Consider the following 230,686-nt stretch of genomic DNA (forward strand, 5'->3'; position numbering starts at 1 on the left):
CCGCGCCACCCACCACGTCGGTCCGGGCGGCTTCGGCGGTCTCGGCTTCGGCCTGAAGTGGAACATGGGCTGGATGCACGACTCACTGGGCTACATGTCCAGGGAGCCGGTGCATCGCAAGCACCACCACAACGACATGACGTTCTCCATGGTGTACGCGTACAGCGAGAACTACGTCCTCCCCATCTCCCACGACGAGGTCGTGCACGGCAAGGGTTCGCTGGTGTCGAAGATGCCGGGCGACTGGTGGCAGCGACGGGCCGACCACCGCGCGTATCTCGGCTTCATGTGGGCCCACCCCGGCAAGCAACTCCTGTTCATGGGGCAGGAGTTCGCCCAGGGTACGGAGTGGTCCGAGGCGCACGGCCCCGACTGGTGGCTCCTCGACCCGGCGTACGGCGCCGAAGCCGACCACCGGGGCGTGCGCGACCTCGTCCGCGACCTCAACACCACCTACCGCCGGACCCCCGCCCTCTGGCAGCGCGACACCCACCCGTCCGGCTTCTCCTGGATCACGGGCGACTCCGCGGACGACAACGTCCTGGCGTTCCTGCGGCTCGCCGAAGACGGCACCCCCCTGCTGGCCGTCTCCAACTTCAGCCCCGTCGTCCGCCAGGGATACCGCTTGGGCGTCCCCGACGACACGCCGGCCTGGCACGAGCTCCTCAACACCGACGCGGCCCGCTACGGAGGCAGCGACGTCACCACCCCGCACCCCGTCAAGCCCGAACCGCGCCCCTGGCACGGCCGCCCGGCCAGCATCCGCGTGACGCTGCCCCCACTGGCCACCATCTGGCTCCGCCCGGCCTAGTGCCGCGGCACTAGGCTTCGGCCTCCGCTGGCCCCGCCCGTCCCGTTCCCGCGCCCCCGAAGGGGCGCGGGGAACCGCGCGAGCGACCACGCACCGGGCGCGCCCGCCCGACGGACCCGTCTTCCCCCCGGTCGTCAGCCCTGCTTGCGTCCTTTGAACATCAGCCGCCGCAGCGCCCCGAGCAGCCCACTGGGCGACCGCTCGGCGACCGGCGGCTCGGTGCTCGGCGCCACCGGCGGCGCGACCTTGTCCCCCGCCGAGGGGACGGCACCCGAGCCGTGCTCCGGGTGCTCAGCTCATAGCGGACCGGCAGCAGGCGCAGTCCCCGCACCACCGGCCCCGACCGCCACGGCAACTGGTCCGGTGGCAGGGTGAGTTCGGCGTGGGCGAAGTGGTCGAAGACGCGCCCGACGGCCGTGGTGACGATCGTCCCGGCGAGTTCGCGCGCGGCGCTCGGGCACTGGTGGGGTCCGGCCCCCCACGCCAGATGGGCCCGTGTGCTGATGGCCGAGTCGACGAGGGGGAGAAGCCGACCGCGAGCAGGTCGCGGTGGGCGGCGGCGACGGACGGGGACACGATGTCACCGGCCCGGACCCAGAAGTTCCCGAGCCGCACATCACGCCCCGCGAACCGGAAGCAGAGGTTGGCCGTGGGCGGATTCACCAGCGCCGCCCGGTTGACGGCCTCCCCGAACTGCCCGTCGGACAGGCTCCGTCGGACGGTCGCGTTGCCCCTCAGCACCTCCAGGAGGGTGTTGCAGACCATGTTCCCGGTGATGTCGTTCAGGTAGACCGCGTTCATGAACAGCTCCCGGCCCAGCTGTTCGTCGCTCAGTGTCGGGTCGGACAGCAGCATGTAGGAGGTCAGGTCCTCCCCCGGCCGGGAGCGCCGGTGTGCCGCGAGGCGGGTCATCGCGCCGTGGACCCGGCCGGTGGCGGGCCCCGCGTCCGGACCGCCGTCCAGCATTCGCCACAGGTCCATGACCATCTCGTCACCCAGTTCGACGGGACAGCCGAACAGCTTGGTCGTGACCATGAGGAGCAGCGGCCGGGTGTACTGCGCCGCGAGATCGGCGAACCCGGTGGTCCCGGACTCGGCCGCGAGCAGGGCGATGAGTTCGTCGGCGTACCGGGCGACGGCGGCGCGCAGCTCCCAGCCCTCGGGGCTGTGCCCGTCCTGGAAGGGCCGCATCGCCGAGTGGTGGCTCAGCCGTGCGGCCCGGTGTTCGTCGTCGTCGAAGAACATGGTCTGCCGGACCTCGTAGCCTGCGAGGAGCGGCCAGTCCTTCGGCAGCCGCCCCTCCGCCCGCGCCCGCCAGTGCCGTACGTCGCGCCGCCACACGCTCTCGTTGCGCAGGACCTCCAGCACCTCGCGGTAGTCGAGAACCAGCCACGCCGGCACCCCCATCAGCCCCACCGGCGCCACGGGGCCGTACGTACTCCGCAGTCGCTCGTAGACGCTGCCCGGGTCCACGTCGAACTCCGAGGTCAGCAACGGTTCCACGGGCAGCGATTCCAGGCTGGGGCTGCCGGCCGGGGCCGCCGCGAACGGATGAGTTTCCATGACCGACACGCATACCGTATGACGCATGCACGAGCTGTGACGATGACGGGAACCGTTACGGCTTGGTAATCCCTGATGCACCTGTGGTGACGGTGACTCGGGCCATGGCCCGCCGGACAAGTCCGTCCGGCAGGGCCCGCCCGGCTACTTCAGGCCAACCGCCGACAACTCCCGCAGCGCCTCCGGCAGTTCGTCCCCGTGCACGATTCCGAGGGCCTGCGTGGCCCGGGTCAGCGCCACGTACAGGTCGCTCGTGCCGAAGCGCCCCGGCTCGACGACGAGGACGGAGTCGAACTCCAGCCCCTTGGCCTGCCGGGGGTCGAGGAGGACGACGGTCCTGGTCAGGTCCGGTTCCGTGCCGGCCGTCACCCCGTCGAGGCGGGCCGCCAGCACCCGGTGCAGCTCGCGCGGCGCGATCACCGCGAGCCGCCCCTCGGCCGGGGTCAGCTCGGCGACCGCCTTGGCCACCTCGGCGGGCAGCTCCCTCGCCGCCGCGCGGCGCGCCCAGGGCCGTACGCCGGTCGACCGCACGGAGCGCGGCGGCTCGAAGTCCGGCTGCCGGGCGCGTACGACACCGGCCGCGACCGTCATGATCTCGGCGGGTGTGCGGTAGTTGACGCCGAGCCGGGTGTGCTCCCAGCGGTCCTCGACGTACGGGGCGAGGATGTCGGCCCAGGAGCCGACGCCCGCGGCCTCGGCCGTCTGGGCCGGGTCGCCGACCAGGGTCATCGAGCGGGTCGGCGAGCGGCGCATCAGCAGCCGCCAGGCCATCGGCGACAGCTCCTGCGCCTCGTCGACGATGATGTGCCCGAACGCCCAGGTCCGGTCGGCCGCCGCCCGTTCGGCCGCGCTGCGGTGGTCCTCCTCCTCGTGCCGCTCGGCGAACCGCTCGGCGTCGATGATGTCGTGCGCGGACAGCACCTCCGAGCCTTCGGGGTCGCTGTCCTCCTTGTCCTCGAACTCGTACGTCCGGGACGCGTACGACACGTCCAGCACGCCCTGCGCGTAGGCGATCTGGGTCTCCCGCTCCCGCTCGGCGCGTGCCCGCGCCAACCGGTCGTCCTCGCCGAGGAGTTCGGCGGCCTCGTCGAGGAGGGGCACGTCGGCGACGGTCCACGCGCGGGTGACCGGGCGGCGGACGGCGTCGGCGTCCTCCTCGGACACGTATCCGTCCGGCTCGGCGAGGAAGTCGGCGACCAGACGGCGCGGGGTGATCCGGGGCCACAGCTGGTCGATGGCGGACCAGACCTCGGGGTTCTCGGCCAGTTCGTCGCGGATCTGGGTGATGTCGGCGGCGTCGAGGAGGTTGGAGCCGTCGTAGGGGTCGGTGCCGATGCGTTCGGCGACCATGTCCGTGAGGGTGTTGAGGATGTGGCCCTCGAAGTGCTCGCGGGCCACGTTGTGCGGGAGCCGCGCCTGGCGGGTGCGCTCGCGGGCGACCCGGACGAGGTCGTCGTCGAGCATGAGGATCTCCCGGTCGTGCTCGATGGCGATCACCGGGTCGGGCAGCGTCTGCCGGTCCCGTACGACGGCCGCGAGCACGTCGGCCATGTCGGCGCGCCCCTTGGCCCGGGCCGCCGCCGGGGTGTCGGTGGCGGTGGCCCGGACGCCGGGGAACAGCTCGCCCACGGTCGCGAGGAGCACGCCGGTCTCGCCGAGCGAGGGCAGCACCTCGCCGATGTAGCCGAGGAAGGCGGGGTTGGGGCCGAGGATGAGGACGGCTCGCTTGGCCAGCAGCTGCCGCTGCTCGTACAGCAGGTACGCGGCGCGGTGCAGTGCGACGGCCGTCTTGCCGGTGCCGGGGCCGCCCTCCACGACCAGGACGCCCTGGTGGGGTGCGCGGATGATGCGGTCCTGCTCGGCCTGGATGGTCTGCACGATGTCGCCCATGCGGCCGGTGCGGGCCGAGTTGAGCGCGGCCAGCAGGACGGCGTCGCCGGTGGGGTCCTCGTGTCCGGTGCGCCTCTCGTCGCCGAGGTCGAGGATCTCGTCGTGCAGGGCGGTGACCCGGCGGCCCTCGGTGGTGATGTGCCGGCGTCGACGCAGGCCCATCGGGGTGTGGCCGGTGGCGAGGTAGAAGGGGCGGGCGACGTCGGCGCGCCAGTCGATCAGGATCGGGGTGCGCTCGGTGTCGCCCTCCCGCAGCCCGATCCGGCCGATGTGGTGGCTGACCCCGTCGGCGAGGTCGAGCCGACCGAAGCAGAGCGAACCGTCGACGGCGTTCAGCGCGGCCAGCAGCCCCGAGCGCTCGGCGACCAGGATGTCCCGCTCCAGGCGGGCCTGCATGGGCGTGTCACCCTGCGCCAGCGCGTCTGTGACGGACCCCTCGGTCTCACCGCGCAGGGCGTCCACGCGGGCGTACAACCCGTCGATGAATTCCTGCTCGCTCCGCAATTCATCGTGCGAAAAGCCGGTGTTTGACAATTCCACTCCCGCCCGGATATACTGTGCTCACTGAACTTCTTTGCGACTCGATCTTCTTGAAGTCGCGAACCATCAAATATACGCAGGAAAAGCCCCCGAGCGCAATTACTCGGGGGCTTTTCCTGTTCAGGTGTCAGAGTACGTCGGCGAGTTCTTCGAGCAGCCGCCGCTTCGGTCGGGCGCCGACCATGGCCTTCACCGGCTCACCACCCCGGAACACCATGAAGGTCGGCATCGACAGCACCTTGTACGCGTTGGTGGTCTCCGGATTGGTGTCCACGTCCATTTGCACCACCTTCAGCCGCTCCCCCTCCGCCGCGGCGAGCGCGCTCAGCACCGGCCCCATCTGCCGGCACGGCGGACACCAGCCGGCGGTGAACTCCACGAGCACCGGCAGCTCGGCCCCGATCACCTCCGCCTCGAAGTCCGTATCCGTCACCTCGGCCACACCCGCCGCCCTGATCACAGCTCCCCGCCTCCCAGTTCACACTCCGGCTCCGGACCTCCCGGAACCTCCGCCTCGGCCGCCAGCCGCTCACGCGCCAGCTCGGCCCGCGCCAACTGCTCTCCGACCGACGCCCGCACAGCCGCCAGCTCACCGATCAGCGCGTCGAGTTCGTCCAGCTTCCGCCGGTACACCGCCAGCGACGCCGGGCACGAGTCGCCCTCCGGGTGCCCCGCCCGCAGACACTCCACGAACGGCCGCGTCTCCTCCAGGTCGAACCCGAAGTCCTGCAACGTCCGGATCTGCCGCAGCAGTTTCAGATCCTCCTCGTCGTACGTCCGGTACCCGTTACCGCTCCGCCGCGCGGGCAACAACCCGCGCGCCTCGTAGTACCGCAACGCCCGTGCCGTCGTCCCGGCCCGTGCCGCCAGCTCCCCGATGCGCATACGAGGACGGTATTCCTTGACGCCGACGTCAAGGAAAGACCGAGGGACGAAGGAGAAGCCGAGCGGCCAGGTCCACAGGGGGAGGACCTGGCCGCTCGGTGTTCCGGGAGCTTGTTCAGTTGTTTCCCCTTGGGGACCGTACGGCCGGGTCCACGGGGGAGGATCCGGCCGTACGGCGCTGGCGGGAGGGCGGTAGTCCCTCCGGGGGCGAGGCGACCCGGCGGAGCCTCACGCCTTGGCGAGTTCCCTCTCGCCCTCCGGCTCGGGAACGGCAGCCGCAGGCTCCGGCGCCGACCCGTGCCCGTCGTCCAGCAGCGTCTTCTCGTCGAACGGGAGCTGCCCGGCGAGGACCTGGTCGACGCGCGCCTTGTCGATCTCCTTGGTCCAGGTGCCGATGAGGACCGTGGCGACCGCGTTGCCCGCGAAGTTGGTGAGGGCGCGGGCCTCACTCATGAAGCGGTCGATGCCGACGATGAGACCGATGCCGTCCACCAGGGCGGGCTTGTGGGACTGGAGGCCACCCGCGAGGGTCGCGAGGCCGGCACCCGTGACACCGGCCGCGCCCTTGGAGGCGATCAGCAGGAAGAGCAGCAGCGGGATCTGCTCGCCGACCGACATCGGCGTACCCATGGCGTCGGCGATGAACAGGGAGGCCATGGTCATGTAGATCATGGTGCCGTCGAGGTTGAAGGAGTAGCCGGTCGGGACGGTGATGCCGACGACGGGCTTGCTGACGCCCAGGTGCTCCATCTTCGCGATGAGGCGGGGAAGCGCCGACTCGGAGGAGGAGGTGGACAGGATCAGCAGGAACTCCCGGCCCAGGTACTTGAAGAGCGTGAGGATGTTGAGGCCGGAGACGACCCGCAGCAGCACACCGAGCACGATGAAGACGAAGAGCACGCAGGTGACGTAGAAGCCGAGCATCAGCACGGCGAGGCTCTTGAGGGCGTCGAGTCCGGCGGAACCGGTCACGGCCGCGATGGCGCCGAAGGCTCCGATCGGGGCGGCCCACATCACCATGGCGAGGATGCGGAAGACGAGGCGCTGGATGTGCTCGACACCGCGCAGGATCGGCTGACCGGAGTCGCCCATGGCCTGGAGCGCGAAGCCGGCGAACAGGGCGACGAACAGCGTCTGGAGGACCTCGCCGCCGGTGAAGGCGGAGACGATCGTCGTCGGGATGATGCCCAGCAGGAACTCGGTGGTGTCCTTGGCCTCCGCCGCGACCTGCGCCTGACCGGTCTCCTTGATGGCGTCGGTGACCGCGAGGCCGGTGCCCGGCTCCAGGATGTTGCCGACGACGAGACCGATGCCGAGGGCGACCAGCGACATCACCGTGAAGTAGGCGAGGGCGATACCTCCGACCGCGCCGACCTTCGCGGCCTTCCGTACGGAGCCGATGCCCAGCACGATCGTGCAGAAGATGATCGGGGAGATCATCATCTTGATCAGGTTCACGAAGCCGGTGCCGATGGGCTTCAGCTCGACCGCGAAGTCGGGGGCGATCAGACCCACGGCGATGCCGAGGGCCACAGCCACGATCACGGCGATGTACAGGTAGTGCGTGCGGTCCCGCTTGGCGGGTGCGGTAGGTGCCGTATGGGTGGTGCTGGCCACGGCTGCCCTCCTCGTCGACGACGTCGTCGGCTCGCTCGTCCGGCGTGCGGCTCACGTCCGGGGGAATTCGGGAGACGGTCTCCCGGGGTGGGAATCCGGGAGCTTGGGGAGGCTCCCGGCGGCTCGGGTGTGGGGTCCCGGGGCGGGAGTCGTGCTCCCTGTCGGCGTCCATGTACTGGACGAGTCGATGGGGTGACTATCTCCCGCGCTGTGAGGGCGGTCACCCTTCCGTTCATTTAGTTCACGCAGAGGCGTCGATGCAGACTGTTGCCATGCGCGTCCCGTCCCTTCTCCGCCCCCGCAGCCTGGCCGGCCAGCTCTTCGCCGTGCAGGCCGTGCTGATCGCGGCCGTCGTCGCCGGGTACGCGCTGTTCACGTACGTCGGCGACCGCAGCCAGGCGGAGGACGCGGCGCGCCGCCAGGCCCTGGCCGTCGCCGCCACGGTCGCCGACGCCCAGTCCGTACGGGACGCGCTCCACACCGACGACCCGACCGCGCGCCTCCAGCCCTACGCCACGGAGGTGCGGCAGCACGCCGGCGTCGACTTCGTGACGATCATGACGCCCGACGGCATCCGCTGGACGCACCCGGTCGTCCGGCGGATCGGCCAGCGCTTCGTCGGCCACATCGAGAAGGCGCAGCGGGGCGGCACCATCACCGAGACGTACACCGGCACCCTCGGCCCGTCCGTCCGCGCGGTCGTCCCGGTGAAGGAGAACGGTGAGGTCATCGGCCTGGTCAGCGCCGGCATCAAGGTCCAGGCGATCAGCGACCGCGTCCAGGACCAGGTGACGGCCCTCGTGAGCGTCGCCGCCGCCGCACTCGCCCTGGGCGGCATCGGCACCTACATCGTCAACGCCCGCCTCCGCCGCCACACCCACAACATGAACGCCGCCGAGCTCAGCAACATGCACGACTACCACCAGGCCGCGCTGCACGCCGTCCGCGAGGGCCTTCTCATGCTCGACGGCCAGTACCGGGTGGCCCTCATCAACGACGGGGCGCGGGAGCTGCTGGGCGTGACGGACGAGGTGGTCGGCCGCTCGGTGGCGGAGCTGGGGCTGCCGTCCCCCCTGACGGGAGCGCTGCTGTCGTCCGAGCCGAGGGTCGACGAGGTGCTTCTCACGGCCGAGCGGGTACTGGTGGTGAACACCTCCCCGGTGTCGGGCGGCGAGCGCCGCGGCACGGTCGTGACACTGCGGGACGTGACCGAGCTGCAGTCCCTCACGGGCGAACTGGACTCCGAACGCGGCTTCACGCAGGCACTGCGCTCGCAGGCCCACGAGGCCGCGAACCGCCTCCACACGGTCGTCTCCTTGATCGAACTGGGCCGCTCGGACGAGGCGGTCGACTTCGCGACCGCTGAGCTGGAGCTCGCCCAGGCCCTGACGGACCAGGTGGTGGCGGCGGTGAGCGAGCCGGTACTGGCCGCCCTCCTCCTGGGCAAGACGGCCCAGGCGAACGAGCGGGGCGTGGAGCTGGTGGTCTCCGAGGACAGCCGCCTCGACGACGGTCTCCTCCCGCCGTCGCTCCCCGCGCGGGACCTGGTCACGGTGCTCGGCAACCTGATCGACAACGCGGTGGACGCGGCGCAGGGGTCGGTGGGGGCGCGGGTGACGGTGACGGCGCACACGGGCGGGGCCGAGGAGTTCGCCGACGACTCCGTCCTGGTGCTGCGGGTGGCGGACACCGGCACCGGCGTGGACCCGGCCCACACGGAGGCCGTCTTCGAACGCGGCTTCTCGACGAAACCGGCGCGGCCGGGCGGCCGGGGGCTCGGTCTGGCCCTCGTACGGCAGACCGCGCGCCGCCACGAGGGCACACTGACCGTGTCGGAGGCGCCCGGGGGCGGGGCGGAGTTCGAGGTGCGACTACCGCTGCGCACGGCCGATCCGGATCCCGGTTCCGGTCCCGGCCCCGCTTCCGGTTCCGGTTCCGGTTCCGGTTCCGGTTCCGGTTCCGGTTCCGGTTCCGGTTCCGGTTCCGGTTCCGGTTCCCTGAAGTCTGTCCGGGCCGTTGTGGCCGATGCCGTGCCTGGAGGCGACGACGTATGACGAAGGCCGAGTCCGATCCCATCAGAGTCCTGGTCGTCGAGGACGACCCCGTGGCCGCCGACGCGCACATGATGTACGTCGGCCGCGTCCCCGGTTTCACGGCGGTGGGCAAGGCCCACACCGGCGCGGAGGCGCGGCGGGCACTGGACCGCACACCGGTGGACCTGCTGCTGCTCGACCTGCACCTGCCGGACGTGCACGGCCTGCAGTTGGCCCGGTCGTTGCGCGCGGCCGGGTACCACGCGGACGTCATAGCGGTGACGTCCGCGCGCGACCTGACGGTGGTGCGGGAGGGCGTCTCCCTCGGGGTCGTGCAGTACGTCCTGAAGCCGTTCACCTTCGCGACGTTGCGGGACCGGCTGGTGCGCTACGCCGAGTTCCACGCGGCGGCCGGGGAGGCGAGCGGCCAGGCCGAGGTGGACCGGGCACTGGCCACACTCCGAGCACCCGGCACGGCGGCGCTGCCGAAAGGGCTGAGCGCGCCGACGTTGGAACGCGTGACGGTGGCGCTGCGGGACACGACCGAGGGCCTCACGGCGGCCGGCATCGCCGAGGCCGTGGGCATCTCCCGCATCACGGCCCGGCGGTACCTGGAGCACCTGGTGGACGCCGGGCGGGCGCGACGGGAGCCGCAGTACGGGCAGGTGGGGCGGCCGGAGTTGGTGTATCGGTGGGTGAAGGGGCAGTAGGCCGGGTTCGGACACCATGTCCTGCGTCGACCGTCGCCAAGTGCCAGGAATTCGGCGCCCGTAGGCGCTCCCGTAGGTGCCCGTCCAGCTTCGTCATACGGTCACCCCCGACTCAGGTCACTCCGACAACACGTCTCCCACAAACCGTAGGTTCCCACAACCCGTGATTGTGGCCGAACAGCCCGTAGTCACCGCAGCCCCGCACCCCTACGTTGTGCCCGTGCACCGACGCTCAGCCCACGAACGGCAGCCCCAGCACCCGCGACCGCACTTGACTCCGCACCCACCCGGCCGCCACCCGGACTCACCGGCGGCCACCCCGCCCTTCGACGCCCCGACCGCCCGAAAACTCCGCATCGCACTCGGCATGGGACCCGAGCACGTCGCCTACGGCATGCGCTCCTCGTACGGACTCCCGTACGTCACCCCGGACCTGGTCGCCGCCTGGGAACATGGCACGACGGCCCCGACGAGCCCCGAACTCACCGCGCTCGCGGGCGTGTTGTGGTGCTCACCCGGTGAACTCATCGGCACGCCCCGGACCTTGCGCGAGCACCGCACGGCCCGCGGACTCGCCGCCGAGGATGTCGCCGGCGCCGCCGGACTCGACCTCTCCGCCTACCTCCGGATGGAGGAGACCGGCGAGTGGCGCGGCACGGACCGCCAGTCCGCCGCCCTCGCCGAGGTGCTCGACCTCTCGCTGCCCGACCTGATCACCGTCACGGGACGCGAGGCGAAGCTCACCGAACTCCTCCGCAACGCGGTCAGCACGCGCTGGCAGGCGTACGTACGGCCGACCGCCAAGCTGCTCTCCCTCGACCGGCATCTCCTGGAAGACGTCCTCCAGGAGATGCACACCGACTACCAGGGCCGCATGACCGCCCCCCTCACCTGGGCCAACGGCACCGCCACGACCGACTCGGGCGACGCCGACCGCGACTATCTGGACCGGATCGTCGACCACTTCTGGTCACTGCTCCGGAGAACGACGACCTACTGACCCGGCCGTCCCGCCATTCGGCCGGAGCGGGCCCAGTCCCGTGGCAGGCCCTAGAACACCGACTCCGCCTCGTCCATCCGGTCCTTCGGCACCCTCTTCAGTTCGGTCACCGCCTCCGCGAGCGGCATCATCACCACATCGGTGCCGCGCAGCGCGGTCATCCGGCCGTACTCCCCGCGGTGCGCGGCCTCGACCGCGTGCCAGCCGAAGCGTGTGGCGAGCACCCGGTCGTACGCGGTCGGGGTGCCGCCCCGCTGGACGTGGCCGAGGATGACCGGCTTGGCCTCCTTGCCGAGGCGACGCTCCAGCTCGTACGCCAGCGCCGTACCGATGCCCTGGAAGCGCTCGTGGCCGAACTGGTCGATCTCGCCGTGGCCGTAGTCCATCGAGCCCTCGGCCGGGTGGGCGCCTTCCGCGACGCAGATGACCGCGAACTTCTTCCCGCGCGAGAAACGCTCCTCGACCATCTTCACCAGGTCGGCCGGGTCGAACGCGCGCTCGGGAAGACAAATGCCGTGCGCACCCGCCGCCATCCCCGACTCCAGCGCGATCCAGCCCGCGTGCCGGCCCATGACCTCGACCACCATCACCCGCTGGTGCGACTCGGCGGTCGTCTTCAGACGGTCCATCGCCTCCGCGGCGACCCCGACCGCCGTGTCGAAGCCGAACGTGCGATCCGTCGACGAGATGTCGTTGTCGATCGTCTTCGGGACGCCGACCACCGGCAGACCGGCATCGCTCAGCATGCGCGCCGCCGTCAGCGTGCCCTCCCCGCCGATCGGGATGAGTACGTCGATACCGAACCGGTGCGCCATGTCCTGCGCGTTCTCGCACGCCTCGCGGAGGCGGTCGCGCTGGAGGCGGGAGGAGCCGAGGATGGTGCCGCCGCGGGCGAGGATGCCGCTGACGGACTCCAGGTCGAGGGTGCGGTAACGGCCGTCGAGCAGGCCGGCGTAGCCGTCCTCGAAACCGATGACCTCGTGGCCGTACTGGGCGATCGCTCGGTGCACGACCGACCGGATCACTGCGTTCAGGCCCGGACAGTCGCCGCCTGCGGTGAGAACTCCGATACGCATCGTGCTGTGTCTCCTGCTCGTCCTGATCATCCTGCTCGGTACTGATACTTGTGAGCCAGTCCGATTGTTTCACGGCTCACAGGAGGCCGCCGCGCCCCTACAGGCTCTCCGGCGGGACCGCGACCTGACGGGCGCCTTAGCTACCCGCAAGGGTATTGTCAAGAGGGTTTCCGTCCGCCGCGACGGTGATTTCCGCACCTCTCGACCACACGAAACGGAGAGCACACGTGACGCGCAGCGTGTACGTGACCGGGATCGACCGCGGCGACGGCCGCCAGGTCGTCGAGCTGGGGATCATGGAACTCCTGACCCGCCAGATCGACCGCGTGGGGGTGTTCCGGCCGCTGCTGCACCACGGTCCCGACCGGCTCTTCGAACTGCTGCGCGCCCGCTATCGCCTCTCCCAGGACCCGGCGACCGTGTACGGCATGGACTACCACGAGGCGTCCACCCTCCAGGCCGAGCACGGCACGGACGAGCTGGTGTCCACCCTCGTCGACCGGTTCCACGCCGTCACCCGGTACTACGACGTCGTCCTCGTCCTCGGCACGGACTTCGCCGACACCCAGTTCCCGGACGAACTCTCCCTCAACGCCCGGCTCGCCAACGAGTTCGGCGCCTCCGTCATCCCCGTCGTCGGCGGACGGAAGCAGACGGCCGAAGCCGTGGCCGCCGAGACGCACAACGCGTACCGCGCCTACGCAGGCCTCGGCTGTGACGTCCTCGCCATGGTCGTCAACCGGGTCGCGCCCGCCGACCGCGCCGAGACGACCGAGCGCCTCGGCGACTCCCGGCTCCCGCTCCCCGTGCCCTGCTACGTCGTGCCGGACGAGCCCGCCCTCTCCGCCCCGACCGTCGCCCAGATCACCCACGCGCTCGGCGGCAAGGTCCTCCTCGGCGACGACTCCGGGCTCGCCCGTGACGCGCTGAACTTCGTCTTCGGCGGGGCCATGCTGCCCAACTTCCTCAACGCCCTCACCCCCGGCTGCCTGGTCGTCACCCCCGGCGACCGCGCGGACCTGGTCGTGGGAGCGCTGGCCGCCCACAGCGCCGGGACCCCGCCGATCGCCGGCGTCCTGCTCACCCTCGACGAGCGGCCCAGCGACGAAGTGCTCACCCTCGCCGCCCGCCTCGCCCCCGGCACCCCCGTGGTCGCCGTGGAGGCCGGCTCCTTCCTGACCGCCTCCGAACTCTTCTCCATGGAGGGGAAGTTGAGCGCGTCGACCCCGCGCAAGGCGGAGACCGCGCTCGGTCTCTTCGAGCGGTACGTCGACACCGCCGAGCTGCGCGACCGGGTCTCCGCGCCGAGCGGCGACCGCGTCACACCGATGATGTTCGAGCACACGCTCCTCGAACAGGCCCGCGCCGACAAGCGCCGCGTCGTGCTGTGCGAGGGCACCGAGGAACGCGTGCTGCACGCGGCCGAGGTGCTGCTGCGGCGCGGGGTGTGCGACCTGACCCTCCTCGGGCCGGTCGACCAGATCCGCAAGAAGGCCGCCGACCTCGGCATCGACCTCGGCGACAGCATGCTGGTGGACCCGGCGACCTCCGAGTGGCGGGACTCCTTCGCGGAGAAGTACGCGCGGTTGCGGGCCCACAAGAACATCAGCGTCGAGCTGGCGTACGACGTCGTGTCCGATGTGAACTACTTCGGCACCCTCATGGTCCAGGAGGGCCTGGCCGACGGCATGGTGTCGGGGTCCGCGCACTCCACCGCCGCCACCATCCGCCCGGCCTTCGAGATCATCAAGACCCAGCCGGACACCGACATCGTCTCGTCCGTCTTCTTCATGTGCCTCGCCGACAAGGTGCTGGTGTACGGGGACTGCGCGGTCAACCCCGACCCGAACGCCGCGCAGCTGGCCGACATCGCAATCCAGTCCGCCGCGACCGCCCTGCGGTTCGGCGTGGAGCCGCGCATCGCGATGCTGTCGTACTCCACCGGCACGTCCGGCTCGGGCGCCGACGTCGACAAGGTGCGGGAGGCGACCGAGACCGTGCGCTCGCGGCGGCCCGATCTGAAGATCGAGGGGCCGATCCAGTACGACGCCGCCGTCGAGCCGAGTGTCGCGGCGACCAAGCTGCCGGGCTCCGAAGTCGCGGGCCAGGCAACGGTGTTGATCTTCCCGGACCTCAACACGGGCAACAACACCTACAAGGCCGTGCAGCGTTCGGCCGGCGCGCTCGCGGTCGGTCCGGTCCTGCAGGGGTTGCGCAAGCCGGTCAACGACCTGTCCCGGGGCGCACTCGTCCAGGACATCGTCACCACCGTCGCCATCACGGCGATCCAGGCCCAGACACCCGTGGCCGCGGGCCCGGCCCAGTGACCTCCACCGACGACAGAAAGCCCAGCCCCGTGACCGCGACCCGCGTCCTCGTCCTCAACTCCGGCTCGTCCTCGGTCAAGTACCAGCTGCTCGACATGCGCGACAGCAGCCGTCTGGCCCTGGGCCTGGTCGAGCGCATCGGCGAGGAGGGCTCCCGGCTGAAGCACACCCCGCTCACCGACGGGGGCGCCTCCCGTGAGCACGCCGAGCCCATCGCCGACCACGAGGCCGCCCTGAAGGCCGTCGCCGGGGAGCTGGCCGCGGACGGGCTCGGCCTCGACTCCCCCGAGCTGGCCGCCATCGGGCACCGCGTCGTGCACGGCGGGCAGAGCTTCACCCACCCGACCGTCGTCGACGACGCCGTGCTCGCCGAGATCGAGCGGCTGATCCCGGTGGCGCCGCTGCACAACCCGGCCAACCTGACCGGCATCCGCACGGCGCGGGCGCTGCGCCCGGACCTGCCGCAGGTGGCCGTGTTCGACACCGCGTTCCACACCACGATGCCGGAGTCCGCCGCCCGCTACGCCATCGACGTCGAGACGGCCGACGCGCACCGCATCCGGCGCTACGGCTTCCACGGCACCTCGCACGCGTACGTCTCCCGGGCCACGGCGGAGCTGCTGGGCAGGGCGCCGGAGGACGTCAACGTCATCGTGCTGCACCTCGGCAACGGGGCGTCCGCGTCGGCGGTCGAGGGCGGCCGGTGTGTGGACACCTCGATGGGGCTGACGCCTTTGGAGGGACTCGTGATGGGTACGCGGTCCGGAGACCTGGACCCGGCCGTCATCTTCCATTTGATGCGCGTTGGCGGAATGTCCACGGACGAGATCGACACTCTCCTCAACAAGAAGAGCGGCCTGATCGGACTGTGCGGCGACAACGACATGCGGGAAATACGCCGAAGAATCGACGGGGGCGACGAGCGGGCGAAGCTGGCCTTCGACATCTACGTTCACCGGTTGAAGAAGTACATCGGCGCCTACTACGCGGTGCTCGGCCGGGTGGACGCTCTCACGTTCACCGCGGGCGTCGGCGAGAACGCGGCGCCCGTGCGGGCCGCCGCCGTCGCGGGCCTTCACGGGCTGGGCCTCGCGGTCGACGGCGAGCTGAACGCCGTGCGGAGCGGTGAGCCACGGCTGATCTCGCCGGCCGGCGCGCGGGTCGCGGTCGCGGTGGTGCCGACGGACGAGGAACTGGAGATCGCGACACAGACGTACGCCCTGGTCGTAAAGAAAGCCTGAGTCACACATGAGCTTCGAAAAGAGCAAGTGAGCAAAGAACGGAACAGCTGAGCAATACACGCCGGTAACACGACTGAGCGCATAGCCGCCCATTTGCTTATTCCGCCAGACGGAATATTCCGTAGCGAAACAAACCGATAGGATCGTCCCATGCGCCGTTCGAAAATCGTCTGTACTCTCGGCCCCGCGGTCGACTCCCACGAGCAACTGGTCGCCCTCATCGAGGCCGGCATGAACGTGGCCCGCTTCAACTTCAGCCACGGCAGCCACGCCGAGCACCAGGGCCGCTACGACCGGGTCCGGGCCGCCTCCGCCGAGACCGGAAGGGCCATCGGTGTCCTCGCCGACCTGCAGGGCCCGAAGATCCGTCTGGAGACCTTCGCCGAGGGTCCGGTGGAGCTGGTGCGCGGTGACGAGTTCACCATCACCGCCGAGGACGTGCCGGGCGACAGGCAGATCTGCGGTACGACGTACAAGGGCCTGCCCGGTGACGTCTCCCCCGGCGACCAGATCCTCATCAACGACGGCAACGTCGAGCTGAGGGTCATCGAGGTCGAGGGTCCGCGGGTGCGGACGGAGGTCATCGAGGGCGGCGTCATCTCCGACCACAAGGGCATCAACCTGCCCGGCGCGGCCGTGAACGTGCCGGCCCTGTCCGAGAAGGACGTCGAGGACCTGCGGTTCGCGCTGCGGATGGGCTGCGACCTGGTGGCGCTGTCCTTCGTGCGGGACGCCCATGACGTGCGGGACGTCCACAAGGTGATGGACGAGGTGGGCCGCCGGGTCCCCGTCATCGCCAAGGTGGAGAAGCCGCAGGCCGTGGAGAACATGGAGGACGTCGTGATGGCGTTCGACGGCGTGATGGTCGCCCGCGGCGACCTGGCCGTCGAGTACCCCCTCGAAAGGGTCCCCATGGTGCAGAAGCGGCTCATCGAGCTGTGCCGCCGCAACGCCAAGCCGGTGATCGTGGCGACACAGATGATGGAGTCGATGATCACCAACTCCCGTCCCACGCGCGCCGAGGCGTCCGACGTCGCCAACGCGATCCTGGACGGCGCGGACGCGGTCATGCTGTCGGCGGAGTCCAGCGTGGGCGCCTACCCGCTGGAGACGGTCCGGACGATGTCGAAGATCGTCACGGCGGCCGAGGAGGAACTGCTCGCCAAGGGTCTGCAGCCGCTCGTGCCGGGCAAGAAGCCGCGTACGCAGGGTGGTTCGATCGCCCGTGCCGCCTGCGAGATCGCCGACTTCCTCGGCGGCCGGGCCCTGGTGGCCTTCACGCAGTCCGGCGACACCGCCCGCCGGCTGTCGCGCTATCGCGCGTCCCAGCCGATCATCGCGTACACCACCGACGAGTCCACCCGTAACCAGCTGGCGCTCAGCTGGGGTGTGGAGTCGCACGTCGTGCCGTTCGTGAACAGCACCGACGAGATGGTCGAGCTCGTCGACCACGAGATGGTCAAGCTCAACCGCTTCAACGAGGGCGACATCGCGGTCATCACCGCCGGCTCGCCCCCCGGCGTCCCGGGCACCACGAACATGGTCCGGGTGCACCACCTGGGCGGCGGCGCCCGCGACTGACACCGCCGGCCGTCACCGGCGTACGACGGCACCGAGGGCGCTCCCTGCCGGCAGGGAGCGCCCTCGGTATGTGCGGCTGCCGACGGGTCCGGACGGATCCCGGACGGATCCCCGTCCGGTGCTCGGCCGGCCCCGAGCGACTGCTCAGTCGGTCGTGTACTGGTGCAGGCCGGGCACGGTCAGCGTTCCGCCGAACTGGCCCGCCTGGACGACCTTCACCTTGGTGAAGTAGATCAGCGGGATGTTCAGCGGCGGCGGGTGCTCCGGGTCGAAGGTCACCGGGATCAGACCGAGCAGGTTGCCGGAGATGCTCTCGGTGTACATGACCGTGTCGCCGTCGCGGATCGTGGACGTGGTGCCCTGGCCGGCCTGCACGTGGTAGGTCACGCCGGCCTGCTTGTCCTCGACCGTCTGGTGCAGGTCGCCGATGTCGGTGCCGTCGGAGATGACGTACTTCAGCACCTCCTTGACCGTGCCGTCGGCGGTCCGCACCTTGACGACGCCCTGGTAGTCGGCGCCCTTCAGCAACAGCGAGCTGGCGTTCAGGTACCAGGGGTCGTCGGGCAGCGCCGGGATGCCCTTCTCGACGCCGCTCTCGTCGTCCGTGGCGACCGGGCAGCCGTCCGTGTCCGTGCTCTCGCTCGGGGACGGGCTCGGCGTGGCGGCGGGGTCCTCGGCGGGATCCTCCGCCGCCTCCTCGGTGTCCTCGACGGTGTCGGTGACGTCCTTCGCGGTGTCCTCGACCTTGCCGGCGGTGTCCTGCGCGTCCTTGCCTGCGTCCGAGCCGACGCCCGTGTCCGTACCGGTGCCCTCGTCCGCCTCGGAGGCCGAGGGGGACGGGGACGGGGACGGGCCGGCCGGGTCCGACGGTGTGGTGTCCGCCGACTCCTGGTCGCCCGGCGTGAAGAGGTCCTCCAGCGCGCTGCCTATGTCCTCCAGGACGTTGCCGCCGCCCTCGTCCCCGGAGGCGTCGCCGGACGGCGTGCCCGAGGCGTCGGTGGCGGTCTTGCCGGAGCTGTCGCCCGTACCGGACCCGTCCGTCGTGCCCTTGTCGTCGGAACCTGAATCCGACGAAGAGGAGTCGTCCGAGGACGTGTCACCGGAGGCCGAGTCGCCGGTGGAGCCGCCGTCCGAGGAGTCGCCGTCCGCGGCCGTGTCCTCGTCCTTGGCCCCGTCGTCCTCGGCCTCGTCGCCCGCGGGGTCGGTGCTCTCCGGGGCGGACGGCGTCGGGGTCGGTGACGCGGAGGTGTCCGCGCCCTCCTCGGCGGCCTCCAGGGCCTCCACGCAGTCCTTGTACTCGTCGGCCGTCAGGCTCTGTGTCGCGGGGTCCTCGGCGCGGGCGAGGGTGGGCGTGAAGCCCATGCCCATGAGGACCGCCGTCGGCATCGCCGCCAGGGCTATCGCCTTGCCCGCCGGCATGTTCAGCCGGGTGAGAAGGGGCTTCTTGGGCGCCGCGTGCCGCGGTCCGGATCTCGCACGGGACTCTCCCACCGAAGTCCCGTGGGTCACCTCGTCAGCCGGCACTGTGCCTCCCGTTCGTCCCGTTCGTGGGGGTGGTACCTGTCAGGTCGTCGCCCTTCAGGAGGTCGACGCCTTGCTGTGCCGTGTTCTGCGGGGCCGTGCTCTGGGGAGCCCGGGTCCGCCTCGGGGTCTTGTAGGTGGACGGCACCGACGCCTCCTCGTGACCGGGTGCCCAGGCGATGGCCAGCGCACCGCCGATCAGGGAGAGCAGGAAGCCGACACCGAAGCCGCCGAGGTTGGAGACCGGGATCGACACGAGCGCCAGGAGGATCGCCGCCGTACCGGCGAAGGTGCGTACATGCCGCTGGAACCAGAGGCTGACCCCGAGCACCACCAGCAGTACGCCGATGATGAGGGATCCCGCGCCGCCCGTCGTCGACATGGCGAGCGTCAGATGCCCGATCTGCAGGTTCGCGTACGGCAGGTACATGATCGGGAAACCGCCGAGCAGTACCAACAGGCCCGCCCAGAAGGGACGAGAGCCCCTCCAGTCGTCAAAGCGCCGCCGAAAGGCGCGGAGATAGTCTTCGTTCTGCCCCGTTGACTCGGCGCTCATGGACAACAGCTCCCTGGAACGGTGTTGCTGTGAGAAGTTCACGGACGACACGTACGAAGCGCGCGCACGGACTTCACATACGGAGTTCGCGTGCACGGCGCCGCGCACGGCGGGAAGGACGGGCGGGCGAAGAAGCGCGAACCCCCTCACCCGCCCAGGGAGTGCTCAGTAGCACTCCACGACGCCCTTGTGGAGCGACATCTTCAAGTTGCTCAGCTTGAAGGTTCCGGCAGTGGTCGCCCACGCCGTCTGCTTCACGTCGGTCAGCTGGGCCGAGTCGGCCTGCTGGGCGAACCCGTAGGGGTTGGCCTGCTCGGCGCCGCCCTTCATGCCCGGACCCTTGGTGGCGTCCTTGGCCGCCACACCGATGTCGATGCCCTTGAAGACGGCATCGGCCGAGAGGTCCTCGACGTCGATGTAGAGGTTCTCGGCCTCGACCTTCTTGCCACCGGTACCGGCGGTCAGCTTGAGGCTGACGCTACCGAGGAGCGGGACGTTCGGGGTGACGACCGACTGGCACATGTTGGTGATCGACGCGCTCTTGAACGCCGAAACGGCGACGGGGTGAACCGTCTTCTCGCCCTTGAGGGTGTAGCCCTCGGCGAGCGCCCCGTACTGCGAGAAGCCCTTACCGTCGAGCTGACTCGCCGTCACCTTGAACGACTGCCCCGACACGCTGAACGACGCGGCGAGAGCACCCTGCGCGAGGGCGACACCTATCGCTGCCGTGGCGGCGACGCTGGGCACCATGACCACAGCGAACCGCTTCCATCTGGTCCCGCCACGCACCTGGGACTCCATATTTCCTCCTTCTCGGACGTACATCTCCTGACCGGATCGCCGCTCGGAACGGCGGCTCGGCCGGGCAGGGATGGGAGAAGTGCTACGTCCTCGGGAAGGAGAGCGCCCGCGCTCGGCGACGCGAAAAGCGCCCGAATCACCGGCGATCACCCCCGAGCGACAACCACTGGTCGCGCCTGACACGCATCACGCACAACCTGCTGGACAGGCTCCGCCGTTGAGCGGAGACCCCCCTGCCCAAGAGCCGGCGCCACTGTCGTCGGCCCTACTCGGTGGGGACCCAGAAAACCCGTTGACCCGACTGGCTGGCGGGGTACGGGACAGGACCGAGCGTCGCCGATCGTGGTGCATTCTCGCCGCCCTCGCAAGGGGGGTCGTTACTCGCTAGTAACGGACGGATAACCGAACAACGACCTACCGGCGTCAGCCGACGACTTTGGGTCGCGTCCGGTGAGGCCGCAGATCGGTTGACAGTTGGACAGAGTCCGACAGACCGACGACTTTCTCTTACTGGCAGTAACAGTGGCCGCGATTACCAAGATTTGGTAAAGCGCGGCCACTGTGTCGCTGTGTCGCCAAATCTCTCACTCACGCACCATGCGCCCCGGCACTGCCGGGACCGGGCGGTCCCGGCGTCCCCGAGCACCCCCGCCCACAGCCGGCGCTCGGCCGGGGCGGTGGCTCACGGGCGCCTCAGAACAGGGCCCGCGCCAGTGCCCGCCGCGCCGCGGCCACCCGCGGATCGTCCGCGCCGACCACCTCGAAGAGTTCGAGCAACCGCCGCCGTACGGCGTCCCGGTCCTCCCCCGCCGCGCGCCGCACCGTGTCGATGAGCCGCCCGAACGCGTCCTCCACGTGACCGCCGACGAGATCGAGGTCGGCCGCGGCGATCTGCGCCTGCGCGTCGGCCGGGTTCTCGGCGGCGGCCTTGCGCACCTCCTGCGGGTCCGCGCCCTGCACACGCTGCAGCAACTCGGCCTGCGCGAGGCCCAGTCCGGCCTCACTGTTGCCGGGGTCGTCACTCAGCACGTTCTTGTACGCCTGCACCGCACCGCCGAAGTCACCCGCGTCCAGGGCGCGTACGGCGGCTTCGAGCAGGTGGTCGTACGGGCCGGCCGGGACCTGCGGGGCGGCTTCGGCGGGGGCACCGGGCCCGGCGTCCCGGTCCACCACGAGGCCGGTGAGACCGAAGCGCTCCTCGGCGACCTGCACGAGCTGGTCGAGGGTCGCGCGGATCTGCTGCTCGGGGGCTGCCCCCTGGAAGAGGGGCAGCGCCTGCCCGGCCACCACAGCGAAAACAGCCGGGATCCCCTGGATCCCGAACTGCTGCATCAACATCTGGTTGGCATCGACATCGACCTTGGCGAGGACGAACTTGCCGTGGTACTCGACGGCGAGCCGCTCCAGCACCGGGCTGAGCTGCTTGCAGGGCTGGCACCACTCGGCCCAGAAGTCGATGACGACGGGCACCTCGGTGGACCGCTGCAGGACCTCGCTCTCGAACCCGGCCTCATCGACATCGATGACCAGGCCGGCCGGGGAGACCGCCCCGCCCCCGCCCTGCCCGGCCGCTGCGGCGCGCGCCTGCTCCGCCTTCGTCTTGGCCTCCTGGGCCGCCTTCACCGCGGCGAGGTCGACGACTCCGCTCATGGACATGTTCCGTGGCTGCATGAGTACATCCTCCCCCTTCCGAGCACGCACGTGAAAAGCGCCCCGATCTGAAAACCGGTTCCGCACCTCCGTGTCCGCACGAGCGCCAGGTCCCCACTCGGCGCCCGCCCCGCGGACACGCTTTCGCTACGAGTCGTAGCGTAACGGTCCCGGCGGCTTCTCTGTACCCCTCAGTACCCACTCCCCCGTGATCTGCCTCACCATGCCTCGGAGGAGTTCGGGAACGGCCGGATATGGTCGGTGGATGCAGAGCCGCACCCCCGCCGCCCGCGCCACGGGCCGCCCCCGCAGCGCCGCCGCGGATGCCGCGATCCTTGCGGCGACGCGGGAGGCTCTCGTCGAGCTGGGCTGGTCGAAGCTGACGCTGGGCGACGTGGCCACGCGGGCCGGCGTCGCGAAGACGACCCTCTACCGGCGCTGGGCCGGCAAGAACGAACTGGTCGTCGACGCGGTGGCGGAACTCTTCGACGAACTGCGTCTCCCCGACCGCGGCAGCCTGGCGGGCGACATCGAGGGCGTGGTCCTGCAGTTCGCCGCGATCCTGGTCCGTCCGGAGGCGAGGAGCGGCCTCATGGCCGTCATCGCCGAGTCGACCCGCGACGACGCCCTCCGCGAACGGATCCGCGCCTCCATCGTCGACCGCCAGAAACGCCTCGTCCTGGAGGGCCGCTGCCGTGCCCAGGCCCGCGGCGAACTCCCCCCGGAACCCGACCCCGCCACCACCTCACGCGCCGTCGACCTCATCTTCGACGTTGTCGCGGGTGCGGTGGTCCACCGCGTCCTCGTCAGCGCCGAACCGGCGGACGAGGAGTGGGCACGGGGCTTCACGAGACTGCTACTGCTGGGGTTGAGAGGGGCGGCGGAGCCGGCCCCGTAAGGGACACGGGGAACCGCGCGACCGACCCGGCCGCCCCGCGCATGCCCACCCGGTCTCCGGAAGTCACCGCGGTTGGGGCGTGTTTCGAAAGTGGCGTCGTCCGCCCGGAGGGCGGGGCTCGCGGCGTCTGGTGCGGTGCGTCGCAAGGCGGAGGGTCGCCCGTACCGGGCGTACGCGGGCGATCCCGGCAACGCGGCGAGGCGCCGTGCCGGGACGCCGTGAGCCAGACGGGACCTTCGAAGAACGCCCTAGAACACCGCCGGCTCCGTGTACACCCCCCACTCCTCCCGCAGCACCCCGCAGATCTCCCCCAACGTGGCCTCGGCCCGCGCCGCATCCAGCATCGGCCCGATCATGTTGCCCCCGTCCCGCGCGGCGACGAGTACGGCATCCAGAGCTCGCCGCACAGCGGCGTCGTCCCGCCCCGCCTTCCGCTCCGCGAGCACCCGCGCCTGCTCCCGCTCCACCTCATGACCGACCCGCAGAATCTCCAGGTCCCCGGTCACGGACCCCTGGTGGACGTTGACCCCGACAACCTTCTTCTCCCCCTTCTCCAGAGCCTGCTGGTACCGGAACGCCGACTCCGCGATCTCCCCGGTGAACCACCCGTCCTCGATCCCCCGCAGAATCCCGGACGTGATCGGCCCGATGGGGTGCCGCCCGTCGGGGTGGGCCCGCAGCCCCCGCTCCTCGATCTGGTCGAAGATCTTCTCCGCGTCCGCCTCGATCCGGTCGGTGAGCTGCTCGATGTACCACGAACCGCCGAGCGGATCGGCCACGTTGGCGACGCCGGTCTCCTCCATGAGCACCTGCTGCGTACGCAGCGCGATCTCGGCGGCCTGCGCGGAGGGCAGCGCCAGGGTCTCGTCCAGGGCGTTGGTGTGCAGGGAGTTGGTCCCGCCGAGGACCGCCGCGAGCGCCTCCACCGCCGTGCGCACCACGTTGTTGTACGGCTGCTGCGCGGTCAGTGAGACACCTGCCGTCTGCGTGTGGAACCGCAGCCACTGCGCCTTGTCGGTCCGCGCCCCGTACACGTCCCGCATCCACCGCGCCCAGATCCTGCGCGCCGCGCGGAACTTGGCGATCTCCTCGAAGAAATCGACGTGCGCGTCGAAGAAGAAGGACAGCCCGGGCGCGAACACGTCGACATCCATCCCCCGGCTGAGCCCCAGCTCGACGTACCCGAACCCGTCCGCGAGCGTGTACGCCAGCTCCTGCGCGGCGGTGGCTCCGGCCTCGCGGATGTGATAGCCGGAGACGGACAACGGCTTGTAGGCGGGAATCTCGGCCGCGCAGTGCTCCATGAGGTCACCGATGAGCCGGAGATGCGGCTCCGGCGGGAAGAGCCACTCCTTCTGCGCGATGTACTCCTTGAAGATGTCGGTCTGCAGCGTGCCGTTCAGCACGCCGGGATCGACGCCCTGCCGCTCGGCAGCGACGAGATACAGACAGAAAACGGGGACAGCGGGCCCGCTGATCGTCATGGACGTGGTGACGTCCCCGAGCGGAATGTCCTTGAACAGCGCCTCCATGTCGGCTGCGGAGTCGACGGCCACCCCACAGTGCCCGACCTCTCCCGACGACCGGGGATCATCGGAATCCCGCCCCATGAGGGTCGGCATGTCGAACGCGACGGACAGCCCCCCGCCCCCGTGGGCCAGGATCATCGTGTACCGCTCGTTGGTCTGCCGCGCGTTCCCGAACCCCGCGAACTGCCGGATCGTCCACGTCCGCCCCCGGTACCCCGTCGGATACAGCCCGCGCGTGAACGGGTACTCCCCCGGCCACCCGATCCGCTCGAACCCCGCGTACACGTCCCCCGCCCGGGGCCCGTACGCCGCCTCCACCACATCCCCGGAAACCGTCGTGAAGTCCCCCTCCCGCTTCCGCCCGGCGTCATACCGCGCCTGCCAGCGTCGGCGACCTTCTTCGATGGCGTCAGCGTCCATGAGTCCGATTTTACTTGGATGCCCCAATAAGGGGCGGTGGTACGGGTCAGGAGGCGCGCGCGGGGCGCGGAAGAGCACCCGTTAGGCTCGACGCCATGAAGAAGAGCGTCTTGACCCGCTACCGGGTGATGGCCTACGTCACCGCTGTACTGCTGATCCTGCTGACGGTGGGCGTGATCGGGAAGCGCCTGCTGGGCATGGACGGCTTCGACGGCTTCGTCACGGTGGTCGGCTTCGCGCACGGCTGGCTGTACGTGCTGTACCTGGTCTTCGCCTTCGACCTCGGCAGCAAGGCGAAGATGCCGCTGGGCCGCCTCGCCTGGGTGCTGCTCGCCGGCACGGTCCCCACGGCCGCCTTCTTCGTCGAACGCAAGGTGAGCCGGGAGGTCGAGCCGCTCATCCTCAAGGACGCGGCCCCCAAGCCCGCCGCGGCCTGACCCCCGGCAAGCCCGGCGGTCGACCGCGGCCGGCACGCGCTCACTCGGCAGGGCACCTGCCCTCACCGTCGACGAATCCGGGTTCCGGCCATCCGGCGACGGACGACGGTCGACCGGCAGAATGGCGGCGGACATCGCGAGGTCGGACGTCTCCGGGGCACCGGCGGCGAAACCACCGGCAAGCGGTAGCGGGCACCGGCCGTTGACGGCCGGCGCTCAGCTCTCCTCGAAGTCCCCCGCCGCCACCCTCAGCGGGCGGAGCATCGCGAAGATCTCGGCGCATTCCTCGGCGTCGTAGGCGCTGAGGCCGAAGTCCATGGACATGAGGTCGCGGGTGGCGGCGTCGCAGACCTCGCGGCCCTTGTCGGTGATGGAGGCGAGGGTGCCGCGGCCGTCGGCGGGGTTGGGGCGCTTGTCGACGAGGCCGGACCTCACCAGGCGGTCGACGGTGTTCGTCACGGAGGTGGGGTGCACCATCAGCCGCTCACCGATCTTGGACATCGGCAGCTCGCCCTTCTGGGAGAAGGTGAGGAGCACAAGGGCCTCGTAACGCGCGAAGGTCAGCCCGTACGGCTTGACGACCGCGTCGACCTCGGCCAGCAGGATCTGCTGGGCGCGCATGATCGAGGTGATCGCGGCCATGGACGGGACGTTTCCCCAGCGCTGCTTCCAGTGCTCGTCGGCACGCGAGATGGGGTCGAAGGATAGGCTGAGCGGCTTCGGCACGGCATCGACCTTATCGGCCGGTCACATGCCGGTCAGCACCGTCTCGCGTTTCGGTCGCCCGGCGGAGCCCCGGCAGAGCCTCAGCAGTGCTCCCCGCGCCGCCTCCCGGCCGGTGTCGCACCCGAGTCGATCTGTCGCCCTGGGGAACGATTATGCGCAAGTCGTGGCCAGTGGGAACCGAACGCCACCGTCCCGGGGAGCAGAGGGAGAAGATGTCCCGGCTGGTCCGTAACGACACCAGCCGCAACGGCAACGGCCCGCTGAACGGCGACCGGGGCACCGCCTGGTGCAACCCGCCCGCCCCGCCGACCACCGACACCGGGGAGCCGGCCCCGATGCCTATCGGGGGATCAAGCGTCCCGGGGAGTGCCGCGGTCGGCCGGCGGCGGGCCGGTGGTGGCCGGACCACGCCCTGGGGCTGGCGCGCACCTCCAGGCCGGCGCCGCGACAGACGACGTCCGCCCCGTCGCGACGCCCGGCACCAGCGGCCACCCCTCTCACCACACCTGGATCCACTTCGCCTCCGACGGCGTCCCCTCCGCGTCCGTCACGAACAGCATGTACCAGCCGGGCGGGACGAGGGTCCGGTCCGCCGGCACGTCGACGGTGACGGAGTCCGGGGTCTTCGTCACCTCCAGGGCGATGGACCGCTGTTCGACATCCGTGGTGTGGGTGACGGCGCTGGGGCGCATCAGCCTGGCGTTGACGACGCGTTCGGGGTGGCTGGTGGCGAAGGTGGCGCGGCCCTTGCCGTCGACCTCCTGGGGACCGTCGCCGAGGACGGGACGCTTCTTGCCGTACTTGTGGAGCAACGGCGGCGTGTAGACCTCCATGCGCTGTTCGAAGTGGCCCAGCTTGGTGTTCCGCTGGTCGTCGAAGAGCGGGTCGGAGCCGAAGGTGGCGACGCGGCCGTCGGGCAGGAGCAGGGCCTCGGAGTGGTAGTTGCGGCCGACCTTGGGGGCGGCGGCGCCGCGGAAGGAGTTGGACTTCGGGTCGTAGAACTGCGCCTTGAGGATGTTGCTGGCGCTGCGGCCCCGGTAGCCGCCGGAGCCGTTGGAGGTGAAGACGGTGTCGTCCGGCATGAGCACGCTGTTCAGATAGCGGGTGCCCTGGGGGAGGTCGGGGCCGTCCTCGAAGGCCGGGTTCTCCTTCTTCAGGTCGATGACGGCGGTGCGCGAGGTCGACTCCTCGGACTCGCCGACGCCTCCGCCACCGAGGATCATCACCTTCTGGTCCTGGGCGGGCGGCAGCAGCACGGACGCCGAGGTCTCCGTCTGGTCGAGGTCGGTGAGGCCCGGGACCTTCTCGAACTCGTTGGTCTTCGGGTCCCAGAGACCGGGTTCGCGGCCGAGGTCGTCGGGCCCGTAACCGGCGTTCGAGGCGGGGTAGAAGAGCTTGCCGCCCTTGGTGAGGAAGAGGGCGGGGTACGTGGGGAAGTACCGCTTGGGGCCCGGCTTCCACTTCTTGGTCTCCGGGTCGTAGATCTCGTTGTCACCGGGATCGACGACGCCCACGTCGTCCAGGCCGGAGACGGCGAGCACACGCCCGTCCTCCAGTCCGACGAGCGTCGGGTACCAGCGGGCCTTGTCCATCGGGGCGACCGGCACGTACATCTCGGCCGTCGGGTCGAACTCGTACGCGGCCCTGATCCCCTGGAAGTCCTGCTTGTCCAGGGTGATCTTCTCGGAGAGGCCGTACGTGTTGGCGGCGTCCTTGCCCTTGAGCCCGACGATCTCGTACTGGGCCTGCCGGGGCATGACGGACTCCGGGCCCTTCTTCACGGCCTCGACGAACACCCGGGCCTCGCTCGCGGTGACCTTGGTCTCCCAGGGCCGCATCACGCCGGCCTGGTCGTAGGTGATGTCGAAGTCGCGTCTGGCCTTGGGGACGGTGACGTCGAAGCGGCTGACGTACTCGACGCCGGAGGGTGAGCGGAAGCGGGTCCCCTTCTTCAGGACCATCGCCTCGTCGGGGTTCTCGTTCTTGACCCGCATGCCGCCGCCGGCCCGTTCGACCTCGCCGTCCAGCAGTTCGTAGCGGGCGGTGCCGCCTGCCACCAGGATTCTGCCGGAGGGGAGTTGGGCGTGGCCGGCGCAGAAGAAGTCCACGGGGGTGGGGATCTTCTTGTAGGTGTTCTTCACCGGGTCCCACAGAACGGTGTCGAAGGAGCCCCTGTCGAACTTCTTCTGCTCGTTGCCCGACCCGGCGACGATCAGCACCTTGCCGGTGTGCAGCAGGGCCGCGTGAATGGCGTTGGTGCGGAAGTCCTTGGGGATGTCGACCTGGGCCCAGGAGCCGTAGCGGGCCTGGTAGCCGGGCTGGGCGATCTTCCACTCGTGGTACCGCTCCTGCGCGAACCCGACGGCGGCCGGGGCGTTGAGGCCGGCGAGCAGCGCGACGGCGCCGACACCGAGCAGTTTCTTCCTGGTCTTCTTCGAGAGCTGGTGGGCCATGGCCTAGTTGCCTCCCGTCGGAGAGCCGGAGACCGAGGGGGCGGATGTGGGCTGGGTGGCGAGCGCGGGTTCGTCGCCGTCGACGAGCCGGGCCGCGACGGTCGCGCCGGCCGGCCGTCCCGCCCGGTAGGCGGCGCTCGCCCCGGGGTCCCGGTGCCGGGTGAAGGCCCACACCCCGACGGGTGCGAGCGAGATCGCCATGGCGAGGAAGGCCCAGGTCCGCATGGCCACATGGCTGTGGCCGCGTACGAACGACGCGGTCAGGGACGACCCGAGCACCGCCGTCCAGAACAGGTGGATCCGGAAGGTCAGCAGCCGGTCGGGGCTGGCGTCGCGGCCCTTCGGGGTGACGACGAAGCGGCAGGGCAGCCGGAGCAGTGCGGCGCCCAGGGACCTCAGGTAGATGGGCGCGGAGAGCGCCGACATCGCCATGCCGGCGAGCCCGCCCGACCCCTCCGGTTCGTGCGGCGAGACGTTGTGCCTGCGGTTCCACAGGTACAGCCCCACCTGGAGGGCGGCGGCATCGCTGTAGAGCATCAGCCAGACGGAGGCGGTGACCTGCGTTCCGGACGCCCCGAACCACAGGAAGAGCACACAACTGACGATGCCCAGCAGCCAGTTGACGGAGGTCATCGGGTAGTAGACGAGCATCAGCGTGTACGAGAAGAGGCGGCCCCAGGGCATCGTGAGGGGCGCCTTCCAGTACTGCTTGAAGAGCGTCTCGTAGGTACCGCGCGACCAGCGCGTCTGCTGGGTGAAGAAGTCGGTCCAGGAAGCGGGGCCCTCGCCGACGGCGAGCACGTCGGGCGTGTACACCGACCGCCAGTACTTGCGCGTCCCGGGGTTCCGGTGCCGGTGCAGTTCGAAGCCGGTGGCCATGTCCTCGGTGATGGAGTCGTGCAGTCCGCCGACCTGTTTCACGGCGGCGACGCGTACGGCGTTGTTGGTGCCGACGAACATGGGGGCCCGGTAGCGGTTGCCGGCGCGCTGGATGAGCGCGTGGAAGAGGAACTGCTGCGATTCGGCGGCCTTGGTGACGGGGGCGGTGTAGTTCCCGTACACCTGCGGTCCGACGACGAAGGCCACGTCCGGGTCCCGGAAGTAGCCCAGCATCCGCTCCAGGAAGTTCGGCAGCGGTACGTGGTCGGTGTCGACCGAGGCGAAGAACTCGTACGCGTCGCCGTGCTTGGCGATCCACGCGTTGTAGTTGCCGTGCTTGGTGCGGGCCCTGTGGACGCCCTTCGGACGGTTCCACCCGGGGACGCCTTTGCGGGTGAAGTGCCGTACGCCGAGCTCCGCGCAGAGGGCCTTGGCCTGGTCGTCGTCGCCCTCGTCGAGGAGCCAGACGTCGAGGTGGCCGGTGTGCCGCAGCCGGGTGGCGCCCTCCAGGGTGGCCCGGACCATGGAGAGGGGTTCCTTGCCCGGCACGTACGTGGTGAGGAAGGCGACGCGGGTGCCGGGTTCGGGGACGACCGGGACCGGGTCACGGGCGACCATCGTCGCGTGGGCGATCGACACGACGTTGACGACCATGAACAGCTCGATCAGCCCGATGGACACGAGCATCGTGATGTCGAGCCCCACGAGCCACGTGTCCACGCCCTCGCGCTCCACCCAGTGGGCGGGCCAGACCAGGTAGACGAGCAGGGCGCCGGTCAGCAGAGGAGCGAGTGTCATCAGCAGGACGGCGCGTATTCGGTGCGGCTCTTTCGAGAGGAGCTTGGTGTACTGCACCCGGTACGCGGATCCGGACGGCTCCGTGAGCGGTCCGGCGAGTCGGCTGTGGGTGTCGTAGTCGTAGCCCTCCGGCCGCACAGCGCCCTCCAGTGATCGAACTAGTCGATACCTATACAAAAAGGGCGATTTGCGAGCGTGTCGAACTGAGGGGGGCCGAACGGCGGGTGAGGGTGCCCTGGGGACGCAGCTGCGGTTGACGGGCGACCGCGGGCGGATCAGGGCCGCTCGCGGTCGCCCGCACACAGGCACTCCCGAACTGTCAGGCGCCCCCGAGGAACCGCTCCACGGTCTCCACCTTCGAGGTGAGGCCGTCCGACACGCCGGGGCGGATGTCGGCCTTGAGGACGAGCGAAACCCTCGGCGCCCGATCCTCCACCACGGCGACCGCGCGCCGTACGACGTCCATCACCTCGTCCCAGTCCCCCTCGACGGAGGTGAACATCGCGTCAGTCCGGTGCGGCAGGCCCGACTCGCGGACCACCCGGACGGCGTCGGCGACGTACTCCCCCACGTCCTCGCCGACGCCCAGCGGGGTCACGGAGAAGGCGACGATCACGCGTTCACGGTCCCTTCCTCGCCGGGGCGGGCCGTGATCGCCGCGTCGACCGCGTCCTCGGCCTCGCGGCGCAGCCTGCGGTCGGCGAAGAAGCCGCCGGTGGGCACGACGGAGAGGGCGAAGTAGAGCGCGGCGGTCTTCAGGGACCACTTCGCGCGGTTCCAGGCGTCGGCCCAGAAGACCAGGTACAGGATGAAGAGGACGGCGTGGACCCAGCCCATCACGGGCACCGCGTTGAACTCCGTGGTCCGCTTCAGCACCGAGCAGACGAGCAGCAGCAGGAAGGAGACGGCCTCGGGGGCGGAGACGAGGCGCAGGCGGCGGAGGGCGGAAGCGGTCTTTATGTCCACGGGGTCACCTTCGGTGGGGTCGGCGGGGCGGGTCGTCGCGTCGCGTGTCGGTCTTTGTGAACAGAAGCACAAGCGCGTCCATTCTGGCATCCGTCAACCTTCCGACGGTCTAGGGGTCCCTTCAGGGTCGAGATCCCCCTCCGGGCCCTGTCCTGTCCCCCATGGGCCGGTTACCGTCACCACGTGGCAATGTTCCGACTTCAAGGCAGCAAGGTGCTGGCCGTCGACATGACCGGGGACGCCGTGAAGGCGAAGAACGGCTCGATGGTCGCGTACGACGGTCAGATGACGTTCAAGAAGCTGAGCGGCGGCGGTGAGGGCCTGCGCGGGATGGTGACGCGGCGCCTGACCGGCGAGCAGATGACGTTGATGGAGGTGACGGGGCACGGGACCTGCTGGTTCGCGGACCGGGCCTCCGAGATCAACCTCGTGAGTCTTCAGGGGGACAAGCTGTACGTGGAGTCGAGCAATCTGCTCGCGACGGACTCCGGCCTGCGTACGGGCACGACCTTCACGGGGCTGCGCGGCGCCTCGCAGGGCAACGGCCTGTTCACCACGACCATCGAGGGCCACGGCCAGGCGGCGCTCATGTCCGACGGCCCGGCAGTGGTGCTGCGGGTGAGCCGCCAGTACCCGCTGACGGTGGACCCGGGGGCGTACATCGCGCATCAGGGCGATCTCCGGCAGTCCTTCCAGTCCGGTGTGACGTTCCGCACGTTCATGGGCGAGGGTGGCGGCGAGGCCTTCCAGATCCGCTTCGAGGGCGACGGACTGGTCTACATCCAGCCCAGCGAGCGCAACACGGTGGCGGGAGACGTGTGACATGGCCTTCCGTGAGATCAACTCGAAGATGGTCGAGGCGACACTGTCGCCGGGGCAGCGGCTGTTCAGTCAGCGCGGCGCGATGCTCGCCTACAAGGGCGAGGTGTCCTTCACGCCCAACATCCAGGGCGGCCAGGGCGGCATCGCGTCGATGATCGGCCGCCGGGTGGCGGGCGAGGCGACCCCGCTGATGACCGTCGAGGGCAGCGGCACGGTCCTGTTCGGACACGGTGGCCACCACATCCAGGTGATCAACCTGACCGGCGAGACCCTCTACGTCGAGGCCGACCGTCTGCTCGCCTTCGACGGCACCCTCCAGCAGGGCACGATGTTCATGGGCTCACAGGGCGGCGTCATGGGCATGGTCCGGGGCCAGGTGACGGGTCAGGGCCTGTTCACCACCACCCTGCGGGGTCACGGGGCGGTCGCCGTCATGGCGCACGGCGGCGTGATCGAGGTTCCGATCACCCCCCAGCGCCCGGTCCACGTGGACCCACAGGCGTACGTTGCGCACCACGGCGACGTACGCAACAAGCTGTCCACCGCGCTCGGCTGGCGCGACATGGTGGGCCGGGGCTCCGGCGAGGCGTTCCAGCTGGAGCTGAGCGGCAGCGGCGCGGTGTACGTCCAGGCCTCGGAGGAGAAGCTGTGAGCATGTACGGGGCTCCGGGCGCCGGCCCGACCGTCCACGACCCGATGACGCTGCCGTCCGACGACAACGTCGACCACTACACCTTCTGCGTGGAGCTCAAGGGGAGCCAGTGGTTCCTGCAGAAGGGCAAGATGATCGCCTACTACGGCCAGATGGAGTTCAACGGCATCGGACACGGCCGGCTGGACCGTCTCGTCCGTACGTCGTTCCATTCGCCTCTGCACGCCAGCGACTGGGTCGTCGCCGAGGGATCCGGCAAGATGCTCCTCGCCGACCGGGCCTTCGACGTCAACTCCTTTGACCTCGAAGACGGCAACCTGACCATTCGCTCGGGCAATCTGCTCGCTTTTCAGCCAAGTCTCGCGCTCAAGCAGTCGATCGTGCCGGGCTTCCTGACGCTGATCGGAACGGGCAAGTTCGTGGCGGCCTCCAACGGCCCGGTGGTGTTCATGGAACCCCCGATCCGGGTCGATCCGCAGGCCCTGGTCGGATGGGCCGACTGCCCCTCACCGTGCCACCACTACGACCACGGTTACATGACGGGCGTGATGGGCGGCCTACGTGCGATGACGGGCCTCGGCGGCGCCTCCGGCGAGGAGCACCAGTTCGAGTTCGTCGGAGCGGGCACGGTGCTGCTCCAGTCCTCCGAGACACTCATGGCCGAGCAGGCCATGGGCACGGTTCCGCACGAGCCGGGAGTACCCGGCGGGGGTGGGGCACCCGGTCACCCCGGTCCGCAGGGCGGATCACCGCGCTTTCCCGGACAGCTGGGGGACCTCCAGCGCCGCTTCGGGCTGTGAGCGGTAGTCTGCGGAGTGTGACATCGAACGTGTGCACGTTGTCACGCTCCGACCCGGACGAGCCGCACCACCCGAAACCTCACTAGTTCGCCTTTCAACTTTTTAGGTAGACTTCATTCATGGAGACCGAGACGGCCACGCGCTGGCTGACCGATGCGGAGCAGTGCGCCTGGCGCACTCATCTGGACGTCAACAGGCTGCTGACGCACCAGCTCGAAAGGGATCTGCAGCCGTTCGGCCTGACAATGAACGACTACGAGATCCTGGTGAACCTCTCCGAGTCGGAGGGCCGGCGGATGAGAATGAGCGACCTCGCCGCCGCCACCCTTCAGTCCAAGAGCCGGCTCTCGCACCAGATCACCCGCATGGAGAACGCGGACCTGGTGCGCCGCGAGCACTGCGAGTCCGACCGGCGCGGGCTGTTCGCCGTGCTCACGGAGCACGGCATGGAGACGATGCAGCGGGTCGCGCCGCACCATGTGGCCTCCGTGCGGCGGCACTTCATCGATCTGCTGCCGGTGGAGGCACTGGACGAACTGCACATGTCACTGACGCCCATCGCCGAGCATCTGCGGGCGCATCGCGGCAAACCGTAGCGCTCCGCTGCGTTGGCCGGAGGACGGGGGCTACGGGGCTACGGGCCGGATCGTGGCCGCGGGCTCGTCGTCGCTGGGCGCGCGGTTCCCCGCGCCCCTTGGGTGAGCGGGGGTCACAGGGCGGCCGACCGGGGTGCCGGGGGATTCAGAGGCAGTCTCAGGTCGAACGAGGCTCCTCCGCCGGGGGCGTCGGTGACTGCCAGGGTGCCGCCGTGGCGGACGGCGATGTCCCGGGCGATGGCGAGGCCGAGGCCGGCGCCGCCGTCGTCGCGGGCTCGGGATTCGTCGAGGCGGACGAAGCGTTCGAAGACGCGTTCGCGGTCGGCCCGGGGAACACCGGAGCCGTCGTCGACGACCTGGAGGATCACCCAGTCGGAGGTGGTCCGCAGGGTGACCGCGACACGGTCACGGGCGTGCCGAGCGGCGTTGTCCAGGAGGTTGCCGAGGATCCGGCAGACCTGGTTGCGCGAGCCGCGCAGCACCACGGACTCGACGCCGTCCAGCGTCACACCCTCCCGCGAGGACACCTCTTCCCGCACGACCTCCGCCAGGTCGAACCGCGCGTCGGGCGGTGGCCGCTCCCCCGCGTCGAGGCGGGCGAGCAGCAGCAGGTCGGCGGCGAGGCTCTGGAGTCGTACGGTGTCCTCCACCGCCCCGTCCAGATCCAGCAACTCCGGGTGCGCCGCCGCCACTTCCAGCTGGGTGCGCAGCGACGCGATCGGGCTGCGCAGCTCGTGCGAGACGTCCGCGACAAACGCGCGCTGACGCTCCACCGAGGACTCCAGCGCGGCCAGCGTCTCGTTCGTCGTCCGCGCCAGCCGGGCGACCTCGTCATGCGTGTCCGGCTCCGGTACGCGACGGGAGAGGTCCTCGGAGGCCGTGATGGCCGCCATCTCGGAACGGATGCCCTCGACCGGGCGCAGAGCCCGGCCCGTGACGACGTAGGTCGCGCCGCCGACGGTGACGAGGAGCAGGGGGAAGCCGATGAGCATGGTGGTGAGGGCGGTGCTCACGGCGTCCTGTTCGGCGGAGAGGGGCGATCCCGCGTAGACCGTCAGGGTGACGCCCGCACGGGTGGTCGCCTTCACCGCGGCGAACTGGTACTCCCTGGTCTCGTGGTCGGTGGCCGCGGTGCCCTCGCCGAGCAGTACGGGTTCGGAGACCAGGCCGGCGGTGGGGATGCCGCCCCCGGACGTCTCCTCGTCCTCGCCCTCGTTCTCGTTCTCGTCCTCGCCCCGGTCGGCATCGTCGTCCGTGGTCGAAAGGGCGCTCGCCCGTGCCTCCGCGCCGTCCGGAAGGCCGATACTCTCCAGGTCCTCGCCCGCCGCGACCACCCTCCTTCGCTGATCCACGACCTTGACGGGGGTTTCGTCGCCGTCGTCGAGGTCCAGATCGGCGTACGCCACGTCCGCCGCCACCTGTCGAGCGACTTCGAGGGCGTCGGCCTCCGCCTGGGCATTCGCCTGACCGATCAGGTTGGACCGCAGCGACAGCAGCACCGCCGCGCCCGCCGCGACCAGGGCAACGGCGACGACCACGGTGGCCGCGACCGTGGCTCGCGCTCGCACGGAGCCGAGCACGCGTTTCATGGCCGGGCCTCCAGGCGGTATCCGGCACCGCGAACGGTCCTGATGAGTTCGGCGCCGAGTTTGCGGCGCAGGGCGCTGATGTAGACCTCGACGATGTTGGGATCGCCGTCGTAGGCGAAGTCCCAGACGTGTTCGAGGATGTCGGCCTTGGAGACGACCTCACCGGCACGCGCGACGAGCTGCTCCAGGACGGAGAACTCCTTGGCGGTGAGGGACACTTCGGCCTCGGAGCGGAAGACGCGGCGGGCGGCGGTGTCGAGCTTCAGGTCGCCGACGACATGCACGGGCGAGGCACCGCCGGCCGGGCCGCGGCGCCGGAGCAGGGCCTTCACCCGGGCGACGAGGACGACGTACGAGAACGGCTTGGTCAGGTAGTCGTCGGCACCCGTGTCCAGGCCCTCCGCCTCGTCGTACTCGCCGTCCTTGGCGGTGAGCATCAGGATCGGCACGTCGTGCCCGGCGGCGCGCAGAGCGGCGCACACGCGGTAGCCGTTCATGCCGGGCAGCATGATGTCGAGGATCACGAGGTCGTACGACCCCTCGCGGGCCCGGTGCAGGCCCTCGAGCCCGTCGTGGACGACGTCCACGGCGTAGCCCTCGGCCGTCAGTCCCTTGGCCAGCGACACCGCGAGCCGCTTCTCATCTTCCACGATCAACAGGCGCATGCGCCCAGCTTGGCAAACCCGACCTGAAGACGGCTTCAGGGGGCTTCAGGTCGGCTTCAGAGTCGGTCGGGCAGATTGGTTCCCGTCGAAAGCGCACGGTAGCCACCAAGCCGGGCGCTGTCAGTCCTGACCGGGAGGAACACCATGAAGCGCAACATCGTCATCGCCACCGTCGCGGCCGCGGCTCTGATCGGCGGCGGCACCGCGACCGCCATCGCGGTCACGGGCGACGACGAGGCGCCGGTGAAGCGGTCCAGCGTGCAGGTGTCGGACGGCGACAACGGCCGCGACGACGTCGGCGAGAGGGGCGACAAGGGCAACAGGAACGACGCCGACGACAAGAACGACGCGGACGACGACAGCACTGGCAGGGACGACCGGGACGACGCGGACGACAGGGCCGAGGACGCGGCCGAGGCGAAGGCCGCGGACGTCACGGCCGCCGACGCCATAAGGGCCGCGCTGAAGCACAAGGCCGGTACGGCGGTCTCCGCCGACCTCGACGACGAGGGCACGAACCTGGTGTGGGACGTCCACGTCCTGACCGACGGCGGCAAGTGGTTCGGCGTCCAGATCGACCCCGGCACCGGCAAGGTGCTCGGCTCACACGCCGACCGGGACGACGACGGTGACGACGCCGCCGAGACCGAGCGGATCCGGGCCGCCCTGAAGGGCAGCTCCGTGACCGCCGCCGAGGCCGCCGGGGCCGCTGCCGACAAGGGCACCGTGACCTCCGTCGACCTCGACGAGGAGAGCGGGGACAAGGCATGGGAGGTCGACACCACCGCCACCGACGGCACCGGCAGTGACTGGAGGGTGAACCTCGACTCGGCCAAGGTCACCGCCGACCGCTCGGACGACTGACACCGGTAGGGGCACCCGGCACCGGGTGCCCCTCTCCCGTTCCACGGGGGCTTGTCGCGCGGGGAACCCGCGCGAACGGGGTCCGGGGCGGAGCCCCGAGGTGGGACGGGTAGGGGCGGCGGGGGCGAGAGAGGCCGGGCTCAGCCCTCCGTCAGGCCCGCGACCAGCTCGTCCGCCGCCCGGTACGGGTCCAGTTCGCCCGCCACGATCCGCTCGGCCAGAGAACTGAGGCGACGGTCGCCGTGGAGGTCGGCGATGCGTTCGCGGAGGGCGGTGACGGCGATGGCCTCGACCTCCCGGGCGGCGCGGGCACGACGGCGTTCGGCGAGGACCCCGCGCTCCTCCATCCAGGCTCGGTGCTTCTCCAGGGCCTCGACCATCTCGTCCACGCCCTCCGCCCGCGCCGCGACCGTCTTGACGATCGGGGGGCGCCAGTCGCCGGGGCCGCGGGACTCGCCCAGTCCCAGCATGTGGTTCAGCTCGCGCGCGGTCGCGTCGGCGCCGTCCCGGTCGGCCTTGTTGACCACGTAGACGTCCCCGATCTCCAGGATCCCGGCCTTGGCGGCCTGGATGCCGTCCCCCATGCCGGGGGCCAGCAGCACCACGGACGTGTCCGCCTGGGAGGCGATCTCCACCTCGGACTGGCCGACGCCGACCGTCTCGACCAGGATCACGTCGCAGCCGGCCGCGTCCAGGACACGGATCGCCTGCGGGGCCGCCCACGCCAGGCCGCCCAGATGGCCGCGCGTCGCCATCGAACGGATGTACACGCCCCGGTCGCAGGCGTGCTCCGCCATCCGGACGCGGTCGCCGAGCAGGGCACCGCCGGAGAAGGGGGACGACGGGTCGACGGCGAGCACGCCGACCCGCCGGCCGGCCCGCCGGTAGGCGGTCACCAGCGCCGAGGTGGACGTGGACTTGCCGACTCCGGGCGAGCCGGTCAGACCGACGACGTACGCCCCGCCCGTGAGCGGGGCCAGCGCCGCCATGACCTCGCGGAGCTGCGGGGACGCCCCTTCCACCAGGGAGATCAGCCGGGCGACGGCCCGGGGCCGCCCTTCCCTGGCCTGTGCCACCAGCGTGGGGACGTCCTGCATCACAGCTCCGTTCCGAGTGGCCATGTGCGCCTGCGGACCGCGGTCCTCAGGCCTTGGGTACCCGCACGATCAGCGCGTCACCCTGACCGCCGCCACCGCACAGAGCCGCCGCGCCGACACCGCCGCCGCGCCGCTTCAGCTCCAGGGCGAGATGGAGCACGAGGCGGGCGCCCGACATGCCGATGGGGTGGCCCAGGGCGATCGCACCACCGTTGACGTTCACCTTTTCCGGGGACACGCCGAGGTCCTTCATTGACTGTACGGCGACCGCGGCGAAGGCCTCGTTGATCTCGATCAGGTCGAGATCGGCGACCTGGAGGCCGTCCTTCCCGAGGGCGTGCCGGATCGCGTTCGACGGCTGCGACTGCAAGGAGTTGTCCGGTCCGGCGACGTTCCCGTGGGCGCCGATCTCGGCGAGCCACGTGAGGCCGAGCTCCTCCGCCCTGGCCTTGCTCATGACGACCACGGCGGCGGCGCCGTCGGAGATCTGCGAGGCCGAGCCCGCGGTGATCGTGCCGTCCTTGGCGAAGGCCGGCCGCAGCTTGCCCAGGGACTCGGCGGTCGTCTCGCCCCGGATGCCTTCGTCCTGGCTGAAAACGACCGGCTCGCCCTTGCGCTGAGGGATCTCGACCGGCGTGATCTCGGCGTCGAAGAGGCCGTTCTTCCGGGCGGCGGCGGCCCGCTGGTGGGAGAGCGCGGCGATCTCGTCCTGCTCGGGACGGAGGATGCCGAGACGCGTGTTGTGCTTCTCGGTGGACTCCCCCATGGCGATGTTCTCGAAGGAGTCGGTGAGCCCGTCGTACGCCATCGCGTCGAGCATCTGGATCGCCCCGTACTTGTAGCCCTCGCGGGACTTCGGGAGCAGGTGGGGGGCGTTGGTCATGGACTCCTGGCCACCGGCCACGACCACGTCGAACTCGCCGGCGCGGATCAGCTGGTCGGCCAGCGCGATGGCGTCGAGGCCGGACAGGCACACCTTGTTGATCGTGAGGGCGGGCACGCTCATCGGGATGCCCGCCTTGGCCGCGGCCTGGCGTGCCGGGATCTGCCCTGCCCCGGCCTGGAGCACCTGGCCCATGATCACGTACTGCACCTGGTCGCCGCCGATGCCCGCACGGTCCAGGGCGGCCTTGATCGCGAAGCTTCCGAGGTCGGCTCCGGAGAAGGGCTTCAGCGAACCGAGCAACCGCCCCATGGGCGTCCGCGCGCCCGCGACGATCACCGAGGTCCTGCCGTTCGTTCCAGTCATGAGGTGCGATCCCCTTCCAGCCTGTACGGCCGAGGAGTGAACGAGGGTTTACTTCGAATGTACTGAGTGGCACTCCGTGCCGTCACCTGGCCGCCGGTGTGATCGCGCGCACGTTGCGTAACCACGCGCGGAGCGCTCCACTAACATCATGCTGACGCGAATCGACCACATCGGGATCGCCTGTTTCGACCTCGACAAGACCGTCGAGTTCTACCGGGCCACGTACGGCTTCGAGGTGTTCCACTCCGAGGTCAACGAGGAGCAGGGCGTACGCGAGGCCATGCTCAAGATCAACAGCACGGACGACGGGGGCGCCTCCTACCTCCAGCTCCTGGAGCCCACCCGTGAGGACTCCACCGTCGCGAAGTGGCTGGCCAAGAACGGTGAGGGCGTCCACCACATCGCCTTCGGCACGGCGGACGTCGACGGTGAGGCCGCCGCGATCAAGGACAAGGGCGTACGCGTTCTGTACGAGGAGCCGCGAGTCGGTTCCATGGGGTCACGGATCACGTTTCTGCACCCCAAGGATTGTCATGGCGTACTGACAGAACTGGTCACTTCGGCTCCAGTTGAGTCACCTGAGCACTGACCCCCGTACATATGGGCCGGTAGGGTTGGGGTCGGCCGTCGCCTTCCAAGGGGACGGCCCCGGGTCCTGCCGCCTTCCGACGGCAGGGCTCTAGGGCCGGGGTCCAGGTTTCGGGGCGAGGGTGAGGGCGGCAGCCCGTGCTCCGCCGTTGATCTGACACCATTCCCCGGGGGGCACCGTTCGGCGGTTGGACGGAGCTCTTTGCCAGAGGTTGCGACCAGGGGACGGATGGGACCGCGCAGTGCGGGGCTACGAACGCCAGGAGCGAGAGCCGGCGGCTGACGTCGACCACCTCTCTCGGTTCGAGGCCGAGATGGAGCGGCTGAAGACCGAGCGGGAAAAGGCGATCCAGCACGCCGAGGACCTCGGCTACCAGGTCGAGGTGCTGCGCGCCAAGCTGCACGAGGCGCGCCGCACCCTCATGTCCCGGCCCGCCCACGACGGCGGCGACCTCGGGTACCAGGCCGAGCAGATGCTCCGCCAGGCCCAGATGCAGGCGGACCAGCTGCGCGCGGACGCCGAGCGTGAGCTGAGCCAGGCCCGGGCGCAGACCCAGCGGATCCTGCAGGAGCACGCCGAGCAGGCCGCGCGGCTCCAGGCGGAGCTGCACCAGGAGGCGGTCACCCGCCGCCAGCAGCTCGACCAGGAGCTGTCCGAGCGCCGGCAGACCGTCGAGTCGCACGTCAACGAGAACGTGGCGTGGGCCGAACAGCTGCGGGCCCGCTCCGAGCAGCAGGCCCGCCGACTGGTCGACGAGTCGCGCGCCGAGGCCGAGCAGGCACTGGCCGCCGCCCGCACCGAGGCCGAGCGGCTCACCAACGAGGCCCGCCAGCGCCTGCAGAGCGACTCCGAGGCCGCCCGCAACGAGGCCGACCAGATCCTGCGCCGGGCCCGCGCCGAGGCCGAGCGGCTGCTGAACGCGGCGTCCACGCAGGCCCAGGAGGCCACCGAACACGCCGAGCAGCTGCGCTCCTCCTCCGCCACCGAGTCGGACACCGCCCGCCGCCAGGCCTCCGAGCTGAGCCGGGCCGCCGAGCAGCGCATGACGGAGGCCGAGACGGCGCTCCGCGAGGCGCGTGCCGAGGCCGAGAAGCTGGTCACCGAGGCGAAGGAGAACGCGGCCAAGGCCCTCGCCGGCGCCGAGTCGACCAACGAACAGCGCACGCGTACGGCCAAGGAGCAGGTCGCCCGGCTGGTCAAGGAGGCCACGAAGGAGGCCGAGGCCACCAAGGCAGCCGCCGAGGAAGCCGTCGCGGACGCCAAGGCCGAGGCGGAGAAGCTGCTGGCCGAGGCGGCCGAGAAGGCCCGCTCGGTCACGGCGGAGGAGTCCGCCTCCCAGCTCGCCAAGACGGCCAAGACCGCCGAGGACGTGCTGAACAAGGCGTCCCAGGACGCCAAGAGCACCATCAAGGCCGCCGCGGACGAGGCCGAGCGGATCCGCCGGGAAGCCGAGGCCGAGTCGGACCGCCTGCGCGCCGAGGCGCACGACCTCGCCGAGGAGCTCAAGGGCGCGGCCAAGGACGACACCAAGGAGTACCGCGCCAAGACGGTCGAGCTGCAGGAGGAGGCGCGCAGGCTGCGCGGCGAGGCCGAGCAGCTGCGCGCCGACGCGGTCGCCGAGGGCGAGCGGATCCGCTCCGAGGCCCGGCGGGAGGCCGTCCAGCAGATCGAGGAGGCGGCCAAGACCGCCGAGGAGCTGCTCGCCAAGGCGCGGACGGACGCCGACGAGCTGCGCCAGAGCGCCACCGTGGACAGCGAGAAGGTCCGCACGGAGGCCATCGAGCGCGCTTCGACGCTGCGCCGCCAGGCCGAGGAGACCCTGGAGCGCACCCGTAAGGAGGCCGAGCGGCACCGCGCCGAGGCCGCCGAGGAGTCCGAGGAGCTGAAGGCCGACGCCGAGCGGGCCGCCCGTGAGCTGCGCGAGGAGACCGAGCGCGTCGTCGAGGCCCGCAAGGCCGAGGCCGCCGAGGAGCTGGGCCGGCTGCACACCGAGGCGGAGGCGCGCCTGGTCTCCGCGGAGGAGGCGCTCGCCGAGGCGCGCGCCGGGGCCGAGCGGATCCGCCGGGAGGCCGCCGAGGAGGCCGACCGGCTGCGGGCCGAGGCCGCCGAGCGCATCCGTACGCTCCAGGCGCAGGCCGAGGCCGAGGCCGAACGCCTGCGCGACGAGGCCGCGACCGACGCGTCCGCGTCCCGTGCCGAGGGCGAGGCCGTCGCCGTACGCCTGCGGTCGGAGGCCGCCGCCGAGGCGGAGCGGCTGAAGTCCGAGGCCCAGGACTCCGCCGATCGGGTACGGGCCGAGGCGCAGGCCGCGGCCGTGCGGCTCGCCACGGAGGCCTCGGAGACCCTGGCCGCCGCGCAGGAGGAGGCCGCCCGGCGGCGCCGCGAGGCCGAGGAACTCCTCGGCGCGGCCCGGCAGGAGGCCGACCAGGAGCGCCGGCGGGCCCGTGAGCAGAGCGAGGAGCTGCTGGCCTCGGCGCGCAAGCGCGTGGAGGAGGCCCAGACCGAGGCCGTACGGCTGGTGGAGGAGGCCGAGCGCCGCGCCGGCGAGATGGTGTCGGCTGCGGAGACCCACGCCCAGCAGGTACGGGAGTCCGTGGCCGGGCTGCACGAGCAGGCCCAGGAGGAGATCGCCGGGCTGCGCAACGCGGCGGAGCACGCGGCGGACCGTACGCGCCGGGAGGCCGAGGAGGAGGCGGACCGGGTCCGTTCCGACGCCTACGCGGAGCGGGAGCGGGCCGCCGAGGACGCCCAGCGCCTCCGCGGTGAGGCCCGGGACGAGACGGACGCCGCCAAGGCGCTCGCCGAGCGTACGGTCGCTGAGGCCATCACCGAGGCGGAGCGGGTGCGTTCGGACGCGTCCGAACACGCCCAGCGGGTGCGCACGCAGGCGTCCGACAACATCGCGCGGGCCGACCAGGACGCCTCGCGCACCCGGGCGGAGGCCCGGGACGACGCCAACCGCATCCGCTCGGACGCGGCCACCCAGGCGGACACCCTCATCACCGAGGTGACGGCCGAGGCGGAGCGGCTGACCCGGGAGACCAACGAGGAGGCCGAGCGGGTACGGGCCGAGTCCGTCGCCAAGGCCGACCAGCTGATCGGCGAGGCCACCGACGAGGCGGAACGGCTGCGCGCCGAGGCCGCCGAGACGGTGGGCTCCGCGCAGCAGCACGCCGAGCGGGTACGGGTCGACGCCGAGCGGGCGCGGTCCGAGGCGGAGGCGGAGGCCGACCGGCTCATGGCGCACGCCCGCGAGGAGGCCGACCGCACCCTCGACGAGGCCCGCAAGGACGCCAACAAGCGGCGCTCCGAGGCGGCCGAGCAGGTCGACACGCTCATCACGGAGACGGCGGCCGAGGCCGACAGGCTGCTCACCGAGGCGCAGTCGCAGGCGCAGAAGACCACCGCGGACGCCGAGGGGCGGGCCGACTCCATGGTGGGCGCCGCCCGCAAGGAGGCCGACCGGCTGGTCGCCGAGGCGACCGTCGAGGGCAACTCCACGGTGGAGAAGGCGCGTCAGGACGCCGACGAGCTGCTGGTCGGCGCGCGCCGGGACGCGACCGCCATAAGGGAGCGGGCCGAGGAGCTGCGCGACCGCGTCACGGCCGAGATCGAGGCGCTGCACACGCGGGCCCGCCGCGAGGCGGCCGAGACGATGAAATCCACCGGCGACCGCTGCGACGCGCTCATCAAAGCCGCCGAGGAGCAGTTGGAGAAGGCGACGGCGAAGGCCAAGGAGATCGTTTCCGAGGCCAACTCCGAGGCGGGCAAGGTCCGTATCGCGGCTGTGAAGAAGGCCGAGGGTCTGCTGAAGGAGGCCGAGCAGAAGAAGTCCACGCTCGTCCGCGAGGCCGAGGAGCTGAAGGCGGAGGCGATCCGCGAGGCCCGTCGCACGGTCGAGGAGGGCAAGCGCGAGCTGGAGGTGCTGGTCCGGCGCCGCGAGGACATCAATGCGGAGATCTCCCGTGTCCAGGACGTGCTGGAGGCGTTGGAGTCTTTTGAGGCCCCGTCGGGCAAGGACGGTGGAGTCAAGGCGGGCGCCGCGGTGGGTGCGACTCGTTCCGGTGGCAAGTCATCAGACGGCTAGCGGTGCCGGGATGTACGGGGTATCTTTCCGCGCCTTCCCTGGCAGTACAGACACCACATTGTGCTCGTTCTGTGCTTCTCAGGGTCTTTATGCAAAGTTTCTGGCAAGTATTCCGATGGTCGGCCACCCAAAAGGGGTGTCATTCTCCAGATCAAACGCGCATCTGCTCGATGACACGCCGCTTCGCCCCCTAGGATTCCACCTATCACCTCACCGGTCTCATTCGACAGGAACCCCATGAGCGACACTTCCCCCTACGGCTTCGAGCTTGTGCGGCGTGGATACGACCGCGCTCAGGTGGACGAACGTATCTCCAAGCTCGTCTCCGACCGTGACTCCGCTCTCGCCCGCATCACCGCTCTGGAGAAGCGCATCGAGGAGCTCCACCTCGAGACGCAGAACGCCCAGGCCGCGGTGACCGACGCCGAGCCGTCCTACGCCGGTCTCGGCGCGCGCGTCGAGAAGATCCTCCGCCTCGCCGAGGAGGAGGCGAAGGACCTGCGCGAGGAGGCCCGCCGCGCCGCCGAGCAGCACCGCGACCTCGCCGAGTCCGCGGCCCAGCAGGTGCGCAACGACGCCGAGTCCTTCGCCGCCGAGCGCAAGTCCAAGGCCGAGGACGAGGGCGTCCGGATCGTCGAGAAGGCCAAGAGCGAGGCTTCGCAGCTGCGTGCCGAGGCCCAGAAGGACGCGCAGTCCAAGCGCGAGGAGGCGGACGCCCTCTTCGAGGAGACCCGCGCGAAGGCCGCGCAGGCCGCCGCCGACTTCGAGACGAACCTCGCCAAGCGCCGCGAGCAGTCCGAGCGCGACCTGGCGTCGCGTCAGCAGAAGGCCGAGAAGCGCCTCGCCGAGATCGAGCACCGCGCGGAGCAGCTCCGCCTGGAGGCCGAGAAGCTGCGCACCGACGCCGAGCGCCGCGCCCGCCAGACGGTGGAGACCGCGCAGCGTCAGGCCGAGGACATCGTCGCGGACGCGAACGCCAAGGCGGACCGGATCCGTTCGGAATCCGAGCGCGAGCTGGCGGCCCTGACGAACCGCCGCGACTCCATCAACGCCCAGCTGACGAACGTGCGCGAGATGCTGGCGACGCTGACGGGTGCGGCTGTGGCCGCCGCCGGCACGCCGGCCACGGACGAGGAGCCGATCTCGCGTGGGGTGCCGGCCCAGCAGTCCCGGTAACACTCCCGCCTGACGGCGACAGCCGTGAAGAGGCGACCGGGGCCCGCGCCTCCCCTCCAGGGGGTGCGGGCCTTCGCCGTTCCCGCTGTCCGCGTGGCTGCGGGCGGTCGGGCCGCTGGAGCGGCGTTTGGTAGCGCCGAGTCGCGCGACTCGGCTCCGCTCGGCTTCGGTGCCGGGTGCCCGGTGGCTCGGGGGCGTCCTTCGTCTCGTGGCTGCCGGTGGTACGTGGCTGGTCGCGCAGTTCCCCGCGCTCCTGAAGGGCTTCCCCCCTCCGGTGGCAGGCACCCGGCGGCCGTTCTAGCGTGACCGCGTGATCGAGCTGGAGGGTCTGACGAAGCGGTACGGCGAGAAGGTGGCGGTCAACAACCTCACCTTCGCTGTCCGGCCCGGCATCGTGACGGGTTTCCTCGGGCCGAACGGGGCCGGGAAGTCGACGACGATGCGGATGGTTCTCGGGCTCGACCGGCCCACGGCCGGGGACGTGCGGATCGACAGCCGGCACTACGACGGCCTCAGGGACCCGCTCAGGCACATCGGCGCGTTGCTGGACGCCAAGGCCGTGCACGGCGGCCGTAGCGCCTTCCATCACCTGCTCTGTCTGGCGCAGAGCAATGGCATCCCCAAGGCACGGGTGCACGAGGTGCTGGACACGGTCGGGCTGACGTCGGTCGCCAGGAAGAAGGCGAGGGGGTTCTCGCTCGGGATGGGGCAGCGGCTCGGGATCGCGGGCGCGCTGCTCGGCGATCCGCGGATCCTGATGTTCGACGAGCCGGTCAACGGCCTCGACCCCGAGGGCATCCACTGGATCAGGAACCTGATGAAGGCGCTCGCCGCGCAGGGCCGGACGGTGTTCGTGTCGTCCCACCTCATGAGCGAGATGGCACTGACCGCCGACCACCTCGTCGTGATCGGCCAGGGGCGGTTGCTCGCCGACACCCCGATGGCGGACTTCATCCAGCAGAACTCACGGTCGTACGTACGGATGCGCACGCCGCAGCGGGAACGGCTGCTCGACGTGCTGCACGAGGCCGGTGTGACGGCTGTGGAGACGGGCGGCGGGGTGCTGGAGGTGGACGGCGGGAAGCCGGAGCACATCGGTGAGCTGGCGGCCCGGAACCAGATCGTGCTGCATGAGCTGAGTCCTCGACAGGCTTCGCTGGAGGAGGCGTTCATGCGGCTGACCGCCGAGTCGGTGGAGTACCACGCGCACAGCGGGACGCCTGCCGAGGAGTGGGGCGGCGGCTGGAAGAAGGAGGGCTGAGGATGGCCGCCACCCAGGTCGTCCGGTCGGAGTGGACCAAGATCCGGTCGGTGGCGTCCACGGTGTGGACACTGTCGCTGGCCGGGGTCGTCACGGTCGCGCTCGGTGTGCTGATCTCGCTGCTGTCGAAGCACGAGTTCGACAGGCTGAGCCGTGCGGAACGGCTGTCGTTCGACCCGACGTTCATCAGCTTCGCCGGGATGACCCTCGGGCAGCTGGCGATGATCGTGTTCGGGGTGCTGGTCGTGTCGAACGAGTACAGCACCGGCATGATCCGCACATCGCTGGCCGCCGTGCCGCAGCGGGGCACCTTCCTGTTCAGCAAGATCGCGGTGGCCACCGCACTCGCCTTCGTGGTGGGGCTCGCGACCAGCTTCGTTACGTTCTTCCTGGGGCAGGCGATGCTCGGCGAGCACGGGGCCGGGATCGGCGATCCCGGTGTCCTGCGCGCGGTCTTCGGCGGCGGGCTCTACATGACCCTCATCGCCGTGTTCTCGATGGGGGTCGCGGCGATGCTGCGCAGCCCGATGCTGTCGCTCGGCATCCTGATGCCGTTCTTCTTCCTGATCTCCAGCATCCTGGGCAGTGTCGACGCCACCGAGAAGATCGGCCGGTATCTGCCCGACCAGGCCGGCAGCAGGATCATGCAGGTGGTCACCCCGGTGGGCGACGACACGCCGTACGGGCCCTGGGGCGGCCTCGCCGTCATGGCGCTGTGGGTGGTCGGGGCCCTGCTCGGCGGCTACCTGCTGCTGAAAAGGCGGGACGCGTGATGAGACCCCCGACCAGAGGTTACGTACATGCCAAGCCATGTGCCCTGTGACCTGCGTGGCTTTACTCCCTCTTGAGCGGAACCGTCAACGCCCCGATAAGCTCCTAACCCTTACGGGGGCGTGCGCCCCGACGTCCTGAGGACGTCCTCAACCGTTCGATGGGTGCGGAGCATGATCGAGGCAGTCGGCCTGACGAAGCGCTACGGCGCCAAGACGGCCGTGTACAACCTTTCCTTCCAGGTGCGGCCGGGGGCCGTCACCGGCTTCCTGGGGCCCAACGGCTCGGGCAAGTCGACGACGATGCGCATGATCCTCGGCCTGGACAATCCCACCTCCGGGCAGGTGACGATCGGCGGCTATCCGTACCGCAAGCTGCCGAACGCGGCCCGTCAGGTGGGTGCCCTCCTCGACGCCAAGGCGGTGCACGGCGGCCGGCACGCCCGCAGCCACCTGCTGTCCCTGGCGCAGCTCTCGGGCATCCCGGCCCGCCGGGTGGACGAGGTGCTGGGCGTCGTCGGCCTCCAGGGTGTGGCCAAGAAGCGCTCCAACGGCTTCTCGCTCGGCATGGGCCAGCGGCTGGGCATCGCCGCCGCCCTGCTCGGCGACCCCCAGGTGCTGCTCTTCGACGAGCCGGTCAACGGACTCGACCCCGAGGGCATCCTCTGGGTCCGCAATCTGATGAAGGCTCTTGCCGCCGAGGGCCGTACGGTCTTCGTCTCCTCGCACCTGATGAGCGAGATGGCGCTGACCGCCGACCACCTGATCGTGATCGGGCGCGGACAGCTGCTCTCCGACATGAGCGTGAAGGACTTCATCTCGGCGAACTCCGCGGACTTCGCGCGGGTACGCACGCCCGACACCGAGCCGCAGCTGCGCGAGAAGCTCACGGCCGCGCTGACCGGGGCGGGCGGCCAGGTGCTGCCCGAGCAGGACGGCGCACTGCGCGTCACCGGTCTGCCGCTGCCCCGCATCAGCGACCTCGCGCACGACGCCGACGTACGGCTGTGGGAGCTGTCGCCGCACCAGGCCTCGCTGGAGGAGGCGTACATGCGGATGACGCAGGGCGCCGTCGACTACCGCTCGACGACCGACCAGAAGAACGGTCTCCAGCAGCCCCTGCCGCCCGGCGCGCAGCCGCCGATGCCGGTACCCGGGCAGGGCCAGCCGGGCTGGTACGCCCCGCCGGCGCCGCAGCAGGGCGGCCAGCCGTTCGCACCGGCGCAGGGCGGGCCGCCGGCCGGCCCGTACGGGGCTCCGGCGCCCTCCGTCGCGCCGGCCCCGGCCCCGGGCGGGCCGCAGCCCAACCCGTACGCCCAGGCGACGCCCCAGGCCCCCGCGCAGCCGTCCGCCGCGCCCACCCCCGTGGAGGCCGCCGCCCCCGCCGCGCCCGCGCCCGCCGCCGACCTGACGAAGTCCGAGGACGCCCGATGAGCACGCCCCAGCCACCACTCGCCCAGCAGCAGCCGCCCGCCCCCGACTGGCAGGGGGCGCCCGGCACGTCGTACACCTCGCCGATCCCGGTGGTGCGCACCCACCTCGGGCACGCGATCGCCTCCGAGTGGACGAAGATCAGGTCCGTGCGCTCGACGATGTGGACGCTGGGCGTCTATGTCGTCCTGCTGATCGGCCTCGGCCTCCTCTTCGCGCTCATCGCCGCCTCCACGGACATGAACCTGGAGGGCGAGTCCCCTCTGGGCCTCGGCTTGTTCGGGCTGATGCTCGGCAGCGTCTGCCTCATCACGCTGGGCGTGCTGACCACGGCCTCCGAGTACGGCACGGGGATGATCCGGACCACGATGACCGCGTGCCCGAGCCGCGGCCGGGTGCTGGCGGCGAAGGCGATCGTGTTCTTCGCGCTCTCCTTCACGGTCACCCTGGTCACCACCGCGTTCGTCGGCTTCGTGCAGGTGGCGATCCTGGAGGGCAACAACGCCGCGGACCCGACCGGTGAGGAGTGGTTCAAGGCGACGGTCGGCGTGAGCCTGTTCCTCGCGCTGTTCGGCCTGCTGTCCCTGCTGACGGGCTCGCTGATCAGGCACTCCGCGGGCGCGATCACCATCATGCTCGGTGTCTTCCTCGCCCCTCTGGTCATCGCGATCTTCATGTTCTCGGAGTCGCTGAGGGAGGTGCAGGAGTTCCTGCTGGAGTACTCGATCCCGAGCCAGCTCAGCGTCTTCTACGGCTCGGAGCTCAGCCAGTCCGGCCCGGCCGGCTGGGACCCGCTGTGGATCATGCTCGGTCTGGTGACGGCCGCCTCCGTGGCCGCGTACGCCCTGCTGGAGCAGCGCGACGTGTAGCCGCTCGGCCGGGAGGTGTCAGAACCTCGGCGCGTTACGGGACCGCTGCACCCGCGTGGTGCGGCGGTCCTTCGCGTTCCAGCAGGATTTGTGCCAGTGCCGGCGCTCGTCGACGCCGGAGTGCTCGGGCCAGGCGACGACGTGCGGCACCCCGGAGGGGATCATCTGGTCGCAGCCGGGGCAGCGGTAGGTCTTGCCCGCCGCGCTCGCGCCGGCCACATGACGCACGCTCCACTCCTCGCCCCGCCAGGGCTCACTGGACTGCCAGCCGCCGTACCGGTCCGACCGGTCCTCCGCTGCGCTGCGGCCTGACGGACCCGACGAACCATCGCCCTTGGGGCGGTTGCGACGCGGGGACACGGGACACCTCACGGGGCTGTACAGGGAGCAGAGTGGTTGTCCAGCCTACGCGGGCCCGGTGGGGGTATGCGTACGTCACCAAACACCTCAGATCGCCCTCCGCCCGCAGCATTCTGCAGACAATCCGCAAATCTCGCCGCAAGGCCGTGACTTCGGCACGTGTCACGCGGTTATGCCGGTGGGGGAGCTCCCGAGTCGGAGCCGAGGAAGCAGGAAGTGTGATGCGCGTAGGAGCATTTGTACTGGGAGCCCAGTTCCCCGGCCAGGGCCAGGGGGAGGCGCTCCACCGGGCGGTGCGGACGGCGGAAGTGGCCGACGCGGCCGGGCTGGACGCGGTCTGGCTGGCCGAGCACCATTTCGTGCCGTACGGCACATGCCCGTCGGCTGTCACCCTCGCCGCGTTACTGCTGGGGCGCACCCGCCGGATCCGCGTCGGCACGGCGGTCAGCGTACTGCCCACCGTCCATCCCGTGGCCCTGGGCGAACAGGCCGCCCTGCTGCATGTCACGTCCGGCGGACGCTTCTCGCTGGGCGTCGGGCGCGGCGGCCCGTGGGTCGACCTGGAAGTCTTCGGCACCGGACTCGACGCGTACGAGAAGGGGTTCCCGGAGTCACTCGATCTGCTGGTGCGCTGGCTGCGCGAACCCTCGGTGTCGGCGTCGGGGGAACGATTCAGCTTCCGTGAGGTCCCCGTCGTACCGAGGCCGTCGGAGGACTTGGACGAGACCCCCGGGCCCGAGGTCGTCGTCGCCTCCACCTCGCCGGCGAGCGTGAGGCTGGCCGCCGAGCGCGGGCTCCCGATGCTCCTCGGGATGCATGTCGGGGACGAGGAGAAGGCCGAGATGGTCGCGATGTGGCGCACCTGCGCCCGCGCGGCGGGCCGTTCGCCGGAGGAGATCTCCGGCGCGGCCCATGTCTCGGCCGGTGTCTGTCAGATCGCGGACCGGCGCACCGACGCCGTGGAGGCTCTCGTCAAGGCGATGCCGGGCTGGCTGAGGCAGGGCCTTGACGCCCATGTGACCGTCGACGGCCGTGCCCGCGCCATGCGGGACCCGCTGGCCTACACCGAACTGCTCTGCGGACTCCACCCGGTGGGGACCCCGCGGCTGTGCGCCGACCGGCTCGCGGCGACCAGCGAGCGGACGGGCATCTCCCGGTTCGCTCTGCTCGTCGAGGGCTCCGGCGATCTGTCGGCGACGGAGGAGAACGTACGGCGACTCGGTGCCGAGGTGCTGCCTCACCTCGGCTGAGCCACGCCGTCGTACGGGGGAGCTTGCCGCCCCGCTTACTGATGCACCTCCCGCGGTTGGAGCGGCAAGCCGTGCTGCGTCACGACCTCAGCAATCCCTGAGTTCCGGGGACTGGTTGAGGAGTTGGCCGCGGATCGAGGTGAAGCGGGCCAGCCTGTCGTCCACGGACGGGTCCAGCGGGAACACCGCCACCCGGTGGCAGTTCTGGAAGGCCAGCCGTATACCGAAGTGACGCTGCAGCGCACCGCGAATCGCGTCACTGGCGAGCGCGCGCAGCAGCTGTCCGCGTGCCTGCTCGTCCGGCGGCGGCGTCTGGTTGTCGGCGAACTCTCCGCCGTCGACCTTCAACTGGGCCACCAGAGAGCTGATCATCTCCCACGCATAGGGCAGGGAGGTCCGGACGCAGTCGACGAAGGCGGCTTCGTCGACCTCGCCTCGCTCGGCCTGTTCGAGTAGGGCCGGTGAGACGTCGAGCGACATGGGTTCTCCTCTCGCACCCCCGTCATCACAGGGGTTGACGGACAAGGTCGGGGATCGGAGAACACGCAGCGTGCACGGTTCGCGACCTCCCGTTTCTACGGTATGCAACCGAACGTGACCGCACCAGGAGATTGCGCGCACCGACAGGGCCCGTGACGCACACAATCAGCCAATGCCGAACACGAGTTGACAGAGGCACATGCCGGGGGACGGCGGAGGGCCGCACGAGGGGCGGGAGACCGTGACGGAGGGCGACAGCCGCCGTCCTCGGCCGCCGCGGCGGCCGAGGACGGTCGAACGGCCCCCGGCCGGGCGTTCCGGCGGCCGAACATGCCTTGCCGCCGCGATTGCGGCGGTCGAATCGCGCACACCCGTCGGCGTCGAGTAGCGTTGCCGACCATGCGTCTCGTCATTGCCCGCTGCTCCGTCGACTACGCGGGCCGGCTCACCGCCCATCTCCCCTCGGCGCCCCGCCTGATCCTGGTGAAGGCGGACGGCAGCGTCTCGATCCACGCGGACGACCGGGCCTACAAGCCCCTCAACTGGATGTCGCCGCCGTGCACGCTGAAGGAGGGCACCGGCGAGGAGGAAGGCGTCTGGACCGTCATCAACAAGGCGGGCGAGAAGCTCATCATCACGATGGAGGAAGTCCTCCACGACTCCTCGCACGAACTGGGCGTCGATCCCGGTCTGATCAAGGACGGCGTCGAGGCGCACCTCCAGGAACTCCTCGCCGACCGCATCGAGACCCTCGGCGAGGGCTACACCCTCATCCGCCGCGAGTACATGACGGCCATCGGCCCCGTCGACATCCTGTGCCGGGACGCCGACGGCGCGACCGTCGCGGTCGAGATCAAGCGGCGCGGCGAGATCGACGGGGTCGAGCAACTCACCCGCTATCTGGAGCTGTTGAACCGGGACCCGCACCTCGCGCCGGTCCGCGGCATCTTCGCGGCCCAGGAGATCAAGCCCCAGGCCCGCGTTCTCGCCACCGACCGCGGCATCGGCTGCGCGGTCCTCGACTACAACGCGCTGCGGGGCATCGAGGACGACAAGCTGCGGCTGTTCTGACGGCCGCACGTCGCGGGCGGCCGGGCGTCGTCAGGCCACCGTCTCGCCGGAAGAGCTGACGCCGCTCTGCGACGCGCTCGCGGATCCGACGGGATCGCCGGAGGTGGACGCACTGGCGCTGTTCGAGTCCTCCGGCGAAGGCGGGTCCCCGGACTCGTCGCCGGTCGGCGTCGAGCTGGGCGTCGGAGTCGGGGTAGGCGTCGGGGTGGGCGTGGGCGCCCCGGACTCGTCCTCGCTCTCGGACGGCGTCGGCGTCGGCGTGGGGGACTTCGTCGGGGACGGCGCCGGGTCGTGCGACTCGTCCGTGCCGGTCGGCTCGTCCGTCGGCTCCGCGCTGTCCGTCGGCGTCGGGTCGTCGGCGGTGCCGTACGTGCCGTCGGGGCCCGGATCGGTCGGCTCGGGCACGCTGCCCGGGCCGTCCTGGTCCTCGCCCGTCCTGGGGCGGTCGGCGCTGAGCCCGTCGTCGTCGACGCCCGCGCTGGCGGACGGGTTGACGCCGACCTTCTCGGCCGGGGTGTCGCCGTTGCGGTCGGAGGTCGCGCCGAGGGTCACCACGGTGCCGAGGACGGCGGCGAGCAGCGCACCCGCGCCCGCGGCGACCACATTGCGCCGTGCGCCGCCCACGAGGCTCTTCACGCCGCTGAGCTTGTGGGCGGGCGAGCCGCCGTCGGCCCGTTGGGTGACGAGCGCCGTGCCGCCTGCCGACGCGGGTCCACCGACACCGATCGCGCCGAAGCCCGTCGGGGTGTACGCCGAGGGCACGCCCCCGGGCGGGGAGGCCGACTCCTCGCGCCGGGCGTCCGGCACCTCCTCCCCCGCCGCCGTGCGCCCGCCGGGCGATGTCGCGCCGGAGCGGTCGGCGACCAGGGCGAGGGCTCTGCGGCCCGCGACCGCGCCACGCTTGTCGGCGAGGACGCCGCGCAGCCCGATGGACGCCTCCAGCTCGGCCCGGGCACGGTCCAACTGCCCGCAGCAGAGCGCGAGGACGCCCAGCTCGTGGTGGAAGTAGGCCTGTTCGCCGGTCTCCTCGGCGCGGCGAGCAGCCTCCGCACCCGACCTGAGCGCCTCCTCCCAGGCACTCCAGCGCAGCCCCGCGGCGAACGCGGGCGCCGCCTGCCGGGCCAGCCGCACGGCGGCGGTCGACTCGACCTCGTCGGGCTCGTCGGGCAGGGACGAGGGCCCCGACTTCTCCAGAGGGGCCGAGAGCTCGGCAGACGTCGGCACGAGCGCGCTCAGGGCGGCCAGGACGGCGTCCGCCTCGGCCGAGACCCGCTCGGGGGTGACCGAGGGGTGACCGGCCCACCAGGCGTAGTGCCGGGCGGCGGTACGGGCGCGCCCGGCCGCGCCGTCGGCGTACCCGGCGGCCTCCAGCTGGGTCCGTACGCCGGCCGCGAGCCGGTAGCGGTCGCCGACAGGTGTCAACAGGGCGCAGCCGACCAACTCGCCGAGGGCCGCGTCCGCGTGGGTGTCGCCCACCAGGGCGGGCAGATGCGCCTGGTGCGGGACCTCGCCGCCGAGTGCGACGGCGAACCTCAGGGTCTCGCGGGCCGAGGGGCTCAGCCGGGACGCGAGCAGCGCTGCGGGCGCGGCGCCCTCGGCGAGCGACGGCAGGGGTGTCCCGTGGTCGTCCGCGGGGGACTCGAAGGGCGCGTCGACGGGCGGCGCGTCCTGGAAGACCCCGAACTCGTCGACGGCGTCCGCGCCGGCCCGCAGCCGGTCCCGCTGCCTGAGCAGTGCCCCGGCCTGGGCGAACCGCAGGGGCAGGCCCTCGGACTCGAACCAGAGGTCACCGGCCCAGTTCGACTCGTCCTCGGTGAGTACCCGCCCGACGGCCCGCTCCAGCAACTGCTCGCCGGCGGGCCGGTCCAAGCCGCCGAGCACGATCTCTTCGAGGGGTGCGTCGGGGGACGGCAGGGGTGTGCCGGGGGTGGCGCCGACCAGGAAGGCGCACTCGGGGGTCGCGTCGAGCAGTTCGTCGAGCGCGGCGCCGCCGAACTCCAGGTCGTCCAGGACGACGACCGCGCCGATGTCCCGCACGAGGTCGAGGATCTGCTGCCGCGCGGGCCGGAACAGGGGTGTGCTGTACACGGCTGCGAACAGGTCGTAGAGCAGGTCGTCGACCGTACGCCGGAAACCGCTCAGCCGTACGACGCCGTCGGGTGCCAGGTCCGCGCAGTCCTCGGCGGCCACGTCGAGGAGCGCGGTGCGGCCGGAGCCGGGGGCGCCGGTGAGGCGGACGGAGCGGCCTCGCGCGAGGAGCCGTACGAGCCGGTCTCTCTCGTCGTCGCGCTTGAGCAGGGGGAGTGCGGGCAGCGCGGGTCCCGGGGGCACCGGCGGACGGGTGGCGCGGTCGATCCCGGCGCGCTCGGCGGGCGCGTGCTTCTCGGGCTGACCAGGCAGTTCGCCCGGTGGGCAGTTCTCAATCTCGCTGCCGTCGACAGGGTTGACGGTGAGCAGGAAGTCGCCGGAGACGAGCTGGACGGTGCGGGCGAGTGCCGGAGCGTGCTGGGCGAAGTCCTGCGCCAGCGGGTCACGTGGTGGACGTTTGCTCGGCGCCTGTCCGTCGTCGTGGCCGTACTCTTCGGATCCCCGGTTGATCGGGTCCATCGGTTCTAGCCCCCAAAAGCGTCTCGTGTGCTGGAGCCCCTCCCGGCCTTGCCGCACACCGCGCTGTCGCTTCTGGTCCGGAACCCGCTCGAGGGTTGCTGGCAGCTGGCAGCCGAACCCTAAACCTTCGCACAGTATCTCCGACAGTCCGGGGTACCGCGCCGCCCGGAACATCACGGTCTCGTGAGGATTGCGCCCGTGATGCGTTTCACCCCCATGGTCCTCATGACGACCGAGCGGCATTGACGACCGAGTGTCCCGCACACACCGAGCCATACGTACGGGCCCGTTCACGCGTTCACACTCTGGGCAACGACTCCAGTCCGATGCCGCCCTCGATCGCCAGGATGCGGTGCAGCCGGGTGGCCACGAGCAGCCGCTGCATCTGCGGTGGCACATCGCGCAGCACCAGCCGCCGACCGCACCGTCCCGCCCGCCGGTGGGCTCCCATGATCACCCCGAGTCCGGTGGCGTCCCAGGAGTCCAGCTCTGACAGGTCGAGCACCAGGTCGCCGGCTCCGTCGTCGACGGCCGAGTGCAGGACCGTACGGGCGTCCGCCGCGCTGCGTACGTCGAGGCGGCCCCCGACGACCAGCTCGGCGTGGTCGCCCCTGATGTACATAAGCGCTCCCCGTGGGTGCTTCTCGTACTCCGTGATATGGGTGATGCAACGTCTGACTGCGTTTGACACCGCCAGGTTGCCGTCTGTGAGCGAACCGATACCGAATTCACCTCAAGGAGTGAGACTCCTCAAGGCTCATGCGTTCACATGTGTGGGAAGTGCCACAGGTGACGCGCGGGTCGGTATCAGTACGGGTAGAAGCCCTGCCCGCTCTTGCGTCCGACGTCACCGGCGTCCACCATCCGGCGCATCAGCTCCGGAGGGGCGAACTTCTCGTCCTGGGACTCGGTGTAGATGTTGCTCGTGGCGTGCAGCAGGATGTCGACGCCCGTCAGGTCGGCCGTGGCCAGTGGTCCCATCGCGTGGCCGAAGCCCAGCTTGCAGGCGAGGTCGATGTCCTCGGCGGTGGCGACGCCCGACTCGTACAGCTTCGCGGCCTCGACGACGAGGGCGGAGATGAGACGGGTGGTCACGAAGCCGGCGACGTCACGGTTGACGACGATGCAGGTCTTGCCGACCGACTCGGCGAACTCCCGTGCGGTGGCGAGCGTCTCGTCACTCGTCTTGTAGCCACGCACCAGTTCGCAGAGCTGCATCATCGGCACCGGCGAGAAGAAGTGCACGCCGACGACCCGCTCGGGCCGCTCGGTGGCCGCCGCGATCTTGGTGATGGGGATGGCGGAGGTGTTCGAGGCGAGCACGGTGTCCTCGCGGACGATCTTGTCGAGGGTGCGGAAGATCTCGTGCTTCACTTCGAGCTTCTCGAAGACGGCCTCGACGACGATGTCGGCGTCGGCCGCCGCGTCGAGGTCGGTGGTGGCGGTGATCCGCCCCAGCGCCGCCTCGGCGTCCTCGGCGGCCAACTTCCCCTTGCTCACGAACTTCTCGTACGACGCGGTGACGCCCCCGATGCCACGGTCCAGCGCCTCGTCGGTGACATCACGCAGGACGACGTCCCAGCCCGCCTGTGCGGACACCTGGGCGATCCCGGACCCCATGAGCCCGGCTCCGATGACGGCGAGCTTCCGTGCCACTGTGCGACTCCCCTGGTACGCGCTGTTGATGACTGACCTCTCGGCCGGACACTAGCGCTCGTGAGAGGCTGTGTGACCCGGAAGTAACGCGTGTCACGTCTCAAGCCCTGAGACGGTGGTCACGTCTCGGCTGACGGACTCGGCGCTCGTCCCGGCGACCTGAGCCACAGGCTTCCACCTGAGCGGACGGAGCGCCAACACCTTGCGGGTGCACGCCGGTTGGCGCTTCACAGGCCGGCACACGCCAGGGTCTCCACGGCTGCGACCAGCACCGCTCCCGCACCTCTCCACCGGACACCAACCGATCGCCATGCCTACAACGGCGCTACCCGGCTCCAGGGCACGGGTGCGATCCAAGAACAATCGCGCAACGACGAACGGTCTACATTGGCGCCATGGTCAATCTGACGCGTATCTACACCAGGACCGGCGACCAGGGCACCACCAACCTCGGGGACATGAGCCGGGTGCCCAAGACCGATCTGCGGATCTCGGCGTACGCGGACGCCAACGAGGCCAACGCGGTGATCGGGACGGCGATCGCGCTGGGCGGGCTGGCGGAGGAGGTCGTCAAGGTCCTCACCCGGGTGCAGAACGACCTGTTCGACGTGGGGGCGGACCTCTCCACACCCGTCGTCGACAACCCCGCGCTGGTGAAGGACACAGTCCCGCCGCTGCGTGTCGAGCAGTTCTACATCGACAAGCTGGAGGCGGACTGCGACCACTTCAACGAGCGGCTGGAGAAACTCCGCTCCTTCATCCTGCCCGGCGGTACGGCGGGGGCGGCCCTGCTCCACCAGGCCTGCACGGTCGTCCGCCGCGCCGAGCGCTCCACCTGGGCTGCCCTGGAGGCCCACGGCGACCGGATGAACCCCCTCACCGCCATGTACCTCAACCGCCTCTCCGACCTCCTGTTCATCCTCGCGAGGACGGCGAACAAGGAGGCCGGGGACGTGCTGTGGGTGCCGGGAGGGGACCGCTGAGCGCCGGGGTGGCTCCCGACCGAAGCTGATGCCGGGGCAGGCGACGTTCGCCCCGTCGCCTGCCCCGGCACTAGCGCGTCTCGACCGGCTCCCGTTCCGCGCGCTTCTCGGTCTCCGGCGCCTTCTTCGGCCAGATCAGGTACGCCAGGGCCACCAGCCCGTGAATCCCGACGGCCCGGAGCGCCACCCACTGGAACGACCTCAGCGACTCGACGTTCCCGTCGTCGCCGACGTACCAGAGGGCCGCCTGGAGCAGCGCCAGCGCCACCCCGGCCGCCACCACCGTCCGCGTCCACAGCCTTCCCTCGTGGCGAGCCCGCGCCATGCCGTACTTCGGTGGTCCGGCCGGCCTGGGCCCGCCGCCCAGGCGGTGCGCCGCGTGGCCGTCCAGCCAGCGGATCACGTAGTGGCCGTAGCCCACGGTGAAGCCGATGTAGAGCGCCGCCAGGCCGTGTTCCCAGCCCGGCTCGGCGCCGTTCTTCAGGTCGATCGCGGTCACGACGAACAGCACCAGCTCCAGCACTGGCTCGCACAGCAGCAGCACCACACTCGTCCGGCGCCACTTCAGCAGGTAACGGACGGTCAGGGCCAGCGCCAGCAACACCCAGAAGCCGACCTCGCAGGCGATGATCAACGCGACGATCACGGACTCGCTCCTCTCGGTCACCCTTCCAGGCTCCCGGCCGCCGGCCCCCGGATCGTCGTCGGCGGTGACGAAGTCGCGGTACATCGAAGGATGCAGTCCAGGACCGTGCCCGGGGACCAGGCGCCGGGCACCCGCCGCGTGTTGGATGTAGGGCATGGCCGTACGACTGCCGCGCCCGCACCGCATCGACGTGTACATCGCCGTCGCCGGACTCCTCGGCGGCCTGCTGCTGTGGGGTCTGGACCTCAGCACGCGCACGGCCCGCGACGGGATCGTGGTGCTTGAGGGCCGCTGGTGGATCCTGCTGCCACTCGTGGTGACCGTCGGCTGCGAGGCGCTGCGCCGCACCATGCCGCGCGCGGCCGTGCTGGCCGGGTGGGCCGCGCTGACCCTGGACACCATCACCCAGGGCAACCTGGTCACGGTGGTGATGTTCACCGACCTTGTGTACGCGGCGGTGCTGTACGGTCCGCCCGCGACGGCCCGCCGGGTCCCCTGGATCGCCGGGCTGGCCACGGTGGCCTTCACGGTGGTGCCCCTCGGGGCATTCCGGAAGCCCGATGCCCTGTTGATCGGCCTGGTCGTCGGCCTGGTCGCCCTCATGCCCGCCATGACCGGCTGGATCGTCCGCAACCACCGCGACGCCGCCGAGGCCGCCCGGCTGCGGGCGGAGCAGACGGCCCTGCTCTCGGAGATGGACCGCGCCCAGGCCGTCGCGTCCGAACGGGCGCGTATGGCGAGAGAGTTGCACGACATGGTCGCCAACCACCTCTCGGCGATCGCCATCCACTCCACGGCCGCGCTCTCGCTCGACGACCCGGGCACCTCCCGGCAGGCCCTCGGCGTCATCCGGGAGAACAGCGTCGAGGGGCTCGCGGAGATGCGCCGGCTGATCGGCATCCTGCGCGACGACAGCGGCGACACCGAGCCCGCCGCCGCGCCCACGCTCGACGGGCTGGGCGCGCTCGTCGAGGGCGCCCGCACCAACGGCCTCGACGTGACGCTCGACGCCGACCACGCCGAGGCCCTGCCCGCACCCGTCGAACTGGCGGCCTACCGCATCGTCCAGGAATGCCTGACCAACGCCCTCAAGCACGCCGGCCCCGGCCGGGTCACGGTGGCTTTGCGGCAGTCGGACGGCTCACTCGACATCGGCGTGACCAGCTCGTACGGCCGCCGCGACGGCCCGGGCGCGCCCGGTTCCGGCGCCGGTCTGGTCGGCATGCGGGAGCGGGCCACGCTGCTCGGCGGCACCTTCGAGGCAGGCCCCACGGTCGATCCGGCGTCCCGCGAGGCCAAGGTCTGGGCCGTACGCGTCACCCTCCCCGTCACCGAAGGAGAACCCGCATGATCCGTGTGCTCGTCGCCGAGGACCAGTCCGCCGTACGGGCCGGGCTGGTGCTCATCCTGCGCAGCGCACCCGACATCGAGGTGGTCGGGGAGGCGGCGGACGGGGAGCAGGCGGTGGCGCTCGCCCGGGAGCTGCGGCCGGACCTGGTGCTGATGGACGTGCAGATGCCCCGGCTGGACGGGGTCTCGGCGACCCGCCAAGTCGTCGCCGAGGATCTCGCGGACGTGCTCGTGCTCACCACCTTCGACCTCGACGAGTACGTCTTCGGTGCGCTGCGGGCCGGCGCCGCCGGGTTCCTGCTCAAGGACGCGGAGGCGAAGGACCTCATCACGGCCGTGCGGACGGTGGGGCGCGGCGAGGGCCTGATCGCCCCGGCCGTCACCCGGCGTCTGATCGCCGAGTTCGCCGGCGGGCCCGTGCGTGAGCCGACGGCCGATCCGTCCGTCCTCGGCTCACTCACCCGGCGCGAGCGGGAGGTGCTGTCCTGCCTCGGGAAAGGGCTGGCGAACGCGGAGATCGCCCAGCGGCTGGACATGGCCGAGGCGACGGTGAAGACCCACGTCAGCCGCCTGCTGGGCAAGCTCGATCTGCGCAACCGGGTCCAGGCGGCCGTGCTGGCACAGGAGTGGGGAGTCTGACCCTGGCCCGGTCCGGAGCCACCCCTCTTCCTCCCCGCCGGGGGCGCCCGGCATGAACGCACTGGTCCAGCCCCATTGACCGCCTTCGCCGGGTCCCGCAAGGCGGTCGTCGAGGACCCGCGCTGGGCCGACGTCTTCGACGGCCTCGACATCACCGACTCCCCCGGACTCCGTCCCGGGGGAGTGCCACCCAACGAGTGAACGCGGCTACGCCACGTTCACTCGTTGTCCGGGCGGGGCTGCCTCCAGCCACGCCAGGAAACCGGTCAGCGCGTCCTCGCTCATCGCCAGTTCCAGACGGGTCCCGCGGTGCTGACACGCGAGGACCACGGCGTCGGAGAGCAGCGCCAACTCCTCCTCGCCCTCGGGGGTGCGTCGCCCGGCCACCTCGATCGCCGAGCGCTCCAGAACCCGGCGGGGGCGGAAGGAGTAGGAGAAGACGCGGTACCACTCGATGCGGTCACCGTTGTAGCGGGCCACGCCGTAGCCCCAGCCCTTGCCGTTCTCGTCGCCCTTTCCGGGTTTCTCCGGGGCGTCCCAGCGGAGGCTGCAGTCGAAGGTGCCGCCGGAGCGCTGGATGAGGCGCCGGCGCAGTCCGAAGACGAAGAGCCCCACCACCACGAGCGCGATCACCGACCCGCACACAGTCAGAGCGAGGACCATCGACACCGACCTCCTCGTCTCCTAGGTAACGGAACGTAAAAAGCACCCATATTCGCCTCAGCCGCGGCTGGGTCAGGATGAGGCATCCCGTCCCAGCCGCGGCTGAGGTACAGCATCACACGACGCGCGGGCTCAGCGCGCCGCCGCCGTGCGCAGTCGTACGTCCGCGAGGCGCTCGGCGGCGGTGTCGCCCTCCGCCTTCGCGCGCTCCAGCTCGCGCCGCGCGGCCTGGACGTCGATCTCGTCTACCAGTTCGGCGACCTCGGCCAGCAGGGACAGCTTGTTGTCCGCGAACGAGATGAAACCGCCGTGCACAGCGACGACGACGGTGCCGCTCTCACTCGTACGGATGGTCACCGGGCCCGACTCCAGCACACCGAGCAGCGGCTGGTGACCGGGCATGACGCCGATGTCGCCGGACGTGGTGCGCGCGACGACCAGGGTGGCCTGCCCCGACCAGACCTCTCGGTCGGCCGCGACCAGGGCGACGTGCAGCTCAGCAGCCAAGGTGGCTCCTCGGGTCATCACCCGACGGTCCCGCCGGGTGTGGGGTACAAGTCTAGTAGGGCGCCGGGAGTCAAATCGCGCGGGCCCACCCCAGACCTTTCGGCTGGGGGTCCGGGGGGCTTCCCCGGGGGAATGCGGCAGAGGGAGTACAGAGGAGGGGCGGGACGCACCCCTGAGGTGTGGTCTCGCCCCCCACTGTTCACGAGTCGCCGGACGTCAGGAGACGCCGAGCTCCTTCGCGTTCTTCTTCAGGTCCTCGATACCACCGCACATGAAGAACGCCTGCTCCGGGAAGTGGTCGTACTCGCCGTCGATGATCGAGTTGAACGCTGCGATCGACTCGTCCAGCGGCACGTCCGACCCGTCGACGCCGGTGAACTGCTTGGCGACGTGGGTGTTCTGGGACAGGAAGCGCTCCACGCGACGGGCACGGTGGACGACGAGCTTGTCCTCCTCGCCGAGCTCGTCGATACCGAGGATCGCGATGATGTCCTGCAGGTCCTTGTACTTCTGCAGGATGCTCTTCACCCGCATGGCGGCCGTGTAGTGGTCCGCCGCGATGTACCGCGGGTCGAGGATGCGGGACGTCGAGTCCAGCGGGTCCACGGCCGGGTAGATGCCCTTCTCGGAGATCGGACGGGAGAGCACCGTCGTCGCGTCGAGGTGGGCGAAGGTGGTGGCCGGGGCCGGGTCGGTCAGGTCGTCCGCGGGGACGTAGATCGCCTGCATCGAGGTGATCGAGTGACCACGGGTCGAGGTGATGCGCTCCTGGAGGAGACCCATCTCGTCGGCCAGGTTCGGCTGGTAGCCCACCGCGGAGGGCATACGGCCGAGCAGGGTCGACACCTCGGAACCGGCCTGGGTGAAGCGGAAGATGTTGTCGATGAAGAACAGCACGTCCTGCTTCTGCACATCGCGGAAGTACTCCGCCATGGTCAGACCGGCGAGGGCCACGCGCAGACGGGTGCCCGGGGGCTCGTCCATCTGGCCGAAGACCAGCGCGGTCTTGTCGATGACGCCGGACTCCGACATCTCCTCGATGAGGTCGTTGCCCTCACGGGTGCGCTCACCGACACCGGCGAACACCGACACACCGTCGTGGTTGTTGGCGACGCGGTAGATCATCTCCTGGATGAGCACCGTCTTGCCGACGCCGGCACCGCCGAACAGACCGATCTTTCCACCCTTGACGTACGGGGTGAGAAGGTCGATGACCTTGACGCCGGTCTCGAACATCTCGGTCTTCGACTCGAGTTCGTCGAAGTTCGGGGCCTTGCGGTGGATGGTCCAGCGCTCGCCCTCGTAGGTCTCGTCGACGTTCAGCACCTCACCGAGGGTGTTGAACACCTTGCCCTTGGTGAAGTCGCCGACCGGGACGGTGATCCCCGTGCCGGTGTCGGTGACCGGGGCCTGGCGGACCAGGCCGTCGGTGGGCTGCATGGAGATGGTGCGGACCAGGCCGTCACCCAGGTGCTGGGCGACCTCCAGGGTCAGGACCTTCTTCTCGCCGGCGTTGGCCGGGTCGGCCACCTCGACGTGCAGGGCGTTGTAGATCTCGGGCATCGCGTCGACGGGGAACTCCACGTCGACGACCGGGCCGATGACCCGGGCGACGCGGCCCGTGGCAACGGCCGTCTCAGAAGTCGTCGTCATTACTTGTCACTCCCCGCGGTCGCGTCGGAAAGGGCTGCGGAGCCACCGACGATCTCGCTGATTTCCTGGGTGATTTCGGCCTGGCGGGCCGCGTTGGCAAGGCGGGAGAGCGTGTTGATCAGCTCGCCCGCGTTGTCGGTCGCCGACTTCATCGCGCGGCGGGTGGCGGCGTGCTTGGAGGCAGCCGACTGCAGCAGCGCGTTGTAGATACGGCTCTCGACATAGCGCGGCAGCAGGGCGTCGAGGACGTCCTCCGCCGACGGCTCGAAGTCGTACAGCGGAAGGATCTCGTCCTTGGGCGCCTCTTCCGCGACCTGTTCGAGGCTGAGCGGCAGCAGCCGCGCGTCGAGCGCCTGCTGCGTCATCATCGAGACGAACTCGGTGTAGACGATGTGGAGTTCGTCCACCCCGCCGTCCGCCGTGTCCGTCTCGATGGCCTCGATCAGCGGGGCCGCGACCTTCTTGGCGTCCGCGTACGTGGGCTCGTCGGTGAAGCCCGTCCACTGGTCCGCGATCGTGCGCTCACGGAAGTTGTAGTGGGCGACACCGCGGCGGCCGACGATGTACGTGTCGACCTGCTGGCCCTCGGCCTCGAGCCGCGCCGTCAGCTGCTCCGCGGCCTTGATGGCGTTGGAGTTGAAGGCACCGGCCAGACCTCGGTCACTGGTCAGCAGCAGCACCGCGGAACGCGTGACCGTCTCGGCCTGCGTGGTCAGCGGGTGCTTGGTGTCCGAACCAGTGCCGACCGCCGTGACCGCGCGGATGAGCTCGGTCGCGTACGGCGTGGAGGCCGCCACCTTGCGCTGCGCCTTGACGACGCGCGAGGCGGCGATCATCTCCATCGCCTTGGTGATCTTCTTGGTCGCGGTGACGGATCGGATGCGACGCTTGTAGACCCGGAGCTGAGCTCCCATGAGTCAGGTCCCTTCCTTACGTCACTTGGAGACGTTGACGGCCGGAGCGTCCTCGCCGAGCAGCTTGCCGTCCGCGGTCTCGAACTGCTTCTTGAAGTCGGCGATCGCGTCGGCCATGGCGGTCAGCGTGTCGTCCGAGAGCTTGCCGCCCTCCCTGATGGAGGTCATGAGGCCCTGCTCCTTGCGGTGCAGGTACTCCAGCAGCTCCCTCTCGAAGCGGCGGATGTCGGCGACCGGCACCTCGTCCATCTTGCCGGTGGTGCCGGCCCACACGGAGACGACCTGGTCCTCGGTGGACATCGGCTCGTACTGGGCCTGCTTCAGCAGCTCGACCATGCGCTGGCCGCGCTCCAGCTGGGACTTCGACGCGGCGTCCAGGTCGGAACCGAAAGCGGCGAACGCCTCCAGCTCACGGAACTGGGCGAGGTCCACGCGCAGACGGCCGGAGACCTGCTTCATCGCCTTGTGCTGGGCGGAACCACCGACTCGGGAGACGGAGATACCGACGTTCAGCGCGGGGCGCTGACCGGCGTTGAAGAGGTCCGACTCCAGGAAGCACTGGCCGTCGGTGATGGAGATGACGTTGGTCGGGATGAAGGCCGAGACGTCGTTGGCCTTGGTCTCGACGATCGGCAGACCCGTCATCGAGCCCTTGCCCTCTTCGTCGGAGAGCTTGGCGCAGCGCTCCAGCAGACGGGAGTGCAGGTAGAAGACGTCACCCGGGTAGGCTTCACGGCCCGGCGGGCGGCGCAGCAGCAGGGACACGGCGCGGTAGGCGTCGGCCTGCTTCGAGAGGTCGTCGAAGATGATGAGGACGTGCTTGCCCTCGTACATCCACTGCTGGCCGATGGCCGAACCGGTGTACGGCGCCAGGTACTTGAAGCCGGCCGGGTCGGACGCCGGGGCGGCGACGATGGTCGTGTACTCCAGCGCGCCGTTCTCCTCCAGCGCGCCGCGGACCGACGCGATGGTCGAGCCCTTCTGACCGATGGCGACGTAGATGCAGCGGACCTGCTTGTTCACGTCGCCCGAGCGCCAGTTGTCGCGCTGGTTGATGATCGTGTCGACGGCCAGGGCGGTCTTGCCGGTCTGGCGGTCACCGATGATCAGCTGACGCTGACCACGGCCGATCGGGGTCATCGCGTCGACGGCCTTGTAGCCGGTCTCCATCGGCTCGTGCACCGACTTGCGCTGCATGACCGTGGGGGCCTGCAGTTCGAGGGCGCGGCGGCCGGTGGTCTCGATCTCGCCGAGGCCGTCGATCGGGTTGCCGAGCGGGTCGACGACACGGCCGAGGTAGCCCTCGCCCACGGCGACCGACAGGACCTCGCCGGTACGGGTGACCGGCTGACCCTCCTCGACGCCGCTGAACTCACCGAGGATGACGCAGCCGATCTCGCGCTCCTCCAGGTTGAGCGCGAGGCCGAGGGTGCCGTCCTCGAACTTCAGCAGTTCGTTGGCCATGGCCGAGGGCAGACCCTCGACCTTCGCGATGCCGTCGCCGGCAAGGGTGACCGTACCGACCTCCTCGCGCGAGGCCGCGTCCGGCTTGTACGACTGGACGAAGTTCTCCAGCGCGTCCCGGATCTCCTCCGGCCGGATCGTGAGCTCCGCCATCTGGGTTCCCTGCTCTCCTTGTTGGGCCCGAAGTTTCGGTGGGGGTCTGGGGGCGACCCCCAGGAATCCTCTGCACGGCCCAACCGGGCCGTAGGTACACGTACTGCTTGTGAAGTTGTCAGCTCGCCATGCGGCGGCCGGCGTCCTCGAGCCGGTCCGCGATCGAGCCGTTGATGATCTCGTCGCCGACCTGCACCCGGATCCCGCCGAGGACCTCGGGGTCCACGTCGAGGTTGAGGTGCATGGCCCGGCCGTAGAGCTTCGCCAGGGCGGCGCCGAGGCGCTGCTTCTGCGGTTCGCTCAGCGGGACCGCCGAGGTGACGACGGCGACCATACGGTTCCGGCGCTCGGCGGCGAGCTTGGACAGGGACTCCAGTCCCGCCTCCAGGCTACGTCCACGCGGCGCGGACACGAGGCGCGTCACCAGACGCTCGGTGGTGGCCTGGGCGCGACCGCCGAGCAGGCTGTGCAGCAGCTCGCCCTTGGCGGACGTGCTCGCGGCACGGTCGGTCAGCGCGGACCGCAGCCCGGTGTTCGAGGAGACGATCCGGCCGAACCGGAACAGCTCGTCCTCGACGTCGTCGAGCGTGCCGGACTTCTGCGCGTCGGTGAGGTCGGCCAGGTCGGCCAGCTCCTCCAGCGCGTCCACCAGGTCGCGAGCCTGCGACCAACGGGAACGCACCAGGCCCGCAACCAGGTCGGCGGTCGTCCCGCTGACCTGGCCGCCGAGGAGGCGGCCGACCAGTTCGGCCTTGGCCTCACCGGCCTGCGCCGGGTCGGTGAGGACCCGACGCAGCGACACCTCGCGGTGGAGGAGCGCGGTGACGGCGGCCAGCTCGCCGGCGAGCGAGCCCGCGTCCACGGACGTGGAGTCCGTCAGCGCGTCGAGACGCTCACGTGCGGCTGCCAGGGCCTCGCGGCTCGCTCCGTTCATCGCGTCGCCTCGGCCTTCTCGGCGGCGTCGTCGAGCCCGTCGAGGAAGCGGTCGATGACACGGCTCTGCCGGGCGTGGTCCTCGAGGGACTCCCCGACCAGCTTGCCGGCCAGGTCGGTGGCGAGCCTGCCGACGTCCTGGCGCAGCGCCGAAGCGGCGACCTTGCGGTCGGCCTCGATCTGGGCGTGACCGGCGGCGACGATCTCCTCACGCTGCCGCTGGCCCTCCGCGCGCATCTCGGCGATGAGCGCGGCGCCCTGCTCCTGCGCCTCCTGGCGCAGCCGCGCGGCCTCGTGCCGGGCTTCGGCGAGCTGAGCCTTGTACTGCTCGAGCACGCTCTGGGCCTCGGTCTGGGCGGCCTCGGCCTTCTCGATCCCGCCCTCGATCGCCTCGCGGCGCTCCTCCAGAACCTTGTTGATGTTCGGGAGAAGCTTCTTGGCGAGGAAGCCGAAGACGATGACGAAGGCGAGCAGGCCGATGACGACCTCGGGAATCTCCGGGATGAGGGGGTTCTGTGCCTCCCCCTCAGCCGCGATATGGAGCAGTCGGCTCATATCAGTGCCTTTCGCCTAGTGAGCTGTTCGCGAATCAGATGATCACAGGCCGTAGACGAACGGCATGACCAGGCCGATGAGGGCGAGCGCCTCGCAGAAGGCGAAGCCGAGGATCTGGTTGGCGCGGATCAGACCGGCGGCCTCGGGCTGACGGGCGAGGGCCTCGGTGCCCTTGCCGAAGATGATGCCGACGCCGATGCCGGGGCCGAACGCGGCGATGCCGTAGCCGATGGAAGCGATCGAGCCGGTGACGGCGGCAAGGGTGTAGGACATGCCAGTTCTTCCTTTTCTTCACGGACCGGTGGGGGTTGGCCACCGGACGACGGGGGGTCGGGGAGGGGGCTCAGTGGTGCTCGGCGAGCGCGCCCTGGATGTAGGTGCAGGTCAGCAGTACGAAGACATACGCCTGCAGGGCCTGGATGAAGAGCTCGAAGGCGGTCATCACGATGACCATCAGGAACGAGACGCCGGCGTAGGCGATGCCGATGCCGTTCAGCAGGTACCAGCTCGCGATGGTGAACAGCAGCAGCAGGATGTGGCCCGCGAACATGTTCGCGAAGAGTCGCACGGCGTGGGTGAACGGCCGCACGAGCAGGTTCGAGAAGGCCTCGATCAGCATGACGACGGGCAGCGCCCCGCCGAGCGACTTGTCGTAGCCGGTGAAGTTCTTCAGGGCGCCGACGAAGCCGTGCCGCCTGAAGGTCAGCGAGACCCACAGGACGTAGACGATCAGCGCGAGCGCCATCGGGTACGCGATGCTCGACGTGACCGGGAACTGGGCGACCGGAATGATCGACCAGAGGTTCAGCATCCAGATGAAGAAGAACAGCGCGACGACGAGCGGAACGTACCTCTCGCCCTCCTTCTTGCCCATGGTCTCGTAGACGACTCCGCGCCGGATGAAGTCGTAGCCCGCCTCGGCGACCATCTGGAGCTTGCCCGGAACGACCTGGGGCCTGCGGAACGCCGCCCAGAAGAAGCCGATCACGACGACCGAGCCGAGCAGCGCCAGCAACATCGTCTTGTTGAAGTACACGTCGCTGTCCGAGCCTCCCCAGAGGGGTTCGAACAGGAACGAGTGCAGCCCGGGCGACGGGAAGCCACAGCCGTCGAAGATGTGGCAGTCGGTCTCGAAGGCGAGCACCTGCGTGTGGTCAGCACTCACCGCGGGCTCCTTCAGCGTGGCGCATGGATTCGGCAACCTCGTGGTGTCGGCGCGGCGCGGAGCCGCGGATCGGCACGGGACTGGTGTTACGGATGTGGGGACGACTGCGGGACATCTCGCCCGGCGATACGGCAGGCGTCAGTTCAGATGCCCGCGCCCTCGATGCCGCAGATGACACCGGACGGTAGCAGGGTCTGCCATGCGCCCTTATTCCGGCCCTACGCCTCACGACGAATGCCCCGATTTCTCGTTCTTCGCACCCGTCGTCGACTCGGGCTCGACGTAAAGGATCTTGGCTTTCATGTGAGCACGCGCCTGTGCGGCGACCCAGGTGAGAGTGCCGGCGACCAGCGTGAGCGCGAAGACCTTCGGATCGAACAGCGTCGTGTCCTGGAAAAGGGCGATGAACATGAACATCAGCAGGATCTGCGCCAGGTACAGCATCAGACCCATCGCCTGGAAAAGGTTGGGAAGCGATTTGGCGGTCCACTGCAGGACATACAGGCCGACCCCCATGAACAGGAGCACGACCAGGATGGCGACGCCCGCCCCGATCGCACCCTTCCCACCGACGACCAGCCCGCCGACGACGGCGGCGACCACGCCGACGGCAGCCGTGGGCGCGGCGGCCTGAAGGAGGATCCGGACGTCATTGGACGGCATGGCGGCAACTCCGCTTTCACAGGGGGCAGGGTGTCGTCATGGACGAGCGTAGTCCCCGGGGGCGAGCGGAAATCTCGCGTCAACGGACCGTCGCACTGCGGCCCTTCGACTCCGTCCCGGGTTCTCGTGAACCGTATCACAAACTATTTGATGAGGTCTTTACCTGAATGGCGTGCCAGGTGTCACACATGAGAGTGAACCTGCCCGCCTGCGTCAAAACGACGCCGACTTGTCTGGTATAAGGCCGTTTGCACTGCCAGGGTCGTACAGGGCGTCGGCAAAGCGTTAGTCAGATTCTTACCTTGCCGGCGGGCCCGACGCCCCGGCCCCGCGCCCGCCCGCCGGGCGCCCGCACGCCTCAGCGGCGCGCGCCCGCCGGGCTCGGTTCCTCTTCGTGGGCCCGGCCGCCGATCGCCGTCGCGCCGTTCGGGGAGGGCGCCCAGTCGGGGACGGGCTCCGCGGCGACGGCGGGGGCCGCGCGGCGGCGGTAGCGGGGCGGCACGAAACGCTGCGCCCAGCGCGGGGCGCGGGGCGTGAAGCGGGGCAGCAGCAGGAGGAAGAGGCCGACACCGCTGAGCATGGCGATGGCGAGGACGATCCACATGGACGCCGCGTTCACGGTGTACGCCAGGGTGCCGAAGGCGATGACCGCCGACCAGAAGTACATGATGAGCACGGCCCGGCTGTGCGAGTGCCCGACCTCCAGGAGCCGGTGGTGCAGGTGGCCCCGGTCGGCGGCGAACGGCGACTGGCCGCGCCAGGTGCGGCGCACGATCGCGAGGACCAGGTCGGCCGCCGGGATCGCGATGATGGTCAGCGGCAACAGCAGCGGGATGTAGACCGGGACCATCGCGTAGACCGTGGTGCGCTCCGAGCCGTACAGGCCCATCGCGTCCGGGTCGACCTGCCCCGTGACGGAGATCGCGCCGGCCGCCAGCACCAGGCCGATCAGCATCGAGCCGGAGTCGCCCATGAAGATCCGCGCGGGGTGCATGTTGTGCGGCAGGAAGCCCAGGCACATGCCCATCAGCACCGCCGCGAAGAGCGTGGCGGGGGCCGCGGCCTCGATGCCGTAGCTGTACCAGAGGCGGTAGGCGTACATGAAGAACGCGCCGGAGGCGATGCACACCATGCCGGCCGCGAGACCGTCGAGGCCGTCGACGAAGTTGACCGCGTTGATGGTGATGACGACCAGGGCGACCGTGAGCAGGGTGCCCTGCCACTGGGTCAGCGCGACGATGCCGACACTCGGGATGGGCAGCCACAGGATCGTCAGACCCTGCATGACCATCACGCCGGCGGCGATCATCTGCCCGCCGAGCTTGATCAGGGCGTCGATCTCGAACTTGTCGTCCAGGACGCCGATGAGCCAGATCAACGCGGCCCCGGAGAGCAGCGCGCGCGGTTCGTTGGAGTCGGCGAAGACCTTGCTGAGGTTGGTCAGGTGGTCGGCGACCAGCAGACCGGCGCAGAGCCCGAAGAACATCGCGATGCCCCCGAGGCGGGGCGTGGGTTCTCGGTGGACGTCGCGCGCACGGATCTCCGGCATGGCTCCGGCCACGATCGCGAACTTCCGTACCGGCCCTGTCAGCAGGTACGTCACCGCGGCCGTGATACAGAGCGTCAGGAGGTATTCACGCACGGGCTTCCCCACAGGTCTCGCTGGCCATCACAGCCCCACACCCTAGCGATGCGCGCATATGGTCGGGGACTTCCGGGTAGCGACGATGGTTGCACGTGATGCTGTGCCTGGTGGTGCGTCTACCCCGCCTCAGCGCGGATACGGGGGAAATCTTCCAGCCAGGTCCCGCACTTCTTCACGCGCCCGCCTGCCGTCGCCGCCATCCCGCAGCACGCCCGCGAACAGCACGGCGAGGCGTGCCATCTCCGCCTCGCCCATGCCCTGGGTGGTCAGCGCGGCCGTGCCGAGCCGCAGGCCGCGGGCGCCGCCGCCGATGGCGTCGACGGCTCCGCCGTGGGGCAGCACGCAGCAGTCGAGGACGATCCCGGCGGCGGCGAGCCGTCCCCGCGCGGCGCGGCCGTCGACGCCGAGCGGCGCGGGATCGACGGTCAGCAGGTGGGTGTCGGTGCCACCGGTGACGACGACGAGCCCCTCCTCGGCCAGCCCTCGCGCGAGCGCGCGCGCGTTCGCGACCACCTGATGGGCGTACGCGGTGAACGCCGGTGCCGCCGCCTCCCCGAACGCGACGGCCTTCGCGGCGATGGTGTGCATCTGCGCGCCGCCCTGCGTGAACGGGAACACCGCGCGGTCCACCCGCTCGGCCGGCCCGCTCCCGCACAGCAGCATTCCGCCACGCGGCCCCCGCAACACCTTGTGCGTGGTGGCACAGACGATGTCGGCGTACGGCACCGGGCTGGGCGCCGCGCCCCCGGCGACCAGCCCGATCGGATGGGCCGCGTCGGCGATCAGGTACGCCCCCACCTCGTCGGCGACCTCACGGAAGAAGGCGTAGTCGATGTGGCGGGGGTACGAGGTCGAGCCGCACACGATGGCCTTGGGGCGGTGCGCACGGGCCAGGGCCCGCACCTGCTCGTGGTCGATGAGCCCGGACTCGGCGTCCACTCCGTACCCGACGAAGTCGAACCAGCGGCCGGAGAAGTTCGCGGGCGACCCGTGGGTGAGATGGCCGCCGAAGTGCAGCCCCATCGCCAGGACCGTGTCGCCGGGGCGCAGCAGGGCGGCGTACGCGGCCAGGACGGCCGAAGACCCCGAGTGGGACTGCACGTTGGCGTGCTCCGCCCCGAACAGCGCCTTCGCCCTCTCCACGGCCAGCCGCTCGGCGACGTCCACCATCTCGCAGCCGCCGTGGTACCGGGCCCCCGGATAGCCCTCCGCGTACTTGTTCGCCAGCGTCGACCCCAGGGCCGCCAGCACCGCGGGCGAGGTGAAGTTCTCGGCGGCGACGAGCTGCAGCGTCGTCGACTGCCGCTCGGACTCACCGAGCAGGATGTCGGCCAGTTCGGGATCCTGCCGCCGCAGGACATCGGCCTCTAGGACAGGGGTGACCGACATGAGGGGCTCCGGGGCATCGACGGTGACGTACGACCAATGTAGGCCGGGAACCCTCGAAACGCCCTGCGAACACCCCCGCTCCGCGGCCCCGGCGCTCCCGCCGACCTCTGCCGTCCCCGCCGCTCCCGCCGCTCCCGCCGATTGAGGGCCCCGCTGGCGCGGGGTCGAGAGTGGGGCGGGTGGGCTCAGACGGCAGCGATGGGGGCCGACGGCGGCGGGGATCAGGCGCGGGCCGGGACTCCGGTCAGGGCGGTCACCACCGGGTCCAGGGCCTGGTGTATCTCGTCGCCCACCGAGCGGAAGAAGGGCAGGGGCGCGCCGTAGGGGTCGTAGACCTCGTCCGCCTCGGCGGTCGGGGCCAGGAGCCACCCGCGTAGCGCCGCCGCCGCGCGGACCAGGGCGCGTGCGCGGACGACCATGCCCTCCTCCAGGGGAGGGAGGGTGGTCGGGTCGATGGCGCGGACCAGGCGGGTGAACTCCTTCAGCGTGAAGGTGCGCAGGCCGGCGGAGTGCCCCATGGAGATGACCTGCGCCCGGTGGTCACGGGTGGCGGTCAGCACGAGGTCGGCACGGATGACGTGCTCGTCCAGCAGTTCCCGGCCCGTGAAGCCGGAGGCGTCCGCGCCGAAGTCCGCGAGAACGGCCTCCGCGTTGGCTTCCATGGGCGCCCCCTCGTGCCCCCAGGTCCCCGCGCTCTCGACGATCAGGCCGCCCCCCAGCGGGTCCCCGAGCCGGTCCGCCAGGGCATGCCGGGTCAGCCGCTCGGTGATCGGCGAGCGGCACACGTTGCCGGTGCTGACGTGGAGGATGCGGAAGGTGTCACGCGGCAGCCCCGTGAAGGTCCGCGTCTCTTCCCCGTCCCATATGCCACGCCCCGCGTCAGGGGCCGTCAATTCGCCACCTCGAGGTCGGGTACGACCTTGCGCAGCTCCTCCGCCGACAGTGCGCCCGCACGCAGCAGGACCGGCACCTTGCCCGTGACGTCGACGATGGAGGACGGCTCGTTGCCGGGGGTCGGGCCGCCGTCGAGGTAGACGGAGACTGAGTCGCCGAGCATCGCCTCGGCGGCGTCGCAGTTCTCCGGGGCCGGGTGGCCGGTCAGGTTCGCAGAGGAGACGGCCATGGGGCCGACCTCGGTCAGCAGCTCGATGGCGACCGGGTGCAGCGGCATCCGCACGGCGACCGTGCCGCGGGTGTCGCCGAGGTCCCACTGCAGGGACGGCTGGTGCTTGGCGACAAGGGTGAGAGCCCCGGCCAGAAGGCGTCGACGAGCTCCCAGGCCATCTCGGAGAAGTCGGTGACCAGGCCGTGCAGGGTGTTCGGGGAGCCGATGAGGACGGGCGTGGGCATGTTGCGGCCCCGCCCCTTGGCCTCCAGCAGATCGGCGACGGCCTCGGAGGTGAACGCGTCCGCGCCGATGCCGTACACGGTGTCCGTCGGCAGTACCACGAGCTCGCCCCGGCGGACGGCGGACGCGGCCTCGCGCAGACCGGTGGCGCGGTCGGTCGCGTCGTTGGTGTCGTATCGCCGTGCCATCTAGCGGGCCTCCTCGTACACGTACTGCTGCTGGGGTGGAGTCGTCGGGCGCGTGCTCATCAGGGCAGCGCCTTGCGGGCGGTCGCGAACCGCGGCCGGTTGTTGAGGTCCGGGTGGTCGGCCGCGTCGGCCCAGCCCCGCTCCTCGGTGAAGATCCAGGGCACCTGGCCGCCCTGGGTGTCGGCGTGCTCGATGACGACGACACCGCCCGGGCGCAGGAGCCGGTGTGCCGTGCGTTCCAGGCCGCGGATCAGTTCGAGCCCGTCCTCGCCCGAGAACAGGGCGAGTTGGGGGTCGTAGTCACGGGCCTCGGGTGCCACGTACTCCCACTCCGTGAGCGGGATGTACGGCGGGTTGGAGACGACCAGGTCGACCTGGCCGTCGAGGTCGCGGAAGGCGTCCAGGGCGTTGCCCTGACGCAGGTCGACCCTGGAGCCCGCCATGTTCTTGCGGGTCCACCTCAGGGCGTCCTCGGACAGCTCCACGGCGTGCACGCGTGAGCGCGGCACCTCCTGGGCGAGGGCGAGGGCGATGGCGCCGGAGCCGGTGCACAGGTCGACGATGAGCGGCTCGACGACGTCCATCGCGCGGACGGCGTCTATGGCCCACCCGACCACGGACTCGGTCTCCGGCCGGGGCACGAACACCCCGGGCCCGACCTGAAGCTCGAGGTAGCGGAAGTACGCGCGCCCGGTGATGTGCTGGAGCGGCTCGCGCTGCTCGCGGCGGGCGATGACCTCCCAGTACCGGGCGTCGAAGTCGGAGTCCCCGACGGTGTGCAGCTCGCCCCGCTTGACGCCGTGCACGAACGCGGCGAGCTCCTCCGCGTCGTTGCGCGGCGAGGGCACGCCGGCGTCGGCCAGGCGCTGGGTGGCCTGGGCCACTTCCGCGAGCAGCAGGCCGCGGGGGTTGGGGGTCGTCCCCCAGAATGATGCTGCACGCAAGTCCTCCGTCGTACTGGTCGTACTCGTACGTGCCTTACGCGGCTGCCAGCTTCGCGGCCGAGTCCGCGTCGACGCAGGCCTGGATCACCGCGTCGAGTTCACCGTCCAGGACCTGGTCCAGGTTGTACGCCTTGAAGCCGACGCGGTGGTCCGAGATGCGGTTCTCCGGGAAGTTGTACGTGCGGATCTTCTCGGAGCGGTCGACGGTACGGACCTGGCTGCGGCGGGCGTCGGCGGCCTCCCTCTCCGCCTCCTCCTGCGCCGCGGCGAGCAGCCTGGAGCGCAGGATACGCATCGCCTGCTCCTTGTTCTGCAGCTGGCTCTTCTCGTTCTGGCAGGAGGCGACGACTCCGGTGGGAATGTGCGTGATGCGCACCGCGGAGTCGGTGGTGTTGACGGACTGCCCGCCAGGCCCGGACGAGCGGTAGACGTCGATCCGCAGGTCGTTGGCGTGGATCTCGACGTCGACCTCCTCGGCCTCGGGCGTGACCAGCACACCGGCCGCGGAGGTGTGGATACGGCCCTGCGACTCGGTCGACGGCACCCGCTGCACACGGTGCACACCGCCCTCGTACTTCAGCCGGGCCCAGACGCCCTGGCCGGGCTCGGTGGCGCCCTGACCGCCCTTGGTCTTCACGGCGACCTGGACGTCCTTGTAGCCGCCCAGCTCCGACTCCGTGGAGTCGATGATCTCGGTCTTCCAGCCCACGCGCTCGGCGTACCGGAGGTACATGCGCAGGAGGTCACCGGCGAAGAGGGCGGACTCGTCGCCGCCGGCGCCCGCCTTGATCTCCAGGATCACGTCCTTGTCGTCGCTCGGGTCGCGCGGGACGAGCAGCAGGCGGAGCTTCTCCGTCAGCTGCTCGCGCTGCTTCTCCAGCTCCTTGACCTCGGCGGCGAAGTCCGGTTCGTCCAAGGCGAATTCGCGGGCCGTCTCGATGTCGTCGCCGGTCTGCTTCCAGGAGCGGTACGTGCCGACGATCGGGGTCAGCTCCGCGTAGCGCTTGTTCAGCCTGCGCGCGTTGGCCTGGTCCGAGTGGACCGACGGGTCGGCGAGCTTCTTCTCCAGGTGGGCGTGTTCCCCGACCAGTTCCTCGACCGCCTCGAACATCTCTCCGGCTCCCTGTACGACGATGTGAGTGGGCTGCACCGCAAAGCGCCGGTCCCGACGCCCCCGACGGGGGCACCGCGGACCGGCGCTGGGGGCTCGCTACTTCTTGGCAGCGGCAGCCTTGCCGAAGCGGGCCTCGAAGCGGGCCACGCGGCCACCGGTGTCGAGGATCTTCTGCTTGCCCGTGTAGAACGGGTGGCACTCGGAGCAGACCTCGGCACGGACGGCGCCGCTCTCGATCGTGCTACGGGTGGTGAACGACGCGCCACAGGTGCAGCTGACCTGCGTCTCGACGTACTCGGGGTGGATGTCGCGCTTCAAGGTGTCTCCTAGTTTCGGGAGGGCGCCGGGTCGCTGCCGCGGGCTGCGAGAGCGTGAACCGGAGCCGACGTACCAGTCTGCCAGGACTGGTGCCATCTCCCAAAACCAGGGGGTGCCCCCGGGTATTCCCGGGCCCGGCTCTCACCGCAGCCGCGTGCTTCCGCTGTCCTGCCCTGGCCGCGGGCAGTCGTGCCGTTTCGGGGCGGCACGGGTGGGCGCAGCCGGCACCCCGTGAGCGCCGGGCCGCGCGATCCACCCCGGCCGGCACGCGACGGGGTGCCATGTGACCACCGGGAGCGGCTGCCGGTCGTACGTGGCCGGCCGCGCTGTTCCCCACGCCCCTTATTGCCGGCCGGAAGCCACAACGCCGTCGGCGGTCCCCGTCGCCGTGCCCTTCGTCGCCGACTTCGGGATGGCCTTGTCGGCCTTGAGGGCGGCCCAGACCTGGTCGGCCTTCTTCTCGGCCACGAGCACCCGGTTGGGGTCGGCGGGGTCGTACCGGACCGGCAGGATCACCATGGTCATGTTCTTGGAGTCGATGCCCTTGAGGCCGCCCGCGAAGGAGGCGAGATCCTTGACGGAGTCGAGGTCGGAGTCGGTGGTGACGGCGTCGGTGGCGGTGTCGGCGAGGTCGTAGAGCTTCTTGGGGCTGTTGAGGATCCCGACGTCCTCGACCTGCTCGATGAGCGCCTTGACGAAGGCCTGCTGGAGCTGGATACGGCCGAGGTCGGACCCGTCCCCGACACCGTGGCGCGTACGGACCAGGCCGAGCGCCTGCTCGCCGGTGAGGGTGTGCTCCCCGGCCTCCAGGTCCAGGTGGCTGTCGGGGTCCTCGATGTCCTTCGTCGTGGTGATGTCGACCCCGCCGAGGACGTTGATCAGTTTCTCGAAGCCGGCGAAGTCGACCTCGATGTAGTGGTCCATGCGGACACCGGCCATGGACTCGACGGTCTTGACCGCGCACGCGGCGCCCCCCGTGGAGTAGGCGGAGTTGAACATCGCGTACGAGGCGGCCGGATGGGTCTTGCCGTTCGCGTCGGTGCACTCCGGCCGCTCGACGAGGGTGTCCCGGGGTATGGAGACCACGCTGGCCCGCTTGTGGCCCTCGTAGACGTGCACGACCATCGCCGTGTCGGAGCGGGCGCTGCCGTCGTCCGTGCCGCCGCCGAGCTTCTCGTTGCCGCCCGAGCGGGTGTCGGAGCCGAGGACGAGGATGTCCTGCGAGCCGTTGTCGACGTCGAGGGGCCGGTCGGTGCCGAGGACCTGGTTGATGTCGACGCTCTTGATGTTGCCGTTGAGCTTGAAGTACAGGTAACCGGCTCCCGTACCGCCGAGGACGAGGACACCGGCGGCCGTCCAGGCGGTGACCAGCAGCGCCTTGCTGCGCTTGGCGGGCCCCTTGCCGCGACGCCCGCCGGCCGCCCGGTGGCGCGGGCCGGTGGTGGCGGGCTGCCCCGGTGTACCGGGTTCGGGCGTGCTCTCGGCGGACATCTGCTCCTCGGTTCTCTCTTTCCGGTCGGTTACCCCCTGCCCCCAGGACCAGGCCTGTCGGGTCGGATGTGGCCGTACCGCTCCATGGTCACTCCGTTCGGTCAGACGGAGTGACCCGGGAAAGGGTTGCACAACGGACGGTGCCCATCGCGTAAAGAGCGATGGGCACCGTGTGTGACGGGTGAGCCCGGCGGGACCGGGATCACCTGGTATTTCAGCCGAGAAGGTCGTACTGCGCGTAACTGGTGCCGACCGAGCCCCGTGTGCGGAAGATCTCGCTCGTGGCCTTGCCGGTGCCCTTGTAGAGGTAGAGCGTGCCGGCCTTCGTACGGGCCAGGAGGTCCGCCCTGCCGTCGCCGCTCACGTCACCGGGGGTGATGAGCGTGTTGTAGGCGCTCCAGTTGGAGCGGACCTTGATCCGGGAGGCGAAGGCGCCCGTGCCGGACTTGCCGGTGCCCTTGTAGAGGTAGACGTTCGAGCCGGTCTTGGTGCGCGCGATCAGGTCGGTCTTGCCGTCGCCGGTGAAGTCGCCGTGGCCGAGCACCGCGTTGTACGTGTTCCAGCCGGTGCCGACCTTGACGCGGCTCGCGAAGGTGCCGTTGCCCTTGCCGGGGTAGATCCACAGGGCGCCCGCCGAGTCGACCGACATCAGGTCGGGCAGGGCGTCGCCGGTGACGTCACCGGGGGTGATGATCCGGGTGCGGGTCTTCCAGTTGTCGAAGATCTGCGTGGTGGTCCACTTGCCGGACGAGGGCACGTACCGCCGCCAGAAGACGTCGCCGTCCAAGGAGCGGCGCAGCACGAAGTCCTGGTGGCCGTCCCGGTTCAGGTCGGTCTGCTGGACGAGGTTGTACCCCTTCCAGCTGCCGCGGGAGTTCAGCGACGAACGGGAGTCGAGCGAGGAGCCCTTGGAGGCGCGGACGTAACCGGTGCCGGTCGCCTTGTTGCGCAGGAAGACGTCGGCCTTGCCGTCCCGGCTGATGTCGGAGTCGTCGATCCGCGCAGAGGCCGCGCCGACGTACTTGCTGACCTTGGCGAAGACCGGGTAGGCCCCCTTGTAGACGCAGTCCGTGACGCCCCACGAGACGACACCGACGACCTTGTTGTTGACGACGAGCGGGCCACCGGAGTCACCGTTGCAGGTGGTGGTGGTCGTGGCGTCGGTGCCGCCGGAGGGCGGGCCCGCGCAGAGCATGTGACCCTTGACGAAGTAGCTGCCCCAGGTGTTCGCGCAGGTCGTGTCGCTCACCATCGGCAGCGTGGCCGTCTTCAGCGTCTGCGAGGTGTTCTCGTTGGTGGAGCTGGTACGGCCCCAGCCGTAGGCCTTGGCCTTCGTGCCCGCCTTGTACGAGGTGGTGTCGCCCGACGTCGTCATCCTGATCGGCGTGGCCTTGACCGGCTTCGCCAGCGTGAGGACCGCGATGTCGTTGTCGATCGACACGTCGTCGTACGAGGAGTGGTTCCACTGTCGCGAGACCGCGGTGGGGGTGCCGCCGTGGTAGTCCGTGCGCACGTACTCGCCCTCGTCGTCGAGGACGGCGGTCGGCAGCTGGTTGGTACCGGTGACGACGACGCCGTACTTGACCCAGCTGAACTGGCTCTTGTCGACGCAGTGCGCGGCGGTGAGGATCTTCGTCGGCGAGACGACCGTGCCGCCGCAGAAGAAGCCGAGGTCGCGGGTGTCGTCGTAGTACCAGAGCTGGGCCATCCACGGAGCCGAGGAGATCGTGGTGGTCGAGCCACCGATGATCATGATCTCCGGGCGCATGTCCTCCGAGCTCGCGCTCGCCGACGGCTGCCTCGCCGTCTCGCCGACGGTGTCGTCCGCCGCCATCGCTCCCGCGACCCGCGCGTCCAGCTCTTCGAACGTCGCCGACACGGTGTCCGCCTCGTGGGGCGGCGTCGCGGTCGCCGCACTCGCGGACGACATCAGCAACGTCCCGGCTATCGCGGCGGCAATGGCTCCGGGCATGGGTCTGGCCACTCAATTCCCCCCAGGGAGTACAGCGGTTGATCACAACCATGAAGACCGTGATCGTACATGTGTCCCATACAAAGCCGGGGCCACCCTCACAAAGAGGGTGGCCCCGGCGTGGTACCGGCGCGCGGTCCCGGGCTGTCAGTCGGCCTAGTCGCCGTTCCCGGGCGTGGGCGTCGTCTTCTGGATCTGCATCAGGAACTCGGCGTTCGACTTCGTCTGCTTCATCTTGTCGAGGAGCAGCTCGACCGCCTGCTGCTGGTCGAGGGCGTGCAGCACCCGGCGCAGCTTCCAGACGATGGCGAGCTCGTCGGGGGCGAGCAGGATCTCTTCCTTACGGGTACCGGACGCGTCCACGTCCACCGCCGGGAAGATCCTCTTGTCCGCGAGCTTCCGGTCGAGCTTCAGCTCGGCGTTGCCCGTGCCCTTGAACTCCTCGAAGATCACCTCGTCCATGCGGGACCCGGTGTCCACCAGGGCGGTGGCGAGGATCGTGAGCGAGCCGCCGTCCTCGATGTTCCGCGCGGCACCGAAGAAGCGCTTCGGCGGGTACAGCGCGGTCGAGTCGACACCACCGGACAGGATGCGGCCGGAAGCGGGCGCGGCCAGGTTGTACGCACGGCCCAGACGCGTGATCGAGTCGAGCAGTACGACCACGTCGTGGCCCAGCTCCACCAGCCGCTTGGCGCGCTCGATGGCGAGCTCGGCGACCGTCGTGTGGTCCTCGGCCGGGCGGTCGAAGGTCGAGGAGATGACCTCGCCCTTGACCGACCGCTGCATGTCGGTGACCTCTTCCGGACGCTCGTCGACGAGGACGACCATCAGGTGGCACTCGGGGTTGTTGTGCGTGATCGCGTTGGCGATGGCCTGCATGATCATGGTCTTGCCGGTCTTCGGCGGGGCCACGATCAGACCGCGCTGGCCCTTTCCGATCGGCGACACGAGGTCGATGATGCGGGTGGTCAGCACGCCCGGGTCCGTCTCCAGACGGAGGCGGTCCTGCGGGTACAGCGGCGTCAGCTTGTTGAACTCCGGGCGGCCACGGCCGTGTTCGGGCGCCATGCCGTTGACGGAGTCCAGGCGGACCAGCGCGTTGAACTTCTCGCGGCGCTCGCCCTCCTTCGGCTGACGCACGGCACCGGTGACGTGGTCACCCTTGCGCAGGCCGTTCTTGCGGACCTGGGCGAGGGAGACGTACACGTCGTTCGGGCCCGGCAGGTAGCCGGAGGTACGGATGAAGGCGTAGTTGTCGAGGATGTCCAGGATGCCCGCGACGGGGATCAGGACGTCGTCCTCGGCGAGCTGCGGCTCGGAGGCGCCCATCTCGTCGCGGCCCCGACGGCCCCGACGGTCGCGGTAGCGGCCTCGACGGCCACGCCGGCCGCCCTCGAAGTCGTCGTCGTCCTGCGGGCCGTTGTCACGCTGACGGTCCTGGCGGCCACCGCCCTGCTGCGGGCTCTGCTGCTGGCCGCGCTGGCCACCGCCGCCCTGCTGCTCGTCGCCCTTGCCCCGACGGCCGCGGTCACCGCGGTCACCGCGGTCACGGCCACGCTCGCGGCGGCCCTGACGGCCCTCGCCGCCCTGGTCACCTGCGTCGGCCTTGGCCTCGGCCTGCGCCGGGGCAGGCGTCTCGGCCTTGGGCTCGCTCTTCGCCTCGGCGGTGACCGACTCGGGGCTGCCCGCGTCGGCGGTGGCACGACGACGACGGCGCTCGGTGGGCGCCTCGTCGCCGCCGGCCGGCTGGCCGGGGATCTCGATCTGCTGCTGGGCCACGGCCTTGTCGGCCTTGTCGGCGGGTGCCTCGGCCTTCTTGGCGGCGGCCTTCTCGGCCGGGGCGGCGTCGTCGCCCGTGCGCGCCTTGGAGGTGGCGCGGCGCTTGGGCTTGGTCTCGGTGGCTGCCTCGGCCTTCGCCGGGGCATCCCCTCCCGCCTGCGCCTCCTTGATGACCTCGATCAGCTGGCTCTTGCGCATACGCGCGGTGCCTCTGATGCCGAGGCCGGATGCGACCTGCTGCAGCTCGGCCAGCACCATGCCCTCTAGGCCGGTACCGCGGCGCCGCCGGGAGCCGGCACCGCTGGCAGGCGCGGCGTCCGTGGCGGGCGCGGCAGCGGTGTCCTCGACACGTGCGCCCATCAGATCGGTGGTGTCGCTCACGAAGGGTCCTTCCCTGGAGCGGACGTCGGCCTTCTGGCTCGGCGACCGGTTGTGCTGTCCGGCTTCGGTCCTGTTCGGGTGGACCGTGCCGGGGCGGTGGTCCGCCTAAGGCGGCGGAGGAAATTTCTGGTGATTCGGCGCTTGTCCGGGCCGTGGCACTGAGTGTCTGTGTCACGCGGCTCGGCCACGCCGGTTCCGGAGCCTGCTCGGCAGACCGCTCAGTGCCTGCGTACGGCGTACAGCTTGACGTACGAAGCACAGTGCGGCTTGGGAGACTCCCGGAAGAATGGTTGTCCCGGACGGGGACGACAAGCACCTCGCCATGGCTGAGGCAGGTGCAGACTTGAGATTAACACTACCGGATCCAACAAACATTCCCCCTCTCGAAATCCGGCAACCGAACGCCCCTACTCGTCGCCGGTTCCGGCGACCGTGGTGGTGGTGAGCGGCAGGACGCACGCCCCTCGGGCGTCGAGGTCCAGCCGGTTGGCGGCCCAGTCCTCGCCCGCGAGGTGGGACACCTTGTCGGCGCTGGCCTCGTCGGCCAGGGCCAGAACCGTGGGTCCGGCGCCGGAGATGACCGCCGGGACGCCGTCGGCCCGCAGTCGCTCGACCAGGGCCGCGCTCTCCGGCATGGCGGGCGCCCGGTACTCCTGGTGCAGCCGGTCCTCGGTGGCGGGCAGCAGCAGCTCGGGGCGCCTGGTCAGGGCTTCCACGAGCAGGGCCGCCCGGCCGGCGTTGGTCGCCGCGTCGGCGTGCGGGACGGTGCGCGGAAGCAGCCCGCGCGCCGTCTCCGTCAGAACCGGCTTTCCGGGGACGAAAACCACCGGAACGATGGAACCGGAGGGATCCATCCTGATCGCCCGCGCGGCGCCGCCCTCCATCCAGGAGAGCGTGAAACCGCCGAGGAGACAAGCCGCGACGTTGTCGGGGTGGCCCTCGATCTCCGTGGCCAGTTCGAGTAGCGCGGCGTCGTCGAGCCGGTGGTCACCGCCTATGGTCACGGCGCGGGCGGCGACTATGCCGGCGCAGATGGCGGCGGAGGAGGAGCCGAGGCCGCGGCCGTGCGGGATGCGGTTGGCGCACACGATCTCCAGGCCCCGGGGCTGTCCGCCCAGCAGGTCGAAGGCGGTGCGCAGGGAGCGGACGAGCAGATGCCGCTCGTCGCGTGGGAGCGTCTCGCTGCCCTCCCCCGCGATGTCGACGTGCAGGCCGGAGTCGGCCACCCGGACGACCACGTCGTCGTAGAGCCCCAGCGACAGGCCGAGGGCGTCGAAGCCCGGGCCGAGGTTGGCGCTGGTGGCGGGGACGCGCACCCGTACGGCGGCGGCGCGGAACGCTGGACCGGCCATCGCTCGATGACTCTCCTTGAGCTGCGAGATTGACGATTGTCGAATGACATTCGATGCGTATGTGAGGGCCCTGCCGCCGCTGAAGACGGCGCGGCGCCGCACCCTTGCAGGGCGTATGCGGCAGGCGGGTTCACTACAGCCTATCGAAGGAAGGTTCTGTGGCGACATAGGGCGCACAGGAGGCGCACGATGCGTGTCGTAAGCCCCCTGTGCACCCCCTGTCGGGTCCTGTCAGGGTTATCCCCCGGGAATCGGCGTCTACGCGTGGCTCCCAGGCCGTTTCGAACGGCTACGCGAGGCCGAGGCGCTCGGCCGCCGTCGGCGCGTCCACCGGTACGGTGACGGGCTGCGGGGCACCGGCGACGGCCCAGTCGGGGTCCTTCAGGCCGTTGCCGGTGACCGTGCAGACGATGGTCTGGCCGGGGTCCACCCTGCCGTTCTCGGCGGCCTTCAGCAGACCGGCCACGGAGGCGGCGGAGGCGGGCTCCACGAAGACACCCTCCTGCGCGGCCAACAGCCGGTAGGCGCGCAGGATCTCACGGTCCGTCACCTCATCGATGGAACCGCCCGACTCGTCCCGCGCGGCCAGGGCGTACTGCCAGGACGCGGGGTTGCCGATACGGATCGCGGTGGCGATCGTCGACGGGTCCTTGACGACCTCGCCGCGCACGATCGGGGCGGAGCCGGATGCCTGGAAACCCCACATGCGGGGGGTCTTCGCGGCGATGCCGTCGGCGGCGTACTCCTTGTAGCCCTTCCAGTACGCCGTGATGTTGCCCGCGTTGCCGACCGGCAGGACGTGGATGTCGGGGGCGTCGCCGAGCATGTCCACGATCTCGAACGCGGCGGTCTTCTGGCCCTCTATACGCACCGGATTGACCGAATTGACCAGCGCCACCGGGTAGTTGTCGCTCAGTTCACGCGCGAGGGTGAGGCAGTCGTCGAAGTTGCCGTCGACCTGGAGGATCTTCGCGCCGTGCACCAGGGCCTGGCCCATCTTGCCCAGCGCGATCTTGCCCTGCGGGACGAGCACCGCTGAGACCATGCCCGCGCGGACGGCGTACGCGGCGGCGGAGGCGGACGTGTTGCCCGTGGAGGCGCAGATGACGGCCTTCGCGCCCTCTTCCTTGGCCCGGGTGATGGCCATGGTCATCCCACGGTCCTTGAAGGACCCCGTCGGGTTGGCACCCTCCACCTTGAGGTGGACCTCGCAGCCCGTGCGCTCGGAGAGCACCTGCGCGGGTACGAGGGGCGTGCCGCCCTCTCGGAGCGTCACGACCTGCGTGGTGTCGGAGACGGGCAGCCGGTCCCGGTACTCCTCGATGATTCCGCGCCACTGGTGGGTCATTGCTGGTTACTCTCCTTCAACCCGCATGATGCTGGCGACACCCCGCACGGTGTCGAGGTCGCGCAGCGCCTCGACGGTCCCGGTGAGGGAGGCGTCGGAGGCGCGGTGTGTGACGACGACGAGAGAGGCCTCGCCGCCGCCGTCCAGTCGTCCTTGCTGTCGAACCGTATCGATCGACACCCCGTGCTCTGCGAACACGGTCGCCACCTGGGCGAGAACACCCGGTTTGTCGGCGACGTCGAGGCTGATGTGGTAGCGCGTGACGACCTCGCCCATCGGCGAGACCGGCAGGGCGGCGTACGCGGACTCGCCGGGCCCGGTGGCGCCGGCGAGCCGGTTGCGGCAGACCGCCACGAGGTCGCCGAGCACGGCGGAGGCGGTGGGCGCGCCACCCGCGCCCGGACCGTAGAACATCAGCTGCCCTGCGGCGTCCGACTCCACGAACACCGCGTTGTACGCGCCGCGCACGGAGGCGAGCGGGTGGACCAGCGGGATCATCGCGGGGTGCACGCGCGCGGTGACCGCCCCGCCGTCCGCGGCCCGCTCGCAGATGGCGAGCAGCTTGATGGTGCAGCCCATGTTCCTGGCGGAGACGAAGTCGGCCGCCGTCACCTCGGTCATGCCCTCGCGGTAGACGTCGTCGAGCCGCACCCGCGAGTGGAAGGCGATACCGGCGAGGATCGCGGCCTTGGCGGCGGCGTCGAAGCCCTCGACGTCGGCGGTCGGGTCGGCCTCCGCGTACCCGAGCGCGGTGGCCTCGTCGAGGGCCTCCTGGTAACCCGCCCCCGTGCTGTCCATCTTGTCGAGGATGAAGTTCGTCGTGCCGTTGACGATTCCCATCACCCGGTTGATCTTGTCGCCGGCGAGGGACTCGCGCAGCGGCCGGATCAGCGGGATGGCACCGGCGACGGCGGCCTCGTAGTAGAGGTCCTTGTCGGCCTCGTCGGCCACCGCGTGCAGGGCGGCACCGTCCTGGGCGAGGAGGGCCTTGTTGGCGGAGACGACTGAGGCGCCGTGTTCGAAGGCGGTGGTGATGAGGGTGCGGGCGGGCTCGATACCTCCGATGACCTCGACGACGACGTCGATGTCCCCCGTTTGACCAAGGCGGTCGCATCGGTGGTGACGAGCGCCGGGTCGATGCCCTCGCGCACCCGGGAGGGCCGCCGGACGGCGACGCCCGTGAGCTCGACCGGGGCGCCGATGCGTGCGGCGAGGTCGTCGGCGTGCGTCGTCATGATGCGCGCCACCTCTGAGCCGACAACTCCACAGCCCAGCAGCGCCACCTTCAGCGGACGCGTACGCATCATCCGACCTCGTTTCCTCACATACCGAATACGGTGGGACCAGTCTCACTCACCGGACGGGAGTTTCTACCCTTCGTCCGGATTGTGAGACATGTATTTCATTTTCTCAGGTCCGGGAGACGGAGATCTTCCGGCCTGCGGCTTCCCTGCGGCTGGCGGTTTCGCCGCGGCCGATGGTTTCCCTGCAGCCGACGGCTTCCCTGCAGCTGGCGGTTTCCCTGGGGTCTGGGGGCCGCCCGGGGTCGGAGATCTTCCCGGGGGTCAGGACTTCCCGCCGGCCTGGGATCGCTCTCCCTGCAACCCGGGCTGTCCTTCCCACCGGGCGCTCTTTCCGCCCCGGGGCTCTCCTTCTCCTCTCCCCCCTCGCGGCTTTCCTTCCGACCCCGAGGTTTTGCTTCCAGCCCGGGATCCTCGTGCCGGTTCACCCGACATCGAGGCGGAGAAGATCCTCCTCCGTCTCCCGCCGGACGATGACCCGGGCCTGACCGTCGTGGACGGCGACGACCGGCGGGCGCGGCACGTGGTTGTAGTTGCTGGCCATGGACCGGCAGTAGGCGCCCGTCGCCGGTACGGCGATGAGGTCACCCGGTGCCAGGTCGGCCGGCAGGAACGCGTCCTTGACCACGATGTCCCCGCTCTCGCAGTGCTTGCCGACCACCCGGGCGAGCATCGGCCCGGCGTCGGAGGTCCGGGACACCAGCGCGACGCTGTACTCGGCGTCGTACAGCGCGGTCCGGATGTTGTCGGACATCCCCCCGTCCACGGAGACGTACGTCCGCAGCCCGTCCAGCGGCTTGATGGTGCCGACCTCGTAGAGCGTGAAAGCGGTCGGCCCGACGATGGCGCGGCCGGGCTCGACGGAGATCCGGGGAGTGCGCAGCTGCGCACTCTCGCACTCGCGGTTGACGATCTCGGTCAGCGCCTTGGCGATCTCGTGCGGCTCGCGGGGGTCGTCGTCGCTGGTGTAGGCGATCCCGAGTCCGCCCCCGAGATCGATCTCTGGCAGCTCGACCCCGTACTCGTCACGGATGTCCCTGAGCAGCCCGACGACACGATGGGCGGCGACCTCGAACCCGGACGTGTCGAAGATCTGCGACCCGATGTGGGAGTGGATGCCGATGAGTTCGATCCCGTCGAGCTTCAGGGCCCGCCGTACGGCTTCCGCGGCCTGCCCACCGGCGAGCGGAATCCCGAACTTCTGATCCTCGTGGGCGGTGGCGATGAACTCGTGCGTGTGCGCCTCGACGCCGACGGTGACGCGGATCTGCACCTTCTGCCGCTTGCCGAGCGACTGGGCGATGTGGGCGACCCGCACGATCTCCTGGAACGAGTCGAGCACGATACGGCCGACGCCGGTCTCGACGGCATGGTGGATCTCGCCGGTGGACTTGTTGTTGCCGTGGAAAGCGATGCGGTCGGCGGGCATGCCGGCGGAGAAGGCCGTGGCGAGCTCGCCGCCGGAGCAGACGTCGAGGTTGAGCCCCTCCTCGTTCAGCCAGCGCACCACCGCGCGGGACAGGAACGCCTTCCCCGCGTAGAACACGTCGGCGTCCTGCCCGAACGCCGTACGCCAGGCCCGCGCCCGGGCCCGGAAGTCGGCCTCGTCGACGAAGTACGCCGGCGTGCCGAACTCCTCCGCGAGCGCCTTCACATCGATCCCGCCGACGCTGACGACTCCGTCGGACGTACGGCTGACGGTCTGCGCCCACACCTTCGGGTCCAGCGTGTTCAGGTCGGCGGGCGGGGCGGCGTAGTGCCCCTCGGGAAGGACGTCGGCGTGACGGGGCCCGGCGGGGTGTGCGGAACGGCTCATGTCTGTACGGCTTTCTCTGTCTCTCTGGGCTCTGCGCGCTGGGGCTCTGGGTGCTTCGGCTGTCGCCGTTCGCCTGTCGCCTCATGAGGCTCTGGCTGTCGGCTTCGGCTGGCTGCTTGTGTGGGCTTTGGGCTCTGCGGGCTCGCTCAGAGGTATTCGGGTGCGTCGATGCCGAGCAGGGACAGGCCGCCGGCCAGCACCGTCCCGGCGGCTTCGGCGAGCGCCAGCCGGGCCCGGTGGGCGGCCGAGGGTTTCTCGTCGCCGCGGGGCAGCACCGTGTGCTGGAAAGCGAGCAGGGCGTCGGCGATGACGACCAGGTGCCGGGCGAGACGATCGGGGGCGCGGTGCGTGGCCGCTCGGGCGAGGGTGGAGGGGTATTCGGCGAGGGCGGTGAGGAGGGGGGTGGTCACGTCGGGGGTGGTGACCGGTGTGGCGATGGCTGTGGGGTGGTCGGCTGGGGTTTGCGGGGTGTGCGGGCTTTCCAGGGTGCCTGAGGTGGCCAGGTTGTCTGGGGTCTCCAGGCCGCCTGGGGTGCTGGGGATGTCGGGGTTGCCCGGGGTACCGGTGAAACCGAGGGCCGCGGCGTTGCGGGTGAGGGCGCGGGCTCGGGCATGGGCGTAACGGACCCGGAAGAGGGGGTTTGCGGCGCGCTGCGCGAGGAGGTCCGCGGTGATCCGGGGGCGGTCGTGGGCGGCCGGATACAGGAGGGCCCAGCGGAGGGCGTCGCCGCCGAGGGGAGTGGGGTCTTCCGGGGCGGGGACGGGGCGGAGGTCGACGGGTGCTGGGTCGAGAGCTTCCGGGCCGACGGGTTCCGGGCCGACTGGTTCCGGGCCGACTGGTTCCGGGCCGACGGGTTCCGGGCCGACGGGGGCGCCGGAGTCACCGGGCTGGGCGGGTTCGTCGGGCCGACCGGGCTTGTTGGGCTGGTCGAGGTTGCCGCCAGGGTTGCCGTGGAGTTCACCGTGAGGGCTGTTGTTGAGCTTGGCGGGGCTCTGCGGCCTGGCGTGGTGGACCTCGACGCGACCGCCCTGGCTGGCGACGATCCGCACGAGCGCGTCGGCGACGACTTCGGCACGGATGTCGTACGGAATCCGCAGCCGGAGGATTTGCCCGGCGAGGGTGTCGCTGTGACCGTACGGGAATCGGCCGGGGCCTTGGCCGTCTCCCTGGATCCGGCATACCAGGGCGGTGACGGCAGCCCGGTCGAGGTGGATGTTGAGGAAGCCGGGCCCGGTGATCTCGACGGCGGAGACACCCTCGGTCCGGCTGAGGTGGGGCCGCAGGATCTCGGCGACCTGGAGCGGCGGCCGTCCGGCGGGCCGGGCCAGTTGCAACGCGATGTTCGTCGCGTAGTCCCCGCTCCCCCGGGCCCCGGCGGAGTGACCACGGCCCGTGCGGGCACCGCCACGGTCAGCTCCCCGTCGTCCACAGCACGACGCACCGCGCGCAGCACGGTGCGGGAGAGCTCGACGGGGGTCACGGGGACAAGCGTATGGGAGGAGGGGGGCGGGTACGCGACCCGGTTTGCGTCGAGGTCCGGGATGTGGACGGGGCGGGGGCCGCGGGGCGCTGGATCGGTCGGGGGAAAGGGGCGGATGCGCACGGATACACAGACCGGTCGGTGCGGGCCATGCCGCCCGCACCGACCGGGCGAAGCGGGGTCGCGCACTTGAGTCGGCGCTCGGTCCGGGGGCGTCCCGGAGCCGAGGTCAGCCCCCCATGCGGCCGGCGCGCTCGGCACACCCAGTGTGCTCGATGCGCTCACCGCGCTCGATGTGTTCCGCGCGCTCGACTGGCTCGACGTACTCCGTGCCCTCGACTTGCTCAGTGCCCTCAACGCGCCCGGCGTGCTCGCCCCCGCTGCCCGTCTGGCTGCCAGGCCCGTCATCCAGCCCGCCAGCCGGCGCTCCGGCGGGGGCGCCGGAGGAGGCAGAACCGCCGGAGCCGACCCCGAACAACACGCCCCCCGCCTTCTCATCCTGCCCTCGCTCCACCAACTGCCCTACAAGTGCGATGAGTTCGGTCAGATCGAAGGGCTTGGCAAGGAAGGCGTCGACCCCGACATCGAGCCCGGCCTCGACCTCGTACTGGGTGCAGGCACTGACGATGGCAAGGGGCAGACGCCGCGTCCGGGGGTCACCGCGGAGCCGGGCGGCAGTACGGATCCCGTCCAGACGAGGCATCACCACGTCGAGGGTGATGAGGTCGGGCCGCACCTGATGAACGACGTCCAGGCACTCGGCACCATCGGCCGCGGTCACCACCTCGAAGCCCTCCAGTTCGAGGTTGACCCTGATCAACTGCCGGATGACCTTGTTGTCGTCCACAACAAGCACCCGACCGGACGCGCCTGGCACAAGACGAGAGTAGGTCCGCACCCACCGCCGCGTCCGGGTTTTCCCCACTTCCACCCCCTGCGAGCGGTCTCCCCCACCCCGACCCCACCCTCCCCGCCCCCGCAAAACCCGTTCATGATCTCTCCCGGAGAGCTGGTAGGGTTCTACCCGTCGCCGCCAAGCAAGGCACCCGACACGCCCCCGTAGCTCAGGGGATAGAGCAACGGCCTCCGGAGCCGTGTGCGCAGGTTCGAATCCTGCCGGGGGCACTCCGGGAAAAGCTCCTGACCTGCAGAAATACAGGTCGGGAGTTTTTGCGTTCACGTCAAAACGCACACGGTCTTTTGACCGTGCTCTTTTCCGGGCGCATAGCGCCCGGAACAATGCGAACAACACCCACCGTGGCATATTTCTGCAGGTCAAAGGCACTTGGCTCAGTCCTGGCTCGTCACGTCAAGCACCGAATTCCGACCCTGGCGCCTATCCGGAGGCCCACAACTTTCGTTTCCGAAAACCGCGCGTGACCTGCCTGAATGTGGCCAACAGCACACTGAAACGCAAACGGTCTGGTGGGTCGTTGGCAGTTTCTCCTCCTACGCCTGTTCGCGCTCAAGTAAGCCCGGCGACCCAAGAACCTCCCTCCAAGATCATCCCGACTGCGTCGGGGATACAACGAAGCGCCTCACGGCGCACGCTGGACCAAGACCTTCCCCGATCCCCGGTTCTGCGCGGCCATCGTCGACCGGCTCACCTTCGGCGGCAACCTGATCCAGACCGGCACCGACTCGTACCGTCTCGCCATCACCCAAGCCCGGGCAGCAGCAGCATCACCAGGCCGTGGGCGCCGAACCTGGAACCGGTGAGGCACGGGCATGATGCGTACTGTGTCGAATGAATCTTCAGGACCGAGCCGCCCGTCCTTGCTGTGGGATCAGCACTGCTGCCTGCCCTTGGAGAGGCGCGCAGATATCGGCGAACTGGCGCGCTACCGCAGGCCCGGGGGCAGCTTCGTTTCGGTGAACGTGGGCTATGCCCCCCACAGCGCCGATGACGTCACCGGTCTGATCGCAAGCTGGCGAAAGCGGATCGCCACGGATCCCCGTTTGTGGCTGGCAGTGAACCTCGACGACATCGAGGCCGCTGGGCACGCGGGGGACGTCGCGGTGGCCTTTGACCTGGAGGATTCCGGCCCGCTCAACGGGCAGTTGGACCGAGTGCGCCACTTCTACGATCTCGGTGTCCGTACGATGCTGCCGAGCTACAACAACCGCAACGCCGCCGGCGGCGGTTGCCTGGACGAGGTCGACGAGGGGCTCACCACCTACGGCCGGGCGCTGATACGGGAGATGAACGCCGTCGGCATGGTGGCAGATGGATCCCACTGTGGGGCCCGTACCGGGATGGACATGTGCGAGGTCTCCGAGCAGCCGGTGATCTACAGCCACTCCTGCATGCGCTCGGTGTGGGACCACCCCCGCAACATCACCGACGAACAGGCCAAGGAATGCGCCGCAACGGGCGGGGTCATCGGCATCACCGGTGTCGGGATCTTCCTCGGCCCCAACGACGCCACCACCGACGCTCTCATGCGGCACATCGACTACGCCGTCGACCTCGTCGGTCCGGAACACGTCGGAGTGTCGACCGACTACCCGTTCGACCACGAGGACTTCAACGCGATGCTCGAACAGAGCCCGGAGCTGTTCCCCGACTGCTACACCCGCTGGGGGCCGATCAACTTCATGCCCCCGGAAGACCTGATGACCGTCGAAGACACGCTTCTCGCCCGGGGATACCCCAACAACGCCGTCGCCGCGATTCTGGGAGGCAACTTCCGCCGCGTCGCCGCGCTGGTATGGCAGTAGCTCGAACAGCAGCCGGTGTCAGTTCTCATCGACACTTCCTGGCCCTGTGATCACCAAGTGCTGTCCAAACTCGGTGATAAGCGGTGTCGCCTGTCAGTTACGAAGCCACGTGAGGTACCGCTTGGGGAAGTAACACTCCGTTGCTCAGCCCGAGTTGCTGAAAAATCCTCACTGCTCAGGCTGGGCAACTCGGCCGCTCATTCGGTGGCGGGGCCGCCGTCGAGGCGCAGACAGCTTCGTTGAACCGGTCGTGGCAGCGGTTGGTCGGGGTGATCCTCAGGCCCGCAACACCGGGTGTTCCTGGACGATCAGTCCCGCAGGTGGCGAAACCGATTCGATCCGGCTGTCTGTGTTGATGGTGATGTCGAGCCGTTCTCCGGCGATGGTGAGCCCTGTGACGGTGAGTGCGCCGACGGGGGCTGGGCCTGTCGGCCGGAGGTGGAGTCGGCCGGCGGGGACGTCGGGCTCCAGGCCGGTCAGGGCGGTCATGATGGCGATGGCCGCTGCGGCCGACCAGGCTTGTGGGCGGCAGGCGGCCGGGTAGGGGACGGGTGCGGGGGTGTCCGTGCGGGCGTCGCCGCTCCACAGTTCGGGCAGTCGGTAGTCGAAGGCCGGTGCCGCGGCGAGGATGCCCTCGATGAGGCGGGCGGCGGCCTGGGGGTGGCCGCTGCGGGCGAGGCCGGTGACGGCGATGGCGGTGTCGTGGGGCCAGACGGTGCCGCAGTGGTAGCGCAGCGGGCCGTAGCCGCCGGACTGGGATGACATGGTCCGCAGTCCGTAGGCGTCGGACATGTCGGGGGCGGCGAGCCGTGCGGCGACGGTGGCGGTCTCGTCGGTGTTGAGGATGCCGGTGGCCAGGAGGTGGCCCATGTTGCTGGTGACGGCGTCGACGGGGCGGCCCGAGCCGTCGATTGCCATGGCGGGGTAGGGCCCTTGTTGGTCGGAGACCCAGAACCGGGCGCGGAACCGGTCGGCGAGGTGGGCCGCGAAGGTGCGCCAGCGTTCGCCGTCGGGCAGCCCGAAGGCGTCGAGGAGTGCCGCTCCGGCGAGGGCCGCCTCGTAGGCGTAGCCCTGTACTTCGGCGAGAGCCAGGGGAGCTTCGGCGAGGCTGCCGTCGGCGAACCGGGCGGCGTCACCGGAGTCCTTCCAGCCCTGGTTGGACAGACCGGTGCCGCTGTGGTCGATGTAGGAGAGGAAACCGTCTCCGGCCTGAGCGGCGGCGTCGATCCAGCCGAGCGCGGCCTGGAGTGCGGGCAGCAGCGGTTCGATGTCGTTGGCGGGCAGGCCCCAGCGCCAGGCGTCGTGGAGCAGGCAGATCCACAGGGGTGTCGCGTCGACCGTGCCGTAGTAGACGGGCGGCAGACGGAGGCCCATGCCGTCGTCGAAGGTCCCGCGCCGCACCTCGTGGAGGATCTTGCCCGGCTCTTCCTCCGTCGCCGGATCGGTGCGGGTGCCCTGCTGGGCGGCCAGGGTGCGCAGGGTGCCCAGTGCGAGGTCGGTGCCCAGCGGCAGGAGCATCCGCGCGGCCCACAGGCTGTCCCGGCCGAAGAGCGTGAAGAACCACGGGACGCCCGCGGCGAGGAAGGTGTCACCGGGCGATGCGGCCATGGCCATACGCAGCGACTGGAGGTCGTCCAGGCTCTGCGCGACGAGGGCGGGCAGGCGGCGGTCGTCGGCGGTGACCTCCGGGCGCTGCCAGGTGGGCCGGAGGTCGGCGGCCGTGACGACCGCGTCGGGTTCCGTGATCTCGACGGCCAGGTGCAGGTCCACGCTCTCGCCGGGCTCGACCGTGAGGGTCCAGGTCAGCGCGGAGTGCTCTGCGTCGGGCGTCGCGCCCGGGGCGCTGACGGCGACGGCGACCGTGCCGTCGCCCCAGCGCAACTCGCCGGTGCCGGAAGAGAGTTCGCCCGCTGGCTCAAGAGGAGACCGGGGCGCCAGGCCGGCTTTCGCGTGCTCCAGGGTCACGAGGTCCCCGGCGACTTCGACCCGGACGGCGAGATGCACCGGCGCCGTCGCGGTGGAGCGGACGGTCAGCTGTTCGGTGAGCAGGCCGGGGTTGAGGATGCGCCTCCGGTCGACTCGGACGGTCGGGTCAGGAATGGCGTCGCCGAGCGCCTGGGCCAGGCCGACGAAACGGCTACGGCCGGGTCCGTCCGCAGCATTCATGACCGCAACGACCGGCAGCCAGCCCTCGCCGCCGACTGCCGGAGGCGCCTTCCCGGCGTGCTCGCCGGACGGGGCGCCGAGGGGGCGCAGGGTCACGCGCAGCAGACTCACCGCGCGTACGTCGGCGTGGAAGAGCCCCTGCACGCCGGCCCCGGGAGCGGCGGCGTCGAGGTTGCCGTCCGGCTCGGACAGGACGACTGTCGGGGCGGCGAGGGTGACCGCGAGGTCGTGCAGGAGCGGCTGCCGCTGGGGTGAAGTCATGGAAGCTCCGTCCAGTGCCCTCGTGTCTCGTGGGCGGTTTGTGAGGGCGATTTGTAACCGCGCCGACTCTTGACAGTCCGGGCGCGGATCGCCACAGTAACCGATCAGAACGCTAAATTTAACGTTCAAATCCAAACGCGATGGCGTGACGATGCGGCACCGCGGCGGCGATACGCTGCGGCGCAGTGAACTTGTGGAGGTGGCTTCGCGATGGCGCGAGTAACACTCGAGAGCGTGGCGCGGCATGCCTCCGTGTCGATGCAGACGGTGTCCAACGTCATCAACGCGCCGCACCGGGTGCGGCCGGAGACCCTGGCCCGCGTGCAGGCCGCCATCAAGGAGCTCAACTACCGTCCGAACCAGGCTTCCCGGACGCTGCGGACCCGGCGTTCCCATCTGATCGGCGCGCGTATCGAGCCGCCGCGTGACGGAGTCAACGGCGCCGTCCTCGCCCACTTCCTGCAGTCGCTGACCGCCCGTACCCAGGAGGCCGGCTACCGGATCGTGGTGTTCACGGCCACCGACGACGACCACGAGTGCTCCCTGTACGAACAGCTCCTCGACGATCACGATCTCGACGCCTTCGTCCTGCACGCCACACACGCCGACGACCGCCGGACGGAATGGCTCACCAAGCGCCGGGTACCGTTCGTGACCTTCGGCCGGCCCTGGGGAGCTGAACCCGAGGCCCCCGAGAGACATGGCTGGGTCGATGTCGACGGCGCGCAAGGGACCCTTGCCGCGACCCGGCACCTCATCGAGTCCGGCCACCAGCGGATCGCCTTCCTCGGCTGGCCGGAAGGTTTAGAGGTAGGCGACGACCGGCGCAGCGGCTGGTCCGCCCTGATGGCCGTGTCCGGGCTCGACACCCCGGACGGCTACGACATGGGCGTCCCCGACGGGCTCGATACCGGCCGTAAGGCCGCCGCGGCGATGCTCGATCTGCCCACTCCGCCGACCGCGATCGTCTGCGCGAGCGACTCCCTGGCCCTCGGGGCCTGGACCGAGATCACCACGCGTGGACTGCGCCCCGGCACCGATGTCGCAGTGGTCGGCTTCGACGACTCCCCGACCGCAGGGGTCGTCGGCCTGAGCAGCGTGGCGCAGCCGTACGACGAGGCCGCCGCCGCCTGCCTGCGGATGCTCCAGGAACTGCTGGCGACTCCCAAGCCGCCGGCCGTCCCGCCCACCCCCGTCCTGCTGCCGCCCCAGCTCGTCGTCCGGGCGAGCGGCTGAGCCGTCCCACCACACCCGCACCCTTTTCACCCGCCGAGCGGCTCCTTGAGCCCGTCCGGCCGACATCTGCGATCCCGTTCACAGCTGCAGTGCAGCGGAAGGGATGCGGTCCCCTCTACCACCGGCTCATCAGGCCGGCCTGCGCAAGGAGATTTATCATGAGAAATCCTCGTACTCGTTGGGCTGTTGGCAGTATCGCGCTGCTGTCGCTCAGCCTGTCGGCCTGCGGTGGCAGCGGGTTCGACGACAGCGGCACGGACGGCCAGGAGTCGGCCGGTCCGGCCTCGATCAAGGTCCTCATCGCCTCCAGCGGCGACGCCGAGACGAAGGCCGTCACGGACGCGGCCAACGCATGGGGGGCGAAGTCCGGCAACAAGGCGACCGTCACCCAGGCACAGGACATCGGCCAGCAGCTCGGCCAGGGCTTCGCCTCGAACAATCCGCCGGACGTCTTCTACGTCGACGCCGGCCGCTTCGCGACGTACGCGAGCGCGGGCAGCCTCGAACCGTACGGCGACAGTCTCCCGGGGAAGGACGACTTCTACCCCGCGCTGCGCCAAGCCTTCACCTACGACGGCAAGCTCTACTGCGCCCCCAAGGACTTCTCCACGCTCGGCCTGCAGATCAACACCACGGCCTGGTCGAAGGCCGGCCTGACCGACGCCGACATCCCCACCACCTGGGAGGAACTGGCGTCCGTGGCGAAGAAGCTGACCACGGGCAAGCAGGTCGGCCTCGCCCTCGGTGACACACGTGACCGGATCGGTGCCTTCATGGTCCAGGCCGGCGGCTGGGTGACGAACAAGGACGCCACCAAGGTCACCGCGGACTCGCCGGAGAACCTCAAGGCCCTGAAGTTCGTCCAGTCGCTGCTCGCCGACGGATCGGCCAAGTACCCCAAGCAGCTCGACTCCGGCTGGTCGGGCGAAGCGTTCGGCAAGCAGAAGGCCGCCATGACGATCGAGGGCAACTGGATCGCCGGCGCCATGAAGAACGACTACCCGGACGTCAAGTACAAGACGGTCCCGCTGCCGGCCGGCCCTACGGGCAAAAAGGGCACGCTCGCCTTCACCCAGTGCTGGGGCATCGCTGCGAAGAGCAAGCACAAGGCCGCGGCCCTCGACTTCGTCAAGGCGATGACCGCGAAGGACAACCAGCTGACCTTCGCCCAGGCGATCGGCGTGATGCCGTCCCTGCAGTCCGCTGAGGCCGACTACATCGCCAAGTCCCCGCAGGACAAGGCGTTCATCGACGGCGCCGCGTACGCCCAGGCCCCGGTGAACGTCCCGAAGATCGACCAGGTACTCGCCGACTTCGACACCGGCCTCCAGGGGCTGCCCAAGGCCGACCCGAAGGACATCCTCGCGCGGCTCCAGAAGAACGCGCAGGCGGTCGTAGGCCAGTGACCCGGACAACCCGGGCGGCTCAGTAATCCGGACAGGAACGGAACGAGAGTGAACCTACGATGAGTGAACCGAATCCCGGGCCCGCACAGGGCCCGGGCAGCGGCCCGGCACCGGCCCGGACGACAGCCGCTGCCAAGGCCAGTGGAGGCCGAGGCCGCCGTGAGCGATCCCCCCGCGGCGGTATCCGGGGCCGGGAGAGCCTCGCCGGCTGGCTGTTCGTCTCACCGGTGATCGTCGTGCTCGGGCTCTTCCTGGTCGTACCCATTCTCATGGCGCTCTGGGTGAGCCTGTCCGACTGGAACGGCCAGGGCAGCCCCTTCTCGTCAGGCGTGCACTTCGCCGGTGCGGACAACTACGAGCAGATCGTCACCAAACCCGGCCTGGCGCAGAGCGACTTCATGACGAGTCTGCGCAACAACGCCTACTACGTGCTCTTCGTCGTCCCGCTGCAGACCGCGCTCGCGCTGGGCCTGGCGCTCCTGGTCAACGGGCGACGGCTGAAAGGCAAGGGATTCTTCCGCACCGCGTACTACTTCCCGGCGGTGACGAGCTCGGTCGCGATCTCGGTCGTCTTCCTGTTCATCTTCTCCTCCAGCGGCGTCGTCAACTCCCTGCTGGCGAAGATCGGAGTCGACGGACCGGCCTGGTTCGCCGATCCCCGCGGCATCATCCACCTCGCCCTCGGCGCCCTCGGCATGAACACCGACGCGCCACCGGCCGCACTCGCCGACACCACCGTCGGCGGCCTGTCCCTGTGGGACTGGATATCCGGCCCCAGCGTCGCTATGACCGCGATCATCGCCCTGGTCGTGTGGACGACGGCGGGCACGTTCATGCTCATGTTCCTCGCCGCGCTGCAGGACATCCCCCTCGAAGTCGAGGAAGCGGCCGAGATCGACGGCACCGGACGCTGGCAGCGGTTCCGCCACGTCACGCTGCCCATGCTCAAACCGACCCTCTTCCTCGTCCTGACCCTCGGACTCATCGGCACCTGGCAGGTCTTCGACCAGATCTACGTCATGTCCAAGGGCGCACCGGCAAAGACGACACTGACCCCTGCGTTCCTCTCGTACCAGTCCTCGTTCACCGACAACGAGTGGGGACAGGGCAGCGCCATCGCCTTCATCCTCTTCGCGATCATCGTCGCGATGACGCTGCTGCAGCGGTTCATCCTGCGAGACAAGGACGAGGCCCGCGCCAAGGCCGCCACCCGGCGCGCGGCGAAAGCAGCACGCTCCGGATCCGGCCCGACCACGGGGGCGGCCTGATGACCCTGACCCGCATCGCCGCAACGGCCCACTTCACGCACCCCGGAACCACCGCGCCCACCACCGCAACCGTCCCGGCGGCCACAGCCGACGTCCACAACAGAGGCACGCGATGAGCCCACAGCACAAGCTCGCCGACGCGGACACCGCGGCGCACACAGTCGAACAGCACCCAACCCGCCGCTCAGGCAACCGCACGCGCCGTGGCGGTGCCCTCTCCCGAGCGCTCGGCTACACGGCCCTCGTCGTCGTCGCACTGCTCTACATCTATCCCTTCCTCATCCAGCTCGCGACGAGCTTCAAGACCGACGCGGACGCCACCAGCAACCCGCTCTCGCTGTGGCCCCAGCACTTCACGACAGCCGCCTTCAGCCGGCTCGCCGAAGCGGACTACCCGCGCTGGTTCGCCAACTCCGTCGTCGTCGCACTCCTCGTCACCGCCGGCCGCGTCTTCTTCGACTCCCTCGCCGGATACGCACTGGCCCGCCTGCGCTTCCGCGGCCGGAGCGCACTGTTCGCCGCCATCATCGCGGTCATGGCCGTACCCGGCGTCGTCCTGCTCATCCCGAAATTCCTCGTCCTCAACCAGATCGGGATGTACGACTCCTACTCGGGCATGATCGTCCCGCTCCTCGCCGACGCCGCGGGGGTGTTCATCATGAAGCAGTTCTTCGAATCGATCCCCGTCAGCGTCGAGGAAGCAGCCCGCATCGACGGCGCGAGCACCTTCCGAACCTTCTGGTCCATCGTGCTGCCGATGGCCAAGCCGGCCCTCATCACCCTGACCATCCTGTCGTTCCAGGGATCATGGAACGAACTGGGCCACTTCATCGTGTCCCGGCAGAGCCCGGAACTGAACACCCTCACCACCGGGGTCGCCTCACTCGTCTCCGGCCAGCTCGGCTCGGGCAACCAGTTCCCGCTCAAACTCGCGGCGACCCTGCTCATGACCATCCCCGTGGCCCTGGTGTTCTTCGCCTTCCAGCGGCACTTCGTACGCGGCGGCACGGCAGGCGCAACCAAGGGATAGCCGGACCAGCACCCGAACCCCCGGCGTGATCAATGCGCGGGCGGCGTGGACCACGCACCCCCTCCGACAGGACCCAGCCACATGACCAACCCGACCCCCACGCACGACGCCGCGGCTGACTCCTGGTGGCGCTCCGCGGCCATCTACCAGGTCTACATACGCAGCTTCGCCGACGGCGACGGCGACGGAACCGGCGACATCGCCGGCCTCCGCTCCCGCCTTCAGTACCTGGCCTACCTCGGTGTCGACGCGATCTGGATCAACCCCTGGTACCCGTCCCCGCTGGCCGACGGCGGCTACGACGTCTCCGACTACCGGGACATCCACCCCACCTACGGCACCCTCGACGAGGCCCGGAAGCTGATCGCCGAGGCACACGAACTGGGCCTGCGGGTGATCCTGGACATCGTCCCCAACCACACCTCCGACCAACACACCTGGTTCCAGAAGGCGTTGGCGGCAGCGCCCGGCTCCCCGGAACGAGACCGGTTCGTCTTCCGTGACGGGCGAGGGGGAGACGGCAGCGAGCCCCCGAACGACTGGCACGCGGCCTTCGGCGGCCCCACCTGGACCCGCACCCCCGACGGCCAGTGGTACCTCCACCTCTTCGCCCCCGAACAGCCCGACCTCAACTGGGACAACGGCGAGGTCCGAGCCGAGTTCGAGTCGATCCTGCGCTTCTGGTTCGACCTGGGCGTCGACGGCTTCCGCATCGACGTCGCCCACGGCATGGTCAAGGACCCGGACCTCCCGGACCTGGGCCTGACGGAGTTCTCCGTCATCGCCGGCGAGGGCCAGGAGAACCATCCGCACTGGGACCGCGACGGCGTCCACGACATCTTCCGCAGCTGGCGCGCCATCGCCGACAGCTACCCCGAACCCCGCGTCTTCGTCGCCGAGGCCCACGTCCGCCCCGGCCGCCTGCCCGACTACCTCCGCCCCGACGAACTCCACACCGCCTTCAACTTCGACTTCCTCAAGTGCGCCTGGGAAGCAGACAAGCTGCGTGACGTGATCGACCGCACGATCACCGACCTGGCGAGCGTCGGCGCCCCCGCCACCTGGGTCCTCTCCAACCACGACGAGACCCGCAACGTCACCCGCTACGGCCGCGCCCACACCGGCGTCACGACCCCGATGCGCGACCAGGGCCACCCCACCGACCTCGCCCTCGGCACCCGCCGAGCCCGAGCGGCGGCCCTGCTGATGCTGGCCCTGCCCGGAGGCGCTTACATCTACCAGGGCGAGGAACTCGGCCTGTACGAGGTCGAAAACCTCCCCGAGTCGGCACTTCAGGACCCCACCTGGGAACGCTCCGGCCACACGATCCGAGGCCGCGACGGCTGCCGCGTCCCCCTCCCCTGGACCGGCGACACCCCGCCCTTCGGCTTCAGCACGTTCGTGTCCGCCGCCCCCTGGCTCCCCCAGCCCGACGACTGGAAGTCCTACACCGCCGAAGCCAACCAGGCCGACCGCACCTCCATGCTCCAGCTCTACCGCTCCGCCCTGCGCCTGCGCCGCACCAACCCGGGCCTGCGCACTGAGGAGTTCCGCTGGCTGGACAGCCCGCCAGGCACGCTCCTCTTCGAACGCGGCAACGGCCTGCTGTGCGCGGTCAACCTCACCGACCAGCCGATCCCGCTCCCCGACGCCACGAGCCCTCTCCTCGCCTCAGGACCGCTGGACAAGGACGGGCTGCTGCCCCCCGACACCACGGTCCTGCTGCACCGGGACTGACGAACGGCGACGGAATCACCCCGTCCGACCTCCCCCGCGCCCAGTCTCGCCCCCATACGCCAGGGCCTGTCCGGTGTTCACTCCCCGCCGACCGGACAGGCCCTGGTCCATCTCCAGGAGCACGATGGAGTTGCCGGCTTCCGCTACGGAATCGGGCCAATCAGTTCGCAGGCCCGTGCTGCGGCCACCAGCGCGCCGGTGCTACCAGTGGTGGCCGCTACGTCCAGCGCGGTGTCGGCGAACTTCACCACATGCTCGTCGCCGTGCTCAGCCGCGCGTGCGAAGACTTCCTGTGCGGCGTCCGCCACCGATCCGGTAGGGACCTTCGTTAGTTCGGACGCCGGCACCGGGGTCGCTGCTGAGTACAGCGCGGTCACCGCGGCGCTCGCCGTCCAGGCGGCGTTCAGACTCGGTGCCCACAGGACGGGCGGCAGCGCGGGCAGGGTGCGCAGCACGGCGTTGGGCGCGGTGGCGGCGTGCACCAGCATGATGGGACTGAGGTGGCCGTGCGTGGCGTAGCGGTACGCGGCTGCCCGGACGAGCTCGGCCAGCACGTCGCGGGACTCCTCTGGCGTCACTGCCGGGCGGAGCGCGGCGGTCGCCGCCGTCCAGCCGGGCGTTCCGGCCAGCTGCGCGAGGCCGTCACGGAAGCCCCCGTCCTGGTCCGCGATCAACGGGATGCCGTCCAGCGCCTTACCCGGGCCGACGGTGCCGCCCGGCGCAGCGCCGCCGGGCGTCGACAGGCTGCGGGCCGCCCAGTAGGCGAGACCATGGGCCAGTTCTGCGGTACGCGGGTCGGCGCTCGACCCGGCACCCGCGTCGTTGCCGTGGTCGTCGTCCAGGAGGGTGCGGACGGCATGGCCGACACGGATCACCGGGTGGGTGGCACCGGCGGCGATGCCCGGCAGCAGGCGTGGCCACCACTCCACCAGCACCTCGCGCCACGGCCGGTCGGCGGTCTGGCGAACGAAGTGCGCCGTCCAGTCGCCGATCCGGCGGGGATCGCCCAACGCGTCCTGCCATCCCTTCTCGGTGATCGGATCGGTGGCACGGGGCAGGTCCTCCAGCTTGTCGCGGTAGTAGTCCAGCCAGCGGTGCACGGTGGTCGCGTGACCGTTGCGGACCAACGCCTCCACCGCCATCGGACCGTGGTTGGACAACCAGCCGTCGCGTTCAGGGCCGTAGTCGTGCAGTCGCTGGAGAGCTTCGTCGAGGGTCCCGGTGGTGTCCATGATCCCGACGCTAGCGACCGCGACGACCGGACGTAACGGGCTTGAGACGTACGCCTGCAGACCTAAGTTCGGTCTTCAGCCTGTGCAACGGGAGCATGCGGCTCGTACAAGGAAGCCGAGCGGTGTGAGCGCGAACGCCAGATCACCGTGGCGGCGAACGTCTGGTCCGGCAGCTGTCGAGGAAGGGCCACGAGCGTCACACGCCACCCAGCGCGGGTGACTCCCGAAGTCGCGCATCTTGGGCCTGGACCCCTGCCCCTTCGACTCCAAGGCCGGCGTCCCGCCGTGCTCGCTGACTGACCGCCGCATCGGCCCATAAGGAGTGGACACGTACTCGCCCGGCTTCATAGCCTCCCCACATGACCATGAACTCTGCGCTGTGCTGCTTCCCGGCCGGCCGTACCCGCCACGTCTAGCGCAGCGGGCACCTCGTCCGCCGCGTCACCGTGCCAGTCCACCACCCGCCGCTTCGCGCCCGGTGGTGTCCGCCGTGATCGGTATGGAGAGAAGACATGGTCAACCAGCAGTCATCCCGCCCCGGCATTGAGGCATCCCTCGCACCGTTCGTCATCCGCCCGCAGCAGGCTGACGACATCGACGCTGTCGTGGCCCTCTCGCTCAGGGCCTGGCAGCCGGTTTTCGAGTCGATGGGCCGCGTGCTCGGCCCCCGTCTCAACCGGATCGTCTATCCGGACTGGGCCGCAGGCCAGGCCCGTGCGGTCGAGGAGGTGTGCCGGGACGAGGGCATCAAGGTCTGGGTTGCCGAGATCGACACCCAGCCCGTCGGATTCGTCGCCGTGGCCTTCCACGACGATCCGCGCAGCGCCGAGATCGACATGATCGCCGTCGATCCGGGCCAGCAGTGCCGGGGTATCGGCAGCGCACTGCTTGCCTCTGCGCTGGACCGCATCAGCGCCGCCGGCATCCACCTCGCCCACCTCGGTACGGGAGGCGATCCCGGCCACGCCGCAGCCCGGCACACCTACGAGAAGGCCGGATTCACGGCGCTGCCGCTCGTTCACTACTACAAGGAACTGCCTGCGGTCCGCGCCGACTGACCGACGCTGATCGGCGAGGGCGCCGCACCGCGGCAGCGTCCTCGCCGAACGCGACGATGCCTCACCCTGACGAGCCGAGGTCAGCAACGCTCCGCCCGCAGCGGCCGGTCCCCCGACGGCCGTGACCACCACACGCCCTCGCCGCGCGTCAGCCCCGGCAGGCACAGCTCCATGTCCCGCACGTGGCGCGCCGGGAGTTCGCCGGTGACCAGCCACGCAGTACGGCCGCCCGTCGTCTCCCCGAACTCCGTTCCGTACGCGGCGAGCCGGGCCGTCACCGGCGCCAGCGCGTCCAGGGGGAGTTCGACCTCGAAGGCGTGGTACGGCTCGTACACCCGCGTGCCCGCCCTTTCCAGGGCCAGGAGCAGGACGTACGGGGTGAGCGCGCGGAAGTCGGCCGCCGTGCTGTGCTGCGAGGAGAAGCCGGACCGGACGAGCGTGACCCGGCAGTCGGTCACCGCCCAGCCGTGCGGGCCGGAGCGCAGCGTCGCGTGGACCGTGTCCTCGATGGCCTGGTGGAAGGCGCGGGGCAGGGCGCCGAGTTCGGTCTCGTACGCGAAGAGCGTGCCCGAACCGCGGGCGCCCGGCTCGACGCGCAGGCCGATCGTGGCCATGTGGTGAGTCTGGTCGAGCCACGGCATCTCCTCGTACGCCTCTCCGGTGCCCGCCGGACGCTCCAGGAACCGCACGGCTCGGCTCGAAGTCCGCCTCGATACCGAAGTCCTCGGCGAGCGTCGCCGCGATGACCTCCTTCTGCACCTCGCCGTACAGGAGCAGCGCGGTGGCGCCGGAGCCCGCGGGCCGGGCGTGCAGCAGCGGGTCCTGGTCGGCCAGGGAGAGCAGCGCCGACCGCAGGGACGCCGCCTTCGCGGGGTGCCGTGCCCGCACCAGGGTCTCCAGGGTCGGCGCGGCGAACTGAGGCGCCCTGTCGGTGACCTCCCCGAGCCGGTCGCCGACGCGGATGCCGGGGACACCGCGCAGCTCGGCGATGTTCCCCGCGGTGAGGGACGACGCCCCGGGCTGCCCAACCACGGTGAGCTCCAGCGCCCGGCCCGCCACCTCCGTCGTACGCCCGTCGGCCTCGCGCCGCAGGAAGGTCAGCCGCTGACGATTCGCCACCTCGCCTTCGTACAACCGGACATAGGCCCTCCGTTCGCCGCCGGGGCCGGGCTGTACGGCGAACACGGTGCCCCTCGGAGCCTCCGCGGTGCCGTGCCGCTCGGGCGTGGGCGCCGGCACGAATCGGACGATGCCCTCGACGAGTTCGGCGACGCCCTGCCCGTCCAGCGCGCAGCCGAAGAACAGCGGATGCACGGAGCCGTCGGCGGTGTGCGCGGCGAGCGCGGCCCGCAGGTCGTCCTCGGTCGGGGCGGGACCGTCCACGAGCGCGGCGAGGATCCCGGTGTCGACCTCGGCGAGCGTAGTGGCCACCCCCGGTGCGGTGAGCGGACGCGATACGACGCGGGCGTGCGGCGTGCCGATGTCCTCGACTCCCGTGAGCGGTACGACGTACGGAGTGAGCAGGCGCCGGACGTCATCGAGCAAACCCTCCTCGCGGGCACCCGCCCGGTCGATCTTGTTGACGAAGACGAGCGTGGGCAGGCCGAGCCGCCGCAGGGTCTTCAGCAGGACCCGCGTCCTGGCCTGGACGCCCTCCACGGCGGAGAGCAGCAGCACCGCACCGTCGAGGACCTCCAGGGCACGCTCGACCTCGGCGACGAAGTCGGAGTGACCGGGGGTGTCGATGAGGTTGATCTGGACGTCGCCGGAGGTGAAAGCGGCAACAGCCGAGCGGATCGTGATGCCGCGCCGACGCTCGATCTCCCCGTCGTCGGTGCGGGTGTCGCCGGCATCGACGCTGCCGAGCCGGTCGATCGCACCGCCGTCGAAGAGGAGCCGCTCGGTGAGGCTGGTCTTACCAGCGTCGACGTGCGCCAGAATGCCGATGTTCAGGGTGTGCATGCGTGGTCGAGTCCTCAAGAACCGTGAGCCAGTAGGGGCGCTGGATCGTTCCGAGGAGTCGGCGCATTCGGGGTCTCCCGAGGTTCGGCGGTGTGGTCACGCCCATCATGGCGTACCTTCGACGGGCCTCCACAACCGAATTACCGGAGCGGGTGGGGCGTCTGCGCGTGCGTAGCACGACACGCGAAGCCAGCGTCCGCACCGGCCCGTCCGTGCACAACAACGCGTCGCACAACTCGAACAGTGCGTCGCCCCGAGCGGTCAGGGGCGAGTACAACTCCGTCCGGAAGCATGACACTCCGTGAACGCATCCCGCAGGACGCCCTGATACCCCAGACTCACGGCCACGGCCTTCGTATCGGTTCCTCTGCCTCTGTGACGGAGCACAGCATCAGAAGAAGGCCGTCTTCACGTCCGCTGAACTGCGAAAACAGTGGCCGTCCGGGAATGGCTGACGGTGGTCCTACTGCCCGGGTATGCGCCCGAACTCAACCCGGTAGAGGGCCTGTGGGCGCATATCAAGCGGAGCCTGGCCAACCTGGCCGCTCGCACCCTGAGCGAGTTGGAGACTCTGCTGCGCAGGCAGCTCAAGGAGCTGCAGTACCAGCACAACATCGTCGGCGGGTTCCTCTCCGGGACTGGCCTCGCTCTCGACAGACCGAACTGACACTAAGAAACGCCGAAGTCAGTAAGGACGCCCCTCACGGTGCTCGGAGGCGCCCCGGTCGGGGTGTGTCCAGTAGACGGCTGATCCAGTTTTTGTAGGGGTCAGTTGGCGGCCGGGGTGAGCCGGCCTTCGAAGGCGATCTGGAAGGCGTTCAGGGGCGCCTTCCAGCGCATGGTCCATCGCTTGCGGCCCTTGCCGGTCGGGTCCAGGCTCATCAGCGCCATGTAGACGCACTTCATGGCCGCGGCCTCGTTGGGAAAGTGGCCGCGGGCGCGAACGGCCTTGCGGATGCGGGCGTTGACGGACTCGATCGCATTCGTCGAGCAGATGACCTTGCGGATCTCGACGTCGAAGGAGAGGAAGGGCACGAACTCGGCCCAGGCGTTCTCCCAGAGCCGGATGACCGCCGGGTACTTCTTGCCCCAGGCTTCCTGGAACTCGCTGAACCGCTCGGTCGCGGCGTTCTCGTTCGGTGCCGTGTAGACGGGCTTCAACGCCTTGGCGATCTTGTCCCAGTCCTGGCGGGCCGCGTGCCGGAAGGAGTTCCGCAGCAGGTGAACGACGCAGGTCTGCACAATCGTTCGAGGCCAGACGGCCTCCACCGCCTCGGGCAGGCCCTTCAGTCCGTCGCAGACCAGCATCAGGACATCGTCGACGCCCCTGTTCTTCAGGTCCGTGAACACGCTCAGCCAGTACTTCGCGCCCTCGCCCCCGTCGCCTGCCCAGATCCCCAGGATGTCGCGGTGGCCCTCGGCGGTCACGGCCATGACGACGTAGATCGGACGGTTCGCCACCTGCCCGTCCCGGATCTTGGTTCTGTCGACGATCTTGTGATCCGGACGGTTCAGACTCACCGTGCGAGTAGGACGCGTTTGCGTAGGAGATCGAGGCTGGCCCTGCCGAACATCTGGCGTTTCAGCATCTTCAGCCGGTTGATGTTGCCTTCGACGGTGCCGGAACTGTGTGGCAGGGACAGTCCGTTGCGGACGGCGTCGAAGTCGCGGCGGAGGTTGCGGGCGAAGCCCGCGAGCGGGGTCAGCGTGTCTTGCTCAGCGTTGGTGATCCAGTCTTCGAGGCGGTCGCCGTGGCGTCCGGTCATCATCGCGGCGAACTTCCTGACGTGGAGGGTGAGCCGGTCGAGCTCGGGATCCCGTTTGCGTAGGCGGTGGAGCTTGTCGGCGTCCTCGTCCCGCAGGTGCTCGGGGTGGGTCATGATCCAGGAGGTGACCTCGCGGACCGATGGCGGCTTGGGGCCGGGGACGGGTGCATGTCCGCGCCCGGTTCGGTAGCGCCGCAGATGACGCTGGACGGCCAACTCGCCACCTGGATAGCCCAGTTGTTGGATCTCGCGGTAGAGCTGGGCGGCGTTTCTGACACCTTCGTTCCAGCGCCGGTGCAGGTGGCCGACGTACGGATCGACGATATGCGCCCGTTGCAGGCTCTTGGCGACGACTTCGTCCGCGGAGCGGGCGTTGACCAGCTTGCGGACGGTGGCTTGGTGCAGCCCGAGTTTCCGGCCGATCGCCGCCTTGGACATGCCCTTCTCCCACAGTTCGTGGGCGGCGGCATGCTGCTCACGCAATCGAGTCACGATCTTCAGCTCCGTCGATGGCTGGACCTTCTCGGGCTCCGCCTCCAGGGCATCGGAGTTACCGTCAGTTGCGGGAACTGGTTCGGTCAGGCGGGAACGATGGGCGTTCACCGACTTCTCGACCGCCTGTCCGAGGTTGGCCCACAGGTGATAGCGATCAGCGACCTGCTCGGCCTGCGGTGCCCCGGCCCGTGCACCTTCCGCGTATCCGCCGGAACGGTCACGGCAGATGACCTTCACCTCAGGGTGACCGCGGAGCCAGGCAGCCAGGTCCTCTCCCTCACGTCCGTCGTAGAGGTGCAGTGGACGGTGGGTGGCCATGTCGATGAGCACAGTGCCGTAGTGGCGGCCTTTACGGAAGGCGAAGTCGTCGACACCGAGTACCTCCACCTGGCCGATCTCCGGGTCGGGCAGGGCTCTGACCAGCCGCAGCAGCGTGTCCTTGCCCACGGTGATACCGGCCGCGGCCGCGAGTCGGACTCCTGCCCTGCCGGCCAGCGCCAGCCCGACCCGCGTTAACACCCCACGCAGCAGCGGGCCATAGCGACTGTGCGGGGTGGTCAGCCCCGCGATCTGTTCGGCGAACGTCACCGCTGTGCAGTCAGGGTTCTCGCAGCGGAATCGGCGCACGCACAACTCGATCACCACGCCGAGCCCGCCAACGGCGACATCGCGCAACCTCCGTACGTACCGACCGTGCACCCGAGACGACCTCTGGCCGCACCGGCAGGCCCCAGTCGTGGCCCGCACCCGCGTCCTCAACACCACCTTTTCCGGCCGTCGTTCGACCTCCTCGATCAGCAGCGCGGACAGGTGCGGAAACAGCTCCAAGAGCACATCACGAGAGCACGCGATGCATGATCGCGAACAGTCGGCACGACCCGTTCAACCGTCCGGATCACAAGATCGTCGACAGAACCCGGATCTTCACGTTGATCGCATCGACGAACAACACCGGATAGACGCGGTCCAGGGGGCGGTTGGACCATTCCGCCATCCCGTCCATCACCTTGTCGGTGATCGTGGAGATGGTCGCCTTGGACACGCTCGCGCCGTAGACCTCGGCCAGATGTGCGGAGATTTCCCCGTGCGTCAGGCCCTTCGCGGACAGCGACAGCACCATTTCGTCCACCCCGGACAGGCGCCGCTGCCGCTTCTTGACGATGGCCGGCTCGAACGTCCCGGCCACGTCCCGGGGGACCTTGACCTCGACCGGGCCGACATCGGTCAGCACCGTCTTCGCCCGGGTCCCGTTGCGGCTGTTGCCGCTGCCCCGGCCCTCGGCGTCGTGCTTCTCGTATCCGAGGTGATCGGTGATCTCGCCCCCCCAGGGCGGACTCCAGCACCCGCTTGGTCAGCTGCTGGAGCAGCCCGCCCTCCCCCGTCAGCTGCAGGCCCTCCGACCGGGCCCGATCCACGAGCATCGCAACCAACTGCTCGTCACTCACCGCCGCGGGCTCGCCGCCCGGTATCTGCTCGATGGCCGTGTCGCTCATCTGGCGTCTCCTTGATCATCGGATCCGCCGATCATTGAACACTCCCGCGCACAGGATGGCCACGAGCGGCGGAGGCATCGGGACCGGCCGGTCCTCCTTAAGGTGTTGGCGTCTCGGCCCGGCGCCTGTCGCGCGGTTCTTGGAGGCATGAGAACCAGCCTTCCGCGTCCGCCGGTGCGGGTGTTCACCGGTACCCGTGGGTCAGGCTGGTCGGCCGTCTGCTTGGCGTGGCCGTGGTGGTGGCTGTCGTGGCCGGTGTGGTCGCGCGGAAGCGGCTCAGAGGCGTCGCATCAGTAGCGCGGTGAACTGCTGGGAGGTGCCCCACGGGGTGAGGTGTTCTTCACCGGCGGTGTCGACGAGTTGGTAGCCGGGGAACTGGGCGGCGAGTTCGGCGTGGGTGTAGCGGACGATCGGGAGGCCGCTGCACGTGGTCGGGCCGTCCGGACCGAACGTCGCCACGACGAGCCATCCGCCCGGTCGCAGCGAGCGTTCCAACGAGGCGAGGTAGTCGGCGCGTTCGTCCGGCTCGGTGAGGAAGTGGTAGACGGCCCGGTCGTGCCACAGTGCGTACCGGCGTCCCATGCGCAGGTCGAGGACGTCGGCCACGGTGAGGACGACGTCCGCGCCCGCCGGACCGAGCCGGTCGCGGACGGTCTGCAGGGCGGTGGTCGACAGGTCGACCGCCGACAGGTCGCGGTAGCCGCGTTCGACGAGGTGGTCCACGAGCGTCGACCAGCCGGCGCCCACGTCGATGACGGGCTCGTCGAGGCCGAGTCCGGCCTTGTCGACCAGCCCCAGGGAGAGTTCCGGGACCGACTGCCACCAGGAGACCCCGTCGATGTCCTTGCTGTCGTGGACCCCTTCCCAGAACTCCGTCCGGGTCGTTGCGTCGTCGGGGCGCCAGATGCCGTTGTCCGTCATGGCGGTGACGGTAGTCCCGGCGGGTCGGGCTCGGCAGTGCGGGGAGGTGCCGTGGGAGGTGGCGTCATGATTCCGTAAGGAGCGATCCCCTCCTTGCCGTGCCCGGTCGTGGCTACGGTGACCGCCATGGTCGAACGAACACAACCCGGTCCGGCGCCGACTCCGCTCGGCGAGGTCCAGGCGCTGGTCGATGGCGGCGACATGGACTGCGGCAGCGGTCTGTTGCTGCTGATCACGCGAGCGATGAGGCGGCTGGAACCCGGGCAACTGCTCGGTGTGCGCAGCGCGGAGGCGAGCGTCGTCACCGATCTGCCGGCCTGGGCCGACCTGGTCGGACATGACGTCGTCTCCGAGGTCGCCGAGTCGTCCGGGGGCCCGTGGTGGTTCGCCGTGAGCAAGGCGGTCAGGTCCGCTGAGGCGGTCACGGTCTTCACCCGGGGCGAGCGGACGCCGGTGGGCCGACGGCTGTGGCTCTACACCAACTTCGACTGCAACCTGGCCTGCGGATACTGCTGCGCCGAGTCCTCACCCAAAGCCGCGGCCCGGCGTTTCGACCCGGCTGTGGCCGCCGCGGTGTTCGAGGAGTTCGCGGCCCAGAGCGGCAGGGAGGTGTTCTTCACCGGCGGCGAGCCGTTCATGCACCCGCAGCTCGGTGCCCTGATCGCGGCGGCGGCCGGTCTGGAGCGCACCATCCTGACCAACGGAATGATCTTCGCCAGGGGCACCCGCCGGGAAGCCCTGGAGAACCTGGACCGCGACGTGGTGCTCCAGATCAGCCTCGATTCGGCCACGCCCGAGCTGCACGACCGGCAGCGAGGTGCGGGCTCGTGGTCGCGGGCGCTCGACGGAATCACGCTGGCCCGTTCGCTCGGGTTCCGGGTGCGGGTGGCCGCCACGCTCTACGACGAGGACCCGAAGGGTGTGGACGCGCTGCACCGGCGTCTCGACGACGCCGGGATCGCCGCACCGGACCGGGTCATCCGGCCGGTGGCCCAGGAAGGCTTCGCCGACCAGGGCGTGCACGTCTCCCTCGACACTCTGGAGCCGGAGCCGACGCTCACCGCGGACGGCGCCTGGTGGCACCCGGTGGCGGTCACCGACCCGCATCTGCGGATCGCCGACGCCCCGCTTCCGCTGGCCGAGGTCTTCGGCGTCGTACGGGACACACTCGCCGTCCAGGACGCCGCCGCCCAGTCGGGGCGTGAGGTCTTCCGCTGTGCCTGAGGGAGCATTCGTATGCAAGCACGTATCACCGGGTCCGAGAGGTCCCGAATGACGCCCGTCCGATGGCTCTTCGCCCCCGCCACCGACGAGGTGCCTCGCGGGCAGGCGGGCGGCGCGGCCTTCCTGCGGGTGCTGCTCGGCCTGATGTGGCTGCACAACGTGTCGTGGAAGGTTCCCCCGGACTTCGGGAACGCCGACGGAGGGCTCTACAAGTGGACGGCCTTCGCCGTGAGCCACCCGGTGTTCCCGCCGTACAGCTGGGTCGTGGAGCACGCTGTCCTGCCCAACATCGAGGTGTTCGGCTGGGGAGTACTGATCGCCGAGAGCGCCCTGGCGGTGCTGCTGCTGACCGGTGCCTGGGTGCGGGTGGCGGCGGTTCTCGGGGTGGGCATGTCGCTGTCCATCGGCCTCTCCGTCGCCGTCGCGCCGCACGAATGGCCGTGGGCCTACTGGCTGATGATCGGTGCCCATGTGGTGATCCTGTTCTCCTCGGCCGGGCGGGCGTTCGCCGTCGACGCGCTGCGGTCCGGGCTGGGCTCCGCCCGCGGGCTCGGCCAGGTCTGGGGCGCGATCGCGGTGGTCGTCGGTGGCCTCGCCGTACTGGGCTCGGCCGGAGACGATCCCGTCGCCGCCCGTGGCCACGACCTGCGGGCCTGGGACCTGGCGATCAGCGTCGGCCGCTACAACCTCGTCGGCAGCCTGGTGCTGGTGCTGATCGGCGTCCTGCTGCTGGTGGGCGCCCGTGGCCGGCTCGCCCTGCTGTGCCGCGCGGCGGCGGTCGTCGGCGCGCTGGCCGCACTGTCCCTGTTCGCGCAGGTCGGCTTCACCGACCCGCTCCTCGGCGGCACCGCGACCTCGGCGGCCTTCCTGCTGTCCGTCGCCCTGGTCGCCGTAACGGTCGCAGGCGCCCCGGACCCGGCGCCGCCACACGCGTGAAACCGACGACCACCACCCGGCCGGCCACGCCCGCACCAAGGAAGTGCCCATGCCCATTCCCATGTCCATGAGACCGATGACCCGACGTACGCTGCTCCTCGGCACCGGAGCGACGCTCCTGCTCAGCGCCTGCGGGACCGGGGCCGCGTCCGAGACCCGGCAGCTCGGGATCTCCGCCATTCCCGACCAGGACCCCGAGCTGCTGAACCGGCTCTACCCTGGCGTGGCCGAGCGGTTCGCCGACGCGACCGGCCTGAAGGTCGCCTACCGGCCCGTCACCGACTACACCGCCGTGGTGCGGGCGTTCGAGATCGGCGACATCCACCTGGCCTGGATGGGCGGGCTGACCGGCGTCCAGGCACGCGCACGCGTACCGGGTGCCGCGGCCCTCGCGCAGCGGGACATCGACGCCGAGTTCCACAGCCTCTTCATCGCCCACTCCGACGCCGGCCTGCGGCCGTTCGAGAAGGTGGACGGGCTGCGCGGCCTCGCCGGACACACCTTCACCTTCGGCAGCGAGACCTCCACCTCCGGCCGGCTCATGCCGCAGTACTTCATGCGGCAGGCCGGTCTTGAGCAGGGCGAGTTGCGGGGGAAGCCGGGCTTCTCGGGCTCCCACGACGCCACCATCGAGCTCGTGGCGGGCGGCAGCTTCGAGGCCGGGGCCGTCAACAAGCAGGTCTGGGACGCCACCGTCGAGGCGCGCGAGGTCGACCTGAGCAAGGTGGTCGTGCTGTGGCGCACTCCCGGCTACGCCGACTACCACTGGCTGGCCCGTCCGGATCTCGACAAGACCTTCGGCGACGGCACCAGGAAGAAGGTGCTGGACCTGCTCCTGGGTCTCGACGACCGGAACGCCGAGGACGCGAAGCTGCTCAAGCTCTTCGGCGCCAAGTCCTTCGTAGGCACGAAGAATTCCGCCTACGACCGGATCGAGGACGTGGCCCGCGACCTGGGCCTGCTGCGGTGAGTGACGCTCCACCGGTGATCCGGCTGCGCGGAGCGGGGCGCCGGTTCGGCGCGCACGAGGCCCTGGGCGAGCTGGACCTCACCGTCCACGCCGGGGAGCGGGTGGCGGTGCTCGGCACCAGCGGCGCCGGCAAGAGCACGCTCCTGGCTCTGCTCAACGGGTCGTTGGAGCCGACCACGGGCAGCGTGGAGGTCTTCGGTGAGAACTCCGCCCGCCTGACGGCCCCACGGCGTCGGCTGCTGCAGCGGCGCATCGGCTCGGTGAGCCAGGACCTCGCCCTGATCGAGCAGGTCCGGGTGGTGCACAACGTCAACGCGGGCCGGCTCGGCCGGTGGAGCACCGCCCGCGCGCTGGCCTCGCTGATCTGGCCGCACTCGCTCGACGTGGTCCGCGACGCGCTCGAACAGGTGGACCTGGGCTGGGCGCTGTACGAACGCACCGAGCGCCTGTCCGGCGGCGAGCGGCAGCGGGTGGCCATCGCCCGGCTCCTGGTGCAGGAGCCGGAGCTGGTGGTGGCCGACGAGCCCGTATCCAGTCTCGATCCGGTGCGCGCCGCGCGGGTTCTCGGCCTGCTCGGCGCCTCACCGACCGGGAGAACGCTCGTGGTGAGTCTGCACCAGCCGGCATTGGCCCGCGAGCACTGCACGCGCGTGGTGGGCCTGCGCGAGGGCCGGATCGTCCTCGACCTCCCGGCCGGCGACGCGACCGACAAGGCCCTGCACGACCTCTACGAGCTCGTATGACACTCCAACTCGACGCCCCGCCGACCCCGCCGACCCCGCCGGCCGTATCCGCGCCGGGGCGAAAGCCCGTGAGCGGGCGGCGGATTCTGCTCCGCAGGCTCACGGCACTGGTGACGGTGGCCGGGCTGCTGGCCTGGGCGTTTGCTCGCGCCGTCCCGTCGGGCGGCGAGCTGGTCAACCGAGGCGGTCTGGCCCTGCTCGACGACCTCGCGGCAACCGCGCTGCATCCCTCCCTCGACCCGGGCTTCCTCGGCGCGGTCCTGGAGGCGACGGCGACGACGCTGGCCCTGGCCCTGCTCGGGACGGCCGGGGCACTGGTGATCGGCCTGGTCGGCGGGCTGGTCCTCAGCGACGCGGCGTGGAGCGGCACGCTGCCGTGGCCCCTACGTGCGGGGCGGCTTGTGCTGCGCGGCGCGCTGGTGGCCGTCCGCTCGGTGCACGAGCTGGTGTGGGCGCTGCTCTTCGTCAGCGTGCTCGGCCTCGACCCGCTCGTCGCCGTCCTGGCACTCGCCCTGCCCTTCGGCGCGCAGAGCGCCCAGGTCTTCGGGGAGACCTTCGACAGTGTGCCCGACGCGCCGCTGCGTGCGCTGCGCGCCGCCGGCGCCAAGCGTTGCTCCGCTCTGGCCTACGCCCTCCTTCCCGGCACGGCACCGCTGCTGCTGTCGTACTCCTTCTACCGGTTCGAGTGCGCCCTGCGGTCCGCGGTCGTGCTCGGCGTCGCCGGCGTCGGAGGGCTGGGATTCGAGCTCACGGTGAGCCTGCAGTCGCGTAACTGGGGCGAGGTCTGGACGCTGGTCGCGGCACTGCTGGCGCTCGCGGGGGCGGTCGAGCTGTGGAGCAACCGTGTCCGCTCCGACGTCGCGGTGGTGACCTGCGCCGACTGGTCGGTCGGACATGAACGCTCGCGCGACGACGGCCGGTCCCCGCGTGGCCTGTCCCGCTCGACCCGCTGGTCTCTGATCCTGGCGGTGCCGGCGCTCGCGGTCGCCTGGTGGTGGGTCGGCCTCTCACCCGCCGGACTCGCCTCGGCCCGCACCCAGGACCTCGCCGGCCGGCTGCTCGGCGACCTGTGGCCTCCCGCACTCCCCGAGGGCGGTCTGCGGGTACTGACCGGCGCCGCCCTCGACACCGTGGCCATGGCCGTCCTCGCCATGGCCGTGGCGGTCCTGATCACCCTGCTCGTCGGCCCCTGGGCCGGCCGGCCGCGCGCCGACCGGCGCGGCCCGGCGTCCTGGGGCCGACGGGTTGTCTGGTGGACGGCCCGGCTGCTGCTCCTGGGGCTGCGGTCGGTCCCCCCGACCGTGTGGGCCGTCGTCGCGCTCCTGGGCCTCTTCCCCGGCGTGCTGCCCGGAGCCGTGGCACTGGGGCTCTACACCGGCGGCATCCTCGGCCGGCTGGTCGCCGAAGCCTGGGAGACCATGGACCTTGGGCCCCGGGAGTCCCTGCGCAACGCCGGCGTATCCCGTGCGCTCTCGGCCGTGGTGTCCATGGGACCGCCGTCCGCGAACCACCTGGTCACCTACACGCTCTACCGGTTCGAGATCTGCGTGCGCGACACCGCCATCGTCGGCGTCGTCGGCGCGGCCGGTCTGGGCCGAATGCTCAGCGAACGTCTCGCGGCCTTCGACTTCCCCGTGGTCACCAGCATCCTGCTGGCCTCGTTGCTGGTCAGCCTCGCCGTCGAGGTACTGGGACGCCGACTGCGACGCGCGCTCCGGGGCTGAGCCCAGGTCGACCGCGGTCGCTTCCCCTGGGGATCGTGCCGCTGGTCGGGGGTGGTGGCGGTCGGCCTGGATCTGGCCGACGGCCGCCTGGCCGCCTGGCCGCCGCCAGGAGCCCGTGTCCCCCTTCGGTGGCTACGCCGGCTCCCTCGCCGATGCCGCGTTCTGGACCTGGCTGAACAGCCCCTGCCCCGGTCCCGACCTCCTCGGCCGGGCCGTCGCCCATCCCAGCCGTTCGACTTCGTCACGACTGCTTCGTGTGCCGCGGATCTACCGGAACACCGAGCCGCGCTCGCGCACCATTTCGTTGAGCGTGTCCTGAATGGTGTCCCGAACCTCGTCCGAGATCTTGTGCACGAACATCGGATCGTCCAGCGCCTCCCGCGAGTAGTGACCGGTCGGCACCGGCTCACCGAACCGGATCGTCCACTTGGTCGGCAGCGGGATCGCTCCGAGCGGGCCGAGCAGGGGAAACGTCGGTGTGACGGGGAAGTACGGCAGACCAAGGCGCCTGGCCAGAGGGCGGGCGTCCGTGACCACAGGGTAGATCTCCTCCGCGCCCACGATGGAGCACGGCACGATGGGTCTCCCGGTGCGCAGAGCAACGGATGCGAAGCCACCCCGGCCGAAGCGCCTCAGTCGGTAACGCTCGGTGAACGGCTTGCCGAGCCCCTTGTAGCCTTCCGGCATCACACCGACCAGTTCACCGCGTTCCAGCAGCCGCAGCGCGTTGTCCATGCAAGCGACGGTGTGGCCCGCCTTGCGAGCCAGCACGCGCAGCACAGGCAGGTCGAAGACCAGGTCGGCCGCGAGCAACCGCAGCGCACGATGTGCGGGGTGGTGGTCGCGCAGAGCGACCTGCAGCATCAGCGCGTCCAGCGGAAGCGTGCCCGAGTGGTTCGCCACCACCAGGGCGCCGCCGTCGTTCGGCACGTTCTCCATGCCTTCCACGTCGACGCGGAAATACTTCTCGTAGAGGGGCCGGAACGGTGCGAGCAGCAATTCGTCGGTGAGTTCGGGATCGAAGCCGAAGTCGTCGGCGCTCTGCTCCTCGGTGAGACAGCGGTCGAGGAAGTCGCGGCCTCGCGCGAGCGTGAGCATCCCTTGGGCAAGCACGTCTGTGAGCAGGTCCCGAGGGCTGGTACGGTCCTGCGCAGGCTGGAAGCGTCTCTCGTTCGTCTCACTCATGCGCTCTTCCTCCAGTGCTGCCGGTGTGTGTCCTGATCCCGTTCGCACGCGGTGTCGCGGTGCGGCAGCGGGCGGCTCGCCCCGCCGCCGCACCGCGACGCGCTCAGTAGACGAACGGCACCAGCTTGGCGGTCTTCTCGGAGTACTGGTGGAAGGCTTCGCCATACCGCTCCGCCAGGTACTTGTCGAGCATGGGAATGTTCACGAAGGAGAACAAGCACGCCATGATCGCCGGGATGACGAAGGCCCACGGGCTGCCCGTCACCAGGGCGAATCCGGTGAAGAGCACCACGTCACCGAAGTAGTTGATGTGCATGGAGTACTTGAAGAGGCCCTCGGTGTAGAGCTTGCCCTTGTGCTCCGGCGCCTGCTTCCACAACTTGCGCTGGTACTCCGAGCCCGTGTTGAGGTACGAGCCCAGGAGGTAGAGCACCACACCTAGCCAGGGCAGGACTCCCACGGAAGCGGCGTTGGTACCCCCCAGGTACGCCATCGTCGCGTGGATGATGAGGACCCAGACGCCCACGGCCGCCGCCTCCGACCACTCCATGCTGCGCCGCAGCATGACGAAGGTCGTGGCGATGAAGCGCAAGAGGTAGATCACCGAGAGGGCGATCAGAAGTTCTCGACGGAGCAGCTCGGCATGGTCCAGCTCGGTCCCGAACCAGCCCGCCACCGTGTCCGTGCCGCCGAAGAAGAGGAACCATGCGACTGCCGCGACGGCCAGCGCATTACACGTGGTCACCAACGCCTTCGGGCCGGTCGACGCGTCATAGCCGCCGTACATCTGTCACGCTCGCTTTCTCTTTTTTCGTGTGGGGCGGTCAGGAACGGGCTTTCGCCAGCCTGCCCGCTCGATTCGACGTCTCACCGCGCTTCCGGCGGGTTCCGTTCGCCCCGGTCGAACCATCCCCCTTGGCCACGACCGGGGCTTCACCAGGTTCCACCACGGGGACGTCGCCGTCCGCCTCCGCGGCTTCTGCCTTGAGCCTGTCCCGCATCTGCAGGAACTTGGCGTTCATCTCGTCGACGGCGATGAACTTGTTCACGCCTCGTTCGCTGACCTTGGGCTCCTGGCGGAGCATGATGCTCACGTCCTGGGGGTCTTGGACGAGCTTTTCCATGAGGAGTGAGGCTCGAAGCACCCAGGGCCGGAGTTGCTTGATGGGCACCATCGCCCTGAGCCTCGGGTACTCGTACAGGCGCATGATCGCCAGGGTGTTCTCGTCGTCGATGGGGGTGAGCCAGGTGGTGATCTCCAGCAGGCCGGTCTTGACGTGCGTCAGTCCCGGAGCCTGGTAGATGAGGTTGAAGTGGGCGCTGTTGGCCGGATTCCCTTCCTCGCACTGGTCGAAGCTGGAACGTATGGTCGTCCCCTCGACCTCGACCTTCTCGTTGACGATCTTGTTGGCCGCGATGTAGCGCTCGCGTCCGTCCATCCAGAGATTGCGCGCGGTGCCGTACATGAACGTGTAGTCGATGTTGTTCGTCCAGTGATCCCGGTGCACGAAGGTCACGTGGTAGAACTCGAGAAGGCTCTCGATGTAGCGCGTGTAGTGGACGGGCCGACTCCAGGAGATGGTCTCGTAGGGCCTCGGGTGGCTCACGAGCTCGGTCGGGAGCTCGATCGCCGGGAGGTTCTCCCGCTGATCCCCCCACCACAGCCAGACCAGCCCGTGTTCCTCACGCACCGGGTACGTCTTCAGCTTGAGCGACTGGGGAATGCGCGCGTCCGAGCCGAGGGCCGGCACCACCTTGCAGGCGCCTTCGGCGTTGAAACGAAAGCCGTGATACGGGCATTCGACGGTGTTGCCCCTGAGGCGGCCGTCGGCGATGTTGGCTCCCTTGTGCGGGCAGCGCGCGGTCTGGCACACGAGATTGCCGCTGAGATCGCGCCATAGTACGAGCTCCTCGCCCAGGCGGCGCACGCCGGTGGGTTTGTCACGCTCGATGTCGCCGGTCTGCAGGATCGGGTACCACTGGTTGGGGATCATCTCGTTGCCTTCCTCTCGTGACCCGCGCCACGGGAAGCGCGGCACGGTCTGCTGACGGATCTCGGCACGAGCGCTCAGCCTTCGACGACTTCGACGATGCCGGTGTCGCCGTCGACCATGATCATGTCGCCCGTGCTGATGCGCTGCGTGGCGTACTTGGTGTTGACCACTGACGGCACGTTGAATTCCCGCGACACGATCGAGCTGTGCGAGAGCATCGACCCGATGTCGGTGACCACACCGCCGGCGATGGCGAAGAGCGGCGTCCAGGAGGCGTCGGTGTAGCGAGTGACCAGGATCTCGCCGGGCTGGAACTCGTCGGCCTGCCACACCAGGTCCTCCACGATGCGCGCCCGGCCCACGATCCGCCCAGGGCTGGATCCCAGGCCTTCCAGCCGCTCCCCGTCGGCGATCGGCCGCAGCGCCTTGGTGATGTCGTGCTCACCGATGAACGTGAGTGGAGGTTCGGGCAGCCGGTTGTGGTACTCGTGCACGCGCCGCCGCTCGTCCAGCTTGGTGCGGGAGAACACCTCGCGTCCCGTGTCCGCCCCGCGCAGATAGGTCCGGACGTCCTCGAAGTCGAGGTGGGCGACCTCGTCCAGGGAGTGCAGGACGCCCTCGTCGACGAGTCGGCGGCCCACCTCGTACACGATGTTCCTGACCAGCCAGATCGACGTGATCATCGACATGCGCGTGGTCTCGCGCAGCTCGCTGCACAGGGCGTACATCGCGATGACCGTCTCGATGGTCTTCCGCTTGTGCAACGGCAGCTTCTCCAGGACCGCCCGGGCGTCGCCCTCCTCGTGTGCGCGGCTACGCCCCATGATGTCGTCGACGGAGAACCCGTCCGCGGAGTAGCGGCGGATCAACTGGAAGATGTACGAGGGGTCGTCGATCCAGCGCGGGTGGGTGAGTTCCATCTCCTGGCGGCCACGAGTGCCGTTGGCTCGCAGGAACGGCTCCATCTGCGCGTTCCAGAAGGCACGCCCCTCGGTGTCCTCACGCAGCCGGACCTCGATCTCTTCGAGCGGCGTCTCTTTGATGATCTCCATGACGCGAGGCCTGGCCTTGGCGGCCTGGGCCACACCCCAGATCTCCTGCGCCGACGCCACGGTGCGCAGGCTGGACATGTCGGTCTTGATGCGGTTCTGCAGGTTGACGCCGTCGGCGCCGAGCCACTTGGCGCACAACTCCGTCAGTACGCCGTAGAACCCGAAGGCGTTGATGTAGTAGGGCATGTAGCCCACGTGCGCGTCGTGGAAGAAGGCCAGATACCGGACGAGTTCGGCGTCGAGTTCGCGGCGGCTCATCCGCGTCAGGTCCAACTGCCTGGCGCGGTCGAACTCGTACAGCCGTGTGGCGACCATCTCCTCGGCTCGGTGCTTCATGCCAAGCATCTCGGTCGCCGTGGACTGCGCCCAGTGGATCGTCGAGAGCAGGTCCTCCATGCCGCCGGGGAAGGTTCCGAAGGGATTCTCGTACGTGACGAGGTCGACCTCTTCGCTGACGAAGCGGCTGGTGAAGTGGCGCTGGTCGCGGGTGGGCAGGCACTGGCCGAGCAGGTACGCCGTGTAGGAGATGTTCAGATAGACATGGCCCTGGAAGTAGCCCATCTGCAGACCGACGTCGCCGGTGTCACGGACGCCGAGTGCCGCGGAGCAGTCATCGTGCACATGGTGCTGGTAGTACCGGGCGAAGCTCAGACCGAGCGGTGACATCAGGCCGACGAAGATCTCGCCGATGTCCATCCGCGACCACAGGGTGCCGTGTTGCACGGCGTCGGGCTGCGGTTCGAGGTAGGGGCTGAGCCCGTCGGCCACCGCCTTGCCCTGAGGACGGGTGGTGATGGGCCTGGTCTGCAGGAGGTACAGCGTGCCGTCGCGCATCGCCCACTCGATGTCCTGCTCGGTGCCGTAGTGGGACCGGACTTCGATCGCGAGCCTGGCGAGCGCGTCCAGCTGATCACGGGTCAGGCAGGGCGCGTCGCGGTCGGCGTCGTCGACCTTGGTCATGCCGATCCTGCCGGGTGCGAGCGGCGCGCACTTGGTCACCTTGTAGCGGACGCGCTCCTCGACCACCTCCAGGGTACGGTCGTCCACGACGAAGAAGTCACTGGAGACCCGGCCGGAGACGAGCCCCTCGCCGAGACCGCAGCAGGCCTCCACAACCAGCCGGTGGGGCCGTGCGCTGATCGGGTCGACGGTGAAGAGGACGCCGCTGACATCGGCGTGGACCATCTCCTGCACGACCACGGCGATGGAGCCCACGGGGCCGCCGGCATCGCGGTAGGCGGCCGCGCGGTCGGACCACAGCGAGGCCCAGCAGACCTTCACCGCGTCGAGCAGTGTCTGGTCCCCCGACACATCCAGGACCGTGTCGTGCTGGCCGGCGAAGGACTGCGCGGCGGAGTCCTCCCGGCAGGCGGACGAGCGGACCGCGACCCTGGGGCGGCCAAGGTCCTCGTAGGCGGCGAGGATCGTACGGGCGATGGGCTCGGGGATGTCCCTGGCCAGGATCAGCTCGCGCACCGTTCGACTTTCCGCGGCGCGGGCCTCGGCGGCGCGGATCTCCGCCGCGAGGCCGGTCTCGCGCAGGAAGAGGTCGAACAGGCCGGTGGTGAGGCAGAACGCGGGCGGGATCGGAAGCCCTGCCTCGATCATCTCGCCGAGCCGGGCGGCCTTGCCGCCCAGGGTCTCGACACCGGCACCGGCACCGTGGCCGCGGCCGAGGACGGCCACGAGTTCGGAGTGCGGGGCGTCCGACAGCGTCGTGGCGGGAGTGGAGGGGGCCGGGTTGCTTGCCGTTCGGGTGTCCATGATGAGGTCTCCTGGCCTGGTCAGGGCGTTGCGGGCCGGGCGTTGGTGCCGGCGAACGCAAGGAACGGCTGGGTGGGGATGATCTGCGTGGCCCGGACGTCGACGAACCCCGCCTTCTCCATCTGGGCGACCAGCTCGTCTTCCTGGGGCAGCGGGCCGCCGAAGTCGGCGTACTCGAACCAGAGGTTGAGCACGTCGATGCCGAGGTTTCCGCCACCCTGGCACGACGAGGTGACCAGCAATCGGCCGCCGGGCGCGAGGAAGGACCGAGCGCGCTCCAGCACCTCGACCCGCTCGCTCTCGGGGAAGTAGTAGATGTTGTTGTGGAGAGTGACGAGGTCGAACTGAGGCTGGAGATCAAGAGTCCGGAGATCTCCCTGGCGGATCTCGACCCGGTCAGTGAGCCCCCATTGGGCCATGTTGTCGGCGGCCTGCGCGGCGACCTCCTCCTGCAGGTCGACCGCGAGGGCGGTCAGGCGGGGGTTGAGCTCCGCGGCGTAGCGGACGTAGGCGCCCGTGCCGCAGCCGATCTCCAGCAGACGGACCGGCGTGGCGCGCTCCAGGGTCTGGTCGATGGCCTCTTGGACAAACCCCTGCAGGGCCAGGGAAGAGCGGGCGATGACCGTTCCGTCCTGGTCGTCGAGGGAGAAGCGGTGGCCATGCCTGAGCATGCGGGGCGCGTCGAGCAGCACGGGTACGTGGAAGCGCATGATCTCTTCCAGGGCGGCGGCGACGGCGTCGTTCCCGACCTGGGCCAGGAGCTTGGCCGTGTTGCTTTTGAGCCGGTAGCACCCCTCGCGCATGTCGAACTCGCCGAGGCGGACGCCTATGTCGAGCCAGGCGCGCAGTCGTTGGCGGTCGTCGGGGACCTCCAGGTGTTCGGCCAGGCTGTCCAGGTCGCACGGGCGCACGGCCAGGCATTGCAGCACGCCCGACCCCGCGGCGGAAGCCAGGAACGACGCCCGGTACAGCGGGGTGACGACCAGGGTCGAGAGCGTCAGCAGGAGCGGGGTCCGCGGATCCGTGACGATCTTGGCCACAGCCAGCGCGTCCGTGATCGGTTCCTCCACCCGCTCCTTGACGGTCCTGGCCAGGCTCAGTAGATCCATGATGGTTCCCTCTTCGAAGTGAGGAGTGGGTCTGGCGCGTCCGGGCCGGGTCCGCCCGGCTCGTCGATGAGGCGGGCGAGTTCGCCGCGGATCTCGCGCAGGAGTGTCAGCCGCGAGGTGCCGTTGAGGAAGAAGTGGTCGCCCTCCAGATGGCGTCGCAGAAGGGAGCCGCTGGTGTACGCGCGCCACGCCTCCACCTCGGGCGCGGACGCGATCGGGTCGTGGGTGGCGGAGAACGCGGTCATCGGGCAGTCCAGAGGGTGCCGCGGAGTCCAGCGGTAGGTCTCGCAGGCGGTGAGGTCGGCACGGAGCACCGGCAGGCGCCGCTCCAGGTAGGAGCTGCCGATGGAGTCGTCGGCACCCAGGCCGCCGAGGCCGCGGATCAACTGCTGTAGCTCCGCGTCGGAGAGCGTGTGGTCGTCGCGGTCGCCGTACAGATGCGGCGCCCTGCTCCCTGACACGAACAGGTGCAGGGGCTCGGGTCGGCCGCGATCGCGCAGCTCGCAGGCGACTTCGTAGGCGAGCAGTGCGCCCATGCTGTGGCCGAACAGGGCGTAGTCGCGGACGAGTTCGCACGCGACGAGCGCATCCGCGATGTCCGAGGCCAACGGGGCCATCGCGGTGTACGGCGTCTCCCGCAGGCGAAGTCCCCGCCCCGGCAGGAGCACGGGGACCACCTGGACACGGTCACCGAGGTGCTGCGCCCAGCCTCGGTAGACGGACGGAGTGCCACCGGCGTACGGAAAGCAGACCAGCCGCAACGGTGCGGTGTCTGTCCCGGCTTCGGTCCCCGCCACGACGCCGGGGAACCAGCCGCCGGTCGGTGGCCGCGGAGCCGGTGGAATTCCTGACGGCCTCTCGCTGGTGTGCACGTGGGTCCTCTCCGTCCTGATTGCCGATCTCCGACACTGGCTGGTCAGCGGGCGACGTGCTTGCGGCCTTCCGGTGAGTCCAGCCAGGCCAGGGTGAGTTCGACGCCCTCCTCGAAACCCACCTCGCTCTTGAACCCGAAATCGTCGCGGGCACGGTCGACGGCGTAGGACTGATCGCGGTCGAAGAGATGGACGGCGTGCCGGGTGAGCACCGGACGGGACTTGACTCCCAGCGCGCCGTAGAGCTTCTCCGAGACCGAGGCCACACCGCGTGCCACCGGTGTGGGCAGACTGAACGCGGGCGACTTGACGCCGAGGCCTCGGGCCAGCGCCTCGATGTACTCCCGCCACGTCGTCAGGTCGTGGTCGCGCAGGTTGTACGCCTTGCCCACCGCGGCTTCGGAGGTGCAGGCGGCGATCATCCCGTCGACCAGATTGCCCACGTAGATAAGCCCGGCCGGTACCTCGCCCCTACGGATGTAGACCATCTGCCTGTTCACCAGGAGGGTCGCGATCTCGATGACGAAGTCCTTGCTGCGCGGGCCGTAGACCGACACCGGCCGCACGACGGTGAGCGGCAGGCCGGCCCGCTCGGCCGCCTCACGCACGGCGCGTTCGCCAAGCACCTTGCTGCGGTTGTACGGCAGTCCGATGTCGTTGAGGTCCGCGCTCTCGTCGCACGGCGTGACCGGGTAGCCGTAGACGTCGGTGGTGCTGACGTGGAGGAAGCGCTCGACCGTGCCCGCGTGGTGTGCGGCCTCGACGAGGTTGCGGCCGCCGTCGACATTGATCCGCGCGAAGTCCTCCCAGGGGCCCCAGTCGGCCGACATGCCCGTGCAGTTGTAGACGTGGCGCACACCGGTGGTGGCACGCCGCAGGCTCTCCGGGTCGTCGAGATCACCGGTCACGATCTCGACGTCGACGCCGTCGAAGGCGGAACGGTCGCTGCCTTGGCGGACCAGTACCCGCACACGGTGGCCGCGCTCGGCCAGCCGACGGGTCAGGTGTCCCCCGATGAAGCCGCTCGCGCCCGCGACCAGGACGTCGGCGTCGGCGTCGGCGACACTGAGGCGCTTCGGTTCGGGTGTGGAGGCGGGCGCCTGCGTGGATCCGGATGTGATCCCGGTGCGCGCGGCCTCGTGCTCGGACGTGGACGCGGTCGGGGGAGTTCCCCTCGTGTTCTTCTCTGCCATGGCCCGCCCCAGGAGGTCGAGGGAGTGTTCCAGGTCTTCTTCGCTGTGGTCCGCGTTGATGAAGAATCGAAGGCGGCACTCGTCGCGGGCGACGGCGGGGTAGCCGATCGGCATCACGTTCACACCCTGATCGAGCAGGGCGTTGGAGAGCGCCATGGTCTTCTCCCAGTCGCCGATGACGACCGGGATCACCGCGGAGGCACGTGAGACGCCGATGTCGAGTCCGCGGGCCCGTGCCGAGTCACGGAAGTGCTCGGACAGCTGCCGCACACGGGCCACACGGTCCGGCTCCTCTCTGATGATCCGGATCGCCTCCAGCGCCGCGGCCGTGTTCGCCGGCGAGATTCCGGTGCTGAAGATGTGCAGCGGGGTGGTGTACTTGAGGTACTCGATGATCGGCCCGCGCGACGCGATGTAGCCGCCGAGGCTGCCGATCGCCTTGCTCAGCGTGCCCATCCACAGGTCGACGTCTCGGCGGTCGACTCCGAAGTACTCGCCTATACCCCGGCCCGTGCGTCCGAGGACGCCGATCGAGTGCGCTTCGTCGATCATCAGCATCGCGCCGTGACGCTCCTTGACGTCGATGAACCTCCGCAGGTCGGGGATGTCACCGTCCTGGCTGTACGCGCCTTCGACGAGGACCAGGGCCCGTCGGTGCTGCGAACGCAGCGTGCCCAGCAACGAGTCGAGAGCCCGCCAGTCGTTGTGCGGGAAGGGCCTGCGACGCGCGCCCGAGAGGATGCAGCCGCGTACCGCGCTGTCGTGGATCCATTCGTCGTGCAGGATCAGGTCCTCGGGTCCGAAGAGGTGACCGATCGTCGCCACGTTCGTGGCATGGCCTCCGGCGTAGACGATGGCCGCGTCGGTACCGAGGAACGAGGCGATCTCGGCGTCCAGTTCGTGGTGCAGCGGCGTCTCGCCGAACAGCAGGGGTGTCGCCGAGCTGGAGGTGCCGTACCGGTCGATGGCGTCCTGTGCGGCCCGGCGGACGCGGGGGTGGTTCGACAGGGCAAGGTAGTTGAAGGACGAGAAGTTGATGACCAAGCGGCCTTCCACGGAGGCTCGGCCCGAGTTGTGTCCCTCGTGCACCCGACCGTACGGGTTCACACCACTCGACCTGGTCTGGCGGAGCCTGCCCTGCAGCTCCGCGTACTCGGCCCACTCCTCGAACACCCGCTCCTGCTTGACCACATGGCCGGGGCCGGCCGGAGCAGGCATGGACCCGACCGGCTCCTCGCACTCGCGGGAGCCGTCAGCCGGGTGGTCACCGTCCGGGAGGACCGCGGTGCCTTCAGTGCCGAGAAGGTCCGCGAGCTGCCCGACGGTCGGGTCCTCGGGCAGGGTCTCCCGGTGATCCTCCAGACGCCCCGGGAACCGCCGGGTGAGGGAACGCTCCAGTTCGGTCCGCATCAGCGAGTCGAACCCGAGGTCCGCCCCGAGACGTGCGTCCAGTGGAATCCCCTCGACCGGGAAGGAACACACCCGCGCGACAAGGCCGACCACCACATGGCGCGCGGTCCCCTCGTCCGCCGGGACAGCGGCGGCCGGGACCGCGGGCTGAACGGAGGCGGGCTCGGTACGCCCGTTGCTCGCGGTGTCGGCCGACGCCGCGGAAGGCGGCTCGGGGCGCCGCACCGGCGCCGGATCCAGGCTGTCGTGGCGCTCGTCCTTCTGCGGGGGAGGACGGAACCAGTACGGTTGCCGCTCAAGGACTGCGTGCGGTATCGGGATCGGATGCCTGCGGTACCCCTCGTCGAGAGCGGTCCAGTCCACCTCGCCGCCCGCGCAGTGCAAGCGGCCGAGCGACTGCAGCAGTGTCTCCCAGTCGCCACCGCCGGTGTTTCCGCCCCGGCCACGTCGCAGAGACGGCAGCCACAGCACAGGGTTCTCGTCGTCCGCGGCCGTCATGGTGCGCGCCATGTTGAGCAGGGTCGGGTGCGGGCCGATCTCCACGAACGCATCGCAGCCCAGTCCGCGAAGCGTCTCGAAGCCGTCGGCGAAACGCACCGTGCCGAGCAGGTGCTCGACCCAGTCGTCGGCCCCGATCCTCGTGGCGACCAGCTCACCGGTGGCGTCGAAGACCCAGGGGATCTCCGGCTCCGCGAAGGCGACGGCACGGGCCGCCTCGCGCAGCGGCTCCGCCGCACCGGCCATCAACGTGGAGTGGAATGCGTGCGACACGGCCAGCGGCCTGACCACGACGGACCGGTCCTGGAGCAGGACACGCACCTCGTCGATCTCCTTGCGTGCCCCGGACAACACCAGATGGCCGGGAGCGTTGACCGCGGCCACGGAGACCGAGCCGAATCCGACGGCTGCCGCACGGATCGCTTCCGCGTCCCCGGCGCAGGCGATCATCGCGCCGTCGCCCGGCTGTTCATCCATCTGCCTGGCCCGCACCACGGCCAGGGTCAGTGCGTCCTCCAGGGACATCACTCCGGCCACGCATGCGGCACCGTACGCGCCGATGCTGTGCCCCAGCAGGGCGGTGGGGCGCACGCCGAGCGACATCCACAGTTCGGCGAGCGCGACCTCCAGCGCGACCAGGGCCGGCTGGCAGTAGCGGGTGCTCCGCAACCGGTCCGCGCCGTCTTCGGCGAAGAGCAACTCCGTCAGCGGAACACCGAGTCGCGGCCGCAGTACGCGGTCGGCGCGGTCGAGGGTGCGGGCGAAGCCGGTGTGCGTGTCGTACAGCCCCTTGCCCATGCCCGTGTACTGCGTGCCCTGGCCGCTGAAGAGGAACGCGACCTTCGGCGCCGCGGCGGGCCTCGCACGGCCGCGTACGACGGCGGTCGACGCCTCGCCGCGGGCCAGAGCGTCGAGCGCCGTGTCGAACGCCTCGGTGGAGCCGCCGGCGACGACCGCCCGGAACGCGAGCTGGGCGCGTCCCGTGCTCGCCGTGCGGCAGAGGTCGCCGAGGTCCGCGTCCGGATGGGCGGCCAGGTGGGTGCGCCAGCGTTGCGCGAGGGCGGTGAGTGCCGTCGGCGTGTGCGCCGACAGGCACAGCGCGTGCACCGGCCGCTTCGGGGGCACCGCTTCGTCCCGCGTCGGCTCGGGGGGCGACTCAAGCACGACATGTGCGTTCGACCCGCCGAATCCGAACGAGCTCACCCCCGCCCGTACCGCGACACCGTCCGGAAGGCCGGTGAGCCGCGTCGGTACGCCGAGTCCCGCGCCGTCCCATGCCAGGTGCCGGTTCGGCGTGCGGAGGTGGAGCGTCGGCGGTACCTGGCGGTTGCGTACGACAAGCGCCGCTTTGATGAGTCCGGCGATGCCGGCGGCCGCCTCCAGGTGACCGATGTTGGTCTTGACCGACCCCACGAGACACGGGCTGCCCTCTGTGCGGCTGCTGCCGTAGACAGCCGCGAGGCCCTCCCATTCGACGGGGTCGCCGAGCGAGGTGCCGGTGCCATGAGCCTCGACGTAGCCGATCTCGTCACCGCTCAACCCCGCCTGGGACAGAGCCCGCTCGATCACCGCCCGCTGGGCCGAGCCCTTGGGTGCCGTAAGGCCGTTGCTCCGACCGCCATGTCCTGTCGCCGAACCCCGGATCACGGCGTGAATCCGGTCGCCGTCGGCGATCGCGGCGGAGAGAGGTTTGAGGAGGACCAGACCTGCGCCTTCGCCGCGCGCATATCCGCTCGCGGAATCGTCGAAGGTACGACAACGGCCGTCCGGCGACAGCATGTTGCCCTCGGAGAACGCCACGGAGAGGCCGGGGGTGATCAGCAGGTTCACCCCGCCGGCGAGCGCCGCCACGCACTCCCCTCGGCGCAGGCTCTCGCAGGCCAGATGGACCGCCAACAGCGACGAGGAGCAGGCTGTGTCGAGGGCGAGGCTCGGGCCCTGGAGGTCGAGCGTGTACGACAGTCTGTTCGCCGCGATGGAGTGGGCGTTTCCGGTGGCAGCGTGGATGTCGATCGTGTCCAGCCGGCTCATCTGCAGCTCGGAATAGTCATGGCTGCTGATGCCGACGAAGACCCCGGTGTCACTGCCCGCGAGTCGGGAAGGGGCGATGCCCGCGTCCTCCACGGTCTGCCAGGCGATTTCCAGGAGCAGTCGCTGCTGGGGGTCCATCCGGATCGCTTCTCTGGCCGAAAGGCCGAAGAAACGGGGGTCGAACTCGTCGGCATGGTCGATGAAGCCGCCGTAACCCGGCGCGCTCACCCGGTCGGCATCCCAGCGGCCGCCGGGGACTTCGGTGATCGCGTCGCGGCCGTCCACGAGGAGTCGCCAGTAGCTGTCCACGTCCGGGGCGCCAGGGAAACGGCAGCCGAGGCCGATGACCGCGATCGGCTCGTCCACACGACCGTCGTACGAAGCCGTGGTGATCGCGCCCGCCGCGAACCGTTTGTCAGGGCTGCCGAAATGGGTCGCCACAGCGCGGATCGTCGGGTGGTCGAACGCCGCACTCGTCGTCACCTCTCGGCCCATCTCGGAACCGAGCTCGGCCAGGATCGCGACGGCTTGCTTCGAATCGAGGCCCAAGGACGCCAGGGGCTTGGTGACGTCGATCGATGCCGGGGGCAGTCCGAGCCGGCCCGCGACCCTCCCGACCAGCCACGCCTCGATCGCCTCCGGTTCCCGCGACGTCTCGGGCCGAGTGGTCTCGGGGGGCGAGGAACCGGGCTCTTCGGCATCGGGCCCCCGTTCCTCACCGAGGAGCAGAGCGATCAATGTGTCGACCCGCGGCCGTACCAGCAGCTCTCCCACCGCGATCGTGGTGCCGAGTCGCTGTTCGAGGTCCCGTACGGCGGTGAGGAGCGCCGGATAGTCCAGGTCGAGTTCGGCGAACGTCCAGCCACTCACGTCGGGAGGGTCGGCGGCGGCCGAGACACCGGTCAGCACCTCGTTGACGGCGTCGAGCACCCGCTGCCCGCGGCGACCGGCGGGCAGGTCGGCGGGAGAGTCGGGCGGCAGGGGCGTCTCGGTGTCCCGGGTGACGCTCGCCGCCACCACGGTGAGTCCGAGGCCGAGGAAGTCCCTCCTGCAGGCCTGGCGTTGGATCTTGCCGCTGGTGGTCTTGTGGGCCGTCGACCTCTTGAGGAGGACGACGGCGTGCGGTGTGACCTCGTGCTCCTCCGCGATCGCCATGCGCAGTTTGGCCAGGAGCGCCGGCGCGCTGTCGACCCGCCTGCCCTCGACCTCGTAGGCGACGACCATCTCCTCGACGCCGTCCACCTCGACCGCGAAGGCGGCGCCGCTGCCCGTGCGGAGTGAGTCGTCGGCCTTCTCCACGGTGAGCTCGATGTCGTGCGGGTAGTGGTTGCGGCCCTGCACGATGACGACGTCCTTGGTGCGGCCGACGACATGCAGTTGGCCGTCGCGCAGGAAGCCCAGGTCGCCCGTACGCAGGTAGGGCGTGTCGTCCTCGCCCTCGATGCGGGCGCGGAAGGTCTCGTGGGTGGCTTCGGGCCGACGCCAGTAACCGAGCGCCACGCTTGCGCCCGTGACCCAGATCTCCCCGATCCGGTCCCCGGAGGAGATCCGCCGCCGCGTGGAGGCGTCGACGATCGCGACGTCCACGCCGTCGACAGCGGGGCCGCAGCCGACGACACGGGTCACCCGCCCGTCCTCCGGTTCGCGTGCGGGCTCGGCGACGCCTGCTCCGAGAGCACTGGACGCGAACGCGCCGACGGTCGGCGGCTCGTCGGCCCTCAGGCCGGTCACCATCAGCGTGGCCTCCGCGAGGCCGTAGCACGGCAGCAGGGCACGCCGCTCGAAGCCCCAGGGGGCGAAGCGCTCGGCGAACCGGTCGAGCGTGTCGGCGCGTACCGGCTCGGCACCGTTCAGCGCCAGCCGCCAATGGCTCAGATCCAGGCCCTCCAGCTGCTCGTCCGTGACCCTTCGCACGCAGTGCTCGAAGCCGAAGTTGGGCGCGACGCTGGTGGACGCCCGGGTCCGGGACAGCGTCTGAAGCCAGAGCAGCGGCCGTCGTACGAAGGACAGCGGCGACATCAGATGGGCGGGGAACCCTCCGTACAGCGGCGTCAGGATGCCGCCGACCAGGCCCATGTCGTGGTACGGAGGAAGCCACGACACCATGGCCGAGTTCGCGTCGTGCTCCAGGCGGTGATGGATCGAGCGAAGGTTATGAATCAGGTTGCCGTTGCTGACCATGACACCTTTGGGGGCCGAGGTCGAGCCGGATGTGTACTGCAGGAAGGCCGGCGAATCGCCCGCGGCACCGGGGTCGCGCCAGTCGTCGGCCGCGGCGGTGCCGAGGTCATCGGTCACCAGCCAGCGCAACCCGCCGAGCCCGAGCGCGGCGAGCTCGTCCTTCCTGGTGGCGGCGAAACGGGAGAAGCTCCCGGTCGTCAGCGCGTGCGTCGCCTGCGAGTCCCGGGCGATCGCCGCGAGGCGTGGCATGGTCTGGCCGAAGCGCCTGGTGTCCGGCGGGTACGCGGGTACGGCGATGGCTCCGGCATAGAGGCAGCCGAGGAAGCCGGCGACGTAGTCGAGTCCCGATGGATGGAGCAGCAGGACCGGCTTGCCCGCCAGGCCCTCGCGCTGGAGGCGCGCGGCCACGCCGCGAACGCGCAGGTCGAGTTCGCGGTAGTTCCACGAAGCGGCGTCAGCGCCGGGATCATGTGTGCCGGTGCCGGTGCCGGTGCCGGTGTCGGTGTCGGCTGCCGTAAGGAAACGGTAGGCGAGCGCGTCCGGGTGATGTTCGAGGTGGTGCCGCAGAAGGCCTGCGACGCTCTGCGGCTCGTTCCCCTGCCAGTGCGTCTCGGTCGAACCTTGGTTCATGAACGTCTCCGTCACTTGCTGCCGGGCGGGGCCTGCGGGCGCTGGGCAGGCTCGGCCGTCCCGCCGCCCAGACGGTGGTAGTCGGTCTTGCCGTTGGCGTTGCGCGGCAGTTCTTCGAGGCATGTGGCCGTCTGCGGCAGCATGTACCGGGGCAGGTGCTGTGCGCAGTGCCGCTTGATCTCGATGAGGTTCGGCCTGCGTGCGCCGACGTCGAGCGTGTAGTAGAGGGCGATCCTCGATTCGGCTCCCTGTCCGTCGACGACGACGGCGGCGCAGGCGATCGCCGGGTGCCTCGACACCGCGGCCTCGATCTCGGCCAGTTCCACGCGGTAGCCGGAGAGTTTGACCATCCGGTCCTTGCGCCCCCGGTAGACGAGACTGCCCTGCTCGTAGCTCACCAGGTCGCCGGTGGCATGGCGGCCTTCCCGGTGCCCGGCGGCTGCCGGTTCCGACTCCCGCCCCCAGTAGCCCGGGGTGACGCAGTCGCCTTCCACGATCAACTCACCGAACGCTTCCGGCCCTTCGAGGGCGCGCCCCTCGCCGTCGACGACCGACACCCGGGCGCCGGGGACGGGCGTGCCTATCGGCACCGGCTCGTCACGCACCAGGTCCTCCGGGCGGACACGGTGATAGGTACAGACGTTCGTCTCGGTCGGGCCGTAGAGGTTGTGCAGCTCCGTCCCGTCGGGCAGCAGCGCGGCCAGCGCGCGGAGTTGCGGAATCGGGAAGACCTCACCGGCGAAGAGGACATGGCGCAGGCTGCGTACGGTCTCAGCGGTGAGCGCCCCGGACGCCGTGAGGAGATTCAACACCGAGGGCACGGAGTACCACACGGTGACACCGTGCTCGCGGATGCCGTGGGCGAGTGCCGCCACGTCGCGTGCCTGCTCGTCGGCGACGATCCACACGCCGGCGCCGACGGACAGCGCGGTGAAGAGGTCGAAGGTGGACAGGTCGAAGTTGAACGAGGCGTGGTTGGCGAATACGTCGTCCGGCCCCACGGACAGCTCGGCGCGGGCCCAGCGGATGAAGTTCGCCAGGTTCCGGTACGAGATCCGGACGCCCTTGGGTGTGCCGGTCGACCCGGAAGTGTAGAGGATCGCGGCGAGGTCGTCGCGCTCCAGTGCGGGCAGGATCACGACGTGCCCCGCCGCACCGGCGGCGAAGTCGGCCCACGACCGCACGGGTATCGGCCTGCCGTCGGGGCCGGCGGCAGCACCCCTCGTCTCCTGGCCGCCAGGCTCGTCGGACACCACGATCGTCCGGATCGACGCGGGAAGGCAGCCGGCCAGCGCGTCCAGGTGACGGCGGTCGGTGAAGAGCACAACTGGCTCGGAGTCCGTGAGGATGGTCGCGACCCTGCCGGGTGGCTGGCCTCCGTCGAGGGGAACGTAGGCGCATCCTGCCTGCAGGGCTGCGAGGATCGTTTCGGCGTAGCGCGGCTGCTTGTCCATCCAGATCGCCACGCGGTCGCCCACCGCGACTCCGAGGCCGAGCAGACCGGAAGCCACGGCGGCCACGTCCGCTGCCAGTTCTCCGTAGGTCAGCGTCCGCGCACCCACGAAAGCGGGGCGTGCTGCCTGCTCTTCGGAGAGAGGCCGCGGCAGCCGGATCAACGCCGTGTCGGACTCGTCCATCGTCTGGGTCATGCTGCTCCAGTCACCGTTGCCTCACCGTTTCCTCACCGTGCCGACGGCAGCACGCCGACCTCACGGCCGGCCTCGACGAAGATCCCCGCCGCGGTCTCCAGGTCCTCCCGCGTGTGCTCGCAGGTGACGCTGACACGTAGCCGCGCGTCACCGAGCGGCACGCCGGGGAAGACCACCGTCTGGCAGAAGAGCCCTCGCGCACGCACGGCACGGCCCATCTCCATCGTCTTGCGTTCGTTGCCGATGACGATGGGCAGGATGGCGCTCTGGGTGTTCTCCAGGTCGAACCCGGCGTCGGCCAGCTGGCTGTGGAGGAACCGGATGTTGGACCAGAGCTTCGTGATCCGCTCGGGCTCCGACTCGATGATGTCGATCGACGCGATCAGGCCGGCGGCGACACCGGCGGGGATGTTGGCGGCGAACACGTACGAGTTCGAGTAGAAGCGGAGGTACTCGATCACTTCTTCGTCGCCGACGACGAAGCCGCCCATGCCCGCGAGGGCCTTGCTCATGGTGCCGAGTTCGAGGTCGACCTCGCCCTTCAGGCCGAAGTGCTCGGCCGTTCCGGAACCGCGCTCGCCGAGGACACCGGTGGAATGGGCGTCGTCGACCATGACCCTGGCGTCGTATTCCTTGGCCAGCCGGACGATCTCGGGCAGGTCGCAGATGTCGCCGTGCATGCTGAAGACACCGTCGACGACGATGAGCCTGCCTGCCGACCGGTCGTCGGAACGCTTGAGGATCCGCTCCAGGTCGGCCATGTCGTTGTGCTGGTAGATCTTGCGGATACCACCGGAGAGCCGAGCGCCGTCGACCATGCTCATGTGGTTGAGCTTGTCGACCACGAGGGTGTCGTAACTCTTGACCAGTGCGGAGATCGCGCCCAGGTTCGCGGCGTAGCCGCCCGGGTAGACGATGCAGGCCGAGCGCTGCTTGAAGGCGGCGAGACGTCGTTCCAGCTCCTTGTGGAGGGCATTGGTGCCGCCGATGAAGCGGGAGCCCGTATGCGTCGCTCCGTACTCGCGGGTGGCGTCACAGACGGCCTCGATCACCTTGGGGTGGTTGGCGAGGCCCAGGTAGTTGTTGGACGCGAACATGAGGAACTCGCGCTTGTGGCCCGTGTGTTCGTCAAGGATGACCGCACGGTTGCCGCAGCGGGAGTGCAGCGGCATCCCGTACCAGTAGAGCCGCTCGGCCTCACGCCGCCGCAGGTACTTTCCGAAGCTGCGGGTCTTGGCGAACAGGTCGCTGTCGCGTTCCTCCATGAAGTCCTTCATGGAGCGGCCGTCCCAGACCGCCGGGTTCTCGCCGGGGAGCTCTGTGTCCGGTTCCGCCGTGGCGATCGGTGCGTGTTCCGTGGGGTGCGTGACCTCGTGGAAGGGGCGCAGTTCCGTCAGGAGCTCGCGCAGCGATGTCGCGGTGACCGTGCCCACCAGACTGCCGGGGAGGCCGAGTTCTCCGACTGAGTCGGCGACGATCGACGCCAGGACGACGGAGTCGATGCCGAGTTCGCTCTCGAAATCGGAGTCGAGACCCAGCTGATGACGCTGGTACTGAGTGTGCCGCATGGTCACGGTGACGACGGTCTCCTGGAGAGCATCGCCGCCGTCGGGCCCGGCGGCAGTGCTGACAGCCGCGGACGAGTCCGTCCCGTCGGTTGCCCCGCCGAGCGCGTCCGCGACGGCGTCGACGAGTTGCCGGATGGTGGTCAGGCCCTGGGACGACAGTGGTGAGCCGAGCGCGAAGTGCTCCCTCACCGACGTGAGGATCGACTCGAAGATGACCGAGTCGATGCCGAGTTCGGCTTCGAAGTGGCTCTCAGGCAGGAGATAGGACTCGTCGTAAAGCGTCAGTGAGGCGACGATGTCCACGACCTGTCGGTGGATGCTGCCGGTGTCCGGCCTGCCCCCCGTGACATTCGTCATCGGACGCTCTCTCCTTTGCGCTGCAGCCGTTCGACAAGTGCCGCGATCGTGTCGACCGTCCGGAAGTTCGCCGGATTGATCTCCTGGATCGGAACAGTGATCCGGAAGTCACCCTGCAGGTAGTGCACGAGGTCGAAGATCCCGGCCGAGTCGATGATGTTGAGATCGGCGAGGGGAACCTGCGCGTCGAGCCCGTCGGCGTCCCCGTCAAGCCAGACGCCGGCGATGTAGGTGATGATTGACTGCTGTGTGCTCATGGTCGTCCTCGGCTCGGACTCCGGCGGGCCCTGGCGCTCGGCCGCTGCCTGCCGGTGACGGGCGGGTGAGACGGGCGTGGTGCGGTCATGACGAGGCCGCGGGGGTAGTGAGGCCTTCCAGGAGTTCGGCGACCGCGGTGATCGTGTCGCCGGGGGAAGCAGCGTCGTCGTCGACAGCCACACCGAACTCGGACTGGATCACCAGCAGCAGTTCCACGAGGAACAACGAGTCCATGTCGAGGTCCTCGAACGTGGTGTCCGGGCCGATCTCTGCACGGTCCACCTCGAAACGATCGACGAGAAGATCGACCAACCTGCCGTACATCACGCTCATGCTGTGCTCCTGCTCTCTCGTCTTCAGACGCGGTCCAGCTGCGGCCAGGTCAGTACCGCCGACCCCCACGTGAGCCCGCCGCCGAACGCGGTGAGGAGGATGCGTTGTGCGGGCCGCAACGTGCCGTCGGCGTGCGCATGGTCGAGCGCGAGTGGGATGGACGCGGCAGCCGTGTTGCCCACCGCGGCGATGTTGTTGACGCAGCGCGCCCTGGGAATTCCGACTTGGTCGGCGACATGGCCGGTGATCCGGCGGTTGGCTTGGTGGCTGACGAGGTGATCGACGTCCTGCGCCCGCCAACCCGCGCGGGCGAGCACCGTTTGCGCCGACCCGGTCATCCGTTGTACCGCATGCCGGAAGACCTCTTTGCCCGACATGGCGAAATACTGCTCCCCGGCCTTCGGCTCCACCCCGGACAGCCGCTGCCGCGAGCCACCAGCGGGTACCGTGATCAGTTCTTCGCCCTCGCCGTCGCTCCCCAGGTCGAACGGGCCAAGCGCGCCGGGCTCCTCGGGATCTCCTGAACGCAGGACCACGGCGCCCGCCCCATCTCCGAAGATCACGGAAGTGGACCGGTCCTCCGGGTTGAGCAAGGTGGAGAACGTCTCGGCACCGATGACCAGCACTCGATCCGCTACCTCCGCGGAGATAAGACCAGCCGCAGTCGCAAGTCCGTACACGAAGCCCGTACAGACGGCGGACACGTCGTAGGCGGCGGTCCCCGTCATGCCGAGGCGGGAGGCCACCGTCGGCGCTGTCGCCGGGCAGGGCCGGTCCGGCGTGGTCGTGGCGACGAGCACGGCGTCCACTGCGGAAACGCCCGAGCACTTCAGGGCCTTCGCGCCCGCCCCGACGGCCAAGTCGGAGGTCGCCGTTCCCTGCGCTGCGAAGTATCGCTGTCCGATGCCGGTCCGCGACCGGATCCATTCGTCGGAAGTGTCCAGTCTCACGGCCAGCTCATCGTTCGAGACAGCCTTGGGTGGCAGGCAACTACCGACGCCGGCCAACACCGCAGTGCGGTTCATCGGACACCACCATGGTCTCGACGACGTGCAGCCACTCGAGTGCTCCTCGTCTCCCGAAGGGCTGAGAGTGCTTTCTGTGGCCGAAGTGTTGTCCGACGGGCTGACCGATGACTGACCGACCGCTGACCGATGGCTGACGGGTACGGCCCGACGCCACACACTCCGAACGGACCTGACCCCGTGGCCGCGGGGTCAGCGGGTCGTCAGCCATCGGTCAGCGGTCGGTCAGTCCCGGAGCCCACACTCCGTACAACGAACGACCAGGACACAAAGGAGCATTCGGCCATCCGCTCCCGTGTGTGGATCAGAACAGGGCCACCGGAAAGGTAAGGCGCATCTTGTGAGCGTGATGTACGGCAGGTTGGTCGATCTTCTCGTCGATCGTTTCGAGGTGGACCGTGCAGAGATCGGCCCGGACACCACGTTCGAGGACCTCGACATGGACTCGTTGTTCCTCGTGGAACTGCTGCTGGTGATCCAGTCCGAGTTCGGTGTGGCTGTCGACGACGACGCTGCTTCCCCCGGCGACACGATCACCGCGGTCGCCGAACTCCTGGAAGGCCTCACTACCCCCGCGGCCTCGTCATGACCGCGCCCCTGTCCGCCTCACCCGCCATCGCCGTCACCGGCGTCGGCCTGGTCACCGCGGCCGGTATCGGCGCCGCCGCCACCTGGGAGGGTGTTTGCCGGGGCGAGTCCACCGCGGCCAAGAACCCGCTGCTTGCCGGACTTCCCGTGGACATCTCCTGCACCGTGCCGGGCTTCTCCGCCCGTGAGCACGTCGGCAAGCGCAGCTCCCTGGTACACGACCGCTTCGTTCAGCTCTGCATCACCGCGGCACGCGAGGCGGTTGCCGACTCCGAACTAGACCCGGGGACCTGGGACGGTGCCCGGGTCGGCGTGGTCGTCGGCTGCGGTCTCGGCGGCGTGGCGACGTGGGAGACCCAGCACAAGCAGATGCTCGAAAAGGGCACCGAAGCCGTATCCGCCCTTCTGATCCCGATGCTCATACCCAACATGGCGGCCGGTCACCTGGCGATGGACCTGCGTGCCACGGGCCCCAACCTCGTCACGGCGACGGCCTGTGCGTCCGGCGCCACCGCGATCGGCACCGCGCTGCAGCTCCTGCGCGACGGAAGCTGCGACGTGGTGATCGCCGGGGGAGGCGAAGCGGGGGTGGCTCCGCTGATGGTGACGGGCTTCGCCCAAATGGGCGCGCTGTCCCGGCGACTCGATGAACCGTCCGCCGCGTCCCGGCCGTTCGATGTGGACAGGGACGGGTTCGTCATCGGCGAGGGCAGCGGGATGCTCGTCCTGGAACGGGCGGCGGACGCACGTGCCCGAGGGGCGACGGTCCGGGCCAACATCGCCGGATACGGGGCGTCCGCCGACGCCTACCACATGACTGCCCCCGACCCGGCGGGCACCGGCGTGCTGCAGGCTCTGCGTACCGCGTTGAAGGGGGCAGCGGTCATGCCGGACGAGGTCGACCACGTCAACGCGCACGGGACGTCCACACCGCTCAACGACGCAGCGGAAGGACGGGTGCTGCGCAAGCTTCTCGGGGAGGGTGCCGCTGTCACGTCCACCAAGGGCGTGCTCGGCCACACGCTGGGGGCAGCCGGCGCGATCGAAGCCGCCCTGACCGTACTGACCGTGGAACGCGCGACGGTACCCCCGACCGCCAACCTCGAACACCAGGACCCCGAGATCGACTTGGACATCGTCGCGGGATCCCCACGCAGGCAGAAGGTGGAGGTCGCGGTGAGTAACTCGTTCGGTTTCGGCGGCCAGAACGCAGTCCTGGTCATCACGACCGCATGAGTCGCCGCGAGCACAGCGGGTGACTCCTGTCCGGAAAAAGCTCGGCCAATCGGCCATGACATCGGAAGACTCAGTCAGGTGACCAGACGAAACCTGCTCCTCCAACGCATCGTCGGCGTCCTCTACATCATCGCCGGCATCGGCAAGTTCTTTCCCCAGATCGAGTCGGTCGAGCAGCGCCTTGACGATGCCGCCGACGCGAACGACGGCGTCGCCGTCCTCGGTTCGTTCACCGAGTGGCTCGCCCAATACCCCATGGGTGTCGCCGTCTTTGTCGCGGTAACCATGATCGTGAGCGGCGCGGTGCTCATCCGGAACCGGAGACTGGTCGTCGCTGCCCTCTACGGCCACCTGCTGATGATGGTCTGCTTCGTCATCATCCTGGTCAGCAGCGTGCCGCAGATCCTCGTGCTCGACGCCGCGTTCTTCGTCGCCGCCGTCTATCTCCTGGTACTGCACCGCCGCGCACCGTCCCCGTCCCCCGAGGCCACCTCCCGAGCCGGGAAAGACAACCACAGCTAAGGGCCATGCCATGTCCTTCACCGTTCCGCACACCGAACTCGCAGGACTCGAAGCGCAGGTTCAAGCCGCTCTGCGGACCACTGACGACAGCTCCCTCGATGTGCTCGGCTACGGCGAAGTCACCCTGGTCCTGAGGCTGCAGACCGACCAGGGCACCTTCGCGTGCAAGCGACTGCCGGTCTTTCCGGACCGTGGACGCTTCGAGCGCTATCAAGAGGGGCTCGACGAGTACCTGCGGCGCCTGTCCGACAGCGGGCTCAACGTCGCCGATACCGTGGTGTGGCACACACACCATCCTTCGGGCGGGATCACCGCCTATTGCCTGCAGCGTGAACTCCCGTCGCAGCGCCTGTGTTCCAGGCTTCTGCACACCGAGGACGAGACCTGGGCCAAGGACTTCTTCTCCCGGTTCCTCGATCGGGTCGACGGCGCTGTGAACCCCGCTCTCGGCCTCGACGCACAGGCCAGCAACTGGGTGGAATCCGACGGCGAACTGATCTACATCGACGTCACCACCCCCTTGATGCGCGACGCCCGAGGCCGTGAACGGCTCGATGTCCGCCTCTTCTTCTCCTCGCTGCCCTGGTTCCTCCGCGACGCCGTCCGCGTCTCGATGACCAAGTCGATCTTCGACAAGTTCTATGAGACCCGCGGCGTACTCCTGGACTTCCTCGGCAACCTCCACAAGGAACGGCTCGACGCTCTGATTCCGATGTTCCTGGAACAGGCCGACGCGCGCCTGGCCAGACCGATCACAGCGGAAGAGGTCACCGCGTACTACCGCGACGACGCAAGGATGTGGGAGCTGATCCAGCGGTTGCGCCGGGCCGACCGTTTCTGGCACCGCAGGATCAGGCGCCGTACGTACCCGTTCCTCCTGCCACCGCCCGTGGACCGCTGACGGTGAGTGCGGTGATGGCCTCGTCGGCCCGCGCTCCGGCGCCCGGACTCGACGAGAGCGTGATTCTCGACCCCTCGCGCCCCCTGCGCATAAGTCACGCACGGGGCCCGCTGACGATCGCGGTGGTCTCGATCGCCTGGTTACGCGAGCGCGACGACGCGGTGCGCTCGATGATCGAGGCCCGGCATCTGAGCAGGGACGAGATCGCCCAGGCGGCGGAACTGCGGATACGTAAGCGGCGCTTGGAGTGGCTGGCAGGGCGCCTGGCGATCAAGCACAGCGTGTACGCCTACCAGCAGCGGCACGTCGGCGTGTCTCCGTGCACGCGCGGCATCGAAGTCAGCGTCGTCCCGGACGGAATTCGCGCCGGAAAGCCCACCGTCAACGCCCCGGTCGAGGTGGGCCTGTCCCACTCGTCCGACTTCGCCGTTGCGGCTTGCGGACCACGCGCCCTCGGTATCGACATCGAGCGCAGCCGCCAGGTGCCGCCCATGCTTGCCGAGTTGCTCACCCTGGCTCCGGAGACCGCGCAGGACCCCCGGCTCCGCAGTGTGGACGCCATGCCGCTGTCACTGCGCTGGGCGTGCAAGGAGGCCGTGCTCAAGCACTTCGGATTCGGCCTGCGGGTCGACACCAGAGAGGTCGAGCTGATCAGGTGGCGGCCCGACGGACGGTTCTCCTGGCACGCGGGACCGGGGCTCCGACGTCATGTCCCCTGGGCGGACGACACCCGTTTCGACAGCTGGGCACGGGAAGTCAGTGGCTACTCCATGGCCCTGGTATGGCAGTAGGGAGCACAGCATCCGTGACATCCGCATCGACGCAGCCGCCTCGGCCCACGGCCGTGGCGCGGCAAACGGTCTTCGAGAACGCGCTCCATCAGGCAGCCGAGATCGCCGCGCTCAGCCCGTCGTCGCACAACTGCCAGCCCTGGGCGGTCGCATGGCCTGCCAGTCCTGATGCCCGCCGGGCAGCGGCGTCGCTGCTCGGCGAGCCCTCGGGTGACGCTTCGGACCACAACGGCAATGGCGGTACAACAGAAGACGAGTACCTGCTCCTGGCCATCGATCGAGAGAAGCAGCTCAGTTCCCTCCCCGCCCACGCCGTCGAGATGGTGGTCAGTTGTGGCGCTTACTGGCAGATCCTGTTGCGTGCCCTGGCTGCTCAGGGCTGGTCGGCAGACCGTCTCCACTTCGTCGACCAGGTCCCCGACGGAAGTGAGACCGGGAAGAGCAGCGGGGATTGGGCACTCGGCGGCACCTGGCCGACGACCTGGTCTCCGCTGTGTGCCGTCCGCCTCCGCTGGGAGGAGGGCACCTCGGACAGCCTTGCCGAACTCCATCGCACCGCGCGTGCCCGACGTACCAACCGAGCGCCTTACCGCCCCGAAGGCATCGATCCGGCGACTCTCGCCGGGCTTTCGTCCCCCTCCACCGCCGCAGCGGAAGGCGCGGACGTGACCGTGCGGCACTTGGTCACTGATGCCGAGCGCGCGGATTTCGCCGACTTCGTCGCCCGGCACGGAGGTCGCGATTTCAGCCATCCACTGGCCTGGCGGGAGACGCACTCCTATTTCCGCTGGAGCCGGGCCGATGCCGAAGCGCATGGTGATGGCTTCCCTCTCAGCCAGTTGTTCGGACCGATGTCGTGGCCGCGCCGGCACGTCATGCGCATCGCGCTCGCGCCCATGACGATGCGTGTGCTACGACATGTGGGCTACCACCGCGTACTCGCCCGGCAACTCGCCCACACAGTGCGGCCAACACCCGCAATCGTCGCCATGAGCTTCGCCGACAGGGCGCCGAGCCCCGAAGCCGTCGTCCGCGGCGGCGCCCAGCTGGCTGAATACTGGCTACGCGCCACCGACACCGGGCTCGTCCTGCACCCCGTCAGCATCGTCCTGCAACACGACGATCTGCGGACAGAACTGGAGGACAGATGGGAACTGCCCGGCCGTGCGTTCTTCGTGAGCCGACTGGGCCGCCCCACTACTGCGTTCCCGCCCTCACCGCGCCGGGCTGCCACCGTTGCGCTGCGCCGGATCTGACACAGCGGCTCCAGGCCATGCGAGGTGAGGTGGCCAGAACCCGCCATCCTCTGATGTGCGACTGTCTTCGATCCGGCTGAGGTATTCACGACACCCTCATCCCGCATGCGATGCATTGACCGGGCGCACGCGATTGGCCGCGGAGTGAACAGTCGGCACACGACGACCACGCGGAAACGCAACGGTGATCCAAAGGGCAGTGACATTACGCCCTTGCACGTGCTACTCTCGATCTTGACGGCTGTTTGAAGTATCAACAAGTTACGGATGCAATGGGTGGCCGAAAGCGACTAGGAGTGTCTGGAGCGCGCACCATCGCGTCATTTCCGGAAGAGGCACCGATCTTGCACCGCCACGATCGACAGCACCCGAAAGCTACCCGCCGGTTCACCCGGACAGCATGTCCGGTCGTCGGCCGATGAGTACGCAGCAAGCTCTGGCCGAGTACCGGGCCTTCAGGAGCGAACCGCCGGTGCGTCACCTCCCGCAGCGGAGTACCCGATGAGTATTCGCGTACTCGTGTGCTGCAAGGAGACGATCATGGGCGCCGGCATGCGGGCACTGCTTGACCAGCAGCCCGACATCGCCATCGTCGGCTACACGACCGCCTGCGAGTCCACGGCCGCCGCCGCGGACTCAGCGCCTGACATCCTCGTCATCGTGGCTCCCGCGCTGACCATGGAGAACAAGCGCGAACTCTCCGCGCTGGCCGCTCTCGCCAAGGTCATCCTCATCGCCAAAGCCGAGGACGCTCCCCACTCCATAGAAGCCCTCCGCCTCGGAGTTCGCGCGGTCCTCTCTCCCGACACCTCAGCGGACGAACTGATACATGTCCTCAGAACCGTCAGTGCAGGTGAAGCCGTGATTATGCCCGCAGTGGCACTTCAGCACCTCGACCACCTGCCGGACCGCCACCCCTCCGCTCTCGCTGCGAGCATCGTGGCCGCACTGACACCGCGGGAAACCGAGGTGATCATTCTGCTCACCCAGGGGAAATCCAATGCCGAGATCTCGGAGAAACTCTCGATCTCCACGGCAACTGTCCGATCCCACGTTCATCACTTACTGAGGAAGCTTGGCGTGGGTACGCGTGCGCAAGCCGTGGCCGCAGCCTACCAGAGAAATCTCATCGCAGTCATTGGGCGAAATTCAACAGCCTCGGAGCAGGGCGGTTGAGCGATACGCCTCACCCTTGATCGGGCTTGGAGTTTTACGCGGTGTAGCCGCGCCCAACGCGTTCCCCCGCCATCTCGTCGACGACCTTCGCCATCTGGCCGAATTCGGCGACAAGTTTATGGAATTGGGCACTCCGCATGTCTCGCTCGAACGCCTCGCGGCTGGTCACCTCTATGACCTCGAAGAAGTGGAAAGACTCTCCGCCGACGGCTGGTCCGGCGTCGGCACAGCTCTCCTCCACGACCCGCTGGACGCTGAACGACACGACACTGGGCAACTCTGGACAGGTCGCGTAGTCGACGTCCCGTACCCAGGTCTCGAAGCGTGCTGGTTCAACACCGTCATGCAGACGGATACGGTGAACGATGATCGCCATAGTGTCCTCCAGGCCTGATCAGGCAGGTCGATTGGGTCGGCGGACGCAGTCAACGCCGCCTGGCCGGGCGACGGTTGGCACCCAGCCCCAGCGCACGCGCGATGTTGTTCTTCTGGATCTCGTTGGTGCCGGAGAAGACACGCGAAGGAAGCGCATCCCGTAGCAGGGTCTCGGCTTCTCCCTCGAGCATGCCGAGCGCGCCGCGAAGCTGAACGGCATCAAGACCCAACTGCACGGCCGCCTCGCTCACTGCAAGTTTCGCCAACGCGGGCGCGATCTCGTCCTCGCTGCCCCGCGCCAGTCCCGATGCGGCTTTGTAAAGCATGAGACGGGCGGACTCCAGACGCAGCGTCATGTCGACAAGGCGGTGGCTCACCGCCTGAAAGCTACCGATGGGCACACCGAACTGCTCGCGTTCTCCCGCGTAGTTGATAGTGGACTCCAAGACGCGCCGCATCGCGCCGAGGTAGGCAGCGAAGAGACACGTGCGCTCCCACTTCATGGACGAGGAGAACACGCTCGCCCCTGCGCCTTCGGCGCCCAGGACATCGACCGCTGGTACGACACATCCATCGAAGTGAACGTCGGCCATCGGCGAGCCCCGCAGGCCGACCTTGTCGTACGTCGGCCCGACACTGAGCCCGTGGGTGCTCGCCTCGACGATGAACGCCGTCAGGCCGAAGAAGCCGCCACCGGGATCGGTCGCCGCCTGGACGACGAAGACGTCGGCCACTGGTGCATTCGTGGTGAAGCACTTGCTGCCGTGAAGGACGTAGTGGTCGCCCTTGCGCTCAGCGCGAGTCCGTAGGTTCAGCACGTCGGACCCGGCTTCCGGTTCCGTGATGCCGTGCGCGGCTATCCGCTCGCCCGAACAGAGGGCAGGCAGCCAACGCCGCTTCTGCTCCTCCGAACCGAATTCAACGATAGGCATTAGAGACGCAAACAGGTGGGCGGCGACGGAGAAGGCGAAGCCGGTGTCCGGACAGCCGTACCCCAGGGCCTCCATGACGGCCGACACGGTCACGGCGTCCAGGCCGCTGCCTCCGTACTCGGTGGGGACGACACCCCCACGAGGCCCTGTGTGCCGGCGAGAAGCCAGCGCCTGCGGAAGTCGTCGGCGTCGAAGCCGTGGGCGGCAGGCTCGGACCGATCGCTGAGTTCGCGCTGGGCGAACGTCACCACCATGGCGCGCATCTCTTCGGTGTCCGCGTCGAACTCGAAATTCATCATGTTCCGTCCATGTGTTCTTCGAGGAGCACGTGATAATTGATGCCTCCGGTGCCGAACGAACTCACTCCCGCGCGCCTCGGTTGCCCGGGCTGGGCCGTCCACGGTGACGGCTCGGTCGAGATGGAGGCGGGGATGGCTGCGAGGTCGAGTGCCGGACTAAGGGTGTGCAGGTTGGTGTTGGGCGGCAGCGTCCTGGCCCGCATGGCCAGGAGCGTGCGCAGCAGCCCGGCGCTTCCCGCAGCCGCGAAGGTGTGGCCGAAGAAGGACTTCGCCGATCCGATCTCCAGCGGTCGGGTGCGGTCCACGCTCGCGTAGATCCGCGTGACAGCGGCGATTTCAACTCGGTCACCGACCTTGGTACCGGTGCCATGGGCCTCCAGGTAGTCGACAGCCGACGGTTCGAAGTCGACCTGGCCGAAAGCCCGTTCCATGGCGCGCACCTGCCCCGCCGCATCGGGCGCGATCAGCGACTTGGCATCGTTGGATGCGCCGACTCCCCGTACGAGACCGAGGATCTTGTCGCCGTCGCGCCGCGCGTCGCCGAGGCGTTTGAGGAGGAACAAGCCGCAGCCGTCGCCGGGAGTGAAGCCGTCGGCTCCCACGTCGAAGGGCGCGTTCCTGCTGTGCGAGAGGAGGCCGAGCGCGGAGCAGAGGACCATGTCCCGAGCATTGCAAGCCAAGTCGACTCCCCCGGCGATGGCAAAGTCGGCTGTCCCTGAACGAAGCGCGCCGACGGCTACGTCAAGCGCGGCGAGAGACGACGCGCACGCCGCCTCGACGGCGAGAGGCACCGCGTCGAGCCGGTACTCGTTCGCCAGCAGAGCGGCCACGCCACTCGCGAGACAACCGTCGAGCAGAGCGGGCGACATCGCTTCGTCCAACGACCCCGAACGCTCTCGTATCAATGTCAGAAGGGTCTTCTTGCCCAGCGGGGACAGGCGGGCGAGGGCAGTGAGTCCGACGACTGCGTCTTCCAGTTCCTGCAGGCAGAGTTCGGTGTTGGCTCGGCGTTCTCGCGTCAGGCCCAGGTTGCTGCCGACCGCGACGAGACCACGTCCTCTCAACGCACCACCAGTTCCTGCGCCTTCCGCCGCCGTGCCCTGAGGCCGCTCCGCAGGGCAGCGGCCCTCGAAGAGCTGTGCGGCCACGGCGAGGGTGAGGCGCTGCGCGGCGTCCATGGCTGCATGGCGCAGGGGAACGATCCGTAGGTCACGCGGGGGATGGTCCGGCACCACCACGTGGCCCCCTTGATCGGTGTAGCTGTGCGTGAGACTGAGCGCACCGGGTGCGTAGTACAAATCCCGGTCGAGCACCGACTCCGGCACCGGGCCGATCCGGCTTTCGCCTGAGCACACGACCCGCCAGAAACTCTCGGCATCGGGCGAGCCGGCAAACCTGCCGGCGAGTCCCACCACCGCGATCGGCTCGGCGCGCGCTTCGGTCACTCCGTCCAGGTACCTGGGTGCGGCCCTGTCTCCAGGCCGAGTGGAGAGCTCAGCCACCTCGGCGGCCACAGCGCGGTCGTACCGTTTCTTCCCATCGTGCTCTTCGAGGACCAAATGACACAGTGTGCCGGTGAGGGAGGCCCCGTGTACGACAGCACGACGCGGCAGTCCCTCGCTGCCCGGCTGCCACGTCTCCCCCGTGTACGGGAAGCGGAACGATGTTCCGTTGAGCTCGTTTTCCGCCGCGCTGCCCGGCGCCCACTGCGGTGGGATCCTTCGATGATGCAGCGCGAGAGCGACTTTGGTGACCGCGGCAACACCTGCGTTGGCGAAGGTATGCCCGAGGCGGTCCTTCACGCTCCCGATGACCACAGACGCGGGAGCACCGCCCTCGTGGAGTCCCGCGAGCGCCTCGAGCTCCGCCTGAACCTCGTGGGCGATTCCGGAGCCGACACATTCGACGTACTGGATCGACGAGGCAGTCGCCGCCGACGCCCGCAGCGACGCGGAGGCCACCAAGCGGCGCAGGTCGACGGATGACGAATAACGGAAGGCGCCTGGGCGCGAGTCATGGCGGAGCGAGCAGTCGAGGATCGTCGCGTAGATCCGATCCCCGTCGCGCACGGCGGTCGACACCCGCTTGAGCAAGAGGGCTCCGACCCCCTCACCGATCACGTAACCACGGCCCTCCACCGCGAACGGGCTGCCGTCGCGGGCGACAAGGCCCTTGGCATGGAGGGCCCTGGTGAGGAACGGGCTCTCTCGGCGCTGCCCGGCGACGACAAGTGCCGCGTCGGACAGTCCAGAGCGAAGGTTGCCGACAGCCTGCGCGATGCCCACGAACGAGGTTGCGTCAGCCGACTCGACCGCAAACGTCCTGCCATGGAGCTTGAACGCGGTTGCGATCCGTGCCGGAATCGTGCTTGCCATTTCTCCGACTCGGTCGTGCGGCGAGCCTCCGAGGCGCTGCCCCAACAGCATCCGTAATTCCTCAGCGGCCAGCCGCGCACTTTCAGTGTCGGCTCCCGCCGCAGCCGCCGCCCTTTCGACCTCTCGCGCGTAGCGGCTCCCTTCGATCCGCAGCGCGTTGGCATGCTGGCGGTCCAGGCCGAAGCATGTCCCGGTGATGACGTCAGTACGCTCTGCCGGTAGCGGCCGCTCGGGGTGTCCGGCGTCCGAGAGACACTGCCGGGCCGCCTCGAGCATAAGGAGCTGCATACGGGCCATGGATACAGCTTGGGCTGGAGGAATGCCGAAACGCGCAACATCGACCTTGATGTCATCAAGACCGTTGTCCTCGAAAGCTGAACTTGTAGAGGAAGAAACCTCGTTCAGCAGTCTCCAGTAGTCGTCAGGCCCTCGCGCGCCCGGATAGAGCGCAGCGATCCCCACGACCGCCACTGGCTCCTCCGCAGATACGCGCTCGCTCCTGCGTGATTCCGAGTCGAACGACATCATGCGGCTACTCCTGCATTTCGGCCCGCCGGACGGATGGAAATCGCGAGATCACAGAGACTGCTCCGAGCGGGACGAGGCGTGGTCGGGCTCCGCCGCCTCGTCCGCTCGCCGTCTTGCCACCAGAGCGCTCAGCTGGCGGTCGCCGCTGGCTCCCATTGGCTCGGTACCACCGCGGTCGGCAGGGTCAACGCAGGGTCTTGGGCAAGGATCTCTGCATGCCGACGCTGGAGCAGGGCTCCTGGTTTGATCCCCAGTTCCTCGTCCAGCCGCCGCCCGGTCGACCGGAACAGATCCAACGCCTCGCCCTGCCGACCGGTGCGGTAGAGAGCGAGCATCAGCAACTCACAGAATCGCTCGTGCAGGGGGTGCCGGGCAACGAGCTGACGAAGCTCCGCGATCGCGCGCGCCTCGTCCCCGACGGCAAGGTACGAGCTGACCAAGTCCTCCCACGCTGTCAGCCGACGTTCGTCGAACAGCGCCGCTGCAGCCCTTACACGCAGCCCGTCACCGGCGTCAAGCAGCGCAGGTCCCCGCCACAGTTCCAGTGCTGTCTGCAGCAGTTCCAGCGAGCGTTCGGGCCGTACGGATAATTCGGCTGCTCCCTGCGCCGCGAGGGAAAGGAACCTATTTCCATCGACACAGTCTCGCGGAACGTCAAGCAGGTAACCATTGTGCACGGCACGTAACGCGGTCGAACCGCGTGGCTGCCGCGTCGGACTTGCAATCACCTTGCGCAACCGGGTCGCGTGCGCCTGTAGAGCATTTCGTGTATTGCCGACCAGGTTTCCAGACCACAGTTCGCTGGCCAAATCCTCATTCGAGACGGCCCGGCCGGCATCCAGCGCGAGAGTGGCGAGCATGACTCGCACCTTGTTGGCGCGTATTGTCTGATGCTTCCCTTCTATGGTGACAGATATGGGACCCAAAAAGCCTATGTACATGAGATTCCCCCGATGTACCGCAGATTGGAGCACTCACTATCCGACACGGCACGCACACCACATAAAAGGATCCACAACCCTTCTCGGAGGGAAATTAGAGCCTCCTTCAGCACAGGGGTGCACGATCCCCTTTTCTCGTCTTTAGCCTCGCAGGGTACCCTGCCCCATGTCATCAATCAGCTGGCTGATTTCTCTCATACACAAAAGGCGGAGATCCAGTGGATGGCCGCCTCGATCATCCGTTGAGGACGAGTACACACTGAGCCAACCAAGATGGGTCTTCGAAGTTGAGCGATGCAGTGTCGGTGCGCGCTGATTCTTCGGCACGGTCTGTGGTGGCTGGGGTGGTTGCCGGCCCTGGATGATCATTTCTGTCGTCCACGCAGAAGGATCACTGGGGACCCACGGGCTTGGTCAACGATACGACGTTGCTGCTGGACCTCGACGGGGTGTCCGTCATACGGGTTGAGCAGCCGCACGACGGCACGCCGTTCATCACCACCGGCCACAGCAACGCCAAGAGCGAAGGCATCAACCGCGTGATCAAACTCGTCGCCGGCACCGCCTTCGGCTTCCGCAACGCCGACCACCAGCGTCTACGCACACGCTGCGTCACCACCCGCCGAGCCCGCGGACACCTCCGCACCGCTCAACTATGAAGACCCGGAAGTTGAACGTCGAAGTCTTCAGCTCCCGCCTTGCGAAGTACGCCCATGCCTCCGACGAAAGGTTGTCGGATAACAGGAACCACGTTCTCGCGCATGCCACAACCTCCACCTCTACCGCCGCTGGGTTCTCAAGCCCGTGGCTTCGGAACGACCACGCATCCCTGTGAAGGACGACCGACAGCCGAGATGGAAAAGCGCGTCTCCGAACTGGAGACGGAGTACCGGGAAGGGCAGCGGATGCTCGCAGACCTGGAGGCCAAACAGGCCGACCTCCAGCAGACCGTGCTCCGCATGCGCGGCGCCCTCCAGATGCTGAACGAACTCCTGGCCGCCGAGAACGCCCCCGGCGGCGCCGACCGGCACCGCCGGGGGCGGCACGTCAGATCTTGGCCCGGGACACCTCACTGTGGAGCGACGATGTGTGGCTGGTCGACTCCACCCCGGTCGGCTGCGGATGCTCCCGTGAGACGGCCAAACGCTCGGACCTGGCAGGCTGGGCCCAGTACGGCGGGAGTGTGCGGCGACCGGTCACCGGGTGCTGGAGCGGGTCCTGATGCGGAAGATGATCAGTCCGATCGCGCTGAACGCGGCCGCCCAGGACAGGCCGAGGGCGAGGTGGCCCCACAGGGCGGTGTGACCGAAGGCGCCGCCGGCCGCGAACTGCATGGGGCCGAACGACGGGAACCAAGCAAGGACGGGCTTGTTGGCGAGCGGATTGCCCAGCGGGTTCTGCAGGAAGGTGTCCATCAGCCCGCCCATGATGATCAGGAAGAAGCCCTCCAGGTCGCGTTTGACCAGGACACCGAGGAGCAGGCCGAGGGCGCCGTAGGTGAGGGCGATGACGGTGAACCCTGCCAGCACGGCGAACCAGCCGCCCGCCGTAGGGCGCCAGAAGAACAGGACCACGAGCGCGGTGTAGAGGGCGATCGCGGTGGCGACCAGGCCGACGGCGAGGGTCTTGGCGCCGATGAGGGTGGCTTGCCGGTATCCGGCGAAGACGAGGCGCCGGTCGAAGGCGAGCGCCTTGCGCACGGCGTCGAAGACGACGAATCCGGCGATCATCGTCACGGAGTTGAGGCCAGCGGAGATCAGGGTCAGGTGGCCGCCGTCGACGTGCAGGACCTCGCCGGTCGCGTACAGCTTGAAGTCCAGCACCTCGCCCGAGGCGAGGGTGTCCATGAGTAGGTACCAGACCGGCACGAACAGCACGAGCAGCAGGCCGGCGAGCCGGTTGCGGGTCTGGTCGCGCACCGAGAAGCGCACGGCGGTGGGGAACTGCCCGTGCAGCGGTTGCAGTTCGGACGCGTCAGGCGGCGGCATGGTGGTCCTCCTCGGCGGTCGTACGGGGGGTGAGCCGGCCGTCGGCCAGATCGGCCAGCAGGTCGAAGCGGTCCTGTTCGAAGACCAGGTGGGTGATGACCACGATGGCCTTGCCGCGCGTGCGCAGGTCCTCGACCAGGTCCCAGAAGCGTAGGTAGGTCTCCCAGTCGAAGCCCTGGTAGGGCTCGTCGAGGAGCAGCACGTCGGGGTCGTGCAGGAGCGAGAGGGTGAGGTTGAGTTTCTGCCGGGTGCCGCCGGAGAGTTCACCGGCCACGGTCTGCTCGTAGTGCTCGTAACCGAGGAGGCGGACGAGTTCGTGCCCGCGGTACAGGTCGGGCAGGCGGTGGGCGGCTGCGAAGTAGCGCAGGTGCTGTGCGACGGTTAGAGCGGCGTTGAGGACGGGGTCCTGCGGGCAGTAGCCGAGCGTGCCGGACAGGGTCACCTCGCCGCGGTCCACGGGGAGGGTGCCGGCCAGGGTCTTGAGCAGGGTCGATTTTCCGGCGCCGTTCTCGCCGACGACGGCGACGAGTTGTCCGGGGGCGACGGCGAGGTCGGCGCCTCGCAGCACGTGGTGTCTGCCGTAGGACTTGTGGACGTCGTGGGCCTGGAGCACCGGTGGCGGTGCGGGTGTGGATCCGTCCGGCATGCGAGGTCTCCTAGCCATTCTCGGATGCTTCCTTTTGTGGTGATGCGTTCAGCCCGCCCGCGTAGATGCTGAGCATCTCCGGGGCCCAGCGGGCCATGCCGTCGGCCGACAGAGGGTCGGCGCCGAGGACCTCGGTGAGCCGGTCGCGCAGCAGGAACACGGCCAGGTCGTTGGCGAGCAGGAAGGCCGCGCGCACCGCCGGTTCCCGGCCGGGCGCGGCCAGCCCGGCCGCCGCCAGGCCGTCCAGCGCGGCGCGACTGACGTCGAACAGGCGGCGGAACAGCAGTCGTCCGGCGTCCGTGTCGGACAGCAGGAGCCGGCGCAGGTAGCCGGGCAGGGGTGAGTCGGCCGGGACGTGGCGGGCGAAGGCCTCGCTCAGGGAGCCTGCTCCGGTGCCCGGATCGAGCAGTTGAGCCCCGCTCTCGCCGGTCAGCTCGCCCAGTATCGTCTCGAACACGGTCAGGACGTACTGGTCGACCTCCTGGCGCAGACCGTCCTTCGAGCCGAAGTGGTGCACCACGAGTCCGGCCGACACCCCGGCGGCTTCGGCGATCTGGCGCACGGTCACCGACTCCGGCCCGCGTGCGGCGAACAGCCGCAGGGCCTCGTCGCGGATCACGGCCCGGGTGGTCCGGTCGTCCGGAATTGAACGCATGTGCAGCATACTAAACAAGCATTCAACGCCCGGTCCAGGGTTTGGGTGATCGTGGGCTTGAAGGCCGGAGGCTCACCCCGCCGGCCGCCCTCCGCCAGGACATGCCGAGGCTGTCGGGACGTTGTCCCGCGAGCTGCTGCTGTCCGTCGCCGTGCCGCTCGCCGCGGGCACCGTGCTCCTGGCTTTGCCGCTCGTCAGGCGGGCCAACCGGGCCTGACGCTCCACCTGCTGCCGCAGCTTGTCTCGTTCTCCACCTCCGCGGCGGACTTATTCTCTCCCGCCCTCCGTAGACCTCATCACCCCGGAGGAACGAGGCGGACATGCCCCGCTGACGGGCGGCGTGGAGCACGTGGGCCGCGAGTTGGGGCTTGCTCGCGAAGCACAGCTCGTCGGGAACACCGGTCAGCTCACGACGCTCCTCGTCGCCGGCCCAGTCCTTGGTGAAGTACAAGCGCCGGTCGATCAGGCAGTGCCCGGCGACCGTGGCGAAGGCGGGGGGCACGGCGACCTGGCACAGATCCACGCCGCCGACCGAGCCGGAGTACTGGCGGGCCGCGGCCACCGCGTCGGTCGAGGACTTCGCATCCCCCGTCTCGTCCGCGATCAGGATCCCGTCGCCGTCGTCGAGCAGGTTGACGGCCCAGCCGGCCGTCCGCTCCAGCGCCTGTTGTTCGTCCCACACCGCACGGGACAGCAGATGGTGCATGCGGTGCGGGCCCCGCTCACCGATCGCTTCGGCCAGGCTCCAGCAGTTGACGTCCTCGAGCTCCATCAGAATGCCCCGCGCCATCCGCGCGAACGTCTCCCTGCTCTCCGAGCGGGCGAAGCAGCCGGACAACGAGGCCACAAGGCCCCGAACGCCCTGCCGTGGCCTACCTCGCCTACCGTGGCCGAAGCGGCCGTACCTGATCAACTGTCAGGCTCGCCGTCCCCCATATGTCCCGCGGAAGCGAAGTGCCCTGTTTTCGTTTCGCCTCAGTTGTCACCCGGTGCCCGTCGGCCGCGGTGGTGCCGCCGAACAGACGGATCCCGTCCGTTGGGTCACGGTGCGCCCCGATGGTCTGTACTCATTCTTCGGCCGGCTTCTGCGGCCGGTCGCGCCCCGTGTTGGGCAGGCCCCTCCTGAGGGAGGGGCTTGGCAGCTCCGTTGGGCGAGCGAGTTGCTCCGGCTCCCTCATGCAGGTGCAAGATGCCGCAGTCCGAGTGCTGTGACAGCGTCCGCCAGCTCCTTGTCGTAGGTGACGAAACCGTCCAGCTGTCGGTGTAGAGGGGCGGCTGTCGCCAGGTGAATGGCGTCTAGAGTGCCGAGTCTTTGCACCTCGAAACCAGCAGCGCGGGCCAGGACGTCGTCACCGAGGATGATCTGGTCTATCCCGGTGAGCGTGTTGTCGACCAGGAACGGCACTCGCTGCCGATCTACACCAGCTCGCCGGAACGTGCGCGCGATCTCAACCCCGGCCAGCTGGGAGGTCACGAGACGACCGTCGACGCCCAGTCCTGCCCGCCAGCTGCGAAGCGCCTGCGTCTCTGTCTCCCGCTGTACGAACTTCAGCAGAGCGCAGGTGTCCAAGTAGTAGAGGCTCAACGCGTGCGCTCCCGGTCGCGCTCGGCGATCAGCGCATCCGACAGCGAAGACAGCTCGGCCAGATCGCCGATCAGCTCGGGCAGCGCGCCTGGATTCACTGCACGACGCACCTGGCCGGTCGCAATCAGCTGGTCCAGGGCCGATGTGGGCTCTTCGGCGGGGGACATGCGGATGACAGGCTTGCCGTGCTCAGTGACGACGAGCGTCTCACCTGCGCGAACCCTCGCTGTGACCTTCGACGGATGGTGGTTCAGCTCTCCGAGAGGGATGGTCTCCACGAGATAAATATACACAAAAAATGTACACAACAGGAAGCTGGAGCGAGACAGCTCCTCTAGGGGCGGGATCAGACTTACGGTGGCCTGCCCGCAGCAGGCGCCGTGAGATTCTCCGGGTCGGCAGTCAAGATCGTGACCGGCCCCGGTGCCGCGAGGGCGGCGGCACCGGGCATGGCGCCGATGGCGTACTTGTGGCCGTGCAGGCCAGCGTCGGCGAGGAGGGCTGTGCAAGTCTGGCCGAGGCAGGACGAACGTCCAGTCCCGCAACGCCCGTCGCAGCGGTTCGTCATTCTGACGGCCTCGCACGTCCCGGAGCATCGCTTGGGTGATCGCGCACAGGGCGTCGTTGGTCTCGTCGCGGGTCTTCGCTGCGATCTGAGGCCGAGCACATCTCCAGGTACTCAAGCGCGAGGACGTACCAGCCGGGAAAGGCTGAGCCATGGCCTGACCTTACGGAGGGCGGGTCATCGGCAGCGCCTTGCCGGACAGCGCGAACGAGCGCAGCACCAAGTTCATCGGCCAGGGCCCTGGCGTCCGTCGAGTCTCCTGCGGAACCCTTCCCACCGAGCCGCGCCGCCCTCGCAGCCCTCCCGCCACTCCTCCGATTGCCGACGCCACCTGTCCGGGATACCGAACGGCTCATGACGTCCACCACCTCTCTGACCAGGCGAACGCATCCAGAGCAGGTCAAAATGGCGCCCTTGGATGTCCCGTTGCGCACGTCAGGCAACGCATAAACGCACAAGAAACCGGGTCATACGGCGAACCCCCCGCTGAGCCGCCCGACGACTCGGGCAGATGCCCATCAGACGGCGTCCACGGGGCTTCAGCCCCGCTGGGCAGCCCTACGAGCTCGTCCGCTGTCAGTAGAGGCTGAGACGATGTGCGGACGACGGGGGACGTCTTTGGATGGGCCGGGTCTGCTCGTGTTTCGACAACGCCGTCAGCGAGGCGTTCAACAGCGTGCTCAAGGTCGAGTACGTCCACCGGTACGCCTTCGCCACCCGCGCCGAGGCCCGGATCAGGATCGCCACCTGGATCACCGACTTCTACGACACCCGCTGGCTGCACAGCGTGTGCGGGTTCAGGAGCCCCGACAACTACGAGAACGAGTACTGGGCCGGCCTCACCGTGGGACTGGCTGTATAGGAAGGACTCCACAGTTCGTCGGGGGGATTGACACCCGGAACATCCCGCTGGCCGGAAGTGCGCTCAGTCGTGAGCAGGCGATCATCGACAGGTTCGGCCAGCGCGGCGACTGAGGGTGCGGTCCCTGGCGTGCGTCCGGAGAACACCGTGCCCACGGTGAGTGGAGCGGCGTCGCGGACGACCGAGACCGGTTACCCCTTCCCGCCCCTCCTGCCCGTGACCGCCCCGGCCGCTCCGGCTGCTCCGGCTGCTCCGGCTGCTCCGGCTGCTCCGGCCGCCCCGGTCGGCCCGGTCGGCCCGGCACCCCGTCGGCCCGGCCAGTCACGGGCGGGGCAGTGGCTGTTCGGTCCAGATGATCTTGCCGTCGGGGGTGTAGCGGGTGCCCCAGCGTGCCGTGAGCTGGGCCACGAGGAAGAGACCGCGTCCGCCCTCGTCCTCGGTGCGGGCGCGGCGCAGCCGGGGTGAGGTGCCGCTGCCGTCGAAGACCTCGCAGATCAGGGCACGGTCGCGGAGGAGGCGGAGTTGGACCGGGCCGGTGGCGTGGCGGAGGGCGTTGGTGACCAGTTCGCTGGCCACCAGCTCGGTGGTGAAGGCGAGTTCGTCCAGGCCCCAGGCGGCCAGCTGCTCGGTGACGGCCACACGGGCGCGGGAGACGACCGCCGGGTCGTTGGGCAGCTCCCACTGGGCGACCCGCGCCGGGCCCAGGGCGTGCGTACGGGCGACGAGCAGGGCGACGTCGTCGCTCGGCCGGGTCGGGAGCAGGGCGTCCAGGACCGCCTCGCAGGTGTCCTCCGGGGCGCGGTCGACTCGGGCCAGGACCGTACGGAGTTCGTCCAGACCGGTGTCGATGTCGCGGTGCCGGTCCTCGACCAGGCCGTCGGTGTAGAGGACCAGCTGACTGCCCTCGGCCAGTTCGAGTTCGACGGTCTCGAAGGGCGTGCCTCCGAGGCCGAGCGGGGGCCCCGAGGGCAGGTCGAGGAAGTCCACACCGCCGTCGGGGCCGACGACGGCGGGCAGGGGGTGCCCGGCGCGGGTGAGGGTGCAGCGCCGGGACACCGGGTCGTAGACGGCGTACAGGCAGGTCGCCCCGACGATGCCGGAGTCCTCGTGGGTGCTCTCCACCGCCCAGCCCTCGCCCCGGTCGAGGCGGCCGACCAGGTCGTCGAGGTGGGTGAGCAGTTCGTCCGGGGGCAGGTCCAGGGAGCAGAAGTTGTGCACGGCGGTGCGCAGCCGCCCCATGGTCGCGGCGGCGTGCAGGCCATGTCCGACCACGTCACCGACGACCAGCGCGACCCGGGCACCGGAGAGCGGGATGACGTCGAACCAGTCGCCGCCGACGCCCGCCCGCGCGGGGAGGTAGCGGTACGCGACCTCGACCGCGCTCTGCTCGGGCCGGCCGCGCGGCAGCAGGCTGCGCTGCAGGGCGAGGGCGGTGTTGTGCTCGCGGGTGTAGCGGCGTGCGTTGTCGATGCAGATCGCCGCGCGGCTCACCAGTTCCTGGGCCAGCGACAGGTCGTCCTCCTCGAACGGGGCGGGCTGCTCGGAGCGGTAGAAGCTGACGACACCGAGGGTCGCGCCGCGCGCCCGCAGCGGCACGGTGATCAGGGAGTGGATGCCCGCCGCCAGGACCCGTTCGAGCCGGGCCGGGTCCTGGGCGAGCCAGCCGCCGGCCTCCGCCAGCACGGGTTCGAGCACCGACCGCCCACTCTCCCAGCTGCGTGCCTGGGGTGTGGAGGGGACGTACCGCACCGGGTCCCCGTCCCGGTACAGACGCGACTCCTCGTGTACGGCGCCCAGCGCGACCCTGCGCAGCGCCATGCCGGGGCCGAGGGATTCCGGCTCGTCGCCGAGCAGCACGGAGTCCGGCAGGTCCACGGCCGCGAAGTCGGCGAACCTGGGGACCGTCACCTCCGCCAGTTCCTGGGCGGTACGGGCGACGTCCAGGGTGGTGCCGAGCCGGGCCCCGGCGCCGTGCAGCAGTTCCAGACGCCGGCGGGCGAGTACGGCGAGCCGGCCGACGCCGGGTTCGCCGACGAGGAGGAGCCAGGCGTCGGCCGCCGACTCGTTGGGCGGGGTGGTGTCGGGCCCGTACGGGTCGGGCGGGACGCCGTCGGTTCCGTACGGCGAAGGTTGTGTCGGCAGGGGCTGCGGGGCCGGGGGTACGACCGTGCTGAGGACGACCCTGGGGGCTGCGGCGGGCCGTGCGATGGGAAGGGGCGCGGGCGGTGCGGTCAGTTGTGTGTGGCGCAGGCGGGGGCCGCCGAGGACGCGGGCCTCGACGACCACGCCGGTCTCGCCCGCCGCGCCCATGACCGGGCGGCGCAGCAGGGTGGCGACACGGCCGCCGGACAGGGCGACCTCGTCGAGGGTGCGGTGGGGTGAGGCGATGAGTTCCTCGGCCTTCTCACGGAGGACGGCCAGGTCGACGCGGCCCAGAGGGCCGCCGTACCGGCCGTCGCCGCCCCGCGTCCAGGGCGGGTGCTCGGGCTGGCGGGGCCAGGTGCCCGCGCCGGAGGCGGCCCGGCGGTACGCGGCGAGCAGTGCCCGTTCCCGTGCCGTGGCCTGTTCCAGAAGCCCGGCCTCGATGTCGTGTGCGGCCTCGCGGACGAGCCGCACCATGGTGGGGTCGCCGTCGTCGCGCAGGCAGGTGAGGTCGAGGACGGCCTCGACCCGGCCGCTGAGCGGGTTGCGGACGGGGGCGCCGGCGCAGGCGAAGGGGGAGAGACAGTCGGCGAAGTGTTCGCGGCCGAGGACGTAGACGGGTTGGCGTTCGGCGAGGGCGGTGCCGACGCCGTTGGTGCCGGCGGCGGCCTCGGAGGCGCAGAAGCCGGGGGCGAAGTTCACCTCGTCGAGGTGGGCGAGGAGTCGGCGGTCGCCGCCGTGCCGCTGGACCATGCGGGCCCGCGCGTCGCAGAGAACGATGCTCATGCTCACGTCGGCGAGGGCCGCGGTGAGCCGTGTGAGCACCGGGTCGGCGGCGCGGAGGAAGAGGTCCTCCATGGTCGGGTCGGGGGCGTAGGGGATCAGCAGCCGGTGCGGTTCGAGCCCGGCGGAACGGCACCGCTTCCAGGAGTCGAGCACCGGGTCCCGGACATCCGAGTCGACCCGCGCGCCGGCGAGGAAGCGCTCATGGGCATCGACGAGACCGCCGATGTCGTCCCAGGAGACGGTCACGGGATCACTTCCCTCGCCTGGAAACGGCCCCGTCGCACACCGCCACCCGACGCGCCCCCGGGGTCGCCTGCCAGGCACTTCAACCTTAAACCTTGCATGACGTACATCACAACGACATCACGACGAGAGGTGGCTGGGGGCTCGTGCGGCTCAGAGGAGGTGGGTGGGGTGGCCGTGGAATGCCGACGGGCGCCTTGGTGCGCGGTTGGCCGGGAGGTGACTTGTGTCTCATGCGGGGCGGTGTGGACGGGGTGGCCAGTACGGCAGAGTCCCTGGTCGGGGGCGCTGTCGTCGTCTGGCGGGGGCGGGAGTTCGATCGGTCGGTCACGGGGAGTCATTTGGGGTGGGAACGGTCCTGAGGTTCCCTTCGTTCTTGACTTGCCCTGCCTCCGTCGGTGCGGTCCCCCGCCGTACCGATGCGACGCGGAAGGACGACCTGCCCTTTGTTCCCGCTCCCGCTCGACGCGCCGCCCCCCTCGCCGCCGGTCCCCCACCCCGCCGCCCTGATACCTGGCCCGGCCCCCGCCCCCGACTCCACCCCGTTCCCGGAGCAGGCCCCGGCCACCGACAGCACCACGGCCGCCGGTGACCCCGCGCCGTGCCCCGGCCCGGCCCGTACCCCGGCCGCCAGGCTCCGGTCGCTCCTCCCCACCCGCTCCCCCGCCGCGGCCCGGCGGTTCCGGCTCGCTCTCACGCTGCTGCCGTTGGTGCTGCTCGCGGCGTGGGCGGCGGTCGACTGGCGGACGGTGTACGACGGTGCCGTGCGGCTGGCGTCGGCGGATCTCCGATGGCTGCTGGCCGGGGTCGTCTTCACTGCCCTGTGCTCGGTCGCGGCGGCGTGCGTCCGCCAGGGGGCGGTGCCGGAGCGGCTGCCGCCGGGGCAGTTGCTGGCGACGCAGTTCGCCGCAGGGGCCGCCGGGCACGCGCTGCCGGGCAACATCGGGGCGCACGCGGTCGTCCTGCGTTTCCTGCGCGGCCGTGGCATCCCCCTGGCCCGTGTCACCGCCTCGCTCGCCCTGTACTCGGCGGTCAAACCGGTGGCCAAGACGCTGGTGATCCTCGCCTTCGTCGTCGCCTTCCCGGGCTCGCTCCGCCTGGCCGAGCTCCTGCCGGAAGGCGAGACCCTCGCCCTGGCCGGCACGATCACCGCGGTGAGCCTGGCCGCCGTGCTCACCCTGATCACGACCGTACGACCGCTGCGGCGCCCCCTCATCGGAGGGCTGCGTACGGCGCTCACCGACACCCGGCTGGTGCACAGCCGGCCGGCACGCGCGCTCGCCCTGTGGGGCGGGGCCGCCGCGTTCCCCCTGTGTCAGGGAGCCGTCGTCGCCTCCGTCGGCTCCTCACTGGGGCTTCCGGTGTCCTGGCCGCAGACGCTGTTCGCCTACCTCGTCGCCAGTACGGCGGCCGGTGCCGTGCCCGCACCGGGCGGCCTCGGTCCCCTGGACGCGGCGCTCGTCTTCACCCTCGTCGCCTTCGGCGCGCCGGCGACCCTCGCGGCCACCACCGTCATCGGCTACCGCGTCCTCACCGTCTGGCTCCCCCTCCTTCCCGGCACGCTCGTTCTCTCGGCGCTGGTGCGTGCGAAGGTGCTCTGAGCGGCCGGCCCGGCCCCTGCGTCGTCGTCCTGCCGTAGCGGGGTGCAGCAGGCGGTTGAAGGGGGAACCATCTCCGGGACCGGAGAGGTCGGACGGGGCTGGACGGGCTGGGGGCGGGTTCATGTCGTACTCGGTGGGGCGACGGGTGGTCGTCACGGGGCTGGGTGCTGTCACACCGCTCGGGGTGGGGGTGGGCGAGTTGTGGCAGGGGCTGCTGGAAGGGCGTTGCGGGATACGGGAACTGGAGGGGGAGGAGTTCGCCGAGTTACCCGTGCGGGTCGCTGGGACGGTGCCGGTGGACCCTTCCGGCCTGCTGCCCCGGCCCCGGGTCCGGCGGATGAACCGGGCAGCGCGGTTCGCCGTACTGGCCGCGCGGGAGGCGTGGCGGGACGGGGGTCTCGATCCCGGCGGTACGGCGGAGAGCGGGCTCGATCCGGAGCGGGTGGGGGTGTCCGCCGGGACGATCCTCGGTGACGCGTCGGTGCTCGTGGCCGGCGACCGGCAGTTACGGGACCGGGGGCCGCGGAGCGTCTCCCCGCTCACCACGCCGATGTGCGTGCCCTCGCAGGCGGCGTCGCAGATCTCCCTCGACCTCGGTATCACCGGAGAGGCGCGCACCGTGACCAGCGCGTGCGCCTCCGGCACCGAGGCGATCGGGCAGGCCGTCGACCGTATCCGGTTCGGGCGGGTGGACGTGGCGCTCGCGGGCGGGGCCGAGGCGGTCGTGACACCGGCGATCATGGCGTCCTTCGCGGCGATGCGCGCGTTGTCGCGGCACGGGCTGAACGGCACCGGGCAGAGTCCGTCCCGCCCGTTCGCCAAGGACCGGGACGGGTTCGTCAACGGTGAGGGTGCGGGGTTCCTCCTGCTGGAGGCGGAGGACCACGCGAGGGCTCGCGGGGCGCGGATCTACTGCGAGGCGGCGGGCTGGGGGCTGTCCGCCGATGCCCATCACATGGCGGCGCCGGATCCGTCGGGCTCCGGGGTCGCACTCGCGCTGCGCCGGGCGCTGCGGGACGCGGCGGCCTCGCCCGCCGACGTGGTCCACGTCAACGCGCATGCCACCGCCACGGTCGAGGGTGACCTCGCGGAGGCGAACGCGCTCGCCGCGGTGTTGCGGGGGCGCCGGGTTCCCGTCACCGCGCTCAAGGGCCACCTCGGCCATCTCCAGGGTGCCGCCGGTGCGGTGGAGGCCCTCGCCACCGCCCTCACCCTCCACCACGGCCTCATCCCCCCGACCATCGGCTGCGCCGACCAGGACCACGCCGTCACCCTCGACCTCGTCACCACCGCCCCCCGCCCTCTCCCCACCGACGGCGACCTCGCCCTCACCAACTCCTTCGGCTTCGGCGGCCACAACGCGGTCCTCGCACTCCGCCGCACGGCATAGCCGGACGCCCACCACCGGCCGGTCGGGCACCGTCGGCCCGCACCACCGTGGCTGATCGCCGCCGCCCCGCACCACCGCGGCTGGGGCGCGGTTCGGCGGGGCGTGGAGGGAGCAGGGCGCCACGCCGGCCGTGGCGGTCGTGACACCACCACAGGGCGGGGTGCGGGTCGGAGGCCCAGCCCTTCGCCCGCCTGGGGCGGGCGCGGTGGGAGGGAGCCGGCCGGGCGGTCGTGCGGGGCCCTGCGACTCGACCACCGGCCGCCGTCACGGGAGGGAGTCCGCCGGGGTAGGCGCGTGCGGTGGTCAGGCCGTGCCTTTACGGGAAGCGGATTTCTTGGCGGGGGACTTCTTGGCGATGGATTTCGTTGTCCCGGACTTTGCCGCAGCTGTTTTCCTGGCTGCCGATTTCTTCGCGGCCGTCTGCTTCGCCGTCGACTTCTTCGGGGAGGCGGCGGCCTTCTCGCTCGTGGCGGTGGACTTCTTGCCCGAAGGCTGTTTGGGCGTGGAGCGAGGCGGGAGCGAGGTGACGTCGGCGACGTCTTCGCCGCGCGACTCCTTCGCTTCGCGGACGCTCTTCTCGAGGGCCGCCATGAGGTCCAGCACCTTGCCGCCCGGGGCCGGGGCGGGGGCGCTGGGCGGCTCTTCGCCGGAGGCCTTCGCGGCGATCAGTTCCTCGACCGCCTCGCGGTAGTCGTCGTGGAGGGAGTCGAGGTCGACCTCGCCGAGGGTGTCCATGAGGGCGTCGGCGAGGTCGAGTTCCTTGTCGCGGACGGTGACGCCCGCGTCGGGGGCGACCCCCTCCGTCGTACGGATCTCGTCGGGCCAGAGCAGCCCGTGCATGGCGAGTACGTCGTCGACGACCCGGAGCATGCCCAGCCGTTCCCGCCCACGGAGCGCGAACTTGCAGATGGCGACCTTCCCGCTGCGCTTGAGCGCCTCACGCAGGAGGGTGTACGGCTTGGCGGCGGGGACGCCGTTCGCCGCGAGGTAGTACGCGGCGTCCACCTGGAGCGGGTCGACGCTCTCGGCCGGTACGAAGCCCACGATTTCGATGGTCTTGGCGGTCGGGATGGGCAGCGACGCGAGATCCTCGTCGGTGATCGGGATCATCGTGCCGTCCGCGTCCTCGTACGCCTTGCCGATCTCCCCCTGCGTCACCTCGCGGTCCTCCAGCTCGCAGACCTTGCGGTAACGGATGCGACCGCCGTCCTCCAGGTGGACCTGGCGGAAGGAGACGGAGTGGCTCTCGGTCGCGTTCACCAGCTTGATCGGGATGCTGACCAGGCCGAACGAGATGGCGCCGTTCCAGATGGATCGCACGAGCAGCACGCACCTTTCGGGTCACCGCCGGGTTGTCCACACCGTAACTCCGCCGGATCAGGCGTGCCCGTCGGCCGCCGCACGCCCCGTACGACAGACACCGCCGGGCCGGACCGGTCAGGATTGGAGAAGCGCGGGTGGGTGGGCGCCGCCCGGCGTGAAGGCCATGGACGCGCCGGCCGACCGGTCAGCCCGGCCCGTCGTCGATGTCGCGGCCGGAGACCTGCGGTGCCGAGACCGGCGGTGCCAAGACCGGCGGTACCGAGACCGGCGGTACCGAGTTCGGCCGGGAGCCGGCGAAGCAGCCATACGGTGCGCGTGACCTCGACGACCACGACCCGGCGGGCAACCTGATCCGCGTCCACGAGGTCTCAAACCCCGGGGGCACACCCCCATCCGTACCTCCGGTCAGGTGGACACGCGACCTTCGCCACGGCCGCACGGAAGAAGCACAACCGCACGTACCGTTCCCAGCGGATCGGATCCAGTCAGGCGACGCCGGCGGGGACAGCGGACGCGGCCCCCGCCCGACAGATGGAGGAACGATGACCAAGGCCACGAGGACGCGGACGCAGGCGCGATCGCAGGCGCCGTCGCAGTCACCCGGGCCGCACGCCGCCGACAGTCATGACCTGATCCGTGTGCACGGGGCGCGGGAGAACAATCTCAAGGACGTCAGCATCGAGATCCCGAAACGCCGGCTGACGGTGTTCACCGGGGTCTCCGGCTCGGGCAAGAGCTCGCTGGTCTTCGACACGATCGCCGCGGAGTCGCAGCGGCTGATCAACGAGACGTACAGCGCCTTCCTGCAGGGCTTCATGCCGAACCTGGCGCGGCCCGAGGTCGACGTGCTCGACGGGCTGACCACCGCGATCACCGTCGACCAGCAGCGGATGGGTTCCGACCCGCGCTCCACCGTCGGCACCGCCACCGACGCCAACGCGATGCTGCGCATCCTCTTCAGCCGGCTCGGCCAGCCGCACATCGGCCCGCCCGGCGCGTACTCCTTCAACGTCGCCTCGGTCTCGGCGAGCGGCGGTCTCACGGTCGACCGGGGTGCCGACAAGACCAAGACCGAGAAGGTGACCTTCAGCCGCACCGGCGGCATGTGCACGCACTGCGAGGGCCGGGGCACGGTCTCCGACATCGACCTCACCCAGCTGTTCGACGACTCCAGGTCGCTCTCCGAGGACCCGTTCACCATCCCCACCTACACCGGGGACGGCTGGGTGGTGCGGGTCATCGCCGAGTCGGGCTTCTTCGACAAGGAGAAGCCGATCCGCGAGTACACCAAGAAGGAGCGGCACGACTTCCTCTACCGCGAGCCGACCAAGGTGAAGATCAACGGTGTCAACCTCACGTACGAGGGGCTGATCCCGAAGCTCCAGAAGAGCTTCCTCTCCAAGGACCGCGAGTCGATGCAGCCGCACATCCGGGCCTTCGTGGACCGGGCGGTGACCTTCACCGAGTGTCCCGAGTGCGACGGCACCCGTCTCAGCGAGCCGGCCCGCTCCTCGCGGATCGGCAAGGTCAGCATCGCCGACGCCTGCGCGATGGAGATCCGTGACCTGGCCGGATGGGTCCGCGGAATCGAGGAACCGTCGGTGGCGCCGCTGCTGGCCAAGCTCCGGCACACCCTCGACTCGTTCGTGGAGATCGGCCTCGGTTATCTCTCGCTCGACCGGGCCTCGGGCACGCTCTCCGGTGGCGAGGCGCAGCGCACCAAGATGATCCGCCACCTCGGCTCCTCGCTCACCGACGTCACGTACGTCTTCGACGAGCCGACCATCGGTCTGCACCCCCATGACATCGCGCGGATGAACAACCTGCTGCTGCGGCTGCGCGACAAGGGCAACACCGTGCTCGTCGTGGAGCACAAGCCGGAGACGATCGCCATCGCCGACCACGTCGTGGACCTCGGACCCGGCGCCGGCACGGCGGGCGGCACCGTCTGCTTCGAGGGCACCTTGGAGGGCCTGCGGGCGAGTGGCACCGTCACCGGCCGCCACCTCGACGACCGGGCCGCCGTGAAGGGGACGGTCCGCAAGCCCACCGGCACGCTGGAGATCCGCCGCGCCACGGCGAACAACCTCCAGGACGTCGACGTCGACATCCCGCTCGGCGTGCTCACCGTCGTCACCGGTGTCGCCGGCTCCGGCAAGAGCTCGCTGGTGCACGGCTCGATCCCCACGGACGAGGGTGTGGTGTCGGTCGACCAGACCCCGATCCGCGGCTCCCGGCGCAGCAACCCGGCGACGTACACCGGACTGGCCGACCCGATCCGCAAGGCCTTCGCCAAGGCCAACGGCGTGAAGCCGGCGCTGTTCAGCGCCAACTCCGAGGGCGCCTGCCCCACCTGCAACGGCGCCGGCGTCATCTACACCGACCTGGCCATCATGCAGAGCGTCGCCGCCCCCTGCGAGGAGTGCGAGGGGAAGCGGTTCGAGGCGTCGGTGCTGGAGTACCGCTTCGGTGGCCGCGACATCAGCGAGGTGCTCGCGATGCCGGTGACGGAGGCCGAGGAGTTCTTCGGCACCGGTGAGGCCCGCACCCCGGCGGCGCACAAGATCCTGGAGCGGATGGCAGACGTCGGACTCGGTTACCTCACGCTCGGCCAGCCGCTGACCACGCTGTCCGGCGGCGAGCGGCAACGGCTCAAGCTGGCCACCCGCATGGGCGACAAGGGCGGTGTCTACGTACTGGACGAACCGACCACCGGCCTCCATCTCGCCGACGTCGAGCAACTGCTCGGCCTGCTCGACCGGCTCGTCGACTCCGGCAAGTCGGTCATCGTGATCGAGCACCACCAGGCCGTCATGGCCCACGCCGACTGGATCATCGACCTCGGGCCCGGCGCCGGCCACGACGGCGGTCGCGTCGTCTTCGAGGGCACCCCGGCCGCCCTCGTCGCGGCCCGCTCGACGCTCACGGGGGAGCACTTGGCGGCGTATGTCGGAGCCTGAGCCGCCCGTCCCTGCTCCGGTGCCACTTCAAGCATCATGGACCGTTTGACCGTTTAGCACCCGTTCGTGGGATTCTCCTCCCATGACGCCGATCACCGAGGTGGAGGGCCGCAGGGTCGCTCTGTCCAACCTGGAGAAGGTCCTCCACCCGGCGACGGGGTTCACCAAGGGTGAGCTGTTGCACTACTACGCCACGACGGCCGAGGCCCTGCTTCCGCATCTGCGGGGCCGCCCGGTCTCCTTCCTCCGCTACCCCGACGGGCCGGGCGGGCAGGTCTTCTTCACGAAGAACGTGCCGCCGGGCACGCCGGAGTGGGTGACGACCGCCGAGGTGCGGCGGATGGAGGGGCCCGCGCGGATGGTGCTGGTGCAGGACCTGGCGAGTCTGATGTGGGCCTCGAACCTGGTCGTCGAGTTCCACACCCCGCAGTGGACGGTCCGCACCCCCGACGAGGCCGACCGGCTGGTCTTCGACCTGGACCCGGGGGCGCCCGCGACCGTCGTCGAGTGCTGCGAGGTCGCCTGCTGGCTGCGGAAGCGGCTCGCGGCGGACGGGATCGAGGCCTACGCGAAGACGTCCGGGTCGAAGGGACTGCATCTGCTGGCGTCGGTGCGGGGGTCGTCTTCCGAGCGGGTGACCGAGTACGCCAAGGAGCTCGCCGTGGAGGCCGAGAAGGCGATGCCCCGCCGGGTCGTCCACCGTATGACCCGCAGTCTGCGCCTGGGCAAGGTCTTCGTCGACTGGAGCCAGAACGCCGCCCGCAAGACCACGGCCACGCCCTACACCCTGCGTGCCCGGCCCGAGCCCACCGTGTCCGCGCCGGTGACCTGGACCGAGGTCGAGGAGTGCGCCTCCCCCGGCCGGCTGGTGTTCCGGGCCCCGGACATCGCCCCCCGCCTCCAGGACCACGGCGACCTCCTGACCCCCCTCCTCGACCCGGGCGCCGCCCGTCCGCTGCCCTGACACCCTCCGGGCACCGGGCGCCCGCCCCTACACCGGGCTCCACGTACGCCGGTCCCGGGCCATCGCGTGCAACGCCTCCACGTCCGCCGGCTTGAGCGTCCCGCCCGTGCGGGCCAGTTCGGCGAGGTCGGAGTCGCGCAGGACGCGGGCCTCCCCGAGGGGCGTGGTGACGGCGAGGCCGGAGGGCTCGGCGAGGGCGAGGAGGGGGTGGACCTCGGCGGTGAGGGCGTAGGACGCCCGGTCGGCGTCGGCGCGGAGCCCGCGCAGCAGCGGGCGGGGGGCCTGGCGACCGACGGCGACCATGGGGTCGGTGACGACGACGCGCTGCCCGCGGGTGTGGAGGGACCGGACGCAGAACAGTCCCCCGGGGCCGATGACCAGGTGGTGGATGCGGTCCCCGCCGGGCAGCGGCACGGAGTGCAGTGTGTGCCAGCCGGCCCCCTCCAGCCGGTCCAGCGCGGCCCCGACCGTCTGCTCGGCGGCCAGGGCGCGGCGGCGTGGATCGGGGCGCAGCCGGCGCGGTGGTCCGGGGTCGCGGTCGAGGGCGATCAGCAGGGCCTCGCCGGGGCGGTTGGGGGCCAGGTCGTCGTCCGGGTGGAGGCTCAGCCTGGCCAGTTCGGCGGGGGTCGGCACCGGTGGCGGGCCCACCGTGACCGGGCCGGTGACGAAGGGGCCGAGGACGGCGAGCACGTCTTCTCTGCGCTCCTCGCTGAGGAGGTTCACCCGGCCCGCCTCACGGTCGTACCAGGCGATGTTCCTCCCGTCGGTCCGGCACACGTACAGGCGTTCGTGTCCGTGCCGCCAGGTCGGTATGACGCGCAGTCCGCTCATGCACCATCACCCCACACCATGGGAACAGGCAGGGTGCTCCATCGGCAACACCATGGGAACAGACAGGGTGCTCCATCGGCGAGAACCCGGCTACCTTTGAGGGGACGACCCGTCGTCAGGGCCTGCGGCCTAGGGGAGGCGCCGTTGCGGACGCGCAGGAAGCAACCCGATGTTCCGGCTCCGGACGAACCGTGGAGCGAGATCGTGCCGGGCCTGTGGATGGGCGGGCACGAGTTCGCGGGGCGGTCCGGTACCGGAGGCGCCGCACTCGCGGTCGTAGGAGATGAGTTCGATCTGGTGCTGACGCTGCTGCGCCTGCCGGGGTACGGGCCGGACGACGGCGTCGAGCACCATGTGTGGCCGATCCCGGACGGACCACTGGACGGTACGCAGCTGGCGGGGGTGATGCGGCTGGCGCAGGCGGCGTGCGACGCGCTGGAGGACGGCAGGCGGGTCCTCGTCCGCTGCTACAGCGGGTACAACCGGTCCGGTCTGGTCGTGGCGCACGCGCTGATCCGCGACGGGCACTCCGCCGAGGAGGCGATCCGGTTGATCCGCGCGCGCCGTTCGCCGTGGGCGCTGCACAACGAGCTGTTCGTGGAGTACCTGCGCACGGGGCTGCCGACGGTCAGGTTCCTGGAGGAGCTGGAGGAGCTGACCGAGTAGCCCGCCGGGCGGCGCGGGACGGGCGGCCGTGACAGGTGGGCGGCACCGCTCGGTGTCAGCGGCTGCACACCATCTCCCGGGTGGCCCTGCGGGGCCCGCGCCCCTTACGGGGCGCCTCCAATGGCCCATCGCAGAAGGCGGCCCGCCCTCCTTCCTCCTAGCGTGGCGAACAGTCAGCTTCGCCCCCATTCCTGGAGGAGCATCAATGTCCCTGCGTATTCTGTTCATGCGGTTCGGCATAGCCGCTGCCGGCGGCGCTCTCATGGCGCTGGCCGCCACCACTCCCGCCGCCGCAGGCGACGACCGGGAGGACCACGGAAGGCACGAGCGCCTCGTCAAGGGTGAGGTCACCGCCCGTTCCGGGCTCATCCTGCGCAGCGCCCCGAACCGCGGCGGCGCGGTGATCCGGGTCGCCCCCTACGGCGAGACCGTCGAGATCTTCTGCCAGACCCAGGGCCAGAGCGTCGACGGCAACCGGCTCTGGTACCTGCTCACCGACGGCACCTGGGCCTGGGGTTCGGCCCGGTACATCGACACCTGGAAGACGCCACGCTGGTGCTGAGCTGAACGACAAGAAGCGCGAAGCATCCTCTTTGGGTAGGTTCCGGACATGACCGCCAAGTCCGGAACGACCCTGGCGACGGGTCCCTCGGATCCGTCCCCGCCCGCCGTACGCCTACTCCGGCGCCGAGGCGTCGAGTTCACCCTCACCGTCGTGGCCGTCCTGCTCTCCGTGTACGGCTACTGCGCTGTCGGTCTGGCGAAGAACGGCAACGTCCCGCCCGGCGCCGCCGACTACGGCGCCGGGCTCGGCGTGCTCGCGCTGCTGGCGCATCTGGTGGTGCGGCTGCGGGCGCCGTACGCCGATCCGCTGCTGCTGCCGATCGCGGTGCTCCTCAACGGCCTGGGCCTGGTGCTGATCCACCGGCTCGACCTGGAGACCCCGGCCGACCGGGCGGCGCCCGCGCAGCTGAACTGGTCGGCGCTCGGGGTGGTGCTGTTCATCACGGTCATGGCGCTGCTGCGCGACCACCGGGTGCTCCAGCGCTACGCGTACGTCTCGGTGGTGGCCGCGCTGGCGCTGCTGGCGCTGCCGGTCCTCTTCCCACCGGTCAACGGCGCCCGGATCTGGGTGCGGATCGCCGGATTCTCCCTCCAGCCGGGCGAGTTCGCGAAGGTGCTGCTCGCGCTGTTCTTCGCCAGCTATCTCGCGGCGAACCGCAACGCACTGGCGTACGCCGGGCGCCGGATCTGGCGGTTCAAGCGCCTCCAACTGCCCACCGGGCGCGTCCTCGGCCCGGTCGTCACCATCTGGCTGCTGAGCGTCGGCGTCCTGGTCCTGGAACGGGACCTGGGGACCTCGCTGCTGTACTTCGGCCTGTTCGTGATCATGCTGTACGTCGCCACGGGCCGGACCGGCTGGATCGCGGTGGGCCTGCTGCTGGCGTGCGTGGGCGCGGTGGCCGTCGGCTCGCTGGAACCACATGTGCACAGCCGGGTCGAGGACTGGCTGCACCCGTTCGCGTCGATCGAGGCGGGCCGGGGACCCAACCAACTCGCCCAGTCCCTCTTCGCGTTCGCCGCCGGCGGCCTGCTCGGCACCGGCCTCGGTCTCGGCCACTCCGTCCTGATCGGGTTCGCCGTCAAGTCGGACTTCATCCTGGCCACGGCGGGCGAGGAGCTGGGCCTCGCCGGCCTCTCCGCTATCTTCCTGCTCTACGCCCTGCTGGTGGAGCGCGGCTACCGCGCCGGCCTCGCCCTGCGCGACCCCTTCGGCCGCCTCCTGGCCACCGGCCTCGCCTCGATCGTCGCCCTCCAGGTCTTCGTCATCGCGGGCGGCGTCACCGGTCTCATCCCCCTCACCGGCATGGCCATGCCGTTCCTCGCCCAGGGCGGCTCCTCCGTCGTCACCAACTGGATCATCGTGGCGCTGCTGATGCGGCTGAGCGACTCCGCCAGGAGACAGGACGACCGGCGTGAGGGCCCGGAGGGCAGCGGCGCATGACGAAGTACATCCGCCGCGCCGCCGCCCTCTGCGCCCTGCTCCTGCTCGCCCTCCTCGTCAACGCCACCCGCGTCCAGGTCTTCCAGTCCCGCGCGTACGACGACAATCCCGCCAACCGCCGCCCCTCGATCGCCCGTTGGGGCCAGCCGCGCGGCGACATCGTGGTCGAGGGACGCCCGGTCACCGGCTCCAAGGACACCGGGGAGCAGCTCCGCTACGAACGGACGTACCGGGAGGGCCCGTTGTACGCGCCGGTCACGGGGTTCGCCTCGCAGGTGTACGGGACGACGTTCCTGGAGCACGCGGAGGACTCCGTGCTCGACGGCAGCGATCCGCTGCTGTCCTTCCTCCCCCTGTGGAACGACATCACCCGCGACCAGAACGCCGGCGGCGAGGTCGTCACCACACTCCGGGCGGCGGCGCAGCGCGCGGCCTACCGGGGACTCGGCGCCCGCCGGGGCGCGGTCGCCGCGCTCGAACCGGCCACCGGACGCGTCCTGGCGCTGGTGTCCCGGCCGTCGTACGACCCCGGAGCGCTCTCCGGCAACGGCCCCAAGGCGGCCGAGGCGTGGGCGCGGCTGAACGGGGACGCGGGCAAGCCGCTGCTCAACCGGGCGGTGCGGCAGACGTATCCGCCGGGTTCGACGTTCAAGGTGGTGACGGCCGCGGCGGCCCTGGACGCCGGGGTGGTCACGGACCTCGACGCCCCGACCCGCTCCCCCGACCCGTACACCCTGCCGGGCACCTCCACCTCGCTCGCCAACGAGGCCGAGGGCTGCGAGAACGCCTCCCTGCGCTATGCCTTCGAGTGGTCCTGCAACACGGTCTTCGCCAAGCTGGGCGTGGACGTCGGCCTCGACGCCATGACGGACACGGCCCGCGCCTTCGGCTTCGACAACTCGGGGCTGCGGATCCCGTTCTCCGTGGCCCCGAGCAGTTTCGACACCGAGATGGACCGGGCGCAGCTCGCCCTCTCCTCCATCGGCCAGTTCGACACCCGGGCCACGCCCCTGCAGATGGCGCTCGTCACGGCGGCCGTCGCCAACGGGGGCTCGGTCCGGTCGCCGTACCTCGTCGAGCGCACCACCACGGCGAGCGGGCGCACGGTCTCCGCCTCCGGCACGCGCACCCTCCGCCAGGCCATGCACCCGGCCACGGCGATGCGCCTGCGCGCACTCATGCGCGGCGTCGTCGAGGAGGGCACCGGCGCCAACGCCGCCATCCGCCACGCCACCGTCGGCGGCAAGACCGGCACCGCCCAGCACGGCATCGGCAACTCCGGCACCCCCTACGCCTGGTTCATCGGCTGGGCCCAGTCCGACGACGCGGTCGAACCCCAGGTGGCCGTCGCCGTGGTCGTCGAGGACGCGGAGGCGGTACGGGGGGAGATCAGCGGGGGTGGCGACGCGGCACCGATCGCGAGGGAGGTGATGGAGGCGGTACTGAGAACCGCCGACTAGTGGCGCGAGGAGGCCGAACCGGCACGTGCCCGGTACACCGTGACCACCGGCGGGGAGAACCGGTGGGCCCCCGAGCCCGCCCGCTCTATCGTCCGGTCATGACTTCCGCCGCGTACGAACTCGCCCAGGTCAACATCGCCCGCCTCAAGGCTCCGCTGGACTCCCCGCGGTTGAAGGACTTCGTCGACGCCCTGGACCCCGTGAACGCGGTGGCCGACGTCTCGGACGGCTTCGTCTGGCGCCTCCAGAGCGACTCCGGCAACGCCACGGACGTTCCCGTCCTCGGTGACGCGTGGCTGATCGTCAACATGTCGGTGTGGCGCGACACCGGCGCGCTGACGGCCTTCATGTACCAGGGGCGGCACCGGGAGCTGATGTCCCGCAGGCGGGAGTGGTTCGAGCGTCTGTCCGAGGCGGTCACGGCCCTGTGGTGGGTACCCGCCGGCCACCGTCCCACCGTGGCGGAGGCGGAGGAACGCCTGCTCCACCTCCGGGCGCACGGCCCCACGGAGTACGCGTTCACCCTGCGGCGGCTGTTCCCCCCGGCGGGCGCGGCCGGGCTCGTGGCGACGGAAGGCGCCCACGACGTGGACGGGTCGTCAACAAGTGGCGCGGAAGGGATTGACGCGCTTACTGACAGGTAGTCTCATAAGCGGTGACCGCTGGTAACCCGCTGAGTCCCCGTACGAGGAGTGCGACAGCCATGACGACGGTGCCCTCGGTGAACCCCGTGACCTCGCTGAACCCGGTGTCCGAGGCGGAGGTGCTGCGCGACGCGCTCGGGGTCCTCAAGGACCGCGAACAGGTGGCCGAGCGACTGCTCGTGTCCTCCGCGAAGCACTCCTACGACCCGGACAAGGAGCTGGACTGGGACGCGCCGTTCGAGGACGGGAAGTGGTTCTGGCCGCCGGAGCTGGTGTCGCTGTACGGGACGCCGATGTGGCGGCGGATGTCCGAGGCGCAGCGGATCACCCTGTCCCGGCACGAGGCGGCGGCACTGGCCTCCCTCGGCATCTGGTTCGAGATCATCCTCATGCAACTGCTCGTACGCCACATCTACGACAGGGCCGCGACCAGCGCGCACGTCCGCTACGCGCTGACCGAGATCGAGGACGAGTGCCGGCACTCGAAGATGTTCGCCCGGCTGATCGGCAAGGGCGGCACTCCGTACTACCCGGTGAGCCGGCTGCACCAGAACCTGGGCCGCCTGTTCAAGACGATCTCGACGACCCCCGGCTCCTTCACGGCGACCCTCCTCGGCGAGGAGATCCTCGACTGGATGCAGCGCCTGACCTTCCCCGACGAGCGCGTGCAGCCGCTCCTGAGGGGCGTGACCCGCATCCATGTCGTGGAGGAGGCCCGGCACGTCCGCTACGCCCGTGAGGAGCTGCGCCGCCAGATGGTGACCGCCCCGCGCTGGTCCCGGAGCTTCACCCGCGTCACCTCGGGGGAGTTCGCCCGCGTCTTCTCGGTCGCCTTCATCAACCCGGACGTCTACGCGAACACCGGCCTCGACCGGCGCGAGGCACTCGCGCAGGTGCGGGCCAGCGCCCACCGCCGCGACATCATGCAGACCGGCGCGAGGCGGCTGACGGACTTCCTGGACGACATCGGCGTGCTCCAGGGCGTCGGACGCCGTATGTGGCGCTCGTCGGGCCTGCTGGCCTGACCTTCGTCCCGCCCCCACCGGCCCCGACTACGCTGCGGGTATGACGTCCGAGGTCCCCACCCGCGCGTACCGTCGGCTCAGTGTGGAAGAGCGGCGCAGCCAGCTGCTGGACGCCGCGCTGGAGCTGTTCGCGCACCACGCGCCGGAGGATGTCTCCCTCGACGACGTCGCGGAGGCGGCCGGGGTCTCCCGCCCCCTCGTCTACCGCTACTTCCCCGGCGGCAAGCAGCAGCTCTACGAGGCGGCCCTGCGCTCGGCCGCCGAGGAGCTTCAGCAGTGCTTCGACGAACCGGCCGAGGGCCCCCTCACCAGCCGTCTGGCCCGCGCCCTCGACCGTTACCTGGCCTTCGTCGACCAGCACGACACCGGCTTCAGCGCCCTCCTCCAGGGCGGCAGCGTCGTGGAGACCTCCCGGGCGACGGCCATCGTGGACGGGGTCCGGCGGGCGGCAGCCGAGCACATCCTCCGGCACCTGGACATGGCCGATCCCGGCCTGCGGCTGCGTATGACCGTCCGCGTGTGGATCACCTCGGTGGAGGCCGCCTCCCTCATCTGGCTCGACGAGGGCAAGCGGCCGGACGTCGACGAACTCCGCGACTGGCTCGTCGAACAGTTCGTCGCCTGCCTCACCGCCACCGCCGCCCGCGACCCCCAGACCGCCGCCGTCGTCCGACACGCCCTCACCGTCGAGACCGCCGACGGCACCGTCGGCGCCCTGGCCCGCCGCGTCCTGCCCGTGGTCGGCGACGCCGCCCACCTGCTGTGACACTGGTCCGGTGAAGAGCCAAGACACCCCCTTCGTGGGCGGCCCCCTCGACGGGCGCGTCCTGCCCGTGCCGCTCGGCATCACCGGGCACCCCCCGAAGACGTACCGCGTTCCCGTGCCCGACGCGGCCGGCGGCCCCGCGACCGTCCTCGTCTACCGCCGGGTCGACGCCGGCCGGGGCGGCTTCCTGCACCAGCTGTGGAAGTACGAGTACGCCCCCGAGGCGGACCCCGGCCGCCGCCCGAAGTGGCCCTGGTCCAAGCCGAACCCCCCGGCCGGCCCGCGGACCCCGGACACCCCGGCCTGGCGAACCGCCACGCCACCCGCGCAGCCGCATCCCACCGACGAGTGACCCCCGGACGACGAACGGTCCACCCGGCGCGCGCCCGCCCCCCGCTCCCCCATCCTGCCGGTGCGAGGTGGACGGCCCATCCCCGCACCGGAGGTGATGACGTGTCAGGACGGCTTCTGCGCCTGGTCGGTACGGCGACGGTCACGGCGTTCACCGCCGGCGCCCTCCTCGCCACGGCCCCGGCTTGCGCGACGGCCGCGCCGGAGCCCCCCGCGGCGAACGACCGCACGGCCGCGGACGCCGACGCGACGACGGACACCGAGACCGGGACGGCCCCGGCGAAGGCCCCCGGCGACCGCTCGGTCGCCGGTCTCCTCACCGACCTCCAGCGGCTCCACCGCGCGGCCGAGAAGGCCGCCGAGGCCCTTGACGCCACCGAGGAGGAGCTGGCGAAACAGCGGGCGGAGGTGACGAGGCTCGACCGGCGGCTGGCGGCGGCCCGCCTCTCCCTGCACGACAGCCGGGGCGCGGCCGGCCGGCTGGCCCGGCAGCAGTACCAGAACAGCAGCACGGCGCTCTCCCCGTACGTACGCCTCCTCCTCGCCCGCGATCCGCACCGGGCACTGGAGCAGAGCCATGTGATCGAGCAGGTCGCGCGGGAACGGGCGGGCACGGTCGAGCGGATGGTCGGCAGCGAGCAGGACTCCGACGCGCTCGCCCGCAAGGCTCGCGCGGCTCTCGACCGGCAGCTCACCCTCACCGAGCGGCGCGAGAGAGAACACGACGCCGTACGCGACCGCCTCGACGCGATCGAGAAGCTCCTCGCCTCCCTCACCGCCGAACAGCTCGCGGACATCAGGAAATGGGAGAAGAACGCCAAGTCCCACCCCTCGGAGCTCCCGAGCCGCTAGGGCGTGTGGAACCGCGCGAGCAGCCCTCGATCCTCGGGGCCCGGGACTCCCAGAAGTTCAGTTCGAGGTCGCGCTCGTGGCGCAGCGCCGAGTCGGACATGCGCTGCGTGGACATGATGCGGTCGGCGCGTATCCCGTCCGGGGCCCTGTGGGACATCAGGGTGGCCTCGTACCCGTGCGACTGAATGTCCGAGGGCCGGCTGCAGCCCGGACTGGCCGGCTCCGACGACGAGTATCTTCCACATCCGGACAGGTCTCGGGCCCGTCCGTGTCGTCCCGCTGGGAGGGACTACTCGGGGGTGACGGATATCGCGTACGCGCACAGCGCCAGCAGGGTCTCCATCGCGGAGACCCGCTTGCGCGCGTCCATGGTCATGACGGGTACGTGTGCGGGTACGGACAAGGCGTCCCGTACGTCCTCGGGGTCGAACCGCGCACTGCGGTCGAACTCGTTGACCGCGACGACGTACGGCAGTCCGCAGCTCTCGAAGTAGTCGAGAGCGGGGAAGCAGTCGCCGAGGCGGCGGGTGTCGGCGAGGACGACCGCGCCGATCGCGCCGCGCACCATGTCGTCCCACATGAACCAGAACCGCTCCTGGCCGGGCGTACCGAACAGGTACAGGACGAGGTCGTCGTCGAGGGTGATGCGGCCGTAGTCCATGGCCACGGTGGTGGTGAGCTTGTCCGGTGTCGCGGAGAGGTCGTCCGTGGCGGCGCCGGCCTCGGTCATCAGCGCCTCGGTCCTGAGCGGGGTGATCTCGGAGACCGCGCCGACGAAGGTGGTCTTGCCGACGCCGAAGCCGCCCGCCACCACGATCTTCGTGGCGATGGGGGCCCGGCTGAGGTCGGACTGCCAGGGTTTCAGCTCCTCCTCGAACACCGGCTCCGGCGGGTCGGCGACCACGTCGGCGCGGGCGGCGGCGACGTCGACACGAGGAGCGTCCGCGTCGACCGCGACGCGGGGGGCGTCGTCGTCGACGCCCGGGGTGACGCCGGGCGAGGCGGCGGGGGTGACGCCAGGCGAGGCGGCGTCAGAGACGGCGGAGTCCACTCAGCACCCTTTCCAGCAGAGCGCGGTCCGGCTGTCCCGGTCCGTGACCTGTTCCGTACACACGGATCTTTCCCTGATCCGCGAGATCACTGAGGAGGACGCGGACCACACCGAGCGGCATCCTCAGCAGCGCGGCGATCTCCGCCACCGTCCGCATACGACGGCAGAGTTCGACGATGGCCCGCGTCTCGGGCATCACCTTGGTGTTGAGTGACCCTCCGCCGCGGCCGAACGCGTGGGCGGTACCCCCAGCCGGCTGAGGCCGCTCCGCCGGGGCTTCGAGCACGGCGACGAACGTCTCCACGAGCAGGACGTGGCCGAAGCGGGTGCGACCTCCGGTGAGCGAGTAGGGCCGTACGCGGGCGGGTTTGCGGTCGCCGCCGCGCACCGGGAGCCGCTTCGCGCTCTTCGGCGCGGTGGGCTTCTTCACCGGGCCGGGGGGCTTGGGCGCGCGCACCCTGGCCTTCTTCGCGCCGCTCATCGATGGCTCCCGGCCGACTCGGGCTCCTTCTCCGACTCCAGGGACCTGCGCAGTTCGCCGCGGAGTTCCGGGGTGAGGACATGGCCGGCACGGCCGACGAAGAGCGCCATGTGGTACGCCACCACGCTCATGTCGCAGTCCGGGGCGCCGTGCACGCCGAGCAGCGAGCCGTCGCTGATCGACATCACGAAGAGGCTGCCCTCTTCCATCGCGACCATCGTCTGTTTGACCCCGCCGAACTCCATCAGCTTGGCGGCGCCGACGGTGAGGCTGCCGATGCCGGAGACGATGGTGGCCAGGTCGGCGGCGGAGCCCCGGGGGCCCTGCAACCGGTCGTCCTGGGCCTGGCGGGCCTCGGCGTTTCTGCCGGGGTCGGAGGAGAGCAGCAGCAGGCCGTCGGAGGAGACCACCGCGACCGACAGCAGCCCCGGCACCTCCTCGACGAGGTTGGTCAGCAGCCAGTGCAGGTTGCGTGCTTCACTGCTCAGTCCGAAGGTAATGGGCGCGGTCAACTGCTTTCCTCCTCGGAAGTGCCCCCCGTGGTGTCAACTGCCTCTGTTCGGTTCTCATGTGGCACGGGCATCCGGGTCTGGCCCGACTGCTCGGTGATCTCCGCCTGGACGTCGCGGCGCCCCTCCTCGGCTCCCTGGTGGAACCCTCCGAGGCGCCGGCGGAGTTCGTCGGCGTTCACGCCCCCGACCCGGGGCTTGGGAGCCGTGGGCACGGACGCGGTGATCCTGGGTGTGCGCTTGGGCAGGCCCTTGTCGGTGAGGCGCGGAGTCTCCTCGGCCGGGCGCGCCGCGTGCCCTTCGTCGGCGGCGCGCTCGTGGGTGTCGGGCCCGATGCCGTACGGGTCGGCGGTGTCCGTGCCGCCGGCGGCCGGGTCGGCGGCGGCCTTCTCCGGGGCCACCGGAGCGAAGAGCTCCATCGTCGTCTCGGACACGGACTCGGCCCGGCCCCCGGGTCCGTCGTCCTCCGGTACGACGGACCCCGTGGCCTCCGCCTCGTCGGCGGCGGCCGTCCCCACGGCCTCCCTCGCCGACAGTGCCCGCTCGGCCGCCTCGATGAGCGGGTCGCCGTCACCCTCCGGCTCGCGTACGGCGACGGAACGGCCGGGCAGGACGCCCGAGTCGGCCTCGGCGTCGGCCTCCGGCAGCGTGAGCGTGGGCGTGACCGGGGCCGGGGTCCCCGCCGGCACGGAGGACGCGGGGGCCAGCAGTGCCTTGGGCAGGACGACGGCGGCGGCGGTGCCGCCCGGACCGTTCTCCTGGAGCCGTACGGGGGTGCCGAGCCGGTGGGCGAGACGGGCCACGACGTACAGACCGAGGCCGAGCCCCTCGCCGTCCTCCTGGTCGTAGAGGGCCTCGGGGTCGAAGTCGGTGAGGCGGGAGTTGAGCTTCGCGAGCCGGTCGGGGGCGACGCCGATGCCGCCGTCCTGGACGGAGAGGGTGATCTCGCCGTTCTCCGTCAGTCGGCCGGAGACCTCGACGGACATCTCCGGCGGTGAGAACGTCGTGCCGTTCTCCAGGAGTTCGGCGAGGAGGTGGCTGAGGTCGTCGGCGGCGAACCCGGCGATACGCGCGTGCGGCGGCAGGGCGGCGATGCGGACGCGTTCGTAGCGCTCGATCTCGCTGACCGCGGCTCGGACGACGTCGACGAGCGGGACGGATCCGGCGTGGTGCTGGATGTGCTCGTGACCGGCCAGGACGAGGAGGTTCTCGCTGTGGCGACGCATGACGGTCGCGAAGTGGTCGAGCTTGAAGAGCGTGGCGAGCCGGTCGGGGTCCTGCTCGCGCTCCTCCAGGGTCTCGATGACGGCGAGCTGGCGCTCGACGAGGCCGAGGGTGCGCAGCGCGAGGTTCACGAAGGTGGCGTGGACGCTGCGCTGGACCTTCGCCAAGGAGGCGGTGGCCTCGGCGAGTTCGGCGCGCAGCCGGTCGCGGTCGTCGGCCATGGTCTGGCGCTGGCCGATGAGGTGCTTGCGGTCGCCCTCCAGGGGCGCGAGCCGCTCGTGCAGGGCGAGGGCGTGCGCGTGGAGCGCGTTGACGGAGCGTACGACCTGGGCGAACTCGTCGTTGCGGCCGGTGAACTTGACCGGTTCCTCGGTGGCCGGGTCGCCCGCGACGCGGGCGGAGCCGATGCGCAGGACGGCGAGCGGGCGGGTGAGGGAGCGGGCCATGCCGGTGGCGACGCCGACGGCGAGGAGCATCAGGGCGCCGAGGACGGCGATCCGGATCTCCAGCGCGGTGACGTCCTCGTCGCGGAGCTGGGCGAGGTCCTTGGTGCGTCGGTCGTAGAGGGAGGACTCGGCACCGCGCATCAGGTCCACGCGGGCGGAGAGCGCCGCGCCGACCTTCTCGGCGCTGGTGCCCGCCTCACCGTCGGAGAGTGTGGGCTGGTCGGTGAGGCCCGTCAGGTACTTGTCGGCGGTGTCGGCCTCGGGGCCGGTGACCGTGGCGTCGTACGCGGAGCGGGTCGCGGCGGGCGCGGTCTCGCGGAAGTGGGCGAGGGCGGCGTCGGAGCGGACGCGGGCCTGCTGGGCGGCGGCGCTGAGGGCGTCGCGCCGCTTCCTGTCGGCGTCCGAGGCACCGGTCGTGGTGATGGGCAGCCCGGTGACGGGGTCGATGACCGTCTGGGTCGTCGTCGGGACGCTGAGCGCGGCGACGAGCAGACCACGGGCGGCGGCGGCCTGTTGGACGGCGGTGTCGAGCTCGGCGAGGGCGTACGCGCCGCCGCCCGCGCGGGGCGGCAACCGCTCGGCCAGCTCCTCGGCGAGGGCGTGGAGTTCGGTGACGACGGCGGTGTAGGCCGTGTGCGCTTCGAGAGCGGTGCTCTTCCCGGAGAGCGCCGCTTCCCGTACGCCGGCGATGGACTCGACGTCCTCGCGCAGCGCGGCGGAGGTGTCGGTGTCCGCGCTCAGCTCCTCGGCCTGGAGGTCGACACGGTCACTGCGCTGCCTGCTGGGCGCGGCCGAACCCGGCCGCCCGGCGGCGATGTACGCGGTGACCTCGTCCCGCTCGTCGGACAGCGCGTGCGCGAGGGTGAGCGTCTCCTGGGTCCGCCCGGCGAGCGTGACCAGGCCCTGGGTGTCGTGCAGCTGCTCCGAGGCGGCGAGGATCGAAGGTGCCCCCGCGCCCGCTATGGCGGCGGCCACGACGGCCACGGCGACGATGAGCCGGTTGCGTACGTGTGCCTTCCGTCCGGTGCCGACGGTGGGGGCCTGCGCCTGTGCCGCCCCCTGCCGGTGCGGGGAGGCCGCGGGGGCCTTCGCAGCTGCCTGCTTGCCTGTGCGCCGAGGCCGCGTCTTCTGCACCGGTGCTCGCATTCCTGACTCGTGTACCCATGGGCCCGGGTGACGTTCCGTCAACTCGACTGTGTCGTCAAGGGCGTCCCCCCGGTACGGCTCCCGACCCTCCCAGTGCCGGTGGGCGGTGGTCCCGCATCATCAGTCCCGCCACCCGAAGGAGTGAACATCGCCGGGGAGTTGGCGGGCAAGTTCCTCCGGCTCGTGCCGGTGCCCCGCACCGCGGTCCGGCTGGACGTCGGCGACGCGCTTTGACAGTATTCGCCGCCGCGCTTCACCACTCACGATCATTCCATGCCAAACCCGGCGCCCGGCCCGGAGGGTCCGGTTCGCACGGCAACCGTCGCCGGCCTTTCGCGGATCTCGCGGAGGGCTCGTGCAGACTGGCCGAATGCGCACTGAACTCGTCTCGGAGCCCGGCGACCCCACCCGCCCCAACGAGGACTTCGCGTCGGTCGCCCTGCCCGCGGAGGGGCAGGGCGGCACCCTGGTCCTGATCGACGGCGTGACCCCGCCGCCCGGCGAATACGGGTGCCGACATTCGGTCGCGTGGTTCACGTCCCGCCTCGGCGGCGCTTTGATCGAACTGTCCGCTTCCCGCCGAGACTTCCCCTTGACCGAAGCGCTCTCCCGGGCGATTTCTCGTACCGCGCAGGCCCACGCCCAAACCTGTGACCTTTCTCACCCGAGGACTCCCCAGGCCACCGTGGTTCTGGCGCGGTGGTCGCCCCTGGCCGTGGAGTACCTGGTGCTGTCGGACTCGGCCCTGCTGTTCGAGGGGCCGGCGGGCACGGTGACGGCGGTCCTGGACGACCGCCTGTCCCGGCTGCCGCGGTCCTCGCTGGCGACAGCCGCCGTCGCCGACGCGACCGTCCGGAACAAGGAGGGCGGCTTCTGGACAGCGGCGGCGGATCCGGAGGTCGCGGCGCGGGCGGTGACGGGGTCCGTCCCCCGCGAAGGGGTCCGCTCACTGCTCGCGTTGACGGACGGGACGAGCCGGTGGGTCGAGAAGTTCCGGGAGGGCGGCTGGGAGGACTGCGTCGCACTCGTACGGAAGGTGGGGGTGCGGGGGCTGGTGGAGCGGGTGCGCGAGCTCGAAGCGGCGGACGCCGCCCGGGAGTTCCTGGGGCGGAGCAAGACGCACGACGACGCGAGCGCGGCGTACGTGGAGTTCTGAGCCGTCTCAGAGCCTGTCGGGCTCTCAGCCGTCCACCCCTCGGTTCAGCCGGTGCAGCAGCCGCGCCAGTTGCGCCACCTCGCCCCGGTCCCAGCCCGCCAACTGCCGTACGTACGCGACCCGGCGCGCGTCCCGGACCGCGCGGAAGCGGGCCCGGCCCTCCTGTGTGAGGTGGACGAGCCAGGCGCGGCCGTCGGCGGGGTCGGGTTCGCGGGCGATGAGACCGAGGTGTTCGAGGGCGCGGAGCTGACGGGACATGGTGGCCTTGCCGACGCCGATGTAGGCGGCGAGTTCGGTGGCGCGGAGGCGGCCGGCCTCGTCGAGTCGGGCGAGCAGGCCGTAGGCGGCGGACTCCAGGTCGGGGTGGACGGCGCGGGCCATCTCCCCGGACTTGGCGCGGGCCCGCCGCAGCAGGACCGTCAGCTCCCGTTCCAGGGCGAGGAAGGCCTGGTCCGTACCACCGATCGGCATGCCGGCCCCGGCACCGCCCTCGTCGCCGTTTCCGCCCTCGTCGTGCACGTCAGCGCTCCTGATGTCGATGCAGCGTTCCTGAAGGTCTCCGCCGGAGGCCGCCCGCGCGGACGGCGGACCGCCACGGGAGCCGCCCACGCGGCCTTCGTCGGCCTGCTGCGGTCGCCCCGCCGTTCAGTATTTCGCAGGCGCGGGCCGGCGCCGACCGGCCGCCTCGCCGTCGCGTCCAAGCACAGGCGAGGCCCGGACCTCCCTCACGGGACCCGGGCCTCGCCCCGTCCGGCGGGTGTCCGTCACAGCACCGCCGGAGCCTTGGGAACCACCACCGGAGTGTCAGGCGGCCACCGGCACCGCCGCCTCCGCCGGAGCCAGCGCCAGTTCCAGTACCTGGCGCACGTCGGTGACCGCGTGGACGTCGAGCTTGTCGAGGACCTCGGCGGGGACGTCGTCGAGGTCGGGTTCGTTGCGCTTGGGGATGATGACGGTGGTGACACCGGCCCGGTGCGCGGCGAGCAGCTTCTGCTTGACGCCGCCGATGGGCAGGACCCGCCCGGTCAGCGAGACCTCACCGGTCATCGCCACGTCCGTACGGACGAGCCGGCCGGACAGGAGCGAGGCGAGGGCGGTCGTCATGGTGACGCCGGCGCTCGGCCCGTCCTTGGGCACGGCTCCCGCCGGGAAGTGGATGTGCACGCCCCGGTCCTTCAGGTCGGCGACGGGCAGCTCCAGTTCGGCGCCGTGGGAGCGCAGGAAGGAGAGCGCGATCCGCGCGGACTCCTTCATCACGTCACCCAGCTGACCGGTGAGGGTCAGCCCCGCCGCGCCCGTCTCCGGGTCGGCCAGTGACGCCTCGACGTACAGGACGTCGCCGCCCGCGCCGGTGACGGCGAGGCCGGTGGCCACACCCGGCACGGCCGTACGCCGCTCCGCCGGGTCCTGGGCCGACTCGGGCACGTGGTGCGGGCGCCCGATGAGGCCGCGCAGATCGCCGTCCGTGACCGTGAACGGCAGCTCCCGCTCACCCAGTTCGTGCTGGGCGGCCACCTTGCGCAGCAGCCGCGCGACGGACCGCTCCAGGTTCCGTACGCCCGCCTCGCGGGTGTACTCGCCGGCGAGCTTGCGCAGCGCGCTCTCGTCGAGGACGACCTCCTCGGCGTCGAGCCCGGCGCGCTCCAACTGCCGCGGCATCAGGTGGTCGCGGGCGATGACGACCTTCTCGTCCTCCGTGTACCCGTCCAGCCGGACGAGTTCCATCCGGTCGAGCAGCGCCTCGGGGATCGCCTCCAGGACGTTCGCCGTGGCGAGGAAGACGACGTCGCTCAGGTCCAGTTCCACCTCCAGGTAGTGGTCCCGGAAGGTGTGGTTCTGCGCGGGGTCGAGGACTTCGAGCAGGGCTGCGGCCGGGTCACCCCGGAAGTCGGAGCCGACCTTGTCGATCTCGTCCAGCAGCACGACGGGGTTCATGGATCCCGCCTCCTTGACGGCGCGGACGATACGTCCGGGCAGGGCGCCCACGTACGTCCGCCGGTGCCCGCGGATCTCCGCCTCGTCCCGTACGCCGCCGAGGGCGACCCGGACGAACTTCCTCCCCATGGCGTGCGCCACGGACTCCCCGAGGCTGGTCTTGCCGACTCCGGGCGGTCCGACGAGGGCGAGTACGGCACCCCCGCGCCGTCCGCCGACGACGCCGAGCCCACGGTCGGCACGCCGCTTGCGCACGGCGAGGTACTCGGTGATGCGTTCCTTCACGTCCTCCAGACCGGCGTGCTCGGCGTCGAGCACGCGCTGGGCGCCCTGGATGTCGTAGGAGTCCTCGGTCCGCTCGTTCCACGGCAGTTCGAGAACGGTGTCGAGCCAGGTCCGGATCCAGCCGCCCTCGGGTGACTGGTCACTGGCCCGCTCCAGCTTGTCGACCTCCTTGAGGGCGACCTCCCGGACCGCCTCCGGCAGATCGGCGGCCTCCACGCGCGCCCGGTAGTCGTCGGACTCCTCCCCCTCCTGCTCGCCGTTCAGCTCACGCAGTTCCTTGCGCACGGCTTCGAGCTGGCGCCGCAGCAGGAACTCGCGCTGCTGCTTGTCGACGCCTTCCTGGACGTCCTTGGCGATGGTCTCGGCGACGTCCTGCTCGGCGAGGTGGTCACGCAGCAGCTGGGTGGCGAGCCGCAGCCGGGCGACCGGTTCGGCCGTCTCCAGGAGCCGCACCTTCTGCTCGACGGTCAGGAAGGGCGAGTACCCGGAGTTGTCGGCGAGCGCGGACACGTCGTCGATGGCCTGCACCCGGTCCACGACCTGCCAGGCACCACGCTTGCGCAGCCAGCTGGTGGCGAGTGCCTTGTACTCCTTGACGAGTTCGGCGACGTGTCCGGGCAGCGGCTCCGGCACACTCTCCTCGACCCTGGTCCCCTCGACCCACAGAGCGGCGCCGGGCCCGGTGGTACCGGCCCCGATCCGCACTCGTCCAAGGGCACGGATGAGCGCCCCGGGGTCCCCGTCGGCCAGCCGCCCGACCTGCTCGACGGTCCCGAGCACCCCCGTGCTCGCGTACGCCCCGTCGATCCTCGGGACCAGCAGCACCCTGGGCTTCCCGGGCTCCGCCCGCGCCGCCGCCTGCGCGGCCTCCACCGCGGCCCGTACATCCGTGTCACTGAGGTCCAGCGGCACCACCATTCCCGGCAGCACGACCTCATCGTCGAGCGGCAACACGGGCAGGGTGAGCGGTGCGGACGTCGAAGCCATGATCTCTCCCTCGGCAGTCAAGTTGAGCTATGCCGACTCAATGCACATGAGCCGACGAATGTTCCCCCGGGAGCGGAGCGTTCGCTGTCAGCGATCACAACTGTCGCCAGGACGGTGCGGCGATGACGGCCTGGTGGGAGAACCCCGAGACCGGCGATCCCGGCACCGAAGAATGCGCAACCTCGTCACGACACCGGCCCGAACCCCGGAATCAGGACGGCACCGCGCCCCGGTCCGATGCGCTGCGCAGGACGCAGAACTCGTTGCCTTCGGGGTCCGCAAGAACGGCCCATCCCGAGCCGTCGGGGTCCCGGCGGTCGATGACCCAGGTGGCACCCAAACCCAGCAGCCGTTCGACCTCCTCCTCACGCGAGGTCTCCGGACGCAGACACAGGTGGATCCTGTTCTTGCCCCTCTTCGGTTCGGGCACCTGATTGAAGTGCAGCAGCGACCCCGTCGGCAGCATCACCTGGGTCTCCCTGTCTCCCGGCCTGTCCTCCGGATGCAACGGGTGGCCAGTCACCCCGCTCCAGAACCGGGCCAGCCGATAGGCATCCGCACAGTCGATCGCCACGTTCTGCAACACCGAGACCATGGGGATGAGCCTGCCTGAGCGGTTTCTCGCCTGCCACCCCTTCGCCTCGCGGCCCGTGCCATCGCCTCGCCCTCTCGCCGAATGCGCAGAGTCACCGGGGACCCGGTCCTCCCGTACGGCCACGGCGCGGCGTTCCGATCAGTCCGGATCCCGGCGGGACCGTCGCTGTTCGGACGCCGCCGCGCGGCGGACGCGCGAAGATGGGCGCATGTCCGTCACCGACGAACCCGAAGTCATCGACCGGCGCGAGGGCCCCTACGGCGAGGTGGTGCTGCGGCGGCACGGGGAGCTGCTGCAGATCATCGCCAACGGGTGTTTCCTGATGGACACCTCGGACGGCCGCTCGGAGCGGTTGCTGGTCGACGCCGCCCTCTCCGCGCTGACCGACCGTTCTCAGCCGAGTGTGCTGATCGGGGGTCTGGGCGTCGGCTTCTCCCTCGCGCACGCCGCCGCCAACCCGCGCTGGGGTCGGATCACCGTTGTCGAACGAGAAACCTCCGTCATCGGGTGGCACCGCGCGGGACCCCTGTCCGAGGTGTCCGCCGGAGCGCTCGCGGACGCCCGCACCGAGATCGTGGAAGCCGATCTGGTCGCCTACGTCAACGAGACATCGGCCACGTTCGACGCGCTCTGCCTGGACATCGACAACGGCCCCGACTGGACCGTCTCCGAATGCAACGAGAACCTTTACTCGCCGACCGGACTGGCAAGCTGCGCGAGGTTGTTGAGGCCTGGCGGCGTGCTCGCCGTGTGGTCCGCACAGCCTTCCGCCGCATTCGAGGAAACTTTGCGGAATGCCGGATTCCGTCAGGTGCGTACCGAAGAGATCCCGGTTGCCCGAGGCGTTCCGGACGTCGTGCACCTCGCGATCCGACCTGGATAGCCGTGGTGCTGTGACTGCCCGTACCCTGCTTGCCTGGCGCCGATCATTCAAGCGTCAATCGCAGTCATGCGCACCCACGCGCAATCGAGGGATCACCCCACGGATTCCGGAAAGCAACACAGGGGCGGGCGATGGAGCAGACACACACCACCCACAACGGCACGACGGCGACCCCGGGCGCACAGCGCCGGGTGCTCGTGGTCGAGGACGACCCGACGATCGTCGACGCCATCGCGGCCCGCCTGCGCGCCGAGGGTTTCGTCGTGCAGACCGCGTCCGACGGGCCGGCCGCGGTCGACACCGCGGAGGCGTGGCAGCCCGACCTGCTGATCCTCGACATCATGCTGCCCGGCTTCGACGGCCTGGAGGTGTGCAGGCGCGTCCAGGCCCAGCGGCCCGTCCCCGTGCTGATGCTCACCGCCCGGGACGACGAGACGGACATGCTGGTCGGGCTCGGCGTCGGCGCCGACGACTACATGACCAAGCCCTTCTCCATGCGCGAACTCGCCGCGCGCGTCCATGTCCTGCTGCGCCGGGTGGAGCGGGCGGCGCTGGCCGCCACCACACCGCGCTCGGGCATCCTGCGTCTCGGTGAACTGGAGATCGACCACGCACAGCGCCGGGTCCGGGTGCGCAGCGAGGACGTGCACCTCACGCCCACCGAGTTCGACCTCCTCGTATGCCTCGCGAACACCCCGCGTGCCGTACTCTCGCGCGAGCAGTTGCTCGCCGAGGTGTGGGACTGGGCTGACGCGTCCGGTACACGGACCGTGGACAGCCACATCAAGGCGCTGCGACGGAAGATCGGCGCGGAACGCATCCGCACGGTGCACGGTGTGGGGTACGCCCTGGAGACCCCGACTCCCTGAACCGGCACTCGCACCGCGTGCGGAGGGCGTACGGAGGCGTAGAGGGCGGGTGGCGGTATGAGCGGAGTCAGTGACCCACGGTCTCGGAACCTGGGTGGCGCGCAGTCACGGAAGGGCGCGGGACCGCTCAGCGGTCTGCGCCCCTTCTCGATCAAGACGAAGCTGGGCGCGCTCGTCGTCATCTCGGTGCTGATCACCACCGGTCTGTCGATGATCGCGGTGCACACCAAGACGGAGCTGCGCTTCATCACGGTGTTCTCGATGATCGCCACACTCCTGATCACGCAGTTCGTGGCCCATTCGCTCACCGCCCCGCTGGACGAGATGAACGCGGTCGCCCGGTCCATCTCGCGCGGCGACTACACCCGCCGGGTCAGTGAGAACCGCCGGGACGAGCTGGGTGATCTCGCTCACACGATCAATCTCATGGCCGATGAGCTGGAGGCCCAGGACCGCCAGCGCAAGGAGCTCGTGGCGAACGTCTCCCACGAGCTTCGCACTCCCATCGCGGGCCTGCGCGCGGTTCTGGAGAACATCGTGGACGGCGTCACGCGGGCCGACCCCGAGACCATGCGGACGGCCCTGAAGCAGACGGACCGCCTGGGCCGCCTGGTCGAGACGCTGCTCGACCTGTCGAGGCTGGACAACGGCGTGGTGCCGCTGCGCCGCCGCCGCTTCGAGGTCTGGCCGTACCTCTCGGGCGTCCTCAAGGAGGCCCAGATGGTCTCCTCCGCCCGCGGCGGCATCACCTCGGGCTCCGGCAACCACACCCGTACGGACGTCCATCTGCACCTGGACGTCCACCCGCCGGAGCTGACGGCCAACGCAGACCCGGAGCGCATCCACCAGGTCGTCACCAACCTCATCGACAACGCGGTCAAGCACAGTCCGCCGCACGGCCGCGTCACGGTCAAGGCCCGCCGCGGCCCCACCTCCGAGTCCCTGGACCTGGAGGTGCTGGACGAGGGCCCCGGCATCCCCGAATCCGAATGGCACCGCGTCTTCGAACGCTTCAACCGCGGCGCCGTCAGCTCCCCCCACGGTCCCGGCAGCGACGGCGGCACCGGCCTGGGCCTCGCCATCGCCCGCTGGGCCGTCGACCTCCACGGGGGCCGCATCGGCGTGGCCGAGTCCCCCAAGGGGTGCCGCATCCAGGTGGTGTTGCCGGGAGTGTCGGCACAACAGGGCCAGCGACCGGTACAGGCCTGAGAACACGGGGCTCTCAGGAGCAGAGGAGACAGCGGCTTTCAGGTGCCGGGGAACCCCGGGCCTCTCAGGGGCGCGGGGAACTGCGGACAAGCCACGACGCACCTGCACCCGCCTCACCACAGGCCCCACGCATCCCGCCCCCACCTCCGAACCCGAACGCAGCCAAACCCAGCCGGTACCCCAACGCCCGTGGCTGAATCCCCCCACCTTTGCCAGATTTCGCTCATCCTCCCGGGGCTTACTTCCGTGCCAAGTTGACGTAAAGTTCGAACCGGAGCCACAAGATCCATGGCGGGTCCGCGCAGCCGGACACGTGTGATCAGGTGCGTTCGCGCAGTGGGCCGCGTGTGTATCACCGCAGGGCCCCGCCGGACGCATGCCCTGCACATATCCCCCCCGCACCCCTTCCAGACCGGAACCCCACTTGTTTCCCGCCATTTCCACCCCCGAAACACGCTCTCGGATGTGACTTACGCGACGATGGGCGGACTCGGCCTGACCTTCCCGGCCACGGGGGCGTAGCCTTGATTCCCGCTGTCCATCACCTTGTGAAGCGGAAGAGGGCGGTTGCCGCCGTGTCGCCACAGTCCCCCAGTAACTCGAGCATCTCGACCGACGCAGACCAAGCGGGTAAGAACCCCGCTGCGGCCTTCGGTCCCAACGAATGGCTCGTCGACGAGATCTATCAGCAGTACCTCCAGGACCCGAATTCGGTAGACCGAGCCTGGTGGGACTTCTTCGCCGACTACAAGCCAGGCGCAGCTGCCGCCTCGGCTCCGGCGAGCACTGCGGCCACGGGGGCCGCAGCGACCACCACACCAGCGGCACCAGCCGCGCCGGCCCAGGCTGCTCCGGCCGCCCCGGCCGCCCCGAAGCCCGCCGCCGCGCCGGCCCCGGCCCCCGCGAAGCCCGCGCCGGCCAAGCCGGTGGCCGCCGCCCCCGCGAAGCAGGCCGCGCCCGACGGGTCCGCCGAGGGCCCGGAGCTGATCACGCTGCGCGGCCCCGCCGCGGCGGTCGCGAAGAACATGAACGCCTCCCTGGAGCTGCCCACGGCCACGTCCGTGCGCGCCGTCCCGGTGAAGCTGCTGTTCGACAACCGCATCGTCATCAACAACCACCTGAAGCGCGCCCGGGGCGGGAAGATCTCCTTCACGCACCTGATCGGCTACGCGATGGTGCAGGCCATCAAGACGATGCCGTCGATGAACTGGCACTACGCGGAGAAGGACGGGAAGCCCACCCTCGTCAAGCCGCCGCACGTCAACTTCGGCCTCGCCATCGACCTGGTGAAGCCCAACGGCGATCGTCAGCTGGTCGTCGCGGGCATCAAGAAGGCCGAGACGCTGAACTTCTTCGAGTTCTGGCAGGCTTACGAGGACATCGTCCGCCGTGCCCGTGACGGCAAGCTGACGATGGACGACTTCACCGGTGTGACGGTCTCCCTGACCAACCCGGGCGGCCTCGGCACCGTCCACTCCGTGCCCCGTCTGATGCCCGGTCAGTCGGTCATCATGGGCGTCGGCTCGATGGACTACCCGGCCGAGTTCCAGGGCACGAGCCAGGACACCCTGAACAAGCTCGGCATCTCGAAGGTCATGACGCTCACGTCGACCTACGACCACCGGGTCATCCAGGGCGCCGCCTCCGGCGAGTTCCTGCGGATCGTCGCCAACTACCTCCTCGGCGAGGGCGGGTTCTACGACGACATCTTCGAGGCCCTGCGCATCCCCTACGAGCCGGTCCGCTGGCTCAAGGACATCGACGCCAGCCACGACGACGACGTCACCAAGGCCGCCCGTGTCTTCGAGCTGATCCACTCCTACCGGGTCCGCGGCCACGTCATGGCCGACACCGACCCGCTGGAGTACTTCCAGCGCAAGCACCCCGACCTGGACATCACCGAGCACGGGCTCACCCTGTGGGACCTGGAGCGCGAGTTCGCGGTCGGCGGCTTCTCGGGCAAGTCCCTGATGAAGCTCCGCGACATCCTCGGCGTCCTGCGTGACTCGTACTGCCGTACGACCGGCGTCGAGTTCATGCACATCCAGGACCCGAAGCAGCGCCGCTGGATCCAGGACCGCATCGAGCGCCCGCACACCAAGCCGGAGCGCGAGGAGCAGCTGCGCATCCTGCGCCGGCTGAACGCGGCGGAGGCCTTCGAGACCTTCCTGCAGACGAAGTACGTCGGCCAGAAGCGCTTCTCCCTGGAGGGCGGCGAGTCCGTCATCCCGCTGCTGGACGCGGTCCTCGACAGCGCGGCGGAGTCCCGTCTCGACGAGGTCGTCATCGGCATGGCCCACCGCGGCCGGCTGAACGTCCTCGCGAACATCGTCGGCAAGTCGTACGCCCAGATCTTCCGCGAGTTCGAGGGCAACCTCGACCCGAAGTCGATGCACGGCTCCGGCGACGTGAAGTACCACCTGGGCGCCGAGGGCACCTTCACGGGCCTCGACGGCGAGCAGATCAAGGTCAGCCTGGTCGCGAACCCCTCGCACCTGGAGGCCGTGGACCCGGTCCTGGAGGGCGTCGCGCGCGCCAAGCAGGACATCATCAACAAGGGCGGCACGGACTTCACGGTCCTGCCGGTGGCCCTGCACGGCGACGCGGCCTTCGCGGGCCAGGGCGTGGTGGCCGAGACCCTGAACATGTCGCAGCTGCGCGGCTACCGCACCGGCGGCACGGTCCACATCGTCATCAACAACCAGGTCGGCTTCACCGCGGCCCCCGAGTCCTCGCGTTCCTCCATGTACGCGACGGACGTGGCCCGCATGATCGAGGCCCCGATCTTCCACGTGAACGGCGACGACCCGGAGGCCGTGGTCCGCGTCGCGCGGCTGGCCTTCGAGTTCCGCCAGGCGTTCAACAAGGACGTGGTGATCGACCTCATCTGCTACCGCCGCCGCGGTCACAACGAGTCGGACAACCCGGCCTTCACCCAGCCGCTGATGTACGACCTGATCGACAAGAAGCGCTCGGTGCGCAAGCTGTACACCGAGTCCCTCATCGGTCGCGGCGACATCACCCTGGAAGAGGCCGAGCAGGCGCTGCAGGACTACCAGGGCCAGCTGGAGAAGGTCTTCACGGAGGTCCGCGAGGCCACGTCGCAGCCTGCGTCCGCCGAGGTCCACGACCCGCAGGACGGCTTCCCGGTCTCGGTGAACACCGCGATCACGGCGGAGGTCGTCAAGCGCATCGCCGAGTCCCAGGTCAACGTCCCCGACCGCATCACCGCCCACCCGCGTCTGCTGCCGCAGCTGCAGCGCCGGGCGTCGATGGTCGAGGACGGCACGATCGACTGGGGCATGGGCGAGACGCTGGCTGTCGGCTCCCTCCTCCTCGAGGGCACCCCGGTCCGGCTGGCCGGCCAGGACTCCCAGCGCGGCACCTTCGGCCAGCGTCACGCGGTGATCATCGACCGTGAGACGGGCGAGGAGTTCACGCCGCTGATGTACCTCTCCGAGGACCAGGCGCGCCTGAACGTCTACAACTCCCTCCTCTCCGAGTACGCGGCGATGGGCTTCGAGTACGGCTACTCGCTGGCCCGCCCCGAGTCCCTCGTGATGTGGGAGGCCCAGTTCGGCGACTTCGTCAACGGCGCCCAGACGGTCGTGGACGAGTTCATCTCGTCGGCGGAGCAGAAGTGGGGCCAGACGTCCGGCGTCACCCTGCTGCTCCCGCACGGCTACGAGGGTCAGGGCCCGGACCACTCGTCCGCGCGTCCCGAGCGCTTCCTCCAGCTCTGCGCGCAGAACAACATGACGGTCGCCATGCCGACCCTCCCGTCGAACTACTTCCACCTCCTGCGGTGGCAGGTGCACAACCCGCACCACAAGCCGCTGGTCGTCTTCACCCCGAAGTCGATGCTGCGCCTCAAGGCCGCCGCGTCGAAGGCGGAGGAGTTCACGAGCGGTCAGTTCCGCCCGGTCATCGGCGACTCGACGGTCGGCCCGGCCGCGGTCCGCAAGGTCGTCTTCTGCGCCGGCAAGGTCTACTACGACCTGGAGGCCGAGCGGAGGAAGCGCGACGCCACGGACACGGCGATCGTCCGCATCGAGCGCCTGTACCCGCTGCCGGGCGCCGAGCTCCAGGCGGAGATCGGCAAGTACCCGAACGCCGAGAAGTACCTGTGGGCCCAGGAGGAGCCGGCGAACCAGGGTGCCTGGCCGTTCATCGCCCTCAACCTGATCGACCACCTGGACCTGGCCGTCGGCGCCGACGTCCCGCACGGCGAGCGCCTGCGCCGCATCTCCCGCCCGCACGGCTCGTCCCCGGCGGTGGGTTCGGCCAAGCGCCACCAGGCCGAGCAGGAGCAGTTGGTGCGCGAGGTGTTCGAGGCGTAACGGCTCTCGGCGACATCCGTACGCGGCCGGGCCGCACCCCTCTCGGGGGTGCGGCCCGGCCGTTTCGCGCACTTATCCTTGACCCATGTACTTCACGGACCGTGGCATCGAGGAACTGGAGAAGCGGCGCGGCGAGGAGGAGGTCACCTTCGAGTGGCTGGCCGAGCAGCTACGGACGTTCGTCGATCTGAACCCGGACTTCGAGGTGCCGGTGGAGCGGCTGGCGACGTGGCTGGCGCGGCTGGACGACGAGGACGAGGACGAGTAGCCGCCCAGGCGAAGGCGGGACGAGGAACCGTCCGGGCGAAGGCGGTCGGTCGCGGGGGCGTGCCAGGTCGTACATCGGACCCAGGGCACCGTGGGCGATCAGCAGGCCGTCGGCGACGGCCCAGCCGCCGCTGCGGCGGTGCAGCCCCCAGGCCGTGAGCGGCAGCCCGGCCTGCAGTCGGGCGGTGGCGAGGGCACGGGCCCTGGTGGTGCCGGCCCACGGGAGCCGGAGGCCGAGGCGGCCTGCGGCCTCGTTCGAGGACGTCGAGTTCCGTACGGACGGCTCCGCGCCGGCCGGTCCGCTCGACGACGCGGGCGACCACTTCCGGATCCGCCCGGCAGAGCAGGAGCGCACCGGGAGCCGGGGGCGCGCCGGTGGGCCGGGGGTCCCGGGGAGCGCGCGGTCGCATCAGCCCACGCCAAGGCGATTTGTGCGCGTACATCCCTGCCGGATCTCCAGAACGGGTGTCTTGACATTCCGTGACCACGATATATCGTGAATTCCGAGAGACGCGATAGTGCGCGCATGACGTCATGGCTTCGGTGTGATGTCGGTGTGCATCTCGTGCTCCGACCTGTCCGGTCCTGTCGAGGGGGTCAGCACCATGTCCAAGTGGTCCGTCGCCGAGCCGCAGAAGCTCACGTTCGACGAACCGGTGACGGCCCTGCACGTGCGCATCGTCAACGGAACGGTGAACGTCGTGGGCACCGACGAGAGTTCCGCCCGCCTGGAGGTGTCCGGCGTGGAGGGTCCACCGCTGACGGTGACGCAGAAGGACGGCACGCTGACCGTGGCCTACGACGACCTGCCCCGGAAAGGCTTCCTGAAGTGGCTGGACCGGCAGGGCTGGCGGCGCAACGCAGTGGTCTCGCTCGCCGTCCCCACAGGCACCCGGGTCGAGGTGGGCGTGGTCGGCGCCACCGCCGTCGTGTCCGGCCTGGACGGGCGTACGGAGGTGAAGGGCATCTCCGGTGACACCACCCTGGTCGGCCTGTCGGGCCCGGTGCGCGCCACGACGGTCTCGGGGAACGTGGAGGCACAGGCCCTCACCGGCACGCTCCGCCTCGGCTCGGTCTCCGGCGACCTGACCGTCGTCGAGGGCTCCTGCCCCACCGTGAAGGCCGACTCGGTGAGCGGCTCGATCATCCTCGACCTGGATACCACGGGCGGCCCCACCGACGTCGGCCTCACCAGCGTCTCCGGTGAGATCGCCATCCGCATCCCCCACCCCACGGACGCCGAGGTCGAGGCCAACACCGCCGGCGGCACCATCTCCAGCGCCTTCGACGACCTCCGGGCTAGCGGCCCCTGGGGCGCCCACAAGGTCACCGGTCGCCTCGGCACGGGCGACAGCCGCCTCAAGGCCACGACCGTCACCGGCTCGATCGCCCTGCTCCGCAGGCCACCGGCCGAGGACGCACCATGGGGCGAGGAGACAGGGAGCAGCGACCCGGGGGCGAGTGAGGACACGGCGGCAAGCAGCGCCGAGCCCGACACCCCGTCCGCCGGTACCCACATCACCGCCGTGGCGGACCATCGGTCTGCCGACTCCCCCGCCCCGTCCGCCGACTCCCCCGACGTTCCCGACCTGTCCGACTCCCTCGACTCGGACGGCACGACCGGCGGGGCGTCCGACAGCACGACCGACAAGAAGGTGCACTGACATGCCTCCCGTCTTCGCCCACGGACGCCTGCGGCTGTATCTGCTGAAGCTGCTGGACGAGGCGCCGCGCCACGGCTACGAGGTGATCCGGCTGCTGGAGGAACGCTTCCAGGGCCTGTACGCGCCGTCGGCCGGCACCGTTTACCCCCGCCTGGCCAAGCTGGAGGCCGAGGGCCTGGTCACCCACACCACCGAGGGCGGCCGCAAGGTGTACGCGATCACGGACGCGGGCCGCGCCGAACTGGCCGACCGCAGCGGCGAGCTGGCCGACCTGGAACTGGAGATCCGCGAGTCGGTGGCGGAGCTGGCCGCCGAGATCCGGGCCGACGTCCGGGGCGCGGCGGGCGACCTGCGCCGTGAGATGCGGGCGGCGGCCTACGAGGCCCGCAAGGGTGGCGCGGCGGGCGACGGGACGCAGGGGCCGCTCGGGGAGTTCGGGGAGAACGCCGACAAGGAGTCCTGGCGCGCCGCGAAGGAGGAGATGCGCCGCGTCAAGCAGGAGTGGAAGGAACAGGCCCGCCGCGCGAAGGACGAGAGTCGGCGGGCCCGCGAGGAGGCCCTGCGCGCCCGCCGCCAGGCCAAGGAAGCTCAGGAGCGTGCCCGCACTCAGGCCCAGGAGGAGCTGCAGCGCATCGCCAAGCGGGTCCAGGACCACGTCCAGGACCACTTCACCCGGGGCGACTGGCCGACGGGGATGCGGGAGGGACTGACCGAACTGGCCAAGGAGTTCGGCGAGTTCGGGAAGGACTTCGGAAAGGAGTTCGGCAAGGACTTCGGCTTCGGGCGCACGGGGACGGAGTCCGGCCCGGGACCCGCCGGAAAGGGAGGCACGGGGGCCGGAACAGGGGCAAGTGTCAAGGAGCCCGAGTACTCGACCACCCCCGAGGAGTTCCCGGCCGACTTCGAGCCCGCCTGGGTGCACGAGACCCCCACGGGCGACCCGGCCCGCGACCTCGACCGCCTTCTGGACCGCTTCCGCGACGACATCCGCGACGCGGCCCGCGACCACGGCGTGTCAGAGGACCAACTCCGCGACGCCCGCCGCCACCTGTCGACGGCGGCGGCCCGCATCGGAGAGGTGCTACGGACACCCGAGGGACGGGCCCCCAAGGGCTGAGCCGGTGAGGGGCACAGCCCTTCAGGGGCGCGAGGAACTGCGCGACAAGCCACGTGGAACGAGCAGCCCGCCCCGCACAAGCGCCCCCCACCCCGAACCCGACACCGAATCCGCCACTGACACAGAATCCGCCTCCTGCCCCCTGCCCCCTCACCCCGCCTTGGCCTCCCCGGCGCCGTAAAGGACCCGCTCCAGCGCCTCGTACGTCACCCCGTGGTCCGCGAGGACCTCGGCGGGGACCCCGGGCCGGGTAGAGGGCGAGGAGGAGGTGTTCGTCGCCGATGTGGCGGTCGCGGTGGGCGTGGGCGGTGCGGAGGGAGCGGGTGAGGACGTCCTTGGCGTCGCGGGTGAAGGGGCGATGGCCCGAGCGGCGCCCCCGGCTGCTCACGAGACCCTTCCTGCCCGACTCCAACGCCCCCGCCCCGTGGGCCTCTTCGGCGCGGGAGACGATCTCCGAGAGGTCAATGCCGAGGCCGGAGAGCGCGTCCACGTCGGCGCGGGAGAGGCCGCCCCGGCGGCGGGCCTCGGCGAGGGCTCGTTCCACGGAGCCCCGGCAGTCGGCCTCGTCGAGCCCCAGCGCGGACAGGGCGAACGAGGCGCGGCCGGCCTTCCGGTCCAGCAGGCAGAGGAGGAGGTGCTCCTCGGTCACTTCCCTCGCATGGGCGCGTTCGGCGTGCTCGACCGCGCCCAGGACCACGGCCCGGGCGTCTTTCGTGAACCGTTCGAACATCAACGCCTCCCGTACTTCTTGTGCACGGCCTGCCTGCTGACTCCGAGTTCCGTGGCGATCTCCTGCCACGACCAGCCCTGGTTGCGCGCGCTGCGCACCTGCACCGACTCCAGCTGCTCCATCAGCCTCCGCAGCGCGGCGACGGCCCGCAGCCCGATCCGTGGGTCACGGTCGCCCGCGCACTCGGCGAGATCCGTTGCTTCGGTCATGCCGTCAACTTACGTTGACACGCGTGCCGCGTCAACCTCTATTGACATAGCGGCGGCCGGCCCGGAGAACCGGGCCGGCCGTGGTCTCGACAGAGTCCGTCAGGGGTTGGTGAGCACGATCTTGCCGAAGTGGTCGCCGATCTCCATGCGTGCGAAGCCCTCGCGGGCGCGATCCATGGGCAGCACCTCGTCGATGACGGGGCGGACGCCGGTCGCGGCGCAGAAGGAGAGGAGGTCCTCCAGTTCGTCCTTGGTGCCCATGGTGGAGCCGACGACCTTGAGTTCGAGAAAGAAGATCCGGGTCAGTTCGGCGTGGGAGGGGCGGTCACCGCTGGTGGCGCCGGAGATGACGAGGCTGCCGCCGGGGCGCAGCGACTTGACCGAGTGGGACCAGGTGGCGGCACCGACGGTCTCGATGACCGCGTCGACGCGCTGCGGCAGCCGCGCCCCGGACTCCAGCGCCTCCACCGCGCCCAGTTCCAGGGCCCGCTTGCGCTTGGCCTCGTCCCGGCTGGTGGCGAAGACCCGCAGTCCGGCCGCCTTGCCGAGCACGATCGCGGCGGTGGCGACACCACCGCCGGCGCCCTGGACGAGGACGGAGTCACCGGGGCGTACGCCCGCGTTGGTGAAGAGCATGCGGTACGCCGTCAGCCAGGCGGTGGGCAGACAGGCGGCCTCCTCGAAGGAGAGCTCCTGGGGCTTGGGGAGCACGTTCCAGGTGGGGACGGAGACGAGTTCGGCGAAGGTGCCCTGGTAGCGCTCGGTGAGGATCGAGCGGGGTTCCCGGGGGCCGACGCCGTGTCCGGTCTGACCGATCACCGAGTGCAGGACGACCTCGTTGCCGTCCTCGTCGACACCGGCGGCGTCACAGCCGAGGATCATGGGCAGCTTGTCCTCCGCGAGACCGACGCCGCGCAGGGACCACAGATCGTGGTGGTTCAGCGAGGCGGCCCTCACCTTCACGGTCGTCCAGCCGGGCCTCGGGTCCGGGGCCGGGCGCTCGCCCAACTCCAGTCCGGTGAGCGGTCGGTCACGGTCGATGCGGGCGGCATAGGCAGCGAACATGGGCCTGACCATAGGGCTGCGCCGGGAACGAGGGAACCAGGCAGCGCTGTGACACTGGTCCCGCCGCCAAGTCCGCCCTGCGAGGTTTGCCGCCCCCGCCGCCCCTGAAGGGGCACGGAGAACCTCGCGGCCGACCTCCACCGGACCGCAGTCGGCCGACCCGCACCGGCGGGCCGGGGACGCGGCTCCCCCCTCGTGGACGGGACGGGTAGGGGCGGCGGGGGCGTAAAACCCCCACCGCCCCTCAGGTCAACGCCGAGCAACACCCTCCACCCGGGCCGCGGCGGCGACCGCCGCCGTGACGGCCGGGGCCACCCGCTCGTCGAAGGGCGAGGGGATGACGTAGTCCGCGGCGAGGTCGTCGCCGACGACCGAGGCCAGCGCCTCCGCCGCCGCGATCTTCATACCCTCGGTGATCCTGGAGGCGCGCACCTGGAGGGCGCCCGCGAAGATGCCCGGGAAGGCGAGGACGTTGTTGATCTGGTTCGGGTAGTCGGAGCGCCCGGTCGCGACGACGGCCGCGTACTTGTGGGCCACGTCCGGGTGCACCTCGGGGTTGGGGTTGGCCATGGCGAAGACGAACGCGTTCTCCGCCATCGAGGCCACCGCCGCCTCCGGGACCGTACCGCCGGAGACGCCGATGAAGACGTCCGCGCCCGCGAGGGCGTCCTCCAGGGAGCCCGACAGCCCGGCCTTGTTGGTGAGCTCGGCGAGCTCCCGCTTGACCGGGGTGAGGTCCTCGCGGTCCACGGAGACGATGCCCTTGCGGTCGGCGACCGCGACGTCGCCGAGACCGGCCTCCAGCAGCATCTTGGCGATGGCGACGCCCGCCGCGCCGGCACCCGAGATGACCGCCCGCAGATCACCCAGCCCACGCCCGGTCAGCCGGGCGGCGTTCCGCAGAGCCGCCAGCGTCACCACGGCCGTACCGTGCTGGTCGTCGTGGAAGACGGGGATGTCGAGGCGCTCCTGGAGCCGCTTCTCGATCTCGAAGCAGCGGGGCGCCGAGATGTCCTCCAGGTTCACGCCGCCGAAGGAGGGCGCGAGCCTGACCACGGTCTCGATGATCTCGTCGACGTCCGTGCAGGCGAGCGCGATCGGCACCGCGTCGACGCCGCCGAACTGCTTGAACAGGATCGCCTTGCCCTCCATCACGGGGAGGGAGGCCTCGGGACCGATGTCGCCGAGGCCGAGGACCGCCGTACCGTCCGTCACGACGGCGACGACCGAGGACTTCCAGGTGTATTCGTTGACCAGTTCCGGCTGCTCGGCGATGGCGGTGCACACGCGCGCGACGCCGGGCGTGTAGGCGAGGGACAGGTCGTCCGTGTCGCGGATCGGCACGGTGGCCTGCACGGCCATCTTGCCGCCGCGGTGCAGCGCGAACGCGGGGTCGAAGGAGTCGAGGGAATTGAGAGGCTCCCCTCCGCCCTCCTGACCCGTACTGGCGTCGCCGCCGCCGGTGCGAGGATTGACAATCTCCGCTGCCACGTTGTTTTACCCCTTAGGTCTTCATGGTTTGAGGGTGACCGCTCCCGGTTCGGGAACGGGCGGGCACCGCGTAAGTCCCAGGTCACCGATGCGTGCAGCGACACGTACGGGCTCAGACGCGACGGGCGCGCCGCACACGCGCCCTGGGCCCCGGATGAGGGGTGTAAGGAACCTTCTTACCGGACGGACGCCGCCGAGGACGAGCCCACGCCTGTTCATACCTCGAAGGTCACAACTCGTGGGTCATTTGAAGGCGATCACAGATGGTTCGACTCATCGATGGATGACGGACAAGACGGTGTGAATCATGACACGTCCCGTACGGCCACGTGTGAGGGGTCGGCGGCCGACCGCATCCTGAGATGCACCGAAGATCTTCCGTCCGGACGCAGGAATTTCCGCACAGGATCCGGCGTGATCACCAGGTCCGCAGCGGTTCGTGGGGCATTCGGGGGTCGCCCGTTATCCGATTTTGACATGGCCGGTCATCTGCACGCACATGACCAAATGGCAAGATGCCGTAATCACACGAGGTCGCGGCACTCGAAGAAGCGTGCCATCCGTCGACCCATCGGCAACTCCACACCACCCCGCCGGAGGAACCCACCATGACCGCAAGCACCACCTGTCGTACGACCGGCCTGCGTTCCCGTACAGCCGCGGTCGGCGCGATCGCGGTCGCGGGCGCCCTGCTGCTCACCGGCTGCGGTGACCAGACCAAGAACGACAGCGGATCCGACAGCGCCTCCACCAGTACGGCGCCGCTGGCCGACAAGCTCCCCGCCGAGATCCGGAACAAGGGCGAGATCCGGGTCGGCTCGGACATCGCGTACGCGCCGGTCGAGTTCAAGGACGACGCCGGCAAGGTGGTCGGCATCGATCCCGACATCGCCGCGGCGCTGGGCGAGCAGCTCGGCGTCGAGTTCAAGTTCGAGAACGGCACGTTCGACACTCTCATCGGCGGTCTCGCCGCGAAGCGGTACGACATCGCCATGTCGGCCATGACCGACACCAAGGACCGCCAGGAGGGCGTCGACTCCGAGACCGGCAAGAAGGTCGGCGCCGGCGTGGACTTCGTCGACTACTTCACCGCGGGCGTCTCTCTTTACACCAACAAGGGCGACGACCAGTCCATCAAGACCTGGGACGACCTGTGCGGCAAGACGATAGCCGTGCAGCGCAACACCTTCTCGCACGACCTCGCCAAGGACCAGGCGAAGAAGTGCAAGGACGACGGCGAGAAGGCCCTCAAGATCGAGGACTTCGCCACCAACCCCGAGGCCGAGACCCGGATGCGGGCCAAGGGCGCGGACGTCGTCTCCGCCGACTTCCCGGTCGCCGCGTACTCGGTGAAGTCCTCGGGCGGCGGCGAGTACTTCGAGATCGTCGGCGACCAGGTCGAGGCCGGCCCGTACGGCATCGCCGTCGCCAAGGGCAACGCCGAGCTGCGGGACGCGCTGCAGGCCGCCGTCCAGGCGATCATCGACAACGGCGAGTACGAGAAGATCATCAAGAAGTGGGGCGTCGAGGACGGCGCGATCACCGAGCCCAAGATCAACGGCGGCTCCTGATTCTCGGCTCGGTACGGAAAGGCTCCACCCGTGACTGTTGACGTCAACAAGACGGACGGTCCCGCCGACTCCACGCCCCCCGCCGGACCGGAGGCCATCAAGGCCATTCCGGTCCGGCACCCTGGGCGCTATGTCTCCGCGGCCATCGCGCTCGGCCTTCTCGGCTCGATCATCTACGCCTTCGCGCAGGGCAACATCAACTGGGGCGCGGTCCCCGAGTACTTCTTCAACGGCCGTGTCATCGAGGGCCTGCTCAACACCCTCCTGCTCACCGTGGTGTCCATGCTGATCGGCATCGCGGGCGGTGTCCTCCTCGCCGTGATGCGCCTGTCGAGGAACCCGGTGACCTCGTCGATCGCGTGGTTCTACATCTGGTTCTTCCGCGGCACACCGGTCCTGGTCCAGCTCTTCGTCTGGTTCAACCTGGGCATCGTCTTCACGTACATCAACCTCGGCCCGGTCTACAAGGACTACTGGTCGGTCTTCATGACGCCGCTGCTGACGGCGTTGCTCGGCCTCGGCCTCAACGAGGCCGCGTACATGGCGGAGATCTGCCGCGCCGGTCTGCTCTCGGTCGACGAAGGGCAGACGGAGGCGTCGCACGCGCTCGGCATGAGCCACGGCAGGACGCTGCGCCGGATCGTCATCCCGCAGGCGATGCGCGTGATCGTGCCGCCGACGGGCAACGAGGTCATCAACATGCTGAAGACGACCTCGCTCGTCTCGGCGGTGGGCTACCTGGACCTGTTCAAGGTGGCCCAGGACATCGGCCAGCGGGCCGGCTCGGTCGTGGAGATGTTCTTCCTCGCCTCCGCCTGGTACCTGATCCTGACCAGCGTCTTCAGTGTCGGCCAGTACTACCTGGAGCGGTACTACGCGCGTGGCTCGTCCCGCACGCTGCCCCCGACCCCGGTCCAGCGCTTCAAGACCGCCGTCCTGTCCACACGCCGTCCGAAGGGAGTCCCGGCATGACCGCCATGGTGAAGGCCGAGGGCATCCACAAGTCGTTCGGCCCCGTCGAGGTCCTCAGGGGCATCGATCTGGAGGTGCAGACGGGCGAGGTGTTCTGCCTCATCGGCCCGTCCGGGTCCGGCAAGTCGACCTTCCTCAGGTGCATCAACCACCTGGAGAAGATCAACGCCGGCCGGCTGTACGTCGACGGCGAGCTGGTCGGCTACCGCCAGAAGGGCGACAAGCTGTACGAGCTCAAGGACAGCGAGGTGGCGCTCAAGCGGCGTGACATCGGCATGGTGTTCCAGCGCTTCAACCTGTTCCCGCACATGACGGCCACCGAGAACGTCATGGAGGCGCCGGTCCAGGTCAAGGGCGTCAGCAAGGCCCTGGCCCGCGAGCGCGCCCGTGAGCTGCTGGAGCGCGTCGGTCTCGGCGACAAGGCGGGCAACTACCCGTCCCAGCTCTCCGGCGGCCAGCAGCAGCGTGTGGCCATCGCCCGGGCGCTGGCCATGGAGCCGAAGCTGATGCTCTTCGACGAGCCGACCTCGGCGCTCGACCCGGAGCTGGTCGGCGACGTCCTCGACGTCATGCGCGACCTGGCCGAGTCCGGAATGACGATGGTCGTCGTCACCCACGAGATGGGCTTCGCCCGAGAGGTCGGCGACAGCCTGGTCTTCATGGACGGCGGTGTGGTCGTCGAGTCCGGCAACCCGCGTGAGGTGCTGACGAACCCGCAGGAGGAGCGGACGCAGTCGTTCCTCTCCAAGGTTCTCTGACCGGCACCCGTCCAAGGTCTCCGACGGGCACGTATGCGGTCCGGTCGGCACGCACACGGAAGGGGTGGTGCGGATTTCCGTACCACCCCTTCCGCTGCTTCCGCATGCCGCTTTTGCTCGCGCCGCGTAATACCCTGTATACACGAGCGGCTATTACCCGACCGCACCACGACGACAGAGCGCCCCGGTAAGGACTACAAGTGGAACTGGCCCATTACTCGGACTACGCGGTACGCCTCGTGAACAGCGAGGAGCCGCTCCGGGGCAAGGACACGCTCACCTCCGTCGATGCCGTACGCGACCTCTTCGGGCCCAGCCGGCAGGCGGCCCGGCGGGCGACGGACGCCGACGTCACCCGCTTCCGCTCGGTACGGACCCGGCTGCGCTCGGTTTTCGAGGCGGCGGACGGGGGCGACGAGACCCTCGCCGTGGACCTGCTGAACTCGCTCCTGCTGGAGTTCCCGGTGAACCCGCAGATCTCCGGGCACGACTCCCGGGACGACGACGGCCGCCCTCTGTGGCACATGCACCTGGCGGACCACCCCTCCAACGCGACGGCGGGCTACGCCGCCATCGCCGCGATGGGTCTCGCCTTCCACCTGACCGAGTACGGCGTGGACCGGCTCGGCCTGTGCGAGGCGGCACCGTGCCGCAACGCCTACGTCGACACCTCCACCAACCGCTCCCGGCGCTACTGCTCGGACCGCTGCGCGACCCGCGCCAACGTGGCGGCCTACCGCGCCCGCAAACGCCTGGAGGCGGACCGGTCGCAGAGCACGGGCCGGGCGGCGGAGAGCGCCCAGCGGGCGAGCGCGAACGGCGAGCGCTGACCCCTGGGCCTGGGCCGGTACCGGAACCGCACCTTGCCGAGCACGAGTTCGTCGGGCACGGCCCCGTAGTCGGTGCTGTCCCCACCCGCGTAGGCGTTGTCCCCGAGCACCCACCAGCCGCCGTCGCGCCGCTCGGCGGCCCGCTTGACGACGAGCAGGTCCTGCTGGAAGGGATGCCGGAGCACGATCACATCGCCGCCCCTGAGGCGCGCCCCGTAGTGGACGAGCAGCTGGTCCCCGTGGCGCAGCGTCGGGACCATCGAGGGCCCCGTGACCTCGGCCACCCCGAAGGGCAGCAGGGCCCTCCCCCGCTCGGTCTCCTGCGACGGCTCCGACATCACCCGGCACCTCCCCGGTCCGTTCCTCCACCTGTCCCAGTCTGACCCCGGACTTTTGTCCTAAGCCCATGGGGGCACTCGCTAAAACCACTCTCGTAGGGAGTAATGTCCCACCTGAGAAGACGATCACGAGGAAGGAATGCTCCATGCTTTCCCGCCTGTTTGCCCCCATGGTCAAGGTCAGCGCACACTGCGACCTGCCCTGCGGTGTGTACGACCCAGCCCAGGCCCGCATCGAGGCGGAGTCGGTGAAGGCCGTGCAGGAGAAGATGGCCGCCAACGACGACCCGCACTTCCAGGCTCGCGCGACCGTCATCAAGGAGCAGCGCGCCGAGCTCGCGAAGCACCATGTGTCGGTGCTGTGGAGCGACTACTTCAAGCCCCCGCACTTCGAGAAGTACCCGGAGCTGCACCAGCTGGTCAACGACACCCTCAAGGCCCTCTCGGCCGCCAAGGGCTCGACCGACCCGGCGACGGGCCAGAAGGCGCTCGACCACATCGCCCAGATCGACAAGATCTTCTGGGAGACCAAGAAGGCCTGACCCGGCCTCTCTCGACCGCACCCGGTCCGTTTGCCGCCGTCCCGCACGGTGGTGCGACGGGCCGGGTGCGGTTGCGTTCTCCGCCTGCGCGTGCCCGTTCCCACGGAAGGCCACCGACACGTGACCGCCGCCCCGACACCTGGAGCACTGATCCGCTCCACGGCCCGGACCATCGCCCGCCGGACGGCCGCCCGGCACCAGCCGATCCACGCACTCGGGTCGGTCGTCGCGATGGTGGACGCCGACGAGGACGAACTGGCCTTCGACGACCTCGTACGGATCCTCGACCACCACCGCATACCGATCCTCCAGCCCGAGTACGACCAACTCGTCTCGGCGGCCACGTTGTTGGGGGAGCTGGAGTGGCTGGCCGAGATGGACATCGACCGCCTTCTGGAACCCCGGCACGACGAGGAGCCGGGCTCGGCGCCGGAGACATCTTCGCGGTAGGGCTCCGCAGGCAGAGGAAAGCGTGACGGTCCCGCAGGTCAGTTCGGCGTCGGGCCCGGCCATACCGCCGACGCGTCGTCACGGTCGGGGTCCGGGAGGCGAAGGGGGCGGACGGGGATCGCGCGGGGGTGGTCATCGGTGACCGCCGTCCAGGGCGCGGGGTGGCCCGAGTAGCACAGGGTGGTCAGGGCGAAGACTCCGTCGGCGTAGATCTCGACGTACTCGCCGACGGTGAGGACGCGCAGGACGGCAGGGGGCTCGGCGAGGACGGTTTCCCCGATGCGCGAGCCGTCCGGGCCGGTGATCCAGAGGTTCTTGGCGTCGCAGCCCACGGTGAGGGCCGGGTGGTCGGAGCCCGGCGCGGCAGTACGGAGGGTCACCTCGACGGGGCCTTGGGAGACGGGGATGTCGCCGACCCCGTGGAGGGTCGGGGTGTTCACCGGCTCACCGAGCCAGGCGTCCAGACCCGGCCACCATGCCAGGTGAGGAGCTGAATCCTCCGGTATGACCAGGGACTTGGGCTGGGCGAGCATGCCTCGGCAGTGAGCGCCGGTGTCCGTGAGGCCGATTCGGCGGGGGGTGGTGTGGAGGACGACTCGGGAGCCGTCGGGGGCGGGGATCACACGGGGGGCGTAGGCGCCGGTGGGGCCGAGCCGGTCTCGGCGGGTCCAGGGGCCGCGCAGGCGCGGGGCCGTCCACGCCTCGAAGCCTCGGGTCGCGCCGATCGAGCCGAGGAGGAGCCAGCTGCCGTCGTCGAGTCGTTCCAGAACCGGGCATTCGAGTTCGTCCACGTCGCCGGGGGAGATCAGCGGTGGGTGGACCGTCCAGTGTTCGAGGTCGGGGGAGGTCGCCAGGGCCACGCAGCCACTGACCTCCACGGGGAGCGCGGCGTCGCTCGCGCAGATCACCATCGCCCAGCCGTCCGACTCGTCGTCCCGGACGACGAACGGGTCCCGCCAGCCCATGCGGTCGGCGATGCGGTACCAGCGGGGGTCCGCCTCGACCACCGGGCCCGTGCCATGGCGCCGCCAACCCGTGCCGTCGGTGCGGTCCGAGTACGCGAGGCCGACGGACTGGAGCGGCCAGCCCTGTGGTGTCAGACCGCTCACGCCCGTGTAGAACATCGCCATTCCGGTGCCGTGGCGGAACGGGTGCATCGTCCAGACCGCCTGCTGGTCGAAGCGGCCGGGCAGGCCGTTGCCGAAGGCGGTGCCGTCGGGCCGCCAGCGGACCAGGTCGGTGGAGGTGGCCCTGCCGTAGGAGGTCTCCATCCGCAGATGGTCGAACTCCGTGGTCCAGGGGCCCTGGAGGTGGAGCACCGCGTAGCTGCCGTCGTCGTCGCGGAGCAGGGCGAAGTCGTTCACGCAGAGGCCGGGCGGGGCGTATCGCATGCGCGGTTCCTGTCGGCTCGCAGCGCCCAAACGCATGCGCTGACCATGGATCTGGAAGGTCTCACTTGAAAATCAGCGCAAGTAAAACTGAACGCAAACGCTTGCGCAACAAGGAGGTCGGGTTTACGGTCACGTCACCCCACGGACCACACCGGCGTGAAACGGGCGTCGTAATGGCACCGACGAACCCCCCACACCCACGTCCCCACGTCGTACCGGCACCGCCCCAACACCGACACCGACATAACACCAACGGGAGAAATCCGCCGTGACGGTCAGCATCACCGATGTCGCCCGCGCCGCAGGCGTCTCGGCGTCCACCGTGTCCCGCGCGCTGCGCGGCCGGCCGGGCGTCTCGGACGAGGTGCGAACCCAGATCGCGGCCGTCGCCACGCGGCTCGGCTACACCGCGTCCCGCTCGGCGTCCAGCCTGGCCAGCGGTCGCACGTACACGATCGGGGTCGTCGCCCCGTACATCGGCCGCTGGTTCTTCGGCACCGTGCTGGACGCCGCCGAGCAGGTGTTCAGCGCCGCCGGGTACGACGTACTGCTGTACAACCTGGGCTCGCCCGAGGCGCGCAAGCGCTTCTTCACCAAGCTGCCGGTGCGCAAGCGGGTCGACGCGGTGCTGTCGCTGCTCATCCCGGACGAGGAGGAGTCCGCGGCGCTGCGCTCGCTCGGGGTGCCGCTGGCCTCGACGGTCGGGGGCGCGCGGCCCGGCTTCACGGTGGTCGGTATCGACGACCGGGCGGGCGCGGAGAGTGCCGTACGGCATCTGGTCAACCTCGGCCACCGCCGGATCGGCATGATCTCCGGGGCCAGTGGTCCGCTGCACTGGACCACGCCCGTCGACCGTCGCGCCGCCTATCTGCACGTCCTCGCCGAGGCCGGCATCGAGCACGACCCGGCACTGGTGGCGGACGGCGACTACACCGTCGAGGGCGGCGAGCGGGCGATGACCGGGCTGCTGGCCGCGTCCCGGCCGCCGACCGCCGTGTTCGCCCAGTCCGACGAGATGGCGATGGGCGCGCTGCGGGCTCTGCGACGGCACCGGCTGAAGGTTCCGGACGACGTGTCCGTGGTCGGTTTCGACAACCACGAACTCGCCGACGTGGTCGGCCTGACGACGGTCGCCCAGCCGGTCGCGGGCCAGGGCACGGAGGCCGCCCGACTTCTGCTGCGGCAGCTGGCCGAGCCGGACGCCGAACAGGCCGGGCATGTGCAGATGCCCATCCGGCTCGTCCTGCGTGAGACGACAGCGCCGCCGCGTCCGCGCGGCCCGCAGTGACTCCCCTTACGCCCCTACGGCCACCCCTCCCCCGTCCCCTTGTGCGATCCCTCATCCGATCCCTTGTGAAATCCCCATTGAGCTCCCCCACCCCCACGCCGGAAAGCACCCCGCACCCTCATCCAGCACGGAGGCACCGACCATGAGCCCGAACAACAGCTCGACCAGCAGAAGGTTCCGCCGCTCGGCCCGTACGGGACTGGCTTTGACCCTCCCCCTGGTGGCACTGGCCGCCTGCGGCGGAGGCGGAGGCGGTGACACGTCCGCCGAGGCAGGCAGCGGCGAGGGAACGATCAGCGTCTGGGCCCACCAGGGCCAGAAGAGCGAGGCGGACGCGCTGCAGAGCGCGGTGAAGTCGTTCAACTCCTCGCAGGACAAGGTCAAGGTCGAGCTGAAGCTGATACCCGACACCGACTACACCAAGACGATCACCGCCACGGACGCCGCCAAGCTGCCGGACGTCATGGAGTTCGACGGGCCGACCATGGCGAACTTCGTCTACAACAAGAAGCTCGCCCCGATCGACGACTACGTCTCCGCCAAGACCCTCGACAACGTCACCGACGCCAACAAGGCGCAGGGCGAGATCGACGGCAAGCACTACGGCCTGGGCATGTTCGACTCCGGGCTCGGCATGTACGGCAGCAAGAAGCTGCTGGACGCGGCGGGGGTGACCTACCCGAAGGGCGTGGACGACGCCTGGACGGCGGACGAGTTCGACGCCGCGCTGAAGGCGCTGAAGGCGGAGGACCCGGACGGCAAGGTCATCGACCTGCAGGAAGGCACCGGGTACGCCAACGAGTGGGGCACCTACGGCTTCGCCCCGATCGTCTGGTCCGCAGGCGGTGCCCTGATCAAGGACGGCAAGGCGGAAGGCGCTCTCGACACGCCTGCCGTGGTGTCGGCGATGAAGACCTTCCAGTCCTGGAAGACCCACACCGACGCCAACACCGACGGCAACGCCTTCGCCAAGGGCCGGGTCGCCCTGAGCTGGGTCGGGCACTGGATGTACCCCGCCTACAGCGAGGCGCTCGGGGACGACCTGGTCGTGCTGCCGCTGCCCGACTTCGGTGACGGCCCGAAGACCGGCCAGGGTTCGTGGGCCTGGGGTGTCGGCGCGAACAGCAAGAACGCCAAGGCCGCAGGTGCCTTCCTGGACTTCCTCCTCGACGACGCCAGCGTGGGCGCGATGACGAAGGCCAACGGCGCCCCGCCCGCCACCAAGTCCGCGCTCGCCGCGAGCCCCCTCTACAAGCAGGGCGGTCCGCTCCAGCTCTTCACCGACCAGCTCGCCAAGCCCTGCGGGGACAGCGACATCAGCAAGTCCTGTGTCGCCGTCACCCGTCCGGTGACCGCCGGGTACCCCGTGGTGACAGCGAAGTTCAGCGAGGCCGTGAACTCGATCTACGGCGGCGCCGACCCGGAGGACGCCCTGTCCGAGGCCGCCCGCGCCATCGACCGGGACTTCTCGGACAACGCCGGTTACGAGATCCCGTAGGAACGCGCCCTGTCGGACCCATCGGCCGGGGCGGGCGCGCACAGCGTGGCCGCCCGCCCCGCCGGGAAGAGGACCCACCCGTGAAAACCGTGGAACCCGCGCCCGCCGCGGCCTCTGGCCGGGAGCAGGCCCCGCCCCTCGCCGCACCGCCGCGTCCCACCCGCAACCGCGAGTGGCTGCACGGACTGCTGATGTCCGCCCCCTCCGTCGTCGGGCTGATCGCCTTCGTCGGCATCCCCTTCTGCTACGCCGTGGTGCTCTCCTTCTACAACGTGCGCCTCGGCTCCCCGCTGGAGCCGACCTTCTTCGGGGTCGAGCAGTACCGGCGGCTGTTCACCGACCCCGACCTCTCCGGCCCGTTCCTGCGGGCGCTGCTGAACAACCTGACCTTCGCCGCGGTCGTCGTACCGCTCCAGTCGGGTCTCGCCCTCGGTCTGGCGATCCTGCTCAACCGGAAGCTGAAGGCGATCGGCCTTTTCCGGTCGCTCTTCTTCATGCCGGTCGTCTTCCCGATGGCGCTGGTGGCCGTGATCTGGCGACTGATCCTCGCCCGCAGCGACCAGGGCATGCTCAACTCCGCGCTGGACGCGGTGAGTTTCGGCAACTGGGGCGCGTTCGACTGGCTCGGCGACGGGCTGACCGCGATGGCGTCCATCATCGTGCTCTCCGTCTGGCAGGGCGTCGGCTTCCAGATGGTCATCCTGCTCGCCGGGCTCCAGCAGATCCCGGGCGAGCTCTACGAGGCCGCCGAGCTCGACCGGGCCTCCCGCTGGCAGCAGTTCCGGCACGTCACGCTGCCCGGCATCCGGGGCACCCTCGTGTTCGTCGCGCTGCTCACGTCGGTGCTGTCGTTCCGGGTCTTCGACCAGGTGTACGTGCTGGTCAAGGGCGGCGGGCTGGACGAGGACGCCGCCCGCACGGTGATGTACCAGGCCGTCACCACCGCCTTCGACCAGAACAACATCGGCCAGGCCTCCGCGATCACCGTCGTGTTCTTCCTGATCGTCGTCGTCCTGACCCTGATCCAACGCCGTCTCGTCCGGCCCGACCACGAGGACTGACTCAGACATGAGTACGAGCACGAGTACCGGCCTCTCCCACGGGCCCCTGCGCCGCTTCCTCGACTACGCCGTCCTCTCCGTCCTGGCGTTCGTCTTCACGCTGCCCGTCCTCTACCTCTTCCTCGGCAGCCTCAAGCCGTCCGACGAGGTCCTGGACGGCCTGTCCGGCTTCCTCCCCACCCACCTCTCCTTCGACAACTACTCCGCCGTCCTGGACAGCCTGAACTCCGACAGCACCGGTTACTTCTGGCAGTTCATGGGCGTCTCGCTGCTGCTGGCGTTCGTGGTGGTGACGGGCGGCCTCTTCATCAACTCGATGGCGGCGTACGGGCTTTCGCGGTTGAAGTGGCGGGGCAGGGAGGCCGTCTTCACGCTCATCCTGCTGCTGATGCTGGTCCCGTTCGAGTCGGTGGCCGTGCCGCTGTTCTACATGTTCAACGACCAGCGGAACACGCTCTTCATCCAGGCGCTCCCCTTCGTCGCCAACGCCTTCTCGGTCTACATGTTCCACACGTTCTTCCGCTCGATCCCCCCGAGCATCGAGGAGGCGGCCCGGCTGGACGGCGCCGGCCCCTGGCGCACCTTCTTCGCGATCATCGTCCCGATGAGCAGGCCGGTCTTCGCCTCCGTCGCGATCCTGACCTTTCTCACCCAGTGGAGCTCGTTCCTGTGGCCGGTGCTGATGGTCTCCGACCCCTCCGTGCGTCCGCTGCCGCTGGAGATGAGCGTCTTCCAGGGCCAGCAGCCCCCGGACTGGGGCCAGATCCTCGCCTTCGGCGTGCTCCTCGTCCTGCCGGTGCTGATCGTCTTCGCCTTCTTCCAGCGGTGGTTCGTCCAGGGGGTGGCCAGTTCGGCGGTGAAGGGCTGACCGCCCAGGGCCTTGGCTTGGTGTGAAGCCCTGAACACGTCGTACGGGACGGGATCGACCCCTCGGTGGCCGAGGGGACGCTCTTCTCGCTGATCGGCCCGACCAGCGCGGGCACACAGCGTGGGCACACGATGCGGGCAGGGCGACGACGGTGCAGATCCTTTCCCCTCTGATCGGCGGCGGACGGCGGCGACATCAGGGGCGGCGGACAGGCCCCGGCGCACCACCGGCGCCTCCTGGAACCCCCCGCCGCCGACCCCGACATCTCACCCGCCGACCGCGAGACCATCGCCGCCCTCCTCGCCAAGGGCGTGCTCCGCGGCGTCAACTTCACCACCACCGACTGCGACGCCCTCTACACCCGCGTCGACGTCTCCGGCGCCGACGTCCTCCGGGCACCGATCGACCAGCCCTGCGGCGTCCGCGACTGCGCCTTCCGCGACCCGGCGGGCAACATGCTGCGCTTCACGCAGCGCCGCAACTGAGCGGCCACCGCGCCGAGGTGCGGCAGGCGGCGGAAACGCCGTTGCGTGGAGCGGGGCGCCGGGAGACCGTACGGGTTCGTCCGGCCGTATGGGTCGGGACCGTACGAGGGGGAGCGGCGCTGTGGGTGGAACGAGCGAGAGCGGACTCGGGGGCGACGGGCGCGGAAGCGGGGGCGAGGATGAGAGCGGGAGCGGGAGCGCTGCGCACGGGGCGATCCGGTGGACATACGCATTCGTGGACCGGTCGGCGGCCGGGTTCGAGCGGGCGTGTGCCTTCTGGACGGCGGTCACGGCGACCCGCCTCTCCGAACCACGGGGCGAGCGGCGCGGTGACGCCGCCCCCGGTACAGCGCGGAGCCGCGTGAGAGGGTCTCGGTGAATCTGACGGAGCCCCCGGGGGCGCAGCAACCACAATCTCGCCTCCCGGACCTTCTCAGCCGACGCCTCCGCCGCCCAACGCACATCTCCGCGGCGGCCTCCTCGATCGCCTCATGATCGGCGGCCGGACCGGTACGGCCGTCAGCGCCGGACCGGTACGGCCGTCAGCGCCGGACCGGTACGGCCGTCAGCGCCGGACCGGTACGGCCGTCAGCGCCGGACCGGTACGGCCGTCAGCGCCGGACCGGTACGGCCGTCAGCGCTTCCTGCTGTAGGTCCGCACGACCACCCCGTTGTCGAAGCTCCGCAGCTCGTCGAGCGTGAACACGGAGAGACCGCGACCCACGAGCGGGCCGCCCGGCCGCACAACGCGGCGGGCCCCGCACACCGTGGGGATGTGCGTGGCCCGCCCTGGCCGGAGACACCGGCACCGTGCGGGGTCAGGTCGGCACGGCACCGGCGTCGCCGGGGCTCTACGAGAATCACGCGCGGCCTCTTGCTTCTGCCGAGCCACCTGGCCCGTGGCCACCGCGTCAGCTGCTGCGGCGCGTCACGAACTCGGCCAGGGCGAGGAGCCCGCCGGCCGAGTCCGGATCCGGTACCGCACGGGAGAGTGCCTGCATGGCCCGGGCCATGCGGTCGGCGGCCTGGATCTGCGCCCAGTCGCGCCCGCCGGCCCGCTCCACCACCAGTGCCGTGCGCTCCAGGTCCCCCTCCTCGTACGGCAGCCCGTACAACTCGGCGAGTTCGGCGGCCTCCGGGGTGCCGGAGGTGAGCGCGGCGACCACCGGGAGGGACTTCTTGCGGACCATGAGGTCCGCCCCGGCCGGCTTGCCGGTGCGGCTCGGGTCCCCCCAGATGCCGATCACGTCGTCGACGAGCTGGAAGGCAAGCCCGGCCTCCCGCCCGAACGCGTCGAAGGCCTCGACGTCCTCCTCGCCGGCCCCCGCGTACAACGCCCCCAGCGCACAGGCGCAGCCGAGCAGCGCGCCCGTCTTCGCCTCGGCCATGGCGAGCACCTCGTCGAGGGTGACCTCCTCCGGTCGACGCCCCTCCATTTCGGTGTCCGTGTGTTGTCCCGCGCACAGTTCGACGACACAGGACGCGAGCCGTGCTGAGGCAGCGGCCGACGCCGGATGCGGATCCTCGGCGAGCAACCGCTGGGCCAGGGCCTGCATCGCGTCCCCGGCGAGGATCGCGTCGGGGATCCCGAAGACGGTCCACGCGGTGGGCCGGTGCCTGCGGGTGGTGTCCCGGTCCATCACGTCGTCGTGCAGCAGTGTGAAGTTGTGCACCAGTTCCACGGCGGCGGCGGCCCGTACGGCGGCGGACTCACGGCCGCCGAGCGCGGCGACCGCAGCCAGGACCAGGGCGGGGCGTATCGCCTTGCCCGGGGCCCTCGCGGACGGGGTGCCGTCCGCGTGCTCCCAGCCGAAGTGGTAGCGCGCGACCCGGCGCATCGAGCCGGGCAACGACGCGACTGCCCGCCGCAGTTCGGGGTCGAAGGACACTCGCGCCTGCTCCAGGATCCCTTCCGCCTCCTGCCCGTCGAACGAACCCGCCCCGCCCACACCCCGGCCCCCGGCGGGAGCCTCGGCCCGCACCGGCCCCCCGGCACCCCCCGGATCCTGGGCTCCCTTCCCCTCCCCGGCTCCCTCCGAATCCACGGCTCCCCCCGGATTCAGGGGCCCACCCCGGTCACAAACCCCTGCCGAACCCACGGCCCCCGCCGGTTCCGGGGACCCATCCGGCTCCAGGACCCCTGCCGAATCCACGCTTCCCGTCGGCTCCACGCCCTCCGTCGGCTCCTCGGCTCCCGCCGGCTCTGCCACCATCGGCAGATCGCCGACTCCCTCCGGGCCCACCGCCCTCATCGAATCGACGGCCCTCGCTCGGCCCGCCGCGCCCGCCGCGCCCGCCGCGCCCGCCGCGCCCGCCGGATGAACGCCCCCGGTCGGCTCGACCGCGCCCGCCGGGCCCGAGGGAGTCTCGATGGGGCTCCGCCCTTCCGGGGTCCGGCTTGCCCGAGCATCGGCGCTCGGGATTCCGGCGGCGGGGCTCTGCTTCGTCTCCGTCATGAACTCACCCATGGGATCGCCTCGGAGAGTCGGCGTACGGTGGCGGTTCCGCTGTCGCTGGGCGCGTACTCCCAGGGGGTTCCCGCCCTGACGGGCGGGAACACGGCGTCCGGTCGGAGCAGGTCACCGCCAGCGACCGATCTCGACGTTCTCCAGAACGCCGAGCGCGTCGGGGACCAGGACCGCGGCCGAGTAGTAGGCCGTCACGAGGTACTTGATGATCGCCTGTTCGTTGATTCCCATGAACCGCACGGACAGGCTGGGCTCGATCTCGTCCGGGATGCTCGCGGCCCGCAGACCGATGACGCCCTGGTCTTCCTCACCGGTACGCATGGCGATGATCGAGGTGGTCCGGGCCTCGGTGACCGGGATCTTGTTGCACGGGTAGATCGGTACGCCGCGCCAGGTCGGGATGCGGTTGCCGGCGATGTCGATCGTCTCCGGGACGAGTCCGCGCTTGTTCAGCTCTCGGCCGAACGCGGAGATCGCGCGCGGGTGGGCGAGCAGCAGCTTGGTGCCCCTGCGGCGGCTGAGCAGTTCGTCCAGGTCGTCCGGGCCGGGCACCCCCTCGTGCGGCTGGAGCCGCTGGTCGTACTCGCAGTTGTGGAGCAGGCCGAACTCGCGGTTGTTGATGAGCTCGTGCTCCTGGCGTTCCTTCAACGCCTCGACGGTGAGCCGGACCTGCTGCTCGGTCTGGTTCATCGGCTGGTTGTAGAGGTCGGCCACGCGCGTGTGGATGCGCAGGACGGTCTGGGCGACGCTCAGTTCGTACTCGCGCGGCGCGGCCTCGTAGTCGACGAAGGTGTGTGGGATGTCCGGCTCGCCGCTGTGACCGGCGGCGAGGTCGATCTCCTTCTCGCCGTACTTGTTGGTGCGCTGCGACGGGATCGCGCGCTGCTCCTGAAGGTGCTCGCTGAGGGTCTCGGCGCGCTCCGCGACCTGCTCGACGGCCTGACGCGGCAGGACGAGCACCGTGCACGCGGTGACCGCGCGGGCCGTGTACTCCCAGATCGCGTCGGCGTCGAGCAGCGCCTGGTCGCCGAAGTAGGCGCCGTCGGCCAGCACACCGAGGATTGCGTCGTCGCCGTAGGGCCCGGTGCCGATCTTCTCGACCTTGCCGTGGGCGAGCAGGAACACCTCCTCGGCCCGGCTGCCGAACTCGGCCAGCACATCACCGGGCGCGAACTCCCGCTGCTCGCACCGCCGGGCCAGCTCGCCCAGCACGTCGATGTCCTCGTAACTGCGCAGGGCGGGCAGTTCACCCAGCTCCGCGGGGATGACGGCGACCTGGTCGCCGGTCTTCACGAAGGTGACGCGGCCGTCGCCGACCGCGTAGGTGAGCCGCCTGTTCACCCGGTACGTGCCACCCTGCACGTTCACCCAGGGCAGGGTGCGCAGCAGCCAGCGCGAGCTGATCTCCTGCATCTGAGGTGTGGACTTCGTGGTGGTGGCCAGGTTCCGGGCAGCGGCCGTGCCGAGACTCTGCTGCGGCCTGTCCTGCTGCGAGCGGACCTCTTCGCCTACCGACATACGGATTTCCCCTCCGGGTGTGCACTGATATCGCGGTCACCGATCTCGCGATCCAGCCTCGCATCACGGAGCGTGTTGGTGCTATTACCCGAAAGAGCGGGAATGGATCTTAGGGGACTGGGCATATCCAGGCACTTTGCCGACCATCCGTGCCCCTCCCCCATCTGACCGGATCGACTCGCACGCCCCACCACCCCACTGGCTCCCGGGGGAGTCAGGAGCACAAGCCGGCGTACGAAGCGGCCACGGCCAGCGGCCGTCGCACCGTACGAAGGAGTCGGTCATGGCCCAGCCCATGCCCGCGAACAGATATCTCACCGTCCTCACGAACGGGGGCGTCCGGATCGTCGAGGCCGGCGACTGGGATCATCACGACCGCAACCACACGCGCCCCTGGGGGCCGTGCACGGCGTGTTGATCCACCACACCGTCACGCCCGGCAGCGAACGGACCGTCCGCGTCTGCCGCGGCGGCTACTCGGGCCTGACCGGGCCCGTTGTGCCACGCCCCGTCATCACGGCCGCGTCCACCTCGTCGGCTAGGGCCGCGCCGATCACGCCGGTCTCGGCGACGACGACGTCCTGCGCACGGTGATCGCCGAGAACGCGGTGCCGCCGGACAACGAGGCCGCCACCGACGGCAACCGCCACTTCTCCGGTTTCGAGTGCGAGAACCCGGGCGACGGCCCTGCCCCCCTGGCCCGAGTCCCAACTCGACGCCATCGAAGGGGTCTCCGCCGCCGTCTGCCGCCACCACGGCTGGAACCAAGAGATCCGTCACAGGCCATCTCGAACGGCAGCCCGGCAAGGTCGCGCCCCCCGAGGCTTACCCATGAACCGCATGACAGGCCGCATACGGGCCCGCCTGACGGAGCTCCCCCACCACCGCACGTACGAGCGGGCCCCGCCCCCGGCACCGGGACGGGCTGGTCTTCGGGGACCGGCGGCGGCACCCCGGACAGATGTCCGACAATGACCGGGTGAGCAGCCGCCCCGCAGACCCCGTCGCCGCCCTGAACCCCCGGCTGCCGTCCCCTCTGCGGGAAGTCGCGGACGACCGCTTCGCCCGCCACGGCGTGCGGCTGCTGCTGAAGCGCGACGACCTGATCCACCCCCGGCTCATCGGCAACAAGTGGCGCAAGCTGGCCCCCAACCTGCGCGCGGCGGACGGCCGCCCGCTGCTCACCTTCGGCGGCGCGTACTCGAACCACCTGCGAGCCACCGCAGCCGGGGGCCGTCTCCTGGGCCTGCCCACCATCGGCGTGGTCCGTGGCGAGGAACTGGCCGACCGCCCCCTCAACCCGTCCCTGGCCCGCTGCGCGGCGGACGGCATGCGGCTGCACTTCGTCGACAGATCGACATACCGCCACAAGACCGACCCGGCCACCCTGGCCGCAGTCCTGCGCGCCGCCGACGCCGAGGACACCCACGTCGTTCCCGAGGGCGGCAGCAACCCCCTCGCCGTGCGCGGCTGCCAGGACCTCGGCGCGGAGCTGCGCGGCCGTGCGGACGTGGTGGCCGTCGCCTGCGGCACGGGCGGCACTCTGGCCGGCCTGGCCGCGGGCCTGGCCCCCGACCAGCGCGCGCTGGGCGTCCCCGTCCTCAAGGGCGGCTTCCTCGAAGAGGAGATACGGCAACTCCAGGACCAGACCTTCGGCGGCCCGCGCGGCAACTGGCGCCTCGACGACCGCTTCCACTTCGGCGGCTACGCCCGCACCACCCCCGAGCTGGACGCCTTCGCCACGGACTTCGAGACCCGCCACGCCCTCCCCGTGGAGCGTCTCTATGTCGCCAAGTTGCTCTGCGGACTTGTCACCCTGGTGTCGGAGGGCGCCTTCCCGCGCGGGACGACGATCGCCGCGGTGATCACCGGACGCCCGCTCACCGAGTAGGCCCTCCAGCCCGAGGACGCCTCCAGGTGGACGCCGCCTCCTTTGGGTCCAGCCTCCGCAGCAGCGTGCGCAGCGTCTCGTCGTCGAACGTACGGCAGCGGGGGCGGGGTCAGCGGCAGGACGGTCTCGGGGGCGAGCCCGTAGTCGGCACTCCGGGCAGGTACGACACCGCGAGCACCATCGCCACCAGCAGCAGCGGGGCGGGCACCGAGGTGCGCACCGGGCGGCTCCGGCGACCGTCGCACCCTCCGCGACCGGCAAACAGCAAGGGCGACAAGCGCACCGCTGCCCGCGCCTTCGTTTCCGCGCGAGCCTTCACGCACCCGTCGTAACCTGGCCATCATGAAACAGTGCACGCACGCGGAGGCACTGCCGCACCCGAGGCCGTTCCCCTGAGCGAGACCCGCCCGGAGCGCCTGGCCGCGGGGAGCCACCCGGTGCGATCGCGTATGTGCCTGGAAGTGCGAACGCGTGAGCTGCTGCGACTCCTCGCCGATGCTCCACGCGACCGAGCACCACAAGGAGAACGGCCAATCCCATCATGCGCACCTTCGAGGCGGGCGGGCGGGACGTGGCGCTGGTGCTTCGTCGACCACGTCCTCGTACGACGCCCCGCAACCGACCCGACCCGGCCGGACCTGACCACACCGAACACGCCCGCGACACCGCGCGACGGAAACCATGTCACCCTGTGACACGTCGACGTACTCGTGCGACACGGTTCGGCGGTCTGACGCCCGGGTACGTCAATCCGGCGCGCGCTCTTCCTATTTGAGGCCCGCAAACCTCTAGCCACCGAGCGTATCCATATGCTTACTATGAGTGACAGCACGGGATGGGGTCCTCCGGACCCCGGGGACACGGCGCTCGGGAGCGCGATAGCGTCACCGCTGAACCATCTAGCGCGTTACCCCGAGGGGCGACCCTCGGCCCCTAAAAAGCTTGTACCACCTTGGAGGTGAGGGTGTCCCAGATCGCAGGCGAGCCCGGGACCCAGGACTTCGTGGAAGTCCGGCTGCCGGCCGCGGGTGCCTACCTGTCGGTGCTGCGTACGGCGACGGCCGGCCTCGCGGCCCGTTTGGACTTCACCCTCGACGAGATCGAGGATTTGCGCATCGCGGTCGACGAGGCCTGCGCGATCCTGCTCCAGCAGGCCGTGCCCGGCTCGGTGCTCAGCTGTGTCTTCCGCCTCATCGACGATTCGCTGGAGGTCACGGTGTCGGCCCCCACCACGGACGGCCACGCCCCCGCACGCGACACCTTCGCCTGGACCGTGCTGTCGGCCCTCGCGGGCAAGGTCTCCTCCGCGGTCGCCGACGACAAAACCGTTTCGATCAGCCTCTACAAACAGCGCGGCGCGGGACCCGGGCCGGCGTGAGGAACGGGGACGGGCCGGTGCGGGACGAAGAGCGCGGCACACGGGAACTTCCCGCGGAGGATGACGGCGGTCCGAGCGGACCGGCACATCTGGCGGACGGCGTCGACGGCATCCCCGAGCAGGCCCGGCCGCACCCGGAGGACGACTCCTCGGCGGCGGCCGGAGCATCTCGCCGGGCGGAGCCGGCCGCCGAGGAGCGCGAGGCTCCCTCCGACGGGACACGGGATCCGGAGGGTGCCGTACGGAGCACCACGTCCGCACGAGGGCGGACTGGGTCCTCCCCGCTCAAGCACAGTCGAGAGCTGGGGGATCGGTGACGGCGGGCGGGACTATGAGCGAGCACGAGCGACACGACCAGGCGGGCGCGCAGAACGTGCGCAGCACGCGGCACGACCCTCAGGACCGCAGCGGGGCGCGAGCCCTGTTCGTGGAGCTGCGCGCCCTCCATGAGGACAGTGCCGAGTACGCGGAGCTGCGCAACCGGCTCGTCCGGATGCATCTGCCGCTCGTGGAGCACCTCGCACGCCGGTTCCGCAACCGCGGCGAGCCTCTGGACGACCTGACGCAGGTCGCCACCATCGGTCTGATCAAGTCGGTGGACCGCTTCGACCCGGACCGTGGCGTGGAGTTCTCCACGTACGCGACACCGACGGTCGTCGGCGAGATCAAGCGGCACTTCCGCGACAAGGGCTGGGCGGTGCGGGTGCCGCGCCGGCTGCAGGAGCTTCGGCTGTCGCTGACCACGGCCACGGCCGAGCTGTCCCAGCAGCACGGCCGCTCCCCGACGGTGCACGAACTGGCCGAGAAGCTGGCCATCTCGGAGGAGGAGGTCCTGGAGGGGCTGGAGTCGGCCAACGCGTACTCCACGCTGTCTCTGGACGTCCCCGACACCGACGACGAGTCCCCGGCCGTCGCGGACACCCTCGGCGCGGAGGACGAGGCGCTGGAGGGCGTCGAGTACCGGGAGTCCCTGAAGCCGTTGCTCGAAGACCTTCCGCCGCGTGAGAAGCGGATCCTGCTGCTGCGCTTCTTCGGCAACATGACCCAGTCGCAGATCGCGCAGGAGGTCGGCATCTCCCAGATGCACGTGTCACGCCTGTTGGCGAGGACCCTGGCCCAGCTGCGGGAGAAGTTGCTGGTGGAGGAGTAGCCGGCTGCCGAGCCGGCTACCGCTTCGTCTCCTGCGCGCGGCCCGGCCCCTGGATTCCGAGGGCCTGGGTCGTCGCGGGGTTGATCAGCAGGACCAGCGCGGCGACGGCGACGACGGCCAGCACGATCCCCGCCGGGATGGCCACGCTGTCGGCCCGCAGCAGGTTGTAGGCGACGGGCAGCGCCATGATCTGCGTGATGACGGCGGGCCCCCGGCTCCAGCCGCGCCGCAGCAGCAGCCCGCGCGCGGCGATCAGCGGCAGCAGGGCCAGCGCGATGAGGGTGAGGCCGCCGGTGACACCGGTGCTCAGGTCGTCGGAGTCCCCGCTGAAGCCCAGGACGAGCATGGCTCCGCCGCCCACCAGCAGCACCACCCCCTCCAGCGCGGTCAGCGCCGCCGCGGCGGTCAGCCGCCCGGGGCGGGGCTCGGCGACGGAGGTGTCCGGCGTGGGGTTCTGCTCAGGGCTCACCCCTGAAGGGTAGCCGTCGCCCGGCGGCCCGCCCCGAGCCGGGCGCCGCCCCCACGTGCTCATCGTCACCCTCGATCCCGCGCTGGATCCCCACCTCGGTATGGGCCGAGTACCACCCAGTAGGTACCCTGCAACCCATGCGTGCACTTCTCGTGGTCAACCCGGCGGCAACCACCACAAGCGCACGTACGCGCGATGTGCTGATCCACGCCCTCGCCAGCGAGATGAAGCTGGAGGCGGTGACCACCGAGTACCGCGGACACGCCCGGGACCTCGCCCGTCAGGCGGCTGAGGGCAAGAGCGACATCGACCTGGTGGTCGCGCTCGGCGGCGACGGCACGGTCAACGAGGTCGTCAACGGCCTGCTGTACCACGGCCCCGACCCCGACCGCCGCCCCCGCCTCGCCGTGGTCCCCGGCGGTTCGACCAATGTCTTCGCACGCGCCCTGGGCCTGCCCAACGACGCCGTGGAGGCCACCGGCGCCCTCCTCGACGCCCTGCGCGAGAGCCGGGAGCGCACGGTCGGCCTGGGCATGGCCTCGGGCACCCCGGGCACGGAGGACGAGGCGGTGCCGTCCCGCTGGTTCACGTTCTGCGCCGGCCTCGGATTCGACGCGGGTGTGATCGGCCGGGTCGAGCAACAGCGGGAACGCGGACGGAAATCCACACACGCCCTTTACCTTCGTCAGGCATTTCGGCAGTTCCTGGAAGAGCCTCACCGCAGACTCGGCACGATCACTTTGGAGCGGGCCGGCCAGGAGCCGATTTCCGATCTTGTGCTGTCCATAGTCTGCAACACGTCCCCGTGGACGTTTCTGGGCAATCGCCCGGTGTACGCGTCGCCTAAGGCCTCGTTCGATAAAGGCCTCGACGTACTCGGTCTCAGCCGCATGTCGACGCCCGAACTCGCCCGATATGGCACGCAATTGCTCACTTCGTCCCCTGAGCGCGGCCCCCGCGGCAAGCGCGCCACCACCCTGCATGACCTGACCGACTTCACCTTGCATTCGAAGGCCCCCCTCCCCCTCCAGATGGACGGCGACCACCTCGGACTGCGTACGAGCGTGACGTTCACAGGCGTACGCCGTGCACTGCGTGTGATTGTGTGAGCGGAACAGGCAAAAGTCCTTCCACTCGAACGTTTAGGCCAGGATCCACCCCATGGAAGTACGGCTGTGACACAGTCGACACCGAGGAATCAAAAAAAACTTTCCAGAAGGGGTTGTATCCGCCGCTGAGGTTTGCGAGTCTCTAGGTGGCGCTCGGGACAGCCCGCAACATCGGCTCCACAGAGCGCCGGAACCCCTCCTCAAACCTCAGGACCACACCAGTCCGTCTGGTGATCGGCCCTTCACTTGTTGAGGGATTCGTGAAAGCGTTCACATTCACAAGCAACGTGCATGTAATACCAAGGAGAGGTAGCAGCCATGGACTGGCGTCACAACGCCGTTTGCCGCGAGGAAGACCCCGAGCTCTTCTTCCCCATCGGCAACACCGGTCCTGCGCTGCTGCAGATCGAGGAAGCCAAGGCTGTCTGCCGTCGCTGCCCGGTTATCGAGCAGTGTCTGCAGTGGGCGCTTGAGTCCGGCCAGGACTCCGGCGTCTGGGGTGGTCTCAGCGAGGACGAGCGCCGCGCCATGAAGCGCCGCGCCGCCCGCAACCGGGCCCGTCAGGCCTCCGCCTGACATCCCACCCAGCAATAGCCTGAGCTTGGCGGCGCGTACAGCGAGTACGCTTCTCCCGCCCCCGAGCCGCAGCGCGCAGTGCCCCCGGTGCGCTTAATCAGCCACGAGCCCGAGCCCCGGACCACACGATGGTCCGGGGCTCGGTGCTGTTCGCCGTACGACAGCAGTGGTACCCACCACGAGTACGACCGCCGTGTTCGCCGCTACTGGACGGGCACCGGGATGTCCAGGATCACCTGGGTGCCCTGGTCCGGGGCCGGGACCATGTCGAAGGTGCCACCCAACTCGCCCTCCACCAGCGTCCGCACGATCTGCAGTCCGAGGTTGCCCGAGCGGTGCGGATCGAACCCCTCGGGCAGACCCACGCCGTCGTCCTGGACGGTGACGAGGAGGCGGGCCTCCTTGGTGCTACCACCGCGCACGGCCGAGACCTCGACGGTGCCCGTGTCGCCCTCCCGGAAGCCGTGTTCGAGGGCGTTCTGCAGGATCTCGGTGAGGACCATGGAGAGCGGGGTCGCGACCTCCGCGTCCAGGATGCCGAAGCGTCCGGTGCGCCGGCCGACGACCTTGCCGGGTGAGATCTCGGCGACCATGGCGAGCACCCGGTCGGCGATCTCGTCGAACTCCACGCGCTCGTCCAGGTTCTGGGACAGCGTCTCATGCACGATCGCGATCGAGCCGACCCGGCGTACGGCTTCTTCAAGGGCCTCACGGCCGCGCTCGGACTCGATGCGCCGGGCCTGGAGGCGCAGCAGGGCGGCCACTGTCTGGAGGTTGTTCTTCACCCGGTGGTGGATCTCCCGGATGGTCGCGTCCTTGGTGATCAACTCGCGCTCGCGGCGCCGCAGTTCCGTCACGTCCCGCAGCAGCACCAACGAACCGATGCGCGGGCCCTTGGGCTTGAGGGGGATCGCGCGGAACTGGATCACTCCGTCGCTGGACTCGATCTCGAACTCGCGCGGTGCCCACCCGCTCGCCAGCTTGGCCAGCGCCTCGTCCACCGGACCACGGGACGGGGCGAGTTCGGCGGTCGTACGGCCGAGGTCGCAGCCGACGAGGTCGGCGGCGAGGCCGAGGCGGTGGTACGCGGAGAGGGCGTTCGGGGAGGCGTACTGGACGACGCCGTCGGCGTCCAGCCTGATCAGCCCGTCGCCGACGCGCGGCGAGGCGTCCATGTCGACCTGCTGGTCGGGGAACGGGAAGGCGCCCACGGCGATCATCTGGGCCAGGTCGGACGCGCTCTGGAGGTAGGTCAGCTCCAGCCGGCTCGGGGTCCGCACGGTCAGCAGATTGGTGTTGCGCGCGATGACACCCAGGACGCGCCCCTCCCTGCGCACGGGGATGGATTCGACCCGTACGGGGACCTCCTCGCGCCACTCCGGGTCGCCCTCGCGGACGATGCGGCCCTCGTCGAGGGCGACGTCGAGGAGAGGGCGGCGACCGCGCGGGACCAGGTGGCCGACCATGTCGTCCTGGTACGAGGTGGGGCCGGTGTTCGGGCGCATCTGTGCCACGGAGACATAGCGGGTGCCGTCGCGGGTGGGGACCCACAGGACGAGGTCGGCGAAGGAGAGGTCGGAGAGAAGCTGCCACTCCGACACCAGCAGATGCAGCCACTCCAGGTCGGAGTCGCTGAGCGCGGTGTGCTGACGGACGAGTTCGTTCATGGAGGGCACGGATGCGAGCGTACCTGGCGGTACGGACACGACCGGAGAAGCGGTCGACGCGGCCGGCGCACACCCGGAAGCGGCTGCCGTCACGGTCCCGGAAACACCCGCGGGCCGCGGCGCCTGAGAGGGACCCTCAGCCCTCCCGGCACCGCAGCCCGGAGCAACATCGGCCGTGGGGTGTGCGGTCCCGGTCGGCCGAAGGATGAGGATCCGGAGCAGTCAGGGCAGAGAGCGCCGGGTCCTCGGTCCGCCTTCCTGTGCGGGGAAGGCGGAGGCTTGTTCTTCGTTCGTGTGTGATCGGCGTGGTCGGGCCGCTGATCGATCACATGCCCTACCACGCATTCTTGACTAGACCACTGCGTGTGTCCATGCGTTGGCGGATGTTTGTTGTTGTTCCTTGCCTCGTCATCCGCCGAAGGCCCACACGCAGAGTAACCCGCTTCCGCCGGGGGCCGCGTCGGAGTGCAGTGGCACGTGGCACCACGGGTAACTGGGGCCCGGCGGGTACCCCCCTGATAGATTGGTCTAAACCACACGGGCGCCTTGCCAGCCCTTGTGGGTTCCGGTTGAGCCCTCTTGAGTCCTCTTTCCAGATCGGCAGGCCCAGCGTGGAAGTTGTCATCGTTCCGGATTCCAAGGCGGGCGGCGAGCTCATAGCCGAGGCGATGGCCCGGTTGCTCCGGCGCAAGCCCGACGCGCTGCTCGGGGTGGCCACGGGGTCGACGCCGCTGCCCGTCTACGTGGCGCTGGCGGCAAAGGTGCGGTCCGGTGCCGTGGACGTCTCGCGGGCGCGGGTCGCGCAGCTCGACGAATACGTGGGGCTGCCGGCCGAGCACACCGAGTCCTACCGCTCGGTGCTGCGGCGGGAGGTGCTGGAGCCGCTGGGGCTCGGCGTGGACGCGTTCATGGGTCCCGACGGGACCGCCGAGGACGTGGCGGGGGCGTGCGAGGCGTACGACAGGGCGCTGGCCGAGGCCGGGGGTGTGGATCTGCAGCTGCTCGGCATCGGCACCGACGGGCACATCGGCTTCAACGAGCCGTGCTCCTCGCTCGCCTCCCGCACGCGGATCAAGACGCTGACCGAGCAGACCCGGATCGACAACGCGCGCTTCTTCGACGGTGACATCGAGCAGGTCCCCCACCACGTCATCACCCAGGGCATCGGCACGATCCTGGAGGCCCGGCACCTGGTCCTCCTCGCCACGGGCGCGGGCAAGGCCGACGCCGTCGCGGCGACCGTCGAGGGCCCCGTGGCCGCCGTCTGCCCCGCCTCCGCCCTGCAGCTCCACCCGCACGCCACCGTGGTCGTCGACGAGGCCGCCGCCGCCAAGCTGAGGCTGGCGCACTACTTCCGCCACACGTACCACAACAAGCCGGACTGGCAGGGGCTCTAGGGGTTTCCGGACAGCCCCCGGGTGACCGGGGCGCACAGAGGCGCCACAGCCCGGTGGGGAGGACTGTGGCGCCTCTGCCTGTGCCGGGGTCACATCACCGGCAGCCGGGGAGAAACCTCTACCGCACCCCCGCGATGACCTCCGCCGCCGCTCGGCCGCAGACCCTTGCCGCCCCGTGGGTCGCGATGTGGAGGGGGGAGCGGGGAGGGGACTGGGGGAGGCCCATTTCCACGACGATGGTGTCGGGGCGGGTGGCGAGGAGGGTGTCGAGAGCGGTGGTCATCCAGGGGTGCCGGTGTTCGTCGCGGACGACGGCGACGATGCGGCGGGTACCGGCGACCGCGAGGGCGGAGGCGCCCGCGCTGTCGCCCGCGAAGGTGCCCGTCTCGGTGCCCGGGAGGAGGCGGGCCAGCTCCGCGCCGACGCCCCAGGGGGTCTCGTCGCCCACGGCGATGTTCGCCACGGGGGTGAAGGCGGCGACGAAGAGGGGCCGGGTGGGCGGCTCGTAGGACTCCGCGCAGGTCGTCGTGAGCGCGCGCCGGGCCGCCACGAGCCCGAGGTCCCTGCTCTCTGCGCTGTCCCCCGTTCCCTTGGGCTTTCCGGTGTCCTCGCGCGTCGCCCCACCGCCATCGCGCGCTTCGTCGGCAGCCGTCCGCGTCCACCGCGCCAGGGCCCTGACCCGGTTCGCGGCGTCCGCCAGGCGTTCCTCCGCGAGCGCGCCGGCGCGGACGGCGGCGACGAGGGCGTCGCGGAGGCGGCGGACGGTCTCGTCGTCGGCCAGGCCGCCCCCGACGCAGATGGCGTCGGCGCCCGCGGCGAGGGCGAGGACACTGCCGCGTTCGATGCCGTAGGTGCCGGCGATGGCGCGCATCTCCATACCGTCGGTGACGATGAGGCCGTCGTAGCCGAGTTCGCCGCGGAGGAGGTCCGTGAGGATGCCGCGGGACAACGTTGCCGGGCAGTCGGGGTCCAGCGCCGGGACCAGGATGTGGGCGCTCATCATCGCGCGCGAACCTGCGGCGATCGCGGCACGGAACGGGGCCAGGTCGCGGGACTCCACGAGCGGCCGGTCCGCGTCGATGCGGGGCAGGGCGAGGTGGGAGTCGACGGCGGTGTCACCGTGGCCCGGGAAGTGCTTGGCGCAGGCGGCGACCCCGGCGGCCTGGAGACCGGTGACGTACGCGGCCGTGTGGCGGGCGACCAGGTCGGGGCCGGCGCCGAAGGAGCGTACGCCGATGACGGGGTTGTCCGGGTTGGAGTTCACGTCGGCCGACGGGGCCCAGTTGAGATTGACGCCGCATTCCGCGAGGCGCCGGCCCAGCGCGAAGGCGACCTCCCTGGTCAGATCCACGTCGTCGACCGCGCCCAGGGCGTGGTTGCCGGGGTAGGAGGAGCCGGTACGGACCTCCAGGCGGGTGACGTCGCCGCCCTCCTCGTCGATCGCGACCAGGACGTCCTCGTGCTCGGCGCGCAACTGGGCGGTGAGGGCGGCCAGTTGTCCGGGCGAGGTGATGTTGCGGCCGAAGAGGCCGACGGAGGCGAGGCCCTCGCCGAGGCGGCGCAGCAGCCAGTCGGGGGCGGTGGTGCCGGTGAACCCGGGCTGGAGGACCGTCAGCGCGTCGCGCGCGAGGCCGTCCTGTCCTGAGGGAGAACCGGTCGAGCCAGTGGCGGATGTCGTCATCGGGTGGGTTATCCCTTCACGGCGCCCGCGGTGAGGCCCGCGGCCATCTTGCGCTGGACGAGGAGGAAGAGGACGACGATCGGCACGACCATCATCGTCGAGCCGGCCTTCATCGGGGCGTATTCGGTGCCGTGTTTGGTGGTGAAGTCGTCGGCAGCAGGCCGGGGTCGGGATCGATCGCGTCCTCGGCCGGCTTGAAGGCCGTGTTCAGCATCCAGTAGACGGGGAAGCCGGCCGTGACGAAGACCAGAGGGCCCAGGAGGTTCCAGCCGAGCTTGGACCTGCGGGGCCCCGCGCCGCCTCCCGCGCTGACGCCGCCGCTCATACCGGCCATACCAGTCATTCGACGTCTCCGATCTTCAGCATCTGACGCATGTAGATTCCGATCACTCCGAGCAGCAACACCACCGTGAGCAGGGCGATCGCCGAGCCCTGCGCGTAGTCGTTGACCACGAACGCCTTGTCGTACGAGTAGGTGGTGAGCAACTGGAACTCGGCCTCCGGGTGACCGTTGCGCATCACGAAGACCTGCGGGAAGACCATGGGGCCGGGACCTGGACCAATGGTGTAGACCAGTACGCCGGAGCCTGGCGCAGCCCAATCGGCGCGCCAAGGGTGCTTGAACCCGCACTCACCAGCCGTTATGCGACCTACATATGCAAGAACCTTTATGTGATGAGTCAGCGGAAACCACACGCTTGAGCCACACTCTTCGGGTAGACCACTGCGCGCTCCCGGAGGGGGCCCACGGAGACCGCTCCGTGGACTAGACCAGCGCGGCCCACAGAGGTATACAGAGGAATCACGCCAAAGGAGCCGGGAAGGCGGAGCATGAGCACCGATGTCAGCAGTACGGAGAACGAGAGCGGGGCGAGCGTCCGTACCGCGCGCGTGCCCAAGTACTACCGCCTGAAGAAGCACCTGCTCGACATCACCGATACGCTGCCGCCGGGCACGCCGGTGCCGCCCGAGCGCACGCTCGCCGCCGAGTTCGACACCTCGCGCACGACCGTGCGGCAGGCGCTGCAGGAACTGGTCGTCGAGGGCCGCCTCGAGCGGATCCAGGGCAAGGGCACGTTCGTCGCCAAACCGAAGGTCTCCCAGACGCTGCAACTCACCTCGTACACCGAGGACATGCGGGCCCAGGGCCTCGAACCCACCTCGCAGCTGCTGGACATCGGCTACATCACCGCCGACGACACCCTCGCCGGGCTGCTGGACATCACCGCCGGCGGCCGGGCTCTGCGCATCGAACGCCTCCGCATGGCGAACGGCGAACCGATGGCGATCGAGACGACCCATCTGTCCGCCAGGCGTTTCCCCGCGCTGCGCAGGTCTCTGGTCAAGTACACCTCCCTCTACACCGCGCTCGCCGAGGTGTACGACGTCCGTCTCGCCGAGGCCGAGGAGACCATCGAGACCTCGCTGGCCACCCCGCGCGAGGCCGGGCTGCTGGGCACGGACGTGGGCCTGCCCATGCTGATGCTCTCCCGGCACTCGCTGGACGGGGAAGGGCACCCGGTGGAGTGGGTGCGCTCGGTGTACCGAGGCGACCGGTACAAGTTCGTGGCGAGGCTCAAGAGGCCCGTGGAATAAGGGTTCCTCAAGACCACTCGGCGCGGGCACAGGCGGTGCACGCGGTGCGGCACTCCCCTCTCCTCCTGCTCTACGGTCCCTTTCGTCGATGCATGGACACGACAGGCGCCCCGCTGTGCGTGCCGGGAACGTCCGAACCATCGTGCAGGAAGATCCCCGACAGGGATTACAGTGCTGGCGAGCGGAGAAGGCACCCGCTCGGCGCCCTGTTTTCTCCCCGGAACCAGCACACATCCGTTATACGGACGGGGGTTCCATAAGGCGGAACGGTCCCTTAGATTCCTGCCCGTTACACGAGTGATCACAGGAAACCAGTGAGGGGACGGAGCCGTGGTATGTCAGACGCGCCTGAAGTGAAGCCGTCGGCGAGACCGGTGGTGACACCGGTCCGGGTGGTCATCGCCTTGTGCCTCTTCGCCCCCTTCGTGGCGATGCTCTGGGTCGGCTCCTACGCCGAGACGGACCCGACGTTCATCGGCATCCCGTTCTTCTACTGGTACCAGCTGGCCTGGGTGTTCATCTCCACCGCGCTCACCGCCACCGCGTACGTCCTGTGGCAGCGTGACCAGCGCGCCCGCAAGGCCGAGTCGCCGAACGGGGGTGCGGCGAAGTGAAGGACGGCGTGAACGGCGTGGCACTCGCCGTCTTCATCTTCTTCTTCCTGGTCGTCACGGTCATGGGCTTTCTGGCCGCGCGCTGGCGCAAGGCCGAGAACGAGCACAGCCTCGACGAATGGGGCCTCGGCGGCCGGTCGTTCGGCACCTGGGTCACCTGGTTCCTGCTCGGCGGCGACCTCTACACGGCGTACACCTTCGTCGCCGTGCCAGCGGCGATCTACGCGGCGGGCGCGGCCGGCTTCTTCGCGGTGCCGTACACGATCCTCGTCTACCCGCTGATCTTCACGTTCCTGCCCCGCCTGTGGTCGGTCTCCCACCGGCACGGCTATGTGACGACCTCGGACTTCGTCCGCGGACGCTTCGGCTCGAAGGGCCTGTCGCTGGCGGTCGCCCTGACCGGCATCCTCGCGACCATGCCGTACATCGCGCTGCAGCTCGTCGGCATCCAGGCGGTCCTGGACGTGATGGGCGTCGGCGGCGGTGAGAACACCAACTGGTTCATCAAGGACCTGCCGTTGCTGATCGCGTTCGGCGTCCTGGCGGCATACACCTACTCCTCGGGTCTGCGGGCCCCCGCGCTGATCGCGTTCGTGAAGGACACCCTGATCTACATCGTCATCGCGGTGGCGATCATCTACATTCCGATCAAGCTCGGCGGCTTCGACGACATCTTCGCCAAGGCGGGCGAGGCGTACAGCCAGACCAACCCGGCGACGGACAAGCCGCGCGGCTCCCTCGTCCCGGGCGACGCCAACCAGTGGACGTACGCGACCCTGGCCCTCGGCTCGGCGCTCGCGCTCTTCATGTACCCGCACTCGATCACGGCGACGCTGTCGTCCAGGAGCCGCGAGGTCATCCGCCGCAACACCACGATCCTTCCCCTCTACTCCGTGATGCTGGGTCTGCTCGCCCTGCTGGGCTTCATGGCGATCGCGGCCGGGATCCAGGTACAGAACGGCCAGCTGGCGATCCCGCAGCTGTTCGAGACGATGTTCCCCGACTGGTTCGCGGGCGTCGCCTTCGCCGCCATCGGCATCGGCGCCCTGGTCCCCGCGGCGATCATGTCCATCGCGGCGGCGAATCTCTTCACCCGCAACATCTACAAGGACTTCATCAAGCCGGACGCCACACCCGCGCAGGAGACCAAGGTCTCCAAGCTGGTGTCCCTGCTGGTGAAGGTGGGCGCCCTGGCCTTCGTCCTCACCATGGACAAGACCGTCGCCATCAACTTCCAGCTCCTGGGCGGCATCTGGATCCTCCAGACCTTCCCGGCCCTCGTCGGCGGCCTCTTCACCCGCTGGTTCCACCGCTGGGCCCTCCTCGCCGGCTGGGCGGTCGGCATGCTGTACGGCACCATCGCCGCGTACGGCGTGGCCTCCCCCACGCAGAAGCACTTCGGCGGCTCCTCCGCGGAGATCCCCGGCATCGGCGAGATCGGCTACATCGGCCTGACCGCCTTCGTGCTCAACCTCGTCGTCACGGTGATCCTCACCTTCGTCCTCCGGGCAGCCAAGGCTCCCGAGGGCATCGACGAGACCAGGCCGGAGGACTACACCGCGGACGCGGGCGACGCGGGCGTGCAGGTGGAACTGCCGCCGGCGACGGCGGGGACGAGCCACTAGGTTGCCGGGTTCCGGGGCGGCGCGGGGTCCTTCCTCGCCCCGCGCCGCCCCTGCCCCACCCCACCCGGCTACGCTGACGCGGTGACCGCTCGCGCCCCGATGGTCCTGGACAGCGACCCCGGCATAGACGACGCCGTGGCCCTTCAGTACCTCCTCGGCACAGGCCTCTGGGACCTCAAGGCCTACACATCCGTAGGCGGCAACCTCCCCGCCGACGCGACCTACGGCAACGCCCGCGCCCTGGCCCGAGCGCTACGCGTCGACGGCGACATCCCGGTGCACCGAGGCGCGGGCCGCCCCCTCTCCCGGCTCCCCTACCGAGAGGCATCCGCCTTCCACGGCCCCGCGGGCCTCGGCGACGAAACACTCCCCGACTCCACGGCCCCACATCCGACGGAGTCGTCCGCGCAGGCGCTGCTCCGGCTCTCCCGCACGTACGAGGGCGAGCTGACGGTGTGCGCCACGGGCCCGCTCACGAACGTGGCGATCGCGCTGCTGGAGGATCCGGACTTCACCCGCCGCGTCAAGTGACCTGTCGCAGTGAAGGTTGAGCGTTTCTCACCGAAGGTTGAGCGATTGATCGCGCGGTCTGCCGCTCGGCGAACGTGCGATCTGTTGTCGGTGGCGTGCGCTTGGATAGGCCGCATGACCGTTCACGACGTTGCCGAGGCCCTTCCTGATATCCCGACGCTGCGCGACCGGTGTCGGTCGTTGGCCATGCTTGAGACCGTGCTGAATCCTGACGGTGAGCGTTACTACTCGTTCAGCCGGACCTGGCCCGAGACGGAGGAGATAGCCTCCATGCGCAACGGCTCGGGGGACGAGTTCGACGTCATCTTCTCCGCGGCGGGCGCATATGTCCGGGGCTTCGACCATGAGTCGGCGATGAGTCCCTATGTTGACGACGAGCCTTGGCCAGGCGTCGTGGACTCGGTTCCCGAGGTGTTCCGCAGTTGCGTTGAAGAGCCGGCCTTCACGGACGACAGAATGCCGGTGGTGACGGCCTGCGTGTGGCGTGAGGCGGGAAGCGAGCACTGGCGGGCGGGAGTGATCGACTTCCCTGAGGACAGCGACGACCCTGACGGCTCGGGTTGGCTGTTTAACCTGCTGGTCGACGCATCGCCGACGGCATTCCAGAAGTTCGC

The 230,686-nt window shown here is 70.1% G+C and carries 189 protein-coding genes, 1 tRNA gene and 20 pseudogenes (2 of these 210 running past the window's edge); 99 read left to right on the plus strand and 111 right to left on the minus strand.

What is annotated here, in order from left to right:
• Nucleotides 1-811, plus strand: the 3' end of a protein-coding gene (glgB, locus tag WBG99_RS10000) for a 1,4-alpha-glucan branching enzyme (RefSeq protein WP_338895989.1). It extends 1,310 nt beyond the left edge of the window; the window shows 811 of its 2,121 coding nt (coding positions 1,311-2,121); its start codon lies beyond the left edge, outside the window; its stop codon occupies nt 809-811.
• Nucleotides 812-1,102: 291 nt separating this feature from the next.
• On the opposite strand, the gene WBG99_RS10005 is transcribed toward glgB, so the two are convergent.
• The 5 genes from WBG99_RS10005 to WBG99_RS10025 all read right to left on the minus strand — a co-directional run bounded on the left by WBG99_RS10005 (nt 1,103) and on the right by WBG99_RS10025 (nt 7,306).
• Complete coding sequence (locus WBG99_RS10005) at nt 1,103-2,374, minus strand: cytochrome (RefSeq protein WP_338895990.1); 1,272 nt, start codon at nt 2,372-2,374, stop codon at nt 1,103-1,105.
• A 144-nt stretch (nt 2,375-2,518) separates the two neighbouring features.
• Entirely contained in the window at nt 2,519-4,768 is a 2,250-nt protein-coding gene (locus tag WBG99_RS10010) for a UvrD-helicase domain-containing protein (RefSeq protein WP_338895991.1), read from the minus strand.
• Nucleotides 4,769-4,931: 163 nt separating this feature from the next.
• Nucleotides 4,932-5,264, minus strand: a complete 333-nt coding sequence (locus tag WBG99_RS10015; protein WP_338895992.1) for a thioredoxin family protein — start codon at nt 5,262-5,264, stop codon at nt 4,932-4,934.
• Nucleotides 5,261-5,689 carry a MerR family transcriptional regulator gene (locus WBG99_RS10020; RefSeq protein ID WP_338895993.1) on the minus strand — a complete coding sequence of 143 codons (429 nt, stop codon included), beginning with the start codon at nt 5,687-5,689 and terminating at the stop codon, nt 5,261-5,263. The genes WBG99_RS10015 and WBG99_RS10020 overlap by 4 nt, the downstream gene beginning before the upstream one ends.
• A 228-nt stretch (nt 5,690-5,917) precedes the next feature.
• Complete coding sequence (locus tag WBG99_RS10025; RefSeq protein ID WP_338895994.1) at nt 5,918-7,306, minus strand: cation:dicarboxylase symporter family transporter; 1,389 nt, start codon at nt 7,304-7,306, stop codon at nt 5,918-5,920.
• 272 nt (nt 7,307-7,578) lie between these two features.
• Here WBG99_RS10025 and WBG99_RS10030 point away from each other — a divergent pair, with 272 nt between their 5' ends.
• The 3 genes from WBG99_RS10030 to WBG99_RS10040 all read left to right on the plus strand — a co-directional run bounded on the left by WBG99_RS10030 (nt 7,579) and on the right by WBG99_RS10040 (nt 11,049).
• On the plus strand, nt 7,579-9,360 hold the full coding sequence (locus WBG99_RS10030; protein WP_338895995.1) for a sensor histidine kinase: 1,782 nt from the start codon (nt 7,579-7,581) through the stop codon (nt 9,358-9,360).
• Complete coding sequence (locus WBG99_RS10035; RefSeq protein WP_338895996.1) at nt 9,357-10,049, plus strand: response regulator; 693 nt, start codon at nt 9,357-9,359, stop codon at nt 10,047-10,049. Before WBG99_RS10030 ends, WBG99_RS10035 begins: the two co-directional genes overlap by 4 nt.
• A gap of 271 nt (nt 10,050-10,320) precedes the next feature.
• A complete protein-coding gene (locus tag WBG99_RS10040) occupies nt 10,321-11,049 on the plus strand; it encodes a helix-turn-helix transcriptional regulator (RefSeq protein WP_338900278.1) in 729 nt (242 codons plus the stop codon).
• A gap of 50 nt (nt 11,050-11,099) precedes the next feature.
• Here the strand turns inward: WBG99_RS10040 and WBG99_RS10045 are convergent, their stop codons facing one another.
• Nucleotides 11,100-12,125, minus strand: a complete 1,026-nt coding sequence (locus WBG99_RS10045; RefSeq protein WP_338895997.1) for an ATP-dependent 6-phosphofructokinase — start codon at nt 12,123-12,125, stop codon at nt 11,100-11,102.
• A 227-nt stretch (nt 12,126-12,352) separates the two neighbouring features.
• On the opposite strand from WBG99_RS10045, the gene pta reads away from it, so the two are divergent.
• From pta to pyk, 3 genes are all read left to right on the plus strand, one after another.
• On the plus strand, nt 12,353-14,452 hold the full coding sequence (pta, locus tag WBG99_RS10050) for a phosphate acetyltransferase (RefSeq protein ID WP_338895998.1): 2,100 nt from the start codon (nt 12,353-12,355) through the stop codon (nt 14,450-14,452).
• Nucleotides 14,453-14,481: 29 nt separating this feature from the next.
• Complete coding sequence (locus WBG99_RS10055) at nt 14,482-15,693, plus strand: acetate kinase (RefSeq protein ID WP_338895999.1); 1,212 nt, start codon at nt 14,482-14,484, stop codon at nt 15,691-15,693.
• Nucleotides 15,694-15,843: 150 nt separating this feature from the next.
• Nucleotides 15,844-17,274: a pyruvate kinase gene (gene pyk / locus WBG99_RS10060; protein WP_338896000.1), complete on the plus strand. Its 1,431-nt coding sequence runs from the start codon at nt 15,844-15,846 to the stop codon at nt 17,272-17,274.
• Between the two features lie 144 nt (nt 17,275-17,418).
• Here the strand turns inward: pyk and WBG99_RS10065 are convergent, their stop codons facing one another.
• The 4 genes from WBG99_RS10065 to WBG99_RS10080 all read right to left on the minus strand — a co-directional run bounded on the left by WBG99_RS10065 (nt 17,419) and on the right by WBG99_RS10080 (nt 21,823).
• A complete protein-coding gene (locus WBG99_RS10065; protein WP_338896001.1) occupies nt 17,419-18,798 on the minus strand; it encodes a hypothetical protein in 1,380 nt (459 codons plus the stop codon).
• Nucleotides 18,788-19,351: a DUF6114 domain-containing protein gene (locus WBG99_RS10070; protein ID WP_338896002.1), complete on the minus strand. Its 564-nt coding sequence runs from the start codon at nt 19,349-19,351 to the stop codon at nt 18,788-18,790. Before WBG99_RS10070 ends, WBG99_RS10065 begins: the two co-directional genes overlap by 11 nt.
• Before the next feature lie 165 nt (nt 19,352-19,516).
• A complete protein-coding gene (locus WBG99_RS10075) occupies nt 19,517-20,152 on the minus strand; it encodes a DUF6230 family protein (RefSeq protein ID WP_338896003.1) in 636 nt (211 codons plus the stop codon).
• A 693-nt stretch (nt 20,153-20,845) separates the two neighbouring features.
• Nucleotides 20,846-21,823, minus strand: a complete 978-nt coding sequence (locus WBG99_RS10080) for a tetratricopeptide repeat protein (protein WP_338896004.1) — start codon at nt 21,821-21,823, stop codon at nt 20,846-20,848.
• Between the two features lie 244 nt (nt 21,824-22,067).
• Between WBG99_RS10080 and WBG99_RS10085 the strand changes: the two genes are divergently transcribed.
• Nucleotides 22,068-22,700, plus strand: coding sequence for a TetR/AcrR family transcriptional regulator (locus WBG99_RS10085; RefSeq protein ID WP_338896005.1), 633 nt, complete (start codon nt 22,068-22,070; stop codon nt 22,698-22,700).
• Nucleotides 22,701-22,948: 248 nt separating this feature from the next.
• Here WBG99_RS10085 and WBG99_RS10090 read toward each other — a convergent pair whose 3' ends face one another.
• Nucleotides 22,949-24,649: a methylmalonyl-CoA mutase family protein gene (locus tag WBG99_RS10090; RefSeq protein ID WP_338896006.1), complete on the minus strand. Its 1,701-nt coding sequence runs from the start codon at nt 24,647-24,649 to the stop codon at nt 22,949-22,951.
• Between the two features lie 95 nt (nt 24,650-24,744).
• Here WBG99_RS10090 and WBG99_RS10095 point away from each other — a divergent pair, with 95 nt between their 5' ends.
• Complete coding sequence (locus WBG99_RS10095) at nt 24,745-25,086, plus strand: DUF3817 domain-containing protein (protein ID WP_338896007.1); 342 nt, start codon at nt 24,745-24,747, stop codon at nt 25,084-25,086.
• Between the two features lie 216 nt (nt 25,087-25,302).
• Here WBG99_RS10095 and WBG99_RS10100 read toward each other — a convergent pair whose 3' ends face one another.
• Nucleotides 25,303-25,812, minus strand: a complete 510-nt coding sequence (locus WBG99_RS10100; RefSeq protein WP_338896008.1) for a MarR family transcriptional regulator — start codon at nt 25,810-25,812, stop codon at nt 25,303-25,305.
• Between the two features lie 233 nt (nt 25,813-26,045).
• Here WBG99_RS10100 and WBG99_RS10105 point away from each other — a divergent pair.
• Nucleotides 26,046-26,245: pseudogene (locus tag WBG99_RS10105) on the plus strand (glycoside hydrolase family 6 protein); the annotation flags it as partial.
• Nucleotides 26,246-26,309: 64 nt separating this feature from the next.
• On the opposite strand, the gene WBG99_RS10110 reads toward WBG99_RS10105, so the two are convergent.
• The 4 genes from WBG99_RS10110 to WBG99_RS10125 form a co-directional block, all read right to left on the minus strand.
• On the minus strand, nt 26,310-28,265 hold the full coding sequence (locus tag WBG99_RS10110; RefSeq protein WP_338896009.1) for a kelch motif-containing protein: 1,956 nt from the start codon (nt 28,263-28,265) through the stop codon (nt 26,310-26,312).
• A 3-nt stretch (nt 28,266-28,268) separates the two neighbouring features.
• Nucleotides 28,269-30,080, minus strand: a complete 1,812-nt coding sequence (locus WBG99_RS10115; RefSeq protein WP_338896010.1) for a cellulose synthase catalytic subunit — start codon at nt 30,078-30,080, stop codon at nt 28,269-28,271.
• Between the two features lie 181 nt (nt 30,081-30,261).
• Nucleotides 30,262-30,558: an MTH1187 family thiamine-binding protein gene (locus tag WBG99_RS10120; RefSeq protein WP_338896011.1), complete on the minus strand. Its 297-nt coding sequence runs from the start codon at nt 30,556-30,558 to the stop codon at nt 30,262-30,264.
• Nucleotides 30,555-30,908 carry a DUF3817 domain-containing protein gene (locus WBG99_RS10125; protein ID WP_338896012.1) on the minus strand — a complete coding sequence of 118 codons (354 nt, stop codon included), beginning with the start codon at nt 30,906-30,908 and terminating at the stop codon, nt 30,555-30,557. Before WBG99_RS10125 ends, WBG99_RS10120 begins: the two co-directional genes overlap by 4 nt.
• A gap of 189 nt (nt 30,909-31,097) precedes the next feature.
• Between WBG99_RS10125 and WBG99_RS10130 the strand changes: the two genes are divergently transcribed.
• The 4 genes from WBG99_RS10130 to WBG99_RS10145 all read left to right on the plus strand — a co-directional run bounded on the left by WBG99_RS10130 (nt 31,098) and on the right by WBG99_RS10145 (nt 33,778).
• Nucleotides 31,098-31,730 (plus strand): AIM24 family protein, encoded by a 633-nt coding sequence (locus WBG99_RS10130; protein ID WP_338896013.1) that lies wholly within the window; start codon nt 31,098-31,100, stop codon nt 31,728-31,730.
• 1 nt (nt 31,731) lies between these two features.
• A complete protein-coding gene (locus tag WBG99_RS10135) occupies nt 31,732-32,382 on the plus strand; it encodes an AIM24 family protein (protein ID WP_338896014.1) in 651 nt (216 codons plus the stop codon).
• Nucleotides 32,383-32,384: 2 nt separating this feature from the next.
• Nucleotides 32,385-33,182: an AIM24 family protein gene (locus WBG99_RS10140; RefSeq protein ID WP_338900279.1), complete on the plus strand. Its 798-nt coding sequence runs from the start codon at nt 32,385-32,387 to the stop codon at nt 33,180-33,182.
• Between the two features lie 119 nt (nt 33,183-33,301).
• A complete protein-coding gene (locus WBG99_RS10145; RefSeq protein WP_338896015.1) occupies nt 33,302-33,778 on the plus strand; it encodes a MarR family transcriptional regulator in 477 nt (158 codons plus the stop codon).
• A gap of 113 nt (nt 33,779-33,891) precedes the next feature.
• On the opposite strand, the gene WBG99_RS10150 is transcribed toward WBG99_RS10145, so the two are convergent.
• On the minus strand, nt 33,892-35,367 hold the full coding sequence (locus WBG99_RS10150; RefSeq protein ID WP_338896016.1) for a HAMP domain-containing sensor histidine kinase: 1,476 nt from the start codon (nt 35,365-35,367) through the stop codon (nt 33,892-33,894).
• On the minus strand, nt 35,364-36,032 hold the full coding sequence (locus WBG99_RS10155; RefSeq protein ID WP_338896017.1) for a response regulator transcription factor: 669 nt from the start codon (nt 36,030-36,032) through the stop codon (nt 35,364-35,366). The genes WBG99_RS10150 and WBG99_RS10155 overlap by 4 nt, the downstream gene beginning before the upstream one ends.
• A gap of 144 nt (nt 36,033-36,176) precedes the next feature.
• On the opposite strand from WBG99_RS10155, the gene WBG99_RS10160 reads away from it, so the two are divergent.
• Nucleotides 36,177-36,896 carry a PepSY domain-containing protein gene (locus tag WBG99_RS10160; RefSeq protein ID WP_338896018.1) on the plus strand — a complete coding sequence of 240 codons (720 nt, stop codon included), beginning with the start codon at nt 36,177-36,179 and terminating at the stop codon, nt 36,894-36,896.
• 140 nt (nt 36,897-37,036) lie between these two features.
• Here WBG99_RS10160 and meaB read toward each other — a convergent pair whose 3' ends face one another.
• Together meaB and WBG99_RS10170 are read right to left on the minus strand one after the other, a co-directional pair.
• Nucleotides 37,037-37,993, minus strand: coding sequence for a methylmalonyl Co-A mutase-associated GTPase MeaB (gene meaB, locus WBG99_RS10165; protein WP_338896019.1), 957 nt, complete (start codon nt 37,991-37,993; stop codon nt 37,037-37,039).
• 46 nt (nt 37,994-38,039) lie between these two features.
• Nucleotides 38,040-39,242, minus strand: a complete 1,203-nt coding sequence (locus WBG99_RS10170; RefSeq protein WP_338896020.1) for an acetyl-CoA C-acetyltransferase — start codon at nt 39,240-39,242, stop codon at nt 38,040-38,042.
• A gap of 148 nt (nt 39,243-39,390) precedes the next feature.
• Between WBG99_RS10170 and mce the strand changes: the two genes are divergently transcribed.
• The 7 genes from mce to WBG99_RS10205 all read left to right on the plus strand — a co-directional run bounded on the left by mce (nt 39,391) and on the right by WBG99_RS10205 (nt 49,425).
• Complete coding sequence (gene mce / locus WBG99_RS10175) at nt 39,391-39,831, plus strand: methylmalonyl-CoA epimerase (protein ID WP_338896021.1); 441 nt, start codon at nt 39,391-39,393, stop codon at nt 39,829-39,831.
• Between the two features lie 241 nt (nt 39,832-40,072).
• The gene (gene scy / locus WBG99_RS10180; RefSeq protein ID WP_338896022.1) at nt 40,073-43,918 is read left to right on the plus strand and encodes a polarized growth protein Scy; all 3,846 of its coding nucleotides are present in this window, start codon (nt 40,073-40,075) and stop codon (nt 43,916-43,918) included.
• 237 nt (nt 43,919-44,155) lie between these two features.
• A complete protein-coding gene (locus WBG99_RS10185; RefSeq protein ID WP_338896024.1) occupies nt 44,156-45,094 on the plus strand; it encodes a cellulose-binding protein in 939 nt (312 codons plus the stop codon).
• 310 nt (nt 45,095-45,404) lie between these two features.
• The gene (locus WBG99_RS10190; RefSeq protein ID WP_338896025.1) at nt 45,405-46,355 is read left to right on the plus strand and encodes an ATP-binding cassette domain-containing protein; all 951 of its coding nucleotides are present in this window, start codon (nt 45,405-45,407) and stop codon (nt 46,353-46,355) included.
• 2 nt (nt 46,356-46,357) lie between these two features.
• Nucleotides 46,358-47,128, plus strand: a complete 771-nt coding sequence (locus WBG99_RS10195; RefSeq protein ID WP_338896026.1) for an ABC transporter permease — start codon at nt 46,358-46,360, stop codon at nt 47,126-47,128.
• Nucleotides 47,129-47,299: 171 nt separating this feature from the next.
• Complete coding sequence (locus WBG99_RS10200) at nt 47,300-48,559, plus strand: ATP-binding cassette domain-containing protein (RefSeq protein WP_338896027.1); 1,260 nt, start codon at nt 47,300-47,302, stop codon at nt 48,557-48,559.
• On the plus strand, nt 48,556-49,425 hold the full coding sequence (locus WBG99_RS10205; protein WP_338896028.1) for an ABC transporter permease subunit: 870 nt from the start codon (nt 48,556-48,558) through the stop codon (nt 49,423-49,425). The genes WBG99_RS10200 and WBG99_RS10205 overlap by 4 nt, the downstream gene beginning before the upstream one ends.
• A gap of 18 nt (nt 49,426-49,443) precedes the next feature.
• Here WBG99_RS10205 and WBG99_RS10210 read toward each other — a convergent pair whose 3' ends face one another.
• Nucleotides 49,444-49,785, minus strand: a complete 342-nt coding sequence (locus tag WBG99_RS10210) for an ATP/GTP-binding protein (RefSeq protein WP_338896029.1) — start codon at nt 49,783-49,785, stop codon at nt 49,444-49,446.
• 221 nt (nt 49,786-50,006) lie between these two features.
• Between WBG99_RS10210 and WBG99_RS10215 the strand changes: the two genes are divergently transcribed.
• Nucleotides 50,007-51,035, plus strand: coding sequence for an LLM class flavin-dependent oxidoreductase (locus WBG99_RS10215; RefSeq protein WP_338896030.1), 1,029 nt, complete (start codon nt 50,007-50,009; stop codon nt 51,033-51,035).
• An 87-nt stretch (nt 51,036-51,122) separates the two neighbouring features.
• Here WBG99_RS10215 and WBG99_RS10220 read toward each other — a convergent pair whose 3' ends face one another.
• Complete coding sequence (locus tag WBG99_RS10220; RefSeq protein ID WP_338896031.1) at nt 51,123-51,515, minus strand: SCO5389 family protein; 393 nt, start codon at nt 51,513-51,515, stop codon at nt 51,123-51,125.
• A 399-nt stretch (nt 51,516-51,914) separates the two neighbouring features.
• Here WBG99_RS10220 and nucS point away from each other — a divergent pair, with 399 nt between their 5' ends.
• Nucleotides 51,915-52,586: an endonuclease NucS gene (nucS, locus tag WBG99_RS10225; RefSeq protein WP_338896032.1), complete on the plus strand. Its 672-nt coding sequence runs from the start codon at nt 51,915-51,917 to the stop codon at nt 52,584-52,586.
• Between the two features lie 30 nt (nt 52,587-52,616).
• Here the strand turns inward: nucS and WBG99_RS10230 are convergent, their stop codons facing one another.
• The 3 genes from WBG99_RS10230 to WBG99_RS10240 all read right to left on the minus strand — a co-directional run bounded on the left by WBG99_RS10230 (nt 52,617) and on the right by WBG99_RS10240 (nt 56,849).
• Entirely contained in the window at nt 52,617-55,193 is a 2,577-nt protein-coding gene (locus WBG99_RS10230) for an ATP-binding protein (protein ID WP_338896033.1), read from the minus strand.
• 298 nt (nt 55,194-55,491) lie between these two features.
• On the minus strand, nt 55,492-55,815 hold the full coding sequence (locus WBG99_RS10235) for an STAS domain-containing protein (RefSeq protein WP_033526497.1): 324 nt from the start codon (nt 55,813-55,815) through the stop codon (nt 55,492-55,494).
• Nucleotides 55,816-56,000: 185 nt separating this feature from the next.
• Nucleotides 56,001-56,849 carry a 3-hydroxyacyl-CoA dehydrogenase family protein gene (locus tag WBG99_RS10240; RefSeq protein WP_338896034.1) on the minus strand — a complete coding sequence of 283 codons (849 nt, stop codon included), beginning with the start codon at nt 56,847-56,849 and terminating at the stop codon, nt 56,001-56,003.
• Between the two features lie 395 nt (nt 56,850-57,244).
• On the opposite strand from WBG99_RS10240, the gene WBG99_RS10245 reads away from it, so the two are divergent.
• Nucleotides 57,245-57,832 (plus strand): cob(I)yrinic acid a,c-diamide adenosyltransferase, encoded by a 588-nt coding sequence (locus WBG99_RS10245; protein WP_338896035.1) that lies wholly within the window; start codon nt 57,245-57,247, stop codon nt 57,830-57,832.
• A 70-nt stretch (nt 57,833-57,902) separates the two neighbouring features.
• Here WBG99_RS10245 and WBG99_RS10250 read toward each other — a convergent pair whose 3' ends face one another.
• Nucleotides 57,903-58,478 carry a hypothetical protein gene (locus WBG99_RS10250; protein ID WP_338900280.1) on the minus strand — a complete coding sequence of 192 codons (576 nt, stop codon included), beginning with the start codon at nt 58,476-58,478 and terminating at the stop codon, nt 57,903-57,905.
• A 154-nt stretch (nt 58,479-58,632) separates the two neighbouring features.
• Between WBG99_RS10250 and WBG99_RS10255 the strand changes: the two genes are divergently transcribed.
• The 3 genes from WBG99_RS10255 (at nt 58,633) to WBG99_RS10265 (ending at nt 60,668) form a co-directional block, all read left to right on the plus strand.
• Complete coding sequence (locus tag WBG99_RS10255; RefSeq protein ID WP_338896036.1) at nt 58,633-59,829, plus strand: histidine kinase; 1,197 nt, start codon at nt 58,633-58,635, stop codon at nt 59,827-59,829.
• Nucleotides 59,826-60,467, plus strand: a complete 642-nt coding sequence (locus WBG99_RS10260; protein ID WP_338896037.1) for a response regulator transcription factor — start codon at nt 59,826-59,828, stop codon at nt 60,465-60,467. The genes WBG99_RS10255 and WBG99_RS10260 overlap by 4 nt, the downstream gene beginning before the upstream one ends.
• A gap of 75 nt (nt 60,468-60,542) precedes the next feature.
• A complete protein-coding gene (locus WBG99_RS10265) occupies nt 60,543-60,668 on the plus strand; it encodes a hypothetical protein (RefSeq protein WP_338900587.1) in 126 nt (41 codons plus the stop codon).
• 6 nt (nt 60,669-60,674) lie between these two features.
• Here the strand turns inward: WBG99_RS10265 and WBG99_RS10270 are convergent, their stop codons facing one another.
• From WBG99_RS10270 to WBG99_RS10400, 27 genes and pseudogenes are all read right to left on the minus strand, one after another.
• Complete coding sequence (locus WBG99_RS10270; RefSeq protein WP_338896038.1) at nt 60,675-61,130, minus strand: DUF2550 domain-containing protein; 456 nt, start codon at nt 61,128-61,130, stop codon at nt 60,675-60,677.
• 132 nt (nt 61,131-61,262) lie between these two features.
• Complete coding sequence (locus tag WBG99_RS10275) at nt 61,263-61,637, minus strand: F0F1 ATP synthase subunit epsilon (protein WP_338896039.1); 375 nt, start codon at nt 61,635-61,637, stop codon at nt 61,263-61,265.
• 216 nt (nt 61,638-61,853) lie between these two features.
• On the minus strand, nt 61,854-63,290 hold the full coding sequence (gene atpD, locus WBG99_RS10280) for a F0F1 ATP synthase subunit beta (RefSeq protein WP_338896040.1): 1,437 nt from the start codon (nt 63,288-63,290) through the stop codon (nt 61,854-61,856).
• On the minus strand, nt 63,290-64,204 hold the full coding sequence (locus WBG99_RS10285; RefSeq protein ID WP_338896041.1) for a F0F1 ATP synthase subunit gamma: 915 nt from the start codon (nt 64,202-64,204) through the stop codon (nt 63,290-63,292). The genes atpD and WBG99_RS10285 overlap by 1 nt, the downstream gene beginning before the upstream one ends.
• A 21-nt stretch (nt 64,205-64,225) precedes the next feature.
• Entirely contained in the window at nt 64,226-65,821 is a 1,596-nt protein-coding gene (gene atpA, locus WBG99_RS10290) for a F0F1 ATP synthase subunit alpha (protein WP_338896042.1), read from the minus strand.
• Nucleotides 65,822-65,939: 118 nt separating this feature from the next.
• The gene (locus tag WBG99_RS10295; protein WP_338896043.1) at nt 65,940-66,755 is read right to left on the minus strand and encodes a F0F1 ATP synthase subunit delta; all 816 of its coding nucleotides are present in this window, start codon (nt 66,753-66,755) and stop codon (nt 65,940-65,942) included.
• The gene (locus WBG99_RS10300; RefSeq protein WP_338896044.1) at nt 66,752-67,309 is read right to left on the minus strand and encodes a F0F1 ATP synthase subunit B; all 558 of its coding nucleotides are present in this window, start codon (nt 67,307-67,309) and stop codon (nt 66,752-66,754) included. The genes WBG99_RS10295 and WBG99_RS10300 overlap by 4 nt, the downstream gene beginning before the upstream one ends.
• A 42-nt stretch (nt 67,310-67,351) precedes the next feature.
• Nucleotides 67,352-67,582 (minus strand): ATP synthase F0 subunit C, encoded by a 231-nt coding sequence (gene atpE, locus WBG99_RS10305; protein ID WP_338896045.1) that lies wholly within the window; start codon nt 67,580-67,582, stop codon nt 67,352-67,354.
• A 70-nt stretch (nt 67,583-67,652) separates the two neighbouring features.
• On the minus strand, nt 67,653-68,474 hold the full coding sequence (gene atpB / locus WBG99_RS10310; RefSeq protein ID WP_338896046.1) for a F0F1 ATP synthase subunit A: 822 nt from the start codon (nt 68,472-68,474) through the stop codon (nt 67,653-67,655).
• Nucleotides 68,475-68,699: 225 nt separating this feature from the next.
• Nucleotides 68,700-69,137 (minus strand): hypothetical protein, encoded by a 438-nt coding sequence (locus WBG99_RS10315; RefSeq protein ID WP_338896047.1) that lies wholly within the window; start codon nt 69,135-69,137, stop codon nt 68,700-68,702.
• A gap of 358 nt (nt 69,138-69,495) precedes the next feature.
• Nucleotides 69,496-70,779 (minus strand): MraY family glycosyltransferase, encoded by a 1,284-nt coding sequence (locus WBG99_RS10320; RefSeq protein WP_338896048.1) that lies wholly within the window; start codon nt 70,777-70,779, stop codon nt 69,496-69,498.
• A gap of 129 nt (nt 70,780-70,908) precedes the next feature.
• Nucleotides 70,909-72,171, minus strand: a complete 1,263-nt coding sequence (gene glyA / locus WBG99_RS10325) for a serine hydroxymethyltransferase (RefSeq protein ID WP_338896049.1) — start codon at nt 72,169-72,171, stop codon at nt 70,909-70,911.
• Nucleotides 72,172-72,392: 221 nt separating this feature from the next.
• The gene (locus WBG99_RS10330) at nt 72,393-73,064 is read right to left on the minus strand and encodes a protein-tyrosine-phosphatase (protein WP_338896050.1); all 672 of its coding nucleotides are present in this window, start codon (nt 73,062-73,064) and stop codon (nt 72,393-72,395) included.
• Nucleotides 73,061-73,387 carry a Sua5/YciO/YrdC/YwlC family protein gene (locus WBG99_RS10335; RefSeq protein WP_338900281.1) on the minus strand — a complete coding sequence of 109 codons (327 nt, stop codon included), beginning with the start codon at nt 73,385-73,387 and terminating at the stop codon, nt 73,061-73,063. Before WBG99_RS10335 ends, WBG99_RS10330 begins: the two co-directional genes overlap by 4 nt.
• Complete coding sequence (locus tag WBG99_RS10340) at nt 73,309-73,707, minus strand: Sua5/YciO/YrdC/YwlC family protein (RefSeq protein ID WP_338896051.1); 399 nt, start codon at nt 73,705-73,707, stop codon at nt 73,309-73,311. The genes WBG99_RS10335 and WBG99_RS10340 overlap by 79 nt, the downstream gene beginning before the upstream one ends.
• A gap of 59 nt (nt 73,708-73,766) precedes the next feature.
• The gene (prmC, locus tag WBG99_RS10345; RefSeq protein ID WP_338900282.1) at nt 73,767-74,606 is read right to left on the minus strand and encodes a peptide chain release factor N(5)-glutamine methyltransferase; all 840 of its coding nucleotides are present in this window, start codon (nt 74,604-74,606) and stop codon (nt 73,767-73,769) included.
• Nucleotides 74,607-74,685: 79 nt separating this feature from the next.
• A complete protein-coding gene (gene prfA, locus WBG99_RS10350; RefSeq protein ID WP_338896052.1) occupies nt 74,686-75,762 on the minus strand; it encodes a peptide chain release factor 1 in 1,077 nt (358 codons plus the stop codon).
• Between the two features lie 99 nt (nt 75,763-75,861).
• Nucleotides 75,862-76,083, minus strand: a complete 222-nt coding sequence (rpmE, locus tag WBG99_RS10355) for a 50S ribosomal protein L31 (RefSeq protein ID WP_338896053.1) — start codon at nt 76,081-76,083, stop codon at nt 75,862-75,864.
• A gap of 342 nt (nt 76,084-76,425) precedes the next feature.
• Nucleotides 76,426-77,574 carry an LCP family protein gene (locus tag WBG99_RS10360; RefSeq protein ID WP_338896054.1) on the minus strand — a complete coding sequence of 383 codons (1,149 nt, stop codon included), beginning with the start codon at nt 77,572-77,574 and terminating at the stop codon, nt 76,426-76,428.
• 214 nt (nt 77,575-77,788) lie between these two features.
• A complete protein-coding gene (locus WBG99_RS10365) occupies nt 77,789-79,546 on the minus strand; it encodes a trypsin-like serine protease (RefSeq protein ID WP_338896055.1) in 1,758 nt (585 codons plus the stop codon).
• A gap of 156 nt (nt 79,547-79,702) precedes the next feature.
• Complete coding sequence (rho, locus tag WBG99_RS10370) at nt 79,703-81,706, minus strand: transcription termination factor Rho (protein WP_338896056.1); 2,004 nt, start codon at nt 81,704-81,706, stop codon at nt 79,703-79,705.
• A gap of 407 nt (nt 81,707-82,113) precedes the next feature.
• Nucleotides 82,114-83,058, minus strand: coding sequence for a homoserine kinase (gene thrB / locus WBG99_RS10375; RefSeq protein WP_338896057.1), 945 nt, complete (start codon nt 83,056-83,058; stop codon nt 82,114-82,116).
• Nucleotides 83,059-83,347: 289 nt separating this feature from the next.
• Complete coding sequence (thrC, locus tag WBG99_RS10380; RefSeq protein ID WP_338896058.1) at nt 83,348-84,406, minus strand: threonine synthase; 1,059 nt, start codon at nt 84,404-84,406, stop codon at nt 83,348-83,350.
• Between the two features lie 6 nt (nt 84,407-84,412).
• A pseudogene (locus WBG99_RS10385) lies at nt 84,413-85,710 on the minus strand (homoserine dehydrogenase).
• A gap of 421 nt (nt 85,711-86,131) precedes the next feature.
• Entirely contained in the window at nt 86,132-87,523 is a 1,392-nt protein-coding gene (lysA, locus tag WBG99_RS10390) for a diaminopimelate decarboxylase (protein WP_338896059.1), read from the minus strand.
• 146 nt (nt 87,524-87,669) lie between these two features.
• A complete protein-coding gene (locus WBG99_RS10395; protein ID WP_338896060.1) occupies nt 87,670-88,857 on the minus strand; it encodes a DALR anticodon-binding domain-containing protein in 1,188 nt (395 codons plus the stop codon).
• A gap of 651 nt (nt 88,858-89,508) precedes the next feature.
• Nucleotides 89,509-89,880, minus strand: a pseudogene (locus WBG99_RS10400) (response regulator); the annotation flags it as partial.
• Between the two features lie 176 nt (nt 89,881-90,056).
• Between WBG99_RS10400 and WBG99_RS10405 the strand changes: the two are divergent.
• From WBG99_RS10405 to WBG99_RS10415, 3 genes and pseudogenes are all read left to right on the plus strand, one after another.
• Nucleotides 90,057-90,128: transfer RNA gene (locus WBG99_RS10405), tRNA-Arg, on the plus strand.
• A gap of 402 nt (nt 90,129-90,530) precedes the next feature.
• Nucleotides 90,531-90,722 (plus strand): annotated as a pseudogene (locus WBG99_RS10410) (hypothetical protein); the annotation flags it as partial.
• A gap of 12 nt (nt 90,723-90,734) precedes the next feature.
• On the plus strand, nt 90,735-91,724 hold the full coding sequence (locus WBG99_RS10415) for a membrane dipeptidase (RefSeq protein ID WP_338900283.1): 990 nt from the start codon (nt 90,735-90,737) through the stop codon (nt 91,722-91,724).
• Nucleotides 91,725-92,000: 276 nt separating this feature from the next.
• On the opposite strand, the gene WBG99_RS10420 is transcribed toward WBG99_RS10415, so the two are convergent.
• The gene (locus WBG99_RS10420) at nt 92,001-94,151 is read right to left on the minus strand and encodes a glycogen debranching N-terminal domain-containing protein (RefSeq protein WP_338896061.1); all 2,151 of its coding nucleotides are present in this window, start codon (nt 94,149-94,151) and stop codon (nt 92,001-92,003) included.
• A 234-nt stretch (nt 94,152-94,385) separates the two neighbouring features.
• On the opposite strand from WBG99_RS10420, the gene WBG99_RS10425 reads away from it, so the two are divergent.
• The 5 genes from WBG99_RS10425 to WBG99_RS10445 all read left to right on the plus strand — a co-directional run bounded on the left by WBG99_RS10425 (nt 94,386) and on the right by WBG99_RS10445 (nt 100,828).
• A complete protein-coding gene (locus WBG99_RS10425; protein ID WP_338896062.1) occupies nt 94,386-95,387 on the plus strand; it encodes a LacI family DNA-binding transcriptional regulator in 1,002 nt (333 codons plus the stop codon).
• Between the two features lie 158 nt (nt 95,388-95,545).
• Nucleotides 95,546-96,793 carry an extracellular solute-binding protein gene (locus WBG99_RS10430; RefSeq protein ID WP_338896063.1) on the plus strand — a complete coding sequence of 416 codons (1,248 nt, stop codon included), beginning with the start codon at nt 95,546-95,548 and terminating at the stop codon, nt 96,791-96,793.
• Between the two features lie 59 nt (nt 96,794-96,852).
• A complete protein-coding gene (locus tag WBG99_RS10435; protein ID WP_338896064.1) occupies nt 96,853-98,061 on the plus strand; it encodes a sugar ABC transporter permease in 1,209 nt (402 codons plus the stop codon).
• A gap of 112 nt (nt 98,062-98,173) precedes the next feature.
• Nucleotides 98,174-99,091 carry a carbohydrate ABC transporter permease gene (locus WBG99_RS10440; RefSeq protein WP_338896065.1) on the plus strand — a complete coding sequence of 306 codons (918 nt, stop codon included), beginning with the start codon at nt 98,174-98,176 and terminating at the stop codon, nt 99,089-99,091.
• An 81-nt stretch (nt 99,092-99,172) separates the two neighbouring features.
• Nucleotides 99,173-100,828, plus strand: a complete 1,656-nt coding sequence (locus WBG99_RS10445) for an alpha-amylase family glycosyl hydrolase (protein WP_338896066.1) — start codon at nt 99,173-99,175, stop codon at nt 100,826-100,828.
• Between the two features lie 143 nt (nt 100,829-100,971).
• On the opposite strand, the gene WBG99_RS10450 is transcribed toward WBG99_RS10445, so the two are convergent.
• Complete coding sequence (locus WBG99_RS10450; RefSeq protein WP_338896067.1) at nt 100,972-102,060, minus strand: questin oxidase family protein; 1,089 nt, start codon at nt 102,058-102,060, stop codon at nt 100,972-100,974.
• 512 nt (nt 102,061-102,572) lie between these two features.
• Between WBG99_RS10450 and WBG99_RS10455 the strand changes: the two genes are divergently transcribed.
• Nucleotides 102,573-103,118: a GNAT family N-acetyltransferase gene (locus WBG99_RS10455; RefSeq protein WP_338896068.1), complete on the plus strand. Its 546-nt coding sequence runs from the start codon at nt 102,573-102,575 to the stop codon at nt 103,116-103,118.
• Nucleotides 103,119-103,198: 80 nt separating this feature from the next.
• Here the strand turns inward: WBG99_RS10455 and otr(A) are convergent.
• Nucleotides 103,199-105,080: pseudogene (otr(A), locus tag WBG99_RS10460) on the minus strand (tetracycline resistance ribosomal protection protein Otr(A)).
• Nucleotides 105,081-105,267: 187 nt separating this feature from the next.
• A pseudogene (locus WBG99_RS10465) lies at nt 105,268-105,422 on the minus strand (transposase); the annotation flags it as partial.
• 91 nt (nt 105,423-105,513) lie between these two features.
• On the opposite strand from WBG99_RS10465, the gene WBG99_RS10470 reads away from it, so the two are divergent.
• Nucleotides 105,514-105,747: a transposase gene (locus WBG99_RS10470; RefSeq protein ID WP_338896069.1), complete on the plus strand. Its 234-nt coding sequence runs from the start codon at nt 105,514-105,516 to the stop codon at nt 105,745-105,747.
• 101 nt (nt 105,748-105,848) lie between these two features.
• On the opposite strand, the pseudogene WBG99_RS10475 reads toward WBG99_RS10470, so the two are convergent.
• The 4 genes and pseudogenes from WBG99_RS10475 to WBG99_RS10490 all read right to left on the minus strand — a co-directional run.
• Nucleotides 105,849-106,559: pseudogene (locus WBG99_RS10475) on the minus strand (IS256 family transposase); the annotation flags it as partial.
• Between the two features lie 38 nt (nt 106,560-106,597).
• Nucleotides 106,598-108,175, minus strand: a complete 1,578-nt coding sequence (locus WBG99_RS10480; protein WP_338896070.1) for an ISL3 family transposase — start codon at nt 108,173-108,175, stop codon at nt 106,598-106,600.
• Nucleotides 108,176-108,257: 82 nt separating this feature from the next.
• Nucleotides 108,258-108,762: pseudogene (locus WBG99_RS10485) on the minus strand (transposase); the annotation flags it as partial.
• 348 nt (nt 108,763-109,110) lie between these two features.
• Nucleotides 109,111-109,755 (minus strand): class I SAM-dependent methyltransferase, encoded by a 645-nt coding sequence (locus WBG99_RS10490; RefSeq protein ID WP_338896071.1) that lies wholly within the window; start codon nt 109,753-109,755, stop codon nt 109,111-109,113.
• A gap of 126 nt (nt 109,756-109,881) precedes the next feature.
• Here WBG99_RS10490 and WBG99_RS10495 point away from each other — a divergent pair, with 126 nt between their 5' ends.
• The 5 genes from WBG99_RS10495 to WBG99_RS10515 all read left to right on the plus strand — a co-directional run bounded on the left by WBG99_RS10495 (nt 109,882) and on the right by WBG99_RS10515 (nt 115,352).
• Complete coding sequence (locus tag WBG99_RS10495; RefSeq protein WP_338896072.1) at nt 109,882-110,979, plus strand: radical SAM protein; 1,098 nt, start codon at nt 109,882-109,884, stop codon at nt 110,977-110,979.
• A gap of 48 nt (nt 110,980-111,027) precedes the next feature.
• Nucleotides 111,028-111,915 (plus strand): hypothetical protein, encoded by an 888-nt coding sequence (locus tag WBG99_RS10500; RefSeq protein WP_338896073.1) that lies wholly within the window; start codon nt 111,028-111,030, stop codon nt 111,913-111,915.
• Nucleotides 111,916-111,991: 76 nt separating this feature from the next.
• Entirely contained in the window at nt 111,992-112,885 is an 894-nt protein-coding gene (locus tag WBG99_RS10505; protein WP_338896074.1) for a putative selenate ABC transporter substrate-binding protein, read from the plus strand.
• Nucleotides 112,882-113,628, plus strand: coding sequence for an ATP-binding cassette domain-containing protein (locus tag WBG99_RS10510; RefSeq protein WP_338896076.1), 747 nt, complete (start codon nt 112,882-112,884; stop codon nt 113,626-113,628). Before WBG99_RS10505 ends, WBG99_RS10510 begins: the two co-directional genes overlap by 4 nt.
• A complete protein-coding gene (locus WBG99_RS10515; protein WP_338896077.1) occupies nt 113,625-115,352 on the plus strand; it encodes an ABC transporter permease subunit in 1,728 nt (575 codons plus the stop codon). The genes WBG99_RS10510 and WBG99_RS10515 overlap by 4 nt, the downstream gene beginning before the upstream one ends.
• A gap of 267 nt (nt 115,353-115,619) precedes the next feature.
• Here WBG99_RS10515 and WBG99_RS10520 read toward each other — a convergent pair whose 3' ends face one another.
• The 12 genes from WBG99_RS10520 to WBG99_RS10575 form a co-directional block, all read right to left on the minus strand.
• A complete protein-coding gene (locus tag WBG99_RS10520) occupies nt 115,620-116,450 on the minus strand; it encodes a lysophospholipid acyltransferase family protein (RefSeq protein WP_338900284.1) in 831 nt (276 codons plus the stop codon).
• 190 nt (nt 116,451-116,640) lie between these two features.
• A complete protein-coding gene (locus tag WBG99_RS10525; protein ID WP_338896078.1) occupies nt 116,641-117,324 on the minus strand; it encodes a DUF1295 domain-containing protein in 684 nt (227 codons plus the stop codon).
• Between the two features lie 37 nt (nt 117,325-117,361).
• Nucleotides 117,362-118,531, minus strand: coding sequence for an aromatic ring-hydroxylating dioxygenase subunit alpha (locus WBG99_RS10530; RefSeq protein ID WP_338896079.1), 1,170 nt, complete (start codon nt 118,529-118,531; stop codon nt 117,362-117,364).
• Nucleotides 118,532-118,605: 74 nt separating this feature from the next.
• Nucleotides 118,606-121,347 (minus strand): PEP/pyruvate-binding domain-containing protein, encoded by a 2,742-nt coding sequence (locus WBG99_RS10535; protein ID WP_338896080.1) that lies wholly within the window; start codon nt 121,345-121,347, stop codon nt 118,606-118,608.
• 20 nt (nt 121,348-121,367) lie between these two features.
• Nucleotides 121,368-122,456, minus strand: coding sequence for a methyltransferase (locus tag WBG99_RS10540; RefSeq protein ID WP_338896081.1), 1,089 nt, complete (start codon nt 122,454-122,456; stop codon nt 121,368-121,370).
• Nucleotides 122,444-123,253, minus strand: a complete 810-nt coding sequence (locus WBG99_RS10545) for an alpha/beta fold hydrolase (protein ID WP_338896082.1) — start codon at nt 123,251-123,253, stop codon at nt 122,444-122,446. The genes WBG99_RS10540 and WBG99_RS10545 overlap by 13 nt, the downstream gene beginning before the upstream one ends.
• Nucleotides 123,254-123,372: 119 nt before the next feature.
• The gene (locus tag WBG99_RS10550; protein ID WP_338896083.1) at nt 123,373-131,271 is read right to left on the minus strand and encodes an aminotransferase class I/II-fold pyridoxal phosphate-dependent enzyme; all 7,899 of its coding nucleotides are present in this window, start codon (nt 131,269-131,271) and stop codon (nt 123,373-123,375) included.
• A gap of 11 nt (nt 131,272-131,282) precedes the next feature.
• Nucleotides 131,283-132,920, minus strand: coding sequence for a D-alanine--poly(phosphoribitol) ligase (locus WBG99_RS10555; RefSeq protein WP_338896084.1), 1,638 nt, complete (start codon nt 132,918-132,920; stop codon nt 131,283-131,285).
• Nucleotides 132,921-132,952: 32 nt separating this feature from the next.
• Nucleotides 132,953-134,845, minus strand: a complete 1,893-nt coding sequence (locus WBG99_RS10560; protein ID WP_338896085.1) for an aminotransferase class I/II-fold pyridoxal phosphate-dependent enzyme — start codon at nt 134,843-134,845, stop codon at nt 132,953-132,955.
• On the minus strand, nt 134,842-135,102 hold the full coding sequence (locus WBG99_RS10565) for an acyl carrier protein (RefSeq protein ID WP_338896086.1): 261 nt from the start codon (nt 135,100-135,102) through the stop codon (nt 134,842-134,844). The genes WBG99_RS10560 and WBG99_RS10565 overlap by 4 nt, the downstream gene beginning before the upstream one ends.
• Nucleotides 135,103-135,187: 85 nt before the next feature.
• Nucleotides 135,188-135,436: a phosphopantetheine-binding protein gene (locus tag WBG99_RS10570; protein ID WP_338896087.1), complete on the minus strand. Its 249-nt coding sequence runs from the start codon at nt 135,434-135,436 to the stop codon at nt 135,188-135,190.
• 23 nt (nt 135,437-135,459) lie between these two features.
• Entirely contained in the window at nt 135,460-136,461 is a 1,002-nt protein-coding gene (locus tag WBG99_RS10575) for a beta-ketoacyl-ACP synthase III (protein ID WP_338896088.1), read from the minus strand.
• Between the two features lie 340 nt (nt 136,462-136,801).
• On the opposite strand from WBG99_RS10575, the gene WBG99_RS10580 reads away from it, so the two are divergent.
• The 7 genes from WBG99_RS10580 (at nt 136,802) to WBG99_RS10610 (ending at nt 142,931) form a co-directional block, all read left to right on the plus strand.
• The gene (locus WBG99_RS10580; protein WP_338896087.1) at nt 136,802-137,050 is read left to right on the plus strand and encodes a phosphopantetheine-binding protein; all 249 of its coding nucleotides are present in this window, start codon (nt 136,802-136,804) and stop codon (nt 137,048-137,050) included.
• Nucleotides 137,047-138,285, plus strand: a complete 1,239-nt coding sequence (locus WBG99_RS10585) for a beta-ketoacyl-[acyl-carrier-protein] synthase family protein (protein ID WP_338896089.1) — start codon at nt 137,047-137,049, stop codon at nt 138,283-138,285. The genes WBG99_RS10580 and WBG99_RS10585 overlap by 4 nt, the downstream gene beginning before the upstream one ends.
• Before the next feature lie 78 nt (nt 138,286-138,363).
• Nucleotides 138,364-138,807 carry a DUF6041 domain-containing protein gene (locus tag WBG99_RS10590; RefSeq protein WP_338896090.1) on the plus strand — a complete coding sequence of 148 codons (444 nt, stop codon included), beginning with the start codon at nt 138,364-138,366 and terminating at the stop codon, nt 138,805-138,807.
• A 10-nt stretch (nt 138,808-138,817) separates the two neighbouring features.
• Nucleotides 138,818-139,708 (plus strand): DUF6206 family protein, encoded by an 891-nt coding sequence (locus tag WBG99_RS10595; RefSeq protein WP_338896091.1) that lies wholly within the window; start codon nt 138,818-138,820, stop codon nt 139,706-139,708.
• Between the two features lie 2 nt (nt 139,709-139,710).
• On the plus strand, nt 139,711-140,499 hold the full coding sequence (locus WBG99_RS10600; RefSeq protein ID WP_338896092.1) for a 4'-phosphopantetheinyl transferase superfamily protein: 789 nt from the start codon (nt 139,711-139,713) through the stop codon (nt 140,497-140,499).
• 14 nt (nt 140,500-140,513) lie between these two features.
• Nucleotides 140,514-141,755, plus strand: a complete 1,242-nt coding sequence (locus WBG99_RS10605) for a RedV protein (protein WP_338896093.1) — start codon at nt 140,514-140,516, stop codon at nt 141,753-141,755.
• A gap of 540 nt (nt 141,756-142,295) precedes the next feature.
• Nucleotides 142,296-142,931, plus strand: a complete 636-nt coding sequence (locus WBG99_RS10610; RefSeq protein WP_338896094.1) for a response regulator transcription factor — start codon at nt 142,296-142,298, stop codon at nt 142,929-142,931.
• Between the two features lie 34 nt (nt 142,932-142,965).
• Here the strand turns inward: WBG99_RS10610 and WBG99_RS10615 are convergent, their stop codons facing one another.
• The 5 genes from WBG99_RS10615 to WBG99_RS10635 form a co-directional block, all read right to left on the minus strand.
• Nucleotides 142,966-143,307: a RedY protein gene (locus tag WBG99_RS10615; RefSeq protein WP_338896095.1), complete on the minus strand. Its 342-nt coding sequence runs from the start codon at nt 143,305-143,307 to the stop codon at nt 142,966-142,968.
• Nucleotides 143,308-143,356: 49 nt separating this feature from the next.
• Nucleotides 143,357-144,331: an acyl-CoA dehydrogenase gene (locus WBG99_RS10620; RefSeq protein ID WP_338896096.1), complete on the minus strand. Its 975-nt coding sequence runs from the start codon at nt 144,329-144,331 to the stop codon at nt 143,357-143,359.
• Complete coding sequence (locus WBG99_RS10625) at nt 144,328-144,537, minus strand: hypothetical protein (RefSeq protein WP_338896097.1); 210 nt, start codon at nt 144,535-144,537, stop codon at nt 144,328-144,330. The genes WBG99_RS10620 and WBG99_RS10625 overlap by 4 nt, the downstream gene beginning before the upstream one ends.
• The gene (locus WBG99_RS10630; RefSeq protein ID WP_338896098.1) at nt 144,534-147,440 is read right to left on the minus strand and encodes a polyketide synthase; all 2,907 of its coding nucleotides are present in this window, start codon (nt 147,438-147,440) and stop codon (nt 144,534-144,536) included. The genes WBG99_RS10625 and WBG99_RS10630 overlap by 4 nt, the downstream gene beginning before the upstream one ends.
• 128 nt (nt 147,441-147,568) lie before the next feature.
• Nucleotides 147,569-148,300: an AfsR/SARP family transcriptional regulator gene (locus tag WBG99_RS10635; protein ID WP_338896099.1), complete on the minus strand. Its 732-nt coding sequence runs from the start codon at nt 148,298-148,300 to the stop codon at nt 147,569-147,571.
• A 491-nt stretch (nt 148,301-148,791) separates the two neighbouring features.
• On the opposite strand from WBG99_RS10635, the gene WBG99_RS10640 reads away from it, so the two are divergent.
• Complete coding sequence (locus WBG99_RS10640; protein ID WP_338896100.1) at nt 148,792-149,040, plus strand: transposase; 249 nt, start codon at nt 148,792-148,794, stop codon at nt 149,038-149,040.
• A gap of 395 nt (nt 149,041-149,435) precedes the next feature.
• Nucleotides 149,436-149,558 (plus strand): annotated as a pseudogene (locus WBG99_RS10645) (IS982 family transposase); the annotation flags it as partial.
• Between the two features lie 19 nt (nt 149,559-149,577).
• Here WBG99_RS10645 and WBG99_RS10650 read toward each other — a convergent pair.
• The 7 genes and pseudogenes from WBG99_RS10650 to WBG99_RS10680 form a co-directional block, all read right to left on the minus strand.
• Nucleotides 149,578-150,369: an ABC transporter permease gene (locus WBG99_RS10650; RefSeq protein WP_338896101.1), complete on the minus strand. Its 792-nt coding sequence runs from the start codon at nt 150,367-150,369 to the stop codon at nt 149,578-149,580.
• On the minus strand, nt 150,356-151,015 hold the full coding sequence (locus WBG99_RS10655) for an ABC transporter ATP-binding protein (RefSeq protein ID WP_338896102.1): 660 nt from the start codon (nt 151,013-151,015) through the stop codon (nt 150,356-150,358). The genes WBG99_RS10650 and WBG99_RS10655 overlap by 14 nt, the downstream gene beginning before the upstream one ends.
• Before the next feature lie 10 nt (nt 151,016-151,025).
• Nucleotides 151,026-151,670 (minus strand): helix-turn-helix domain-containing protein, encoded by a 645-nt coding sequence (locus WBG99_RS10660; RefSeq protein ID WP_338896103.1) that lies wholly within the window; start codon nt 151,668-151,670, stop codon nt 151,026-151,028.
• A 22-nt stretch (nt 151,671-151,692) separates the two neighbouring features.
• Nucleotides 151,693-152,460: a transposase gene (locus WBG99_RS10665; protein ID WP_338900285.1), complete on the minus strand. Its 768-nt coding sequence runs from the start codon at nt 152,458-152,460 to the stop codon at nt 151,693-151,695.
• 384 nt (nt 152,461-152,844) lie between these two features.
• Complete coding sequence (locus WBG99_RS10670; protein ID WP_338896104.1) at nt 152,845-153,255, minus strand: type II toxin-antitoxin system VapC family toxin; 411 nt, start codon at nt 153,253-153,255, stop codon at nt 152,845-152,847.
• A complete protein-coding gene (locus WBG99_RS10675; RefSeq protein ID WP_338896105.1) occupies nt 153,252-153,533 on the minus strand; it encodes a type II toxin-antitoxin system prevent-host-death family antitoxin in 282 nt (93 codons plus the stop codon). Before WBG99_RS10675 ends, WBG99_RS10670 begins: the two co-directional genes overlap by 4 nt.
• A 74-nt stretch (nt 153,534-153,607) precedes the next feature.
• Nucleotides 153,608-153,757 (minus strand): annotated as a pseudogene (locus WBG99_RS10680) (DNA-binding protein); the annotation flags it as partial.
• A 685-nt stretch (nt 153,758-154,442) separates the two neighbouring features.
• Between WBG99_RS10680 and WBG99_RS10685 the strand changes: the two are divergent.
• Nucleotides 154,443-154,682 (plus strand): integrase core domain-containing protein, encoded by a 240-nt coding sequence (locus WBG99_RS10685; protein ID WP_338896106.1) that lies wholly within the window; start codon nt 154,443-154,445, stop codon nt 154,680-154,682.
• 321 nt (nt 154,683-155,003) lie between these two features.
• On the opposite strand, the gene WBG99_RS10690 is transcribed toward WBG99_RS10685, so the two are convergent.
• On the minus strand, nt 155,004-157,856 hold the full coding sequence (locus WBG99_RS10690) for a SpoIIE family protein phosphatase (RefSeq protein WP_338896107.1): 2,853 nt from the start codon (nt 157,854-157,856) through the stop codon (nt 155,004-155,006).
• A gap of 443 nt (nt 157,857-158,299) precedes the next feature.
• Between WBG99_RS10690 and WBG99_RS10695 the strand changes: the two genes are divergently transcribed.
• Nucleotides 158,300-159,454: a lysylphosphatidylglycerol synthase domain-containing protein gene (locus WBG99_RS10695; protein ID WP_338896108.1), complete on the plus strand. Its 1,155-nt coding sequence runs from the start codon at nt 158,300-158,302 to the stop codon at nt 159,452-159,454.
• A 139-nt stretch (nt 159,455-159,593) separates the two neighbouring features.
• A pseudogene (locus WBG99_RS10700) lies at nt 159,594-160,844 on the plus strand (beta-ketoacyl-[acyl-carrier-protein] synthase family protein); the annotation flags it as partial.
• A 303-nt stretch (nt 160,845-161,147) separates the two neighbouring features.
• Here the strand turns inward: WBG99_RS10700 and WBG99_RS10705 are convergent.
• Entirely contained in the window at nt 161,148-162,173 is a 1,026-nt protein-coding gene (locus WBG99_RS10705) for a Ku protein (protein ID WP_338896109.1), read from the minus strand.
• 536 nt (nt 162,174-162,709) lie between these two features.
• Here WBG99_RS10705 and WBG99_RS10710 point away from each other — a divergent pair.
• Both WBG99_RS10710 and ligD read left to right on the plus strand, forming a co-directional pair.
• Nucleotides 162,710-165,127, plus strand: a complete 2,418-nt coding sequence (locus WBG99_RS10710) for an excinuclease ABC subunit UvrA (protein WP_338896110.1) — start codon at nt 162,710-162,712, stop codon at nt 165,125-165,127.
• 82 nt (nt 165,128-165,209) lie between these two features.
• The gene (gene ligD / locus WBG99_RS10715) at nt 165,210-166,091 is read left to right on the plus strand and encodes a non-homologous end-joining DNA ligase (protein WP_338896111.1); all 882 of its coding nucleotides are present in this window, start codon (nt 165,210-165,212) and stop codon (nt 166,089-166,091) included.
• Nucleotides 166,092-166,118: 27 nt separating this feature from the next.
• On the opposite strand, the gene WBG99_RS10720 is transcribed toward ligD, so the two are convergent.
• Nucleotides 166,119-166,922 carry a nuclease-related domain-containing protein gene (locus WBG99_RS10720; RefSeq protein ID WP_338896112.1) on the minus strand — a complete coding sequence of 268 codons (804 nt, stop codon included), beginning with the start codon at nt 166,920-166,922 and terminating at the stop codon, nt 166,119-166,121.
• Nucleotides 166,923-167,066: 144 nt separating this feature from the next.
• Between WBG99_RS10720 and WBG99_RS10725 the strand changes: the two genes are divergently transcribed.
• The 9 genes from WBG99_RS10725 (at nt 167,067) to WBG99_RS10765 (ending at nt 174,691) form a co-directional block, all read left to right on the plus strand.
• Nucleotides 167,067-167,588, plus strand: a complete 522-nt coding sequence (locus WBG99_RS10725; RefSeq protein WP_338896113.1) for a dual specificity protein phosphatase family protein — start codon at nt 167,067-167,069, stop codon at nt 167,586-167,588.
• 205 nt (nt 167,589-167,793) lie between these two features.
• The gene (locus tag WBG99_RS10730; RefSeq protein ID WP_338896114.1) at nt 167,794-168,150 is read left to right on the plus strand and encodes an SH3 domain-containing protein; all 357 of its coding nucleotides are present in this window, start codon (nt 167,794-167,796) and stop codon (nt 168,148-168,150) included.
• Nucleotides 168,151-168,198: 48 nt separating this feature from the next.
• Nucleotides 168,199-169,593 carry an FtsW/RodA/SpoVE family cell cycle protein gene (locus WBG99_RS10735; protein ID WP_338896115.1) on the plus strand — a complete coding sequence of 465 codons (1,395 nt, stop codon included), beginning with the start codon at nt 168,199-168,201 and terminating at the stop codon, nt 169,591-169,593.
• Nucleotides 169,590-171,053: a penicillin-binding transpeptidase domain-containing protein gene (locus WBG99_RS10740; protein WP_338896116.1), complete on the plus strand. Its 1,464-nt coding sequence runs from the start codon at nt 169,590-169,592 to the stop codon at nt 171,051-171,053. The genes WBG99_RS10735 and WBG99_RS10740 overlap by 4 nt, the downstream gene beginning before the upstream one ends.
• A gap of 98 nt (nt 171,054-171,151) precedes the next feature.
• Nucleotides 171,152-171,697 (plus strand): DUF3291 domain-containing protein, encoded by a 546-nt coding sequence (locus WBG99_RS10745; protein WP_338896117.1) that lies wholly within the window; start codon nt 171,152-171,154, stop codon nt 171,695-171,697.
• Nucleotides 171,698-171,756: 59 nt separating this feature from the next.
• Nucleotides 171,757-172,722, plus strand: a complete 966-nt coding sequence (locus tag WBG99_RS10750; RefSeq protein ID WP_338896118.1) for a diiron oxygenase — start codon at nt 171,757-171,759, stop codon at nt 172,720-172,722.
• 40 nt (nt 172,723-172,762) lie between these two features.
• Nucleotides 172,763-173,488, plus strand: a complete 726-nt coding sequence (locus WBG99_RS10755) for a helix-turn-helix domain-containing protein (protein WP_338896119.1) — start codon at nt 172,763-172,765, stop codon at nt 173,486-173,488.
• Nucleotides 173,489-173,498: 10 nt separating this feature from the next.
• Complete coding sequence (locus WBG99_RS10760) at nt 173,499-173,840, plus strand: hypothetical protein (RefSeq protein ID WP_338896120.1); 342 nt, start codon at nt 173,499-173,501, stop codon at nt 173,838-173,840.
• A 101-nt stretch (nt 173,841-173,941) separates the two neighbouring features.
• Nucleotides 173,942-174,691, plus strand: a complete 750-nt coding sequence (locus tag WBG99_RS10765; RefSeq protein ID WP_338896121.1) for a hypothetical protein — start codon at nt 173,942-173,944, stop codon at nt 174,689-174,691.
• Between the two features lie 22 nt (nt 174,692-174,713).
• Here WBG99_RS10765 and WBG99_RS10770 read toward each other — a convergent pair.
• From WBG99_RS10770 to WBG99_RS10790, 5 genes and pseudogenes are all read right to left on the minus strand, one after another.
• Nucleotides 174,714-174,936, minus strand: a pseudogene (locus WBG99_RS10770) (FAD-binding oxidoreductase); the annotation flags it as partial.
• 44 nt (nt 174,937-174,980) lie between these two features.
• Nucleotides 174,981-175,595, minus strand: a complete 615-nt coding sequence (locus tag WBG99_RS10775) for an ATP/GTP-binding protein (protein WP_338900286.1) — start codon at nt 175,593-175,595, stop codon at nt 174,981-174,983.
• 127 nt (nt 175,596-175,722) lie between these two features.
• Complete coding sequence (locus WBG99_RS10780) at nt 175,723-176,223, minus strand: DUF742 domain-containing protein (protein ID WP_338896122.1); 501 nt, start codon at nt 176,221-176,223, stop codon at nt 175,723-175,725.
• A complete protein-coding gene (locus tag WBG99_RS10785; protein WP_338896123.1) occupies nt 176,220-176,735 on the minus strand; it encodes a roadblock/LC7 domain-containing protein in 516 nt (171 codons plus the stop codon). Before WBG99_RS10785 ends, WBG99_RS10780 begins: the two co-directional genes overlap by 4 nt.
• Nucleotides 176,732-179,536, minus strand: a complete 2,805-nt coding sequence (locus tag WBG99_RS10790) for a nitrate- and nitrite sensing domain-containing protein (RefSeq protein ID WP_338896124.1) — start codon at nt 179,534-179,536, stop codon at nt 176,732-176,734. The genes WBG99_RS10785 and WBG99_RS10790 overlap by 4 nt, the downstream gene beginning before the upstream one ends.
• Nucleotides 179,537-179,575: 39 nt before the next feature.
• On the opposite strand from WBG99_RS10790, the gene WBG99_RS10795 reads away from it, so the two are divergent.
• Together WBG99_RS10795 and WBG99_RS10800 are read left to right on the plus strand one after the other, a co-directional pair.
• The gene (locus WBG99_RS10795) at nt 179,576-179,782 is read left to right on the plus strand and encodes a hypothetical protein (protein WP_338896125.1); all 207 of its coding nucleotides are present in this window, start codon (nt 179,576-179,578) and stop codon (nt 179,780-179,782) included.
• A 136-nt stretch (nt 179,783-179,918) separates the two neighbouring features.
• A complete protein-coding gene (locus WBG99_RS10800; protein ID WP_338896126.1) occupies nt 179,919-180,704 on the plus strand; it encodes a protein phosphatase 2C domain-containing protein in 786 nt (261 codons plus the stop codon).
• A gap of 24 nt (nt 180,705-180,728) precedes the next feature.
• Here the strand turns inward: WBG99_RS10800 and WBG99_RS10805 are convergent, their stop codons facing one another.
• The 3 genes from WBG99_RS10805 to WBG99_RS10815 form a co-directional block, all read right to left on the minus strand.
• On the minus strand, nt 180,729-181,223 hold the full coding sequence (locus tag WBG99_RS10805; RefSeq protein WP_338900287.1) for a MarR family transcriptional regulator: 495 nt from the start codon (nt 181,221-181,223) through the stop codon (nt 180,729-180,731).
• Nucleotides 181,224-181,508: 285 nt separating this feature from the next.
• The gene (gene lon / locus WBG99_RS10810) at nt 181,509-183,911 is read right to left on the minus strand and encodes an endopeptidase La (protein WP_338896127.1); all 2,403 of its coding nucleotides are present in this window, start codon (nt 183,909-183,911) and stop codon (nt 181,509-181,511) included.
• A gap of 211 nt (nt 183,912-184,122) precedes the next feature.
• Entirely contained in the window at nt 184,123-184,506 is a 384-nt protein-coding gene (locus WBG99_RS10815) for a VOC family protein (RefSeq protein ID WP_338896128.1), read from the minus strand.
• Between the two features lie 208 nt (nt 184,507-184,714).
• Between WBG99_RS10815 and WBG99_RS10820 the strand changes: the two genes are divergently transcribed.
• The 5 genes from WBG99_RS10820 (at nt 184,715) to WBG99_RS10840 (ending at nt 192,075) form a co-directional block, all read left to right on the plus strand.
• Entirely contained in the window at nt 184,715-185,389 is a 675-nt protein-coding gene (locus WBG99_RS10820) for a spermidine synthase (protein WP_338896129.1), read from the plus strand.
• 131 nt (nt 185,390-185,520) lie between these two features.
• A complete protein-coding gene (locus tag WBG99_RS10825; protein ID WP_338896130.1) occupies nt 185,521-186,258 on the plus strand; it encodes a response regulator transcription factor in 738 nt (245 codons plus the stop codon).
• A 57-nt stretch (nt 186,259-186,315) separates the two neighbouring features.
• Nucleotides 186,316-187,467 (plus strand): HAMP domain-containing sensor histidine kinase, encoded by a 1,152-nt coding sequence (locus WBG99_RS10830; RefSeq protein WP_338896131.1) that lies wholly within the window; start codon nt 186,316-186,318, stop codon nt 187,465-187,467.
• 575 nt (nt 187,468-188,042) lie between these two features.
• Nucleotides 188,043-191,807, plus strand: coding sequence for a multifunctional oxoglutarate decarboxylase/oxoglutarate dehydrogenase thiamine pyrophosphate-binding subunit/dihydrolipoyllysine-residue succinyltransferase subunit (locus tag WBG99_RS10835; RefSeq protein ID WP_338896132.1), 3,765 nt, complete (start codon nt 188,043-188,045; stop codon nt 191,805-191,807).
• A gap of 85 nt (nt 191,808-191,892) precedes the next feature.
• Complete coding sequence (locus WBG99_RS10840) at nt 191,893-192,075, plus strand: DUF6104 family protein (protein ID WP_003961784.1); 183 nt, start codon at nt 191,893-191,895, stop codon at nt 192,073-192,075.
• Between the two features lie 48 nt (nt 192,076-192,123).
• On the opposite strand, the pseudogene WBG99_RS10845 reads toward WBG99_RS10840, so the two are convergent.
• Nucleotides 192,124-192,388: pseudogene (locus WBG99_RS10845) on the minus strand (hypothetical protein); the annotation flags it as partial.
• Nucleotides 192,389-192,679: 291 nt separating this feature from the next.
• On the opposite strand from WBG99_RS10845, the gene WBG99_RS10850 reads away from it, so the two are divergent.
• Both WBG99_RS10850 and WBG99_RS10855 read left to right on the plus strand, forming a co-directional pair.
• Nucleotides 192,680-193,738, plus strand: coding sequence for a DUF4097 family beta strand repeat-containing protein (locus WBG99_RS10850; protein WP_338896133.1), 1,059 nt, complete (start codon nt 192,680-192,682; stop codon nt 193,736-193,738).
• A 1-nt stretch (nt 193,739) separates the two neighbouring features.
• Nucleotides 193,740-194,855 carry a helix-turn-helix transcriptional regulator gene (locus WBG99_RS10855; RefSeq protein ID WP_338896134.1) on the plus strand — a complete coding sequence of 372 codons (1,116 nt, stop codon included), beginning with the start codon at nt 193,740-193,742 and terminating at the stop codon, nt 194,853-194,855.
• A 150-nt stretch (nt 194,856-195,005) separates the two neighbouring features.
• Here WBG99_RS10855 and WBG99_RS10860 read toward each other — a convergent pair.
• From WBG99_RS10860 to WBG99_RS10875, 4 genes and pseudogenes are all read right to left on the minus strand, one after another.
• Nucleotides 195,006-195,585 (minus strand): annotated as a pseudogene (locus WBG99_RS10860) (Clp protease N-terminal domain-containing protein).
• Nucleotides 195,585-195,794 carry an HTH domain-containing protein gene (locus WBG99_RS10865; RefSeq protein WP_338896135.1) on the minus strand — a complete coding sequence of 70 codons (210 nt, stop codon included), beginning with the start codon at nt 195,792-195,794 and terminating at the stop codon, nt 195,585-195,587. The pseudogene WBG99_RS10860 and the gene WBG99_RS10865 overlap by 1 nt, the downstream one beginning before the upstream one ends.
• Nucleotides 195,795-195,893: 99 nt before the next feature.
• Nucleotides 195,894-196,859, minus strand: a complete 966-nt coding sequence (locus tag WBG99_RS10870) for a zinc-binding dehydrogenase (RefSeq protein ID WP_338896136.1) — start codon at nt 196,857-196,859, stop codon at nt 195,894-195,896.
• A 249-nt stretch (nt 196,860-197,108) separates the two neighbouring features.
• Nucleotides 197,109-198,350, minus strand: a complete 1,242-nt coding sequence (locus WBG99_RS10875; RefSeq protein WP_338896137.1) for an NADP-dependent malic enzyme — start codon at nt 198,348-198,350, stop codon at nt 197,109-197,111.
• Between the two features lie 608 nt (nt 198,351-198,958).
• Here WBG99_RS10875 and WBG99_RS10880 point away from each other — a divergent pair.
• From WBG99_RS10880 to WBG99_RS10895, 4 genes are all read left to right on the plus strand, one after another.
• Nucleotides 198,959-199,921: an ABC transporter substrate-binding protein gene (locus WBG99_RS10880; RefSeq protein WP_338896138.1), complete on the plus strand. Its 963-nt coding sequence runs from the start codon at nt 198,959-198,961 to the stop codon at nt 199,919-199,921.
• Between the two features lie 30 nt (nt 199,922-199,951).
• Nucleotides 199,952-200,893, plus strand: a complete 942-nt coding sequence (locus tag WBG99_RS10885) for an amino acid ABC transporter permease (protein ID WP_338896139.1) — start codon at nt 199,952-199,954, stop codon at nt 200,891-200,893.
• Nucleotides 200,890-201,651, plus strand: coding sequence for an amino acid ABC transporter ATP-binding protein (locus tag WBG99_RS10890; protein ID WP_338896140.1), 762 nt, complete (start codon nt 200,890-200,892; stop codon nt 201,649-201,651). The genes WBG99_RS10885 and WBG99_RS10890 overlap by 4 nt, the downstream gene beginning before the upstream one ends.
• Nucleotides 201,652-201,851: 200 nt before the next feature.
• Nucleotides 201,852-202,481: a CGNR zinc finger domain-containing protein gene (locus WBG99_RS10895; RefSeq protein ID WP_338896141.1), complete on the plus strand. Its 630-nt coding sequence runs from the start codon at nt 201,852-201,854 to the stop codon at nt 202,479-202,481.
• On the opposite strand, the gene sodX is transcribed toward WBG99_RS10895, so the two are convergent.
• On the minus strand, nt 202,385-202,819 hold the full coding sequence (gene sodX / locus WBG99_RS10900) for a nickel-type superoxide dismutase maturation protease (protein WP_338896142.1): 435 nt from the start codon (nt 202,817-202,819) through the stop codon (nt 202,385-202,387). The two genes, WBG99_RS10895 and sodX, sit on opposite strands and share 97 nt — an antisense overlap.
• 146 nt (nt 202,820-202,965) lie before the next feature.
• Between sodX and sodN the strand changes: the two genes are divergently transcribed.
• Together sodN and WBG99_RS10910 are read left to right on the plus strand one after the other, a co-directional pair.
• Nucleotides 202,966-203,361 (plus strand): superoxide dismutase, Ni, encoded by a 396-nt coding sequence (gene sodN / locus WBG99_RS10905; RefSeq protein WP_338896143.1) that lies wholly within the window; start codon nt 202,966-202,968, stop codon nt 203,359-203,361.
• A 120-nt stretch (nt 203,362-203,481) separates the two neighbouring features.
• Nucleotides 203,482-203,811, plus strand: coding sequence for a hypothetical protein (locus WBG99_RS10910; RefSeq protein WP_338896144.1), 330 nt, complete (start codon nt 203,482-203,484; stop codon nt 203,809-203,811).
• A 38-nt stretch (nt 203,812-203,849) separates the two neighbouring features.
• On the opposite strand, the gene WBG99_RS10915 is transcribed toward WBG99_RS10910, so the two are convergent.
• Nucleotides 203,850-205,202, minus strand: coding sequence for a mucin-1 (locus WBG99_RS10915; protein ID WP_338896145.1), 1,353 nt, complete (start codon nt 205,200-205,202; stop codon nt 203,850-203,852).
• A gap of 268 nt (nt 205,203-205,470) precedes the next feature.
• Here WBG99_RS10915 and WBG99_RS10920 point away from each other — a divergent pair, with 268 nt between their 5' ends.
• The 5 genes from WBG99_RS10920 to WBG99_RS10940 all read left to right on the plus strand — a co-directional run bounded on the left by WBG99_RS10920 (nt 205,471) and on the right by WBG99_RS10940 (nt 210,402).
• Nucleotides 205,471-206,490: a LacI family DNA-binding transcriptional regulator gene (locus tag WBG99_RS10920; protein ID WP_338896146.1), complete on the plus strand. Its 1,020-nt coding sequence runs from the start codon at nt 205,471-205,473 to the stop codon at nt 206,488-206,490.
• A 142-nt stretch (nt 206,491-206,632) separates the two neighbouring features.
• Nucleotides 206,633-207,988, plus strand: a complete 1,356-nt coding sequence (locus WBG99_RS10925) for a sugar ABC transporter substrate-binding protein (protein ID WP_338896147.1) — start codon at nt 206,633-206,635, stop codon at nt 207,986-207,988.
• 80 nt (nt 207,989-208,068) lie between these two features.
• Nucleotides 208,069-209,049 carry a sugar ABC transporter permease gene (locus WBG99_RS10930; protein ID WP_338896148.1) on the plus strand — a complete coding sequence of 327 codons (981 nt, stop codon included), beginning with the start codon at nt 208,069-208,071 and terminating at the stop codon, nt 209,047-209,049.
• A 7-nt stretch (nt 209,050-209,056) separates the two neighbouring features.
• The gene (locus WBG99_RS10935) at nt 209,057-209,917 is read left to right on the plus strand and encodes a carbohydrate ABC transporter permease (protein ID WP_338896149.1); all 861 of its coding nucleotides are present in this window, start codon (nt 209,057-209,059) and stop codon (nt 209,915-209,917) included.
• Between the two features lie 194 nt (nt 209,918-210,111).
• Entirely contained in the window at nt 210,112-210,402 is a 291-nt protein-coding gene (locus tag WBG99_RS10940) for a VOC family protein (RefSeq protein WP_338900288.1), read from the plus strand.
• Nucleotides 210,403-211,313: 911 nt separating this feature from the next.
• Here WBG99_RS10940 and WBG99_RS10945 read toward each other — a convergent pair.
• Nucleotides 211,314-212,384 (minus strand): family 2 encapsulin nanocompartment cargo protein polyprenyl transferase, encoded by a 1,071-nt coding sequence (locus tag WBG99_RS10945; protein WP_338896150.1) that lies wholly within the window; start codon nt 212,382-212,384, stop codon nt 211,314-211,316.
• Nucleotides 212,385-212,981: 597 nt separating this feature from the next.
• Complete coding sequence (locus tag WBG99_RS10950) at nt 212,982-214,388, minus strand: family 2B encapsulin nanocompartment shell protein (protein WP_338896151.1); 1,407 nt, start codon at nt 214,386-214,388, stop codon at nt 212,982-212,984.
• Nucleotides 214,389-214,671: 283 nt separating this feature from the next.
• Here WBG99_RS10950 and WBG99_RS10955 point away from each other — a divergent pair.
• Together WBG99_RS10955 and WBG99_RS10960 are read left to right on the plus strand one after the other, a co-directional pair.
• Nucleotides 214,672-215,255, plus strand: a pseudogene (locus WBG99_RS10955) (N-acetylmuramoyl-L-alanine amidase); the annotation flags it as partial.
• Between the two features lie 94 nt (nt 215,256-215,349).
• On the plus strand, nt 215,350-216,279 hold the full coding sequence (locus WBG99_RS10960) for a pyridoxal-phosphate dependent enzyme (RefSeq protein ID WP_338896152.1): 930 nt from the start codon (nt 215,350-215,352) through the stop codon (nt 216,277-216,279).
• Between the two features lie 65 nt (nt 216,280-216,344).
• Here WBG99_RS10960 and WBG99_RS10965 read toward each other — a convergent pair.
• Nucleotides 216,345-216,540: pseudogene (locus tag WBG99_RS10965) on the minus strand (Na+/H+ antiporter); the annotation flags it as partial.
• A gap of 81 nt (nt 216,541-216,621) precedes the next feature.
• Here WBG99_RS10965 and WBG99_RS10970 point away from each other — a divergent pair.
• From WBG99_RS10970 to WBG99_RS10980, 3 genes and pseudogenes are all read left to right on the plus strand, one after another.
• A pseudogene (locus WBG99_RS10970) lies at nt 216,622-216,884 on the plus strand (UBP-type zinc finger domain-containing protein); the annotation flags it as partial.
• 359 nt (nt 216,885-217,243) lie between these two features.
• Nucleotides 217,244-217,657 (plus strand): anti-sigma regulatory factor, encoded by a 414-nt coding sequence (locus tag WBG99_RS10975; protein WP_200304968.1) that lies wholly within the window; start codon nt 217,244-217,246, stop codon nt 217,655-217,657.
• A 17-nt stretch (nt 217,658-217,674) separates the two neighbouring features.
• Nucleotides 217,675-218,807, plus strand: a pseudogene (locus tag WBG99_RS10980) (RNA polymerase sigma factor SigF).
• Nucleotides 218,808-218,823: 16 nt separating this feature from the next.
• Here WBG99_RS10980 and WBG99_RS10985 read toward each other — a convergent pair.
• Complete coding sequence (locus tag WBG99_RS10985; protein ID WP_338896153.1) at nt 218,824-219,276, minus strand: hypothetical protein; 453 nt, start codon at nt 219,274-219,276, stop codon at nt 218,824-218,826.
• A 137-nt stretch (nt 219,277-219,413) separates the two neighbouring features.
• On the opposite strand from WBG99_RS10985, the gene WBG99_RS10990 reads away from it, so the two are divergent.
• Both WBG99_RS10990 and WBG99_RS10995 read left to right on the plus strand, forming a co-directional pair.
• Nucleotides 219,414-220,385 carry a diacylglycerol kinase family protein gene (locus WBG99_RS10990; protein ID WP_338896154.1) on the plus strand — a complete coding sequence of 324 codons (972 nt, stop codon included), beginning with the start codon at nt 219,414-219,416 and terminating at the stop codon, nt 220,383-220,385.
• A 318-nt stretch (nt 220,386-220,703) separates the two neighbouring features.
• The gene (locus WBG99_RS10995; RefSeq protein ID WP_003992873.1) at nt 220,704-220,961 is read left to right on the plus strand and encodes a WhiB family transcriptional regulator; all 258 of its coding nucleotides are present in this window, start codon (nt 220,704-220,706) and stop codon (nt 220,959-220,961) included.
• 203 nt (nt 220,962-221,164) lie between these two features.
• Here the strand turns inward: WBG99_RS10995 and WBG99_RS11000 are convergent, their stop codons facing one another.
• The gene (locus WBG99_RS11000; RefSeq protein WP_338900290.1) at nt 221,165-222,628 is read right to left on the minus strand and encodes a PAS domain-containing sensor histidine kinase; all 1,464 of its coding nucleotides are present in this window, start codon (nt 222,626-222,628) and stop codon (nt 221,165-221,167) included.
• Between the two features lie 611 nt (nt 222,629-223,239).
• On the opposite strand from WBG99_RS11000, the gene nagB reads away from it, so the two are divergent.
• Entirely contained in the window at nt 223,240-224,025 is a 786-nt protein-coding gene (gene nagB / locus WBG99_RS11005) for a glucosamine-6-phosphate deaminase (protein WP_338896155.1), read from the plus strand.
• 118 nt (nt 224,026-224,143) lie between these two features.
• On the opposite strand, the gene WBG99_RS11010 is transcribed toward nagB, so the two are convergent.
• From WBG99_RS11010 to WBG99_RS11020, 3 genes and pseudogenes are all read right to left on the minus strand, one after another.
• On the minus strand, nt 224,144-225,706 hold the full coding sequence (locus tag WBG99_RS11010) for a glycoside hydrolase family 3 protein (RefSeq protein WP_338896156.1): 1,563 nt from the start codon (nt 225,704-225,706) through the stop codon (nt 224,144-224,146).
• Nucleotides 225,707-225,714: 8 nt separating this feature from the next.
• A pseudogene (locus WBG99_RS11015) lies at nt 225,715-226,040 on the minus strand (hypothetical protein).
• A gap of 5 nt (nt 226,041-226,045) precedes the next feature.
• A pseudogene (locus WBG99_RS11020) lies at nt 226,046-226,246 on the minus strand (sugar ABC transporter permease); the annotation flags it as partial.
• A 291-nt stretch (nt 226,247-226,537) separates the two neighbouring features.
• On the opposite strand from WBG99_RS11020, the gene WBG99_RS11025 reads away from it, so the two are divergent.
• From WBG99_RS11025 to WBG99_RS11045, 5 genes are all read left to right on the plus strand, one after another.
• Complete coding sequence (locus WBG99_RS11025) at nt 226,538-227,302, plus strand: GntR family transcriptional regulator (RefSeq protein ID WP_338896157.1); 765 nt, start codon at nt 226,538-226,540, stop codon at nt 227,300-227,302.
• Nucleotides 227,303-227,637: 335 nt separating this feature from the next.
• Complete coding sequence (locus WBG99_RS11030; RefSeq protein WP_338896158.1) at nt 227,638-227,916, plus strand: DUF3311 domain-containing protein; 279 nt, start codon at nt 227,638-227,640, stop codon at nt 227,914-227,916.
• Complete coding sequence (locus WBG99_RS11035) at nt 227,913-229,541, plus strand: sodium:solute symporter family protein (RefSeq protein ID WP_338896159.1); 1,629 nt, start codon at nt 227,913-227,915, stop codon at nt 229,539-229,541. Before WBG99_RS11030 ends, WBG99_RS11035 begins: the two co-directional genes overlap by 4 nt.
• 81 nt (nt 229,542-229,622) lie before the next feature.
• A complete protein-coding gene (locus tag WBG99_RS11040) occupies nt 229,623-230,072 on the plus strand; it encodes a nucleoside hydrolase (RefSeq protein ID WP_338896160.1) in 450 nt (149 codons plus the stop codon).
• A 114-nt stretch (nt 230,073-230,186) separates the two neighbouring features.
• Nucleotides 230,187-230,686: the 5' portion of a hypothetical protein gene (locus tag WBG99_RS11045; RefSeq protein WP_338896161.1), read on the plus strand. Its footprint extends 172 nt past the window's final position; only the first 500 of its 672 coding nucleotides appear in the window; its start codon is at nt 230,187-230,189; the stop codon falls past the right edge of the window.

It is taken from the genome of Streptomyces sp. TG1A-60 (assembly GCF_037201975.1).
Classification (GTDB): domain Bacteria; phylum Actinomycetota; class Actinomycetes; order Streptomycetales; family Streptomycetaceae; genus Streptomyces.

What these genes read in the sequence shown, in the direction of transcription:
- WBG99_RS10245 (WP_338896035.1), top strand. Translation starts at nt 57,245, where the DNA reads ATGGTCAATCTGACGCGTATCTACACCAGGACCGGCGACCAGGGCACC.
- WBG99_RS10565 (WP_338896086.1), bottom strand. Translation starts at nt 135,102, where the DNA reads ATGAGCACACAGCAGTCAATCATCACCTACATCGCCGGCGTCTGGCTT.
- WBG99_RS10650 (WP_338896101.1), bottom strand. Translation starts at nt 150,369, where the DNA reads ATGCCGCCGCCTGACGCGTCCGAACTGCAACCGCTGCACGGGCAGTTC.
- WBG99_RS10170 (WP_338896020.1), bottom strand. Translation starts at nt 39,242, where the DNA reads ATGACTGGAACGAACGGCAGGACCTCGGTGATCGTCGCGGGCGCGCGG.
- WBG99_RS10865 (WP_338896135.1), bottom strand. Translation starts at nt 195,794, where the DNA reads ATGACCGAAGCAACGGATCTCGCCGAGTGCGCGGGCGACCGTGACCCA.
- WBG99_RS10540 (WP_338896081.1), bottom strand. Translation starts at nt 122,456, where the DNA reads ATGGATCTACTGAGCCTGGCCAGGACCGTCAAGGAGCGGGTGGAGGAA.
- WBG99_RS10500 (WP_338896073.1), top strand. Translation starts at nt 111,028, where the DNA reads ATGACGCCCGTCCGATGGCTCTTCGCCCCCGCCACCGACGAGGTGCCT.
- WBG99_RS10435 (WP_338896064.1), top strand. Translation starts at nt 96,853, where the DNA reads ATGAGTGAACCGAATCCCGGGCCCGCACAGGGCCCGGGCAGCGGCCCG.
- WBG99_RS10750 (WP_338896118.1), top strand. Translation starts at nt 171,757, where the DNA reads ATGACGACGGTGCCCTCGGTGAACCCCGTGACCTCGCTGAACCCGGTG.
- thrB (WP_338896057.1), bottom strand. Translation starts at nt 83,058, where the DNA reads ATGGCCGGTCCAGCGTTCCGCGCCGCCGCCGTACGGGTGCGCGTCCCC.
- nucS (WP_338896032.1), top strand. Translation starts at nt 51,915, where the DNA reads ATGCGTCTCGTCATTGCCCGCTGCTCCGTCGACTACGCGGGCCGGCTC.
- WBG99_RS10085 (WP_338896005.1), top strand. Translation starts at nt 22,068, where the DNA reads ATGCAGAGCCGCACCCCCGCCGCCCGCGCCACGGGCCGCCCCCGCAGC.
- WBG99_RS10625 (WP_338896097.1), bottom strand. Translation starts at nt 144,537, where the DNA reads ATGATGAATTTCGAGTTCGACGCGGACACCGAAGAGATGCGCGCCATG.
- WBG99_RS10665 (WP_338900285.1), bottom strand. Translation starts at nt 152,460, where the DNA reads ATGGCGCGGGGCATTCTGATGGAGCTCGAGGACGTCAACTGCTGGAGC.
- WBG99_RS10495 (WP_338896072.1), top strand. Translation starts at nt 109,882, where the DNA reads ATGGTCGAACGAACACAACCCGGTCCGGCGCCGACTCCGCTCGGCGAG.
- WBG99_RS11000 (WP_338900290.1), bottom strand. Translation starts at nt 222,628, where the DNA reads ATGAACGAACTCGTCCGTCAGCACACCGCGCTCAGCGACTCCGACCTG.
- WBG99_RS10745 (WP_338896117.1), top strand. Translation starts at nt 171,152, where the DNA reads ATGACTTCCGCCGCGTACGAACTCGCCCAGGTCAACATCGCCCGCCTC.
- WBG99_RS10850 (WP_338896133.1), top strand. Translation starts at nt 192,680, where the DNA reads ATGTCCAAGTGGTCCGTCGCCGAGCCGCAGAAGCTCACGTTCGACGAA.
- WBG99_RS10135 (WP_338896014.1), top strand. Translation starts at nt 31,732, where the DNA reads ATGGCCTTCCGTGAGATCAACTCGAAGATGGTCGAGGCGACACTGTCG.
- meaB (WP_338896019.1), bottom strand. Translation starts at nt 37,993, where the DNA reads ATGCAGGACGTCCCCACGCTGGTGGCACAGGCCAGGGAAGGGCGGCCC.
- WBG99_RS10520 (WP_338900284.1), bottom strand. Translation starts at nt 116,450, where the DNA reads ATGCTCACGCTCGCGCGAGGCCGCGACTTCCTCGACCGCTGTCTCACC.
- ligD (WP_338896111.1), top strand. Translation starts at nt 165,210, where the DNA reads ATGACGCCGATCACCGAGGTGGAGGGCCGCAGGGTCGCTCTGTCCAAC.
- WBG99_RS10960 (WP_338896152.1), top strand. Translation starts at nt 215,350, where the DNA reads ATGTCCGACAATGACCGGGTGAGCAGCCGCCCCGCAGACCCCGTCGCC.
- lon (WP_338896127.1), bottom strand. Translation starts at nt 183,911, where the DNA reads ATGGCTTCGACGTCCGCACCGCTCACCCTGCCCGTGTTGCCGCTCGAC.
- WBG99_RS10585 (WP_338896089.1), top strand. Translation starts at nt 137,047, where the DNA reads ATGACCGCGCCCCTGTCCGCCTCACCCGCCATCGCCGTCACCGGCGTC.
- WBG99_RS10735 (WP_338896115.1), top strand. Translation starts at nt 168,199, where the DNA reads ATGACCGCCAAGTCCGGAACGACCCTGGCGACGGGTCCCTCGGATCCG.
- WBG99_RS10220 (WP_338896031.1), bottom strand. Translation starts at nt 51,515, where the DNA reads ATGTCGCTCGACGTCTCACCGGCCCTACTCGAACAGGCCGAGCGAGGC.
- WBG99_RS10455 (WP_338896068.1), top strand. Translation starts at nt 102,573, where the DNA reads ATGGTCAACCAGCAGTCATCCCGCCCCGGCATTGAGGCATCCCTCGCA.
- WBG99_RS10340 (WP_338896051.1), bottom strand. Translation starts at nt 73,707, where the DNA reads ATGGCACGGCGATACGACACCAACGACGCGACCGACCGCGCCACCGGT.
- WBG99_RS10550 (WP_338896083.1), bottom strand. Translation starts at nt 131,271, where the DNA reads ATGAACCAAGGTTCGACCGAGACGCACTGGCAGGGGAACGAGCCGCAG.
- WBG99_RS11025 (WP_338896157.1), top strand. Translation starts at nt 226,538, where the DNA reads ATGAGCACCGATGTCAGCAGTACGGAGAACGAGAGCGGGGCGAGCGTC.
- WBG99_RS10255 (WP_338896036.1), top strand. Translation starts at nt 58,633, where the DNA reads ATGGCCGTACGACTGCCGCGCCCGCACCGCATCGACGTGTACATCGCC.
- WBG99_RS10525 (WP_338896078.1), bottom strand. Translation starts at nt 117,324, where the DNA reads ATGTACGGCGGCTATGACGCGTCGACCGGCCCGAAGGCGTTGGTGACC.
- WBG99_RS10300 (WP_338896044.1), bottom strand. Translation starts at nt 67,309, where the DNA reads ATGAGCCGACTGCTCCATATCGCGGCTGAGGGGGAGGCACAGAACCCC.
- WBG99_RS10420 (WP_338896061.1), bottom strand. Translation starts at nt 94,151, where the DNA reads ATGACTTCACCCCAGCGGCAGCCGCTCCTGCACGACCTCGCGGTCACC.
- WBG99_RS11010 (WP_338896156.1), bottom strand. Translation starts at nt 225,706, where the DNA reads ATGACGACATCCGCCACTGGCTCGACCGGTTCTCCCTCAGGACAGGAC.
- glyA (WP_338896049.1), bottom strand. Translation starts at nt 72,171, where the DNA reads ATGTCGGTCACCCCTGTCCTAGAGGCCGATGTCCTGCGGCGGCAGGAT.
- WBG99_RS11030 (WP_338896158.1), top strand. Translation starts at nt 227,638, where the DNA reads ATGTCAGACGCGCCTGAAGTGAAGCCGTCGGCGAGACCGGTGGTGACA.
- WBG99_RS10890 (WP_338896140.1), top strand. Translation starts at nt 200,890, where the DNA reads ATGACCGCCATGGTGAAGGCCGAGGGCATCCACAAGTCGTTCGGCCCC.
- WBG99_RS10020 (WP_338895993.1), bottom strand. Translation starts at nt 5,689, where the DNA reads ATGCGCATCGGGGAGCTGGCGGCACGGGCCGGGACGACGGCACGGGCG.
- WBG99_RS10710 (WP_338896110.1), top strand. Translation starts at nt 162,710, where the DNA reads ATGACCAAGGCCACGAGGACGCGGACGCAGGCGCGATCGCAGGCGCCG.
- WBG99_RS10360 (WP_338896054.1), bottom strand. Translation starts at nt 77,574, where the DNA reads ATGTCCGCCGAGAGCACGCCCGAACCCGGTACACCGGGGCAGCCCGCC.
- WBG99_RS10150 (WP_338896016.1), bottom strand. Translation starts at nt 35,367, where the DNA reads ATGAAACGCGTGCTCGGCTCCGTGCGAGCGCGAGCCACGGTCGCGGCC.
- sodX (WP_338896142.1), bottom strand. Translation starts at nt 202,819, where the DNA reads ATGTCGGAGCCGTCGCAGGAGACCGAGCGGGGGAGGGCCCTGCTGCCC.
- atpD (WP_338896040.1), bottom strand. Translation starts at nt 63,290, where the DNA reads ATGACGACGACTTCTGAGACGGCCGTTGCCACGGGCCGCGTCGCCCGG.
- WBG99_RS10110 (WP_338896009.1), bottom strand. Translation starts at nt 28,265, where the DNA reads ATGGCCCACCAGCTCTCGAAGAAGACCAGGAAGAAACTGCTCGGTGTC.
- thrC (WP_338896058.1), bottom strand. Translation starts at nt 84,406, where the DNA reads ATGACCCACCAGTGGCGCGGAATCATCGAGGAGTACCGGGACCGGCTG.
- WBG99_RS10610 (WP_338896094.1), top strand. Translation starts at nt 142,296, where the DNA reads ATGGGCGCCGGCATGCGGGCACTGCTTGACCAGCAGCCCGACATCGCC.
- WBG99_RS10595 (WP_338896091.1), top strand. Translation starts at nt 138,818, where the DNA reads ATGTCCTTCACCGTTCCGCACACCGAACTCGCAGGACTCGAAGCGCAG.
- WBG99_RS10560 (WP_338896085.1), bottom strand. Translation starts at nt 134,845, where the DNA reads ATGACGAATGTCACGGGGGGCAGGCCGGACACCGGCAGCATCCACCGA.
- WBG99_RS10215 (WP_338896030.1), top strand. Translation starts at nt 50,007, where the DNA reads ATGCGCGTAGGAGCATTTGTACTGGGAGCCCAGTTCCCCGGCCAGGGC.
- WBG99_RS10825 (WP_338896130.1), top strand. Translation starts at nt 185,521, where the DNA reads ATGGAGCAGACACACACCACCCACAACGGCACGACGGCGACCCCGGGC.
- WBG99_RS10270 (WP_338896038.1), bottom strand. Translation starts at nt 61,130, where the DNA reads ATGGTCCTCGCTCTGACTGTGTGCGGGTCGGTGATCGCGCTCGTGGTG.
- WBG99_RS10515 (WP_338896077.1), top strand. Translation starts at nt 113,625, where the DNA reads ATGACACTCCAACTCGACGCCCCGCCGACCCCGCCGACCCCGCCGGCC.
- WBG99_RS10315 (WP_338896047.1), bottom strand. Translation starts at nt 69,137, where the DNA reads ATGCCGTCCAATGACGTCCGGATCCTCCTTCAGGCCGCCGCGCCCACG.
- WBG99_RS10155 (WP_338896017.1), bottom strand. Translation starts at nt 36,032, where the DNA reads ATGCGCCTGTTGATCGTGGAAGATGAGAAGCGGCTCGCGGTGTCGCTG.
- WBG99_RS10070 (WP_338896002.1), bottom strand. Translation starts at nt 19,351, where the DNA reads ATGAGCGCCGAGTCAACGGGGCAGAACGAAGACTATCTCCGCGCCTTT.
- WBG99_RS10490 (WP_338896071.1), bottom strand. Translation starts at nt 109,755, where the DNA reads ATGACGGACAACGGCATCTGGCGCCCCGACGACGCAACGACCCGGACG.
- WBG99_RS10145 (WP_338896015.1), top strand. Translation starts at nt 33,302, where the DNA reads ATGGAGACCGAGACGGCCACGCGCTGGCTGACCGATGCGGAGCAGTGC.
- WBG99_RS10915 (WP_338896145.1), bottom strand. Translation starts at nt 205,202, where the DNA reads ATGCGATACGCCCCGCCCGGCCTCTGCGTGAACGACTTCGCCCTGCTC.
- WBG99_RS10450 (WP_338896067.1), bottom strand. Translation starts at nt 102,060, where the DNA reads ATGGACACCACCGGGACCCTCGACGAAGCTCTCCAGCGACTGCACGAC.
- WBG99_RS10140 (WP_338900279.1), top strand. Translation starts at nt 32,385, where the DNA reads ATGTACGGGGCTCCGGGCGCCGGCCCGACCGTCCACGACCCGATGACG.
- WBG99_RS10570 (WP_338896087.1), bottom strand. Translation starts at nt 135,436, where the DNA reads ATGAGCGTGATGTACGGCAGGTTGGTCGATCTTCTCGTCGATCGTTTC.
- WBG99_RS10925 (WP_338896147.1), top strand. Translation starts at nt 206,633, where the DNA reads ATGAGCCCGAACAACAGCTCGACCAGCAGAAGGTTCCGCCGCTCGGCC.
- WBG99_RS10995 (WP_003992873.1), top strand. Translation starts at nt 220,704, where the DNA reads ATGGACTGGCGTCACAACGCCGTTTGCCGCGAGGAAGACCCCGAGCTC.
- WBG99_RS10575 (WP_338896088.1), bottom strand. Translation starts at nt 136,461, where the DNA reads ATGAACCGCACTGCGGTGTTGGCCGGCGTCGGTAGTTGCCTGCCACCC.
- WBG99_RS10080 (WP_338896004.1), bottom strand. Translation starts at nt 21,823, where the DNA reads ATGCAGCCACGGAACATGTCCATGAGCGGAGTCGTCGACCTCGCCGCG.
- WBG99_RS10415 (WP_338900283.1), top strand. Translation starts at nt 90,735, where the DNA reads ATGCGTACTGTGTCGAATGAATCTTCAGGACCGAGCCGCCCGTCCTTG.
- WBG99_RS10855 (WP_338896134.1), top strand. Translation starts at nt 193,740, where the DNA reads ATGCCTCCCGTCTTCGCCCACGGACGCCTGCGGCTGTATCTGCTGAAG.
- WBG99_RS10555 (WP_338896084.1), bottom strand. Translation starts at nt 132,920, where the DNA reads ATGACCCAGACGATGGACGAGTCCGACACGGCGTTGATCCGGCTGCCG.
- sodN (WP_338896143.1), top strand. Translation starts at nt 202,966, where the DNA reads ATGCTTTCCCGCCTGTTTGCCCCCATGGTCAAGGTCAGCGCACACTGC.
- pyk (WP_338896000.1), top strand. Translation starts at nt 15,844, where the DNA reads ATGCGCCGTTCGAAAATCGTCTGTACTCTCGGCCCCGCGGTCGACTCC.
- WBG99_RS10160 (WP_338896018.1), top strand. Translation starts at nt 36,177, where the DNA reads ATGAAGCGCAACATCGTCATCGCCACCGTCGCGGCCGCGGCTCTGATC.
- lysA (WP_338896059.1), bottom strand. Translation starts at nt 87,523, where the DNA reads ATGAGCCGTTCCGCACACCCCGCCGGGCCCCGTCACGCCGACGTCCTT.
- WBG99_RS10630 (WP_338896098.1), bottom strand. Translation starts at nt 147,440, where the DNA reads ATGATGTCGTTCGACTCGGAATCACGCAGGAGCGAGCGCGTATCTGCG.
- WBG99_RS10660 (WP_338896103.1), bottom strand. Translation starts at nt 151,670, where the DNA reads ATGCGTTCAATTCCGGACGACCGGACCACCCGGGCCGTGATCCGCGAC.
- WBG99_RS10530 (WP_338896079.1), bottom strand. Translation starts at nt 118,531, where the DNA reads ATGATCCCCAACCAGTGGTACCCGATCCTGCAGACCGGCGACATCGAG.
- atpE (WP_338896045.1), bottom strand. Translation starts at nt 67,582, where the DNA reads ATGTCCTACACCCTTGCCGCCGTCACCGGCTCGATCGCTTCCATCGGC.
- WBG99_RS10295 (WP_338896043.1), bottom strand. Translation starts at nt 66,755, where the DNA reads ATGAACGGAGCGAGCCGCGAGGCCCTGGCAGCCGCACGTGAGCGTCTC.
- WBG99_RS10440 (WP_338896065.1), top strand. Translation starts at nt 98,174, where the DNA reads ATGAGCCCACAGCACAAGCTCGCCGACGCGGACACCGCGGCGCACACA.
- WBG99_RS10030 (WP_338895995.1), top strand. Translation starts at nt 7,579, where the DNA reads ATGCGCGTCCCGTCCCTTCTCCGCCCCCGCAGCCTGGCCGGCCAGCTC.
- WBG99_RS10535 (WP_338896080.1), bottom strand. Translation starts at nt 121,347, where the DNA reads ATGGACACCCGAACGGCAAGCAACCCGGCCCCCTCCACTCCCGCCACG.
- WBG99_RS10285 (WP_338896041.1), bottom strand. Translation starts at nt 64,204, where the DNA reads ATGGGAGCTCAGCTCCGGGTCTACAAGCGTCGCATCCGATCCGTCACC.
- WBG99_RS10035 (WP_338895996.1), top strand. Translation starts at nt 9,357, where the DNA reads ATGACGAAGGCCGAGTCCGATCCCATCAGAGTCCTGGTCGTCGAGGAC.
- WBG99_RS10130 (WP_338896013.1), top strand. Translation starts at nt 31,098, where the DNA reads ATGTTCCGACTTCAAGGCAGCAAGGTGCTGGCCGTCGACATGACCGGG.
- WBG99_RS10655 (WP_338896102.1), bottom strand. Translation starts at nt 151,015, where the DNA reads ATGCCGGACGGATCCACACCCGCACCGCCACCGGTGCTCCAGGCCCAC.
- WBG99_RS10095 (WP_338896007.1), top strand. Translation starts at nt 24,745, where the DNA reads ATGAAGAAGAGCGTCTTGACCCGCTACCGGGTGATGGCCTACGTCACC.
- mce (WP_338896021.1), top strand. Translation starts at nt 39,391, where the DNA reads ATGCTGACGCGAATCGACCACATCGGGATCGCCTGTTTCGACCTCGAC.
- WBG99_RS10990 (WP_338896154.1), top strand. Translation starts at nt 219,414, where the DNA reads ATGCGTGCACTTCTCGTGGTCAACCCGGCGGCAACCACCACAAGCGCA.
- WBG99_RS10505 (WP_338896074.1), top strand. Translation starts at nt 111,992, where the DNA reads ATGACCCGACGTACGCTGCTCCTCGGCACCGGAGCGACGCTCCTGCTC.
- WBG99_RS10935 (WP_338896149.1), top strand. Translation starts at nt 209,057, where the DNA reads ATGAGTACGAGCACGAGTACCGGCCTCTCCCACGGGCCCCTGCGCCGC.
- WBG99_RS10185 (WP_338896024.1), top strand. Translation starts at nt 44,156, where the DNA reads ATGAGCGACACTTCCCCCTACGGCTTCGAGCTTGTGCGGCGTGGATAC.
- WBG99_RS10840 (WP_003961784.1), top strand. Translation starts at nt 191,893, where the DNA reads ATGTACTTCACGGACCGTGGCATCGAGGAACTGGAGAAGCGGCGCGGC.
- WBG99_RS10780 (WP_338896122.1), bottom strand. Translation starts at nt 176,223, where the DNA reads ATGAGCGGCGCGAAGAAGGCCAGGGTGCGCGCGCCCAAGCCCCCCGGC.
- WBG99_RS10740 (WP_338896116.1), top strand. Translation starts at nt 169,590, where the DNA reads ATGACGAAGTACATCCGCCGCGCCGCCGCCCTCTGCGCCCTGCTCCTG.
- WBG99_RS10830 (WP_338896131.1), top strand. Translation starts at nt 186,316, where the DNA reads ATGAGCGGAGTCAGTGACCCACGGTCTCGGAACCTGGGTGGCGCGCAG.
- WBG99_RS10720 (WP_338896112.1), bottom strand. Translation starts at nt 166,922, where the DNA reads ATGAGCGGACTGCGCGTCATACCGACCTGGCGGCACGGACACGAACGC.
- WBG99_RS10230 (WP_338896033.1), bottom strand. Translation starts at nt 55,193, where the DNA reads ATGGACCCGATCAACCGGGGATCCGAAGAGTACGGCCACGACGACGGA.
- WBG99_RS10235 (WP_033526497.1), bottom strand. Translation starts at nt 55,815, where the DNA reads ATGTACATCAGGGGCGACCACGCCGAGCTGGTCGTCGGGGGCCGCCTC.
- WBG99_RS10870 (WP_338896136.1), bottom strand. Translation starts at nt 196,859, where the DNA reads ATGTTCGCTGCCTATGCCGCCCGCATCGACCGTGACCGACCGCTCACC.
- WBG99_RS10755 (WP_338896119.1), top strand. Translation starts at nt 172,763, where the DNA reads ATGACGTCCGAGGTCCCCACCCGCGCGTACCGTCGGCTCAGTGTGGAA.
- WBG99_RS10635 (WP_338896099.1), bottom strand. Translation starts at nt 148,300, where the DNA reads ATGCTCGCCACTCTCGCGCTGGATGCCGGCCGGGCCGTCTCGAATGAG.
- WBG99_RS10075 (WP_338896003.1), bottom strand. Translation starts at nt 20,152, where the DNA reads ATGGAGTCCCAGGTGCGTGGCGGGACCAGATGGAAGCGGTTCGCTGTG.
- WBG99_RS10800 (WP_338896126.1), top strand. Translation starts at nt 179,919, where the DNA reads ATGCGCACTGAACTCGTCTCGGAGCCCGGCGACCCCACCCGCCCCAAC.
- WBG99_RS10430 (WP_338896063.1), top strand. Translation starts at nt 95,546, where the DNA reads ATGAGAAATCCTCGTACTCGTTGGGCTGTTGGCAGTATCGCGCTGCTG.
- WBG99_RS10005 (WP_338895990.1), bottom strand. Translation starts at nt 2,374, where the DNA reads ATGGAAACTCATCCGTTCGCGGCGGCCCCGGCCGGCAGCCCCAGCCTG.
- prfA (WP_338896052.1), bottom strand. Translation starts at nt 75,762, where the DNA reads ATGTTCGAGGCGGTCGAGGAACTGGTCGGGGAACACGCCCACCTGGAG.
- WBG99_RS10815 (WP_338896128.1), bottom strand. Translation starts at nt 184,506, where the DNA reads ATGGTCTCGGTGTTGCAGAACGTGGCGATCGACTGTGCGGATGCCTAT.
- WBG99_RS10880 (WP_338896138.1), top strand. Translation starts at nt 198,959, where the DNA reads ATGACCGCAAGCACCACCTGTCGTACGACCGGCCTGCGTTCCCGTACA.
- WBG99_RS10615 (WP_338896095.1), bottom strand. Translation starts at nt 143,307, where the DNA reads ATGGCGATCATCGTTCACCGTATCCGTCTGCATGACGGTGTTGAACCA.
- WBG99_RS10090 (WP_338896006.1), bottom strand. Translation starts at nt 24,649, where the DNA reads ATGGACGCTGACGCCATCGAAGAAGGTCGCCGACGCTGGCAGGCGCGG.
- WBG99_RS10950 (WP_338896151.1), bottom strand. Translation starts at nt 214,388, where the DNA reads ATGTCGGTAGGCGAAGAGGTCCGCTCGCAGCAGGACAGGCCGCAGCAG.
- WBG99_RS10730 (WP_338896114.1), top strand. Translation starts at nt 167,794, where the DNA reads ATGTCCCTGCGTATTCTGTTCATGCGGTTCGGCATAGCCGCTGCCGGC.
- WBG99_RS10260 (WP_338896037.1), top strand. Translation starts at nt 59,826, where the DNA reads ATGATCCGTGTGCTCGTCGCCGAGGACCAGTCCGCCGTACGGGCCGGG.
- WBG99_RS10045 (WP_338895997.1), bottom strand. Translation starts at nt 12,125, where the DNA reads ATGCGTATCGGAGTTCTCACCGCAGGCGGCGACTGTCCGGGCCTGAAC.
- atpA (WP_338896042.1), bottom strand. Translation starts at nt 65,821, where the DNA reads ATGGCGGAGCTCACGATCCGGCCGGAGGAGATCCGGGACGCGCTGGAG.
- WBG99_RS10195 (WP_338896026.1), top strand. Translation starts at nt 46,358, where the DNA reads ATGGCCGCCACCCAGGTCGTCCGGTCGGAGTGGACCAAGATCCGGTCG.
- WBG99_RS10200 (WP_338896027.1), top strand. Translation starts at nt 47,300, where the DNA reads ATGATCGAGGCAGTCGGCCTGACGAAGCGCTACGGCGCCAAGACGGCC.
- WBG99_RS10205 (WP_338896028.1), top strand. Translation starts at nt 48,556, where the DNA reads ATGAGCACGCCCCAGCCACCACTCGCCCAGCAGCAGCCGCCCGCCCCC.
- WBG99_RS10445 (WP_338896066.1), top strand. Translation starts at nt 99,173, where the DNA reads ATGACCAACCCGACCCCCACGCACGACGCCGCGGCTGACTCCTGGTGG.
- WBG99_RS10365 (WP_338896055.1), bottom strand. Translation starts at nt 79,546, where the DNA reads ATGCCCGGAGCCATTGCCGCCGCGATAGCCGGGACGTTGCTGATGTCG.
- WBG99_RS10820 (WP_338896129.1), top strand. Translation starts at nt 184,715, where the DNA reads ATGTCCGTCACCGACGAACCCGAAGTCATCGACCGGCGCGAGGGCCCC.
- WBG99_RS10685 (WP_338896106.1), top strand. Translation starts at nt 154,443, where the DNA reads ATGGGCCGGGTCTGCTCGTGTTTCGACAACGCCGTCAGCGAGGCGTTC.